214 protein-coding genes, 8 tRNA genes and 6 pseudogenes (1 of these 228 running past the window's edge) are annotated in these 229004 nt (G+C 65.9%); 82 read left to right on the top strand and 146 right to left on the bottom strand.

Annotated features, from left to right (window positions below):
• The 4 genes in view from lnt to O5O53_RS06045 are tightly spaced (at most 26 nt apart) and all read right to left on the bottom strand, a layout consistent with a single transcriptional unit that may run on beyond the window.
• Positions 1-199 carry the start of an apolipoprotein N-acyltransferase gene (gene lnt, locus O5O53_RS06060; RefSeq protein WP_269509924.1) on the bottom strand. It extends 1379 nt beyond the left edge of the window, so 199 of the gene's 1578 nt are visible here — the first part of the coding sequence; it begins with the start codon at positions 197-199; its stop codon lies off the left edge, out of view.
• A complete protein-coding gene (locus O5O53_RS06055; protein ID WP_269509921.1) occupies positions 200-733 on the bottom strand; it encodes an FxsA family protein in 534 nt (177 codons plus the stop codon). It abuts the gene before it with no gap.
• A 26-nt stretch (positions 734-759) separates the two neighbouring features.
• The gene (locus O5O53_RS06050) at positions 760-1509 is read right to left on the bottom strand and encodes an SDR family oxidoreductase (protein ID WP_269509918.1); all 750 of its coding nucleotides are present in this window, start codon (positions 1507-1509) and stop codon (positions 760-762) included.
• Positions 1502-2617 carry a M24 family metallopeptidase gene (locus O5O53_RS06045; protein WP_437177844.1) on the bottom strand — a complete coding sequence of 372 codons (1116 nt, stop codon included), beginning with the start codon at positions 2615-2617 and terminating at the stop codon, positions 1502-1504. The genes O5O53_RS06050 and O5O53_RS06045 overlap by 8 nt, the downstream gene beginning before the upstream one ends.
• Positions 2618-2640: 23 nt before the next feature.
• Between O5O53_RS06045 and O5O53_RS06040 the strand changes: the two genes are divergently transcribed.
• Positions 2641-3210 (top strand): S1 family peptidase, encoded by a 570-nt coding sequence (locus O5O53_RS06040; RefSeq protein ID WP_269509912.1) that lies wholly within the window; start codon positions 2641-2643, stop codon positions 3208-3210.
• On the opposite strand, the gene O5O53_RS06035 is transcribed toward O5O53_RS06040, so the two are convergent.
• The 8 genes from O5O53_RS06035 to dop all read right to left on the bottom strand — a co-directional run bounded on the left by O5O53_RS06035 (position 3207) and on the right by dop (position 12304).
• The gene (locus O5O53_RS06035) at positions 3207-5969 is read right to left on the bottom strand and encodes a DEAD/DEAH box helicase (RefSeq protein ID WP_269509909.1); all 2763 of its coding nucleotides are present in this window, start codon (positions 5967-5969) and stop codon (positions 3207-3209) included. The genes O5O53_RS06040 and O5O53_RS06035 overlap by 4 nt on opposite strands.
• A gap of 5 nt (positions 5970-5974) precedes the next feature.
• Positions 5975-6928, bottom strand: coding sequence for a twin-arginine translocase subunit TatC (gene tatC, locus O5O53_RS06030; protein WP_269510050.1), 954 nt, complete (start codon positions 6926-6928; stop codon positions 5975-5977).
• Between the two features lie 66 nt (positions 6929-6994).
• The gene (gene tatA / locus O5O53_RS06025; RefSeq protein ID WP_181888418.1) at positions 6995-7258 is read right to left on the bottom strand and encodes a Sec-independent protein translocase subunit TatA; all 264 of its coding nucleotides are present in this window, start codon (positions 7256-7258) and stop codon (positions 6995-6997) included.
• A gap of 35 nt (positions 7259-7293) precedes the next feature.
• The gene (locus O5O53_RS06020; protein ID WP_269509906.1) at positions 7294-8250 is read right to left on the bottom strand and encodes a helix-turn-helix transcriptional regulator; all 957 of its coding nucleotides are present in this window, start codon (positions 8248-8250) and stop codon (positions 7294-7296) included.
• Positions 8250-9200, bottom strand: coding sequence for a helix-turn-helix transcriptional regulator (locus O5O53_RS06015; protein ID WP_269509904.1), 951 nt, complete (start codon positions 9198-9200; stop codon positions 8250-8252). Before O5O53_RS06015 ends, O5O53_RS06020 begins: the two co-directional genes overlap by 1 nt.
• Positions 9201-9206: 6 nt before the next feature.
• Entirely contained in the window at positions 9207-10574 is a 1368-nt protein-coding gene (gene pafA / locus O5O53_RS06010; RefSeq protein WP_269510047.1) for a Pup--protein ligase, read from the bottom strand.
• A gap of 28 nt (positions 10575-10602) precedes the next feature.
• Complete coding sequence (locus tag O5O53_RS06005) at positions 10603-10794, bottom strand: ubiquitin-like protein Pup (protein ID WP_070845309.1); 192 nt, start codon at positions 10792-10794, stop codon at positions 10603-10605.
• 10 nt (positions 10795-10804) lie between these two features.
• Positions 10805-12304 (bottom strand): depupylase/deamidase Dop, encoded by a 1500-nt coding sequence (gene dop / locus O5O53_RS06000; protein WP_269509901.1) that lies wholly within the window; start codon positions 12302-12304, stop codon positions 10805-10807.
• Between the two features lie 66 nt (positions 12305-12370).
• Between dop and O5O53_RS05995 the strand changes: the two genes are divergently transcribed.
• A complete protein-coding gene (locus O5O53_RS05995) occupies positions 12371-13855 on the top strand; it encodes a peptide MFS transporter (protein WP_269509898.1) in 1485 nt (494 codons plus the stop codon).
• A gap of 91 nt (positions 13856-13946) precedes the next feature.
• Here the strand turns inward: O5O53_RS05995 and pdxS are convergent, their stop codons facing one another.
• Complete coding sequence (pdxS, locus tag O5O53_RS05990; RefSeq protein WP_269509895.1) at positions 13947-14822, bottom strand: pyridoxal 5'-phosphate synthase lyase subunit PdxS; 876 nt, start codon at positions 14820-14822, stop codon at positions 13947-13949.
• Positions 14823-14892: 70 nt separating this feature from the next.
• Here pdxS and pdxR point away from each other — a divergent pair, with 70 nt between their 5' ends.
• A complete protein-coding gene (gene pdxR / locus O5O53_RS05985; RefSeq protein WP_269509892.1) occupies positions 14893-16263 on the top strand; it encodes a MocR-like pyridoxine biosynthesis transcription factor PdxR in 1371 nt (456 codons plus the stop codon).
• A 19-nt stretch (positions 16264-16282) separates the two neighbouring features.
• A complete protein-coding gene (locus O5O53_RS05980) occupies positions 16283-17203 on the top strand; it encodes an NAD(P)/FAD-dependent oxidoreductase (protein ID WP_269509889.1) in 921 nt (306 codons plus the stop codon).
• Between the two features lie 19 nt (positions 17204-17222).
• Here O5O53_RS05980 and arc read toward each other — a convergent pair whose 3' ends face one another.
• The 3 genes from arc to O5O53_RS05965 are packed head-to-tail and all read right to left on the bottom strand — an operon-like array spanning position 17223 to position 20821.
• A complete protein-coding gene (arc, locus tag O5O53_RS05975) occupies positions 17223-18743 on the bottom strand; it encodes a proteasome ATPase (RefSeq protein WP_269509886.1) in 1521 nt (506 codons plus the stop codon).
• Positions 18744-18772: 29 nt separating this feature from the next.
• Positions 18773-19606: a tRNA (adenine-N1)-methyltransferase gene (locus O5O53_RS05970; RefSeq protein ID WP_063936707.1), complete on the bottom strand. Its 834-nt coding sequence runs from the start codon at positions 19604-19606 to the stop codon at positions 18773-18775.
• A gap of 15 nt (positions 19607-19621) precedes the next feature.
• The gene (locus tag O5O53_RS05965) at positions 19622-20821 is read right to left on the bottom strand and encodes a M18 family aminopeptidase (protein WP_269509883.1); all 1200 of its coding nucleotides are present in this window, start codon (positions 20819-20821) and stop codon (positions 19622-19624) included.
• A 26-nt stretch (positions 20822-20847) separates the two neighbouring features.
• On the opposite strand from O5O53_RS05965, the gene O5O53_RS05960 reads away from it, so the two are divergent.
• On the top strand, positions 20848-21669 hold the full coding sequence (locus O5O53_RS05960) for a RecB family exonuclease (protein WP_269509880.1): 822 nt from the start codon (positions 20848-20850) through the stop codon (positions 21667-21669).
• Here O5O53_RS05960 and O5O53_RS05955 read toward each other — a convergent pair.
• The 7 genes from O5O53_RS05955 to O5O53_RS05925 form a co-directional block, all read right to left on the bottom strand.
• Positions 21666-23333, bottom strand: a complete 1668-nt coding sequence (locus O5O53_RS05955; RefSeq protein ID WP_269509877.1) for a formate--tetrahydrofolate ligase — start codon at positions 23331-23333, stop codon at positions 21666-21668. The two genes, O5O53_RS05960 and O5O53_RS05955, sit on opposite strands and share 4 nt — an antisense overlap.
• Positions 23334-23338: 5 nt before the next feature.
• Positions 23339-24649: an anaerobic C4-dicarboxylate transporter gene (locus tag O5O53_RS05950; protein WP_269509874.1), complete on the bottom strand. Its 1311-nt coding sequence runs from the start codon at positions 24647-24649 to the stop codon at positions 23339-23341.
• Positions 24650-24747: 98 nt separating this feature from the next.
• Complete coding sequence (gene aspA / locus O5O53_RS05945; protein WP_269509871.1) at positions 24748-26187, bottom strand: aspartate ammonia-lyase; 1440 nt, start codon at positions 26185-26187, stop codon at positions 24748-24750.
• 54 nt (positions 26188-26241) lie between these two features.
• On the bottom strand, positions 26242-26910 hold the full coding sequence (locus O5O53_RS05940) for an HAD family hydrolase (RefSeq protein ID WP_269509868.1): 669 nt from the start codon (positions 26908-26910) through the stop codon (positions 26242-26244).
• Positions 26903-27301, bottom strand: a complete 399-nt coding sequence (locus O5O53_RS05935) for a hypothetical protein (RefSeq protein ID WP_269509865.1) — start codon at positions 27299-27301, stop codon at positions 26903-26905. The genes O5O53_RS05940 and O5O53_RS05935 overlap by 8 nt, the downstream gene beginning before the upstream one ends.
• A 23-nt stretch (positions 27302-27324) precedes the next feature.
• Positions 27325-28539 carry a cysteine--1-D-myo-inosityl 2-amino-2-deoxy-alpha-D-glucopyranoside ligase gene (gene mshC, locus O5O53_RS05930; RefSeq protein WP_269509862.1) on the bottom strand — a complete coding sequence of 405 codons (1215 nt, stop codon included), beginning with the start codon at positions 28537-28539 and terminating at the stop codon, positions 27325-27327.
• A 16-nt stretch (positions 28540-28555) separates the two neighbouring features.
• Positions 28556-29401 (bottom strand): undecaprenyl-diphosphate phosphatase, encoded by an 846-nt coding sequence (locus tag O5O53_RS05925; protein WP_269509860.1) that lies wholly within the window; start codon positions 29399-29401, stop codon positions 28556-28558.
• Between the two features lie 70 nt (positions 29402-29471).
• Here O5O53_RS05925 and O5O53_RS05920 point away from each other — a divergent pair, with 70 nt between their 5' ends.
• Together O5O53_RS05920 and O5O53_RS05915 are read left to right on the top strand one after the other, a co-directional pair.
• Complete coding sequence (locus O5O53_RS05920) at positions 29472-30524, top strand: YncE family protein (RefSeq protein ID WP_131771928.1); 1053 nt, start codon at positions 29472-29474, stop codon at positions 30522-30524.
• An 11-nt stretch (positions 30525-30535) separates the two neighbouring features.
• Complete coding sequence (locus O5O53_RS05915; RefSeq protein WP_269509858.1) at positions 30536-31615, top strand: quinone-dependent dihydroorotate dehydrogenase; 1080 nt, start codon at positions 30536-30538, stop codon at positions 31613-31615.
• Here O5O53_RS05915 and O5O53_RS05910 read toward each other — a convergent pair.
• The 3 genes from O5O53_RS05910 to O5O53_RS05900 form a co-directional block, all read right to left on the bottom strand.
• A complete protein-coding gene (locus O5O53_RS05910) occupies positions 31612-31968 on the bottom strand; it encodes a hypothetical protein (RefSeq protein WP_181191669.1) in 357 nt (118 codons plus the stop codon). The two genes, O5O53_RS05915 and O5O53_RS05910, sit on opposite strands and share 4 nt — an antisense overlap.
• 10 nt (positions 31969-31978) lie before the next feature.
• Positions 31979-32512, bottom strand: a complete 534-nt coding sequence (locus tag O5O53_RS05905) for a YbhB/YbcL family Raf kinase inhibitor-like protein (RefSeq protein ID WP_269509856.1) — start codon at positions 32510-32512, stop codon at positions 31979-31981.
• Between the two features lie 125 nt (positions 32513-32637).
• Entirely contained in the window at positions 32638-32814 is a 177-nt protein-coding gene (locus tag O5O53_RS05900) for a hypothetical protein (RefSeq protein WP_269510060.1), read from the bottom strand.
• Positions 32815-32903: 89 nt separating this feature from the next.
• Here O5O53_RS05900 and O5O53_RS05895 point away from each other — a divergent pair.
• A tRNA-Leu gene (locus O5O53_RS05895) sits at positions 32904-32992 on the top strand.
• A 97-nt stretch (positions 32993-33089) separates the two neighbouring features.
• Here the strand turns inward: O5O53_RS05895 and O5O53_RS05890 are convergent.
• Positions 33090-33296: pseudogene (locus O5O53_RS05890) on the bottom strand (IS1249 family transposase); the annotation flags it as partial.
• 99 nt (positions 33297-33395) lie between these two features.
• On the opposite strand from O5O53_RS05890, the pseudogene O5O53_RS05885 reads away from it, so the two are divergent.
• A pseudogene (locus O5O53_RS05885) lies at positions 33396-34744 on the top strand (IS256 family transposase).
• On the opposite strand, the gene istA reads toward O5O53_RS05885, so the two are convergent.
• On the bottom strand, positions 34703-35590 hold the full coding sequence (gene istA, locus O5O53_RS05880; RefSeq protein WP_269509855.1) for an IS21 family transposase: 888 nt from the start codon (positions 35588-35590) through the stop codon (positions 34703-34705). The pseudogene O5O53_RS05885 and the gene istA overlap by 42 nt on opposite strands.
• 141 nt (positions 35591-35731) lie before the next feature.
• On the opposite strand from istA, the pseudogene O5O53_RS05875 reads away from it, so the two are divergent.
• Positions 35732-36956 (top strand): annotated as a pseudogene (locus O5O53_RS05875) (IS256 family transposase); the annotation flags it as partial.
• Between the two features lie 34 nt (positions 36957-36990).
• Positions 36991-37236, top strand: a pseudogene (locus O5O53_RS11810) (IS1634 family transposase); the annotation flags it as partial.
• Between the two features lie 43 nt (positions 37237-37279).
• Here O5O53_RS11810 and O5O53_RS05870 read toward each other — a convergent pair.
• Together O5O53_RS05870 and istB are read right to left on the bottom strand one after the other, a co-directional pair.
• The gene (locus O5O53_RS05870; protein ID WP_095279068.1) at positions 37280-38335 is read right to left on the bottom strand and encodes an alpha/beta fold hydrolase; all 1056 of its coding nucleotides are present in this window, start codon (positions 38333-38335) and stop codon (positions 37280-37282) included.
• A 142-nt stretch (positions 38336-38477) separates the two neighbouring features.
• A pseudogene (gene istB, locus O5O53_RS11805) lies at positions 38478-39198 on the bottom strand (IS21-like element helper ATPase IstB); the annotation flags it as partial.
• Between istB and O5O53_RS05860 the strand changes: the two are divergent.
• The 4 genes and pseudogenes from O5O53_RS05860 to O5O53_RS05850 form a co-directional block, all read left to right on the top strand.
• Positions 39189-39618: pseudogene (locus tag O5O53_RS05860) on the top strand (transposase); the annotation flags it as partial. The pseudogenes istB and O5O53_RS05860 overlap by 10 nt on opposite strands.
• 126 nt (positions 39619-39744) lie before the next feature.
• On the top strand, positions 39745-39861 hold the full coding sequence (locus tag O5O53_RS11820) for a YegP family protein (protein WP_496197146.1): 117 nt from the start codon (positions 39745-39747) through the stop codon (positions 39859-39861).
• Positions 39862-40787: 926 nt separating this feature from the next.
• Positions 40788-41480: a TVP38/TMEM64 family protein gene (locus O5O53_RS05855; protein ID WP_269510044.1), complete on the top strand. Its 693-nt coding sequence runs from the start codon at positions 40788-40790 to the stop codon at positions 41478-41480.
• A 20-nt stretch (positions 41481-41500) separates the two neighbouring features.
• Entirely contained in the window at positions 41501-42070 is a 570-nt protein-coding gene (locus O5O53_RS05850; RefSeq protein ID WP_181888440.1) for a MarR family transcriptional regulator, read from the top strand.
• Here O5O53_RS05850 and O5O53_RS05845 read toward each other — a convergent pair.
• From O5O53_RS05845 to O5O53_RS05835, 3 genes are read right to left on the bottom strand one after another with little or no spacing between them, the layout of a single operon-like run.
• Positions 42042-43331 carry an SPFH domain-containing protein gene (locus O5O53_RS05845; RefSeq protein ID WP_269509849.1) on the bottom strand — a complete coding sequence of 430 codons (1290 nt, stop codon included), beginning with the start codon at positions 43329-43331 and terminating at the stop codon, positions 42042-42044. The genes O5O53_RS05850 and O5O53_RS05845 overlap by 29 nt on opposite strands.
• Positions 43332-43760, bottom strand: a complete 429-nt coding sequence (locus O5O53_RS05840) for an NfeD family protein (RefSeq protein WP_269509847.1) — start codon at positions 43758-43760, stop codon at positions 43332-43334. It lies immediately after the preceding gene.
• A 20-nt stretch (positions 43761-43780) separates the two neighbouring features.
• Entirely contained in the window at positions 43781-44623 is an 843-nt protein-coding gene (locus O5O53_RS05835) for a DUF3097 domain-containing protein (protein ID WP_269509844.1), read from the bottom strand.
• Positions 44624-44663: 40 nt separating this feature from the next.
• Between O5O53_RS05835 and O5O53_RS05830 the strand changes: the two genes are divergently transcribed.
• Positions 44664-45416, top strand: a complete 753-nt coding sequence (locus O5O53_RS05830; RefSeq protein ID WP_181195010.1) for an Rv1486c family protein — start codon at positions 44664-44666, stop codon at positions 45414-45416.
• Here O5O53_RS05830 and O5O53_RS05825 read toward each other — a convergent pair.
• The 3 genes from O5O53_RS05825 to O5O53_RS05815 all read right to left on the bottom strand — a co-directional run bounded on the left by O5O53_RS05825 (position 45413) and on the right by O5O53_RS05815 (position 49218).
• The gene (locus O5O53_RS05825) at positions 45413-46450 is read right to left on the bottom strand and encodes a ferrochelatase (RefSeq protein WP_269509842.1); all 1038 of its coding nucleotides are present in this window, start codon (positions 46448-46450) and stop codon (positions 45413-45415) included. The two genes, O5O53_RS05830 and O5O53_RS05825, sit on opposite strands and share 4 nt — an antisense overlap.
• A gap of 18 nt (positions 46451-46468) precedes the next feature.
• Positions 46469-48205, bottom strand: a complete 1737-nt coding sequence (locus tag O5O53_RS05820; RefSeq protein ID WP_269509839.1) for a DIP1281 family NlpC/P60 protein — start codon at positions 48203-48205, stop codon at positions 46469-46471.
• A 548-nt stretch (positions 48206-48753) separates the two neighbouring features.
• Positions 48754-49218 (bottom strand): Rv1476 family membrane protein, encoded by a 465-nt coding sequence (locus O5O53_RS05815; protein ID WP_269509836.1) that lies wholly within the window; start codon positions 49216-49218, stop codon positions 48754-48756.
• A gap of 209 nt (positions 49219-49427) precedes the next feature.
• Between O5O53_RS05815 and acnA the strand changes: the two genes are divergently transcribed.
• The 3 genes from acnA (at position 49428) to O5O53_RS05800 (ending at position 53610) form a co-directional block, all read left to right on the top strand.
• Positions 49428-52205, top strand: coding sequence for an aconitate hydratase AcnA (gene acnA, locus O5O53_RS05810; protein WP_269509833.1), 2778 nt, complete (start codon positions 49428-49430; stop codon positions 52203-52205).
• A 93-nt stretch (positions 52206-52298) separates the two neighbouring features.
• Positions 52299-52850: a TetR/AcrR family transcriptional regulator gene (locus O5O53_RS05805; RefSeq protein WP_239355782.1), complete on the top strand. Its 552-nt coding sequence runs from the start codon at positions 52299-52301 to the stop codon at positions 52848-52850.
• Between the two features lie 37 nt (positions 52851-52887).
• Positions 52888-53610, top strand: coding sequence for a glutamine amidotransferase-related protein (locus tag O5O53_RS05800; RefSeq protein ID WP_269509830.1), 723 nt, complete (start codon positions 52888-52890; stop codon positions 53608-53610).
• On the opposite strand, the gene O5O53_RS05795 is transcribed toward O5O53_RS05800, so the two are convergent.
• Positions 53607-54275: an NAD(P)H-binding protein gene (locus O5O53_RS05795; protein ID WP_269509827.1), complete on the bottom strand. Its 669-nt coding sequence runs from the start codon at positions 54273-54275 to the stop codon at positions 53607-53609. The two genes, O5O53_RS05800 and O5O53_RS05795, sit on opposite strands and share 4 nt — an antisense overlap.
• Positions 54276-54316: 41 nt before the next feature.
• Here O5O53_RS05795 and O5O53_RS05790 point away from each other — a divergent pair, with 41 nt between their 5' ends.
• The gene (locus O5O53_RS05790) at positions 54317-54586 is read left to right on the top strand and encodes an ACT domain-containing protein (RefSeq protein ID WP_070473941.1); all 270 of its coding nucleotides are present in this window, start codon (positions 54317-54319) and stop codon (positions 54584-54586) included.
• Between the two features lie 9 nt (positions 54587-54595).
• Positions 54596-55960 carry a PFL family protein gene (locus O5O53_RS05785; RefSeq protein WP_269509824.1) on the top strand — a complete coding sequence of 455 codons (1365 nt, stop codon included), beginning with the start codon at positions 54596-54598 and terminating at the stop codon, positions 55958-55960.
• Here O5O53_RS05785 and O5O53_RS05780 read toward each other — a convergent pair.
• Complete coding sequence (locus O5O53_RS05780; RefSeq protein ID WP_085958532.1) at positions 55957-56202, bottom strand: PLDc N-terminal domain-containing protein; 246 nt, start codon at positions 56200-56202, stop codon at positions 55957-55959. The two genes, O5O53_RS05785 and O5O53_RS05780, sit on opposite strands and share 4 nt — an antisense overlap.
• Before the next feature lie 147 nt (positions 56203-56349).
• Between O5O53_RS05780 and O5O53_RS05775 the strand changes: the two genes are divergently transcribed.
• Both O5O53_RS05775 and O5O53_RS05770 read left to right on the top strand, forming a co-directional pair.
• Complete coding sequence (locus O5O53_RS05775; RefSeq protein ID WP_269509821.1) at positions 56350-57213, top strand: hypothetical protein; 864 nt, start codon at positions 56350-56352, stop codon at positions 57211-57213.
• A 127-nt stretch (positions 57214-57340) separates the two neighbouring features.
• Complete coding sequence (locus tag O5O53_RS05770; protein WP_269509819.1) at positions 57341-58930, top strand: HNH endonuclease signature motif containing protein; 1590 nt, start codon at positions 57341-57343, stop codon at positions 58928-58930.
• Between the two features lie 27 nt (positions 58931-58957).
• On the opposite strand, the gene O5O53_RS05765 is transcribed toward O5O53_RS05770, so the two are convergent.
• The 8 genes from O5O53_RS05765 to O5O53_RS05730 form a co-directional block, all read right to left on the bottom strand.
• Positions 58958-60586: an ABC-F family ATP-binding cassette domain-containing protein gene (locus O5O53_RS05765; RefSeq protein WP_181888458.1), complete on the bottom strand. Its 1629-nt coding sequence runs from the start codon at positions 60584-60586 to the stop codon at positions 58958-58960.
• Positions 60587-60797: 211 nt separating this feature from the next.
• Positions 60798-61172 (bottom strand): metal-sulfur cluster assembly factor, encoded by a 375-nt coding sequence (locus tag O5O53_RS05760; protein ID WP_269509817.1) that lies wholly within the window; start codon positions 61170-61172, stop codon positions 60798-60800.
• 2 nt (positions 61173-61174) lie between these two features.
• Complete coding sequence (gene sufU / locus O5O53_RS05755; RefSeq protein WP_269509814.1) at positions 61175-61642, bottom strand: Fe-S cluster assembly sulfur transfer protein SufU; 468 nt, start codon at positions 61640-61642, stop codon at positions 61175-61177.
• Entirely contained in the window at positions 61639-62871 is a 1233-nt protein-coding gene (locus tag O5O53_RS05750) for a cysteine desulfurase (RefSeq protein ID WP_269509812.1), read from the bottom strand. Before O5O53_RS05750 ends, sufU begins: the two co-directional genes overlap by 4 nt.
• A complete protein-coding gene (gene sufC / locus O5O53_RS05745) occupies positions 62871-63626 on the bottom strand; it encodes a Fe-S cluster assembly ATPase SufC (RefSeq protein WP_269509809.1) in 756 nt (251 codons plus the stop codon). The genes O5O53_RS05750 and sufC overlap by 1 nt, the downstream gene beginning before the upstream one ends.
• Positions 63627-63638: 12 nt before the next feature.
• Complete coding sequence (gene sufD, locus O5O53_RS05740) at positions 63639-64802, bottom strand: Fe-S cluster assembly protein SufD (protein ID WP_269509806.1); 1164 nt, start codon at positions 64800-64802, stop codon at positions 63639-63641.
• Positions 64803-66209, bottom strand: coding sequence for a Fe-S cluster assembly protein SufB (sufB, locus tag O5O53_RS05735; protein WP_437177846.1), 1407 nt, complete (start codon positions 66207-66209; stop codon positions 64803-64805).
• Between the two features lie 31 nt (positions 66210-66240).
• Positions 66241-66990 (bottom strand): helix-turn-helix transcriptional regulator, encoded by a 750-nt coding sequence (locus tag O5O53_RS05730; RefSeq protein ID WP_367616724.1) that lies wholly within the window; start codon positions 66988-66990, stop codon positions 66241-66243.
• A 122-nt stretch (positions 66991-67112) separates the two neighbouring features.
• On the opposite strand from O5O53_RS05730, the gene mptB reads away from it, so the two are divergent.
• From mptB to O5O53_RS05705, 5 genes are all read left to right on the top strand, one after another.
• Positions 67113-68825, top strand: coding sequence for a polyprenol phosphomannose-dependent alpha 1,6 mannosyltransferase MptB (gene mptB, locus O5O53_RS05725; protein WP_370642059.1), 1713 nt, complete (start codon positions 67113-67115; stop codon positions 68823-68825).
• Positions 68818-69744, top strand: coding sequence for an ABC transporter ATP-binding protein (locus O5O53_RS05720; RefSeq protein WP_269509800.1), 927 nt, complete (start codon positions 68818-68820; stop codon positions 69742-69744). Before mptB ends, O5O53_RS05720 begins: the two co-directional genes overlap by 8 nt.
• Positions 69744-70508, top strand: a complete 765-nt coding sequence (locus O5O53_RS05715; RefSeq protein WP_269509797.1) for an ABC transporter permease — start codon at positions 69744-69746, stop codon at positions 70506-70508. The genes O5O53_RS05720 and O5O53_RS05715 overlap by 1 nt, the downstream gene beginning before the upstream one ends.
• A 135-nt stretch (positions 70509-70643) precedes the next feature.
• The gene (locus O5O53_RS05710; RefSeq protein WP_269510038.1) at positions 70644-71507 is read left to right on the top strand and encodes a COX15/CtaA family protein; all 864 of its coding nucleotides are present in this window, start codon (positions 70644-70646) and stop codon (positions 71505-71507) included.
• A 1-nt stretch (position 71508) separates the two neighbouring features.
• Positions 71509-72465 carry a quinone oxidoreductase family protein gene (locus O5O53_RS05705; RefSeq protein ID WP_269509794.1) on the top strand — a complete coding sequence of 319 codons (957 nt, stop codon included), beginning with the start codon at positions 71509-71511 and terminating at the stop codon, positions 72463-72465.
• Here O5O53_RS05705 and O5O53_RS05700 read toward each other — a convergent pair.
• On the bottom strand, positions 72462-73379 hold the full coding sequence (locus O5O53_RS05700) for a heme o synthase (RefSeq protein WP_269509791.1): 918 nt from the start codon (positions 73377-73379) through the stop codon (positions 72462-72464). The two genes, O5O53_RS05705 and O5O53_RS05700, sit on opposite strands and share 4 nt — an antisense overlap.
• 156 nt (positions 73380-73535) lie before the next feature.
• On the opposite strand from O5O53_RS05700, the gene tkt reads away from it, so the two are divergent.
• From tkt to pgl, 5 genes are read left to right on the top strand one after another with little or no spacing between them, the layout of a single operon-like run.
• Positions 73536-75707, top strand: a complete 2172-nt coding sequence (gene tkt / locus O5O53_RS05695) for a transketolase (protein ID WP_269509788.1) — start codon at positions 73536-73538, stop codon at positions 75705-75707.
• Between the two features lie 38 nt (positions 75708-75745).
• Positions 75746-76837: a transaldolase gene (gene tal, locus O5O53_RS05690; protein WP_269509784.1), complete on the top strand. Its 1092-nt coding sequence runs from the start codon at positions 75746-75748 to the stop codon at positions 76835-76837.
• Between the two features lies 1 nt (position 76838).
• Positions 76839-78377 (top strand): glucose-6-phosphate dehydrogenase, encoded by a 1539-nt coding sequence (gene zwf / locus O5O53_RS05685; protein WP_269509781.1) that lies wholly within the window; start codon positions 76839-76841, stop codon positions 78375-78377.
• 17 nt (positions 78378-78394) lie between these two features.
• Complete coding sequence (locus tag O5O53_RS05680; RefSeq protein WP_269509778.1) at positions 78395-79324, top strand: glucose-6-phosphate dehydrogenase assembly protein OpcA; 930 nt, start codon at positions 78395-78397, stop codon at positions 79322-79324.
• Positions 79314-79997 carry a 6-phosphogluconolactonase gene (gene pgl, locus O5O53_RS05675; protein WP_269509775.1) on the top strand — a complete coding sequence of 228 codons (684 nt, stop codon included), beginning with the start codon at positions 79314-79316 and terminating at the stop codon, positions 79995-79997. The genes O5O53_RS05680 and pgl overlap by 11 nt, the downstream gene beginning before the upstream one ends.
• 12 nt (positions 79998-80009) lie before the next feature.
• Here the strand turns inward: pgl and secG are convergent, their stop codons facing one another.
• From secG to O5O53_RS05585, 18 genes are all read right to left on the bottom strand, one after another.
• Positions 80010-80246, bottom strand: a complete 237-nt coding sequence (gene secG, locus O5O53_RS05670; RefSeq protein WP_070473991.1) for a preprotein translocase subunit SecG — start codon at positions 80244-80246, stop codon at positions 80010-80012.
• Between the two features lie 81 nt (positions 80247-80327).
• Positions 80328-81101: a triose-phosphate isomerase gene (tpiA, locus tag O5O53_RS05665; RefSeq protein WP_269509770.1), complete on the bottom strand. Its 774-nt coding sequence runs from the start codon at positions 81099-81101 to the stop codon at positions 80328-80330.
• 14 nt (positions 81102-81115) lie between these two features.
• The gene (locus tag O5O53_RS05660; protein WP_269509767.1) at positions 81116-82327 is read right to left on the bottom strand and encodes a phosphoglycerate kinase; all 1212 of its coding nucleotides are present in this window, start codon (positions 82325-82327) and stop codon (positions 81116-81118) included.
• Between the two features lie 90 nt (positions 82328-82417).
• The gene (gene gap, locus O5O53_RS05655; protein WP_269509764.1) at positions 82418-83428 is read right to left on the bottom strand and encodes a type I glyceraldehyde-3-phosphate dehydrogenase; all 1011 of its coding nucleotides are present in this window, start codon (positions 83426-83428) and stop codon (positions 82418-82420) included.
• A gap of 238 nt (positions 83429-83666) precedes the next feature.
• Positions 83667-84635 carry a DNA-binding protein WhiA gene (whiA, locus tag O5O53_RS05650; RefSeq protein ID WP_269509761.1) on the bottom strand — a complete coding sequence of 323 codons (969 nt, stop codon included), beginning with the start codon at positions 84633-84635 and terminating at the stop codon, positions 83667-83669.
• A gap of 50 nt (positions 84636-84685) precedes the next feature.
• Positions 84686-85651 (bottom strand): gluconeogenesis factor YvcK family protein, encoded by a 966-nt coding sequence (locus O5O53_RS05645; RefSeq protein WP_181888479.1) that lies wholly within the window; start codon positions 85649-85651, stop codon positions 84686-84688.
• A 34-nt stretch (positions 85652-85685) separates the two neighbouring features.
• Positions 85686-86597 carry an RNase adapter RapZ gene (gene rapZ, locus O5O53_RS05640; protein ID WP_269509758.1) on the bottom strand — a complete coding sequence of 304 codons (912 nt, stop codon included), beginning with the start codon at positions 86595-86597 and terminating at the stop codon, positions 85686-85688.
• Positions 86598-86651: 54 nt separating this feature from the next.
• Positions 86652-88712 (bottom strand): excinuclease ABC subunit UvrC, encoded by a 2061-nt coding sequence (uvrC, locus tag O5O53_RS05635; RefSeq protein WP_269509755.1) that lies wholly within the window; start codon positions 88710-88712, stop codon positions 86652-86654.
• A 3-nt stretch (positions 88713-88715) separates the two neighbouring features.
• Positions 88716-89258 (bottom strand): PH domain-containing protein, encoded by a 543-nt coding sequence (locus O5O53_RS05630; RefSeq protein ID WP_269509752.1) that lies wholly within the window; start codon positions 89256-89258, stop codon positions 88716-88718.
• Between the two features lie 77 nt (positions 89259-89335).
• Positions 89336-89821 (bottom strand): 6,7-dimethyl-8-ribityllumazine synthase, encoded by a 486-nt coding sequence (ribH, locus tag O5O53_RS05625; RefSeq protein WP_181888482.1) that lies wholly within the window; start codon positions 89819-89821, stop codon positions 89336-89338.
• A 22-nt stretch (positions 89822-89843) separates the two neighbouring features.
• Positions 89844-91109 (bottom strand): bifunctional 3,4-dihydroxy-2-butanone-4-phosphate synthase/GTP cyclohydrolase II, encoded by a 1266-nt coding sequence (locus tag O5O53_RS05620; RefSeq protein ID WP_269509748.1) that lies wholly within the window; start codon positions 91107-91109, stop codon positions 89844-89846.
• 11 nt (positions 91110-91120) lie between these two features.
• Entirely contained in the window at positions 91121-91708 is a 588-nt protein-coding gene (locus tag O5O53_RS05615) for a riboflavin synthase (RefSeq protein WP_269509745.1), read from the bottom strand.
• Positions 91689-92687 (bottom strand): bifunctional diaminohydroxyphosphoribosylaminopyrimidine deaminase/5-amino-6-(5-phosphoribosylamino)uracil reductase RibD, encoded by a 999-nt coding sequence (gene ribD, locus O5O53_RS05610; RefSeq protein ID WP_269509742.1) that lies wholly within the window; start codon positions 92685-92687, stop codon positions 91689-91691. Before ribD ends, O5O53_RS05615 begins: the two co-directional genes overlap by 20 nt.
• Positions 92684-93346, bottom strand: coding sequence for a ribulose-phosphate 3-epimerase (gene rpe / locus O5O53_RS05605; RefSeq protein WP_269509739.1), 663 nt, complete (start codon positions 93344-93346; stop codon positions 92684-92686). The genes ribD and rpe overlap by 4 nt, the downstream gene beginning before the upstream one ends.
• Before the next feature lie 5 nt (positions 93347-93351).
• Complete coding sequence (locus tag O5O53_RS05600; RefSeq protein WP_269509736.1) at positions 93352-94830, bottom strand: RsmB/NOP family class I SAM-dependent RNA methyltransferase; 1479 nt, start codon at positions 94828-94830, stop codon at positions 93352-93354.
• Entirely contained in the window at positions 94827-95756 is a 930-nt protein-coding gene (gene fmt, locus O5O53_RS05595; RefSeq protein WP_269509733.1) for a methionyl-tRNA formyltransferase, read from the bottom strand. The genes O5O53_RS05600 and fmt overlap by 4 nt, the downstream gene beginning before the upstream one ends.
• Before the next feature lie 13 nt (positions 95757-95769).
• Positions 95770-96261 carry a peptide deformylase gene (gene def, locus O5O53_RS05590; RefSeq protein WP_181888488.1) on the bottom strand — a complete coding sequence of 164 codons (492 nt, stop codon included), beginning with the start codon at positions 96259-96261 and terminating at the stop codon, positions 95770-95772.
• 28 nt (positions 96262-96289) lie between these two features.
• A complete protein-coding gene (locus O5O53_RS05585; protein WP_269509730.1) occupies positions 96290-98299 on the bottom strand; it encodes a primosomal protein N' in 2010 nt (669 codons plus the stop codon).
• A gap of 134 nt (positions 98300-98433) precedes the next feature.
• Between O5O53_RS05585 and O5O53_RS05580 the strand changes: the two genes are divergently transcribed.
• From O5O53_RS05580 to O5O53_RS05570, 3 genes are read left to right on the top strand one after another with little or no spacing between them, the layout of a single operon-like run.
• Positions 98434-99417 (top strand): polysaccharide deacetylase family protein, encoded by a 984-nt coding sequence (locus tag O5O53_RS05580; RefSeq protein ID WP_269509726.1) that lies wholly within the window; start codon positions 98434-98436, stop codon positions 99415-99417.
• A gap of 17 nt (positions 99418-99434) precedes the next feature.
• Positions 99435-99794 (top strand): hypothetical protein, encoded by a 360-nt coding sequence (locus tag O5O53_RS05575; RefSeq protein WP_269509723.1) that lies wholly within the window; start codon positions 99435-99437, stop codon positions 99792-99794.
• Between the two features lie 3 nt (positions 99795-99797).
• Positions 99798-100649, top strand: coding sequence for a hypothetical protein (locus tag O5O53_RS05570; protein WP_269509720.1), 852 nt, complete (start codon positions 99798-99800; stop codon positions 100647-100649).
• Here O5O53_RS05570 and metK read toward each other — a convergent pair.
• From metK to pyrR, 11 genes are all read right to left on the bottom strand, one after another.
• Positions 100646-101863, bottom strand: coding sequence for a methionine adenosyltransferase (gene metK, locus O5O53_RS05565; protein WP_269509717.1), 1218 nt, complete (start codon positions 101861-101863; stop codon positions 100646-100648). The genes O5O53_RS05570 and metK overlap by 4 nt on opposite strands.
• 122 nt (positions 101864-101985) lie before the next feature.
• On the bottom strand, positions 101986-103221 hold the full coding sequence (coaBC, locus tag O5O53_RS05560; RefSeq protein WP_269509714.1) for a bifunctional phosphopantothenoylcysteine decarboxylase/phosphopantothenate--cysteine ligase CoaBC: 1236 nt from the start codon (positions 103219-103221) through the stop codon (positions 101986-101988).
• 100 nt (positions 103222-103321) lie between these two features.
• Positions 103322-103618, bottom strand: coding sequence for a DNA-directed RNA polymerase subunit omega (rpoZ, locus tag O5O53_RS05555; RefSeq protein WP_239306450.1), 297 nt, complete (start codon positions 103616-103618; stop codon positions 103322-103324).
• Between the two features lie 35 nt (positions 103619-103653).
• A complete protein-coding gene (gmk, locus tag O5O53_RS05550; RefSeq protein WP_269509711.1) occupies positions 103654-104241 on the bottom strand; it encodes a guanylate kinase in 588 nt (195 codons plus the stop codon).
• Between the two features lie 2 nt (positions 104242-104243).
• Complete coding sequence (gene mihF, locus O5O53_RS05545) at positions 104244-104567, bottom strand: integration host factor, actinobacterial type (RefSeq protein WP_181888497.1); 324 nt, start codon at positions 104565-104567, stop codon at positions 104244-104246.
• A 223-nt stretch (positions 104568-104790) separates the two neighbouring features.
• On the bottom strand, positions 104791-105618 hold the full coding sequence (pyrF, locus tag O5O53_RS05540; RefSeq protein WP_269509707.1) for an orotidine-5'-phosphate decarboxylase: 828 nt from the start codon (positions 105616-105618) through the stop codon (positions 104791-104793).
• Positions 105618-108974, bottom strand: a complete 3357-nt coding sequence (gene carB, locus O5O53_RS05535) for a carbamoyl-phosphate synthase large subunit (protein WP_269509703.1) — start codon at positions 108972-108974, stop codon at positions 105618-105620. The genes pyrF and carB overlap by 1 nt, the downstream gene beginning before the upstream one ends.
• A 23-nt stretch (positions 108975-108997) precedes the next feature.
• The gene (locus O5O53_RS05530; RefSeq protein WP_269509700.1) at positions 108998-109477 is read right to left on the bottom strand and encodes a carbamoyl-phosphate synthase domain-containing protein; all 480 of its coding nucleotides are present in this window, start codon (positions 109475-109477) and stop codon (positions 108998-109000) included.
• A 3-nt stretch (positions 109478-109480) separates the two neighbouring features.
• Positions 109481-110764 carry a dihydroorotase gene (locus O5O53_RS05525; RefSeq protein WP_269509698.1) on the bottom strand — a complete coding sequence of 428 codons (1284 nt, stop codon included), beginning with the start codon at positions 110762-110764 and terminating at the stop codon, positions 109481-109483.
• On the bottom strand, positions 110761-111711 hold the full coding sequence (locus O5O53_RS05520; protein ID WP_269509695.1) for an aspartate carbamoyltransferase catalytic subunit: 951 nt from the start codon (positions 111709-111711) through the stop codon (positions 110761-110763). Before O5O53_RS05520 ends, O5O53_RS05525 begins: the two co-directional genes overlap by 4 nt.
• A complete protein-coding gene (pyrR, locus tag O5O53_RS05515) occupies positions 111712-112272 on the bottom strand; it encodes a bifunctional pyr operon transcriptional regulator/uracil phosphoribosyltransferase PyrR (RefSeq protein ID WP_181888503.1) in 561 nt (186 codons plus the stop codon).
• Positions 112273-112402: 130 nt separating this feature from the next.
• On the opposite strand from pyrR, the gene O5O53_RS05510 reads away from it, so the two are divergent.
• Genes O5O53_RS05510 through O5O53_RS05500 form a run of 3 tightly spaced genes read left to right on the top strand, consistent with a single transcriptional unit; the run spans position 112403 to position 114695 of the window.
• Complete coding sequence (locus O5O53_RS05510; protein ID WP_269509692.1) at positions 112403-113734, top strand: TIGR01777 family oxidoreductase; 1332 nt, start codon at positions 112403-112405, stop codon at positions 113732-113734.
• Positions 113731-114213: a YbjN domain-containing protein gene (locus O5O53_RS05505; protein WP_269509689.1), complete on the top strand. Its 483-nt coding sequence runs from the start codon at positions 113731-113733 to the stop codon at positions 114211-114213. Before O5O53_RS05510 ends, O5O53_RS05505 begins: the two co-directional genes overlap by 4 nt.
• A complete protein-coding gene (locus tag O5O53_RS05500) occupies positions 114213-114695 on the top strand; it encodes a YbjN domain-containing protein (protein ID WP_269509686.1) in 483 nt (160 codons plus the stop codon). The genes O5O53_RS05505 and O5O53_RS05500 overlap by 1 nt, the downstream gene beginning before the upstream one ends.
• Here O5O53_RS05500 and O5O53_RS05495 read toward each other — a convergent pair.
• The 16 genes from O5O53_RS05495 to aspS all read right to left on the bottom strand — a co-directional run bounded on the left by O5O53_RS05495 (position 114692) and on the right by aspS (position 131675).
• Positions 114692-115534, bottom strand: a complete 843-nt coding sequence (locus O5O53_RS05495; RefSeq protein WP_269509683.1) for a PPK2 family polyphosphate kinase — start codon at positions 115532-115534, stop codon at positions 114692-114694. The genes O5O53_RS05500 and O5O53_RS05495 overlap by 4 nt on opposite strands.
• Positions 115535-115646: 112 nt before the next feature.
• On the bottom strand, positions 115647-116279 hold the full coding sequence (gene nusB, locus O5O53_RS05490; protein ID WP_269509680.1) for a transcription antitermination factor NusB: 633 nt from the start codon (positions 116277-116279) through the stop codon (positions 115647-115649).
• On the bottom strand, positions 116279-116842 hold the full coding sequence (gene efp, locus O5O53_RS05485; RefSeq protein ID WP_181888509.1) for an elongation factor P: 564 nt from the start codon (positions 116840-116842) through the stop codon (positions 116279-116281). The genes nusB and efp overlap by 1 nt, the downstream gene beginning before the upstream one ends.
• A 51-nt stretch (positions 116843-116893) precedes the next feature.
• Entirely contained in the window at positions 116894-117985 is a 1092-nt protein-coding gene (locus O5O53_RS05480; RefSeq protein ID WP_269509677.1) for a M24 family metallopeptidase, read from the bottom strand.
• Positions 117985-118419, bottom strand: coding sequence for a type II 3-dehydroquinate dehydratase (gene aroQ, locus O5O53_RS05475; protein ID WP_239306408.1), 435 nt, complete (start codon positions 118417-118419; stop codon positions 117985-117987). Before aroQ ends, O5O53_RS05480 begins: the two co-directional genes overlap by 1 nt.
• A gap of 2 nt (positions 118420-118421) precedes the next feature.
• On the bottom strand, positions 118422-119474 hold the full coding sequence (gene aroB / locus O5O53_RS05470) for a 3-dehydroquinate synthase (protein WP_269509674.1): 1053 nt from the start codon (positions 119472-119474) through the stop codon (positions 118422-118424).
• A gap of 24 nt (positions 119475-119498) precedes the next feature.
• A complete protein-coding gene (locus O5O53_RS05465; protein ID WP_239306449.1) occupies positions 119499-119978 on the bottom strand; it encodes a shikimate kinase in 480 nt (159 codons plus the stop codon).
• A gap of 191 nt (positions 119979-120169) precedes the next feature.
• Entirely contained in the window at positions 120170-121393 is a 1224-nt protein-coding gene (aroC, locus tag O5O53_RS05460; RefSeq protein WP_269509671.1) for a chorismate synthase, read from the bottom strand.
• 37 nt (positions 121394-121430) lie between these two features.
• Positions 121431-121856, bottom strand: coding sequence for a prepilin peptidase (locus O5O53_RS05455; RefSeq protein ID WP_269509668.1), 426 nt, complete (start codon positions 121854-121856; stop codon positions 121431-121433).
• Positions 121857-121866: 10 nt separating this feature from the next.
• Entirely contained in the window at positions 121867-122685 is an 819-nt protein-coding gene (locus O5O53_RS05450; RefSeq protein WP_269509665.1) for a shikimate dehydrogenase, read from the bottom strand.
• A gap of 3 nt (positions 122686-122688) precedes the next feature.
• Entirely contained in the window at positions 122689-123816 is a 1128-nt protein-coding gene (locus O5O53_RS05445) for an endolytic transglycosylase MltG (RefSeq protein WP_269510035.1), read from the bottom strand.
• 23 nt (positions 123817-123839) lie between these two features.
• Positions 123840-124328, bottom strand: coding sequence for a Holliday junction resolvase RuvX (gene ruvX, locus O5O53_RS05440; protein WP_269509662.1), 489 nt, complete (start codon positions 124326-124328; stop codon positions 123840-123842).
• Positions 124329-124474: 146 nt separating this feature from the next.
• A complete protein-coding gene (alaS, locus tag O5O53_RS05435; RefSeq protein WP_269509659.1) occupies positions 124475-127138 on the bottom strand; it encodes an alanine--tRNA ligase in 2664 nt (887 codons plus the stop codon).
• Positions 127139-127211: 73 nt separating this feature from the next.
• A complete protein-coding gene (locus O5O53_RS05430; protein WP_269509656.1) occupies positions 127212-128573 on the bottom strand; it encodes a replication-associated recombination protein A in 1362 nt (453 codons plus the stop codon).
• An 11-nt stretch (positions 128574-128584) separates the two neighbouring features.
• A complete protein-coding gene (locus O5O53_RS05425) occupies positions 128585-129847 on the bottom strand; it encodes a protein kinase family protein (RefSeq protein WP_269509653.1) in 1263 nt (420 codons plus the stop codon).
• 7 nt (positions 129848-129854) lie between these two features.
• Complete coding sequence (gene aspS / locus O5O53_RS05420; RefSeq protein WP_269509650.1) at positions 129855-131675, bottom strand: aspartate--tRNA ligase; 1821 nt, start codon at positions 131673-131675, stop codon at positions 129855-129857.
• 157 nt (positions 131676-131832) lie between these two features.
• On the opposite strand from aspS, the gene ypfJ reads away from it, so the two are divergent.
• Genes ypfJ through O5O53_RS05405 form a run of 3 tightly spaced genes read left to right on the top strand, consistent with a single transcriptional unit; the run spans position 131833 to position 134982 of the window.
• A complete protein-coding gene (gene ypfJ / locus O5O53_RS05415) occupies positions 131833-132756 on the top strand; it encodes a KPN_02809 family neutral zinc metallopeptidase (protein ID WP_181888522.1) in 924 nt (307 codons plus the stop codon).
• 53 nt (positions 132757-132809) lie between these two features.
• Entirely contained in the window at positions 132810-133532 is a 723-nt protein-coding gene (locus O5O53_RS05410; protein ID WP_269509647.1) for a CBS domain-containing protein, read from the top strand.
• 55 nt (positions 133533-133587) lie between these two features.
• The gene (locus O5O53_RS05405) at positions 133588-134982 is read left to right on the top strand and encodes an L-serine ammonia-lyase (protein ID WP_269509644.1); all 1395 of its coding nucleotides are present in this window, start codon (positions 133588-133590) and stop codon (positions 134980-134982) included.
• 3 nt (positions 134983-134985) lie between these two features.
• Here the strand turns inward: O5O53_RS05405 and hisS are convergent, their stop codons facing one another.
• Both hisS and O5O53_RS05395 read right to left on the bottom strand, forming a co-directional pair.
• Positions 134986-136272 (bottom strand): histidine--tRNA ligase, encoded by a 1287-nt coding sequence (gene hisS / locus O5O53_RS05400; protein WP_269509641.1) that lies wholly within the window; start codon positions 136270-136272, stop codon positions 134986-134988.
• Positions 136273-136319: 47 nt separating this feature from the next.
• Positions 136320-136955, bottom strand: a complete 636-nt coding sequence (locus tag O5O53_RS05395) for an MBL fold metallo-hydrolase (RefSeq protein ID WP_181888526.1) — start codon at positions 136953-136955, stop codon at positions 136320-136322.
• 105 nt (positions 136956-137060) lie between these two features.
• Here O5O53_RS05395 and O5O53_RS05390 point away from each other — a divergent pair, with 105 nt between their 5' ends.
• Both O5O53_RS05390 and O5O53_RS05385 read left to right on the top strand, forming a co-directional pair.
• Positions 137061-138020 carry a peptidylprolyl isomerase gene (locus O5O53_RS05390; RefSeq protein ID WP_269509639.1) on the top strand — a complete coding sequence of 320 codons (960 nt, stop codon included), beginning with the start codon at positions 137061-137063 and terminating at the stop codon, positions 138018-138020.
• Positions 138021-138162: 142 nt separating this feature from the next.
• Complete coding sequence (locus tag O5O53_RS05385) at positions 138163-138462, top strand: hypothetical protein (RefSeq protein WP_070843972.1); 300 nt, start codon at positions 138163-138165, stop codon at positions 138460-138462.
• A 225-nt stretch (positions 138463-138687) separates the two neighbouring features.
• Here the strand turns inward: O5O53_RS05385 and O5O53_RS05380 are convergent, their stop codons facing one another.
• The 20 genes from O5O53_RS05380 to O5O53_RS05285 form a co-directional block, all read right to left on the bottom strand.
• Positions 138688-140940, bottom strand: a complete 2253-nt coding sequence (locus tag O5O53_RS05380) for a 5'-nucleotidase C-terminal domain-containing protein (protein ID WP_181888528.1) — start codon at positions 140938-140940, stop codon at positions 138688-138690.
• Positions 140941-141125: 185 nt separating this feature from the next.
• On the bottom strand, positions 141126-143402 hold the full coding sequence (locus O5O53_RS05375) for a RelA/SpoT family protein (RefSeq protein WP_181888529.1): 2277 nt from the start codon (positions 143400-143402) through the stop codon (positions 141126-141128).
• A 47-nt stretch (positions 143403-143449) separates the two neighbouring features.
• The gene (locus O5O53_RS05370) at positions 143450-144025 is read right to left on the bottom strand and encodes an adenine phosphoribosyltransferase (RefSeq protein ID WP_239355841.1); all 576 of its coding nucleotides are present in this window, start codon (positions 144023-144025) and stop codon (positions 143450-143452) included.
• A 17-nt stretch (positions 144026-144042) separates the two neighbouring features.
• A complete protein-coding gene (locus O5O53_RS05365) occupies positions 144043-145665 on the bottom strand; it encodes an ABC transporter substrate-binding protein (protein ID WP_269509637.1) in 1623 nt (540 codons plus the stop codon).
• Between the two features lie 14 nt (positions 145666-145679).
• Complete coding sequence (gene secF, locus O5O53_RS05360; protein WP_269509635.1) at positions 145680-146870, bottom strand: protein translocase subunit SecF; 1191 nt, start codon at positions 146868-146870, stop codon at positions 145680-145682.
• Positions 146871-146872: 2 nt separating this feature from the next.
• Complete coding sequence (gene secD / locus O5O53_RS05355; RefSeq protein ID WP_239306389.1) at positions 146873-148798, bottom strand: protein translocase subunit SecD; 1926 nt, start codon at positions 148796-148798, stop codon at positions 146873-146875.
• A gap of 156 nt (positions 148799-148954) precedes the next feature.
• Entirely contained in the window at positions 148955-150031 is a 1077-nt protein-coding gene (gene ruvB / locus O5O53_RS05350) for a Holliday junction branch migration DNA helicase RuvB (protein WP_181888534.1), read from the bottom strand.
• Between the two features lie 10 nt (positions 150032-150041).
• Complete coding sequence (gene ruvA, locus O5O53_RS05345) at positions 150042-150656, bottom strand: Holliday junction branch migration protein RuvA (protein WP_181888535.1); 615 nt, start codon at positions 150654-150656, stop codon at positions 150042-150044.
• Positions 150653-151186 (bottom strand): crossover junction endodeoxyribonuclease RuvC, encoded by a 534-nt coding sequence (gene ruvC / locus O5O53_RS05340; protein ID WP_181888536.1) that lies wholly within the window; start codon positions 151184-151186, stop codon positions 150653-150655. The genes ruvA and ruvC overlap by 4 nt, the downstream gene beginning before the upstream one ends.
• Positions 151187-151287: 101 nt before the next feature.
• A complete protein-coding gene (locus O5O53_RS05335; RefSeq protein WP_181888537.1) occupies positions 151288-152040 on the bottom strand; it encodes a YebC/PmpR family DNA-binding transcriptional regulator in 753 nt (250 codons plus the stop codon).
• Between the two features lie 66 nt (positions 152041-152106).
• Complete coding sequence (locus O5O53_RS05330; RefSeq protein WP_181888538.1) at positions 152107-152562, bottom strand: hypothetical protein; 456 nt, start codon at positions 152560-152562, stop codon at positions 152107-152109.
• Complete coding sequence (locus O5O53_RS05325) at positions 152559-153647, bottom strand: glycosyltransferase family 4 protein (protein WP_269510032.1); 1089 nt, start codon at positions 153645-153647, stop codon at positions 152559-152561. The genes O5O53_RS05330 and O5O53_RS05325 overlap by 4 nt, the downstream gene beginning before the upstream one ends.
• Before the next feature lie 5 nt (positions 153648-153652).
• On the bottom strand, positions 153653-154597 hold the full coding sequence (locus tag O5O53_RS05320; RefSeq protein WP_269509633.1) for a phosphatidylinositol mannoside acyltransferase: 945 nt from the start codon (positions 154595-154597) through the stop codon (positions 153653-153655).
• A complete protein-coding gene (gene pgsA / locus O5O53_RS05315) occupies positions 154598-155233 on the bottom strand; it encodes a phosphatidylinositol phosphate synthase (RefSeq protein WP_269509631.1) in 636 nt (211 codons plus the stop codon).
• Positions 155226-155834, bottom strand: coding sequence for an ATP adenylyltransferase (locus O5O53_RS05310; protein WP_269509629.1), 609 nt, complete (start codon positions 155832-155834; stop codon positions 155226-155228). Before O5O53_RS05310 ends, pgsA begins: the two co-directional genes overlap by 8 nt.
• Positions 155818-157872: a threonine--tRNA ligase gene (thrS, locus tag O5O53_RS05305; protein WP_239306383.1), complete on the bottom strand. Its 2055-nt coding sequence runs from the start codon at positions 157870-157872 to the stop codon at positions 155818-155820. The genes O5O53_RS05310 and thrS overlap by 17 nt, the downstream gene beginning before the upstream one ends.
• A 109-nt stretch (positions 157873-157981) precedes the next feature.
• Complete coding sequence (locus O5O53_RS05300; protein ID WP_269509627.1) at positions 157982-159199, bottom strand: Dyp-type peroxidase; 1218 nt, start codon at positions 159197-159199, stop codon at positions 157982-157984.
• Positions 159200-159212: 13 nt separating this feature from the next.
• A complete protein-coding gene (locus tag O5O53_RS05295; RefSeq protein ID WP_269509625.1) occupies positions 159213-159797 on the bottom strand; it encodes a copper chaperone PCu(A)C in 585 nt (194 codons plus the stop codon).
• A 9-nt stretch (positions 159798-159806) separates the two neighbouring features.
• Entirely contained in the window at positions 159807-160379 is a 573-nt protein-coding gene (locus tag O5O53_RS05290; protein WP_181888544.1) for a copper resistance CopC family protein, read from the bottom strand.
• A 258-nt stretch (positions 160380-160637) separates the two neighbouring features.
• Positions 160638-160709 (bottom strand) — tRNA-Val (locus O5O53_RS05285).
• A gap of 236 nt (positions 160710-160945) precedes the next feature.
• On the opposite strand from O5O53_RS05285, the gene O5O53_RS05280 reads away from it, so the two are divergent.
• From O5O53_RS05280 to O5O53_RS05255, 6 genes are all read left to right on the top strand, one after another.
• Positions 160946-161021, top strand: a tRNA-Gly gene (locus O5O53_RS05280).
• Positions 161022-161040: 19 nt separating this feature from the next.
• Positions 161041-161112 (top strand) — tRNA-Val (locus O5O53_RS05275).
• Between the two features lie 35 nt (positions 161113-161147).
• Positions 161148-161223: transfer RNA gene (locus tag O5O53_RS05270), tRNA-Gly, on the top strand.
• A gap of 44 nt (positions 161224-161267) precedes the next feature.
• Positions 161268-161341: transfer RNA gene (locus tag O5O53_RS05265), tRNA-Cys, on the top strand.
• A gap of 15 nt (positions 161342-161356) precedes the next feature.
• Positions 161357-161428 (top strand) — tRNA-Val (locus O5O53_RS05260).
• 35 nt (positions 161429-161463) lie between these two features.
• Positions 161464-161539: transfer RNA gene (locus O5O53_RS05255), tRNA-Gly, on the top strand.
• A 43-nt stretch (positions 161540-161582) separates the two neighbouring features.
• Here the strand turns inward: O5O53_RS05255 and O5O53_RS05250 are convergent.
• Positions 161583-162557, bottom strand: a complete 975-nt coding sequence (locus O5O53_RS05250) for an asparagine synthase C-terminal domain-containing protein (protein ID WP_239306930.1) — start codon at positions 162555-162557, stop codon at positions 161583-161585.
• Between the two features lie 2 nt (positions 162558-162559).
• Complete coding sequence (locus tag O5O53_RS05245) at positions 162560-164020, bottom strand: hypothetical protein (protein ID WP_239306931.1); 1461 nt, start codon at positions 164018-164020, stop codon at positions 162560-162562.
• On the opposite strand from O5O53_RS05245, the gene O5O53_RS05240 reads away from it, so the two are divergent.
• The 3 genes from O5O53_RS05240 to msrB are packed head-to-tail and all read left to right on the top strand — an operon-like array spanning position 164000 to position 166471.
• The gene (locus tag O5O53_RS05240) at positions 164000-164797 is read left to right on the top strand and encodes a pyrimidine reductase family protein (protein WP_367616720.1); all 798 of its coding nucleotides are present in this window, start codon (positions 164000-164002) and stop codon (positions 164795-164797) included. The genes O5O53_RS05245 and O5O53_RS05240 overlap by 21 nt on opposite strands.
• A 28-nt stretch (positions 164798-164825) precedes the next feature.
• On the top strand, positions 164826-166073 hold the full coding sequence (locus tag O5O53_RS05235; RefSeq protein WP_269509623.1) for a glycosyltransferase family 87 protein: 1248 nt from the start codon (positions 164826-164828) through the stop codon (positions 166071-166073).
• Positions 166070-166471, top strand: a complete 402-nt coding sequence (gene msrB, locus O5O53_RS05230; protein WP_269509621.1) for a peptide-methionine (R)-S-oxide reductase MsrB — start codon at positions 166070-166072, stop codon at positions 166469-166471. The genes O5O53_RS05235 and msrB overlap by 4 nt, the downstream gene beginning before the upstream one ends.
• Before the next feature lie 54 nt (positions 166472-166525).
• Here msrB and hemQ read toward each other — a convergent pair whose 3' ends face one another.
• Entirely contained in the window at positions 166526-167227 is a 702-nt protein-coding gene (gene hemQ / locus O5O53_RS05225; RefSeq protein ID WP_181888549.1) for a hydrogen peroxide-dependent heme synthase, read from the bottom strand.
• A gap of 150 nt (positions 167228-167377) precedes the next feature.
• Between hemQ and O5O53_RS05220 the strand changes: the two genes are divergently transcribed.
• On the top strand, positions 167378-167992 hold the full coding sequence (locus tag O5O53_RS05220; protein WP_236883496.1) for a DUF3000 domain-containing protein: 615 nt from the start codon (positions 167378-167380) through the stop codon (positions 167990-167992).
• A 12-nt stretch (positions 167993-168004) separates the two neighbouring features.
• A complete protein-coding gene (locus O5O53_RS05215) occupies positions 168005-169210 on the top strand; it encodes an HRDC domain-containing protein (RefSeq protein ID WP_239306936.1) in 1206 nt (401 codons plus the stop codon).
• Positions 169211-169217: 7 nt separating this feature from the next.
• Here the strand turns inward: O5O53_RS05215 and dxs are convergent, their stop codons facing one another.
• The 4 genes from dxs to dut form a co-directional block, all read right to left on the bottom strand.
• Positions 169218-171143, bottom strand: a complete 1926-nt coding sequence (gene dxs, locus O5O53_RS05210) for a 1-deoxy-D-xylulose-5-phosphate synthase (RefSeq protein WP_181888551.1) — start codon at positions 171141-171143, stop codon at positions 169218-169220.
• A gap of 106 nt (positions 171144-171249) precedes the next feature.
• Positions 171250-172512, bottom strand: coding sequence for a class I SAM-dependent RNA methyltransferase (locus tag O5O53_RS05205; RefSeq protein ID WP_269509619.1), 1263 nt, complete (start codon positions 172510-172512; stop codon positions 171250-171252).
• On the bottom strand, positions 172513-173511 hold the full coding sequence (locus tag O5O53_RS05200) for a DUF3710 domain-containing protein (RefSeq protein ID WP_269509617.1): 999 nt from the start codon (positions 173509-173511) through the stop codon (positions 172513-172515).
• A gap of 75 nt (positions 173512-173586) precedes the next feature.
• Entirely contained in the window at positions 173587-174069 is a 483-nt protein-coding gene (gene dut, locus O5O53_RS05195; protein ID WP_269509615.1) for a dUTP diphosphatase, read from the bottom strand.
• Between the two features lie 120 nt (positions 174070-174189).
• Here dut and O5O53_RS05190 point away from each other — a divergent pair, with 120 nt between their 5' ends.
• Entirely contained in the window at positions 174190-174732 is a 543-nt protein-coding gene (locus O5O53_RS05190) for a DUF3093 domain-containing protein (RefSeq protein ID WP_269509613.1), read from the top strand.
• An 81-nt stretch (positions 174733-174813) separates the two neighbouring features.
• Here the strand turns inward: O5O53_RS05190 and O5O53_RS05185 are convergent, their stop codons facing one another.
• Entirely contained in the window at positions 174814-175107 is a 294-nt protein-coding gene (locus O5O53_RS05185; RefSeq protein ID WP_269509611.1) for a DUF4193 domain-containing protein, read from the bottom strand.
• Between the two features lie 177 nt (positions 175108-175284).
• On the opposite strand from O5O53_RS05185, the gene ppgK reads away from it, so the two are divergent.
• On the top strand, positions 175285-176043 hold the full coding sequence (gene ppgK / locus O5O53_RS05180) for a polyphosphate--glucose phosphotransferase (protein WP_269509609.1): 759 nt from the start codon (positions 175285-175287) through the stop codon (positions 176041-176043).
• A 165-nt stretch (positions 176044-176208) separates the two neighbouring features.
• On the top strand, positions 176209-177720 hold the full coding sequence (locus O5O53_RS05175) for an RNA polymerase sigma factor (RefSeq protein ID WP_269509607.1): 1512 nt from the start codon (positions 176209-176211) through the stop codon (positions 177718-177720).
• 78 nt (positions 177721-177798) lie between these two features.
• On the opposite strand, the gene O5O53_RS05170 is transcribed toward O5O53_RS05175, so the two are convergent.
• From O5O53_RS05170 to O5O53_RS05160, 3 genes are read right to left on the bottom strand one after another with little or no spacing between them, the layout of a single operon-like run.
• A complete protein-coding gene (locus O5O53_RS05170) occupies positions 177799-178428 on the bottom strand; it encodes a DUF4190 domain-containing protein (RefSeq protein ID WP_269509605.1) in 630 nt (209 codons plus the stop codon).
• A 48-nt stretch (positions 178429-178476) separates the two neighbouring features.
• Positions 178477-180243: a DEAD/DEAH box helicase gene (locus tag O5O53_RS05165; protein WP_239357463.1), complete on the bottom strand. Its 1767-nt coding sequence runs from the start codon at positions 180241-180243 to the stop codon at positions 178477-178479.
• Positions 180240-180494, bottom strand: a complete 255-nt coding sequence (locus tag O5O53_RS05160; protein ID WP_063936916.1) for a DUF3039 domain-containing protein — start codon at positions 180492-180494, stop codon at positions 180240-180242. The genes O5O53_RS05165 and O5O53_RS05160 overlap by 4 nt, the downstream gene beginning before the upstream one ends.
• Before the next feature lie 51 nt (positions 180495-180545).
• Here O5O53_RS05160 and O5O53_RS05155 point away from each other — a divergent pair, with 51 nt between their 5' ends.
• The 6 genes from O5O53_RS05155 to galE all read left to right on the top strand — a co-directional run bounded on the left by O5O53_RS05155 (position 180546) and on the right by galE (position 185948).
• On the top strand, positions 180546-180971 hold the full coding sequence (locus O5O53_RS05155) for a DUF3099 domain-containing protein (protein ID WP_181888560.1): 426 nt from the start codon (positions 180546-180548) through the stop codon (positions 180969-180971).
• A gap of 26 nt (positions 180972-180997) precedes the next feature.
• Positions 180998-182557, top strand: coding sequence for a DUF7782 domain-containing protein (locus O5O53_RS05150; RefSeq protein ID WP_269509603.1), 1560 nt, complete (start codon positions 180998-181000; stop codon positions 182555-182557).
• A gap of 16 nt (positions 182558-182573) precedes the next feature.
• On the top strand, positions 182574-183008 hold the full coding sequence (dtd, locus tag O5O53_RS05145; RefSeq protein ID WP_269509601.1) for a D-aminoacyl-tRNA deacylase: 435 nt from the start codon (positions 182574-182576) through the stop codon (positions 183006-183008).
• A gap of 113 nt (positions 183009-183121) precedes the next feature.
• Positions 183122-184123 carry a sigma-70 family RNA polymerase sigma factor gene (locus tag O5O53_RS05140; protein WP_181888563.1) on the top strand — a complete coding sequence of 334 codons (1002 nt, stop codon included), beginning with the start codon at positions 183122-183124 and terminating at the stop codon, positions 184121-184123.
• A 137-nt stretch (positions 184124-184260) separates the two neighbouring features.
• Positions 184261-184938, top strand: coding sequence for an iron dependent repressor, metal binding and dimerization domain protein (locus O5O53_RS05135; RefSeq protein WP_181888564.1), 678 nt, complete (start codon positions 184261-184263; stop codon positions 184936-184938).
• A gap of 20 nt (positions 184939-184958) precedes the next feature.
• Positions 184959-185948, top strand: a complete 990-nt coding sequence (gene galE / locus O5O53_RS05130; protein WP_181888565.1) for a UDP-glucose 4-epimerase GalE — start codon at positions 184959-184961, stop codon at positions 185946-185948.
• 7 nt (positions 185949-185955) lie between these two features.
• Here the strand turns inward: galE and O5O53_RS05125 are convergent, their stop codons facing one another.
• A complete protein-coding gene (locus tag O5O53_RS05125) occupies positions 185956-187143 on the bottom strand; it encodes a DUF4192 domain-containing protein (RefSeq protein WP_269509599.1) in 1188 nt (395 codons plus the stop codon).
• Positions 187144-187326: 183 nt separating this feature from the next.
• Here O5O53_RS05125 and O5O53_RS05120 point away from each other — a divergent pair, with 183 nt between their 5' ends.
• The 4 genes from O5O53_RS05120 (at position 187327) to O5O53_RS05105 (ending at position 195881) form a co-directional block, all read left to right on the top strand.
• On the top strand, positions 187327-188382 hold the full coding sequence (locus O5O53_RS05120) for a PAC2 family protein (RefSeq protein ID WP_269509597.1): 1056 nt from the start codon (positions 187327-187329) through the stop codon (positions 188380-188382).
• 33 nt (positions 188383-188415) lie between these two features.
• Positions 188416-190956 carry a DEAD/DEAH box helicase gene (locus O5O53_RS05115; protein WP_181889597.1) on the top strand — a complete coding sequence of 847 codons (2541 nt, stop codon included), beginning with the start codon at positions 188416-188418 and terminating at the stop codon, positions 190954-190956.
• A gap of 98 nt (positions 190957-191054) precedes the next feature.
• Entirely contained in the window at positions 191055-192302 is a 1248-nt protein-coding gene (locus O5O53_RS05110; protein WP_181888568.1) for an NAD(P)/FAD-dependent oxidoreductase, read from the top strand.
• A 147-nt stretch (positions 192303-192449) separates the two neighbouring features.
• Positions 192450-195881, top strand: coding sequence for a proline dehydrogenase family protein (locus O5O53_RS05105; protein WP_269509595.1), 3432 nt, complete (start codon positions 192450-192452; stop codon positions 195879-195881).
• 210 nt (positions 195882-196091) lie between these two features.
• Here the strand turns inward: O5O53_RS05105 and O5O53_RS05100 are convergent, their stop codons facing one another.
• The 4 genes from O5O53_RS05100 to O5O53_RS05085 all read right to left on the bottom strand — a co-directional run bounded on the left by O5O53_RS05100 (position 196092) and on the right by O5O53_RS05085 (position 199899).
• Positions 196092-197834, bottom strand: coding sequence for a hypothetical protein (locus O5O53_RS05100; RefSeq protein WP_269509593.1), 1743 nt, complete (start codon positions 197832-197834; stop codon positions 196092-196094).
• 3 nt (positions 197835-197837) lie between these two features.
• Positions 197838-198491 (bottom strand): ATP-binding cassette domain-containing protein, encoded by a 654-nt coding sequence (locus O5O53_RS05095; protein WP_269509591.1) that lies wholly within the window; start codon positions 198489-198491, stop codon positions 197838-197840.
• Positions 198492-198737: 246 nt separating this feature from the next.
• Positions 198738-199262: an alkylhydroperoxidase, AhpD family gene (gene ahpD, locus O5O53_RS05090; protein WP_269509589.1), complete on the bottom strand. Its 525-nt coding sequence runs from the start codon at positions 199260-199262 to the stop codon at positions 198738-198740.
• Between the two features lie 40 nt (positions 199263-199302).
• Positions 199303-199899, bottom strand: a complete 597-nt coding sequence (locus O5O53_RS05085) for a peroxiredoxin (RefSeq protein ID WP_239306952.1) — start codon at positions 199897-199899, stop codon at positions 199303-199305.
• A 117-nt stretch (positions 199900-200016) separates the two neighbouring features.
• Here O5O53_RS05085 and O5O53_RS05080 point away from each other — a divergent pair, with 117 nt between their 5' ends.
• Together O5O53_RS05080 and hrpA are read left to right on the top strand one after the other, a co-directional pair.
• Positions 200017-200973: a hydrogen peroxide-inducible genes activator gene (locus tag O5O53_RS05080; protein ID WP_239306953.1), complete on the top strand. Its 957-nt coding sequence runs from the start codon at positions 200017-200019 to the stop codon at positions 200971-200973.
• A 15-nt stretch (positions 200974-200988) separates the two neighbouring features.
• A complete protein-coding gene (gene hrpA / locus O5O53_RS05075; RefSeq protein ID WP_269509587.1) occupies positions 200989-204954 on the top strand; it encodes an ATP-dependent RNA helicase HrpA in 3966 nt (1321 codons plus the stop codon).
• A 15-nt stretch (positions 204955-204969) separates the two neighbouring features.
• Here the strand turns inward: hrpA and nrdR are convergent, their stop codons facing one another.
• Both nrdR and O5O53_RS05065 read right to left on the bottom strand, forming a co-directional pair.
• Complete coding sequence (gene nrdR / locus O5O53_RS05070; protein ID WP_269509585.1) at positions 204970-205428, bottom strand: transcriptional regulator NrdR; 459 nt, start codon at positions 205426-205428, stop codon at positions 204970-204972.
• 56 nt (positions 205429-205484) lie between these two features.
• The gene (locus O5O53_RS05065) at positions 205485-205865 is read right to left on the bottom strand and encodes a hypothetical protein (protein ID WP_239306955.1); all 381 of its coding nucleotides are present in this window, start codon (positions 205863-205865) and stop codon (positions 205485-205487) included.
• A 210-nt stretch (positions 205866-206075) separates the two neighbouring features.
• On the opposite strand from O5O53_RS05065, the gene lexA reads away from it, so the two are divergent.
• The 3 genes from lexA (at position 206076) to O5O53_RS05050 (ending at position 208019) form a co-directional block, all read left to right on the top strand.
• Entirely contained in the window at positions 206076-206756 is a 681-nt protein-coding gene (gene lexA, locus O5O53_RS05060) for a transcriptional repressor LexA (RefSeq protein ID WP_181888577.1), read from the top strand.
• Between the two features lie 71 nt (positions 206757-206827).
• Positions 206828-207616, top strand: a complete 789-nt coding sequence (locus O5O53_RS05055) for a DeoR/GlpR family DNA-binding transcription regulator (RefSeq protein WP_239306956.1) — start codon at positions 206828-206830, stop codon at positions 207614-207616.
• A 133-nt stretch (positions 207617-207749) separates the two neighbouring features.
• A complete protein-coding gene (locus tag O5O53_RS05050; protein WP_070474252.1) occupies positions 207750-208019 on the top strand; it encodes an HPr family phosphocarrier protein in 270 nt (89 codons plus the stop codon).
• Between the two features lie 75 nt (positions 208020-208094).
• Here the strand turns inward: O5O53_RS05050 and O5O53_RS05045 are convergent, their stop codons facing one another.
• Positions 208095-209405, bottom strand: coding sequence for a uracil-xanthine permease family protein (locus O5O53_RS05045; protein WP_269509583.1), 1311 nt, complete (start codon positions 209403-209405; stop codon positions 208095-208097).
• A gap of 100 nt (positions 209406-209505) precedes the next feature.
• On the opposite strand from O5O53_RS05045, the gene nagB reads away from it, so the two are divergent.
• Positions 209506-210231 (top strand): glucosamine-6-phosphate deaminase, encoded by a 726-nt coding sequence (nagB, locus tag O5O53_RS05040; RefSeq protein WP_269509581.1) that lies wholly within the window; start codon positions 209506-209508, stop codon positions 210229-210231.
• On the opposite strand, the gene hflX is transcribed toward nagB, so the two are convergent.
• A complete protein-coding gene (gene hflX, locus O5O53_RS05035) occupies positions 210232-211767 on the bottom strand; it encodes a GTPase HflX (protein ID WP_269509579.1) in 1536 nt (511 codons plus the stop codon).
• A 70-nt stretch (positions 211768-211837) separates the two neighbouring features.
• Between hflX and O5O53_RS05030 the strand changes: the two genes are divergently transcribed.
• Both O5O53_RS05030 and O5O53_RS05025 read left to right on the top strand, forming a co-directional pair.
• Positions 211838-212590, top strand: a complete 753-nt coding sequence (locus tag O5O53_RS05030; RefSeq protein WP_269509577.1) for a hypothetical protein — start codon at positions 211838-211840, stop codon at positions 212588-212590.
• Between the two features lie 21 nt (positions 212591-212611).
• Positions 212612-213127 carry a hypothetical protein gene (locus O5O53_RS05025; protein WP_269509575.1) on the top strand — a complete coding sequence of 172 codons (516 nt, stop codon included), beginning with the start codon at positions 212612-212614 and terminating at the stop codon, positions 213125-213127.
• Between the two features lie 6 nt (positions 213128-213133).
• On the opposite strand, the gene O5O53_RS05020 is transcribed toward O5O53_RS05025, so the two are convergent.
• From O5O53_RS05020 to O5O53_RS05005, 4 genes are all read right to left on the bottom strand, one after another.
• Positions 213134-214036, bottom strand: coding sequence for a hypothetical protein (locus tag O5O53_RS05020; RefSeq protein WP_269509573.1), 903 nt, complete (start codon positions 214034-214036; stop codon positions 213134-213136).
• A 130-nt stretch (positions 214037-214166) separates the two neighbouring features.
• Positions 214167-214976, bottom strand: a complete 810-nt coding sequence (gene dapF / locus O5O53_RS05015; RefSeq protein ID WP_269509571.1) for a diaminopimelate epimerase — start codon at positions 214974-214976, stop codon at positions 214167-214169.
• Entirely contained in the window at positions 214973-215872 is a 900-nt protein-coding gene (gene miaA / locus O5O53_RS05010) for a tRNA (adenosine(37)-N6)-dimethylallyltransferase MiaA (protein WP_269509569.1), read from the bottom strand. Before miaA ends, dapF begins: the two co-directional genes overlap by 4 nt.
• Positions 215869-216435, bottom strand: a complete 567-nt coding sequence (locus O5O53_RS05005) for a hypothetical protein (RefSeq protein ID WP_269509567.1) — start codon at positions 216433-216435, stop codon at positions 215869-215871. The genes miaA and O5O53_RS05005 overlap by 4 nt, the downstream gene beginning before the upstream one ends.
• A gap of 127 nt (positions 216436-216562) precedes the next feature.
• Between O5O53_RS05005 and O5O53_RS05000 the strand changes: the two genes are divergently transcribed.
• Positions 216563-217924, top strand: a complete 1362-nt coding sequence (locus tag O5O53_RS05000) for a DUF349 domain-containing protein (RefSeq protein ID WP_269509565.1) — start codon at positions 216563-216565, stop codon at positions 217922-217924.
• Positions 217925-217937: 13 nt separating this feature from the next.
• Positions 217938-219026, top strand: coding sequence for a GNAT family N-acetyltransferase (locus O5O53_RS11710; RefSeq protein WP_269509563.1), 1089 nt, complete (start codon positions 217938-217940; stop codon positions 219024-219026).
• A gap of 142 nt (positions 219027-219168) precedes the next feature.
• On the opposite strand, the gene O5O53_RS04990 is transcribed toward O5O53_RS11710, so the two are convergent.
• The 7 genes from O5O53_RS04990 to O5O53_RS04960 form a co-directional block, all read right to left on the bottom strand.
• Entirely contained in the window at positions 219169-219783 is a 615-nt protein-coding gene (locus O5O53_RS04990) for an Rv2732c family membrane protein (protein ID WP_269509561.1), read from the bottom strand.
• Between the two features lie 17 nt (positions 219784-219800).
• Positions 219801-221327: a tRNA (N6-isopentenyl adenosine(37)-C2)-methylthiotransferase MiaB gene (miaB, locus tag O5O53_RS04985; RefSeq protein WP_181888591.1), complete on the bottom strand. Its 1527-nt coding sequence runs from the start codon at positions 221325-221327 to the stop codon at positions 219801-219803.
• 24 nt (positions 221328-221351) lie between these two features.
• A complete protein-coding gene (locus O5O53_RS04980) occupies positions 221352-222500 on the bottom strand; it encodes an aminotransferase class I/II-fold pyridoxal phosphate-dependent enzyme (RefSeq protein WP_269509559.1) in 1149 nt (382 codons plus the stop codon).
• A complete protein-coding gene (locus O5O53_RS04975) occupies positions 222497-223213 on the bottom strand; it encodes a 6-carboxyhexanoate--CoA ligase (RefSeq protein ID WP_269509557.1) in 717 nt (238 codons plus the stop codon). Before O5O53_RS04975 ends, O5O53_RS04980 begins: the two co-directional genes overlap by 4 nt.
• Before the next feature lie 47 nt (positions 223214-223260).
• Positions 223261-223842, bottom strand: coding sequence for a recombination regulator RecX (gene recX, locus O5O53_RS04970; protein ID WP_269509555.1), 582 nt, complete (start codon positions 223840-223842; stop codon positions 223261-223263).
• Positions 223843-223844: 2 nt separating this feature from the next.
• Positions 223845-224972 carry a recombinase RecA gene (recA, locus tag O5O53_RS04965; RefSeq protein WP_239306971.1) on the bottom strand — a complete coding sequence of 376 codons (1128 nt, stop codon included), beginning with the start codon at positions 224970-224972 and terminating at the stop codon, positions 223845-223847.
• 233 nt (positions 224973-225205) lie between these two features.
• A complete protein-coding gene (locus tag O5O53_RS04960) occupies positions 225206-225421 on the bottom strand; it encodes a DUF3046 domain-containing protein (protein ID WP_269509553.1) in 216 nt (71 codons plus the stop codon).
• A 43-nt stretch (positions 225422-225464) separates the two neighbouring features.
• Here O5O53_RS04960 and O5O53_RS04955 point away from each other — a divergent pair, with 43 nt between their 5' ends.
• From O5O53_RS04955 to O5O53_RS04945, 3 genes are read left to right on the top strand one after another with little or no spacing between them, the layout of a single operon-like run.
• Positions 225465-226031, top strand: coding sequence for a biotin transporter BioY (locus O5O53_RS04955; RefSeq protein WP_269509551.1), 567 nt, complete (start codon positions 225465-225467; stop codon positions 226029-226031).
• A 5-nt stretch (positions 226032-226036) separates the two neighbouring features.
• The gene (locus tag O5O53_RS04950) at positions 226037-226726 is read left to right on the top strand and encodes an energy-coupling factor ABC transporter ATP-binding protein (protein WP_269509549.1); all 690 of its coding nucleotides are present in this window, start codon (positions 226037-226039) and stop codon (positions 226724-226726) included.
• Entirely contained in the window at positions 226723-227328 is a 606-nt protein-coding gene (locus tag O5O53_RS04945) for an energy-coupling factor transporter transmembrane component T family protein (protein WP_181888598.1), read from the top strand. Before O5O53_RS04950 ends, O5O53_RS04945 begins: the two co-directional genes overlap by 4 nt.
• A gap of 76 nt (positions 227329-227404) precedes the next feature.
• Here O5O53_RS04945 and O5O53_RS04940 read toward each other — a convergent pair whose 3' ends face one another.
• Positions 227405-228214 (bottom strand): hypothetical protein, encoded by an 810-nt coding sequence (locus O5O53_RS04940; protein WP_269509547.1) that lies wholly within the window; start codon positions 228212-228214, stop codon positions 227405-227407.
• Between O5O53_RS04940 and O5O53_RS04935 the strand changes: the two genes are divergently transcribed.
• Positions 228192-229004, top strand: an 813-nt coding sequence (locus O5O53_RS04935) for a hypothetical protein (RefSeq protein ID WP_269509545.1), incomplete at its 3' end; no start/stop codon positions are given. The genes O5O53_RS04940 and O5O53_RS04935 overlap by 23 nt on opposite strands.

Here is a 229004-nt window from a genome sequence, read left to right as displayed (position 1 = left end):
CGAAGCGGGCGGACGGGCGCTCCTGCGCCTCCCCCGCCATGCCCAGCGCCGCGGTGGCGCGCCTAGGCCACGGCATGAGTGTGAGCCACAGCAGCGCGATGCCGGGGACTGCGGCCCACCAGTGGCCGATCGGCTCGTACGAGAGGTAGACCAGCCAGCCGGAGAAGGCCGCGAGGCCGAAACGGAGAAACGCCGGCACTTAACGTGCCCCGCCGGTGCTGTCACCTGGATCCTGCGGGTCCTCGGGGCTGTCCATGCGGTACCACTGCTCGAGCTCGTCGGCCTCGATGACCGGCTCCTGCGGCTGCGCGTCGCCCGGCTGGTTGAAGGAGCCGTAGCTGGTTTGGAACTGGCCCATCGGGGTGGCGTCGTAGACGCGCACGCCGAGGTTCTCAACGGCGGCGCGCGCCCGCTTGGTCATGGTCTTGCGGATCACAGCCCGCGTCGGCCCGAACACCAGCGGCAGGCCGATGAGCGAGGTGACGAAGCCCGGGATGACGGAGAGCGTCCAGCCGCCGATGAGCAGCGCGGAATCTCCCGCGAGTTTGCCCACGCTGGATTGGCCGTGCGCGGCCTGCAGCAGCGAGTTGCGCAGCGCCAAGCTGGCTGCGGCGCCGCCGGCGATCATGAGCACGAAGATGACCAAAAGCGCCCAGCCGACACCGATGGCCTTGGCCACCAGGAAGAATGCGAGCGCTTCGACGAGGAAGTATGCGAGAAGAGGAATCGGCATGGCCACGAGCGTACCTGGCCATACCGCTACCTCGGCATGTGCCTCCACACCGGCCGCGGCACCATGCGCATGATCGCGGCGAGGACAGCCAGGCGCCGCGGAATCCACACCGTGGCGCTCTTGCCGTGCGCGACGGCGTCCACCACCGCGTCCGCGACCACGTCCGGGGTCACCGACATCACTGCCGGTGTCATCCCTTCCGTCATGGAGCCGACGACGAAGCCCGGTCGCGCGAGGATGAGGTTGAGCCCGGTGCCGTGCAACCGGTCCATCAGTCCCTGGCAGAACGCGTCCAAGCCTGCCTTGGTGGAGCCGTAGACGTAGTTGGCGCGGCGCGCCCGCCACCCCGCGATGGAGGAAAACGCGTAGATTTCGCCGCGCGTCATCTCGTCGGCAAGCACCGTGAGCATGCTCACCTGGGCGAGGTAGTCCACCGTGGCGATGCGGGCGGCCTCGCGCTCGTCGCGCTCCGCGAGCTCCTGGTCGCCGAGGATGCCGAACGCGACGATCGCGGTGGTCACCTCGCCTGCCTCGCGGACGGTGCGCCGGTGCGACTCCAACTCGGTGGCGTCGAGGTCGAGCGCGCGCACTGCCGTGGCACCCGCGGCGAGCAATCGCTTCTCGACGTCCTCCAGTCCCCCGCTCCCCCTGGCCGCCAGCACGACCTGGCGGCCCCGGCAGACGCGTGCGGCGATCTCGCTGCCGATGTCGCTGCGTGCCCCGAGTAGGAGCACCGCACCCTGCCCGGACGAGCGAGCCCCGGTGGCGCTAGGCATCGTCGCCGCCCAGCGTGCGGCGGGTGTGGTTGAGCGTCTCGATGCCGCTGGCAGTCATGCGCACGATGTCTTCGATGCGCATGCCCCACTTGCCCGGCACGTAGATGCCGGGCTCGATGGAAAACGCCATGCCCTCGCGCAGCACCACGTCGGAGTCGGCGATGATGAATGGCTGCTCGTGGCCGGAAAGGCCGATGCCGTGGCCGAGGCGGTGCGTGAAGTACTCGCCGTAGCCGGCGTCTGCGATCACGTCGCGGGCGGCAGCGTCGAGCTCGCCGGCGGTGATGCCAGGCTTGGCGGCCTGGCACGCGGCGTCGAAGGCGCGCTCCAGCACCGTGTAGGCCTCGAGGAAGTCCTTCGGCGCCATGTTCGCATCGCCCACGACGTGGGTGCGCGTGCAGTCGGACTGGTAACCGGACGGCAGCGCGCCGCCAAGGTCCACCACCACCGGGTCGCCCTCCTCGAGGACGCGGTCGGAGAAATCGTGGTGCGGGTTGGAGCCGTTGGGCCCGGAGCCGACGATGACGAACTGCACGTTCGCGTGCTCTTCAAGGATCAACGCGTGCAGCTCGTCTGCGATCTCGCGCTCAGTGCGGCCCGGCTGGAGCAGTTCGGCGGCGCGCTCGTGCACGCGGTCGATGGCGGCGCCGGCCTTCTCCAGCTCGGCGACCTCCTCGGCGTCTTTGACCATGAACAGCTCCGCCACCGCGTCTGACGCGAGCTCGGTCTCGGGCACCAGCGCCTGCAGCGCGAAGACGTGGTCCGCGGTCAGCGACGAGCCCAGGCCTACCGCGCCGCTTCCGAGTTTGTCTGCAACTAGCTGGTACGGGTTGTCCCCGTCGCGCCAGCCGACCACCTCGACGTCCGCGGCGCCGTCCAGCCCCAGCGACTGGATGTCCGTCACCGGAGCCACCACGGTGGTGCCGCCTGGCGCGATCACCAGCGCGGTGAGTCGCTCGTGCGAGGAAGTCCAGGAACCGGTGAGGTAGGCGAATTCCGCGCCGGTGCCGATGACCAGCCCGCCCAAACCGCGCTGTTTGACCAGCTCTGCGGCTTGGCTGCGGCGTTCGGTGTACACATCAGAGTCGAATGCAGTCATGTGCGCCATGGTAGATCGCTAGCATCGTTGCCGTGTTGCCTGCCCTGAACCGCACCGTCGCCCGCCTGAGCACACTCGGCGGCGGCTACTGCTCGGGCGCGCTCATCGCCCCCGACATCGTTCTCTCGTGCGCGCACTTCTTCCGCGAACGCCCGCACACGGGGGCGCAGGTGCGTATCGACGGCTCCGTGTTCCCCGTCGACAGCCTCCACCTCGTGCCCGGCACAGACGTTGCACTGGTGCGTCTGCCTGAGAGGATCGATGTCGCCCCGTTCGTGCTCGGGCCGTCGCCGCGCCCGCTTTCGCGCACGCTCACGCTCGGGTTCGGCGGCCAGGCGCGCAGCGTCCAAGCCCGGCCGGGTGTCTACCTGGGAACGCTGCCGGTGTCCTGGTCCAGGAAGCGCGTGACCCAAGTGCGCCCGGCTGGCCTGGTGTACGCCAACCCGCCGGCGGTGAAGGGCGATTCCGGCGGGCCCGTGCTGGCCGGCGGCAAGGTCATCGGGGTCCAGTCGCTCATTCTGGATCCGAGGGGCACCAACCTGCGCATCGCCACCGTGTCGCTGTGGCCGCGGGGGCTCATGCAGCCCCTGCGCCGGCTTTAGTTGCCGATGGCCACCACGCCGCGGCGGATCGCGTCCACTGCCCGGTTGGCGTTGTCCCGGATCTGGTCCGAGTAGCCGGTCTTTTTGATCTGCTCGAGCAAGTCGATCACCTGTCGGCACCAGCGCACGAAGTCGCCGGGGGTGAGCTCTGCGCCCGATTCCGCAGCGGCGGCCAGCGCATAGCCGAGAGGTGCTCCGGCGGTCCACTGGTGGATGGACAGGCAGAACCCGGGATCCGGCAGACGGGTTGCGGGCAGGTTGTGGCGCTGCTCGTCGGAGACCAGCTCGCCGTAGATGCGCATCGTCTCGTTCATTGCGTCGGCCATGGCGTCGGTGGCGGCCTCGGGGCTGCCGCCGGTGGCGCGGCGGTTCTCAAACACGACCATGGAGGCCAAGCCGGCCAACTCGGCTGGGTCCAGCTCGTCCCAAATCCCGCGCTTGAGGCACTGCGCCACCAAGAGGTCGGAGACGTTGTGGATTCGGGATAGGCGCTCGCCTTCGTCGGTGACCTGCGGTTCGCCGTCGTGAAGCTCGACGTAGTCCATTTCCGTGAGCAGGCCGATGATGCGCTCGAAGGTGCGTCCCAGCGAGTCGGTGGAGGTGTCCACGCGCCGTTCCAGCTTGGCCAGAGCGCGCTCCTCGCGCACGATCTCCTCGGCGGTGCGGGCCAGCAGCTCGCGGTCCGCCGCCGGCCAGTCGTGCACCGGGTGGTTGCGGATGGCCTCGCGCAGCGCGGTGATCTTCTTGTTCGGCCGCACCCGGGACTGCTCGCGCAGGCGCTTCGGGGCGTCGAAGTGGCCGCGGTGCAGAAGGCTCGCCACCTTGCGGGCGTGACGACGCGGCTGGTCCTGCATGTGGCGCGGCACCTTGATGCGGCCCACCACCAGCGGCGGGTTCTTAAACGCCGCGGCGTCGATGCGCCCGGACCAGCCACGCTCCGTGGTCACCCAGGGGCGCGGGTCGTGCGGCTTGCCCGCGGGCTGCACCACGGCGGCGAGCTCCGGCTTACGCTTGCTCGGCAGCGCGATGACCTGGCCCACCTGCAGTGAGCCGAGGATCTTGATCGTCTCGGTGCGGCGGCTGTCCAGGTGGTCGCGCCGTGCCTGCTTCTCCTCCTCAGACAGGTCCCGGCGCAGTTGCGAGTACTCAACCAGCTCGGAGGCTGCGTCGTCGCTAGGCGGAGCGAACGCGGAGATGTCGCGCTCGAGCTTGGTGCGCAGCGAGCGCACCTTCTGCTGCAGCCGTTCGATGTCGCGCACCTCGCCGACCACCGAGCGGTCCGTCTGGAACTGGGCGAAGGACTGCTCGATAAGGCGGATGGAGTCGTCGAAGCCGTTCATGGCCAGCATGTTGATGGCCATGTTGTAGCCGGGCTGGAACTGGGAGATCAGCGGGTAGGTGCGCGTGGACGCCAGCCCCGCCACCTGGTGCGGGTCCATCGCGGGCGCCCACTGCACCACGGCGTTGCCGATGTGGTCGATCCCGCGGCGTCCTGCGCGGCCGGTGAGCTGGGTGTACTGGCCCGGGGTGAGGTCCACGTGGGCCTCGCCGTTGAACTTGACCATCTTCTCCAGCACCACCGTGCGAGCCGGCATGTTAATGCCCAGCGCCAGCGTCTCGGTGGCGAAGACGACCTTGACCAGCCCGCGGACGAACAACTGCTCCACGATGTGCTTGAACGCGGGCAAAAGCCCCGCGTGGTGCGCGGCGAACCCGCGTATCCAGGCGGTGCGCACCTGGCGGAAGTTCAGCACCTCCAGGTCCTCTTTGGGGATACCGTCCACGCCTTCGTCGATAATCTGCTCGATCTCCGCGCGCTCCTCGGGCGTGGTCAGTTCCTTGCGCGAGCGCAGGCATTGGAACAGCGCGCCGTCGCAGCCCGCGCGGGAGAAGATGAACACGATCGCCGGAAGCATGTCCTGGCCCTGGAGGGCGGAGACAACCTCGGGCCGGCCGACGGGGCGCACCTTGTCCTGGCCGCGCGAACGTCCGCTGCGCGAGCGGGAGCGAAAGCCCCTCCCCTCCTCGAAGTCGCGGCGGCCCTCGTCGGAAGAGCCCGCCTCGATGCGCTCGATGGCGTGCTCGAGGCTGCGGTTGACCCGCCCGTCTGTGCCCGGCTCGAACAGCGGAAACATCTTGCGGCCAACCATCATGTACTGGCTCAGCGGCACGGGGCGGTGCTCGGAGACGATGACTTCGGTGTCGCCTCGGACCGCGTCGAGCCATTCGCCGAACTCCTCGGAGTTGGACACGGTGGCGGACAGGCCGATCAGGCTGACGGAATCGTCGAGGTTGAGGATGATCTCCTCCCACACCGCACCCCGGTCGCGGTCCGCCAGGTAGTGGATCTCGTCCATCACCACATGCGTGAGCCGATCCAGCTGGGGCGACTCCGCGTACAGCATGTTGCGTAAGACCTCGGTGGTCATCACAACGATCTCGGCAGAGCCGTTGATGCTGGTGTCGCCGGTAAGCAGACCCACCGCATCTTCGCCGTGCTCGGCGACTAAGTCGTGGTACTTCTGGTTGCTCAGCGCCTTAATCGGCGTGGTGTAGAAGCACTTCGTGCCGCGGTGCAGAGCGAGCGCGACAGCGAACTCGCCGACGATAGTTTTGCCCGAACCGGTGGGCGCGCACACCAGCACGCCGCGGTCCTGCTCCACCGCCTGGCAGGCCTGGAGCTGGAAGTCGTCGAGGGCAAACGGCTTCGCCTCGGCGAACTCCCGCAGAAACGAAGTACCAGGATCGGGGGAAAGCATGCCCCCTACAGTACGTCCCGGAAATCTGCTCCGCCCGCGTAGCCCCGCGGCGAGGAATTCTGCTGAGCTTCCGGCGCGCGCTGCACCGGAGCCGGGCGCTCAATCGGCTCCGCACCGATGCTGCTGGCGCGGCCCACTGGCGTCGGCGCCTCAATCGGGCCGGAGGCTTCCTCGTCGTCCAGATTCATCCACTCAGGGCGCACGCGCTTTTGCTTGCGGTCGTTCCAACGGCAGAACTGGAAGGCCATCTCCACCAGCAGGCAGATGGAGATAGCCAGCGCCACCATGGAGAACGGGTCCTGGCCCGGCGTCATCACCGCAGCAAAAATGAAAATACCGACAATGATAATCCGGCGCTTGTCTTTGACGTGCTCGTAGCGCAGGATGCCCAGCAGGTTGAGCATGATAATGATCAGCGGCACCTCGAAGCTCACGCCGAAGATGACGATGAGCGCGAGGAGGAAGTTGTAGTACTCCCCTCCTGAAAGCGCCGCAATCTGGACCTCGGAGCCCATGGACATGAGCACATACAGGCCCTTGTCCAGGACGAAGTACGCGAGCAGCGCACCGGAGACGAACAGCACAACCGCGATGGTGACGAAGCTGAACGTGTAGCGGCGCTCGTTCTTATGCAGGCCCGGGGTGATGAAGTTCCAGATCTGCGCCAGCCACACCGGGGACGACAGCACAAGGCCTGCCAGAGCGCCTACTTTCAGGCGCAGCATGAACATCTCAAACGGGTTAGTGGCCAGCAGGCGGCATTCGCCGTCGCCGGTGAAATCCGCCCTAAGCTCGGGCGGCAGGTTGCAGTAGGGGCCGCGGATAATCTCGCCCAGCGGCATCATGCGCGGCGGGGCGGTCTGGTACCAGATGAACCCGATGATGGTGCCGACCACAATGGCGGCCAGCGAGATGATGACGCGGCGGCGCAGCTCCTGCAGGTGCTCCACCAGCGACATCTCGCCGGTAGGGTTCTTCTGTTTCTTCGGCCTCTTGGGGGTTTTCGTGCGTGCCATCAGGCAGACTTAGCGCGGATTGTTCTCCGGGCGCTCCCAGAAGTCCGCCTCCTGGGCAGCGCTGCGGGTCTCCTGCGTCGGCGCGGCGTCGATTTGACGCTGCTGCGCCGGGGTTTCCGCCCCGTCTTCGTTGCGCATCTCCTTGACCTCGGACTTGAAGATGCGTGCGGAGCGACCCATGGAACGCGCTAGGTCCGGCAACTTGTTTGCGCCGAACAGCAGCAGCACGACGAAGATGACGATAATGAGCTCGGTCCATCCAATGTTTGGCATGGGTTGTCCTTTCCGAAAACGGTCTAACGCGCAGATTAGTCTAACGCCTCGAGCCCGCGATGCACGCGGGACATGGCCTCGTCGGCGAGTGCTGCTGGTTCGACGATGCGCACCCGGTCCGCCTGGCTCAGGCAGAAGCGCACTAGCCAGTCGTCGCTGCCGTAGCGCATGGTCGCGGGGATCCACTCCCCTGCCGGTTCAGCGCCTTCTTGGTCTTCCTCCGTAGGTTCCTCCAGCTCGATCTCCCAGTAGTCCGCCAGCCACGTGGCCTCCGGGTGGATCAGCAACTTCGCTTGTGCTCGATCGGCCATGCCGAACGGGTCCGCTGGGTCAAAGTCAGTGTCGAAGTCGGTGGCGTCCGAAGGGGCGTCGAGAAGCTCGGCGCGTTGAATCCTGTCCAGGCGGAACGTTCGCATCTCCCCGTTGTGCGCGGCGTGGAGGTAGGTGGCGCCGGACTGGTGGAACAAGCCCGCGGGGTCGACCTCGCGCTCGGTGACGGTGTCCGAGGACGCCGAGTAGTACGTGATGCGCAGCTTGCGCTTGGCGGCGAGCGCTTCGGCGACAGTCCCGGCAACGCCGGCCTCACCGGTATGCTCCGCGTCGCCGACCGCCTGCGATGTGGTCACCGCGCGGATCTTCTCGGCGGCGGTGCGCACGGCGCGGCCGTCCACGAGCCCCGGCATGGTCTCCAGGGAATCCAGCAGGATCAACAGCGCGCTGGCCTCTGCGGGCGACAGGCGCAGCGGCGTGGTCATCCCCTGGTCGTCTTTGATGTTGACGCCCTTCCAGGAGTATTCGAGGTCGATCATCTCGCCCGGCCCGGTGCCCACGCCGGAAAGGAACAGCAGCTCGAAGTCGTCGCGCACCTGCATCGGGTCCGCGCCCAGGTCGCGGGCGATTTCCATCGGGGTCAGCCCCGGGTGGTTCGAGGAGTAGGCCAACAGGTTGAGCAGGCGCACCACGCGCTCTTGGCGCTTGAAGTCCACAGCCATCAGTTCCCCCCTTCCAGTGCGGTGCGCAAAAGCTTGACGACGTCCTCACGGACCTCCGCCGGCTCCACCGCGAGCACGTTTCCGGCGAGGCTAGCGATGGTGCGCACGGCCCAGTCGCGGTCCACGCCACGCAGCGTGATGGTGTCCATCTCCCCTCCCGCGCCGACTTTGGAGGCGCGGGAGCCGCGCTGGGCGAGTTCCTCGCCGGTGCCGGGGGTGACTGTGACGGTGGCGTCGATAAGCTCGCCGCGCAGTGTTTCCTCCACCAGCGCCTGCAGGTCGCCCGCGCGTTCGTGGAACGCGTCCGAGTGGCGCACTTTCTTCAGCTTGGAGATCTTTTTGAGGCGGAACACGCGCACGTCGTCGCGGTCGATGTCGTAGCCGACGAAGTAGGCGCGGTTGTTCAAGGACACCACGCCCCACGGGTCGGCGACGCGGCGCTCCGGGTCCTTGCCGGGGGCGCGGACGAAGTCGAAGGAGATGCGCTGCTTGGCCTGCACGCACTTCACGATGGCGCGCAGTGTGTCGGGGCGCAGCTGGAAGATGTCGTTGGACACGTTCATCAGCGCTGGCGCGTCCATGGAGCGCGTCGCTCCGGACGCGGCGAGCTTGGTCCAGCCGGAGCGGGCGAATTCGCCGAGCGAACCCGGCTTGCTCAGGTCCGCGGCGAGGCCCACCACGGAGGCCTCCTCGGCGGTGAGGTCCACGGCCGGCAACTCGTAGAGGTCCTTGACCACCCACACTTCGCCGTCCTGGTAGCGCGCGGGCACGCCGAGGTCGCGCAACTCGCGCACGTCGCGCTCGATGAGGTGGGTGGCGGCGTCGCGGGAGCGGCCGCCGTAGCCGTCCACGTGCTTTTGCACCCAGGCCACGTCGCGTTTGGCGGGTGAGGCCAGCAAGGCGAACGTGAGCCCGACTTGGCGCACGACCATGTCGTTGTCGTTGGCCACCGCGACCTACCCTTCTTCGGTTTCCTGCGCCCGCACCCAGCTGATGAGGTCGGCTGCGGCGTCGTCCGCGGTGGCGAACGGGTCCTGCAGCTCCACCGTGCGGGGTTCCGGGCGGTTGACCTTCAAGTGCACCCAGTCGACATTATGCGCAAGGCCCCGCTCGCGCACGGCGGAAAGGAACTCGCCGCGGATGGCGGCTCGCGTAGTCGCTGGCGGGTTGTCCACCGCCACCTTGATGGCGGCGTTGTCGATCCACCGCGCCGCGAGCCCCTTGCGCTCCAGCACGTAGAACAGGCCGCGCTCGGGGTTGATGTCGTGGTAGGTCAGGTCGATCTGGGCGAGCTTCGGGTGGTCCCAGCCGCAGCCGAGCCGGTCTTTGAACTGGGTAAGCAGTTTGCGCTTGATCACCCAATCGATCTCCGTGTCCACGCCGGAGAAGTCCTGCGTGGCAATGGCGTCGAGCACGCGGGACCACAGGTCCACCACGCGCGCCATCTCCTCGTTCGGCGTGCCCTCGTCCGGGCGTTGTTCAAGCCAGCGCTTCGCGGCCTCGAGGGTGCGCTGCTGCACCTCGAGCGCGGTGACGGTGCCGCCCGCTGCAAGGTTGAGTTCGGTGGCACCCGTGGGGTCGGCGGCGATGTCGCGGATATGCGCGATCGGGTCTGCGAGCTCCATGTCCGGCAAGTCGAAGCCGGCCTCCAGCATTTCGATGACCAGCAGCATCGAGCCGACTTTCAGCGCGAACGTGGGCTCGGACATGTTGGAGTCGCCCACGATCACGTGCATGCGGCGGAAGCGGTGGGAATCCCCGTGCGGCTCGTCGCGGGTGTTGATGATCGGCCGGGTGCGCGTGGTGGCCGACGAGACACCCTCCCACACCTGGTCCGCGCGTTGGGAGATGACGAACTTGTCCCCCGCGATCTTGCCCGCGCCGCAGATCAGCTGACGCGTGATCAGAAACGGCAGCAGTTGTTGCCCGAAGGACTTCAACGCGAGCTCGCGGCTGATCAGGTAGTTCTCGTGCGCGCCGTAGGAGTTCCCGCGCGAGTCCACGTTGTTTTTGAACAGGTAGGTCGAACCCGTAAACCCGACGTTACGCAGCGCCTCGTCGCACTGCTGTGACAACTGGTGGAAGATCCGCTCCCCCGCCTTGTCGTAGGCCAGAAGCTGGCTCAGCGAGTCGCACTCCGCGGTCGCGTACTCCGGGTGCGAGCCCACGTCCAGGTACAAACGCGAAGCGTTGGCGGTGAATACGTTGGAACTGCGGTGCTGCGCGACCACCGGGCGAAACAGGTAGCGCGCCACCTCTTCGGGCGTGAGCACCTGGCGCGAGCCGTCGTAGGCGGCCACGCCGAACTCTGTTTCCACGCCCATCACGCGGCGCGGGTAGCTGGTTGCCAGCTTACTGCCCGCCCTTCTGCACAAACGACTTCACAAACTCCTCCGAGTTGGAGTCCAACAGCGCGTCAATCTCGTCGAGCAGGTCGTCGGTGCCGGAGGTATTGATCTGGGCCTGGCCGGCAGATTCCGCGGCGACGTCCTCGCCGTGGTTGTCCCCGCCGCCACCGGAAGCGTGTGTCTGTTGCGTAGCCATAGATGCAACCTTAGCGCTCTGGAGCCAGCCCCAGGCCGGAAAGCAGCTCGCGTGTTGCCGCGGATGTTTCGATCAACTCCCCCACGTCCGCCTTGGTGTGGCTGCCCACAAGATCCAGCGGCACCCGGTAGAGCTGCCCGTCCACGGTGAACAGCATGGACTGCCAGTTCGAGGCCGTTAAGTCCTCGGCGAACTTCTCGCCGGCGCGTCCCCGGAAGTAGGCGCGGGTGTCCTCCGGCGGGTGCACCGCGGCACGCGCGATCTCCTCAGCGCTAACCATTGTGCGCATCGCTCCCTTGCGCACCAGCGCGTGGTACAGGGACGTCTTTGGATCGATGTCCGCGTACTGCAAGTCAATCGCCTGCAACTTCGCCTGGGTTGCGCCGCGCTGCTCAAACCTGCGCACCAGCGCCCACTTCGCCGTCCAATCCAGCCGGTCGGCGGTGGACAGCGGGTCGCGCTCGAGATCGTCGAGGACCTCGCCCCACATCTTGAGCGCTAGCTTATCGACGTCACTGCGCCCCTCGCACCCAGCCCTGTATTCACGGAGGATGGAGATCGCTGACAACCTTTGGCCGTCGAGAAGCTCAAGCTCGTATTGCAGCGTGGGGTCGTGGCTGACTGCCTTGATGTCCTCCACCGGGTTTTTCAGGCGCAGGTGCGAGAAATCCACGCCGGACTCAATCGCGTCGAGCACAAGCGAGGTCATGCCGAGTTTGAGGAAGTTGGAGAACTGGCTCATGTTCGCATCGCCCACGATGACGTGCAGGCGGCGGAAATCCTCCTCGGGCGCGTGCGGCTCGTCGCGCGTGTTGACGATGCCGCGGTTGAGCGTGGTCTCCAGCGAAACCTCCTGCTCGAAGTAGTCCGCGCGCTGGGAGATTTGGAAGCCCGGCTCCTGCGACTCCTGGCCGATGCCGACCCGGCCCGCGCCGATGATGACCTGGCGGGTGACGAAGAACGGGATCAGCGCCTGGGTGAGGTTCTCGAAGTTGGTGTGGCGCGAGTACAGGTAGTTCTCGTGGCTGCCGTAGGAGCGGCCCTTGCCGTCGACGTTATTTTTGTAGAACTTCAGTGGCGGGCACGGCTCGTGCTTGGCCAGCACGGAGACCTGCTGCTCCCACAGCTCGCCTATGCAGGCGGCGGCGTCGTTGAGGACGATGTCGCCGGCGGCATCGTAGACCATGGCGTCGAAGGCGTTCGAGCACTCCGGGCTGGAGTACTCCGGGTGCCCGTGGTCGACGTAGTAGCGCGCGCCGTTGGTGGTGACCACGTTGGCCACCCCGATCGCGTTTGCGTCCACAACCGGCACGCTGCGGTAGCGCTGCAGGTTGAAGCCGCGGGCGTCTTTCAGCGGGGCTTCTTCCGCATAGTCCCAGCGGGTGCGGGCCTGGGTGCGCAGCGCCGCGTAGGCAACCACCGCGTGCGTGGAGGTGACCAGGGGGCTGATCTGCGGGTTGTCCGGGCAGGTGATGCCGTACTCCGTCTCGGTTCCCAAGTAACGCGTCATAGATGTCGAGCCTACAGGCGCGCCCACGTTTGGAAGATAATGCGATCAGACGTATTTTATTTGAGTATGACTTCCGTAACATCGCCCGGTGCGGCCGCGCCGCAGACCGAGCGCAAATTCTTCGGCCAGCCCTGGGGGCTGGCCAACCTCTTCGGCATTGAGCTGTGGGAGCGCTTCAGTTTCTACGGCATGAACGCGCTGCTGGGGTACTACATGTACTACTCCACGACTGAAGGCGGTCTCGGCATCGACGAGCCCACGGCGTTAAGCCTGGTTGGCGCATACGGTGGCTTCGTCTACATGATGGCACTCGTCGCCTCTTTCGTGGGCGACCGGATCCTCGGCGCGGAGCGCACCCTTTTCTACTCGGCGATCTTGGTCATGATCGGCCACGCCGTGCTCGCCCTCGTTCCGGGCGCCACAGGACTCGCCATCGGCCTGGTGTGCATCGGCATCGGATCCGGCGGCGTGAAGACGGCGACTCAGGTGGTGCTCGGCGACCTGTACACACGCGAGGACCCGCGCCGCGACGCAGGCTTTTCCATCTTCTACATGTCCGTCAACATCGGCGGTCTGCTCGGCCCCTGGCTTACGGGCTTAGTGTGGGGGCAGGCAGGCTTCCACTGGGGCTTCGGCCTGGCCGCCATCGGCATGGCAATCGGCCTGGTGCAGTACATACTCATGCGTAAATCCACCATCGGCGCCGCCGGTGCCGAGGTTCCCAACCCGCTGCCGCGGTCGAAGTGGGCACCCGTCGGTTTCAGCGCGCTGGCAGTTGCCGCGATCATGGTCGGTCTGCTCACCACGGGCATCCTGCCGTTGGGCTTGCTGAGCTGGGTCGTCTTCGCCATCGCCCTTGCCGCGACGGTCATCCTGCTGTGGGAGATGTTCACCTCCGACAAGGTCACCGCCCACGAGAAGTCGCGCCTGACCGGCTACATCCCACTGCTCGCCGGCTCCGTGGCGTTCTTCGCCATCTTCCAGTCCCAGTTCACCGTGGTGGCGCTGTACACCGACCAGCGCGCGAACCTGGACTTCTTCTGGACTGAGCTCGAGCCCTCGCAGGTGCAGTCCTTCAACCCGCTGTTCATCATCATCTTCGCCCCGATCTTCGCCACCATGTGGACGAAGCTGGGCGAGCGCCAGTGGGCGTCTGCCACGAAGTTCGGCGTGGCCAACATCATCATCGGCCTGTCGCTGTTCATCTTCCTGCCGTACGTGGGCAAGGGCGAGAACTCCACCCCGCTCGCAGTGCTGGTGCTGATTCTGTTCCTGTTCACCATGGGTGAGCTCCTGTTGTCGCCGGTCGGCAACTCGCTGGCCACCAAGGTCGCACCGGTGGCGTTTAAGTCGCGCCTGTTCGCGGTGTGGCTGATGTCCGTATCCATGGGTACCGCGCTATCCGGCGTCCTCGGCTCGCTGTACAACCCGAACGACGCGACCGCGGAGCGCACCTTCTTCCTCACGCTGTCCGCGATCACTATCGTGCTCGGGTTGGTGCTTATCGCGATCAGCCGTTGGGTCGTGCGCAAGTTTGGGGACGTGCGCTAGGCGGAGCTTGCGTCGCAAAGCTAAAGCTCGTTACTCGCACCTCGTCTATCAAAAACGAGGTGCAGGTAACGAGCTTTACGCGTTGAATGCCCTACCAGCCGCGCTCGGCCAGGCGGTGCGGCGCGGGAAGGTCGGCGACGTTGATGCCCACCATCGCCTCGCCCAGGCCGCGGGAGGCCTCGGTGACCACCGCGATGTCGTTCCAATTCTTCGTTGCCCTGACCACGGCCTTCGCGCGGGCCTCAGGGTTACCGGACTTGAAGATGCCGGAGCCGACGAACACACCGTCCGCGCCGAGCTCCATCATGAACGCGGCGTCCGCCGGGGTGGACACGCCGCCGGCGACCAAAAGCGGCACCGGCAGCTTGCCGTTCTCCGCCACCTGCGCGACCAGCTCGTACGGCGCCTGCAGCTCCTTGGCTGCGACGTAGAGCTCGTCGCGGTTGTTGGCCCAAATGGCCTGCAGCGCGGCGATCTCGCTGGTGATCTTGCGGATGTGCTTGGTGGCCTCGGAGACGTCGCCGGTGCCGGCCTCGCCCTTGGAACGGATCATGGACGCGCCCTCGTTGATGCGGCGCAGCGCCTCGCCCAGGTTGGTCGCGCCGCAGACGAACGGCACGGAAAAGCCGCGCTTGTCAATGTGATTGACGTAGTCAGCGGGGCTGAGCACCTCGGATTCGTCGATGTAGTCCACGCCCAGGTGCTCGAGGATCTTCGCCTCCACCACGTGGCCGATGCGGGCCTTGGCCATGACCGGGATGTCGACGGTCTCGATGATGCCCTCGATGAGGTCCGGGTCGGACATGCGGGCGACACCACCCTGGGCGCGGATATCGGCAGGCACGCGCTCCAGCGCCATGACGGCGGACGCGCCGGCGTCCTCGGCGATCTTGGCCTGCTCGGGCGTGACCACGTCCATGATCACGCCGCCGATGAATTTCTGGTTCAACTCTTCTGTTTGATGCATACCGCTTAGTCTGCCTCGAGAACTGGTAGATTCCAAGTGCCAGTTCCATTTAGTTTCTTTGGACCAGTTGATGCTGCTGCATGTCTCCCGCGACCACCCAACGCCCATCCCCGCGCAGATCGCCGCGGGCATTCGCGACGCCGTTGCCACAGGCGCACTTTCGCCTAACGACGCCATCCCGTCCACCCGCGCCCTCGCCGAACAACTCGGCGTCTCCCGCGGCAGCGTGGTGACCGCCTACGACCAGCTCGAGGGCGAGGGCTACCTTCTGACCAGCCAAGGCGCACCGACGCGGATCCACCCGGACCTCACCGTCGCCACGCTCCTGCCCGAGCCCATCGCCGACACGCCTGCCCGCACAACCCCGAAGGCCCGAATCTCCCTGAAGCCCTCGCCCGGCAGCGCGGGCACCATCCGCCCCGCAACCTGGCGTAAGGCGTGGCGTGAGGCAGCCGCGGAGCCCGGCAATTCCGTGGACAAGTCCGGCGAGCCCGAGCTGCGCCACGCCGTGGCCGAGCACCTCCGGCTCGCACGAAGCATGCGCGTGTCCCCGGACCAGATTGTGGTCACCGGCGGCTCCCGCGAGGGACTCATGTGCATCCTCTTTGCGCTTGGTCCAAACCTGCGCGTGGGCGTGGAAGACCCCGGGCACCCGGGACTGCGGCGCGTGATCCCGCTCGGCGGCCACGAGGTCGTGGAATGCGCCACGGACACCGACGGCGTCGTGGTGAACGCCCTCCCCGACTCTCTCGACGCCCTGCTGGTCACCCCGTCGCACCTTTACCCCTTCGGCGGCGCCATGCCCGCCGCCCGCCGCGTGGAGCTGCTTGAGTGGGCCGCGCGCACCAACACCGTGGTGATCGAGGACGACTTCAACACCGAGCTGCGCTACCGCATCTCCCCGCAGCCGGCGCTGTCCTCGCTGGCCACCCGCGCGGACGTGCTCACCCTCGGCACGTTTTCCACGCTGCTGTCCCGCGAACTCGCCGCGGGCTACGTTGTGGCCTCGCCGGCAACGGCCGAGGCGTTGCGCGAGGTCCGCAGCGTCCTAGGCATGCCGGTTTCGTCTGTCACCCAGCGAGCCATTGCGCATTTGCTTAACGACGGCGTCGCCCGCCACGCATCCCGCGCCGTCCACCGCGGGCTGGCGCAACGACGCGAGGTGCTGAACGAGCAGCTTGTCCCGCTGTTCGATGGGGCCCGACTCGCTCCCGGCGACGGCGCGGACCTCACGGTGCGTTTCGGCACCCGAGAAGATCGGGACGAGTTTGAAACGCGTCTGCTTGAGGCCGGTATCGAATCCGGGCACGAATCCACTTTGTGGACCAACAGCGGCGACGGCTTAGTGCTGAGCTTCGCGCACCTCAACGCCAGCGATTTCGATGTCGCTGTCGACACTGTTGCCCAGACGCTCACTACCCTGGGCCGAGCCCAGACGTGAAGCGAAAGAGAGAACGGATATGGACGAGACAACAAGCTTTGCGAGTCAACACTTTGACGTCGTTGTCGTCGGTGGCGGATTCGCAGGGACCGCGGCAGCGATCAATCTCGCGCGAGCGAACCGGAAGGTATGCCTCGTGGACGCGGGTACGCCTAGGAACCGCAACAGTGAGCACATGCACGGCGTGATCGGTCTCGACGCAGCGAATCCCTCCGCACTGCTTGCCCGCGGCCACGCCGAGTTCGTGTCGTACGGGGGTCTACTTATCGACGGACGCGTAGAAAGCCTAGAGCACATGGCCACGGGCGATTGGTCCGTGAAGCTCGCGATAGGCGAAGCCTCCACGGCTTCGCAAGTGCTGGTTGCAACCGGAATCACGGATGTGCTTCCCGAAGTGCCTGGGTTGAGCGAGATGTGGGGAACCCGAGTCTTTCACTGCCCCTACTGCCACGGGCACGAAGTCAACAGCAAGAACCTCGGTGTCGTCGGAGGCAAGAACCCAGGGTTCACCACCAGGATCGCAACGTTGCTGACCAAGTGGGCATCCAGTGTCACTCTTTACTCCAACGGGACGGACCTGAGCCCAGAGCAGCGCGAACGCCTTGAACAGCGTGGAGTAGCTCTCGTCGTCGATGAGGTATCGCGAGTTTCACCAGCCACTGACGACGACCACGCCGTCGAGATCACCACTGGCTCCGGGCCGATTCGCTATGAAGCCTGCTTCACCGGTCCGGAGTTCAAACCGAACGACAAACTCCTCCGGGATGCTGGCTGCACTGTTGCAGATGGCTGGGTCCAGGTTGAGGGAGGCAAGACCTCGCAGCCTGGACTGTGGGCGGTCGGCAACGTCGTTAGCTCGCCGGATCAGGTCTCTCAAGCGCTCGGATCGGGTGCCGCCGTGGCTATCGCCATCGACCAGCATCTCTTCGACCAGAACTAGACGACGGAAAGCGAGCCGTTTACCCGATGACCTCCGCGGCAACGACGCGCTTGCCGTGGCGGCCGGTGATGCGTGCCCACTCGTCGGGATTGGCGGTGTTCGGCATGTCCTCACTCTCGTCCTGCTCGGCGCGGACAGCCTGGCGCAGGTGCTCTTCGGTCAGGCCCGCGGTAGATACGCCCGAGAGGTGGTCCTTGATCGCCAACTTCTTGGCGCGGTCCACCACGTTGGCGATCATCGCGCCGGAGACGAAGTGGTGGTAGTGCAGGGTTTCGGCGGAGCCGTCGACAAGCTCTAAGCGTACAAAGGGGCGCGGGGCGAACATGGCGTCGGCGGTGGCGTCGATAAGCACCTCGCGCGGGGATGCAAGCGGGACCTCGTCGGTGATGTAGCGCGCGAGGATGTCTTTGGCCTCGTCCTTGTTGGGGCGGGAGACGCGGATTTTGATGTCCAGGCGGCCCGGGCGCAGGATGGCCGGGTCGATGAGTTCCTCGCGGTTGGTCGCGCCGATGACGATGACGTTGGCGATGTCCTCCACGCCGTCGATCTCGGTGAGCAGCTGTGGCACCACCGTGGTCTCCATGTCGGAAGAGACGCCGGAGCCGCGGGTGCGGAAGATGGATTCCATCTCGTCGAAGAAGACGATCACCGGGTTGCCTCCGGCGGCGAGTTCGCGGGCGCGCTCGAAGATCAGGCGGATGCGGCGCTCGGTTTCGCCGACGAACTTGTTTAAAAGCTCGGGGCCCTTGACGTTGATGAAGTGCGCCTGTCCCCCGTCGCCGATGCGCTGCGACAGCGAATTCGCCACCGCCTTAGCGATGAGCGTCTTGCCGCAGCCGGGCGGGCCGTACAGCAGCAGGCCCTTTGGAGGGCGCAGGTCGTAGGCCTGGTAGAGCTCCGGGTGGGAAAACGGCAGCTCCACCGAATCCTGGATGGTCTCGATCTGGGAGGCCAAACCGCCGATGTCGGCGTAGGTGACATCCGGGACATCGTCGAGGGAAAGCTGATTGACCTCCGTTTTTGCGATGCGCTCAAACGCGTAGCCGGCAGACGCGTTGACTAGCACCGTGTCGCCGGCGCGGGCGGCTTCGCGCAGCGGCTCGGCGAGCATAACGATCGATTCCGCGCCCTGCTGGTCCGCCACAATCGCGCGGTCCACGCCGACGCGCTCGACCATGGTGGCGAGCTGCCCGGTGGGGTCGAACCCGCAGGTCTCCACCACGATCGTGCCTTCGCCAAGACGCACCAGCGTGCCGGGAACCAGCTTGGAGGGATCCACCAGCGGCGACACCTTCAGCCGCATCCGCCGGCCGGTGGTGTGTACCTCGGCCTCGCCGTCGCGTGGGGCGGGTGCGAGGTAAATCCCGTACGTGGATGCCGGCTCGTTGAGTTCCTCGACTTTCGCGTACAAGTCGTTGAGCTTATCGCGGCTGACTTTCAGCAGCTCAGCGAGCTTCTCGTTGCGCGACCCGAGATCGCGGTTCTTGCGCTTGAGCTCGCGCAGCTCCGGTCCGAAGGCATCGTCGTGGATTTCAGGCATACGTTCGAGCCTACATAGGAGCGGGAGGCTTATCGACGAGCTTTGCGCTGCGGCCGCGGCGGCGTCACCCCGTCGGCAAGCCGGCGCGTCCACACGAGGAATGCCGTGTGGGCGTTCATGCGGTGCTCCGGGCGCGTGGCAAGGCCGTCGACCTTCCACTCGCGCAGCAGGGTTTCCCACGCGCGCGGCTCGGTGAAGCACTTCGCCTCGCGGATGGCCTCCATGATGTTCATCAGCTGCGGCACCGTGGCCACGTACGTCATGAACACGCCGCCCGGGATGAGCACGTTTTTCACGGTGTCGATGAAGTGCCACGGCTCCACCATGTCCAAGATGACGCGGTCGACCTGGCCGTCCAAGTCTTCCGGGGTGACTTCGCCGAAGTCGCCGAGGCGCGGGGTCCACCACTCCGGCTCGCCGCCGAAATAGTCGGCGACGTTGTCTTTGGCGAACGCAAGGTGGTCGTCGCGGATCTCGTAGGAGTAGACGTGGCCCTCCGGGCCCACCGCGCGCAGCAGCGACATGGTCAACGCGCCGGAGCCGGCGCCCGCCTCAAGCACGCGCGCGCCCATGAAGATGTCGCCCTCGACCAGAATCTGGGCGGCGTCCTTCGGGTAGATCACCGCGGCGCCGCGCGGCATGGACAGCACGTGGTCCACCAGCAGGTGGCGGAAGCACAGGTAGTCGGAGCCGAGCGTCGACTTCACCACGGTGCCCTCGTCGGCGCCGATGATGTCGTCGTGGCTGACTATGCCCTTGTGCGAGTGGAACTGCCCGCCCTCTTTGAGCTCGATGGTGAAGTGGCGGCGCTTCGCGTCTGTGAGCTGCACCTTGTCGCCTGGCTGGAACGGTCCCGAATACATGGCGGTAAGTATGCCCTACTGCGCGGCCGCATAAAAAGCCGTCAGCGCGCGCACGAAGTAGTCCATGTCGTCCACGCCGCACAGCTCGCGCGCGGAGTGCATGGACAACAGCGGCACGCCGACATCCACCGTGGGAAGGCCCAGGCGTGTCGACGAAATCGGCCCGATGGTGGACCCGCACGGCACCGCGTTGTTGCCCACGAACGTCTGGTGCGGCACGCCCGCCGCGCGGCAGGCCAGGATCCACTCCGTCTCCGTGGCAGCGTTGGAGGCGTAGCGCTGGTTCGCGTTGATCTTCAGCACCGGACCCTTGTTCACCAGCGGGTGGTGGGTGGGGTCGTGCTTGCCCGGGTAGTTCGGGTGCACCGCGTGGGCCGCATCGGCGGAGACCTGGATGGAGCCCGCGATGATCTCGGCCGGGTCGCCGAAGCCTTGCGCCACCTTGGTCAGCACGCGCTCTAGCAGCGGCCCGCCGGCGCCGGCGGTGGACGCGGAACCTACCTCCTCATGGTTGAAGGCCGCCAGCACCAGGATGTCTTGCGCCTCGTCCTTCGCCGCGAGCATCGCCTCCAGGGAGGCCCACACACTGGTGAGGTTGTCCAGGCGTCCCGCCGCGAGCAGGTCGCCGATGACCTCGCCGCGCTGAGCGTCGGCGGTGATCAGTTCGTGCGCCACGATGTCCTCGGCGCTGATGCCCGCGGACTCCGAGGCCAACTCCAGCAGCGGACGGTCCACGCCCAGGATGGGTTGGGTGTGCACCTGGCGGTCAATCTCCGGAACGTCGCCGCGGTAGAGGTGGATGGCCAAATTCGGCACGCGCGCGATCGGGCCGGTATTCACCAGGTGCTCGGTGCGGTCCGCGGTGACCACGCGGCCGACGAACGTGAGGTCGCGGTCGAACCAGCTGGCCAGAATCGGCCCGCCGTAGACCTCCACGGCCACCTGGCGGAAGCCTTCGCGCACCACGTCAGGGTCCGGCTTGGCCATCAGCCCCGGCGAATCGGTGTGGGAGCCGACCACCCTGAAACGCGGGCGGGCCTTCTCCGGCACCCACCAGGCGACCACGGCGCCGTCGCGCACGATGAGGTGGCCGCCGGGGGCGTGTGCGTCGTCGTCAAGCGAAAAGCCCTCCGCCTGCAACCTTGAGGCGACGTTGCTCGCGGCGTGGAATGCGGAGGGACTCTCGGCGATGAAATCGATGAACGGCTGTGTCATGGCTCCACTCTATGATGTTGGGCACCATGTCTGATGCCAGCACTCCCCCACGCCCACTAGCCATCTCGCCGTCGCGCGCCTCCGACTACAAGCGCTGCCCGCTGCAGTACCGGCTGCGCGCTATCGACAAGATCCCGGAGCCGTCCACGGAGGCGCAGGTCAAAGGCACGCTGGTGCATGCCGTGCTGGAGGAGATGTTCGCCTGGCCGCGCGAGGAGCGCACATACCCGGCCGCGGTGAAGCGGCTGAAGCCGAACTGGGAGAAAATGCGCGAAGAGGATCCCACTTGTGCGGAGCCGGTCGAGGACGAGTACCAGTTGCTTGTAGACGCCCGCACGTTGCTGCGCGGCTACTTCACCATGGAAAACCCGCTGGGCTTCGACGCCCACGCCCAGGAGATGCCGGTGGATTTCACGCTGCCGAACGGGGTGCCGGTGCGCGGTTTCATTGACCGCGTGGACATCGCGCCCACTGGTGAGGTGCGCGTGGTCGACTACAAAACCGGCAAGAAGCCGCTGCCGCGCTACTCCGAGGACGCGCAGTTCCAGATGCGCTTCTATGCGCTGGTGTACTGGCGCATGTTCGGGGTTGTGCCCACGCAGCTGAAGCTGATGTATCTGAAGGTGATGGACTCGATGATCCTCGCCCCCTCGCGCGAGGAACTGGAGTACTTCGAGCGCGATCTGGCGGAATTGTGGTGGAAGATCGAGGCCGACGGTAAATCAGGCAACTTCCGCCCGCAGCAGTCCAAGCTGTGCGGGTGGTGCGCCTTCCAGCACCTGTGCCCGGTCTTCGGCGGCACTCCCCCGGCGTACCCCGGGTGGCCGGGGTCGCGGGCGGAGGCCTAGAACAGGCCGGAGACCACGCCGTCGGCGTCGACGTCGATGTTGTTGGCTGCCGGCTGCTTGGGCAGGCCCGGCATGGTCATCACGTCGCCGGTGAGCACGAGCACGAAACCGGCGCCGGTGCGCGGGACGATGTTGCGCACGTGCAGCGTGTGGCCTTCCGGCGCGCCGAGCTGGGTCGGGTCGTCCGAGAAGGAGTACTGCGTCTTGGAGATGCACACCGGCAGGTTGTCGAAGCCGTTGTCCTTGAGCGTCTGCAGGTCCTTCAGCGCTGCGGCGGAGTACTGCACGTCGGCGGCGCGGTAGATCTCCTTGGCGATGGTCTCGATGGACGCCTCCACGCCCTCGGCCGGGTCGTAGAGCGAGTGTGAGGTGCCCTCGGTGAGGTTGTCCAGCAGCGTCTCGGCCAGCTCGAGCGCGCCGTCGCCGCCCTTGCCCCACACGTCCGCCTCGGCCAGCGCGATGTCCTTGGCCTGTGCCCAGTTCTTCAGGAAGTCCAGCTCGGCCTCGGAGTCGGTGGCGAAGCGGTTAAGTGCGACCACCGGGGTCACGCCGAACTTGCGCACGTTTTCCACGTGGCGCTCGAGGTTGACGATTCCCTCCTCAAGCGCGGCGACGTTCTCGTCGGAAAGCTCCGCCTTGGCCACACCAGCGTTGTGCTTGATGGAGCGCACCGTGGCCACGATGACGGCGCCGGCGACGTCCAGCTCACCGTAACGGGCCTTAATATCGAAGAACTTCTCCGCGCCCAGGTCGGAGCCGAAGCCGGCCTCGGTGAGCACGATGTCCGCGTACTGCTGGGCGGTGCGGGTGGCGATCAGGGTGTTGCAACCGTGGGCGATGTTGGCGAACGGGCCGCCGTGGATGAACGCCGGGGTGCCGCCGAGGGTCTGCACCAGGTTCGGGTTGACCGCGTCCTTGAGCAGCGCGGCCATCGCGCCCTGGGCGTCGAGGTCGCCGGCGGTGACCGGCTTCTTGTCGTAGGTCAGGCCGATGGTGATGTTGGCCAGGCGCTGTTTCAGGTCCTCCAGGTCCGTGGCCAGACCCAGAATCGCCATGATCTCGGAGGCAGCGGTGATGGTGAAGCCGGTCTCCACCGGGACACCGTGGGCCGGCCCGCCCAGGCCGGTGACGACGTTGCGCAGCGCGCGGTCGTTGACGTCCACACAGCGCTGCCAGGTCACGCGGCGCGGATCAATATTGAGTTCGTTGCCCTGGTGGATGTGGTTGTCAATGAGCGCGGCCAGCGTGTTGTTGGCGCTGGTGATCGCGTGGAAATCACCGGTGAAGTGCAGGTTGATCTGCTCCATCGGCACCACCTGGGAGTAACCGCCGCCGGCGGCGCCGCCCTTGATGCCCATCACGGGGCCGAGCGACGGCTCGCGCAGCGCCACCATTGCGTTTTTGCCCAGCTTCGCCAGCGCGTCCGTCAGGCCAATCAGCGTGGTGGACTTGCCCTCGCCCGCGGGAGTCGGCGAGACACCGGTGACCACGACGAGCTTGCCGGGGGCGTTGTCCGGGCTCTGGGTGATGTCCACCTTGGCCATGTGCTTGCCGTACGGGATCAGCGCATCGCCGGACACCCCGGCCTTCTCAGCGATCTCCCCAACCGGGGCGAGTGTGTGGGCCTGAGCAATTTCGACGTCAGTCAACGGTTGTGCAGTCATGCACCTCACACTACAACGGCGCCGATGGCATAACCCAGAACTACGCTGACAAAGATGCAAGCCACACCCGGAACGAGGAACGGGTGGTTAAACACGTATTTGCCAATCCGGGTGGAACCGGTGTCGTCCATCTCCACCGCAGCGAGCAATGTCGGGTACGTCGGCAGCACGAACAGTGCGGAGACAGCCGGGAAGGCGGCGAGCGCAGTCAGCGGGCTCACCCCAATCGCAAGAGCCGCCGGGATGAGCGCCTTCGCCGTCGCCGCTTGGGAGTACAACAGCGATGCGGCGATGAAAAGCACGACCGCGAGCAGCCACGGCTTCGCGGTGAGCACGTCACCGGCGATGTTCTGGATGTCCTCGATGTAGTAGTTGATAAAGGTCGTGCCCAGCCACGCCACGCCGAGCACGCACACGCAGGCGGACATGCCGGAACGGAACACCTGCGTGTTCAGGATCTCCGCTGCCGTCGTGCGGGTGACCAGCACGATTGCTGCCGCGGCACCGAGCATGATGGCCATGATCGCCTCGTTGCGCGGGATGGTCGGGTTGGCAATGAGCCCCACCTGATCAGAGATCAAAGTGGCGTAGACCATCACGATCACAATCGCGGCGAGGAAGATCCCCACCGATGCCTTTGCTCCTTTGGGCGGGGCGTAGCGCTCGCGCGAAGCTGGCTCAGCTACGAGACCTTCGGACACCCGCTTGCGGTAGACCGGATCATCCTCGAGCTCCGCGCCCGTTTTGTTGGCGATCCAGGCCATGGGGAAAATTGCCAGGAACGTCGCGGGGATCATCACCGCCAGCAGCTGAAGGTAGCCCACACCGAGCGGCTCGAGAGCCGAGGCCATGAACACCACCGCGGCGGAAATTGGCGAGGCGACAATAGCCATCTGCGAGGCGATCACGGCCGCCGACAGTGGGCGCGAGGGCCGCACCTTGCCTTCCTTGGCCACCTCCACGATGACGGGCATGGTGGAAAATGCGGTGTGGCCGGTGCCGGCGAGCACCGTCATCAGCCAAGTGACAATTGGGGCGTAGACCGTGATGCGCTTCGGGTTGCGGCGCAGGAAGCGTTCTGCCAGATCCACCAGGTAGTCCATGCCGCCGGCGAGCTGCATCGCGGAGATAGCCGCGATGACGCACATGATGATGCCGATGACATCGAACGGGATAGCCTCGGCGCTCACCGGCATCCCGGTGGCGCCCAGCAGTAGCACGCCGAGCCCGCCGGCGAAGCCGATGGCGATAGAGCCCATTCGCGCTCCCACCACAATCGCTCCGAGGAGGATGATGATGTGGACGGCGAGTAACACGACGGGCTCCTTCAGACAGTTATTAGGTCATCCCATTATCTGTCCGGAGGAGCCCGAAACGGAAATGCAGCCGATGTGATGTTGGCTACGCGGCTCGGCTACGCATCAAGGCTCGGCTCGTCGTCGACGTAGAGCTTGCCCCGGTACTCGGGGTGCATGAGGTTTTCCTTGCTCAGCAGCTTCTTCAGATCTTCTTCCTCGATGAGGCCCTTCTCCAGCACGAGGTCGTAGACACTCTTGCCGGTTTCCGCCGCCTCGCGGCCGATGAGGTCGCCGTTGTGGTGGCCGATCACCGGGTTCAGGTAGGTGATAATCCCGATGGAGTTGGTCACGTACGCCTCGCACACATCCTGGTTGGCAGCAATGCCGGTGACGCACTTCTCGCGCAGGGTCTTCGCAGCGTTGGCGAGCAGGCGGATGGACTCGAACAGTGCTTGACCGATCACCGGCTCCATCACGTTGAGCTGAAGCTGTCCCGCCTCGGAGGCCATGGAGATGGTCACGTCGTTGCCGAAGACCTTGAAGCACACCTGGTTAACCACCTCGGGGATGACCGGGTTGACCTTCGCCGGCATGATCGAGGAGCCCGCCTGGCGCTCCGGCAGGTTGATCTCGTTGAGGCCGGCGCGCGGGCCGGAGGAGAGCAGGCGCAGGTCGTTGCAGATCTTGGACAGCTTCATCGCAGCGCGCTTGATAGCGCTGTGCATCATCACGTAACCGCCGGTGTCGGAAGTCGCCTCGATCAGGTCCGGGGACGCCTGGATGTCCAGACCGGTCACCTCGCGCAGGGCGGACACCACCTGGTCGCGGTAGCCGCTCGGGGTGTTGATGCCGGTGCCGATGGCGGTGGCACCGAGGTTGACCTCCAGCAGCGAGTCGGCCGCGCCGCTGATGGTGCGCTGTTCCTCGGCGAGGTTGGCGCCGAAGGCGGTGAACTCCTGCCCCAGGGTCATCGGGACGGCATCCTGAAGCTGGGTGCGGCCCATCTTGATGATGTCGGCGAACTCGTCGCCCTTCGCACGCAGCGCCTTCTGCAGCTCGTCGAGCTCCTCCAGCAGTCCCTGCACGGCGTAGTACACGCCGAGGCGGAAACCGGTCGGGTACGCGTCGTTAGTGGACTGCGACATGTTGACGTCGTCGTTCGGGTTGATCACCGAGTAGTCGCCCTTGTCGCGGCCGATCAGTTCAAGCGCGAGGTTGGCCACCACTTCGTTGGTGTTCATGTTCAGCGAGGTGCCCGCGCCGCCCTGGAAGACGTCGATCGGGAACTGGTCCATGCACACGCCCTCGTCCAGGATCTTGTCGCAGGCCGCGATGATGGCCTCGGACTTGTCCTTGGGGAGGGCGTGCAGACGGCGGTTCGCCATCGCGGTGGCTTTCTTCACCTGCACCATGCCGCGGATGAACTCCGGCACGTCGTTGATGGTGCTTGCGGAGATCTGGAAGTTGTCCACGGCGCGCTGCGCATGGATGCCGTAGTAGACGTCGGCGGGGACCTCGGCGGTGCCGAGGAGGTCTTCTTCAGTACGAGTGCTCATGCGCGCCACTATACGTAGCGCGACGCTTGCAGACGGGCGTTGTATACCCCCGATTTATGCCTGTCGAGCTGCAGAAAACCAACCGTCCACGTCATCGGCGCCCGCGCCGACGAAGTTGTTCGGGTCGAACTTCGTCGCACCCGCGGGAACCTCATCCGCCAGCCCCAGCACCGCGCAGCCTGCTGCGGCCCCGGCGGACATGCTGTGCCAGGAATCCTCCACCACGAGGCATTCCCCCGGTTCTGCGCCCGCGCGCCGGGCCGCCTCGAGGTACATGTCGGGCGCCGGCTTCGCGTGTGCCACTTCGTCGCCGGTGATGGTGCCTGCAAACAAGTCGCGATCGATCGCGTCGATGCACGGATCAGCCAGCACCCGCTCCGTGTTGGTGCACACGAACATCGGCGTGCCCCGCCGCGCGAGCGACTCGAGCACGCCGCCGATGCCGGGGTTGAGCTCGATGCCGGTGGCGAACAGCTCGCGCATGCGGTCGAACATCCAGGTGCGGTAGCGCTCCAGGTCGCCGTCTCGAAGCTCGTAGCCCGCCCACTCGGCCACCACGCTCAAGGTGTTGGGGAAGCTGCCGCCGATAGTTTTAGCGCGCACCTCCGGGGTGAGCGGGCGGCCCAGCAGCTCGCCGAGCTCGAAGGTGGCCTTGCCCCACAGCGGTTCGGTGTCGATGAGGGTGCCGTCCATGTCCCAGAGGACGGCCTTGGGCCTACTCAAGTTCCGGAAGCTCGTTGAGAGCCTCGTCCGTGGCGCCGGTGGCGGCCGCCGCGCGGAACACCAGGGTCTCGATGTCGGCCTTCTCCTCCGGTTCAAGCACCGCGCTGGCGTGCTTCTCGTTGAACTCTTCGAGGTTCTCGTAGAACGGAGCCACGACCTTCACCAGCGCGTCGCCCTCAGGATCGTCGCCGAGCAGGTCGAGGGCGTCCAGGAACATCTCCAGGAGCTTCTTCAAATCCGGCAGCACCGCCGGGTCGAAGGGCTCTTCCCACAGGTCCTTGTCCTCGTCCTGCAGGTAGGAACCGGTGGCGAAGGTGGTCAGGTCGTCGATGAATTCGTCTACCTCGGGCTGAAACTGGGCCCGAATCGAGTTGTCCGCAGCTGCGCTCATGCGCCCATTGTGCGTGAGGCGCGCTAAATGCGCACCCCGAGCAGCCCGTCGAGGGCGGTGGCGATGATCTGGTTGCAGTCGCCGGCCGCGCCGTCGAGAAGCGAAAGTGCCTCCGGGGTGTTCAGATCGTCCGCAAGAATCGCGCGAAGCTTATCGACGACATCCGTCGCCTCCGCCTCACTCACCTCGCCGCAGAGCTGCTCGCGCCAACGTGCGAGGCGCTCCTCGGCCTCGGCCAGGATCGCGTCGGAGAAGTCCCGGTCCTCGCGGTAGTGGCCCGAAAAGACGGCCAGGCGGATCGCCGACGGGTCGTGGCCCGCCTCCGAGAGCTTGTGCACGAACACGAGGTTGCCCAGGGACTTGGACATCTTCACCCCGTCGAGGGCGATCATGCCGGCGTGGACGTAGTGGCCGGCCATACGCTCGACCTTCAGCGCGGCCTCAGCGTGCGCCGCGGAGAACTCGTGGTGCGGAAACGCCAGGTCAGACCCGCCGCCCTGGATGGCGAAGTGGCTGCCGAGGCGGTTGGTGGCAATTGCGGAGCACTCCACGTGCCAGCCCGGCCGGCCCGGGCCGAACGGCGAGTCCCAGGCGGGCTCGCCCTCACGGTGGCCGCGCCAGATCAGCGCGTCCAGCGGGTCGCGCTTGCCCTCTCGATCCGGGTCGCCGCCGCGCTCTGCGAAGTACTCCTCCATGGTGGCGCGGTCCAGGTTGGACTCGTAGCCGAACTGCTCGGTGGCGTCGATGGAAGCGTAGATGTCGCCCTGGTCGAGCTCGTAGGCGGCGCCAGCGTCGAGAAGCTGCTGCACCATTGCGATCACCTCGTCGACTGACTCCATCGCGCCGATGTAGTCGCGCGGCGGGATCACGGACAGGATCTCCATGTCGCTGCGGAACAAGTTGATCTGGCTGGTGCCGAGTTCGCGCCAGTCCACGCCGTCGCGCTCTGCGCGCTCGAACAGCGGGTCGTCCACGTCGGTGATGTTCTGCACGTAGTGGACCTTGTGGCCGTTGGCGAGCAGCTGGCGCTGCGCCAGGTCGAAGGTGAGGTAGGTCGCGGCGTGGCCGAGGTGGGTGGAGTCGTACGGGGTGATGCCGCAGACGTACATCCCCACCTCCCCGTTCGCATCCGGGGTGGTGTCTACTTCCTTGACGCGCTGATCGGCGGTGTCGAAGAGCTTCAGCGGCACCGGGGTGCCAGCGACTGCGGGTACGGACGGGTCGGGCCATGCATGCATGCGGACAACCCTACAACTAGGCGGCCATCACGCCAGTGCCGAGCAGCGCCATCACGAGAAGGCCCAGCGGAATGCGGTAGGCGGCGAACCACGCGAACGAGTGGTTGGACACGAACTTCAGCAGCCAGGCAATGGAGATGTAGCCGACCACAAACCCGATGCCGGAGCCGACGAGCAGCTGCAGCCCGCTTGCCGCCTGGCCCGCCTGGGGGTCGAAGGCGTCCGGCAGCGAGAACAGCCCGGAGGCCAGTACTGCCGGGATGGCCAGCAGGAAGGAAAAACGGGTGGCAACCTCGCGGTCGAGGTTGAGGAACAAACCGCCGGAGATGGTGCCGCCGGAGCGCGACACACCCGGGATGAGCGCCAGGCACTGCCACAGGCCCATCAGAACCGCGTCTTTCATGGTCAGTTCTTCGAAGCCGCGGGTCTTTGTGCCGCGGCGCTCGGCCAGGATGAACACCAGTGAGAACAGGATCAGCACTGTGGCGGTGATCCAGAGGTTGCGGAAGTTCTCGCGGATTAAGTCCTTGAGCAGCACGCCCGCAAGACCGACGGGGATGGTGCCGGCGATGACCATCCAGCCCATGCGGTAGTCGAAACCGCGCTTGGACTTGTCCGCGAGGCCGGCGAACCAGGCGGTGAGGATGCGCCAGATGTCTTTGGCGAAGTACACCAGCACGGCCAGCTCCGTGCCCAGCTGGATCACAGCGGTGAAGCTGGCGCCGGCGTCTTCGCCCCAAAACAGTTGGGAGACGATGCGCAGGTGGCCCGAGGAAGACACGGGCAGAAACTCGGTGAGGCCCTGGACAATGGACAGGACGATCACCTGAACCCAGGACATTGTGGTGGCGGGATCAGTCATGGCGAAAGACACTACCCCGCCTACTTAGCCATCGCGGTGCGCGACGGGCGCGTTGCTAGGCTTTGACCTTGTGAATGCTCGTTTGTTTGCCCCCAGTTCCCGCCTCCGCTTTGCCGCAGTTTCCGGTGCCGTCTCGGCTGCCCTGGCGCTGAGCGCCTGCGGCGCGTCTCCTTCCGCCAAGATCGAGGAAGCCGGCGGTGAGGCGGCTGCGAACATGGGCAGCGCAGAGCCTGTGCAGTCCCCGCAGTCGTCGGACCCGGCGGGCGCGGTGGTGGACTTCGAGCCAGTGAGCGATGTGGACGTCACGAACGGCCGCATCGGCGTCCGCACGGAAAACGCGCTGACGATCGGCACGCTCGAGGAGATCCAGCAAGGCAAGGCCGCCCGCCACGAGCTGGACCAATCCTGCGGCGAGGCATCCGCCAACGCCGGCACCTTCGCGCTTGCCTGCGCGGGCGAGATCAAGCTCTTCGGCGACCGGGAGGAGACTATCGCCACGGATAAGCCGGTCACGGTGGCCACGGTGGCGTCGACAGGCGAGGTGCTCGCAGGCAGCGACACTGAGCGCAAGGTGTGGGTCTTCGACGGCGGAGAGCTGAAAGACACCATCGACGTCGCGCGCGAGACCGACCAGCTGCAAGCTGTGCAGGTGGACGGCCAGCGCGATTCGGTGGTGCGCACCAACCGCTTCGACACCACCATTCAGGACATCGACTGGAACGGCTCGCGCCAGGGCGGCACCCTGCGCGTCGGCCTGGGCGTGGGCAAGGTGCGCGGCGGCGAGCACGGCCTGGTGCTGGCCGCGGATTCCACCGGCAACCAGCTCCACGTCTACACCACCGACGACATCATCCGCCTCCAGCAGTCCGCGCCCGTGCCGGAAGGACCCTGGGATGCCGCGTGGGACCCCGCGCAGCGCCTCGCCTGGGTCAGCTCGCTGGCCAGCAACACCGCCACCGGCTACGACATCTCCCAGGGCATTCCGGTGAAGCGCAAGCACTTCGCCACCGTCGCAGATGCCCAGAGCATCATTACGCTTGACGACGGCACCGTGGTCGCCGCCTCCGCATCCGGCGACGGCATCCAGATCGTCTCCCCCGCCGACCAGACCGAGAGCAACTAGGAGATTCACCCGTGACGCTCTACGACCGCGCACTCAAGCTCATGTTCCTGCTGCCGCCGGAGCGCATCCACGGCATCATCAGCGGCGCCCTGCAGACGCTGCACCTGGCCACCCCTGTCAACCGTGTTATGGAAAAGACCGTGCGCGTGCACGACCCGGTGCTGCGCCAGACCGTTTTCGGCGTGGATTTTCCCGCCCCGCTGGGGCTGGCGGCCGGCTTTGACAAGAACGCCGAGGCGATCGACGCGTGGGGCGCGATCGGTTTCGGTTACGCCGAGATGGGCACCGTGACCCCGAAGTCCCAGCCGGGCAACCCCACTCCCCGCCTGTTCCGCCTGCCGGAGGACAAGGCGATTTTGAACCGGATGGGCTTCAACAACAAGGGCGCGCTCGTGGTCGCCGACAACCTGCGTGCGCGGCGCTCCCGCGACGTGGTGGGCATCAACATCGGCAAGAACAAGACCTCCGAGGATGCCGTGGCGGACTACCGCGCCACCGCGACGCTTCTGGGCCAGCTTGCGGACTACCTGGTGGTCAACGTCTCTTCCCCCAACACGCCGGGTCTGCGCGACCTGCAGGCGGTGGAGGAACTCCGCCCGATCCTGGAAGTGGTGAAGAAATCCACCACCACCCCGGTGTTAGTGAAGATCGCGCCGGATCTTTCCGACGAAGACATCGACGCCGTGGCCGACCTTGCCGTGGAGCTGGACTTGGCCGGCATTGTGGCTACCAACACGACCATTTCCCGCGACGGGCTGAAAACGCCCGCCTCCAGGGTGGAGAAGATGGGCGCGGGCGGCATCAGCGGAGCCCCGTTGGAGAACCGCTCGCTTGAGGTGCTCAAGCGCCTCCACGAGCGAGTCGGCGACAAGCTGGTGCTCGTCAGCGTCGGCGGTATCTCCACGCCCGAGCAGGCGTGGGAGCGCATCGCCGCGGGCGCGAGCCTGCTGCAGGGCTACACGCCGTTCATCTACGGCGGGTTGGGCTGGATCCGCGGCATCCACCGCGGGATCGCCACGCAGATCAAAGCCCACGGCCTGGACTCGATTGAGCAGGCCGTGGGCAGCGGGCTGGAGTGGAAAACGCTCTAGGCGCGCCCTGCTGCGCTGCGGCGCAGCACCACCGCGCACAGCCCGGCGGCGAGCGCCCACCCGATGAGCCAGAACGGTGTGGTGACCGTCAGCGCCGTGCCGGGTGCGATGAAGCCGAGCCCGATGAGCACCACCGCTGCCAGCAGCGCGCCCACCTGGGTGCGCGAGCCCGCCTGGTTGGTGTTGTAGGTGGCGAAGGCACCGACGATGGCCACTGCGGCGATCACGGAGAGCACCCGCGGGGTAATCGGAAACGTGGCATCACCTCGAAGCAGCGCCAGCACAGCGTAGAGCACGAGCACGAGCGCGATGCCCAAAAATGCGCCGCCGACGCGAAGTTGCACTGGAACCATTCGGCGAATCCTACTGGTTCTCGTACCAGCCCCAGATGATGGCGCGGCCGAGCGAGTGGAAGTTCAGGTTGAACCCGAGCTGGGTCGGGTTGGCGATCTCGTCCGCGGGCAGCTCCGTGTCTACCGCGTGGACGGCGTAGAGGTAGCGGTGCGGGCCGTGGCCTGCCGGCGGGTTGGCGCCGTAGTAGCCCTTGACACCGCTGTCGCCAGTGAGCACCACTGCACCGACGCCGAGATCCTCCGTCGCACCTGCGCCGGTGGGCAGCTCGGTGACCTCCGCGGGGATGTTGAAGGCCGACCAGTGCCAGAACCCGGAGGCAGTCGGTGCGTCCGGGTCGAAACAGGTCACCGCGAAAGTCTTCGTGCCCTCCGGGGCGCCGGACCAGGACAGCTGCGGGCTGGTGGCATTGTCGCCGGCCAGCGAATCGGCAAGGCGCTCGCCGTCGACGATGTCCTTGGAGGTGATATCGAATTCGGGGACTTCCGCCAACGGGGCGTACGGGTCGGGACCGGGGAATCGGTCGGAAACGTAATTCACAGTCATGTCCCCATTCCTACCGGAGGGCTAGTGACCCTCGCCACTCCATGCAGCGAAAAGCTGCGCGTACCTCCTACCGGCTGCGATGAGCTGGGTGTGGGTGCCGTCCTCGATAATGCGTCCGCTGTCCATCACGAGGATCCGGTCGGACGACGGCGCAAGTCGATGGACGCGCGGGCGACTTTGAGGCCCACCCCATAGTTGCCCAGGGCCCGCGGAAACAGCACATCGGCACGCTTCGCCCACGCGGCGGCTGTGGCATAGGAGCGCTGCGCTGGCTCGAGGATCCACAGGCCCGGCCGAGACACGGGTGCGCCTGTACTGGCGATTTGGCGGTTTCACCGCCCCGCCCTATAGTTATGCGGGTGCCCAGCCGAGAGGCTGAAAAACACCCTAAGCCCGGGTGGCGGAATGGCAGACGCGCTAGCTTGAGGTGCTAGTGTCCTATTAACGGACGTGGGGGTTCAAGTCCCCCTCCGGGCACCATGTGTTGTCTCGAGACATCGCTCCTACGGTGTCTCGAGATTTTTTGTTTTTGATGTGCCCCCGGGGTTAGATCTAGCGTTTTGGATGCCGATTGTGTGTTGGTGTCGATAGCATTGTCGTAGACGGCTGGTCGTCTGGTTTCGTGGGCGGGTTGGTTCTCGTTGCGGATCAGGGTGGATACTCTGGCGAGTAGGTCCTGGCCCCAGTTGGACTGCCTGGCGATTTCTACGGGGTCGTCTGGAAGTTCTGTTTTTAGATAGAGCCACCAATCCAGCATCCGGCGCTGATGCTCGCCGCACGCACCCATCTACCCCGCAGCGACCACATCCGCATGGCCCTGTGGGCCTGAGGGTGTCAGGAAGTTTGTGTGTGAGGCTCTGATCTTGAAGGAGTTTCACCGATAATGACTACGGTGTCACCGAAGAAAGGCCACGACCCGGCGAGGGTCAACGAGATCAGCGAGAAGCTGATGGAAAATCCTGAGCTGGCCAGCCTGATAAGCGAGCTGTCGACCTCCGCTGATGATGCAAGCGACCTGGTCAAAGGCCTGCTACAGGCATCGATCAACGCTGGTCTGCAGGCGGAGATGGATGCGCACTTGGGCTATAGCCATTCCGACCGCAAGACGAAAGCCCAGGTGGAAACCACACAGAGCAGCAATCACCGCAACGGGTCGTACACCAAAACCGTCAACTCCGGGTACGGCGCGGTGGAAGTGACCGTGCCCAGGGACCGTGCCGGCACCTTTACTCCCCGGATGGTGCCCAAGGGCGCACGCCGGCTCACCGAACTCGACGACATGATCGTCTCGCTATACGCAGGCGGGATGACCGTGCGCGATATCCAGCATCACCTCGCGACCACGCTCGGGGTGGATATGAGCCCGGATACGATCAGCACCATTACCGATGCGGTGTTAGACGAGGTCATGATCTGGCAAAACCGCCAGCTCGACGAGTTCTACCCAGTGATCTTCCTCGACGCGCTACGCGTGAAAATCCGCGACGGCCACCGCGTGGTCAACAAAGCCTGCTACATGGCGGTTGGTGTCGACATCGACGGCATCAAGCACATCCTGGGATTGTGGATCGCCGACAACGAAGGCGCCGCATTCTGGGCATCAGTTTGCGCAGATCTGGCCAACCGCGGTGTCCAGGACGTGTTCATCGTTTGCTGCGACGGGCTCAAAGGCCTGCCGGAAGCCGTGGAAGCCACCTGGCCGAATTCCATGGTGCAGACCTGCATTGTGCACCTGATTCGGGCGGCCAACAGGTGGGTGTCCTACCAGGACCGCAAAGGTGTCTCCCGGGCGCTGCGTGAGGTCTACACGGCCACAAACGAGGACACCGCCCGTGCCGCCTTGGACGCTTTCGAGGCCAGTGAACTGGGCCGGAAATACCCCCAGTCGGTCAAAGTCTGGCGCGACGCGTGGGAGCGGTTCGTGCCGTTTCTGCAGTTCCCGCCGGCGGCACGCCGGGTGCTCTACACCACCAATTCAATCGAGTCGCTCAACGCTGAACTGCGGAAAGCTACCCGCAACCGGGGCCAGTTCCCGAACGATACCGCGGCGCTGAAGACGCTGTGGCTGATGATCTGCAACATCGAAGACAAGCGCGCTGCGCAGCGTGCGAAGAAAGCAAAGCGCGACGTTGAGTGCAACGGCTATATTGAAGGGCGAAAGCCACCGGGTGGAAACAAGCCATTAACCAACTAGCCGTGGCTTACCCAGACCGATTCGCGGACTACTTGTAAACCAAACCCCCGCACACAAAGAATCGGACACTCTCCGTGGATGACCTTGTGGGTGACGATCTTGACTGCGGCTTCGACATTGGCTTTGTTTTTCGGCCGTCTCGACCTCGTGGGCAGCGCTGCGGTGTTGTAATGCTCCAAAAACTGCTCGTAGGTGTCGTTGACTTTGCGGTTTCGATCCGCCGTGCTGATCGCGTTCGACGCAGTCGAGGCATTATCCGGCACCACAACCTCAGGCACGCCCCCGAAGTAGGCGAACGCGTGGTGGTGGGCATCAAGCCAGGAATGCTGGCGCTCATCCGGACACGCGAGGGCAAAAATCATCCCGGAATACGGCATTGAGGCGACAAACACGCTGACCGTAATCCCCGGTGCGCCATAAGGGTCGAACAGGCGCATCTTGGTGCCTGCCCAATCCACCTGCATGGTGTGCCCCGGAGTGTGGGTGATGCGTGCGGTCAAACCGGCCGCATCGACATGGGACGCCACCAACTGGCGGAACCGGTCGTAGCTGTAATGAAGCTGGCCGGGTAAAGCAGGTGTGGTGGTGTAGCGCGCCCACAGCACTTGCAGTGTCTGCTTGTCACGCCCCGTGCGGGCTTTGACCACCGCATCGAAATCGATGGGGACGAATTCGCCCTGGCCGGTGCTGCGCCCATCGACGAATAACTCGTCGAGCTCATCATCCGTCAGCGCTAACACCTGGTCGATAGTGCGAATCCCGAGGGATCGAAGCACCTGGTTCGACCGGGAAATCGCGCGGTGCGAGCACCCGAGCTGTTGTTCAATCTGGCGGTACGAACGCTGCTGCACAAGCAGCTTCATCACCGCCCGGTAATCCGTCATCAGCGGACTCCTTCCGGTAACCGGCTACACCCCTGTGGTGCAACCACCCGAAAGCATCACCCGCCACCGCAAACCCCGCTACCGGATACCCACTAAACCGCTACCCGAAAGTCACCACACCGCTACCAACTAGCCGGTCGCAACAATTTGGTCAAAGGCCTGTTGCAGGCATCGATCAACACTGGTCTGCAGGCAGAGATGGATGCTCATTTGGGCTACGGCCATGCCGACCGGAAAGCGAAGGCTCGGGTGGAAACCGCACAGGAGAGCAATCACCGCAACGGGTCGTACACCAAGACCGTTAATTCTGGGTACGGCGCGTTGGAAGTGACCATGCCGCGGGATCGTGCCGGCACGTTTGCTCCAAAGATGGTGCCCAAAGGCTCCCGTCGGCTCACAGAGCTCGACGACATGATCATCTCGCTGTACGCCGGTGGGATGACGGTGCGTGATATCCAGCATCACCTCGCGACCACACTCGGGGTGGATATGAGCCCGGATACGATCAGCACGATCACCGACGCGGTGTTGGATGAGGTACTGATCTGGCAAAACCGCCAGCTCGACGAGTTCTACCCAGTGATCTTCCTCGACGCGCTACGCGTGAAAATCCGCGACGGCCACCGGGTGGTGAATAAGGCCTGCTACATGGCCGTCGGTGTGGATATGGACGGCATCAAACACATCCTGGGATTGTGGATCGCTGACAATGAAGGCGCCAGTTTCTGGGCATCAGTCTGCGCTGACCTTGCCAACCGTGGGGTCCAAGACGTGTTCATCGTCTGCTGCGACGGGCTCAAAGGCCTGCCGGAAGCCGTGGAAGCCACCTGGCCGAATTCCATGGTGCAGACCTGCATCGTGCACCTGATTCGAGCGACGAACCGGTGGGTGTCCTACCAAGACCGCAAACCCGTATCGAGTGCGCTTCGGGAGGTCTACACCGCACCGAACGAGGACACCGCCCGCGCCGCCCTGGACGCGTTCGAAGCCGGTGAACTGGGCCGTAAATACCCGCAATCGGTCAAAGTCTGGCGCGACGCCTGGGACCGGTTCGTGCCGTTTTTGCAGTTCCCGCCAGCGGCCCGTCGGGTGCTCTACACCACGAATTCGATCGAATCGCTCAACGCTTAAATTGCGTAAAGCTACCCGTAACCGCGGGCAATTCCCGAACGATACTGCGGCGTTGAAAACGCTGTGGCTGATGATTTGCAACATCGAAGACAAACGCGCTGCCCAGCGGACGAAGAAAGCAAAACGCGACATCGAATGCAACGGCTATATTGAAGGAGCGAAAGCCACCGGGTGGAAACAAGCCATTAACCAACTAGCCGTGGCTTACCCAGACCGATTCGCGGACTACTTGTAAACCAAGCCCCCGCACACAAAGAATCGGACACTCTCTCAAGGCGCGACCAATTTATGCCCGAACCGAGGGCTCGATTAATGCGCACCTCAATATCGTCATGGCAACACTCGCAGTAAGTCGAATGATGGAATCAGCAACCGGACGAAGCATTAAACGACTCGTGCGAACTTTCAAAAAGTATCGCAGTTTTGAACTCAGAGTCGAAGACACAACAATCCACGCGGCCACGCCACTACCAGCCGAAGTGCAAAACCTCGTCCACGCCATCACCGACCCCTGACTTCCGCACTAAAATGATCCAACTCAGGAGAAGCGCACGCGGATTAACCTACGCCGGCCAGCAGAATTTCTACGAACTCCTTGCGCTTTTCTACATGGAAGTTGTGGCCCGAGTCAGCCTCGACTTTAACGGCACCGGCGGGAAGAGAATCCATGGCCCTGGCGGCGTCCTCATCACTGGCCGCAGCTTGAAGGACTTCCCCGTCGTATCGCGCTTGACAATGAATATAGGTAACTGGCGCTTGAATCGCCGCAAGTGTTGCTTCTTGATCAAACCCTTCGTTCCAGAGACCCGTAAAGAAGGCATCACCAAACGCTGGGTCATAATCCATGATGTACACCTGTGCCTCATTCATCTCGGGAGGCATGGTCCACAGAGCTATCGGGGCGCCCGGATGCCGAGAGTGATATGCGAGTCCATCACCGATGAACCCCTGAGCAGAGTCCCCAAAGTATTGCCACATTTTTTGGCTGCGCCACTGATAAGCCTGCCAGTCGGTCTCTCCTGAAGACAAGAACTCATGAGTGCTGACAGCTAGGTCCTGATAATTCCACGTATTGCGCGCCTCAGGCAGCTCTGTGGCAAATAGCGGCGGATCTTCTAACACCAGGAAGCTAACCAGTTCTGGATGACGCGCAGCAATCAACGCGGCCAATTGACCCCCAGACGAATGCCCACTTAATACGACGGGTTGGCCAATTGTCTCTATATAACGAGATAGGACGTCTGCGACCTCCACCGCTCGATAAGATTCAAGGCGATCAGACTTGCCATGCCCTGGAACGTCGATGGCATACACTTGGCGGTCCTTGCTGAGGTCACGTAAAGCGTAACCGTACTGGCGCCATCCGCTCGCTTGACCATGGATAAGGACAATAGGGGAACCGTCCCTTGGCTCGCTTACCCCTACATTGAGCTTCACATGATCCACGCTCACCCGGTGCTCTTGATAGCCAGCCTTTTCCAGGGATCTCACAAGACGCGAGTGATACGTGGTTGTGTACCATGCCCAACCGCCAGCACCGGCTGCCGCAAGTGCAACGATTGCCGTCACGATAAGTCCCGCCACCTTCAGGACCCTTTTCCCGACCAGGGCCATGAGCTATCACCTTACCAATAAATTTGTATTTGTGCGCGCTCTTCGAAATGTAGCCCACTGGCGCTCTTTGAAAAGTAGCCCAGCGTGGTCGTTGGTTATTGTGCCTGATGTGGTTGCAGGGCGGGGGTTGTTGCGGGTTTTCTCTTCCTTTGATGCGGTGGCTGGTGGCGCGGTGTTGGAAGATTTTGGCGTGGTGGACAATACGGTCCACCATGGTGGTGGCGACGGTAACGTCGCCGAAGCATTGCGCCCATTGGGAAAACGCCAGGTTGGACGTCACGATGATCGACCCGTGTTCGTATCGGCGTGAGACGAGTTGGAAGAACAGGTTCGCGGCGTCGGCTTCGACTGGGATGTAGCCGAGTTCGTCGATGATGAGCAGGTGGTAGCCGCTTAAGCGTTTCAGGGTTGGTTCTAGTTTGCCCATTGTGTGCGCTTCGGTGAGGGTGTTGACCCACCCGATGGCGGTGTCGAAGAGTACTCGGTAGCCTTGCTGCGCTGCGGTGATGCCGAGTGCTGTGGCGAGGTGTGTTTTGCCGGTGCCGGGTGGGCCGAGCAAGACGACGTTTTCGGCGGTGGCGACCCAGGCGCCGGTTTTCAAGACGAGCGATGTCTGCGCGGTCGATGCCGGGTTGGGCGGTGAAGTCGAAGTCGGCGAGGGTTTTCATCGACGGGAAGCCGGCGCGTTTGACGCGTTGGGCGGCGCCTGATTCTGCTCTGGCAGTGGCTTCGACAGACAGCACTGCGGCGAGGTATTCCTCGTGCGTCCAGGATTCGGCGCGGGCTTGTTCGGCGATGGTGGCGTGGATGCTTGCGATGCGCGGCGCTTTGAGCTCTCTGGCGAAGCGGTGGATACACCGCACCGAACGAGGACACCGCCCGCGCCGCCCTGGACGCGTTCGAAGCCGGTGAACTGGGCCGTAAATACCCGCAATCGGTCAAAGTCTGGCGCGACGCCTGGGACCGGTTCGTGCCGTTTTTGCAGTTCCCGCCAGCGGCCCGTCGGGTGCTCTACACCACGAATTCGATCGAATCGCTCAACGCTTAAATTGCGTAAAGCTACCCGTAACCGCGGGCAATTCCCGAACGATACTGCGGCGTTGAAAACGCTGTGGCTGATGATTTGCAACATCGAAGACAAACGCGCTGCCCAGCGGACGAAGAAAGCAAAACGCGACATCGAATGCAACGGCTATATTGAAGGAGCGAAAGCCACCGGGTGGAAACAAGCCATTAACCAACTAGCCGTGGCTTACCCAGACCGATTCGCGGACTACTTGTAAACCAAGCCCCCGCACACAAAGAATCGGACACTCTCAAAGGTTCCCCCCCCCAGGCTACGCAAACGCCCCTTACGGGAGGTGACATCCGCATTACCCCGCCTGATCCACGCGCAGAGGAAGACCATCATGGCTGGGAAGTTCGAGATCTACACTGAAATAGCCGGAAAGTTCCACTTCCACATCAAAGCCGGCAACTGTGAAGCTGTCGCCACCAGCGAGGGGCCTCCACTTTCGGGACAGTAAAGCTGACGGTAGCCTAGTTTCACGGAGCCTCGGCGAGTTTTCCTCCGGCCAGAATATAGCCATCCAAGTTCCTTGTGGCCCTCTAAAGAACTAGTAGTCACCGGTTCCGAAGGAAGGGGCTACTATCTTCCCGCGGATTTAGGCATAAAACCTGCTTTGGGAAACGAGATCCTTGAGTGGACGAGAGAATTTGGATCGAATTTCATCAAGGAACCCGACAGCTTTCGCGAGCGACCTAAGTGGAAAGAAGAATTCGATCGGTTTCGGTGGTACGACAAGGGTTGGGACATCACGTACAAGTTGAGGGAGGATTTCCCAGCGGTGCAGATCGTCCCTCAATTTTCTCATTTAGTTTTTTCCATCAATGAAAGACGGGAAAATATCGGGAAAAGCCCCATCTGCTTTCCGGGAGAAAACCTTACAGGTCACGTATCCATAAGGGATATTGGGAGAAACGGGTAAAGAGATCTGTCAAAAAATAGCTAACCCCCGCCCCCATACGTCGCACGGGTTGCGTCCCTTAGTATGGTGTAACGCTTGCTGATGGTCGGCCCTGCCAGATAGTGGGGTGGCCAGGAAAAGCCAAGAAGGAGACGGCGGGCCCGTAAATTCCGATGACGATAGCGTAGCCAGCGGGCTCCCCTATCAGAGTTGGAAGTATCCACGGTGTCGCGACAGCCGCAACGACGAGCCCGCACGACGCCGCTTTTCGCGCCGCGCCGTCTGTTGTGGACCGCGCAGCAGCTATGCACCCGATGACGACCGCGCTGCCATAAAACATCAATGACAGCACCATCGGCCCATAGGTCACCGAGATTCCTAGAACTGTCAACGTCAGGGAAAGTAGAAACAGGCCGACCGACGATTTGTTGCGTTAATTTGCACTCATGGACCCCCTCCTCAAGTTGGTTCCAGACTACTGGACGATGGAAGATGGCGGGGTGAATCGTTTGCGGAAAGCGCCACGGAACCGGGTGGCACTCGTCGTTGCGGCGGGAGCGTTGTTCGTCGCAGCATGGATGCTTCTCGACGTCCCTCCGCTGTCCACACTCCGCACCTGGTCCGATGAGACCGGAGCCTGGTTCCCTGTCCTGTTCTGGCTGCTGTACGTGCTGATCACCCAGTTCCCCATTCCTAGGACCCTGATGACTGTCTCCGCCGGCATCCTTTTCGGCACCGGCCGCGGGATCCTTATCGCGCTGACAGCTACGACGGTCAGCGCAGTGGTTTCTCTCCTCATCGTCCGTACGCTGCTGCGGGATTGGGTGGAACCGCGCCTCACGCACCCGGCCGTGGAGAACATCAACCGGCGGCTCGAGGAGCGCGGCTGGTTGGCCATCTTGAGCTTGCGCATGATCGCGGCGGTGCCGTTTTCCATCATGAACTACGCCGCGGCGCTCACTCGTGTGCCCGTGGCCCCGTTCGCGCTTGCGACCTTGGTGGGGTCTGCGCCTGGCACGATCCTCGTCACCCTGTTCGGCGACACGCTCACCGGTGAAGCGGACCCGGTCTTCGTGGCGATCATGGCAGTGCTCGCTGTCGTCGGCGTGGCCGGGCTGCTGCTGGACGCGCGCTTGCCGACCCGCTCGGGACGTGTCGGAGTCAAGCCCCAAGGGTAGACCGGAGTACGCTACGGCCTATGATTGCCGTGCATGCGAGGTACCGGGGCCGCGAGAAGGCCCGCGCCGCCGTGGTTGAGCGCTCCGCTGAGGCGCTCAGTGGCCTGCCCGGTGTTGCAGGCTTCGAGGTGCTCGGGGTGGAAGACATCCGCTCGAAGGTCGAGGACGCCGAAGCTGCACTGAACCTGATCATGGCGCTGCTTTCGGACGGCAACTGGGCCATCGGGCTCGGCATCAGCGACGGCGAGGGCTCCACGCGCGACGCTTCTGCCACCGCGACGAAAGCTGTCGGAACGAGGGCGGGCCAGGTGCGGGTGATCGTCGATAGGCAACAAGCGACGACTGAGGCCGCGGACATCGCGGCGACCTTCGCGCTGATGGCGCACGTGCTGCACAAGCGCACCTACGAGGGGCGCGAGGCGACATCGCTGGTGCGGCGCGGCATGAACCAAAATGAGGCCGCCGCAACCCTGGGCATCTCCAAACAGGCGATGAGCCAGCGGTTGCAGGCGGCCGGGTGGCCCGCGGAGCAGGCCGGGTGGCAGCTAGCGCTGAATTTGATTACTCGGGCTGCTGGTCAGGGCGAGTAACGGGGCGCGAGACCGGCTCGGACACGTCAGTGTCGCGGCCGAAATCCTGCTCGAAGCCGGTGCGCTCCGGCTCGCCCGCGGTGATCTCGCGGCGGGTGGCGCCGCTGGGTTCCGGCTTGATCGAATCCTGCGCTGACCCCTGTGCCGCATCCTGGGTCGGATCCGGGTCGTCGACGTGCTTGTTGGCCACCGCACGCGCCTCGGCGAGAGCCTTTGCCAGCTCCGGGTCGGTGGAAGTGTCGAACCAGCGGTCGGTGTTGTCCGCCTGGGCCATCTCCCGGTCGCGGTCGTTCGGGGACTCGGACTCGTAGCGGAACACGCCGTCGTCGTCCTTGTTGGCGAAGGCGCGGGCGAACTGCTGCAGGGAGTCGCCGAACTGGGACGGGATCATCCACATCGTCGCCGCGTCGTTGTTCGCGATCTTCGGCAGCTGCTCCAGGTACTGGTACGCCAGCAACTCCGGGGTCACGCCGGAAGACTTGATGGCGGCGTTGACCTTCTGGATCGCGCGGGCCTCACCCTGCGCGGCCAGGTACTTGGCGGCGCGCTCACCCTCGGCGCGCAGCATCATCGCCTGACGCTCCGCCTCAGCCGCGAGGATGGCCGCGTGCTTCTCGCCCTCCGCGGAGAGGATGCGCGCCTGCTTCTCACCCTCTGCGGTCTTGATGTCGGACTCGCGCTTACCTTCAGCAGTGAGAATCATGGCGCGCTTTTCGCGGTCCGCCTTCATCTGCATCTCCATGGACTGCTGGATGGACGGCGGCGGATCAATCGCCTTCAGCTCCACTCGGCTGATGCGAAGGCCCCACTTGGCGGTGGCCGCGTCCAGCTCGCCGCGCAGGCGGCGGTTGATGGTCTCGCGCGAGGTCAGCGTCTCCTCGAGCGTCATGCCGCCGACGACGTCGCGCAGCGTTGCCACGGAAATCTGCTCCACGCCCACGAGGTAGTTGTCCACGCCGTAGATGGCCTTGGCCGGGTCGTTGATCTGGAACGTGACCACCGTGTCGATCGCCACGGTCAGGTTGTCCTGGGTGATCACGGCCTGCGGCGGGAAGGACACCACGCGCTCACGGGTGTCCACTCGCTCGCGCACGCGGTCGATGTAGGGCACGAGGAACGTCAGCCCGCCGGATGCGGTGCGGGTGTAGCGGCCGAGGCGCTCAATAACCGCCGCTTCCCCCTGCGGGATCAGCTTGATTGACGCGGTGAGTATTGCCACCACCAGCGCGATGATGACGAAGAATGTGATAAACCCTCCCATTTAGGGCTCCTTCCACACGACAGCGACGGGGCCGTCAATATCGTAAACGGTCACGCGGGATCCCGCCGGGATGGTTTCCGCCGGGTCGAGGCCGCGGGCGGACCACAGGGAGCCGTCGAGACGCACCTGGCCGTTACCGCCCGCGATGTCCTCGACGACCTCGGCCGTGCTGCCCACGAGCGCCCGCGGCGAGTCATCCAACACCAGCGGCTTTTCCATGCGGCGGCGCAGCGGAGGGCGCAAGAAGAACCAGAACAGCGCGGACGAGGCGGCGAACACGGCGACTTCCGCCCACGCAGGCACGCCGCCGAGCGCCACTAGCGCGGTGGTCAGCGCGCCCGCGCCGAGCATGAGCAGCGTCAGCTCACCCACGGTCAGTTCCAGCAGCGCCAACAGCGCCGCGGCTAAAAACCAAAGCAAAGGTCCCACGTAATTTACCTTACATCTGTCTAGAGGTCGTGTTTCGACAATTCGGGGTTGGTGACGAAGTCCACCAGCCGCTCAACCGCGCCGATGAGCGTGGAATCCAGGTCGCGGAACGTCCTCACCGAGGAGGACACGCGGCGCCACCCCTCCTTCGGGTCCGACCAGCCGAGGCGGCGGCACACCCCTGTTTTCCAGTCCTCGCCGTAGGGCACCTCCGGCCACGCGGGAATGCCCACGCTCGCGGGCTTCACCGCCGCCCAGATGTCGATGTAGGGGTGGCCGGTGACCAGCACGTGCGGGCCGACGTTTTCCACCAACCGGGATTCCTTCGTGCCTTCAATCAGGTGGTCCGCCAGCACGCCGATGCGACGGCCGGGACCGGGCTGGAACTCGTCGAGACGCTCCTGCAAATTGTCCAGGCCCTCGAGGTACTCCACCACCACGCCCTCGACGCGCAGGTCGTGGCCCCACACCTGCTCCACAATCGCAGCGTCATGGATACCCTCGACCCAGATACGCGACGGCATGGCCACTTTCGCCTGCGCGTTCTCCACCTTGCGCGAGCCCGAGTTGGACCGCTTCGGCCCCTCGTCGCGCGGCGCGACGTAGCGGGTCAGCGTCACCCGCTGGCCTTCCACCATGAACGCGCCGGGGAGCATCTTGAACAGGCGCTGCGTGCCGTAGCGGTCCTCCAGACGCACGAAGTCCCCGTCGTAAGTGCGCTCGAAGCCGACGACAGCGCCGACGAAGTCGTTGCCCACAATCTCCACGATGATGCCTGGCTCCGCCGGCACCTCCGGGTAAATCGGGCGCTTCGTGCGCGCGTGGCCACTGAAAATATCTCCGCTGTACCGGCTATCTCCCATAGTGCGTCCGTATTCTATCCGCCCCGTTACACTGGCCCGGATGCACACGCGCGCCGAAGTCTATTCACCCCTGCAGAATACCGCCGTTTGGCTGGCGGCCTGGCTCTACAACGTCGAATCCGCCGACGACACCGTCGACGCACTCACGGACCTTGGCGGCGCACATTCGTACGGCAGCCTGCCCATGGCGCATTTGCTTCACGACGTCCGCTCCGCCGCCGACCTTTCCACCCCCGGCCCCGCAATCAGACTCGTCCTCTGGGGCCCGGGCCAGGCGCCGCGTCTTCGGGCTGGTTCGCCCGCGATGGAGGCGCTGACCCAGGCCGGCGCCCTGGTCGTGCGCGGGACCGGCATGCACCACATCCTGGTGCCGGAGTATGCGGGTAGTGGCGTGAACTGGCGCTGGTTCGAGGACCCGGAGCCGCTGCCGGAGCCGGAGTGGCTCTCACCCGGCGAGGCCGACCAGCTGCTGTCCCGCGCGACCGACCAGGCGGCAGTCCTGATCGAGGCCGCAGGCGGGACCCGCAAGGAGCTGCCGAACCCGCGGCTGGCGGTGGGCACACTCGCGGACTTCTACGACACCCCGGGGCTTCCCGCCGGTGTCACCCCGCGCGCGGCGAAACTCTTCGCCCGCGCGGACCGGGTGGCTGCCACGATAGAGACGGTGACCGACCGCCTGGACGACCACTCCTTCGACCCGCAGCTGTTCGCGCTCTGGCGCCACGTGCGTTCCGCCCGCATGGCTGGTGTGGCCGATGCGGCGGTGGACTACCAGCGCGAGTGGGCGCGCTAGCGGCCCGGTCGTTTCACCGGGGCGCAGCAGCCTTCTTTGCACGGCGCGCCGTTGCCGGTGCAGCCCTGCACCGAGACCGAAGACAAGGTTTTAGGCTTGACTTCCGCGCCGACGGCCTCGGCGATATCGACCACCATGCCGGCGAACGCGGGCTCGAGGCCGACGGTCGGGGTGCGTGTCAGGGAAACCCCCATCTCCTCGCAAGCCTGCTTCAGTTCGGTGTCGAGGTCCCAGACCACCTCCATGTGGTCGGTGATAAATCCGATAGGCACGCAGATGAGTTGCTCCATGCCGTCGGCCTTGAGCTCCTGGGCGCGGTCCACCACGTCCGGCTCCAGCCACGGCGTTGCGGGGTTTCCGGAGCGCGATTGCCACACCACCTCGTAGCGATCTACCCCGGCCTGCTTTGCGACGAGCTCCGCCGCCTCCGCAACCTGCCTCGAGTACAGGTGCTGGTCTGCCGGCCCGCCGGAGTTCTCGTCCGCTGAGGTGGGCACGCTGTGCGCGGTGAATAGCACGCGGGTGTCGCCGGTCGCCTTCGCTACAGCCGCCTGCAGGCCCTGAGCCACGAGCTCGACGAACGTCGGGTGCCCGTAGAACTGCCACAGCTTGGTGTAGGTGATCTCCGGGGTGACCTCGCGGATGCGCTGGATGTCCTCGTCGTACTGCCGGCATGCGGAGTATCCGCCCCAGGCGCTGGTGGCGAAGACGAGGACGTTCCTGTGGCCGTCGTCAAGCACCTGCTTTGCTGCTTCATCCGCGAACGGGTGCCAGTTGCGGTTGCCAAAGTAGACGGGCAGGTCGATGCCGCGCGCCAAAAGCTCGGCCTCGATGTTGGCGATGAGCTCGCGGTTCTGCGCGTTGATGGGGCTCACGCCGCCGAAGTGGAAGTAGTGCTCGCCGACCGCCGCAAGGCGCTCGCGGGGGATGCCGCGGCCGCGCGTGACGTTCTCGAGAAAAGGAATAACCTCGTCCTCTCCCTCGGGGCCGCCGAAGGAAAGGACGAGGAGTGCGTCGTAGTCGTTGAGAGCCATGCCCTCGAGCTTATCCCGCTAGAGCAGGCGCACCGCGTTCGGAGCCATGCCGGACCAACGCACCGGAGCAATGGTGACGTTCTGGCCGGACTGCGGTGCCTCGATCATGGTGCCGTCGCCGAGGTAAATGGCCACGTGCTGGTTACCGCCCGGGCCCCAGAACAGCAGGTCGCCGCGCTGGGCCTCGCTCGCCGGGATCTGGGTGCCGCGCTGGTACTGGTAACCCGTGTAGTGCGGCAACGCCACGCCGGCGGCCGCGAACGCGTAGAGCACCAGGCCGGAGCAGTCGAAGCCGGACACCGAGCCGCCGTCGACGCCGGTAGTCGGCCCGTTGGCGTCGCCGCCGCCCCACACGTACGGGGTGCCGATAGCGGACTGTGCACGCGCGATCACGGTCTCCACCTGGGAGGAGTTCGACACCGCGGCGACAGACTTCTGTGTCTTGGCGGAGACATCAGCAGCCGTCTCAACCTCGGGCAGCACCGCGGAAAGGGTGCTTGTCGAGTCTGCAGCTTCCGTGGTGTCGGACGTTTGCTCGACCGTGCCCAGCGCGCCGTTCAGCCCGTCTGCGAAAGCGGTGATCAGCTGCGCCGTGTCCGTGGTGGAGCTGTCGAAGGAGCCGTGGTTCGCGGCAACGCCACCGACCATCGCGATGCCGGCCGCGACAGCGCCAACCTTGGCGATCGTGTCACTGTCCAGCGCCGGCAGGCCGCTCTGGGACGACAGCGCGGCGATGTCGCTGTCGGAGGACGTCTGCGCCACCGTGCGCACCGCGTCGATCACGGTCTCGCGGCTGGGCTCGGGCGCCTCCGGTGCGTCGTTGGATACGCGCTGGCGCACCAGATCCACGACCTCTTCCGGCACCTCGTAAGTGGTGTCGCCCTTGGACACGGTCAGCGTGGCCGCGTACGGGTCGGCGGCGATGGCATTGTCCGGTGCAGCCTCGGCAGACGCGCTGTCTGCGGTTTCCGGCTGCACCTGGGGCGCGTTGGTCTGAGTGTCAGGCTGGGCCTGGTCGGGCTGGGCTTGCTCGGACTTGGCCGGGCGCTGCTGCTCCAGGTCCTTCTGCGCGCTATCGAGCTGGGACTGGGCGGCGTCGCGCTCAGCGACGGAGGCTTCGAGCGCGGCGCGGTTTGCGTCGAGAAGCTCGCGCGCGTTTGCCTCGGCCTGCTTCGCCTCGGCCTCGGAAGCGTCGGCGAGCTCGCTCGCCTCGCGCAGCGTGGCCTCCTCATTCGCCGCCTCGGCACGCGCCTGCTCCGCCTCGGCGAGCTTGGCGCGCTTCTCCTCCGAGCGCTGGCGCAGGAAGAACGAGCGGTCGAGCACGTCGCGCTGCGTGTCCTTGCCGCTGACGGCGACGAGCGCATCGCTCGGGCTCGCGCCGCGGTACTGCGAACGGCTCAGCTCGTCGAGTTCGGCGCGCAGGACGTCGACACGCTCTTGAGCCTCGTTGAGACGGCGCTTCGCCTCGTCCTTGCCGCGGCGGGCCTGCTCGGCCTTAACCTGCGCATCGTGCAGATCCACCAGTGACTGGTTGACGGACTCCTGCAGGCCGCCGAGATCGAGGTTGAGCGCGTCGACGTTGGCCTGCGCGCGGGACACTGCGGTCACGAGCTCGCCCATTGCGGAGGTGGAACTCTGGCCGTTGGCGGCCGGGCTGACTAGGCCCGCCGCCATCGAGATGGTTGCGGCACACGCGGCGGCGCCGAGCACATTTCGCGCACGGCCAAACCGGGTGCCCCTTTGTGGATTAGCCACGAAGGTGCTCCTCACACCGCCCGTCGCGCACACTTCAGCCGCACTCGGGCGATCAAGAAAACCCGAGGCTTCAAAGCGCAGGCGAAAACCGTGACTAGCGGTTCCACGAGCGGTCTAGATGTTGACTACTGACGCGGCAGCGCGAATCGCAGCTGGCACAGCTCTGCCCTGGAACCTGGTACTCGGCGTGCTTCCCCACATGCCCGAACCTTCGCGGGCGCTTGACTAGAGCGCCCTATCGGTGCCATTGCGTTGCGTGTGACAACCATCGACCCGCGAGCCGATACGGGAACCATACGTCAAGGCAACAAACTTGTATCCCTTTTGTTACAAACAATCTCGCGAGTCAAGGCTATTCACATGATTCACACCCGTCTCACCAGCACAAACCTGGGCGCGAGAGCGTTACGTGACGTTCGTCACATTGCCGGGCTCACGCTCGTAAGAGTTGACAAAACTGATGAAAACGTGGAATCTGACCTGCGGGTTTCCGGGGTGTGCGTCAACTTTTGCGAGCGAGCGCGTCAAGGCAGCAAGCTTGTCGACGACTACCCGCGGCGGGCGGAGAACGCAGCCGCCGCAGCTACCGCGGCAAGGACGACGAGCACGGCCGCGACCACCAGCAGCCAGTTCACTGAGAACAAATTGGCAGCGTCGGCAAAGGCGTGGACGCCGGCGACGTAGTCCGGTTCGGCGGCCATCGCCCGCTCCCCGCGCTCCACCTGTGCGCGGTTCAAGGAGTCGCTCACCCCGACAGCGACCTGCGGGGTGCGCACCAGCACTGTGTCGAGACCGGTTTCGGCGGCGGCGTCCTGCGCCAGGTCGCGAAGGTCCGCGAGCACCGGCGGGGTCTGCTCGAGCACGATCATGCCCGCCGGGTCGAGGTTGGCCTCGGCGAGAGCGTCTTCCAGTGCCGGACCTAGCTCCGCGTTGACCGGGTTATCGGTGCCGAACGCTACTGAGGATGAGGCGAGCTGAGAGACAAGTTCCTCCAGTGTGGCTTCTGACTGCATCGGCCTTGCTCCTCGGGTTCCCGGGCGATCTATACGGTCGGTTTTGCAGTGTAACGGTGGGGGCCGGAGGTGCGTCGGTAAGCGCAATGCGAAAACATAACGGGCGTACTGTTAATATGGGCGCGGAACTATGGAAGGTCGCATAAACTGGTGGCTTGACCATAGGGTCGCTAACCCCTGATTTGATACGACGAGAATTGGAGCTCACCGTGGCAGAAAGCAAGAACTCGTTCGGTGCCAAGAAGACGCTCGAGGTCGGCGGAAAGTCCTACGACTACTTCGCACTCGACGCCGTCGAAGGCATGGAGAAACTCCCCTACTCCCTAAAGGTGCTGGGCGAGAACCTCCTGCGCACCGAGGACGGCAAGAACGTCACCGAGGACCACATCAAGGCCATCGCGAACTGGGACCCCTCGGCAGAGCCGAGCGTGGAAATCCAGTTCACCCCGGCCCGCGTCCTCATGCAGGACTTCACCGGCGTGCCGTGCGTGGTCGACCTTGCAACCATGCGTGAGGCCGTGAGCACCCTCGGCGGCAACCCGGACCAGGTCAACCCGCTGAACCCGGCCGAGATGGTCATCGACCACTCCGTGATCATTGAGGCATTCGGCTCCGAGAACGCCATCGACAAGAACGTCGAGATCGAGTACCAGCGCAACGAGGAGCGCTACCAGTTCCTGCGCTGGGGCGCAGAGAACTTCTCCAACTTCCGCGTCGTCCCGCCGGGAACCGGCATTGTCCACCAGGTCAACATCGAGTACCTCTCCCGCGTCGTCTTCGACAACGAGGGCCTGGCATACCCGGATACCTGCATCGGCACCGACTCCCACACCACCATGGAAAACGGCCTGGGCATCCTGGGCTGGGGCGTCGGCGGCATCGAGGCTGAGGCCGCGATGCTCGGCCAGCCGGTCTCCATGCTCATCCCGCGCGTTGTGGGCTTCAAGCTCACCGGCGAGATCCCGACCGGCGTGACCGCAACCGACGTTGTGCTCACCATCACCGAGATGCTGCGCGAGCACGGTGTGGTGCAGAAGTTCGTCGAGTTCTACGGCAACGGCGTCAAGGAAATCCCGCTGGCGAACCGCGCCACCATCGGCAACATGTCCCCGGAGTTCGGCTCCACCTGCGCGATCTTCCCGATCGACGAGGAGACCATCAACTACCTGCACCTGACCGGTCGCTCCCAGGAGGACATCGACCGCGTCGAGGCGTACGCCAAGGCGCAGGGCATGTGGCTGGAGCAGGACGCGGAGGAGGCCGAGTACTCCGAGTACCTCGAGCTGGACCTGTCCACCGTCGTCCCGTCCATCGCCGGCCCGAAGCGTCCGCAGGACCGCATCCTGCTGTCCGAGTCCAAGGACACCTTCCGCAAGCAGCTGCCGGACTACAACACCGCAGGCGAAGGCGTTGAAGAGCCGGTTCGCGCCGAGAAGGTCGACGCTGTCTCCTACAACGAGTCCTGGGCCGCCAACGGCGAGTCCGCCGCTGAGGGTGCAGAGGGCCGCGCGTCCAAGCCGGTCATCGTCGAGTCCCCGAAGGGCGGCGAGTACACCCTGGACCACGGCTTCGTGGCCATCGCCGCTGTGACCTCCTGCACCAACACCTCCAACCCGTCCGTCATGGTCGGCGCTGCCCTGCTGGCACGCAAGGCCGCTGAGAAGGGCCTGAAGGCCAAGCCGTGGGTCAAGACCATCATGGCTCCGGGCTCCCAGGTCGTGGACGGCTACTACGAGCGCGCTGACCTGTGGAAGGACCTGGAGGCCGTCGGCTTCTACCTTTCCGGCTTCGGCTGCGCATCCTGCATCGGCAACTCCGGCCCGCTGCCGGCCGAGGTTTCCGACGCCGTCAACGAGTTCGACCTCACCGCAACCGCCGTGCTGTCCGGCAACCGCAACTTCGAGGGCCGCATCTCCCCGGACGTGAAGATGAACTACCTCGCGTCCCCGCTGCTGGTCATCGCCTACGCCATCGCCGGCACCATGGACTTCGACTTCGAGACCCAGCCGCTGGGCCAGGACACCGACGGCAACGACGTTTTCCTCAAGGACGTCTGGCCGTCCACCGAAGAGATCGAAGAGACCATCGCAGGCACCATCTCCCGCGAGATGTACGAGGCCGACTACGCCGACGTGTTCAAGGGCGACGAGCAGTGGCAGGGTCTGGACATCCCGACCGGCAAGACCTTCGACTGGAACGAGGACTCCACCTACATCCGCAAGGCGCCGTACTTCGACGGCATGCCGGAGGAGCCGGAGGCAGTCCAGGACATCGAGGGCGCACGCGTGCTGGCCAAGCTGGGCGACTCGGTGACCACCGACCACATCTCGCCGGCTTCCTCCATCAAGCCGGGCACCCCGGCCGCGAACTACCTGGACGCCAACGGTGTCGAGCGCAAGGACTACAACTCCTTCGGCTCCCGCCGCGGCAACCACGAGGTCATGGTCCGCGGCACCTTCGCCAACATCCGCCTGCGCAACCAGCTGGTGGACGAGCAGGGCGGCTACACGCGCGACTTCACCCAGGAGGGCGCACCGCAGGCCTACATCTACGACGCCGCGATGAACTACGCCGAGAAGAACATCCCGCTGGTGGTCATCGCCGGCAAGGAGTACGGCACCGGTTCCTCCCGCGACTGGGCTGCGAAGGGCACCAACCTGCTGGGTGTCAAGGCCGTCATCGCCGAGTCCTTCGAGCGCATCCACCGCTCGAACCTCATCGGCATGGGCGTGCTGCCGCTGCAGTTCCCGGAGGGCCAGTCCCACGAGTCCCTGGGCCTGGACGGCACCGAGACCTTCACCCTGACCGGCATCACCGAGTTCAACAACGGTGAGATCCCGGCGACGGTCCACGTCAAGGCTGAGAAGGACGGCGCCGACGCTGTCGAGTTCGACGCAGTGGTGCGCGTGGATACGCCGGGTGAGGCGGAGTACTTCCGCCACGGCGGCATCCTGCAGTACGTGCTGCGCCAGATGGTCAAGAGCTAACACTCTTTCGGCCGTCGCTTAAGGGGCCCCGCACGCCGCGGGGCCCCTTCCCCATTTTTCTGACCCCTACCTGGAGCCCGAAGGAGCCCCCTCATGCCGATTGTCAGCGACGAAGAGCTGCAGCGCCGCCGCGGCGAGATCATCGACGCCGCACGCGTCTGCTTCGCACACTACGGCTACGAGGGGGCCACCGTGGCCCGCCTGGAAGAGGCCACTGGCAAGACCCGGGGCGCGATCTTCCACCACTTCGGCGACAAGGAAACACTGTTTCTCGCCATCGCCGAGGCGGACGCAGAAAGACAGGCCCAGGTGGTCAGCGAACGTGGTTTGGTGGAGGTCATGCGCGGCATGCTCGTGGACCGCAGCTCCAACGACTGGTTCACCACCCGCGCCGAGATCCTGCGCAAGCTGCGCACCGACCCCGAATTCGAGGCGCGTTGGCGCGAGCACCAGGAGGTGCTTGACCGTGCGGTCCGCGAGCGCTTGGAGTCCAACAAGCAGATGCGTGACGACGTCCCCGTCGCCGTGGTCCAGACCTACCTGGAGACAGTGCTCGAGGGCTTCATCACCAAGCTCGCCTCCGGCGAGCCAGTGGAGCGGCTCGAGGAAATGCTCGACGTGGTAGAGCAGTCAGTCCGCGGGTAGTTCCAAAAAATAGACTAAGCGGTATAGAATTGCCGCTATGCCAAAGCTGCTTTTCCTCTCCCTTCGCAACGGCGAAATTGGGCCGGACGTCGCCCACGCCGAGTACCACGACGCCCTGCGCGCCACGGGCTTGAGCGAAGTGGACATGGAACTGCGCGTCATCGACTCCCCCGACTCCGAGCTCGGCCCCCTCGACCCGGTCAGCGGCATCATCGTCGGCGGCTGCTCGCTGAACGTGACCAACCCCGAGCGCGACGCGTGGCACAAGCGTATCGACGCCATCCTGTCCGCCGCCGTCGACTCCGACAAGCCTGTCTTCTTCGTCTGCTTCGGCATCTCCTGGCTGGTGGACCACCTCGGCGGCGAGGTCGGACGCACCCACCCTGAGCCGTCCGGCCCGACCACCGTGAACGTGGTGGCGGAAGACGAGCTCGCCGGGCCCAACGGCACGTTTACCGCGCTGACGGGGCACACCGAGAACCCGGTGCGCGTGCCCGATTCCCTCACCGTCGTGGCCACCGGGCCCGACGGGATGGTGCAGATAGTGCGCTACACCGACCGGGTCTGGGCCACCCAGTTCCACGCCGAGATGGACGCCGACGCCATGCGCACCCGCATGGACTTCTTCCACGACTACGGCTACTTCCCCGCCGAGGAGTACGCCCGCATCGTCGCCGACCTGCCCAACCACGACGTAAGCCGGGCGAACGGGCTGCTGCGCACCTTCGCCCGGCTCTGCACCGAGGGCCGGTTCGACTAAATCTCGGCGACCTTCGCCTCGCCGCCCTCAAAGTCGAGCGGGTTGCGGTCGAACTGCTTGCCGCGGCCGACCGACTCGACGATCACATCTGCCACAAGCTCGCGTGGGGTTTCTGACGAGGGGTCCCTTTGGTCGTCGAGAAGCGCGATGCCCTCCGACGGATCATCCGTGAGGCGGGTGGGGCCGAGGATCTGATACGGCAGGTCAGAGGCGAGCAGCCGCTTGTCGACGGCCTTCTTCGCCTCGACGTAGGCGTACCACGCCCCGCCGTCGTCCTCCGTGGTGGCCTCGGCGGCGCCGGCATAGGAGACCATGACGGTAAACGGTGCGAACTCGCCGAGCTCCTCGAGCGCGTCGATCATCGCCATCGCCGCGTCGCGGTCCACGGCAAAGGTGCGCTCGGCGGAGCCGCCGCCGGCACCCGCGGACCACACGACCACGTCGAACGGGGTGAGCAGGCGCGCCCAGTCCTCCTCATCGAGGGTGGTGAGGTCGCGGACGATGGCGGTCGCACCATCGTCGACAAGCTGCTGCACATGGTCCGGGTTGCGCACGAGGGCGCTGACGCTGTGGCCAGCTTTGACGAGCTTAGGGACGGAGTGGCGCGAGACGTTGCCGCCCGCGCCGAGAACAAGAACGTGTTGAGTTTGCTTAGGTGTTTCCATAACCCCCACCGTAACGCTATTTCTGCGCCTATACTTTGCGCATGCACGCAATTATTACGACCACTGGTAAAGACCGCCCCGGCGTCATCGCCGCAGTTGCCAAAACCGCCGCTGACGAGGGACTGAACATCCTCGACGTCTCCCAGACCATCATGGACGACTTTTTCACCATGATCATGCGCGTCGCACTTCCCGAGGGCGAGGTGGACATGGGGGCGCTGCAGGAGGCGTTCGACGCCGCCGGTAAGCCGCTCGGCATGGTCGTGCGCATCCAGTCCGAGGCCCTGTTCAGCGCCATCAACGACATCTAAGGGGCGGCTATGAATTTCGAGTTTTCAGACGCGCGGTTCCTCGACGTCATCCGCATGATCGAGGACTACCGCCTGGACATCCGCACCGTGACGATGGGCATTTCGCTCATCGGCTGCACCCGCCCCACGATGGAAGCCACCGCGCAGGCGGTGTACGACCGCGTGATGGAACGCGCGCGTGACCTGGTGCCGGTGTGCGAGGGCATCGAGCGCGAGCTGGGCATCCCGATCGTGAACAAGCGCATCTCCGTCACCCCCGTCGCGCTGGTGGCGGCGGGCGCGGACGGCAACCCGGTGGAGATTGCCCGCGCCCTGGACCGCGCGGCCGGCGAGCTCGGCGTCAACTTCGTCGGCGGCTACTCCGCGCTGGTGGAAAAAGGCGGCACGACCGCGGACAAGAAGCTGATTTACTCCATTCCGGAGGCGCTGAGCGTCACCGATAACGTGTGCGGGTCGGTCAACGTGGCGTCGTCACGCGCCGGCATCAACATGAACGCCGTGGCCAAGATGGGTGAGATTGTGAAGGAGGCCGCGGAGGCGACCGCGGACCGCTCCTCCATCGCCTGCGCAAAGCTGGTCGTCTTCGCCAACGCCGTGGGCGACAACCCGTTCATGGCCGGCGCGTTCCACGGCATTGAGGAGCCGGACACGGTGATTTCGGTCGGTGTGTCGGGCCCCGGCGTCGTCGACAATGCGATCGCTCCGCTCAAGGGGGCGAGCCTGAACGAGGTCGCCGAGGAGATTAAGAAGGCTGCGTTTAAGATCACCCGCGCGGGCCAGCTCGTGGGCACGCTGGCGGCGGAACGTCTCGGCGTGCCGTTCGGTATCGTCGACCTCTCCCTCGCGCCGACTGCGGAGATGGGCGACTCGGTGGCGCACGTGCTCGAGCGCATGGGCCTAGACCAGGTGGGCACGCACGGCACGACCGCCGCGTTGGCGCTGCTCAACGACGCCGTGAAGAAGGGCGGCATGATGGCTTGCTCCCGCGTGGGTGGCTTGTCCGGCTCCTTCATCCCGGTCTCCGAGGACAAGGGCATGATCGACGCTGTTCACAGCGGCGCCATCTCCATGGACAAGCTCGAGGCGATGACTTCGATCTGTTCCGTCGGCTTCGACATGATCGCCATCCCCGGCGACACTTCAGCCGAGCCCATCGCGGGCATGATCGCCGACGAAGCCGCGATCGGCGTGATGAACCACAAGACCACCGCCTCGCGCCTCATCCCGGTACCCGGCACCAAGCCTGGCGACGAGGTGAACTTCGGCGGCCTGCTCGGCTACGCGCCCGTCATCCCGGTAAACACCGTGGGCAACGACGAGTTCATCCACCGTGGCGGGTTCATCCCCGCGCCGGTGCACGGGTTCAGGAACTAGCGCTTCTTCCCTACCGCGAACCAGGCGACCCAGCCCAGGGTGTTGACAGCGCCAATCACCGGGGTCCACAGCCACTTCGGTCCCCGGACACGCTTGGAGTTGGTGCGTGCGAGGTCGCGCAGCGCAAAGGCTTTGCCGGCGGTGTCGATGGTGGCGAGCACGCCGGCGATTGTTTTCTGATCGGAGGACAGGCCGTTCCACGCGTCGCGGATGGTGTCGATGATCTCGTTGTTTCTTGCCATATTTCGAGTGTAGCGGGCTGCTTTCGGGGCCCACGTTTCGTCCGTCGATAAGCAAGATGCTCACTATAGTGGACAAATCCTTGTGTGGTTTGGGTTTCGGTTTGTACGTTTGATGCAACGAAATTTCCGAACCAAAGGGGTTAGAAAATGGGGCGCCACAAGCTTCTGCACGTCATCACCGAACGCGTCAATTGCGAACCAAGAGGAATAACAGTCGAATCAAACATCATGCAGTTCGAGTGGATTCTCGGCGAGATCTTTACGCACAAAATCGACACAAACGATCCGTCCCGGGGCTTGGGACAGGCGCTGACTTGGGTGTTCCACTGGAACTCGACGCCACCCAATACGGATGTCACCGGCGAACTCCTTGAGGTTGAAAGCGGGGAATACCTGACACTCGACTACGCCCGGGGTGAGGTGGCGTTGCAGCTGGATGGGGCGCCGAAGATGCGCTGCGCGCTGACGCCGGAAGCCGTTCACCCCCTGTTTCAGACAGTCTGGGCCCACACTGAGCCCGACCCGTACGGCGAGACTCCGAAGTTTCCGAAGCGGTCGCTGGTGCGGCTGGTTTGCGAACGAAGCGGAGAGGTCAGCTCCGGCATCGACGTCTTTTACCCCATTTGCGGCGAGGAACGGATTAGGAGTTTTCTTCCCCGGATTCTTTGGGGTCAGACAGTCGATTCCCTCCTCTCCGATCTCTGGCTTGTTGGAGAGCTAGACGCCCTGGTGCAGCCGTTTCAGGACCAGGTAATTGGCGACGAGTATTCCGCGACGACCCCACCGCCGCGCGAGGTAGATTGCCCGATGCTGACCGTCGATGTGCCCAACGAGTCCGTTCGGTTGAGCACATCCGACGGTGGGTTGGTCATGGTGACGGACTTCACGGACGAGGCTATAGAGCGCGTGCAGGCAGAGTTCGAACGGTTAGTGGATCCCTCGGCGCGGCCTCGTGTGCTTGCAGGTTCACATCCCGACTATGAGCTCTGGGCCGGCGATTCACCGTTCTAGAAATGTGATCCTGATTACAGTTTCTTAACCTATGTTTGCCGAACTGGACATAGAGGGGGTTTATGTCGACGCGGTTTGTATGTTGATCGTAAACGTATTCGATTAAAGGGTTGCGAAGGAGGGCGAAATGGCGACTGACCTGCGGAAGCACGTCGACACGATCACCCATGCCCTCCTTGCTATGAAAGACCTTTGTGCGGACCCTGAAGCAGTTTCGTTCGAGGAGGTCCACGAGGACTTCGAGCGCCTCGAGGCTGCGTTTAATGTCAAGGCGACACTCGATGCACTGTTCGCCTACGTGTGCGAGCGTGACGACGCCGGGCGCGTCGTCGGCTCGAAGCACGCCAATCAGTACTTGCAGAAGAAGCTGGGGCTTGAACCTAAAGACGCATACGACCGTCTCGCCCGGGGCCGGGATTACTACGGCGAGCCCGAGGTCGAGGATGAACCCGAATCCGACCTCTTCGATGCTGGCTTTGACGATAGTCCCGCGGATCCGGCGGCGGAGGAAGCGGCTCGCGAGGCCTCCCGGGCTGCTGCCCGCGAGGAGGCGCGGCGCAAGCAAGAGGAGGCCCGCCGTGCCGCCGAGCGTGTGAACGCCGAGAAGCAGCGCGTGATCCGCCAGGAGCTGGACAAACTTGTTCCGGCTGCGAAGGGGGCGCGTGCCCGTCTACAAGCAGATGCGCTCGCGGAGGCGCCTAAACGGACAGTGAAGGATCTGCGCGCCACAGTACGACGCTGGGTGGAGCGGGAGAACCGCAAGCACGTCGACCCCACAAACCCGAACGCCGGCATGGAAAACCGTGGACTGCACATCGGTGCCCAGCGCGGGGACGGGACGTGCCCGATAACCATCGATGCCGTGGCCTCCGATTCGGCCCTGTTTAAGGCGCTGACCGACAAGGGGTTGGCACCCAACTCGAACCTGCCCGAGGGTGTGGAGGATTACCGCACGCCCTCGCAACGCTTGTACGACCAGTTCTCGGAGATACTCAAGCATTACGACGGCTGCGAGAAACCGACCGGCGGCGGCTGCGCGTCCGTGGTTGTATCGGTGACATTAGACGAGCTGGCGGAGGCCGATCCGACCACGAAGTTCGCCACCAACACCGGCATCGAGCTCGACGCCTTCGACCTCGTGCGTTTGGGCATGGATGGAACGTCCGACTTCGTGCTGACTGTCGACGACGCAACGTCGTTGCCGTTGAACCTCTACCGGACGCGGCGATTGGCGTCACTGGCGCAGCGGATCACGTTGCTGGCGGTGCAGGGCGTGTGCGCCTGGACCGGCTGCACCGCGCCACTGACCGAAACCGAGATCCACCGCATCACGTCGTGGCTGCAGGGAGGCGACACCAATATCGACAACCTCACAGCGCTGTGCCGGACCCACCACCGCTGCAACAACGACTTCAAAGACCACAGAAACAACACCAGTCACATGGATGTGGACCCAGCGACGGGTCGGGCCGGGGTGAAGGAACCCGAGTGTGCAACGCTGCAGTTCAACCACGCGGACTCGGCCGAGCATTCAGCGGTGAACAGGTTACGGAAGAGACACCGGCAGCGCGATCGGGCAACCGTGCCCGATCCGGGTGGCGCTTCGGCCCCACCGGAACCTCGAGTACCACCAGAACCGCCGGATCCACCTCCCCCACGGGAGCCGGTGGAGCCCCCGCCCTGGGCGAAGGGGCAAGACCCGTACCCGCCGTTCTAGATTTGCCTCTCGAGCAGGTCGGGAAGTTTAGGCGAGCTCGACGATCTCCATGTACTCGTCGCTCCACATGTCCTCGTCACCCTCGGGCATGATGATGACCCGCTCGGGCTCGAGCGCGCGCACCGCGCCCGGGTCGTGGGTGACCAGGACCACGGCGCCGGTGTAGGTCTTGAGCGCGTCGAGGACCTGCTCGCGGGATTGCGGGTCGAGGTTGTTTGTGGGCTCGTCGAGCAGCAGGACGTTTGCGCGCGAGGAGACGAGGGTCGCCAGCGCGAGGCGGGTCTTCTCGCCGCCCGAAAGCGTGCCGGCGGGCTGCTCCAGCTTGTCGCCCGAGAACATGAAGGCACCGAGCAGGCCTCGCAGGTCCTGCTGGCCGGCGTCGGGGCAAGCCTCGATGGTGTTCTCCCAGACACTCTTGTCGCCGTCGATGGTGTCGTGCTCCTGGGCGAAGTAGCCGATCTTCAGCCCGTGGCCCGAGACCACGCCGCCCTCGCCGTCGGTGCGCTCCACCCCGGCGAGCAGCTTGAGCAGGGTGGTCTTGCCGGCGCCGTTGGTGCCCAGCACGACCACGCGCGAGCCCTTGTCCACCGCCAAGTCCACGCCCGCGAAGACCTCGAGGGAGCCGTACATCTTTGTCAGGCCCTTGCCAAACAGCGGGGTCTTGCCGCACGGCGCCGGCTCCGGGAAGGAGATGGAGGCGACCTTGTCGGCCACCCGGACCTCGTCGAGCTCCCCCATCATGCGCTCAGCGCGCGCCATCATCTGCTTCGCGGCCGAGGCCTTCGTGGCCTTCGCACCCAACTTCGCGGCCTGCTTCTGCAGGGCTGAGGCTTTCTTCTCGGCGTTGGCGCGCTCGCGGCGGCGCCGGGCCTCGTCGAGGGCGCGGGCGTCCTTGTACTTGGAAAAACCCATGTTGTAGACGTCGGCCTCGGCGCGCACCGCGTCCAAGAACCAAACCTTGTTGCACACCGCGTCGAGCAGCTCGACGTCGTGGGAGATCATGATCAGCCCGCCCTCGTGCTTGGACAGGAAGTTGCGCAGCCAGGAGATGGAGTCGGCGTCGAGGTGGTTGGTCGGCTCGTCGAGAAGCAGGGTGGTCTGGGACTTGCCCGAACCTTGGCGCGAGGCGAACAGGATCTGGGCGAGCTCCACGCGGCGGCGCTGGCCGCCCGACAGGGTCTTCAGCTGCTGGTCCAGGATGCGCTCCGGCAGCCCCAGGTTGTCGCAGATCTGCGCCGCCTCCGCGTTGGCCTCGTAGCCGCCGAGCGCCTGGTAACGCTCCTCAAGGCGGGAAAACTTCGCGATCGCCTTGTCGCGCTCCTCCCCGTCGGTCTCCTCCATCAGCTTCTGCTGCTTGGCCATCGAGCGCTGGATCTGGTCCAGGCCGCGGGCCGAGAGCACACGGTCGCGGGCGGTCTGCTCGATGTCGCCTTCCTTGGAGTCCTGCGGGAGGTAGCCGATCTCGCCCGAGCGGGTCACCGAGCCGCCGTAGGGTTCGGTCTCCCCCGCCAGGATGCGCATCGTGGTGGTCTTGCCTGCACCGTTGCGGCCGACTAGGCCGATGCGGTCGCCGGGTTGGACGCGGAGGTGCTGGCCGGGGGCGTCGAGAAGCGTGCGCGCGCCGACGCGGACCTCGAGATCATTGGTGACAATCACGGGGAAACTGTATCAACAGCCCCCAAATCGGGATCTACTTCTTCGAGATGAAGCGCACGATCCAAACGATCAGCGCGACAATCAGCGCAACCAGGCCGACGGTACCGAGCATGACCAGAATTTCAGTAAGCCCAACGTTCACAACAATCCTCCTTCACAACGCGGAAAATCCCCCACAGGTTAACAACTTGGGGGGATGTCAAGAGGTGTTTTAGACCGCGAAACCGAGGGCGCGGAGCTGCTCGCGGCCCTCCTCGGTGATGAACTGCGGGCCCCACGGCGGCATCCAGACCCAGTTCACGTCCAGCTCGTCGACCGCCGTGTTGTTCACGACCGACAGGGTGGCCTGCTCCTCGATCACGTCAGTGAGCGGGCACGCCGGCGAGGTCAGCGTCATGTTGATCACCGCGACGGTTCTGCCCTCGCGCTCCTCAATCCACAGGTCGTAGACCAAGCCGAGGTCAACGACGTTGATGCCCAGCTCCGGATCGATCACGTCGTGGAGGTACTCCTCCACCTCGCCGATGAGCTTGAGCTGCTCCTCGGTCTGCTGCGGGCGCTCCGCCTGCTTATCCGGTTCAGTCATGGCTACTCCTTATCTTCCGGGGCGTCCGATTCTCCCAGTGCGTCCGACGTCGCCGCCTGGAACGCCTTCCACCCCAGCAGCGCGCACTTCACGCGCGCCGGGAACTTGGCCACGCCGGCGAAGGCCACGCCGTCGCCGATCTTCTCTGCATCCCCCTCGACGGTGCCCCGCGAGGTGATCATCTCGTCGAACGCGGCGAGCTTCGACATCGCCTCGTCGACAGGCAGCCCAATGACCTCCTCGGCCATCACCGAGGTGGAGGCCTGCGAGATCGAGCAGCCCTCAGCGTCGTAGGAAACGTCCTCGACCGTGGCGCCGTCCTCGGACAGGTGCACGCGCAGCGTCAGCTCGTCGCCGCACGACGGGTTGACGTGGTGCACCTCCGCCTCGTACGGCTCGCGCAGCCCCGCGTGCTGCGGGTTCTTGTAGTGGTCCAGGATGACTTCCTGGTACATGGATTCGAGGTTCATCGCGCGAAAAACTCCTTCGCTTTGCTAATCGACGACACCAAGGTATCAACCTCGTCCAGCGTGTTGTACAGGTAGAAGCTCGCCCGGGACGTGGACTGCATGTCCAGCCCCCGGTGCAGCGGCCACGCGCAGTGGTGGCCCGTGCGGATGGCAACACCCTCGGAATCGAGCACCTGGCCCAGGTCGTGCGGGTGCACGCCCTCGACCGTAAAGGCGATCGCGCCGCCGCGGTTGTCGGCGGTGAGCGGTCCGGCGATCCGGAGGCCGTCGATACGCTGCATCTGCTCCAGGGCGTAGGCGGTGAGCTCGCGCTCGTGGGCCTGGATGTCTTCCATGCCGATCTCGGTGAGGAAGCGCACCGCCTCGCCGAGCCCCACGACCTGGGAGGTCATCTGGGTGCCCGCCTCGAAACGCTGCGGCGCCGGCGCGTAGGTGGAGCCATCCATGCGCACAACCTCGATCATGGAGCCGCCCGTGAGGAACGGCGGCAGCTCGTTAAGGTGCTTCGAGTACAGCGCGCCCACACCGTTTGGCCCGCACATCTTGTGGCCGGAGAACGCGGCGAAGTCCACATCGAGCGCGTGGAAGTCGACCGGCATGTGCGGCACCGACTGGCAGGCGTCGAGCACCGTGAGCGCGCCGACGGCCTTTGCGCGGCGCACCATCTCTGCGACGTCGGCGTGCGCGCCGGTGACGTTGGACTGGTGGGTAAACGCCACCACTTTGACCGTGTCGTCGAGCTCGAGTGAGTCGAGGTCGATGCGGCCGTCCTCGGTCATCGCGTACCACTTCAGCTCAGCTCCGGTGCGGCGCGCCAGCTCCTGCCACGGCACGAGGTTGGCGTGGTGCTCGAGCTCCGTGATCACGATGGTGTCGCCCTCGCCCACCGCGAACTCGCCGGCACGCGTATCGCCCAGCACGTAGGCGACCAGGTTCAGCGCCTCGGTGGCGTTTTTGGTGAACGCGATCTCGTCGTTGTCCGCGCCCACGAAGGCGGCGATGGCCTCGCGGGCGGACTCGTAGGCGTCGGTGGCCTCCTCCGCCAGCTCGTAGGAGCCACGGTGCACGGGCGCGTTGCAGCCGAGCACGAAGTCGCGCTCAGCGTCCCACACCCGCTGCGGGCGCTGCGACGTCGCCCCCGAATCCAGGTACACCAGCGGCTTGCCGCCGCGCACGGTGCGAGACAGGATCGGGAACTCCTTGCGGATGGCTGTTACGTCGAGCGCCATTAGATGAACTTCTCGTAGCCCTCGGCCTCGAGCTGGTCGGCGAGGGATGCGTCGCCGGTCTGCACGATCTTGCCGTCGGCGAAGACGTGGATGTAGTCGGGCTTGACGTAGTTCAGGATGCGCTTGTAGTGCGTGATCATGAGCACGCCGCCGCCGGTCTCGTCCTGGTAGCGGTTGATGCCCTCGGAGACGATGCGCAGCGCGTCGACGTCCAGGCCGGAGTCGGTCTCGTCCATGACCGCGAACTTCGGCTTCATCAGCGCGAGCTGCATGACCTCGTGGCGCTTCTTCTCGCCGCCGGAGAAGCCCTCGTTGACGGAGCGCTCGGAGAAGGAGGCATCCATCTGCAGCGCCTCGCGGGCGGCGTTGAGCTCGCCGACCCACTCGCGCAGCTTCGGGGCCTCGCCGCGTACGGCGGAGACCGCGGAGCGCATGAAGTTCGAGGAGGACACGCCCGGCACCTCAACCGGGTACTGCATGGCCAGGAAGAGGCCGGCGCGTGCGCGCTCGTCGATCTCCATGTCGAGCACGTTCTCGCCGTCGAGAAGCACCTCGCCCTCGGTCACCTCGTACTTCGGGTGGCCCGCCAGGGTGTAGGCGAGGGTGGACTTGCCGGAGCCGTTCGGGCCCATGATCGCGTGGGTCTCGCCGCCCTTGATGGTCAGGTTGACGCCCTTGAGGATCGGCTTCGGCTCCTGGCCTTCCTCGGTGGGCAGGACGTTGGCGTGCAGGTTCTTAATTTCCAGGGTGGACATGTATTGCTCCTTTTAGTTTTCGTTGCGCTCGAGCTCGCCGGCGACGCGGGCGATGAGTTCTTCGCGGATGGACTCGACGGGGATTTGGTTGAGGACCTCGTTGAAGAAGCCGCGGATGATCAGGCGGGTGGCGTCTTCCTCGCGGATGCCGCGGGAGCGCAGGTAGAACAGCTGGTCGTCGTCGAAGCGGCCGACGGTTGCGGCGTGGCCCGCGCCGGCGATCTCGCCGGTTTCGATCTCCAGGTTCGGGATGGCGTCCGCGCGTGCGCCGTCGGTGAGCACCAGGTTGCGGTTGGTCTCGTAGGTGTCGGTGCCCTTCGCCTCGGCACGGATGAGCACGTCGCCCACCCAGCAGGTGCGTGCCTCCGGCAGCTTGGAGGCCTTATCGCCCTGTAGCGCGCCCTTGTACAGCACGTTGGAGCGGCAGTTCGGCACCGCGTGATCCACCAGGAGGCGGTTCTCGATGTACTGGCCCGCGTCGGCGAAGTACACGCCAGTCAGCTCGGCGTCGCCGCCCGGCGCCTCGAAGGCGAGGCGCGGGGTGATGCGGACGATCTCGCCGCCGAAGGTGGCCACGTGGTGGCGCAGGGTTGCATCGCGCTTCACGACGATCGACTGCTGGCCCACATGCACCGCATCCAGTTCCCAGTCGGCGTCCACCACGGCGTTGACGCGGGAGCCCTCGCCGATGACCCAGTTGACGTTGTCGGCGTGGGTGCCGGAGCCCGCGTAGCGCACCACAACGGTGGCGGAAGAGTTCGCGCCGGTCTCGACCACGACGGTGCCAAAGGTGGTCTTGTCGGCGCCCGCGCCGGTGATGGTCACGGTGATCGGCTCGGTCAGCTCCGCGTTCGCCGGCACCGAGATCAGGGTGGCGTTCTCGGAGGAGGTCCACGCCTGGGCGGCGACACGGTCGACGGGGGCGCCGGCGGCGGTCACGCGCTCGTCGTCAAGCGAAACCTGCTCGACTGCGACCTCGCTGGGAGCATCCACCGCAATCTGCGCGTCGGCCTGCGGGGCAAACTCGCCGTTGTGCAGGCCGCGCAGGCGGCGCAGGGAGATGAAGCGCCAGACCTCGTCGCGGCCGCCCGGGACCTCGAAGTCTTCCACGTTGAAGGAGGAAAACAGGTCGCCCTTGTTGTTGTGCGTGGTGGCGTTTTTGACGGTTTCGGCCATTTAGCCCACCGATCCTTCCATTTGCAGCTCGATGAGGCGGTTCAGCTCGAGGGCGTACTCCATGGGCAGCTCCTTGGCGATCGGCTCGACAAAGCCGCGCACGATCATGGCCATGGCCTCTTCCTCGGCGATGCCGCGGGACATGAGGTAGAACAGCTGGTCCTCGGAAACCTTGGACACCTTCGCCTCATGGCCCAGGGTCACGCGGTCGTTGCGGATGTCGTTGTACGGGTAGGTGTCCGAGCGCGAGATGTCGTCCACCAGCAGCGCGTCGCACTCCACGTTGGACGCGGAGTCGTGCGCGTTGGCGTTGATCTGCACCAGTCCGCGGTAGGCCGCGCGGCCGCCGCCGCGGGCGACGGACTTGGACACGATGGACGAGGATGTGTGCGGCGCCATATGCGTCATCTTCGCGCCGGTGTCCTGGAACTGGCCCTCTCCCGCAAACGCGACGGAGAGCACCTCGCCGCGGGCGTGCTCGCCGGTCATCCACACGGCCGGGTACTTCATGGTCACCTTGGAGCCGATGTTGCCGTCGACCCACTCCATGGTCGCGCCCTCTTCAGCCTTCGCACGCTTGGTGACCAGGTTGTAGACGTTGCTGGACCAGTTCTGGATGGTGGTGTAGCGGCAGCGGCCGCCCTTCTTCACGATGATCTCCACCACCGCGGAGTGCAGCGAGTCCGACTTGTAGATCGGGGCGGTGCAGCCCTCGACGTAGTGCACGTAGGCGTCCTCGTCGACGATGATGAGGGTGCGCTCGAACTGGCCCATGTTCTCCGTGTTGATGCGGAAGTAGGCCTGCAGCGGGATGTCCACGTGGACCCCCGGCGGGACGTAGATGAAGGAGCCGCCGGACCACACAGCGGTGTTCAGCGCGGAGAACTTGTTGTCGCCGGCCGGGATGACGGAGCCGAAGTACTCCTTGAACAGGTCCTCGTGCTCGCGCAGGGCGGTGTCGGTGTCGACGAAGATGACGCCCTTTTCCTCCAGGTCCTCGCGGATCTGGTGGTAGACCACCTCGGACTCGTACTGCGCGGCCACACCTGCGACGAGCCGCTGCTTCTCTGCCTCCGGGATGCCCAGCTTGTCGTAGGTGTTCTTGATGTCTTCCGGCAGGTCGTCCCAGCTGGCGGCCTGCTCCTCGGTGGAGCGGACGTAGTACTTGATGTTGTCGAAGTCGATGTCGGACAAGTCCGCGCCCCAGGTGGGCATGGGCTTCTTGTCAAAGATCTCCAACGCCTTCACGCGCTGGTTGAGCATCCATTCCGGCTCGCTTTTGATGCCGGAGATGTCGCGCACGACCTCTTCGTTCAGGCCCCGGCGCGCGGAGGCGCCGGCGACGTCAGAGTCGTGCCAGCCGTAGTTGTAGGCACCGATCGACTCGATGATCTCGTCGTCGTTCATCGGCTTCTCAAGGCCTGGTGTGGGCTTCACTTCAGTCATTGTCAGCCGCTCCTTTCGTTGCTGTTCCCGCCGGGCGCGTCCGGGTGCGCGCCGCAGCAAGGGGGATGTTAATTGTGCAGATTCCGTCGCCGTCGGAGATGAGGGCGAGCGGCTGCACATGCGTATCGACGATCCGCGCCACCGCCTCCCTTTCCGCCTCGCAGAATTCCGGGTGCGCCGCGGCGACGGCGGACACCGGGCAGTGGTGCTGGCAGATCTGGATGCCGGCGTCGGTGCGGTGGACGCTCGGGGCGTAGCCGTGCCTTTCCAGCGCGGCGGCGACGCGGCGCGCCGTCGACTCGGCATCTTCCGCCGGTTCCACGTCGCCGAGGATCTTCTCCACGCGAGCGCGGGCGAAGTCGCGCACCGCGTCTTCGCCCCCGATCTGCTGGATCAGTTCCACGGCGTCGAGCGCGAGACCGTCGTAATGCGAACCGAAGCGCTCCCGGCCCGCGGCGGTGAGCTGGAAGTGCTTGGCCGGACGGCCGCGCCCCTGCTCCTCGCCCGCGACGGCGCGCGGTGCGCAAGGCTCGGCCAGCTGCTCCTCGACGAGCTTGTCCACGTGCCTGCGCACGCCGGCCGCCGAGAGGTCGAGCTCTTCCGCGATGTCGCTGGCCGCTACCGGCCCCCGCTTGAGCAGGACCGACATCACCTGCGAGCGCGTGTCGCCGCCAGCGCGGGACGCGTCCGCAGGAGCGGGGTTGCGGCTTACTGCTGAATTCGCTGTATCCGCTGTATCCACGATGGCACCACCTTTCGCTCGATGTGGTCTGAGTCGCTGCCTTTTCACAACACTAGTGTGTTGTAAATATTCCTGCCGCACCGGGTGGGCCCGTGTCGGAGCGCGCCTTAGACTGTTCAACCGTGACTGCACCCGACCGCCCGCACGGCTCCCGACGCGCCCGCCGCGCCCCGCGCGTGAACGTGGCCAGCGAGCTGCCGCGCTTCGGGCGACCCGGGTCCCGCTCGACGCTGCTGCACGACCCGGCCTCGCCTGCGCACAGCGCACCCACAAGCGCGGCTGTGCGGGCCCGCGAGCGCGGCCGTTTCGCCGCGCTGCGCTGGGCGGGGGCCGCCGGCGCGTTCCTGATCGGTTTCGCGGGTATCGGCGGCGGCGCCCTGCCGGTGGTGGAAAACCCGTGGCAGAATTTCCCCTTCGGCGCGGAGATGGGGCGCATGATGCTCGCCTCCAACGCGCTCGTGCTCATCGGCGTCGGCGTGCTGGTGGCGGCGTGGCTGGCCATGGCCCCGTTCGTCGGGGCGTCGCCAGGCGCGGCGCGCGGGGCGCGGGTGAGCAACCCGGAGATGCTGCGCACTTTCATCGCCTGGGTGGTCCCGCTCATCGCCACCGCGCCGCTTTTCACCCAGGACATCTACTCCTACCTGGCCAACGGCAGCATCGTGCGCCAGGGGCTCGACCCGTACTCCTCCGGCCCCGTCGAGCTGCTGGGGGTGGAGCACCACCTCGCCCGCTCCGTGCCGTTCATTTGGGCGCACTCGCCTAGCCCGTACGGACCGGTGGCGCTGGGGACCGCGGCGGTGATCTCGCACATCACCGGCGATTCAATCTTCTGGGGCGTGCTCGCCCACCGCGCCGTGTCTGTCGCTGGCATCCTCGCCGCGGCTTGGGCCGTGCTCGCGCTGGCGAAGCGCTGCGGCGTGACCGGCCCGGCCGCTTTGTGGCTGGGCATCCTCAACCCGTTGACGGTGCTGCACATGGTCGGCGGCATCCACAACGAGGCCATCATGATGGGCCTGCTGCTCGTCGGCCTGGAGGTGGGGCTGCGCGGCATCGACCGGCTCGAGAGCAACCGCCGCTCCGGCTGGGCGCTGCTCGCTGCCTCTGCCGCCCTGATCAGCTGCGCCGGCATGGTGAAGGTGATCGGCTTTTTGGCCCTCGGGTTCACCGGCATGGCGCTGGCCCGCCACCTGCGCACCCGCCCGCAGCGCCAGCGCAGCGGCCCCCGCGCCATCGCGACCTCCGCCGCCCTGCACGCGACCATGCTGGCGGCCACCGCCATCGCGGTCTCGCTGGCCTCCGGCATCGGCCTGGGCTGGGTCACCGGCCAGGGCGGCGCCGCCCAGATCCGCAGCTGGCTGTCTCTGACCACCGACATCGGCGTCGCCGGAGGCTTCCTCGGCATGAACCTGGGGCTCGGCGACCACACGGACGCGATGCTCAGCGTGACCCGCTGGGCGGGGCTAACGGTCGCGGCGGCGTTTGCGCTGCGCATGCTGTGGGCCACCTACCGCGGCACCATCCACCCGGTAGGCGGGCTCGGCGTGTCCACCTTCGTGCTGGTGGTGCTGTTTCCCGTCGTGCACCCCTGGTACCCGCTGTGGGCCGTGCTGCCGCTCGCGGCGTGGGCGAACCGCTTTACCTTCCGCGCCTCTGTGGCCGGGTACTCGGCGCTGGTGAGCTTCCTCGTCCTCCCTCGCGGGCTCCGTCTCCAGGCGGGCGCCGTCGCCACGATTTACGGCTCCGCCGTCGTCGGCTTCATCCTCCTGGCGGCGTGCGTAGCGCTCGCGCTTCGGGTGTGGCGGCGCAGGAGGTCTACACTCATCACCCATGAGTGATCACGCGCTGGTCGTCGAAAGCGTTATCAAGCGATTCGGCGAGAAAACGGCGGTTGACGGGCTCTCTTTCACAGCGCGGCGCGGCGAGCTGCTCGCGCTTCTGGGCCCCAACGGCGCCGGCAAAACCACCACCATCGAGATGTGCGAGGGCTTCACCAAACCCACCTCCGGGTCGATCCGGGTGCTCGGCATGGACCCGGTCGCGCATCCGCAGAAGGTGCGCGACCGCATCGGCATCATGCTCCAGGGCGGCGGCTCCTACGCCGGCGTCTCCGTCGAGGAGATGCTCAACCTCGCCGCCAGCTACAACAAGCACCCCCACGACCCGCGCTGGCTCATGGAGCTAGTCGGCCTCCAGGGGGCGACGAAGACTACCTACCGGCGCCTCTCGGGCGGCCAGCAGCAGCGCCTGTCGCTGGCGCTGGCCCTGATCGGCCGCCCCGAGCTGATCTTCTTGGACGAGCCCACCGCGGGCCTGGACGCCCAGTCACGCATGGCGGTGTGGGACATCATCTCGGCGCTGAAGCGCGACGGGGTGAGCGTCCTGCTCACCACCCACCTCATGGACGAGGCCGAAAGCCTCGCGGACGACGTGGTCATCATCGACCACGGCACCGTCGTCGCCCAGGGCTCCCCGGAGGAGCTCACCAGCCACGAGGAGTTTCCGGTGCTTTCTTTCGACACTGCAGAGGCCTTCGAGGTGCACAAGCTTAACGACGAGCTCACGCCCGCCGGCCTCACCGTCGAGGAAGTCCGGCCCCGCAGTTACCGGATCAAGGGCACGGGCTCGCCGGAGGTCGTCGAGAAGCTGGCGCGCGAGGCGGCACGCCAAGGTGTGCTGATCCGCGAGCTGAGCGTGTCCCACCGCAACTTGGAGGACGTGTTTTTGGACATCACTGGAAGGGAGCTGAGGAGCTAATGGAAAAGCTCACCCCCGGAATCTTCGCCCCGGCGCCGCAGCGGGCGTCCTTCGGCCGGATGGCCGCAGCCCAGGGGCGCATCGAGGCGAAGCTGATGCTGCGCCACGGCGAGCAGCTCCTGGTCAACGTGCTGATCCCGGCGGCGATCCTGCTGGCGGCCCACTTCGCCCCGATTTTGGGCGACAACACCGACTCGGGTGTGCTGGTGCCCATGGTTTTCGCCGTGGCCGCCACCGGTGCGGGCTTTACCGGCCAGGCCATCGCCGTCGCCTTCGACCGCCGCTACGGGGCCTTGAAGCGCACCGGCGCGTCCGGGGTGCCGCCCTGGACCATCATCGTGGGCAAGATCCTCGGCGTGCTGGCTACGGTGGTGGTGCAGCTGGTGGTGCTCGGCGCAATCGCCCTGGCGTTGGGGTGGCGCGTGACCCCCGCCGGCGCCGCGTTCGGGCTGGCCACCCTCCTGTGTGGCGTGGCCGCGTTCACCGCGCTGGGGCTGCTGATGGGCGGCACCCTGCGCGCCGAGCTGGTGCTGGCGCTTGCGAACCTGATCTGGCTAGTGCTCATGGGCATCCTCGGCTGGGTGGGCTACTCCGGCGACATCGCGCACGCCGGGTGGTGGAACGCGGTGCCCACCGTGGCGCTGGCAGGCGCGCTGGTGCAAGCGCTGTCTTTGCAGGTCAACTGGGTGGCGTGGGCCTCACTCGCCGCCTGGGGGGTCGCCGCGGTGACCGCGGCCGTGCGCTTGTTCCGCTTTGACGGCTAGGCGCGATACACTCACCACGATCAACATCGTCCGAAAGTTGGAGAAACAGTGACCGCAACCACAGCCGAGACCCGCCCGAACTCCTGGAGGGAGGCCTGGCGCGACCCGTCACTGAAGCTGCAGCGCACCCTCGCGATGGTGCTGCTGCTGTGCCAGGGCGGCATCACCGTCACCGGCTCGCTCGTGCGCGTGACCGGCTCCGGCCTCGGCTGCGACACCTGGCCGCTGTGCCACGAGGGCTCGCTCGTGCCGGTCGCCGGCGCGGCGCCCTGGATCCACCAAGCCATCGAGTTCGGCAACCGCACCCTGACCTTCGTGGTCGCCGCGGCCGCCGGCCTCGTGCTGTACGCCGTGATCCGCGCCGGGCGCCGCAAGGACATCAAGACCCTGGCCTGGATCTCCCTGCTCGGCGTGGTCGTGCAGGCCGTCATCGGCGGCATCTCCGTGCGACTGGACCTGCGCTGGTGGTCCGTGGCGGTGCACTTCCTGCCGTCGATGGTGCTCGTGTTCGTCGCCGCGATGCTGTACATGCGCATCGCCGAGCCCGACAACGCCGCGCCCACCCGCCGCTACCCCGGCTCCGCGCAGACGTGGACGCTCATCGCTGCCGCCGCGCTGTGCCTCGTGCTTGTCACCGGCACCATGGTCACCGGCTCCGGCCCGCACGCCGGCGACGCCGCAGCGGGCCTGGAAGGCCGCCTCGAGATGGACACGCGCGTGCTCGCCTACATGCACGCCGTGTGCATGTACCTCTACCTCATCGCCACCATCATCACCACGGTGCTGCTGCGCAACTCCGGCGCGCCGGAGGATGCCAAGCGCACCGCCTACGTGCTCATCGCCATGATCCTCGTGCAGTGGGCCATCGGCGTGATCCAGTTCCGCATGGGGGTTCCGCGCTGGACAATCCCGGCGCATATCGCCATGTCGTCGACCGTCGTTGCATTCAGCGGCTTCCTTTTTGCACATGGGAAGCGCAGGTTGCCTACGCTCGTGTGACATGAAAGCAATCGTTGTCACATCCCACGGCGGCCCGGAAGTCCTCGAGTACAAGGATGCCGAGCCGCCACAGCCGTCTGAGGGGCAGTTGCTTGTCGACGTCGCGTACGCCGGCATCAACTACATCGACACCTACTTCCGCTCCGGAACCTACCCCTCAAACCCGCCGTACATCCCCGGCACGGAGGGCTGCGGCCGCGTGGTGGAAGATCCCAAGGGCGAGATCGCGCCCGGCACCCTCGTAGCCTGGCACGCCGCCCCCGGCTCGTACGCCGAACAGGTGGCGGTGGACCGCAACCGCCTGGTCGCCGTGCCGGAGGGCGTCGATCCTGCGGTGGCGGCCTCGATGCTGCTGCAGGGCATGACCTCGCACTACCTCCTCCACGGCGTGCGCGAGACGAAGCCGGGCGACACCATGGTGGTCACCGCCGGCGCCGGCGGCGTGGGGCTGATCCTGACCCAGATGGCGGCCGCCGAGGAGGCGACCGTGTACTCAGTGGTCTCCAGCGACGAGAAAGAACAGCTCGCCTACGAGGCGGGCGCGACCAAGGTGTTCCGCTACGGCGAGGACCTGGCCGAGCAGATCAAGGCCGAAAACGGCGGCGGCGTGGACGTGGTCTACGACGGCGTCGGCCAAGACACCTTCGAGATGTGCCTCAACGTCACCCGCCCACGCGGGCTGGTCTGCTCGTTCGGCTCCGCCTCCGGCGACGTCGAGCCGTTCAAGATCCAGGAGCTCAACGCCCACGGCGCGCTGTTTCTCACCCGCCCGTCGCTGAAGCACTACGTGGCCACGGACGACGAGTTCCTCATGCGCGCCCAGGCCGTGGCCCGGGCGGTGGAAGAGGGCACGGTGAAAATCCGCATCCACCCGCCCTACGAGCTGAAAAACGCCCGCCAGGCCCACGAGGACCTGCAGGCGCGAAAGACCACCGGCTCGGTTGTGCTGAAGGTCTAGAACAGCAGCTGGCCGACGGTCTCCCAGCCGAGCACCGCGTCGAAGGACAGGCCCAAAAACAGCGCGGCGAGGTAGTTGTTGGAGAGAATGAACAGCTTCAGCGGCTTGACGTTCTCGCCGCGCACGATGCCCTGGTGCAGCTTGGTCGCCATGACCAAGAACGCCGCACCCGAGGCGATCGCGATTACCAGGTAGATCCAGGACGCGGCCGGCACCAGCAGCAGCGAGACGGCCACGGTGAGCCAGGAGTAGATCACGATCTGGCGGGAGGTTTCTTCCGCAGTCGCCACCACCGGCAGCATGGGCACGTTGGCGCGGGCGTAGTCGTCCTTGTACTTCATGGCCAGCGCCCAGGTGTGCGGCGGGGTCCAGAAGAAGATGATCAAAAACAGCACGATGGCCTGCCACCAGTTGTCGGCGGAGCCGTCGTTGACGTTGTCGCGGATCACGGCCCAGCCCACCATCACGGGCATGCAGCCGGCGGCGCCGCCCCAGATGACGTTTTGCCAGGTGCGGCGCTTCAGCCACTTCGTGTAGACGAAGATGTAGAAGAAGTTGGTCAGCAGGATGAAAAACGCCGCCAGCCAGGAGTTGCACAGCACCCCGAGCCACAGCACGGACAACACGAGCATGACCCAGGCGAACACCGCCGCCTTCTGCTTGGTCACCGTGTGGCGCACCAGCGGACGGGCGCGGGTGCGGCCCATCTTCTGGTCGATGTCGTAGTCCGCGACCATGTTGAAGGTGTTCGCGGCGGCCGCCCCCATCCAGCCGCCGAGCAGCGTGCCCAGCACGAGCCAGAGGTGCACCTCGCCGCGGTGCGCCTGCAGCATCGCAGGGATCGCGGCGACCAAGAGAAGTTCAATGACCCTCGGCTTCGTCAACGCGAAATATGCCTTGATGGTCTCCAACAACTCTCTCCTTTTTGTACCGCCGTCGGGCGCGGGCAATCATACCTTCGGACGATGGTAGCCCCAACCAACGCGAGTCAACGAATCGAGGATGGGGTGGGACCGGAGGCGTCGATAAGCGATATGCTTTTGTGCGACCTTAAAGAAAGCGAGGACCCCATGACGCTGCCCCCGAAACTGCAGGCAATGACCGAGCGCAACTACCCGCAGGACTGGACCGAGACCGACACCCGCGCCGTTGACACGGCCAGGGTGCTCGCCGCGGACGCGGTGGAAAATTGCGGCTCCGGCCACCCCGGCACTGCCATGAGCCTCGCGCCGCTGGCCTACACCCTGTTCCAGCGCGTGATGGACGTGGACCCGGCCGACAAGGACTGGGTGGGCCGCGACCGCTTCGTGCTGTCCAACGGCCACTCCTCGCTCACGCAGTACGTGCAGCTCTACCTCGGCGGCTTCGGGCTGGAGCTGCAGGACCTGAAGGACCTGCGCACCTGGGGTTCGAAGACCCCGGGCCACCCGGAGTACAACCACACCGACCACATCGAGATCACCACCGGCCCGCTCGGCCAGGGCCTCGCCTCCGCCGTGGGCATGGCGATGGCTTCTCGACGTGAACGCGGCCTGTTCGACCCCGACGCCCCCGCCGGCGAGTCCCCCTTCGACCACTACATCTACGTCGTGGCCGGCGACGGCTGCCTGCAGGAGGGCGTGACCTCCGAGGCGTCCTCGCTCGCCGGCACGCAGCAGCTGGGCAACCTCGTCCTGTTCTGGGACGACAACCGCATCTCCATCGAGGACGACACCCAGATCGCGTTCACCGAGGACGTGCTCAAGCGTTACGACGCCTACGGCTGGCAGACGCTGACCGTCGAATCCGGCGAGGACGTCGCCGCCATCGAGGCCGCCGTGGCCGAGGCGAAGGCGGAGCCGACCAAGCCGACGATCATCCGCGTGAAAACCGTGATCGGCTACCCGGCCCCGAACCTGATGAACACCGGCGCCATCCACGGCGCGGCACTCGGTGCCGACGAGGTCGCCGCGGTCAAGGAGGCGCTCGGCTTCGACCCGGCCGTGAACTTCCCGGAAGAGGACGAGGTGATCGCCCACACCCGCAAGCTGCGCGAGCGCGCCGCTTCCAAGCGGGCCGCCTGGGACGAGAAGTTCAACGCCTGGGCCGAGGCGAACCCGGAGCGCAAGGCGCTGCTGGACCGCCTCACCGCCCGCGAGCTGCCGGCGGGTTGGAAGAAGGACTTCCCCACCTGGGAGCCGGACGCGAAGGGTGTGGCCACCCGCAAGGCCTCCGCCGCCGCGATCCAGGCCGCCGCGGCCGCGCTGCCTGAGCTGTGGGGCGGCTCCGCCGACCTGGCCGGCTCCAACAACACCTTGATCGAGGGCGCGCCGTCGTTTGGTCCGCGCTCCATTTCCACCGAGATGTTCTCTGCCGACCCGTACGGGCGCAACTTGCACTTCGGCATCCGCGAGCACGCCATGGGCGCGGTGATGAACGGCATCGCCCTGCACGGCGGCACCCGCGTCTACGGCGGCACCTTCCTCATCTTCTCCGAGTACCTCTACCCCGCCATCCGCGTGGCCGCCCTGTCCGGCATCGATAGCTACTACGTGTTCACCCACGACTCCATCGGCCTCGGCGAGGACGGCCCGACCCACCAGCCGGTGGAGACCCTGGCCGCCCTGCGCGCCATCCCGGACGTGGCCGTGATCCGCCCGGCCGACGCGAACGAGACCTCCGCCGCCTGGATCGCCGCGCTCGAGGCGAAGGAGCAGCCGAAGGCGCTGGCCCTGTCGCGCCAGAACCTGCCGGTGCTCGAGGGCACCAAGGAGAAGGCCTTCGACGGCGTGGCCCGCGGCGCCTACGTGCTGGTCGAGGAATCCGCTGATACCCCGGACGTGATCCTCATGGCGTCCGGCTCCGAGGTGCAGTACGCCGTCGAGGCCGCCAAGGTCCTCGAGGCCGAGGGCACCGCGGCCCGCGTGGTGTCGGTGCCGTCCATGGACTGGTTCATGGAGCAGGACGACGCCTACATCGACGCCGTGCTGCCGCGCGACGTCAAGGCCCGCGTCTCCGTGGAGGCCGCGACCTCCATGCCGTGGTTCCGCTTCCTCGGCGAATACGGCCGCGCCGTGTCCCTGGAGCACTTCGGCGCCTCCGCCCCCGGCGCCGAGCTGTTCGAGCGCTTCGGCTTCACCACCGACAACGTCGTTCGCACCGGCCGCGAGACCCTCGAGTGCGTGCGCGAGGAGCGCAGCGTGGCGACGAGCGCGCGCGTCGGCGACACCGAGTCCGAGCCCACCCGCGGCGACGGGCGTTAGGTCGCAAGCTCGCAAACGGAGAAGGAAGGAATTTAGACATGACCGCAATCGACGACCTCTACCAGGCCGGCACCTCCACCTGGCTCGACGACCTGTCGCGCGAGCGCATCGCCACCGGCAACCTCGCCGAGGTCAAGCAGGCGAAGTCCATCGTCGGCGTGACCACCAACCCCGCGATCTTCGCCGCCGCCATGGGCTCCGGCACCCACTACGACGAGCAGCTCGCCGAGCTGAAGCAGGCCGGCACCACCGCCGACGCCGCCGTCTACGCCATGAGCGTGAAAGACGTCCAGGACGCCTGCGACCTCTTCCGCGGCACCTATGAGGCCACCGGCGGCAAGGACGGCCGCGTCTCCATCGAGGTGGACCCGCGCTTCGCAGCCGACGAGGCGAAGACCATCGAACAGGCCCGCGAGCTGTGGCAGCTGGTGGACCGCGACAACCTCATGATCAAGATCCCGGCGACCGATGAGTCGCTGCCCGCCGTCACCGCGGCGCTGGCCGAGGGCATCTCCGTCAACGTCACCCTGATCTTCTCGGTGGAGCGCTACAAGCAGGTCATCGACGCCTACAAGGACGGCATCCGCAAGGCCGCCGCCGCAGGCCACGATGTCAGCCGCATCCACTCGGTGGCGTCTTTCTTCGTCTCCCGCATGGACACCGAGGTGGACAAGCGCCTCGAGGCCATCGGCACCGACGAGGCGCTGGCGCTGCGCGGCAAGGCGGGCATCGCCAACGCACGGTTGGCGTATGCGCTGTTTGAGCGCGAGTTTGGCAAAGCTGACGTCGATAAGCTTCCTGCGAACGCGAACGCCCAGCGCCCCCTGTGGGCATCGACCGGTGTGAAGAACCCGGACTACCCGGCGACGATGTACGTCACCGAGCTCGCCGGCCCGCAGACCGTGAACACGATGCCGGAGAAGACGCTCGACGCTGTGCTTCGCGACGGCGGCGTGCACGGCGACACCCTCACCGGCACCGAAGCCGTCTCCCGCGAGACCTTCGCGGCGCTGCGGAGCGTGGGCATCGACCTCGACGACGTGGTCGCCGTGCTGGAGCGCGAAGGCGTGGAGAAGTTCGTGGACGCGTGGCAGGAGCTGCTCGATTCCATGACTGCTAGGCTCGCCTAACGTGACTTCACCGCACCAGGAGTGGACCAACCCGCTGCGCTCGCCGGCTGACAAGCGCCTCCCCCAGATCGCCGGGCCCTCGGGCATGGTGATCTTCGGGGTCACCGGCGACCTCGCCCGCAAGAAGCTGCTACCGGCCGTCTACGACCTGGCCAACCGCGGCCTTTTGCCCGGCGGGTTCACGCTGGTCGGCTACGGGCGGCGCGACTGGACCAAGGCCGACTTCGAGGCGTACGTGCGCAAAGCTGTCGATGAAGGCGCGCGCACCGAGTTCCACGAGAACGTGTGGCAGCGCCTCGCCGAGGGTCTCGAGTTCGTCCAGGGCAACTTCGACGACGACGCCGCCTTCGACCGCCTCGCCGCCACCTGCAAGCGCAGCGACGACGAGCGCGGCACCGCCGGCAACTGGGCCTACTACCTGTCCGTGCCGCCGGAGTTTTTCGCCGAGGTGGTCCACCAGCTGGACCGCTCCGGCATGGCGCACGAGGGCGAGAACCAGTGGCGCCGCGTGATCATTGAAAAGCCGTTCGGCCACGACCTCAAATCCGCGGAGAAGCTCAACGAGGTCGTCGGCGCGGTGTTCGACGAGCGCTCCGTCTTCCGCATCGACCACTACCTGGGCAAGGAGACGGTGCAGAACATTCTGGCGCTGCGCTTTTCCAACCAGATGTTTGAGCCGGTGTGGAACTCCCACTACATCGACCACGTGCAGATCACCATGGCCGAGGACATCGGCCTGGGCGGGCGCGCCAGCTACTACGACGGCATCGGCGCCGCCCGCGACGTGATCCAGAACCACCTGATCCAGCTGCTCGCCCTGGTGGCCATGGAGGAGCCGACCTCGTTCTCCCCCGGCCAGCTGCGCGCCGAGAAACTCAAGGTGCTGCGCGCCACCTCGGCGGTGGGCCCGTTCGGCAAAACCACCGCCCGCGGGCAGTACACCGCCGGGTGGCAGGGTTCGAAGAAGGTCGTTGGCCTGCGCGAGGAGGAAGGCTTCGACCCGAACTCCACCACCGAGACGTTTGCGGCCTGCACCCTGCAGATCGATTCCCGCCGCTGGGCCGGGGTGCCGTTCTACCTGCGCACCGGCAAGCGGCTGGGCCGCCGCGTCACCGAGATCGCGCTGGTGTTCAAGCGCCCGCCGTACCAGCCGTTCTCCCAGGGGCAGACGGACCTTTTGACCAACAACGCGGTAGTCATCCGCGTCCAGCCCGACGAGGGCGTGCTCATGCGCTTCGGCTCCAAAGTCCCCGGTCCCGGCATGGAGCTGCGCGACGTGAACATGGATTTCGCCTACTCCGAGGCATTCACCGAGCAGTCCCCCGAGGCCTACGAACGCCTCATCCTGGACGCGCTGCTCGACGAGTCCAGCCTGTTTCCCACCAACTCCGAGGTGGAGCGTAGCTGGGAGATCCTGGATCCGGTACTGGATTACTGGGCCGAGCAAGGCAGCCCCGACGATTACGCCGCCGGCACCTGGGGGCCGGCCTCCGCCGAGCGCATGCTGTCGAAGGACGGGCGCGCCTGGCGGCGTCCATAAGCAAGAAAGGCTCGAGCATGATCACCGAACTGCCGGACACCACCACCAAAGCCATCGCCGCCGAGCTCTCCCACGCACGGGAGCGCCACTCACTGGCCACCGGGCGCGTGCTCACCCTGCTGGTGGCCATCGACGACGCGCGCGACGACAGCATCGACGAGACACTCGCCACCCTGCGCGACGCCTCCTTCGAGCACCCAGCCCGCGTGCTGGTGCTCATCTCCGGCGACCCGGAAGCCGAAACCCGCCTCGACGCGCAGGTGCTGGTGGCCACCGACGCCGGCGCCTCCGAGGTCGTGGTCATGCGCCTCTACGGCGAGCTGACCGGCCACATGGGCGCCGTGGTCACCCCGCTGCTGCTGCCGGACACCCCCGTGGTGGCGTGCTGGCCGCTGAAGGCCCCGAAGCACCCGGCGGGCACGCAGCTGGGCCGGATTGCGCAGCGCCGCATCACGAACCTGCGCCGCGGCACAAACGGGGTGACCCTCGGTGATCTCACTGAAGGCTACAAGCACGGCGATTCGGACATGATGTGGTCGCGGATCACCCCGTGGCGCGGCATCGTCGCCTCCGCCCTGGACCGCCACCCCGGCACACGGGTCCACAGCGCCGAGATCGCGGGCGCCGCCGGGGACCCGAGCGTGGACCTGGCTGCGGGCTGGCTCGCCTCCAGCCTGGGCGTGCAGGTCACCCGCTGCGAGGGCGATGCGGCCGGAGACTTTCCCATCGCCCGCCTCGTGCTGCACTGCGACGGCGGCGACGTGGAGGTCGCGGTCCAGGACAGCCACACCGTGCGCATCTCCGCGCCCGGCAACGCCGATTCGTTCGTGGCCATGGGCGAGCGCACCGAGGCCGAAAGCCTCGCCGAGGACCTGCGCCACCTCGGCCCGGACACCACCTACGAGCGCGCGCTGCGCGGACTTCAAGGAGTACACAATGAGCTTTAACGACCTTGCATCGCTTCTCGACGCCGCGACCTCCCGGTTCACCGCCCTCATGTCCGATGTCCACGCGGAGGGCCGCACCGCACGCGTGGTGCTCACCGGCGGCACCGCCGGCATCGCCCTGCTGGAGCGCCTCGCCGACGAGGACATCGACTGGTCGCGCGTGGAGGTCTTCTTCGGCGACGAGCGCAACGTGCCGGCTGACCACCCCGACTCCAACGAGGGGCAGGCCCGCGCGGCGCTGCTGTCCAAGGTGGACATCCCGGAGGAGAACATCCACGGCTACGGCCTCGACGGCGGCCCGATGGACGCCGCGGTGGAACGCTACCGTGGCCTCGTCGGTGACGGCGGCTTCGACCTGCACCTGTTGGGCATGGGTGGCGAGGGCCACATCAACTCCCTGTTCCCCCACACCGACGCTGTGCGCGAGCGCGACGCGATGGTGGTGGCGGTGACGGACTCGCCGAAGCCGCCCGCCGAGCGCGCCACCCTGACCCTGCCGGCGGTGCAGTCCGCCGACCGTGTGTGGCTGCTCGTCTCCGGCGCGGAGAAGGCGGAGGCGGCGAGCCACGCCTCCGACGGGGCCGAAGCCGCCGACGACTGGCCGGTCGCCGGCGCTATCGGGCGTAAAGAAACGGTCCTGTTCGCCACGAAGGACGCAACAGGACCGTTCTAGTTTCGCGCGTGCTTAGACCGCGTAGGTCTGAATCAGGTTCAGGCCGATGATGCAGAGGATCCAGATCAGGGCCAACAGCACGGTGACGCGGTCGAGGTTCTTCTCCACCGTGGTCGAGCCGGACAGGTTTGCCTGGACGCCGCCGCCGAACAGGCTGGACAGGCCGCCACCCTTACCCTTGTGGAGCAGGACGAAGACGGTCATGAGGATCGCGGCGATCACCAGCACAATCTCAAGGGCTAAAGCCATGTGTGCGACACCTTTCAAAATGGGCGATGGTGCAAACTCCCGATGAGCTTACACCACCGCAAAGACGAACCCAGCAGCGACTTACATCACCGCGTTCGCGGCCGCCGCGGCGAGCTTGGCAAAGTCCTGCCCGTCCAGGGACGCGCCGCCGACTAGGCCGCCGTCCACGTCCGGCTGCGAGATGATCTCGGCCACCGTGTCGGCCTTGACGGAGCCGCCGTAGAGGATGCGGATGGCGTCGGCGACGGAGTCGTCGCTAAGCTCGCGCACGAGCTCGCGGATGCCGTGGCAGACCTCCTGCGCATCCTCGGCCGAGGCGACCTTGCCGGTGCCGATCGCCCAGACCGGCTCGTAGGCGATGACGGCCTTGGACAGGTCCACCCCAGCAAGCGACTCGCGCGCCTGCTTCACGACGAATTCCACGTGCTCGCCCGCCTCGCGCACCTCGAGCGGCTCGCCCACGCAGACAATCGGTGCGATGCCGTGCTCGATGGCCTTAGCGGCCTTCGCGGCGACCTGCTCGTTGGTCTCTCCGTGGTACTCGCGGCGCTCCGAGTGGCCCACGACCACCCAGGAGCACCCCAGCTTCTCCAGCATGGACGCGGAAATGTCGCCGGTGTAGGCGCCGTTGTCGTGCTCGGAGACGTCCTGGGCACCGTAGGTGATCTTGAGCTTGTCGCCCTCCACTAGGGTCTGGATGGAGCGCAGGTCCGTGAACGGGACCGTCAGCGCGATATCGACGTACTCGTAGCCGTCCTTCGGAAACGCGAAGGCGAGCTTTTGGGCACTCTGGATGGCCTCGAGGTGGTCGTGGTTCATCTTCCAGTTGCCCGCGATAAGTGGCGTGCGTGCCATGGGTTGCAAACCTCCTAATTCAGAACAGATACGCCCGGCAGTTCCTTGCCCTCGATCAGCTCGAGGGAGGCGCCGCCGCCGGTGGAGATATGGGAAAAGCCGCCCTCGTCAAGGCCGAGGGTGCGCACCGACGCCGCGGAGTCGCCGCCGCCGACCACGGTGAAGGAGCCGTTCTCCTTTGTCGCCGCGATCATGGCCTCGGCGACGGCCTTGGTGCCGTCTGCGAAGTTCGGGAACTCGAACACGCCCATCGGACCGTTCCAGAACACGGTCTTGGAGTCCTTGATGGCCTCGGCGTAGTTCTTGGCGGTTTCGGGTCCGATGTCCAGGCCCATCCAGCCCTCCGGGATCTCGTCCAGGCCGACGACCTTCTTCTCGGTGTCCTTGTCAAACTCGGCGCCGGCGGCGACATCGACCGGCAGCAGCAGCTTGTCGCCAAAGCGCTCAATGAGCTCCTTGCAGGTGTCCACCATGTCCTCCTGCAGCAGCGACTTCTGCACGTTGTGGCCCTGGGCGGCGAGGAAGGTGTAGCACATGCCGCCGCCGATGATGATCTTGTCGGCCTTCTCCGCCAGCGCCTCGATCACGCCGAGCTTGTCGGAGACCTTGGAGCCGCCCAGCACCACCACGTACGGGTGCTGCGGGTTGTCCTTGACAGAAGACAGGGTCTCCACCTCCTTGTCCACGAGGTAGCCGGCGTAGGCCGGGAGCTTCTTCGCCACGTCGAAGACGGAGGCCTGCGCACGGTGCACAACGCCGAAGCCGTCGGAGACGAACGCGCCGTTGTCGGCCGCAAGCGCGGCGAGTTCCTCGGCGAAAGCGGTGCGCTCCGCCTCGTCCTTGGAGGTCTCGCGCGCGTCGAAGCGGACGTTTTCAAGCAGCAGGATCTCGCCCTCGGTCAGGCCGTTGGCGCGCTCGTGGGCGTCCTCGCCGGAGACGTCGCCGGCGAGCGGGACGAACTGGCCCAGGCGCTCAGACAGCGCCTCCGCCACCGGCGCGAGGGAGAACTTCGGGTTGACCTCGCCCTTCGGGCGGCCCAGGTGCGCCATGACGATCACCTTCGCGCCGCCGTCCAGCAGCGCCTTCAGGGTGGGCAGGGAGGCGTCGATGCGGCCGGCGTCGGTGATGTTGCCGTTGTCGTCCAGGGGGACGTTGAAGTCGGACCGGACCAGGACGTGGCGGCCGTCCACGCCTTCGTCGAGAAGCTGCTGCAAGTTCTTGGTCATAGGTATCTCCTTTTTTCTGTGAACACTCACCATCGTATGAAAAACGGGTCCGCCGTGCCGGAAGCACCGCAGACCCGCAAATCAAGCTCCTTAGAGCTTGTCCGCCACGAACTTGGTCAGGCGGATGTACTGGGAGGTGTAGGACCACTCGTTGTCGTACCACGAAATGATCTTGACCATGTTGCCGTCAATCACGCGGGTCATGCCGGCGTCGAAGATCGCGCCGTGGGAGTTGCCGATGATGTCGGAGGAGACGATCGGGTCCTCGGTGTAGAGCAGCGCACGGCCGAACTCGGCGTCCTCGGCGGCCTTCTTCACCGCTGCGTTGACCTCCTCGACCGTGGCCTCCTTGCCCAGGGTGACGGTGAGGTCGGTGGCGGAGCCGGTGATGGTGGGCACGCGCATGGCGAAGCCGTCGAGCTTGCCCTCCAGGTTCGGCAGCACCAGCGCAACGGCCTTTGCTGCGCCGGTGGTGGTGGGCACGATGTTCTGGGCGGCGGCGCGGGCGCGGCGCAGGTCCTTGTGCGGCGCGTCCTGGAGGCGCTGGTCGCCGGTGTAGGCGTGCACGGTGGTCATCAGGCCGCGCTCGATGCCGAACGCCTCGTCGAGCACCTTCGCCACCGGCGCGAGAGAGTTGGTGGTGCAGGATGCGGCGGAGATGACGTCCTGGGAGCCGGTGTAGTCGGCGTGGTTGACGCCCCAGACGTAGGTGCCGTCGACTTCCTTGCCTGGAGCGGAGATGATGACCTTCTTCGCGCCAGCGTCAATGTGCGCCTTGGCGTCCGGGCCCTTGCGGAAGACGCCGGTGCACTCGAGCACGATGTCCACGTCGGAGTCGCCCCAGGCGAGGTTGGCCGGGTCCTTCTCCGCGGAGACCTCGATGCGGCGGCCGTCGATGGTGATGGAGTCGTCGTCGTGCTCAATGTCGTGGTTGAACTGGCCGTACGCTGTGTCGTATTTCATCAGGTGCGCCAGGGTCTCGTTGTCGGTGAGATCGTTGATCTTCACCACTTCGAGCTCGCCCTTGTACTCGTCCTCGATGATGCGCAGCGCTGCGCGGCCGATGCGGCCGAAACCGTTGATGCCAATGCGGGTAGTCACAGTCAACACTCCTCGTGCTCGTGGTCTGTCGGTCACCCCCGAGTGTAATGAGCAGGTCCCCTACCTGCAGATAACGTTTTGCCTATCGACGAAACCAGGGGTAGCAACAGCAATTGCCACCCGCCCCGGATGTTGGTTTATGCCCGTTTCCACGCCTCAGGGGGAGCCATTTCCGCCGCTTCCACCCCCGGCTCCGGCCGCGCAGCACCCACTGTGAAGTATGTCACCCGTGCAGGTTTTAGGTGGTCGGGCTCCCGTGCGTGTCCTCCACACCCAGTTCCGAGGCGCGCTTGTCTGCGAGTGAGAGCAGGCGCCGGATGCGTCCAGCCACCGCGTCCTTGGTCATCTGCGGGTCCGCTAAACGGCCCAGCTCCTCCAAGGACGCGTGGCGGTGTTCAACGCGCAGCAGGCCCGCTTCGGCCAGGTGCTCCGGGACGTCGTCGCCGAGGATCTCCATGGCGCGCTCCACGCGGGCCGCCGCCGCGGCCGCCGCCTGCGCCGAGCGGCGGGTGTTCGCGTCGTCGAACGTGGCGAGCCTGCTGTTCGCCTTCGCCTTGACTGCGCGGGATTCGCGCTTCGTGTCCCATTCGATGCGGGTTGCCGGCGCGCCCATGCGGCTGAGCAGGATGCCGATCGCCTCGCCGTCGCGCAAGGTCACCCGCTCGACGCCGCGGGTCTCGCGGGTCTTCGCCGCCAGGCCCAGGCGCCGGGCGAGCCCGACCAGTGCCAGCGCGGCTTCCTGGCCCGGGCAGGCGACCTCGAGGGTGGCGGTCCGGCCCGGTTCAGCCAGTCGCCCGCGCGCGAGAAAGGCCCCGCGCCACGCGGCCTCGACCCCGGCCATGTCGCCGGAAATGACCTGCCGCGGCATCCCCACGACCGGGTGGCCGGACGCGGTGACGAGCTTCAAGCGGCGGATGACGTCCGCCGCGCCGTCACCGACGCGCACCTCGTACCGCGACTCGCGGTTGCCTGAAGACGGCGCAAGTAGCTCCACACTCGCCTCCACCGCGCACAAATCGGCCACCGTGCTGGCTAAGCGCCGCGCGACCGCTTCTTCCTCAAAATCTGCGACGATGGCCACCCCGCCCTCCGCCGGCTGGATCTCCCCGCCGAACCGGATCAGCGCGGCCGCTTCCGCGGCGCGCGCCTCCAGCCCGCCGCCGGTGGCGCGCAGGAGTTCGTCCTTGACCTTGGCCGTGAGCGCCACCGGCGCCTCCCCTCGTTTACGTGTGTTGCAGCTTGGAACCGCCCAGCATTCTATCGTGCCGGGCGCAGCGCCTTGAGGGCAGATGCCAATTGCTTCGGGTCGTGGCGGTTCAGCGGTGCGCCCACGGCGTCCACCTCGCGCAGCGGGGCGAAGGCGACCTCTGCGTCCAAACGAGCGGCGGCGCGGGCGATGTTGTCGCGCTCGCCGTCGGAGGTGGCGGTGCGCTCATCGGCGAGGAAGTAGTCCACGTGCAGCTGCGGGGCGTGCTGGGAGAACACGTGGATGTGGCGTTCGGTGGTGAACCCGTGGGTCTCCCCCGCCTCCGGCGAAAGGTTCAGGATCACCGCGACGGTCGCCGACGTCTCGTTGAGCGCCTGGGCGATGTCGGGCACGAGGATGTGCGGGATCACCGAGGAGAACCAGGAGCCGGGCCCGATGGTCACCATGTCCGCGTCCATGATCGCCTGCACCGCCGCCTCGCTCGCGGCTGGCTGCGCCGGGGTCAGGCGCACACGCCGCACCGCCCCGGGGGTGGTGGCCACCGCCACCTGGCCGCGCACGGAGCGCAGCACGCGCGGGTCGTCGTCCAAGCCCGCCACGTCCGCTTCGATGTCCAACGGCTGCGGGCACACCGGGATGACGCGGCCGGCGGATCCGGTCCAGGCGGCCACCTGATCCAGGGCGGCCTGGGTGTCGCCCAGGCGCTCGGCCAGCCCGGTGATCAACAGGTTGCCCAGCGCGTGGCCGGCCATCGCGCCGTGCCCGCCGAAGCGGTGCTGCAGGGTCTCTCGCCACTGCGCGCCCTCCTCCCCTTCGGCTGTCAGGGCCGCCAGCGCCATGCGCAGATCCCCGGGCGGGACGATCTCCATCTCGCGGCGCAAGCGCCCGGACGATCCACCGTCGTCCGCCACGGTGACCACTGCGTTGATCGTGGACGCGCCGGCTTCGCGCGCGGCGGTAAGCGTCTGGTACAAGCCGTGCCCTCCCCCAAGGCAGGTGAACGACGTATGGCTCAATTGTCCCTTCTTTCTGATGGCCTAACCGACTCGCCTAGTGGCGCTCAAGATCGCGGTGGATCACGTTGACATCCACCTGCCCCTGCTGGCGCAGACGCTTTCCGACGGCCTCCGCCACCGCCACCGAGCGGTGGTGCCCGCCCGTGCAACCGATGCCGACCGTGATGAAGTCCTTGCCCTCGTGGCGGTAGCCGCCCAGGGTGCTGGAGAGCAGGTCGACGAAGTTGTCCACGTACTCGCGGGCACCGTCCTGGTTCAGCACATAGTCGGAAACCGCTTGGTCCACGCCGCGGAACTCCCGGAGCTCCTCCACCCAGTACGGGTTTGGCAGGAAACGAACGTCAAGCACGATATCAGCGTCGCGCGGCGAGCCGTGCTTGAACCCGAAGGATTCGATGGTGACGTGCTGGCGGCCCACCGGCAGCTCGCCGACGGAGGCCTCCACCGCGCGGCGCAGGTCGTGCACCGACAGGTTGGACGTGTCGATGATGACGTCCGCGGAGGCACGCAGGTCCTCCATCTCCTCGCGCTCGTGCGCGATGCCGGACTGCAGGGTGCCGTCGCCCTGCAGCGGGTGGGTGCGGCGCACCGAGTCGAAGCGCCGGATCAGCACGTCGTCGCGCGCCTCCAAAAACAGCACGAATGGCTGGTGGCCGCGGTCCCGGATCCCCGCGATGGTGTCCAACAGCGAGCCGTTGAACTTCGCCGCGCGGATATCGGTGACCACCGCGAGGCGCTCCACCGGGGAGTCGTCCGCGGCGGCCAGATCCACCAGCTCCAGAATCAGCTGCGGCGGCAGGTTCTGGGAGACGAAAAAGCCCTTGTCCTCAAAAACCTTCGCTGCCGTGGACAGGCCGCCGCCCGACAGGCCCGTGATGATCACAGGGCGCATCGGGGTCGCGGAATCTTCCTGGGGCAATGCGTGTGCAGAGGATGTTTGGGGCATAGGGATCATCCTAGACAAGGACGTGGCGAAGCGCCGTCGATTAGCAACGAGCTTTTACTGGTGCAGGTGCTGGTAGATAGTCTCTGCGAGCTTCGGGCCGACGCCCTTGACCTCCTGAATCTCCTCCACCGACGCCTCTTTGATCTTCTTCACGGAGCCGAAGTGCTTGACCAGGTCCGTGCGGCGGGCAGGCCCGAGCCCCGGCACCGCGTCCAGCGCGGAGGCGCGCATCCGCTTGGAGCGTTGCTGGCGGTGGTAGGTAATCGCGAAGCGGTGCGCCTCGTCGCGGATCTGCTGCAGCAGGTACATGCCCTCGGAGTTGCGGGGCAGGATGATCGGCTCGTCGTCATCCGGCACCCACACCTCCTCGAGGCGCTTCGCCAGGCCGATGAGCTGCACGTCCACGATGCCCAGCTCGTCGAACACCGCCTGCGCGGCGTTGACCTGGGGCTTGCCGCCGTCGACGATGAACAGCTGCGGCGGGTAGGCGAACCGCTTCGCCCCGGTGGACTCGTCCGCTTCGTCCTCGAAGGTCTGCTCCTCTGCGACCTCGTCCGGGTTAGCCAGCTTGTCCTCGTTGTAGCGCTTGAAGCGGCGCCGGGTCACCTCGGCGATGGAGCCGACGTCGTCGGAGCGGCCATCGCCGGCGGCCTCCTTGATGCGGTAGCGGCGGTAGTCGTTCTTCTTGGGCAAACCGTCCTCGAACACCACCAGCGACGCCACCACGTCGGTGCCCTGGATGTGGGAAATATCGGTGCACTCGATGCGCAGCGGCGCCTCGTCCATCCCGAGGGCGTCCTGGATGTCCTGCAGCGCCTGGGAACGGGCGGTCAGGTCGCCGACGCGCTTGAGCTTGTGCTGGTGCAGCGCCTCCGAGGCGTTCTTGTGCACCGTTTCCATCAGCGCGCGCTTGTCGCCGCGCTGCGGCACGCGGATCTCCACCGGGCCGCCGCGCAGCTCCGCGAGCAGCTCGGTGACCTCCGGCAGTTCCGTCGGCAGCGTCTCCACGAGGATTTCGCGCGGCACCGGCATCGGCGCCTCCGCCTTGGCGCGGGATTCCTGGTCCACGCCGCGGCGGCGCACCTTCTGCGCCTCGATCGTGCGGTCTTCCTCCTGCTCCTGGCGGACCCGCTCCACCGCGTCGGAGTAGTACTGCACAAGGAAGTTCTGCATCAGCGTCGGCAGGGTCGGGTCCTTCTGCCCCTCTTCCAGCCGCTCGGCGGCGCCGGGCTCATCGCCGGTCTTTTCCACCACCCAGCCGCGCTGGGCCCGGATGCGCCCGTCGCGCACGTTGAAGATCTGCACCGCCGCTTCGAGCTCGTCGGTGTCGAAAGCGATGACGTCGGCGTCGGTGTCTTGCCCCAAGACCACCGTCTGGCGTTCCATGACCTTGTTCACGGCGCCGAGGTCGTCGCGAAGCCTGGCGGCCTTCTCAAACTCCAGGTTCTCGGAGGCTTCCTGCATCTGCGCGGTGATGCCGCGCACGAGCTGGTCGGTGCGCCCCGACATGAAGCCCAAGAAGCCCTGCACGATCTCGTCGTACTCGGCCTCGTCCACGCGCCCCACGCACGGGGCGGCGCACTTGTCGATGTAACCGAGCAGGCACGGCCGCCCCAGCGACTCGTGACGGTTGAACACACCGTTCGAGCAGGTCCGGATCGGAAACACGCGCGTGAGCAGGTCCAGTGTTTCGCGCACCGCCCACGCATGGGAGTACGGCCCGAAGTAGCGCACCCCCTTGCGCTTCGGGCCGCGGTAGAAGAACGCGCGCGGATAGCGCTCCTTCACGCTCACCGTGAGCATGGGGTAGGTCTTGTCGTCGCGGTACATGACGTTGAACCACGGGTCGAAGCGCTTGATCCACGTGTACTCCAGCTGCAGCGCCTCCACCTCGGAGGCCACCACAGTCCATTCCACGGACGCGCCGGTGTAGACCATCTGGCGGGTGCGCGGGTGCAGCGTGTGCGGCGGCTGGAAGTAGTTGTTCAGGCGCGCGCGCAGGCTTTTCGCCTTGCCCACGTAAATGACGCGGCCGTCGCGGTCGCGGAACTTGTACACCCCGGGGTCGGTCGGGATGGTGCCCGGCGCTGGGCGGTAGCTTTGCGGGTCCGCCAACGCTTAGTCCTGCGGCATGTACTTGGCTTCGAGCGCGCGGAAGTCATCCACGGCCTTCAGTGCGTGCTCGTTGTCGCCGGACTGAATAGCCCACAGGGGCACGTACTCGAATTCCGGCAACTCAAGGCGCGCCATGCGCGAGCCTTTGGGGAAGCTCAGACCGTAGATCACGGCCCACGGGTAATAGCGGGTGCCGATGATGTTGCGCACCTGCACGCCGTCCTCGTTCGCGCGCACCCGCGGTCGGGTCAGCGCGATCCAGGACAGCACGGAGATGATCAGGCCGACGCCGATGAAGGCGAACTTGTCCAGGCTGGTGATGGACACGCCGGTGAACTCGGCGTCCACGGCCCAGGACATGAACACGTGCACCGCCATGACCACAACGATCCAGCCGACGGCGACCTTGCGCAGAAACTTCGAAGACAGCTCCAGCTCCCACGGTTTCGTGGTGGTGGTGGCGTGCGGGTCGAGCGCGTTGAGGTAGGCAATCTCGTCCCGGTCCGAAAGTCCCGTGGGGTTGTGCTGTTCAGCCTGTTCAGCCACTGCCGTTACTCCTTACAAGCGCTCGAGCATGTTGCGTGGCAGCGTCCCAAAGGCCGCCCCACGCCCTCCGGGCTACCTTAGCCCTTCAACGGCAGAGCGCGAACTTTGCGCAGCTCCGCGGCTGTACCGGCGGCGGCGCGCATGGCTTCGGCGCCCTTGTCTTCCTTGGCGTCCTCGCCACCGGCGCGCTCGTAGGCCTGGTCTTCGTCGTCGACGGTGAGCACGCCATTGCCCACCGGGGTCTGCTCGTCCAGCGCCACGCGGGTCAGCCCTGCGGTCACGGAGTCGCACACGTACTGGAAGTGGGCGGTTTCGCCGCGGATGACGCAGCCGAGGGCCACCACGGCGTCGTAACGCTTGGCGCACGCCTGGACCACCACCGGCAGCTCGAGGGCGCCGGCGACGGCGTACTCCTCCACCTTCACGCCGAGCTCCCGGGCCTCGTCCCGCGCGCCGGCGCGCAGCAGGTCAACGATCTTGTCGTTCCACCGGGTGTAAACCACGGCGATGGTCATGCCCTCCGCCTGTATGGAATAGTCCTCGGGTGCTCCGCTCGATGCCACTTGCAGCTCCTTTTGGGTCCTTCTAGGTTGCGTACCCCGGATGGGCGTGGAGCCATTCGGCCACACCAGGCAGGTCGTGGCCCATCCGGTCGCGCTTGGTGCGCAGGTACTTGATGTTGTCGTGTGTGGGAACGATCTCGATCCTACTGCGGCGCGCCACCGCAGGGCCGTAACCCGCCAGCGCGTCGGACTTGTCCGGGTTGTTGGTGAGCAGCTCGAAGGTGCCCACCCCCAGATCCGCCAGGATCTGCCCGGCCGCGGAGTACTCCCGCGCGTCCGCCGGCAGGCCCTGCTCCAGGTTCGCGTCCACGGTGTCCAGGCCCGCGTCCTGCAGCCGGTAGGCCTGCAGCTTGGCCATCAGCCCGATGCCGCGGCCCTCGTGCCCGCGCAGGTAGACCACCACGCCGCGCCCGGCTTCTTGGATGCGCCGCATCGATTCGCGCAGCTGCGGGCCGCAGTCGCAGCGCGTGGAGCCGAACACGTCGCCGGTGAGGCATTCGGAGTGCACCCGCACCAGCACATCTGTTGCTTCCCGCAGCTTCTCGACGCCTCCGGCAACCAACGCCACGTGCTCCACCCCGGAAACAGTGTCGCGGTAGCCCACGGCGGTGAACTCGCCGAACTCGGTGGGAAGCTTCGCCGTGGTGACGCGCTCGACGGTGCGTTCGTGATGGCGGCGATACTGCGCCAGCTGCTCGATGGAGATCATGGGCAGCCCGTGCGTGTTGGCGAAGCGGAGCAGCTCGTCGAAACGCGCCATGTCGGCGGGGTCGTCCTCGGAGACGATCTCGCACAGCGCGCCCACCGGGGTCTTGCCCGCCAGCCGCGCCAGGTCCACGGCCGCCTCCGTGTGGCCGGGGCGTTCCAGCACGCCGCCGGCCTTGGCGCGCAGGGGCACCACGTGGCCGGGGCGGGTAAACGATGCGGCGGTGGCGGAGCCATCGGCAAGCAAGGCAATCGTCGTCGCGCGCGAGCGGGCGGAGATGCCGGTGGTGCCGGTGGCCGCATCCACGGTGACGGCGTAGGCGGTGCCGTGCAGGTCCTGGTTGTTGGCCACCATCGGCGGCAGCTCGAGTGCGGTGGCGCGCTCGTCCGTCATGGACACGCAGATGTAGCCGGAGGTGTGGCGCACCATGAACGCGACGAGCTCCGGGGTGGCGTCCTCGGCGGCGAAGATGAGGTCGCCCTCGTTCTCGCGGTCCTCACTGTCCACCACAACAACGGCCTTGCCAGCGCGAATGGCGGCGATAGCCTCCTCGACCGTATTCAAGGAGTTAGGGGAAGTCATACCGTCCAAGCCTATCCCTGCACCATCTTCTCAACGTATTTGGCCACGATGTCCACCTCGAGGTTCACCGGGTCGCCGGGTGCGAGCGCGCCGGCGGTGGTCTCGCGCAGCGTGGTGGGGATCAGCGAGACCTCGAAGTAGCCCTCGCCCACAGCTGAAACGGTCAACGACGTGCCGTTGACCGCAATCGAGCCTTTCTCCACCACGTAGCGGTCCAGATGCCGCGGCAGCGTGAAGCGCACGACCTCCCAGTGCTCGGACGGAGCGCGTGAGACCACCTCGGCCACACCGTCGACGTGACCCTGGACGATGTGGCCGCCCATGCGCTGGCCCGCGGCGAGCGCCCGCTCGAGGTTCACCTCGGAGCCGGCTTCGTAGGTGCCGAGGCGCGAGCGGTCCAGCGTTTCGCGCATCACGTCCGCGGTGAAGGTGCCGTTCGCGTTGTCCACCACCGTCAGGCACACCCCGTCCACGGCGATCGAGTCGCCGGGGGCGGCATCCTCGGTGACCTTGGGGGCGCGCACGGCGATCCGGACGGCGTCGTCAAGCAGCCTCAGCTCCTCCACCACACCGATTTCTTCAACGAGTCCCGTAAACATCTCTCTCCATTTCTATGAACACGTCGCCTCCCACCGGCTGCACGAGGGTGGTGCGGAAACGGCGGGCGTCGGCGATGGTGCCGGCGATCGCGCGGTCGAGCACCCCGCGGCCGGCGCCGAGAAGCGCGGGCGCGATGTAGGCCTGCACCGCGTCGACCAGGTCCTGCTCGAGAAAGCTCGCGGCGAGCGTCGCGCCGCCTTCGACCAGCACGTCGCGCGCGCCCGTGTTCCACAGTGCGGTGAGTGCCTCCTGCGGCGTGGCGTACTGCTCGAAGCCCAAGCGCGTGAGGTTGCCCTCGGGCACCTCGCGCGTGCCGACGACCACGCGGCGCGGCTGGTGCCCGCGCAGCGTGCCGTCCGGGAAGCGCGCGGTCAGCAACGGGTCGTCCGCGATCGCGGTGCCGGTGCCGACGATGATCGCGTCGAGCTTCGCGCGGTCCTCGTGCGTCAGCTCGCGGGCTTCATCGCCGGTGATCCACTTGCTCGTGCCGTCCGCCGCGGCAGTGAAGCCGTCGAGCGTGGAGGCGAACTTCAGCGTCACGCTCGGGCGGTTGTGGCGCACCGAGCGCAGCCACGGCTGCAACGCCGCGATCCGGACCGGCTGGAAGTCCACCTCGACGCCGTGGGAGCGCAGGTACTCGGCCCCGCCGGCGGCCGCGTCGTTCGGGTCGGCGGTGAAGTACACCACGCGTGCGATCCCTGCCTCCACCAATGCCTGCGAGCAGGGGCCGGTGCGTCCGGTGTGGTTGCAAGGCTCCAGGGTCACCACGGCGGTCGCGCCCCGGGCGCGCTCGCCCGCGTCTCGCAGAGCGTTGATTTCCGCGTGTGGCCCGCCTGCGGGCGAGGTCGCGCCGGTGGCGATGAGCGCACCGGAGGCGTCGAGAAGCGCGCAGCCCACCGGGGGATTCGGCGAGGTCGTCCCGCGCACGGATTCGCCCGCCTCGATCGCCGCGGATACGCCGCCGAGTGCGTCCGTCACCCTCGCGCTGCCTCGCGGGCGAGCTCGCGCAGGCGCTCCACCGCCTCGCCCGGGTTGTCGGCGCCGAAGACCGCGGAGCCGGCCACGAACGCGTCCACGCCGGCCTCCGCAGCCTGCGCGATGGTGGCATTTGCGATGCCGCCGTCGATGCCGATGATGGTGTCCAGGCCGGCCTCCGCGATGCGGTCGCGCAGCACCATGACCTTGCTTAAGACCTCCGGCATGAACTTCTGGCCGCCAAAACCCGGCTCCACGCTCATGACCATGACCTGGTCAAAGTGCTCCAGATCGTCCAGGTACGGCTCAATCGCGGTGCCGGGCTTGATGGCAAAACCGGACTGCACGCCCAGCTCGCGGCACTGCTTCGCGGCCGCGACGTGGTCGCCGGTGGCCTCAACGTGGAACACCAGCCGGTCGCCGCCAGCTTGGACGTAGGTTTCGAACCAGCGCTCCGGCTCCTCGATCATCAGGTGCATGTCCAGGAACTGGTCGGTCACCCCGTTGACCGCCTTGGTCACGTCCGGCCCGAAAGAGAGGTTGGGCACGAAGTGGCCGTCCATGATGTCCACGTGAATCAGGTCCGCGTTGGGAACCTTGCGCACGTCCTCGCCGAGGGCGGCGTAGTTCGCGGCCAGAATTGATGGGGCGATCTGAATCATGGGCCCTACCCTAGCTTTTTGCGCAGCACCGCGAAGAACATTGCGTCGGTGCCGTGGCGGTGCGGCCACATCTGCACGCTCGGCCCCTCGCCCACGTCCTCCATGCCGGCGGCCCACTCGCGAGCGTCGAGCTCATCCACATCGCCTTTCGCCAATTGCTTCTCGACGATCCTCCGGGTCTCCCGCACATCCGGCGAGCACGTGGAGTAGACCACCACCCCGCCCGGCTTGGCCAGGTTCACGGCGGATTGGAGCAGCTCCTCCTGGAGCTGGTTCAGCTCCGCGATGTCGCCCTCGGACTTCGTCCAGCGCGCCTCCGGGCGCCGCCGGAGCGCGCCGAGACCGGAGCAGGGCGCGTCGACGAGGATGCGGTCGTAGCCGGGCTCGAGCTTCGGGTCGCGCCCGTCCGCGGTGTGGACGGTCACCGGCAGGCCGCGCACTGTCTTGGTGATCAGCTCCGCGCGGTGCGGGCTGACTTCGACGGCGTCGACCGCGGCGGCGTCGATAGCCGCGATCGCCCCGATGAGCGCGGCCTTGCCACCCGGGCCCGCACAAAGGTCAAGCCAACGGCCTTGATCCTGCTCGACGGGGACCTCGGTGACGGCGCGGGCGATGATCTGCGAGCCCTCGTCCTGCACCGCAGCAAGCCCCTCGCGCACCGGCTCGAGCTGGCCCGGATCCCCCTCCGGCAGGTACACCGCGTATGGCGAGTACTTGCCCTGCTCGCCGCCGGTGGACAGCGCAAGCTCCTCCGCGGAGATCTCTCCGGGCCGTGCCACCAGGTGCACGACCGGACGGGCAGAATCAGCCTCCAGCGCGGCTTCGAGCTCGCCGCGCTTGCTACCGAGCGCCTCCGCGAAAGACCGCGCGATCCACTCCGGGTGGGCGTGGGTGAACGCCAGCGCGCCCAGCTCGCTGTCCGGGGCGAGGGTGCGCAGCCACTCGTCGGTGGGGGTGCGGCCGATCGAGCGCAGCACGCCGTTGGCGAAACCCTTCGCCTTCTCGTGGCCCGCGGCCTCGACCAGCCGCACCGAGGTGTCCACCGCGGCGTGGTCGCCCACCCGGGTGTAGAGCAGCTGGTAGGCACCCAGGCGAAGCGCTGCGAGCACCTCGGGCGCGATGCGGTCGAGCTCGCGCGATGAGTTTTTCGCGATCACCGCGTCGAGCACCCCGAGGCTGCGCAGCGTGCCGTAGGCCACCTCGGTGGCAAAGGCGGCGTCGCGTCCGGTGATCTTCCGCTCGCGCAGGATGCCGGGCAGGGTGAGGTTGGCAAACGCGCCGTCGCGGGCGACGCGCAGCACCACCTCGAAGGCCGCCTCGCGCGCCGGGTCACCGATGCTGGCCGGACGGCCCTTCACCGTGTAGCGCTGGCGCCCGCCGCCCTGCTTGCGGGGCTGCTGCTTTGCATTGCCGGCTTGCTGCCGGTTGCGTGCGGGTGTGTCCTCTCGACGCCCCGCGGAGCGCGACCTGAACCCTCCGCTCACTCGAACACCACTCCTTCTCTCGCCTCAGGGTTGAGTCCGCGGGCCCAGTCCGCCGCGTTCATCATCTTCTTGCCCGGCGGCTGGATCGTGCCCAGGCGCACGTCCCCGTCGGCGGTGCCCACGAGCACCTCGTTCTTGCCAAACGCCGCCTCACCCGGGGCGAGCGCGCCCTCCCCGGTCGGGGTGACTGGGCCGAGCTTGAAGCGGTCCTCCCCGCGCATCGTCCACGCGCCAGGCGCCGGGGTGTGGGCGCGGATGCCGCGGTCGATCACGGCGGCCGGCTGCGTCCAGTCCACCCGGGCGTCCGCCGGGGCGATCTTGTGGGCGTAGGTGCCCTCTTCCGGCTGCGGCGTCGGTGCAGCGGTACCGGCCTCGAGCGCACCCATGGTCTCAACCAGCAGGTCCGCACCCGCGTAGGCGAGGCGCTCCAGCAGCTCGCCGCTGGTTTCTGCCTCGCCGATGACGGTTTCCAGCGTGTCCAAGATGTCACCGGTGTCCAGGCCCTCGTCGATGCGGAAGGTGGTGGCTCCGGTGACCGCGTCACCGGCCGCGATCGCCGCCTGCACCGGCGCCGCCCCGCGCCACTTAGGCAGCAGCGAGAAGTGCAGGTTCACCCAGCCGTGTGCGGGGATGTCCAGCATGTCCGCCGGGATGAGGTTGCCGTAGGCCACCACCGGGATCGCGTCGGGGGCCAGCTCCTTCAGTTGGTCCCGGATGGCGTCGTCGCGCGTGAGACTCTCCGGGGTGAGCACCTCAATGCCGTGCTCGAGAGCGAGCGCCTTGACTGGCGACGGGTGCAGCGTGCGCCCACGGCCGCGGCGCGCGTCGGGGCGGGTGAGCACCGCGACGACCTCGTGGTCGGACGCGATGAGCCGCTCGAGCGCCGCAGCGGCGGGTTCGGGTGTGCCGGCGAATACGAGTCGCATACAAACGTTCTCCTTAGCTCCAGTCGGCGGCCCGGATCGCCGCCATCGCTTCCTTGCGCTGCTCCGGTGCCATCCTGCGCATGAACATCACGCCGTCCAGGTGGTCCGCCTCGTGCTGGATGCAGCGCGCCAAAAGCCCGGTGCCGCGCAGCGCGATCGGGCGGCCGAAGCAGTCCTGGCCGCGGACAATGACCGTCTTGTGGCGGGTGACCTCGCCTCGCACGTCCGGCACCGAGAGGCAGCCTTCGACGCCGGTCTGCATCTCATCGCCCAAGGGTTCCCACACGGGGTTGACGATGTGCCCGCGCATGCCCTGGCAGTCGAAGACGAAAATCCGGCGCGTAAGCCCGATCTGGTTCGCGGCCAGGCCGACTCCGCCGGCGTGGTCCATGGTTTCCAGCATGTCGGCGACCAGCCGCTCCAAGGCGGCGTCGAAAACAGTGACCTCTGCCGCAGCGGTGTTGAGCACTGGGTCGCCGAACAGGCGGATGTCGCGGATAGCCATGGGGCCAAAGTGTAGTAGCGCGACCCCGCTAGCCGATGTCCACCGGGTTGACCTGGATGCGCAGCGGCAGGTCCTGCTTCGCCGTCGTCCACGCCACCGCGCCGGCACGCAGGGCCTTGCCCAGTGCGGTGCGCCCGGCAAGCGGGGTGCGCACCAAGATCCGCTGCGCGGGCCCGAGCGCCTCCCGGTTCCACTCGCCCGGCAGCCGCACCCCCGGCGGCAGATCCACCGGTCCGAGCAGCTCGGCGTGCTCGGGCAGCTCGGTGCGGGCGAAGAATTCCTCCAACCCGTCGCGTGGGGCGTCCACAACCGCCACGTGCACCGCCGGCGGGAAGCGGGCCTCGCGCCGCAAGGAAAGCTCCAAAGCTGCAAACCCGGGCGCGTCCCACCGGATCAGGTGCTGCACCACGGGCAGCGAGGGCTCGGCCACCACGACCACTTCCCCGCCGGCGCTGTGTGGCTGCACCAGCGTGGCCGCCCCCATCCACTTGGCAAAGGTGTCTTCCACCGCGCGCAGGTCGGGCCGCTGCAGCAGCGCCCAGGCGTCCAGAAGCACCGCCGCGCCGTAGCCGCCTTCGACGTGCGGCTCCGCACCCGGCGTGGCCACCACCAGCGCCGGGCCCGCCGGCACCTGCGCGCGCACGTTGTCGCCGCCCGAGGTGATCACCTTGTACTTGGCAAAGGCGCGGCCGAGCTCCTCGGCCGTGCGCTCGGTGCCCAGCACCACCGCGCGCAGCCTGCGCGAGCCGCACGCCGGGCACACGTGCGCCGGATCCATTCGCCCGCACCACCGGCACGTCGGCGCCGCGGCCTCGCCGCCCGAGGGCAGCCCGAGCGGCCCGTTGCACCACCGGCAGCGCGCCGGTGTGCGGCACTGCCCGCACGCCAGCGACTGGATGTAGCCGGTGCGCGGCACCTGGAACAGCACCGGGGTGCCGCGCTCGAGCGCCTGCGCCGCCGCCTGGAACGCCGAAGACGGCAGGCGCGCCTGCTTCGCGCGCGGGTCGCGCTCCATCTCAAAGTCCGAATCCCCCGCCGCGTGAATGTACGGCGAGCGGGTGCGCAGGCTCTGGCGCGGGGCGACCAGCTCGTGCATCCACCCGGATTCCACCAGCAGCTGCGCCTCCGCGGTGCGCGCGTGCCCGCCGATGACCAGCGAGCACCCCTCCTTCGCCGCGCGGGTGGTCAGCACCTCGCGGGCGTGCACGTACGGCGCGCGCGGATCCACCAGGTTGTCGTCGCCGTCGAACATCAGCGCCGCAAAGCGCAGGTTTTTCACCGGGGCGAACGCCGCCGAGCGCGTGCCCACCACGATCCGGCCCTGTCCGTGCAGCACCGATAGGTAGCGCGAGTACCGCGCCTGCGGGCCCTGCGAGGCCGTCAGCGTGGTCACCTGGCGCGCCCCCACGATCTCCTTCAGCGCCGCCTCGCACGCGTCCACGTCCTTCTGGTCCGGCACCACGATCAGCGCACCCGCACCGTCCAGGGCCACCTTCGCCGCCAACGACGCAAGTGCCGCGGCCCAGCTGTCCCCCGGTGCGACCTGCCAGGCCGCCCGCGCGATCTTGCCAGCGACCACCGCGTCCACGAACGACTCGCCAAAGGTGTAGGCGGTCCACGCCGACAAGTCCGGTTCCCCGGCCTCCCCCAGCTCCTCCCAGGGCGTGGAAGTGTCCGTCTCCTCCGCCTTCGCGTGGCGCGCCGGGATCGCGGAGCGGTAAATATCGGACCGCACGCCTGCGTAACGGTCCGCCAGCACGTCGATAAGCTCCCGCGTCCTCGCCGGGGCCACAACCTCCGGCGAGATGACGCGCTCGATGAAGCGCAGCGACCCCTCGTGCCGCGATGTCGAGGCACGCTCGAGCACCACGGCGTCCACGAGCCGGCCCGCAAACCGCACCCGCACCCGCACCCCGGGCTGCACCGCGTCCGCGTCCTGCGAGGGCACAAGGTAGTCGAACGGCCTGTCCAGGTGCGCCAGCCCGAGCATGGGCAACACGCGCGCGATTGGGGCTTCGGCGGCGGGCGTGTCAGACATGACCCCGGATTCTAAACCACCGTCCGACACCGCCTTGCCCGCGAGCGTTCCAATCCCCCGGCCCGGTCTTTTATGGAGTACTAATAAGACTGAAAGTTTTCCCCTTACGCGCGTTTGAAAGACCCCGCCGCCCCATGAAACGCCTGCTCACAGCAGTCACCTCTGCCACACTCCTCGCCGCTGCAACACTGGCCCCGTCCCCCGCCTCCGCGGATGTGTCCAAGGTCACGCAGCTCGCCCTGCCGCAGGACGCAAAGATCATCTCCGGCGACAGCTTCGGCCCCATCCTCGTGCAGGGAGCTGGGTTGCCTATCGACGGCAGCTCCGCCTTCATCGCCGGCTCCTCCGACCGCGCCCGCAGCGCCGTCGAGGACGGCTGGCGCCGCGCCTACAACGGTCTTCCCGGGCAGGTGAAGCAGGCCGTGCCGCCGCACCTGCGCCCGCCCGAGCCAGCGAAACCGGCCGACGTCACCGTCGCGCCCGCGCAGGAGCCAGCGCCGTCGCCGGTGCCGCCCAATTGCTACAACTGCGTCGCCATCACCTACGACGACGGCCCGGTCCCCGGCAGCACCGAGCGCCTGCTGGACATCCTCAAGCGCAAGGGCGTGCACGCGACCTTCTTCGTGGTGGGCCGAAACGCCAACGCGAACCCGCAGATCCTGCGGCGGATCCGCGACGAGGGCCACACCATCGGAAACCACTCCTTTTCCCACCCGGACCTGGCCAGGCAGTCCGATGGCGCCATTGCCGCCCAGTTGGACGACACGGACGCCGCGCTGCAGAAGCAGGCCGGCCTCGACCCGCACTGGTTGCGCCCGCCCTACGGCTCCCACAACCCGCGCGTGGCCTCCGCCGCGGGTGCCCGCGGCATGGCGCTGGCCGTGTGGGACGTGGACACCGCCGACTGGCAGCACCGCAACCCCGCCACCACCTGCAAGCGGGCGGTGGACGGCGCACGCGAGGGCTCCATCATCCTCATGCACGACATCCACCAGCCAACCGTCGACGCGGCGGAGTGCGTCATCGACGGCCTGCGCGCCAAGGGGCTCAATCCCGTTGGCCTGGACGAGATGATCAAACGACCCGAGGCGGGCCACGTCTACACGCGCGCGGATTAGTTCCTATACTCTTGCCCGTGACTGAACAGCAGGACAACGGCGGCCGCCACGGATGGGTCAAAGCCATCCCCTACGCCATGCTCGCCGCCTACGCGCTCGGGCCCCTGCTGCTCATCCCGTTGGTGGGTAACCCGTGGGTGATGGTCGGGTTCATCTTCGCAGTGGCGATCATCGCCGGGCTTATCGACGGCATCGCCTTCCGCCCCACTTTGTCCCTGCCCCTTTTGACCGGGGTGGGCTTCTGGATTGCCAAGTCCCTGTACTTCAACGACGGCACGTTCATCTACTCCATCGCGGTGACGCTCGTCTGCGCGGCGGCGATGTGGGTGGGGTCGTTGGTGGGCGGCAGCTCGTCGAGAAGCAAGGCGGAGGCGTAGCCGATGGAAACCTGGAGCCTCAACCACCCCGAATACGGCCTGATCGAGGTCCGCGTCGGTTTCGACCGCGACTTCGCCGCCGAGGATCCCAGCTGGCCCGGCGACGAGGCGGACAAACCCGGCGCCCTGGCGACGGCGGAGAGCTCCCTCAAAGAGCGGATCAAACTGTGGACGAAAAACCCCACCGAGCGCATGGAGGTGCGCGTCAACGGCGAGGTGCAGCACCGCTACAACGACGTCGCAAACGCTCGGCTGCCGCTGTTCGGAGACGGCCCGGCAGGCGGGCTGGAAACGCCGACGGGGCTGGGCACGGACCGCAAGAAGCCGCACCTGAAGCTGCAGGTCAGCAGCTTGGATGAGCTGCTCAGCGTGGAGTTTCGCGAAGGCGACACGGTGGTGGAGTTCGACCCGCCCGCCGGCTCTCGCGGCGCGCACAGGCGCGAAACCATGCAGTCCAGCGAGCTCAAGCGCACCCTCATCCCCATGGCGGAAGGGCTGGGCAAGGGCGGCTGGGCGCTCGCGGTGCTCGTGCTCGGCCCGATCATCTCGAGGTTCATCGGCTGGCTAGTTGGGTTTTTGCCCGACTGGGACCTGCCCGATTGGCAGCTGCCGCACATGGACCTGCCGGTGCCGTCGCTGCCACATTTCAACCTGCCGATGCCAGACATCGACCTGCCGGAGTTCCCCGAGGTTCCCGAGTGGGCGCTGTGGCTGCTCGAGTACTCGAAGATCTGGGTGCCGGTGGTCATCGGCATCGTCGTCGGCGTGGTCGCGCTGCGCAACCACCGGCGTTCCGAGCAAGAAAAAGCCGCCTGGCAGGAACACCAGGCGGACAAGACACCGGAGACGGACTAGACGCCGGCGGCGCCCTTCAAGTCGTCGACCTTGTCGGTGCGCTCCCACGGCACGTCGATGTCCGTGCGGCCGAAGTGGCCGTACGCGGCGGTTTGCGCGTAGATCGGGCGCTTGAGGTCCAGCTCGCGGATGATCGCCTCGGGGCGCAGGTCGAAGACCTTCTCCACCGCCTGCTGGATGCTCTCGTCCGTCTGGCCCTCCGCGGCGGTGCCGAACGTCTCCACGTACAGCCCCACCGGGTTCGCGCGTCCGATGGCGTAGGCCACCTGCACCTCGACGCGCTCCGCTAGGCCCGCGGCGACAATATTCTTGGCCACCCAGCGCATCGCGTACGCGCCGGAACGGTCCACCTTTGAGGGGTCCTTGCCGGAAAACGCGCCGCCGCCGTGGCGAGCCATGCCGCCGTAGGTGTCCACGATGATCTTGCGGCCGGTCAGGCCGGCGTCGCTCATGGGGCCACCCTGGATGAAGGAGCCGGACGGGTTGACCAGAACCTTGGTGTCCTCGCGGTAGTACTGCTCCAGGTTTGCGTCCTTGAGCACCCAGTTGATCACGTGCTCGCGAAGCGCCGCCTCCAGCGCCTCGCCGGTGAAGTCCGGGTCGTGCTGGGTGGAGATGACGATCGTGTCGATGAACGCCGGGGTCTGGCCGTCGTAGGCGAAGGTCACCTGGGTCTTGCCGTCCGGGCGCAGCCCCTCGACGATGCCCTCGTGGCGCACCTCGGACAGGCGGCGGGCCAGGCGGTGCGCCGTGGAGATCGGCAGCGGCATGTACTCGGGCGTCTCGTTGGTGGCGTAGCCGAACATCAGGCCCTGGTCGCCCGCGCCGGTCTGGTCGTCCTCGCCGGTGGAAGTGTTCTCGCGGACCTCCTGGGACGTCACCACGGAATCGTGGATCTCCGAAGACTGGTCGCCGATGGCGATGTTCACGCCGCAGCTGCGGCCGTCGAAGCCGACCTCAGAAGAGTCGAACCCGATCTCCACCAGCTTCTCGCGCACGATCCGCGCGATGTTGGAGTAGGCGGAAGTGCGCACCTCCCCCGCCACATGCACCTGGCCGGTCGTGGCGAGGGTCTCCACGGCCACCTTCGCGTCCGGGTCCTGAGCGAGCATGTCGTCCAGGATCGAGTCCGAAATCGCGTCGCAGATCTTGTCGGGGTGGCCCTCGGTGACCGATTCGCTTGTGAACAAGCGGAAGTACGTATCAGTGGACAAAGCAGTCTTTCCTTAGCGTCTATGCGAACGTGTAGCGTTCCGGCGGCGTCCAACGGCTGAAACGGGAACGGCACGTCGTGAAGTGATGCCCACGATAGACCAAGCTGTCTAAATGTGCAATGTCACTGCGAAAGGCGCTCGACGGCGTCCCAGATCCGGGCCGCGACCTCGTGCTTGGTGCCGTCGGGAATCTCCTCTTCGCGGCCGTCTGCGCTAAGCAGCCAGCCCCGGTTGCGGGCCTGGCCGAACACGCCGCCGCCGGCCACGGAGTTGAGCATGAGCATGTCCGCGCCCTTGCGCTTGAGCTTGGCGCGGCCATTTTCGAGCTCGTTGTCCGTCTCCGCGGCGAAGCCGATGATGGTCGCGGCGGTCTCCCCCGCCTCCCGCATCTGGACCAAGCCCTTGAGGATGTCCGGGTTTTCGGTGAGGCGGATCGTGGACAGCGCGTCATCGGCTTTGCCCTTCTTCAGCTTCGTGCTCGCTTCTGCTTTTGGACGGAAATCCGCCACGGCAGCAGCCATAATCACCACGTCGGCCTCCGGCGCTCGTTCCGCCATCGCCTGTTGCATTTCGCGGGTGGAGCCGACCTTGATCACCTCCGCGCCCGACGGCGGATCCAGCGCATCGGTCGCCCCCGCCACGATGGTCACCTTCGCGCCTCGTTGCGCGGCGACGTCGCCGAGCGCGTAGCCCTGCTTGCCGGAGGACCGGTTGCCGATGTAGCGCACCGGGTCAATGTTCTCCTGGGTGCCGCCCGCGCTGATCAGCACGCGCTTGCCCGCAAGGGTCGGGGCGAATGTGCTAGTGCGCAGCACCGTGCGAGCGAGTTCGGCGATCACGTCCGGTTCCAGCAAACGCCCGGGCCCGGTGTCTTTGCCAGTGAGACGCCCGTGCGCGGGTTCAAGCACCGTGATACCCCGCTCGCGCAGCGTGGCGACGTTCGCCTGCGTGGCCGGGTTGAGCCACATCTCGGTGTGCATCGCGGGGGCAAGCACCACCGGGCACGTGGCGACGAGGATGGTCGAGGTGAGCAGGTCGTCCGCACGCCCCGCGGCGGCCCGAGCCATGAAGTCCGCGGTCGCTGGCGCCACGACGATCAGGTCGGCCTCCTGCCCCACCCGCACGTGCTGCACCTCGTCGACGCGGGTGAACACTCCGGTGTCCACCGGGTTGCCGCTCAACGCCTCGAACGTCGCCGCACCCACGAAATTGAGCGCGTTCTGCGTGGGGATCACCCGGACCGCATCACCCGCCTCTTTGAAGTTCCGGACAAGATGGCAGGCCTTGTACGCGGCGATACCGCCGGAGACTCCTACGACAACACGCAGCGGATGGGACGAGTGTGGGGCTTCGCTCATGAGCCCCAAGCATACAAAACCGCCGCCGCCCAGCATGATTGCTGGGCGGCGGCGGACACCTGCAGAGCGCTAGCGCAGTGCTCTGGCAATGGGGTGAGGCTTACTGGCCTTCCTCGTGCTCGAGCAGTCCTGCCTCGATCTCGCGCAGCGCGATCGACAACGGCTTCTCGCCCGGCTCTGGAGAGACCAGCGGACCCACGAACTCGAAGACGCCGTCCTCGGAGTTCTGGTAGAAGCTGTTGATCTGGCGGGCACGCTTCGCTGCGAAGATGACGAGCGCGTACTTCGACGACACCTTGGTCAAAAGCTCGTCGATCGGGGGCGCCGTAATGCCCTCCGGAGTGTCGTAAACGTTCTCCTGCTGGGTGGTTTCCTCAGCAGCGGACGTCTCGGACAAATCCTTGGTTGTGTTGCTCACGTGTAACCCACTCGCTAACTGTTGTTGGAAGATGTGCCTTGAAGAATGCCGGCGATGGTGGCCACTGCCGTGTCCACGTTGTCGTTGACCACCACGACATCGAACTCGCCCTGGGCGTCGAGCTCCTCGCGGGCGGTGGTGAGCCTGCGCTCGATCACCTCCGGGGTCTCGGTGCCGCGCCCGGTGAGCCGCTGGACAAGAATGTCCCACGACGGCGGCGCCAAAAACACGGTCTGCGCTTCTGGCAGCAGGCGCTTGATGTTCCGTGCGCCTGCGAGGTCAACTTCGACGAGGACGGGACGGCCCGCATCCATGGCTTCCTGCACCGGCCCGGCGGGTGTGCCGGAGCGCTGCAGCCCTCCGTGGATGTCGGCCCACTCCAGCATCTCTCCGCGGTCGATGCGGCCCTGGAAGTGCTCTGGGGTGACAAAGAAGTAGTCTTTCCCGTCCACCTCACCCGGGCGCGGAGCGCGGGTGGTCATGGACACCGAGAAGTACAAATCCGGTACGGCGCTGCGAAGGCCGCTCACCACCGTCGACTTACCCACCGCGGACGGGCCGGCCAAGACGACCAGCTGTCCGCGGGGAGCCACCTCAGACACGACTAATTCTCTTCGTAGCCGAAGCGCTCGAGCAGCGCGCGACGCTGACGGTCACCGAGGCCGCGCAGACGACGGGTCTGAGCGATCTCCAGCTCCTCCATGATCTCGCGGGCCTTGACCTTGCCCACCTTCGGCATTGCCTCGAGGAGTGCGGAGACCTTGGTCTTGCCGATGATTTCGTCGGTGTCAGCCTTGTTCAAAACGTCCTTGAGCGTGGTCTCGCCGCGCTTGAGGGATGCCTTCAGCTCAGCACGCGCCTTACGGGCCTCTGCTGCCTTCTCAAGTGCTGCCTTGCGCTGCTCATCGGTCAACTGTGGAAGTGCCACGGGTTCCTCCATGTAATAGTTACGAACAATTGTCCAGTCCGACATGTGCCGGATCCGGGGCGCACTCCTCCGAATGTCATCGGTGCAATTCGCCACGTTCGGCACAGTCTAACACTGCTTTATTCTGCAACAGTTCCGCGGAGCGCGTTGTACACCGCATTTCTCCACGTCACCGTGCGACGGGACTAAACTACCAGGGATTTTGCTGGGCAGTTAATAGACCCTAGCCTTTCGCCTGTTTCCCCAGGTCAGATACGCGTTTGCGCAGCTCAGCCACATCCGGACCAGCAGTGAGCACCGAACGCGAAACACTCGGGAAAACCAGGTGTCCAATTTCACCCGCGATGGCTTCCGCATCGGCCATCGTCGCTCCCTGCGCGCCCACTCCGGGCATCAGCACCGGGGCGTTCAGGCCGTCGAGCACCGGCGGGGTTTGCACGGTCGCGCCGACGACCACGCCGACGTGCCCGATGTATTCAGGATCGTCGGCACGGTTGTACTGCGCGCACTCGTCGACCATCCGCTGCGAGAGCATCTTGCCGTCGATCGTGCCGGTTTGCAGCGCCACCGCCTCCGGATTGGAGTTGGCGGCCATGACAAACACGCCCTTGCCGTGCTGCGCAGCCAATTCGATTGCCGGGTCGAGCGATCCGACGCCGAGGTACGGGGTCACAGTCAGCGCGTCCGCCTCCAGCGGAGCACCGGGCGCAAGCCAGGCTGACGCGTATCCCGCCATCGTGGAGCCGATATCGCCGCGCTTCGCGTCGGCGATCACCAAGGTGCCGCTCTCGCGCAGCCGGGCGAGCGTGTTCTCGAGCACCGCGAATCCGGCTGCGCCGAAGCGCTCGAAAAACGCCACCTGCGGCTTGACTACCGCGGCGTGGCCCGCGAAGGCCTCCACGCACGTCTCCGAGAACGCGCGCAGCCCCTCGACAGTGTTGTCCAGCCCCCACTGCTCGAGCAGCGCGGCGTGCGGGTCAATGCCCACGCATAGACGGCCGTGCTCCTGCCCGGCCGCCACAAGGCGCTGGCTGAAGGTCTGCGCAGCCACTACTTCGCCTCTGCCTTGCCGTGCTCGAGCTCCTGCAGGCTAGTCACCGAGATTTCGTTGGCGCGGATAGCCTCGATGCCCTGCACCGCCGCGGTGACGCCCTGCACGGTGGTCATGATGGCCACGTCGGCGACGACGGCAGCCGCGCGGATGTCGTAGCCGTCGTGGCGCGCGCCAGCGGAACCTGCCGGGGTGTTGAGCACCAGGTCGATCTCGCCGTCGAGGATGCGGTCCACGATGGATTTGCCCTCGGCACCCTCACGGACCTGGGACCCCTTGAGCACAACCTCGCACTCGATGCCGTTGCGGCGCAGCATCTGGGCGGTACCCTCCGTGGCCAGCACCTTAAAGCCCATGGTGGACAGCCGCTGGATCGGGAAGATGAGGGTGCGCTTGTCGCGGTTGGCCAGCGAGACAAACACGGTGCCTTCGGTGGGCAGCTCGCCGAACGCGGCGGCCTCCGCCTTCGCGTACGCCACGCCAAACGACGGCGCCAGGCCCATGACCTCGCCGGTGGACTTCATCTCCGGGCCGAGGATGGTGTCCAGCAGCGCGCCGTCCGGGCGGCGGAAGCGGGTAAACGGCAGCACGGCTTCCTTCACCGCGATCGGGTGCTCCATCGGCAGCGAGCCGCCGTCGTAGTCGGACGGGATCAACCCCTCCGAACGCAGCTGGGCAATCGTAGTGCCCATCATGACGCGCGCGGCCGCCTTGGCCAGGTGCACGCCGGTGGCCTTGGACACAAACGGCACGGTGCGCGATGCGCGCGGGTTGGCCTCGATGACGTAGAGGATGTCGTCCTTGAGCGCGAACTGCACGTTCATCAGGCCCTTCACGCCGATACCGTGCGCGAGCGCCGCCGCGGAACGGCGGACGTTGGCGATGTCATCCGGGCCCAGCGTCATCGGCGGCAGCGCACACGCGGAGTCGCCGGAGTGGATGCCGGCTTCCTCGATGTGCTCCATCACGCCGCCGAGGTAGACGTCCGTGCCGTCGCAGAGCACGTCGACGTCGATCTCGATGGCGTTGTCCAGGAAGCGGTCCACCAGCACCGGGTGGTCCGGGGACAGTTCGGTGGCGCGCTCGATGTAATCGCGGAGGTTGTCCTCGTCGTAGACGATCTCCATGCCGCGCCCGCCCAGCACGTAGGAGGGGCGCACCAGCACCGGGTAGCCAATGCGGTCCGCCACCTCGCGCGCACCCTCGAAGGTGGTTGCGGTGCCGTAAGCCGGGGCCGGCAGGTTCGCCGCGTCGAGCACCTTGCCGAACTCGCCGCGGTCCTCCGCCATGTCGATGGCCTTGGGGGAGGTGCCAACCACGGGCACGCCGGCGTCCTCAAGCTGCTGCGCCAGCCCCAGCGGAGTCTGGCCGCCCAGCTGGACGATCACGCCGGCGACGGTGCCGGTGGCGGCCTCGGCGCGGTAGATCTCCATGACGTCCTCGAACGTCAGCGGCTCAAAGTAGAGGCGGTCCGCCGTATCGTAGTCGGTGGAGACAGTCTCCGGGTTGCAGTTGACCATCACCGTCTCGTATCCCACACGCGACAGCTCAAGCGCCGCGTGCACGCACGAGTAGTCGAACTCGATGCCCTGGCCGATGCGGTTCGGGCCCGAGCCGAGGATGATCACCTTCTCCTTCCCGCTGTCGCTCGAGGAAGAAACAACCTCATTTTCCGCCTCCGGGTCGAGCTCGTAGGCGGAGTACAGGTACGGCACCTTCGCGTCGAATTGGCCCGCGCAGGTATCCACAGTCTTAAAAGTCGGGGCAATCCCCAGCGACCAGCGCAGCTGGCGCACCCCGGACTCCCCCGCCAGCTCCGGACGAAGCGCGGCGATCTGGGCGTCGGACAGGCCGAACGCCTTCGCCTCACGCAAAAGCTCGGCATCGAGCACCGGGGCGTCGACAAGCTGCTGCCTGAAGTCAATGAGCGCGACGAGCTCCTCCAGGAACCACGGGTCGATGCCGGAGGCCTCGTAGACCTCCTCGACGCTCGCGCCCAGGCGCAGCGCAAGCTCTACGTCGTAGAGACGCTTGTCGGTGGGCACCTTCAGGTCCTCGAGCACCGCGGCGGCGTCGGTTGCGCGCTCGCCGGCGAAGTACTCGTCCGGCTTGGTCCAGAAACCGTTCGGCTTGTCCTCCATCGAACGCATAACCTTGTTCAGGCCCTGGATGTAGTTGCGGCCGATGCCCATCGCCTCGCCCACAGCCTTCATGGACGTGCCCAGGGTCTCGTCGGAGCCAGGGAACTTCTCAAAGGCGAAACGCGGCATCTTCACGATGACGTAGTCGAGCGTCGGCTCCGCAAGCGCGGTGGTTTCGCCGCCGGTCATGTCGTTCGGGATTTCGTCGAGCGTGTAGCCGATGGCCAGCAGGGTGGCCACCTTGGCAATCGGGTAGCCGGTGGCCTTGGACGCCAGCGCCGAGGACCGCGACACGCGCGGGTTCATCTCGATGGTGATCATGCGGCCGTCTTTGGGGTTGATGGCGAACTGGATGTTGCAGCCGCCCGTTTTCACGCCGACCTCGCGGATGATGGCCTTGCCCTGCTCGATCATGGCGGTGACCTCGGGCTCGGTCATCGTCAGCACCGGCGCCACGGTGACCGAGTCGCCGGTGTGCACACCCATTGCGTCCACGTTCTCAATGGTGGCGATGGCGATGCAGTTATCCGCGGAGTCGCGGATGAGCTCCAGCTCGATTTCCTTCCAGCCCAGGATGGATTCCTCGATCAGCACGTTCGCCTCCGGCGAAGCCACCAGGCCGTCGCCGGCGATGCGGTGCAAATCATCCATGTCGTACGCCAGGCCGGAGCCGAGCCCGCCCATGGTGAACGAGGGGCGCACCACACACGGGAACCCCAGCTCCGCGACGGTCTCCTCCACCTCTTCCATGGTGAAGCAGACGCGGGAGCGGGCGGATTCGCCGCCAATCTTGTCCACGATGTCCTTGAATTTCTGGCGGTCCTCGCCGCGCTCGATGGCGTCGATGTCCGCGCCGATGAGCTCCACGCCGTGCTTTTCCAGAATGCCGAGGCGGTCCAGCTTGATCGCCGTGTTCAGCGCAGTCTGGCCGCCGAGGGTGGGCAAAATAGCGTCGACCGGGTGGCCCTGCTCGGCTTCGCGGGCGAGGATGCGGTCGATGTAGCCGGGCTCAATCGGTTCCACGTAGGTGTGGTCGGCAAACTCGGGGTCGGTCATGATCGTCGCCGGGTTCGAGTTGACCAGCGTCACCCGCAGGCCTTCGTCCTTGAGCACGCGGCACGCCTGGGTGCCGGAATAGTCGAACTCGCAGGCTTGGCCGATCACGATCGGGCCGGAGCCGATGACCAGGACGTGGTTCAAATCGTTACGCTTCATGTCTGTATCTCCTGGTCTTTCTCTTAGGCTGTGTGCTTTTCGACGGTGACCTGCCCCCGCACCGACTTCCCCTCGCGGGCAGCAGCGGCCAGATGGCGGACGAGCTTGCGGGTGTCCACGCCCCACAGGCCGGTAATCCCCTGCGCCTCGAGCTCTTCGGCGAGGGTGCGCTGGGCGTTGTGGTTGGAGGCGATGCGCGCGAGGTCGCGCACGATGACTGCTGCGGCGGTGATGTCGGTGCTGCCGGATGCGCCCTCGCCGGTCCAGCCGACGTTGCCCACCTGCGGGGTGGCGAAGACGAGGATCTGGCCGAAGCGTTCCGCCTCGCACAGCTCGCGCTCGTAGCCGAACATGTCGGTGGTGAAAGCGACCTCGCCGGCGATCTCACTGGCGCCATCCGCAGCCGGCGTCGCGCCGAAGATGAAGCCGGGGAAGGCGGAGCCGTCGTCAAGCACGAGCGTTGCGCGCGTGCGCTGGGGTTGTGTGGTGGTGTTCTCAGACATGGTTTACGCCTTCTTCGCGTCGTAGGTTTGGGTGCCGCGCAGCCAGGTGCCAACCACGCGGGCGGAAAATTCGATGCCTTCGTACGGGGTGTTCGATGCCTTGGACGCCATCTCGTCGCCGTGGGCGGTCCACGGCGATTGCGGGTCCACCAGCACCAGGTTGGCCGGCTCGCCGACGTTGATCGGGCGGCCCTGGTCTTTCAGGCGCAGGATCTCGGCCGGCCGCTCGCTCATGACCTTGGCCACGAAGCGCCAATCGGCCAGCCCCGGCTCGACGAAGATGCGGTGTACCACGGCAAGGGAGGTCTCCAGGCCGAGCATGCCGGGCTTGGCGTTTTCGAACTCCACGCACTTGTCTTCGGAACCGTGCGGGGCGTGGTCGGTGGCGACCACGTCGACGGTGCCGTCGAGAAGCGCCTGCTTGAGCGCCTCAGCGTCGCGCGCCTCGCGCAGCGGCGGGTTCACGCGGAACAGGCCGTCGTAGGTGTCCAGCTTCTCGTCGGTGAGCATCAGGTGGTGCGGCGTGACCTCAGCGGTGACGTCGATGCCCTGGTTCTTGGCAAAGCGCAGAAGCTCCACGGTGCCCTCGGTAGAAGCGTGGCACAGGTGGTAGCGGCCGCCGTAGTCGCGGGTCATGATCGCGTCGCGGGCCACAATGGACTCCTCCGCCACGCGCGGCCAGCCACGCAGGCCCAGGCGCGCGGCCTGATCGCCCTCGTGGGCGGACGCGCCTTCCGTCATGCGGTGGTCCTCGGCGTGCTGCGCGAGCACCACGTCGTGCGCCTTGGCGTACTCGATGGCGCGGCGCATCAGCTGCGGGTCGTTGACGCACTTGCCGTCGTCGGAGAACATACGCACGCCGCTGCGGGACATCAGCCCGATCTCGGTGAGCTGCTCGCCCTTCAGCCCCTGGGAGATGGAGCCGACCGGGTAGACGTCGCACTTGCCGTACTCCTGGCCCTTCGCCCACACCGCCTCGGCGAGGAAAGGCTGGTCGATCACCGGGTTGGTGTTCGCCATGGTGAACACGGCGGTGAACCCGCCCTTGGCCGCGGCGTCGGAGCCGGTGGCGATGGTCTCGGTGTCCTCGCGGCCCGGCTCGCGCAGGTGCACGTGCATGTCCACCAGGCCCGGCAGCAGCACGTTGCCTTCGCAGTCCATAACCTCGTCCGCGTCGTCGAAGGGGTTCTCCCCGATTGAGTCGATCACGCCGTCGGCGACGTCGATGAGAATGTTGGTCACGTCCTCGCCGTACGGGCGGACGTTGTTCAAAGCGAGCGTGGTCACTTGCTGGCTCCTTCCTCGTTGCCGCCCTGCTCTCCTGAGCTGGCGAGCAGCGTAAACAGCACGGCCATGCGGGTGTAGACACCGTTGGACACCTGGCCCAGCACCACGGCGTTGTCGCGGTCCGCGACGTCGAAGTTGATTTCCATGCCGCGCAGCATCGGGCCCGGGTGCATGATCAGCGCCGAATCCTTCATGCGGTTCGCGCGGTCCTTGCTCAGCCCGTACAGGGTGGCGTACTCGCGGTGCGACGGGAAGAACCCGCCGTGCATGCGCTCAGCCTGCACACGCAGCATCATCACCACGTCCGCCTGCTCGACCTCCGCGTCGAAGTCGTGCGACACACGTGCCGGCCAGTACTGCACGCCGGTGGGCAGAAGCGTCGGCGGGGCCACCAGCACAACCTCGGCGCCGAGGGTGTGCAGCAGGTCCACGTTGGACCGCGCCACGCGCGAGTGCAAGATGTCGCCGACGATGAGCACGGTCTTGCCGGCCACGTCGCCGATGTGCTGGCGCATAGTCACCGCGTCCAAAAGCGCCTGGGTGGGGTGCTGGTGTTGGCCGTCGCCGGCGTTGATGATGCTGGTTTCCGGCAGCCACTTGCGCAGAAGCTGCGACGCGCCCGAGGCCGGGTGGCGCATGATGATCGCGTCCGCGCCGATAGCCTCGAGGGTGGCCGCGGTGTCTTTGAGCGACTCGCCCTTCTTCACCGAGGACGAGGACGCGGACAGGTTGATCACGTCCGCGCTCATCCACTTGCCCGCGGTCTCAAACGAGGACCGGGTACGGGTGGAGTTTTCGTAGAACAGCGTCATCACGGTGCGACCGCGCAGGGTGGGCAGCTTTTTTATCTCGCGGCCGTCCAGGGCTTCGCGGAAGCGGTCCGCCTCGTCCATCAGGCCGACAATTTCCTCGCGGGAAAGGTCCGCGATGTCGATCAGGTGCTTCATTTACGCCTCCCTAGCCAGCGTGACCCGGTCCTCGGCATCGAGCGGCGTCAGCGACACGGTGACGTCCTCGTCCTTCGAGGTGGGGATGTTTTTGCCCACGTAGTCCGCGCGGATGGGCAGTTCTCTGTGGCCGCGGTCCACCAGCACCGCCAGCTGGATGGCTGCGGGGCGGCCGATGTCGCGCAAGGAATCCAGCGCCGCGCGGATCGTGCGGCCGGAGTACAGCACGTCGTCGACAAGGATGACCACTGCCCCGTCAATGTCCACCGGGATGTTGGTGGGCCGCAGGGCGCGGTGGGGGCGGTTGCGCAAGTCGTCGCGGTACAGCGTCACGTCCAAGCTGCCCACGGGGATCGCCACCCCGGAAAATTCTTCAACGGCCTCAGCGATGCGCTGCGCCAGCGGCACTCCCCCGGACGGAATTCCCAGCAGCACAACCTGCGGGCTGGTCTCATCGTCCAACGCCGTTTTCTCGATGATCTGGTGCGCGATGCGTGCAACAGTGCGGCCGACGTCTTGAGCGTTCAGCAACTCAACGGTCGACCGTTCGTTCTCACTCATCGAACCTCCTTCCCCGCCTCACAGTGCGGAATTTAAAGGATTTCGAACCGGCCCCGCCTGCCGGGGCCGTGTGTAGTCTTGGGACCGGGTTTCACCTTAGCATCTGCGCGTATAAACCGGGAAGGATTCCATGGGCATCCACGCTGAGTACACCCTCCCCTTCGACCGCGACACCGTCTGGCGCTGGCACACCCGCCCAGGCGCGGTCACCCGCCTTACCCCCGGGTTCCTGCCGATGCGGGTGGCAAGCGAAGCGGCGTCGATACGCAGCGGCACCACAGTGTTCCGCCTCCCCGTGGGCCAAAAGTGGGTCGCGCGCCACCTCTCCGACGGCTACGTCGGGGGCCACCAGTTCACCGACGTCGCCGCGAACCAGCCGGTGCGCGCGGCCACCGGTTGGCGCCATGTGCACCGCTTCGAGGACGTAAGCGAGGGCACATTGCTTATCGACGACGTCAGCGCCCGCATCCCAGAAGCCGCGCTCCGCCCCGCCTGGGCTTACCGCCAGCGCCAGTTGGTGGAGGACCTGCGGTTCATTGCTTCCCTGCCTCACGCCGCCCCGAAGACGGTGGCCATGACCGGCTCCAGCGGCCTCGTCGGCACCCACCTACGCGCGCAGCTGACCACCGCCGGGCACACCGTGATCCCGCTGGTGCGCGGAAAGGCAGGTCCCGGTGAGAGGCACTGGGACATGAACAACCCGGCGCCCGACCTGCTAGCCGGCGTCGACGGGGTGATCCACCTCGCGGGCGAGACCATCATGGGCCGGTTCACCGAGGAAAAGAAGCGCAAAATCCGTGACTCTCGCGTGGAGCCCACCCGCAAACTCGCCCACCTCGCCGCGGACTCGGGAGTGGAAGTCTTCGTCGGCGCCTCGGCGGTGGGGTACTACGGGACAGATGCTGGCAGCGTTCCACGCACCGAGGCTGACGGGCCCGGCGAGGGGTTCTTGGCCGAGGTCTGCGACGCCTGGGAGCACGCCGCCAATGTCGACGGGGTACGCAGCGTGCACATCCGCACCGGGCTGGCGCTGTCCAGCGCTGGCGGGCTGTTGCCGGTGCTCAAGGCCAGCGTCAACGCGGGGCTCACCGCGCAGTTCGGCCGCGGCGATTTCTGGATGAGCTGGGTGGCGCTGGACGACCTGACCGACTTCTACGTCCGCGCTCTGCTGGACGGCACGGTGTCCGGGCCCGTCAACGCCACGGCGCCAGAGCCGGTGACCAACGCCGAGATGTCTGCCACCCTCGCCCGCCTGCTGCGCCGGCCGGACCTGTTTTCCATCCCGACGTTCGGCCCGAAACTGCTGCTGGGCAAAGAGGGCGCGCACGAGCTCGCGCTGGCGGACCAACGTGTCTTGCCCACCGTGGCGGCCGAGCACGGCTGGCGGCTGCGCTACCCCAGCCTCGACGCAGCCCTGCGCCACGAGTTGGGCCGCGAGCAGCTGCTAGTCTCGCAGGCGTGACTACAGATCAAACCGAAGAGCCCGTCCAGCCGAGCGAGCACCCCGAACGCAACGTGACCGAGAAGGTCACGCCCGAGGCCGTCGCAGCGATCTTCGAGGAGGAAGACCTCGAGTACCGCATCGAAGACCAGCTGGTGCGTTCCGGCTTCATTAACGCCGCCATTGCGGTCGTCATCGACGGCGACCACCTCGTGTTCGAGGCGCTGTGGCGCGGCGAGTTCCCCCGCGAGATGGCGCCGAAGGTGCTCTACGCGTGCAACGAGCACAACCAAACGCACTTCGCGCCCACCCTGCGCTTCTTCGAGCGCGGTGAGGACCAGCTGGCCATCAGCGCGATCCGCTCGATGCGCATCACTGAGGGCGCGTCGTTCAACCAGCTCGGCGCGTTCATCGCCAGCTCCATCGACACCACCTTGCAGGCCTTCGACTTTTTGAAGAACACTTTCCCCACCGTTGTCACCTGGGAGGAGCCGCAGTAATGAGCAACGCAACACTCGTGACCATCGACCGCGTTATCAAGGCCATGGCCGGCCACGACGTGGAGGTTGCCGACGACCCCTCGGGCCGCGCGGGCCACGCCAACGTCAACGGCTACAACCTGCTGTTCGTGCTGCTGGATTCCGTGCTCATCGTCCGCGCGGACTCCGTCACAGACACCCCGGCCGACACGCCTGACGCCACGTTGTACCTGGCGGCGAACCAGGTCAACAGCTCCTACCTGGACGCGCGCGCACTGGTGGTCAACCGGACCGAGAACCTCGTCGTGCGCACCGAGTCCGAGATCCAGGTTGGCGCGGGGCTCGCGGACGACCAGCTCTCAAACTCGCTCAAGGCCGCCGTCGACGGCGTGCTGGCCACCCAGGACGCGATGCGCGCACTGGTCGGCGAGATTCAGAAGCAGGCCGAGGCCGCCGGCGTCGCGCCGGCTGACGGCGAGGACAGCGCGAACTCCGCCGACTAGGAGTTCGCCAGACGCTCCAGCTCGACCTCGGGGTCGAAGTCGGCGGCAGGCCACTCGAGGTTGAGCGACTTCAGCGCGTCGAAAAGCAACGCCTTGACCACCGTGCGGCAGTACGTCTTGTTGTCGGAAGGAATGCAGTACCACGGCGCGACCTCTGTGGACGTGCGCGTCATTGCGATCTGGTAAGCGGCCATGAACTGGCTCCACAGCTTACGGTCGTCGATGTCGGAAGGGTTGTACTTCCAGTGCTTGTCGGCGCGCTCGATGCGCTTTTTCAGGTTTTCCGCCTGGAACTCGCGCGAGATGTGCGGCATCACCTTGATGATCTTCGTGCCGCGCGCCGCGAGCTCGTTCTCGAACTCCACGATCGCGCCGTAGCGGCGCTCGATCTCCTCCGGCGGCGCCATCTGCTTCACGCGCTGCACCAGCACGTCCTCGTAGTGCGAGCGGTCGAACACCGCGATCTGCCCCGGCTTGGGCAGGTGCGGGGTGAAGCGCCACAAGAAATCGTGGGCGGCTTCCTCCTCCGTCGGGCGCCCGAATCCCTGGACACGCACGCCCTGCAGGTCCATGGTCGCCCCGATGACGTTGCGGACGATGCCGCCCTTGCCGGCGGTGTCCATGCCCTGCAGCACCAGCAGGATCGAACCGGCGTCCTCGTTGCCGGCGCGTCCGTTGGCGAAGAGCATCTCCTGCAGCTCATCAAGGTCGTCGTCGTAGTCGTGGAACGCGTCGTCCACGTCCGACACCCCCGGTGTCGCAGCTGGGTCCACGTCCGCGAGCTGGTACTCGGGACCGACGAAAAACTGCTTGGCTTCCTCAACGGTGAGCTTCGACATGTCGCTTCCTTTCGGTGGTGTTCGGTCTGGAAGTCGAGTAAAGGAGGTCGAGTATGCCGCTCAATGGGCGTGTACTCGACCTCCTCTACTCGACTTTCTGCCGGGCCCGGTACTAGCCGCGGGTCCCGTCCGTCGCCCGTTCCCCGGCCTCCAAGTCTTCGGTGGACTCGGCGATCTCGCGGGCCGTGGCTGCGTCGGTGTCCTCCGCCTGCTCCAGCCCGGAGTCCTCCGAGTGCTCATCGGTGGGGGCACTCTCGTCCTCTACCGGGTAGGCGTCTTCCGCGCCCTCGCCGGCAAACGGTGAGTTGGAAGCCGCCCGCTGCGCGATACCGTCGAGCACAACGTTGATGTAGGGCGCGGCCTGTGCGCCGGAGTACTCCGCGGCCATCTCCACGCCCTCGGCGATTGAGACCGGCGCATCCACCTCGTCGTTGAACAGAATCTCCCACGCCGCGACGCGGAGAATCTGACGGTCTACGGCTGGCAGACGGAACAGCTCCCAGTCCTCGGAAAGGTGGCGCTCAATGGCATCGTCGAGGTCGTCCAGCTTCTCCGCCGCACCCGCCACGATGGTGCGGGTGTAATCCGCCACCGGCGCGACTGCGTTGAGCGGGTCCTGGGACAGCTGGGCGCGGTCCTCCACGATGGAGACCGGGTCGATGTCGCGGGTCTCCGCCTCGAAAAGGATGTCTACTGCCCGGCGACGCGCACGGTAGCGCGCGCCGTGTCGTTTGTAATCGGGCATTAGTTGTTCACGCGAGACAGGTACTCGCCGGTGCGGGTGTCCACCTTGACCACGTTGCCAGTCTCCAGGAACAGCGGCACCTGGATCTCAGCACCGGTCTCCAGGGTTGCCGGCTTGGTGCCGCCGGTGGAGCGGTCGCCCTGCAGGCCCGGCTCGGTCTGCTCGATCTTCAGGTCCACAGAGATCGGCAGCTCGGCGAACAGCGCCTCGCCCTCGTGGAAGGAAACCTGCACGCGCATGTTCTCCAGCAGGAAGCGAGCGGCATCGCCGAACTTGTCTGCCGGCAGCTCGTACTGCTCGAACGTCTTGTCGTCCATGACAACGTAGTTGGTGCCGTCGTTGTACAGGTAGGTCATGTCGCGTCGGTCAACGGTTGCGGTCTCCACCTTCACACCAGCGTTCCAGGTCTTGTCCACGGTCTTGCCGGTGACAACGTCCTTGAGCTTGGTGCGCACGAACGCCGGGCCCTTGCCGGGCTTGACGTGCTGGAACTCGATGATCTGCTGCAGCTTGCCTTCGTTCTTCAGCACCAGGCCGTTCTTGAAATCGGCGGTAGTTGCCATGGTAAGTACCTTCCTCCTGGGAGTATCGGGGCGTGTGCAAACACAGCAATGTTACAGCACTGTCAGTTCCTTGGTGTACTCCGTGATCACCTTCGGCGCCGCCGAGGTGATGATGAGCGTGTCCTCAATACGCACGCCGGCCTTGCCCGGGATGTAGATGCCGGGCTCGATGGTCAAGGTCATGCCCTCCTCGAGCACGCCCGAACCGGTCTTTGCCGCGCTGGGAGCCTCGTGCACGTCCAGGCCCACTCCGTGGCCGGTGGAGTGCACGAAGTACTCGCCGTATCCGGCCTCCTCGATCACGTCGCGGCAGGCCTTGTCCACGTCCACAAGCTTCGTCCCCGGCACCGCCGCCTTCACTCCCGCGAGCTGGGAAGCGAGGGTGACCTCGTAGATCTCTCGCTCGAGGGAGCCGATCTCCCCGATCGCGAACGTGCGGGTCATGTCCGAGTTGAAGCCGAGGCGGTGCATGCCGAAATCGATGGTGACCAGATCGCCCTCCGCGATCACCCGGTCGCCGGCGCTATGGTGCGGCTTCGCCGAGTTCGGCCCGGAAGCAACGATGGTGTCGAAGCTGACGCGCTCCGCGCCGAGCACGCGCATGCGGTGTTCCAGGTCCGCCGCGACTTCCCGCTCGGTGCGGCCGGCGCGCAGCTCGCCGGCGTCCAACACTGCGTCGATCGCCTGCACCGTCAGCTCCGCAGCCTCCGTCAAGCGCGTGAGTTCCAGGTTGTCCTTGATCAGACGGATCTCCTCGATCACCCCGCTGACAGGCACGAGAGTGACCCCCTCGGGGCACGCCTCGCGCAGCTTCTCCAGCTGGGCAACCGAAACGTAGTCGGCTTCAAAGCCCACGCGGTGCCCCTCGGCGGCCTTGGACAGCATGGCCACGCCGACGTTGCGCTCGATGGTGGCCGCAATGTCCGGCACTTCCTCGCCGATCTGGGTGGTGTAGCGCCCGTCGGTGGCAATTGCGGCGGTGCGGTCCTTCGACACCAGCATCGCTCCGTTCGACCCGGAGAAGCCAGACAGGTAGCGCACGTGGGTCAGGTGGGTGACCAGCATGTCGTCGATGCGGCGCTCCGCCAGCTTCGTGGACAGTTTGCGGCGACGGTCCTCAAAACGGGTGTCTGCCAATGCCATTAGAGCCTCCTTGCGTAGTACTCGAGCGCGAGCCGGTAGCCGTCCACCCCCAGCCCCGCAATGACGCCTTCGGCGATCGGCGAAAGGTAGGAGTGCGCCCGAAACGGCTCGCGCGCGTGCACGTTGGAAATGTGCACCTCGATAAAGCCGTGGTGATCTTTCAGTTCTACCAGCGCGTCGCGCAGCGCGACTGAGGTATGGGTAAATCCGCCGGGATTGATCACCACGGCCCACCCGTTATCCGCCGCCTCGTGCACCCAGTCGATCAGCTCGCCCTCGTGGTTGGACTGGCGGCACTCCACCTCCACGCCGAGCTCGCCGCCGCGCTCACACAATTGCTTCTCGACGTCTGCCAGTGTCACCGACCCGTAGATCTCCGGCTGCCGCTTGCCCAGCCTGTTCAAGTTTGGCCCGTTTACCACCAGAATCTTCATCGCTACTCCGAAATCGCCTCGTACGCCGCGCGCATCTCCTCCACCGTCGCGTCCTCCAGCCTGGTGGCCGAGCCCAACCCGTCGAGGACGACGAAGCGGATACGCCCGTCGCGGTTCTTTTTGTCCAGCAGCATCGCGTCGTGCAGCTCGTCGAACGCGCCCGCCTCGTAACGGGTGGGAAGGCCCGCCTTTGTCAGGATTTCTTCGTGGAGGGCGACCAAGGATGCGTCGATAAGCTTCCTGCCCAATGCCAGGTGGGCGACGAACATCATGCCCACCGCGACCGCGTTGCCGTGGCGCCAGGTGTAGTTCTCGCGGCGTTCAATGGCGTGGCCGAGGGTGTGGCCGTAGTTGAGAATCTCGCGCAGGCCGGACTCCTTGAGGTCCTGCCCGACAACACTCGCCTTCACCGCCACGGAACGGCGCACCAGCTCCGGCCAGTGGTGCTCGGCGCCGTCCTGGTAGAGCTCCAAAATGCGCGGGTCCGCAATAAAGCCGGTCTTGATCAGCTCGGCGGAGCCTGAGACCACCTCCGTTTCAGGAAGGGTGTCGATGCGGGCGAGGTCGATGAACACACTGTCCGGCTCGTGGAACGCCCCGACGAGGTTCTTGCCAGCCGCCGTGTTTATGCCGGTCTTGCCGCCGACGGCCGCATCCACCATGGCCAGAAGCGTGGTGGGCACCTGCACGACCTTGATGCCGCGCATCCACGTCGCCGCGGCGAAGCCGGCAAGATCCGTCACTGCGCCGCCGCCGAGGCCGACAACGACATCCTGGCGGGAAAAGCTGTGCGCGCCGAGGGTGTCCCACAGACTGGAAAGCACAGCCAGGTCCTTGCCCGCTTCCGCATCCGGCACGCACACCGCCACCGGCTCCACACCGGCGGACTCAAGCTGCTGCGCAAGCTCGCGCGCGGCATCAACCAGCGGCGCCTGGTGCACGACGAGTGCGCGGCGCGCGCCGACCTGTGCGACGCGCTGAGCCGCCTGGCCCAGGTTGCCGCGCCCGATATTGACCGCGTACGGGCTTTGCCCCGTCACCTCAACTACAGCCATGCGCCTCGCCTTTCTCCCGCAGGGCTAATCCACGTCAATGAACCCGAGGACTTCCGCCACCACACGCTGCGGTGGGCGCTCGTCCGTGCGCACGCGGAAGCTGGAGACCTCCCGGTAGAAGGACTCTCGCTGCTCCAAAAGGTCCCGGTAGCGCTGTTCGCGGTCCTCGCCGTCGAGCACCGGACGCGACGCATCCTCCGCCGTGCGGCGAATTCCTTCCTCGGCGGTGACGTCGATCCACACCACGGTGTGGCGCTGCAGGAGCGTGCGCACCTCTTCGGTGACAATCGCGCCGCCGCCGAGGCTGACCACCCCGCCGGTGGCGAGCGCGCGGGCCACGTAGCCCACCTCGAGCTCGCGGAAGGTGTCCTCGCCGAGCTCCGAGTACAACTCGCCGCAGGCCTTGCCCTCGCCCTGCTCCATGAGGAGATCGGAGTCCACGATGGGCAGGTTCAGTGCGCTGGCGATCCGCCGGCCAATCGTCGACTTGCCCGCACCCGGCATGCCCACTAGCACAACACGCGGCGCGGAGTGCACCAACGCAGGCGCCGCAGTGACGAGTTCGGTCGCACTCGGCGCATCGTTCTCGTCGAACGGTGTTGCGCTGTCCGCGCCATCAGCGCGCGCGTCTTCCGGAGCGAGACCGTGCACCAAATCGTTGACAATATCTGCCGGGGATGCCCCGGCCGGAGTGGTCATGCCAAATCCTCCTCTTGGGCGAACGCGAGCCGCACCGCCGCGTACGCGCGGTACGCCTCCACGTTGCGTCGAACCTCATCCACAGTATCGCCGCCGAACTTCTCCGACACGGCTTGCGCGAGCACCAGCGCCACCATCGCCTCAGCGACGACTCCACCAGCGGGCACCGCGCACACGTCCGAACGCTGGTGAATGCCGGTGGCGGCTTCCCCGGTGGACATGTCCACGGTCTTCAGCGCGCGCGGGACAGTCGAAATCGGCTTCATGGCCGCACGCACGCGCAACTGCTCGCCGTTGGTCATGCCGCCCTCGAGGCCGCCGGCACGGTTCGTTGAACGTGTCACGCCGCCCTGCCCGCGCACCATCTCGTCGTGCGCCTGCGAACCCCGGCGGCGGGCCTCCTCGAAACCGTCGCCGACCTCGACACCCTTCACAGACTGGATGCCCATCAGCGCGCCAGCCAGGCGCGCGTCAAGGCGGCGTTCGCCGGAGACGTGCGAGCCCAGGCCGACCGGCAAACCGTCCACGATGACCTCGACAACGCCGCCGAGGGTGTCCCCGTCCTTCTTCGCAGCCTCGATGCGGGCGACCATGTCCGCCTCCGCTTCTTTGTCGTAGGCGCGGACCGGGGAGGCGTCGATAGCCTCAATGTCCTCGAAGCTCGGGTGCGGCCCTGCGTACGGGGCGGACTCGCCGATGGAGATCACGTGCGAGAACACCTCCACACCGAGGGTTTCGCGCAGGAAGCTACGGGCCACAGTCGCAGCCGCCACGCGCGCCGCGGTCTCGCGCGCGGACGAGCGCTCGAGCACCGGACGGGCGGAGTCGAAGCCGTACTTGATCATGCCCGCGAAGTCTGCGTGGCCCGGGCGCGGGCGGGTCAGCGACGCTCCGCGCCCGGACGACATGGCCTTCGCCACCACCGGGTCCTCCATGTCCACGGGTTCCGCGGACATGATCGTGGTCCACTTCGGCCACTCGGTGTTGCCGATCTGAATGGTGATGGGGCTGCCGATGGAGGTCCCGTGGACCACGCCGGTGAGAAGCGTAAGCTCATCGGCCTCGAACTTCATGCGTGCTCCACGCCCGTATCCGAGCCGGCGGCGCGCCAGCTGGTGGGCGATGTCTTCCTTGCGCACCGGCAATCCAGCCGGCGCGTTTTCCACTAACGCAATGAGGGCTTGGCCGTGCGACTCCCCGGCCGTTGTCCAACGAAGCATGGCGACATTCTTGCACAAGCCTCGCCAAATTCGGCCCTCAAACCCCCGAATACATACACAAAAAAGGAAACAGCACCCACACAGCGCACAACATGGATGGCCCATGCGGCACCGAGCGCCTTCCGCACACTCCTGCCGCACCCACGGTGAGTAGGCCGGATAGCCCGAACCCGGCGACTACTCCGAAGGGCCCGCCGACGGCCGCGCAAGCTACGCCGAGCGGTGCCGCAAGCTTGATGTCTCCCCCACCAATGCCCCGCCCGACCATCAGGTACCACGCCGGCCACATGAACCCCCACACCAGAGGCGGATAGAACAAGCACGCGCCAGTAGCCGCGACGGCTGGCGGCACTGTCAGCGCGTCCGGCAGCCTGCGCTCGCGGATGTCAAAGGCGCACAGAAGCGCCGTCCACGCAAGAAAGACTCCCCCTGCCGCATAAGCGGCGAATCCCCCGATCCCCATGCAGGCGAGACTAGTGGGACTGCTCCCAGTGGCGCAACAGCGCCTCACGCATCGCCTCGCGCGGAGCGTCAACGCCGGTGAACTGCTCGAACTGGGCGTAGGACTGCCCCGCCAGCATGGACAGCCCGCCCACCACCGGGTAGCCGTTCGAGGCCGCGCGAACGGCCAGCGGCGTCGGCCACGGGTTGTAAATCACGTCGAGCACCGGGGCATGACCAAGCGACTTAGCGTGCTGCTCCAACGCATCCGCGGGGACGGTGGAGGCGACAACGTCAGCCTCCAAGGCGATCGCCTCAAGGTCCGCATCGAAGCTGCAGAAGGACACGTCCATGCCCTGCGCCAGCTCCACGTATTCCGCTGCGCGATCCGAGCGGTTGACCACGGTCACCTGCTCGCAGCCGAGCTCGCGCAGCGCCCACATCACGGCACGGGCGGTACCGCCGGCACCGACCAGGACTGCTCGTTTTACCGGGGCTTCTCCCAGCAGCTCCTGCAGAGCGACCAGGGCTCCTTCGCAGTCGGTGTTGTCGGCGCGCCAGCCGCCGTCGATACGCGTCAGTGTGTTGGCGGAACCGATCTGCTGCGCACGGTCGGTCACCTCATCCGCAAAATCCAGCGCGGCGAACTTGCACGGCATGGTCACCGAGAAGCCGCGGAAAGACTGATCCGCCTCCCCCACGATCCGGGGCAGCTCGCCGGCCTCGCAGAGGATCCGGGTGTACTCCCAGCCGTCCAGGCCCGCCGCCTCATACCCGGCACCATGCAGCACCGGGGATAGCGAGTGCTCGATCGGCGAGCCGAGGACGGCCGCGCGGTGGGTGATCTCCATGAGCTAGCGCTGCGAGTCCAGCACGCCGGAGTCCACCGCACGCTGGGTGTCGTTGAGGTGCTGCTCGAACGTGTCGTTGAAGATCGTCGTGCCGTCCTTGTCCACGGTGACAAAGAACAGCCAGTTGCCTTCGGCCGGGTGCTCCATCGCCTCAATTGCCTCGATCGACGGCGACGCAATCGGGGTCTGCGGCAGACCGTCCATGGCGTAGGTGTTCCACGGGGTGACGCGGCCGCGGTCCTCGTCGGTGGTGGCGACCTCGACGGACGGCAGCCCGTAGTTGACCGTGGAGTCGAACTCCAGGCGCATCGGCTCGTCCAGGCGGTTGAGGATGACGCGCGCAACCTTGTCGAACTCGCCCGCCGGGGCCTCGCGCTCAACCAGCGACGCTGCGGTGAGCAACTCGTACGGGGTCAAGCCGACAGCCTTGGCGCGGCCGACAATGTCGGTGGATTCGTACTGCTTGGCGGAACGGGTGATCAGGTCCGTGAGGATCTCTTCGGCACTCGCGTGCGGGTCGATGATGTACTCGCCCGGAGCGATCAGGCCCTCGAGCCGTTTCGCGTCGCCAGCACGGCCAGCCACCGTCTCGCGCGCCCACTCAGGCACGCCGAGAGCTTCTGGATCCGCCTCTGCGGCGACCTTGTTCAGGTCCTCCAACTTCACGCAGTCCGGCGCCGGCTTCTCGCCGCAGGCGGACTGCTGGATCATGGTGAGGATGCCCAGGCGCTTCTGTCCGCCGAGGATGTTGATGTCCATCAGGGTCGCGCCGCCGTAGACCTGCAGCGGCGTGACACGCTGCTGCGGGTCAAGCAGCGCCTCCACAGCAGAGTCGGCGCTCATCTCGCCCTGCAGGCGGTAGAAACCGGGCTGGATGTTGTCCGCGTTCGGGTTGTTCGCCGCGGCGGTCTGGAACGCGTTGTCGGAGGCGACGATGCCGCGCTCTTCCAGCTCGGGGCCGAGGGCGGAAAGGCTCGCGCCTTCCTTGATCTGCACTACCTGCTCTTCACCGTTGCCCGCGCCCTCGTAGTCGGACACGTTGTTGCCGCGGGCGATGGCAATCCAGGCGATCAAGCCGATGATCAGCAGGAGCGAAGCAACCAGCACCGCGGTGCTCCGTGTGCGCCGCATGGCGGCTTGTCGTGGGGTCACGGTTAATTCTCCTTGAGGTAGTTCTTGCGGCCGTCCAGCCATGATTGCAGAATCTCCACCGCCGCCGCCTGGTCGATCACGGCGCGCGCGTCCTTTTCACGCACGCCTGAAACTCGCAGCGCGTGCGTGGCGGCGACCGTGGTCAGTCGCTCGTCCGCCATTTTCACCGGCACGTCGCTGCGCCGCTTGATGCGGAACGCGATTTCTTTGGCGTGCTTGACGCTCTTGGAGCCGTCGCCGTTGAGGTTCGACGGCAGTCCGACAACGACCTCCACGGCGTCGAGCTCGTCGATAAGCTCAAGCAAACGCTCGATGTCTTCGCCGTCGCGGTCCTTGAACCCGGTGACCCGGCGAACCGTTTCCACCGGGGTGGCCAGCGTCGCGTCCTTGTCGGAGGAGGCCACGCCGATGCGGACGGTGCCCACATCGATGCCGATGCGGCGGCCCTGCCCCGGGTCTTCAACCCCCGGGGTGTCTGGCTGCACCTTCATCCGTGTGTCCTTTCCACCTTCGACGGCTACGTAAACAACAGACCGGTTACCGGCGGGGCGGTTAACTGGCCTTAGTTAAACCTAACCGTTTCCTGTGGAACCGGCGGGGCGCTTCTTCGGCGTGTCACGCATTACAGCGCTGGTTGTCAGGCGAGCGACTCACGCACTGCGCGCAGCGCGTCCTCGATTCCGGCCGGGTTTGCGCCGGTGCCCTGCGCCAAGTCCGGCTTTCCGCCGCCCTTGCCGTCGACGTACTGGCCGATCAGCTTGACCAGGTCGCCGGCCTTCACGCCGGACTGAACGGCCTGCGGCGTCGCGGCTGCGGCCAGCGACACCTTGCCGTCCACCTGGGACAGCAGCACGATCACTGCGTCTTCTGCCTGCAGCTTGCCCCGCAGGTCGTTGGCGATCGTGCGCAGGTCGCCGGTGGTGATGCCTTCGGGCAGCTGCTTTGCGACGACTCGGTGCACGCCGACCGTCTGCGCCTCATCCGCCAGGTTGGCAGTCGAGGCCAGAAGCTGCTGACGGTGCAGGTTCTCAATCTCCTTCTCGGCCGCGCGCAGGCGCTCGGTCAACTGGGCGATCCGGTCCGGCAGCTCCTCGGTCGGTGCCTTCAGCTCCGCAGCCAGGCCGGACGCGAGCGCGGCCTCCTTGGACAGGAACTTGAAGGAGTCCATGCCGGAGTACGCCTCGATGCGGCGGGCGCCGGAGCCGACGGAGGATTCGCCGAGGACGGCCACCGGGCCGATCTGCGAGGCATGCTCGACGTGAGTGCCGCCGCACAGCTCGATGGAGAACGGCCCGCCGATCTCCACCACGCGCACGGTGTCGCCGTAGCTCTCGCCGAACAGCGCCATCGCGCCCATCTCCTTCGCATGGTCCAGAGAGGTCTCAATGGTGTTGACCGCGAAGTCCGCGTCCACCGCCTGGTTGGTGATGGTGGCGATTTCCTCGAGCTGCGCGTCCGTGAGCTGGTCGGTGTAGTTGAAGTCGAAGCGCAGGTAACCCGGCTTGTTCAAGGAACCAGCCTGGACTGCGGTGGGGCCGAGCACCTGGCGGATCGCGGCGTGGATCAGGTGGGTCGCGGAGTGCGCCTGGCGCGCGCCGTGGCGCCACGCCTCGTCCACCTCGGCGGTGACGGTGGAGCCCAGATCGAGCCCGCCGTTTTGCACCGTGGCCTTGTGCAGCCACAGCTTCTTGCCCACTCGCTGCACGTCGTTGACGTTGAGGATGGTGTCGCCCATGAGCAGGCGGCCGCGGTCGGCCATCTGGCCGCCGGACTCCGCGTACATCGGGGTCACATCCAGGATGACCTCGACCTCGTCGCCTTGGGCGACCTCGCCGACCTTCTCGCCGCCGCGCACCAGGCCGATCACCTTCGCGTCGTGGGTGAGCTGGTCGTAGCCCACGAACTCGGTCGGGTTCGCGTCCACCCACTCGCGGTAGAGCGACTCGTCCACGTTGCGGTGCTTCTTCGCCTTGTTGTCGGCCTTGGCGCGCTCGCGCTGCTCCTGCATAGCGGCGTTGAAGGCGTCCATGTCCACGTCCAGGCCAGCCTCGCGGGCCATCTCCACGGTCAGGTCGATCGGGAAACCGTAGGTGTCGTGCAGCTCGAAGGCTTGCGCGCCCGGCAGGACCTTGGCGCCGGATGCGGAGACGGCGGAGGCGGCTTCGTCGAAACGCGAGGTGCCCGCCTCAAGTGTCTTGGAGAACGCCTTCTCCTCGGCTACCGCCACGCGCAGGATGCGCTCGCGGTTGTCGGCGATCTCCGGGAACGACGGGGTCATCGTGTCCATGATGGTGTTCATCAGCGTCTCCATGACCGGGCCGGTCGCGCCCAGCAGGCGCGCGGAGCGGATGATGCGGCGCAGCAGACGGCGCAGGATGTAGCCGCGGCCCTCGTTGGACGGGGTCACGCCGTCGAGGATGATCATCATGCCGGTACGTGCGTGGTCGGCGACGACGCGGAAGCGCACGTCGTCGTCCTTGTTTCCGGCGTCGTACTTCGCGCCGGTCAGCTCCACAGCAGCATCGATGACGGGGCGCAAAAGGTCGGTCTCGTAGACGTTGTCCACGCCCTGCAGGATGCAAGCGACGCGCTCGATGCCCATGCCGGTATCGATGTTCTTCTGCGGCAGCTCACCGATGATATCGAAGTTGCCCTTCTTGTCGCCCTCGCCGCGGATGGACTCCATGAACACGAGGTTCCAGATCTCCATGTAGCGGTTGTCGTCGGCGACCGGGCCGCCCTCGACGCCGTATTCCGGGCCGCGGTCGTAGTAGATCTCCGAGCACGGGCCGCAGGGGCCGGGGATACCCATGGACCAGAAGTTGTCTTCCATGCCCATGCGCTGGATCCGCTCTTCCGGAATGCCGATCTTGTCGCGCCAGATCGAGGCGGCCTCGTCGTCGTCCAAGTAGACGGTCACCCACAGGCGCTCCGGGTCCAGGCCCAGCCCGCCGTCCTCGACAGCGCCGGTGAGCAGGGTCCAGGCGTGCGTGATCGCGCCTTCCTTGAAGTACTGGCCGAAGGAGAAGTTGCCGGCCATCTGGAAAAACGTGTTGTGGCGGGTGGTGATGCCCACTTCCTCGATGTCCAGGGTGCGCACGCACTTCTGGATGGATGTGGCGGTGCCGTTTGCGAAATCCGGAGTCTGGTCGCCCAAAAAGTACGGCTTGAACGGCACCATGCCGGCGTTGACGAACAGCAGCGTCGGATCGTCCAGAATCAGCGGAGCGCTGGGCACCGGGGTGTGTCCCGCCTCGACGAAGTGGTTGGTGAACCGCTCTCGGATCTCATGGGTCTGCACGCGTGATTGTCCTTTCAGCAGCGCCGGTTTTTATCCGCGCTTACTCTACCCCGCGCCTCGACGCCGCCAGGTGTCACCGCCCGCGGACGAGGTCCCTCAGCCGCCCGATGTAGTCCTTGATGCGCCGCTCCGCCCCGTGGTCGGTGGGTTCGTAGTACACGGCGTCTTCGAGGCCGTCGGGCATGTACTGCTGCTTCACGACGCCCAAAGGATCATCATGCGGATAGACATAGCCCACCGCATTGCCCATGGCCTTCGCCCCTTCGTAGTGCCCGTCACGCAGGTGCGCCGGCACCGGCGGGGCGTGTCCCGCGCGCACGTCCGCCAAGGCCCGGTCGATCGACTGGATCACCGAGGGCGACTTCGGCGCCGTGGCCAAATGAATCGTCGCCTGCGCGAGCGCCAGCCTGCCTTCCGGCATGCCGATGAACTGCACTGCGTTCGCCGCCGCGTTGGCGGTCTGCAGCGCGGTCGGGTCCGCCATGCCGATATCTTCGGATGCGTGGATGACAAGGCGCCGGGCGATAAACCGCGGGTCCTCCCCCGCCTCGATCATCCGCGCGAGATAGTGCAGTGCGGCATCCACGTCGGAGCCGCGGATGGATTTGATGAACGCGCTGACGATGTCGTAGTGTTGGTCGCCGTCGCGGTCGTAGCGCACTACCGCACGGTTGACGTTTTCCTTGACAGTGTCGACGGTGATTGTCTCCCCCGGCTGCACCGCTTCGGCCGCGGCCTCCAAGTAGGTCAGCGCGCGGCGTGCATCGCCGCCGGCGAGGAGGACAAGTTGGTCCCGTGCGGCGTCGTCAAGCTTGAATGCGCCGTTGAATCCGCGCTCGTCCGCCATCGCCCGGTCGAGCACCCTGCCCAAGTCCTCCGCATCGAGGGACTCCAGCTTCAGCAGCAGCGAGCGCGACAAAAGCGGCGCAACCACGCTGAAGCTCGGGTTTTCCGTGGTCGCCGCGACAAGCAGCACGGTGCGGTTTTCCACGGCGGCGAGCAGCGCATCCTGCTGCGTCTTGGAAAAACGGTGCACCTCGTCGATGAACAGCACCGTCTTCTCCCCGCGGATCAGATCCCTGCGCGCCTCGTCGATGACGGCACGCACCTCTTTCACGCCAGAAGACAGCGCCGAGAGCGCGACGAAGTTCTGCCCCATCGCAGACGCGATCAGCGAGGCGATCGTGGTCTTGCCGGTCCCCGGCGGGCCGTAGAGGATCACGGAGGCGGCCCCGGAGCCGTCGATAAGCCTGCGCAACGGTTTACCCTCGCTGAGCAGGTGGCGTTGGCCCGCGATCTCGTCGAGGGTCCGCGGCCGCATGCGCGCGGCCAACGGCGCGGACGCCCCCGCCTCAAAAAAGGCGGTGCCGCGGTTGCCGGAATCGCCGCGGCTGTTGTTGCCGCCTGCTGCAGCGAATAGTCCCTCTTGTTCCACGCGCACCTCTCTTAGCGCAAGCGCTCAGCCAGCGTTTGCGCGAACTCGCTTATCGTGCGGTACGCGGGGTCCTTGCCGGTGCCCGCGAACGCGGCGAGGGACTCGAACGTCTCGCGCAAGTCCCGGCGCACCAGCGCCTCATCGGCGGTAAACGGCCCCTGCGAGTGCGGCCGCAGCACATCTCCGGCGTAGTCCGCAGAGTGTTCTTCGGTTTCGGCGCTCGCTTCCAACGGACCCAGGTCGGACACGTCAAGGCCAGCAGCCTCGAAGTCCTCCTTGAGCTTGGCGTCGTGTTCCACCAACTCGGCTGGGCTCACCGGATCCAGCATGGCCACGCTGCTCATCGCCCAGCCGATGAGCCCCGCAGTAATCCGCGCCTGCAACGTATCCGGGTGCTCCACGCTCGGCCAGATGCCGCGCACCTCGCTCACCCACGCGTCGATGAACGCCTCGGTGGCGGCGGCGTTGAACGGCTGCGCCGCAAGAAACACCGGGAAGCGGGCAACCACAAACGCCACATCAAACGTGACGTCCCTATAACCCGCCCACTCGTAATCCAGGAAATGGAACGAGTTGCCGGTCTGGATGATGTTGTCCGGCGTCAAGTCGAACGGCGTGAACGCACGCATCCCGCCGCGCAGTAGCCGGGTACGCACGTTCGTGGCGGCGAACCGGACCTCGCCAGGAATGTCGATTCCAGCCCGCTCCAGGAACTCCACGCCGATACGGATGCGGTGCGGCAACAACCGGTCTCTGAGCAGCTGCAGATTCGCCGCGTTCTTTCTGGAACGCGTCATGCGTTGAAAGAGCACATTGAACGCGTCTTCGTCGTCCGCGGTGCCCGCGTGCATCTTGCCCAGCGCCCGGCCGAGCCGGCGGAGAAGATCAACGTGCGTGTCCGCGTCGACGTCCTGCAACAGGTCTGCAAACGTTCGACCGTCGCCCAAATCCGAGATGATCAGGATGCGCTGCGCAGTGTCGTAGCCCAGCAACACCGGGCCCGGGCGCGCATCTTCACTCAGAGAGGTGGCGAACTGGTAGGCCACAGTCTCGCGCAGAAACGCCGCATCCGCCAGCTCGTCGCCAGTAGCCGGCGAGTGCTTCACCACCACCGAACGGTGCTGGAAAAACGGGTTGTTCACAACACGTGCCCGGAACACGTCCGCAAGCCCTGAGCCGTCGAGCCTTTCGACGTCGACAAGCTGCTGCTCGCCGCCGTAGCGCTTGGTCAGTATGTCGGCGGCTGCGCGGATGATCTCCTGCGTATCGCCCATCGCTGGCCTACTTTTCGTCGCCGGCCCCGGCCTCGCCGCCCTGTGCTTCGGCGTCCTTCTTCGGCTTGAAGTCCACGCCGGTCTCCTTGCGCTGCTCCGCCGGGATCGGCGCCGGAGCATCCGTCAGCGGATCGACGCCGCCGCCCGACTTCGGGAAGGCGATGACGTCGCGGATGGACTCGAAGCCGCCGAGTAGGGACACGATGCGGTCCCAGCCGAAGGCGATGCCGCCGTGCGGCGGGGCGCCGTACTGGAACGCGTCCAGCAGGAAGCCGAACTTCTCGTCCGCTTCCTCGTCGGTGATGCCCATGACCTCGAACACGCGCTTCTGCACGTCGTGCTCGTGGATACGGATTGAACCGCCGCCGATTTCGTTGCCGTTACAGACAATGTCGTAAGCGTATGCGAGCGCCTCGCCCGGGTTCTCCTCGAAGTTGTCCAGGTACTCCGGCTTCGGGGAGGTGAAAGCGTGGTGGACGGCGGTCCACTTGGAGTGGCCGAGAGCGACATCGCCGGAGGCCGTCGCATCCGCGGCCGGCTCGAACAGCGGCGCGTCGACGACCCAGGTGAACGCCCAGTCGCCGTCCTTGATCAGGTCCAGCTTCCGGGCGATCTCGCCGCGGGCTGCACCCAGCAGCGCGCGGGACGCCTTCGTCTCACCTGCCGCGAAGAAGATGCAGTCGCCCGGTTTTGCGCCCACGTGCGCGGCAATGCCGGCCTTCTCCTCTTCGGTGATGTTCTTGGCCACCGGGCCGGTCAGCTCGCCGTCCTCCTGCACAAGGATGTACGCCAGGCCCTTCGCGCCGCGCTGCTTCGCCCACTCCTGCCACGCGTCGAGCTGGCGACGCGGCTGGGAAGCGCCGCCGTCCATGACCACAGCGCCGACGTACTCGGCCTTGAACACGCGGAAGGTGGTGTCCTTGAAAAACTCGGTGCACTCCACCAGCGGGATGTCGAAGCGCAGGTCCGGCTTGTCGGAGCCGTACTTCTCCATCGCTTCCTTGTAGGTCATGCGCGGGATCGGCGTCTGGATGTCGTAGCCGATCAGCTTCCACAGCTCGACCAAGATCTCCTCGGCGAGCTTGATGATGTCGTCCTGGTCCACGAAGCTGGCCTCAACGTCCAGCTGGGTGAACTCCGGCTGGCGGTCCGCACGGAAATCCTCGTCGCGGTAGCAGCGCGCCAGCTGGTAGTAGCGCTCCATGCCCGCCACCATGAGCAGCTGCTTGAACAACTGTGGCGACTGCGGCAGGGCGTACCAGGAGCCCGGCTTCAAACGAGCCGGCACCAAAAAGTCGCGTGCGCCCTCCGGGGTGGAACGGGTCAGCGTCGGCGTTTCAATCTCAGTGAAGTCGTGGCTGTCCAGCACGCGGCGGGCAGCCTGGTTCGCCTTCGCGCGAAGACGAATCGCCCTCGCCTGGCGCTCGCGGCGCAAGTCCAGGTAGCGGTAGCGCAGGCGGGCTTCCTCGCCGACCTCGCTGGAGGAAGCGTCCTCGATCTGGAACGGCAGGGCCGCGGCCTTGTTGAGCACCTTCAAGTCGGTGACGTTGACCTCAATCTCGCCGGAGGCCAAATTCGGGTTGGCGGACCCCTCCGGGCGCGGCTCGACGGTGCCGGTGACCTGGATGACGTACTCGCTGCGCAGGTCGTGCGCAGCCTCGGCCACCTCGGACTCGCGGAAGACCACCTGGGCCAAGCCAGAGCGATCGCGCAGGTCGATAAAGATCACGCCGCCATGGTCGCGACGACGGGCCACCCAGCCGGTGAGCGTCACAGTTTGGCCGTCCAGTTCTTTATTCAGGTTCCCCGCAAGGTGAGTGCGCAGCAAGGTATCCACGTCCTTCCACGTGATGGCAAATCTAACCTGTAAAAGTTTACCCGCCGTCTCGTCGCAGTGCGCCCGGCCCCTCTCGCTGCTGGGGTGACACAGGCGCCAACCGACCCAGATCCCACACGTGCCCTAGTTATTTGGCACAATTCTGACCATGACTTTCAGAGGCGATTACGCACAGGGCCAAGGCGGCAACGTCAATACCAGCTCCGGCGGCGGCCGCGGAGGCGGCGGCTTAGGCAACGGCGCGATGATGTTGCTGCCGCTCCTGCTGCGCGGAGGCGGCGGCGGAACCATCATTTTGGTCCTGCTGGCGCTGCTGTACTTCAGCGGCGCGTTTGACGGCATTCTCGGCGGAGGGGGCGACTCCCAGTCGCAGTCCCAGGGCGAATACTCCCTGGAGCACTGCCAGGAAGCAGGTTCCTCCAACGAGTACGACGACTGCCGGGCAGCCGCAACGATGGGATCGCTAAACGCCATCTGGGCCGACGTGCTGCCCGCCCAGTCCGACACCCAGTTCACCAAACCGGAAATGACCATCTTCAAGGGCAGCGTGAACTCCGGTTGCGGTTACGCCAGCTCGGACACCGGACCGTTCTACTGCCCGCAGGACAAAACCGCCTATCTGGACGTGAGCTTCTTCGACCAGCTGTCGCAGCTCGGCGGCTCTAACGGGCCGCTGGCGCAGGAGTACGCCACCGCGCACGAGTACGGCCACCACATCCAGAACCTTGAGGGCACCCTGGGCCTAAGCGACTACAAGAATCCGGGCCAGGATTCCGCCGCGGTGGCAATCGAGCTGCAGGCCGACTGCTACGCGGGCCTGTGGGCGCACCACGCCTCCAAGGGTGACAACGCCGCTCTGGAGCCGATCACCGACGAGCAGCTGCAGCAGGCTCTGCAGTCCGCGCAGTCCATCGGCGACGACAACATTCAGAAGCGCTCCGGCGGCGAAGTCGATCCGGACGCGTGGACGCATGGCTCGTCGGAGCAGCGCATGCAGGCGTTCAAGTCCGGCTACGAATCCGGCCAGATGTCGTCCTGCGACACGCTCAACCGCGGCGTGTACAAGAGCTAAACCGCCTCTGTTCCGCACCGCTTTCGAAACGGCACGGCGCTACAGTGGCCGGCATGAGCAATGCTGAGCCCAACCGCGCCGTGCCGTTTCTTGCTGCGTTCAACTCCATTGAGGAGTTCTTGCGCAGTGAACTCGATGCCAAACGGTCCGATTCGTTTTCCTGGATGGCCAGGCTGGCGGCGAAGAAGGGAGTCATCACGCTCGAGCAGTCTGAGACGCTGCAGGAGTTCGCGGATCTGCGCAACGCGATCAGCCACGGCGAGTACGACAACCTGCGCCCGATCGCCGAGCCGCTGCCGGAAACTGTCGCTGAGATCGAGCGGATCCGGGATTCCCTGCTCGCCCCGACGCTGGCCTTAGACGTCATTGAGCACCAGCAGGTGGTCACCTTCTCCCCCGACACCGACATCCACGAGCCGTTGGACATCATCGCCTCGCAAGGCCTCGCCCAGTTCCCGGTCTACGACGGTGGCGAGTGCGTCGGTTTGCTCACCACCAACGCGATTGCGCGGTGGCTGGCGGCGGAGCTGCGTGACGACGACACGATTGCGGCAGGCACCGTGGCCGAGGTGCTCGACCACAGCGGCAAATTGGACCAGCCGATTTTTCTGCCGCGCACCGTCACCGCCGCAGCCGCGGTCGAGGCGCTGAGCACACCGCTTGCCTCCGGCGCGGTCCCCCGCCTCGCCATCATCACAGAGCACGGAAAGCCCACTCAGAAGCCGCTGTCGGTGCTGGGCGCGACCGATATTCCGGCCCTCGCCCAGGAAGCGTAAAGCACCGCTTTTCCTGTGGCGCCGCGCACCTTTTTCGTGCTGTAGTATCCCCGGCATGTCTGCAAACTTTGTGAGCGTTGTCGACCTGTTCAGTATTGGTATCGGCCCCTCGTCGTCCCACACTGTGGGCCCGATGCGCGCGGCCCAAGCATTCATTGACAAACTCGACACCTACCCAGCCAAGGTGCTTGTTGAATTGCGCGGCTCCCTGGCAGCCACCGGCGTCGGCCACGGCACCGACCGCGCTGCCCTCTTGGGCCTAGTCGGCTACACCCCCACCACCACGTCTGCCGATATTGCGCCGAAGCCGGGTGAGCCGATTCCCTCCACCGGCACCGTTTCCGGGCCCATCGGCACCGTTGAATACGAGCTCAGGTTTGACCCTGCTCCTGTCGCCGCACATCCGAACTGCCTCATTTTCGACGCGTGGGATGCAGACGGCAACGTGCTCGCAGAGCGCGAGGACTACTACTCCGTCGGCGGCGGGTTTATTCAGGACCGCTGGGAGATGGAAGCGCACCGCGACGAATCCGGCGTCGCCGCGGCGCGCGACATCCCGTCTGTGCCTTACCCCTTCGACACCGCGGCCGAGCTCATGCAGCGTTGCGAGGAGACCGGCCTGACCATCGCAGAGATCATGCGCGCCAACGAGGAGTCCATCCACGGCAGCGAGAAGCTCGACGCTCACCTGGACGCGGTGTGGAACGTGATGCAGGAATGCGTCGCACACGGCTTGAAGACGGATGGCACGCTGCCCGGCGGGTTGAACGTCAAGCGGCGCGCGAACCGCCTCCACCGCCTGCTCACCGCCGAATACGAAGCTTCCACTGCGCGCGGGCTGGACGCAATGGAGTGGGTCAACCTCTACGCGTTGGCTGTCAACGAGGAAAACGCCGCGCACGGCCAGGTTGTCACCGCGCCAACGAACGGCGCGGCCGGCATCATCCCCGCGGTGATGCACTACTGCCGCGACTTCACCGACGATTTCACCGTCGAGCGCGCCCGCGAATTTTTGCTCACTGCCGGCGCGGTCGGCTCGATCATCAAAACCAACGCGTCGATTTCCGGCGCCGAGGTCGGTTGCCAGGGCGAGGTCGGCTCCGCGTCTTCCATGGCTGCCGCAGGCATGTGCGCCGCCCTCGGAGGCACGCCTGCCCAGGTGGAAAACGCCGCCGAGATTGCCCTCGAGCACAACCTGGGGCTGACCTGCGACCCCGTCGGCGGCCTCGTGCAGGTGCCCTGCATCGAGCGCAACGCCATCGGCGGCGTGAAGGCCATCAACGCGGCGCGCCTGGCCAAGCTGGGCGACGGCACCAACATCGTCACCCTCGACGACGTGGTGGAGACCATGGCCGCCACCGGCCGCGACATGATGACGCAGTACAAGGAGACGTCCATGGGCGGCCTGGCGGTGCAGCTAGGCCTGCCGGTGAACATCACCGAATGCTAGTAACTAGGCTCCCGTGACCGCCTGAGTCACCGCCTGAACAGAGAGCTCCACGGACTCCTGCGAGTGTTCCGCGAGGTTCTTCACCGCCACCTCGCCGGCTTCCAGCTCGCGCTCGCCGAGCACGAGCGCGTACCTCGCACCGGCGCGGTCGGCGCCCTTCATCGAGCCCTTGAGTCCGCGCTGCCCGTAGGACATGTCGGCGGACACGCCGGCGGCGCGGAGCTCGTCGATAAGTTTGCTCATCTTCACGCGAGCCTCGTCGCCGATGGCGATGCCGAAGACGTCCACGCGGTGTGCCGCCTCGTCCAACTCCACGCCTTCTGCCTCAAGCGCGAGCACGGCGCGGTCCACGCCGAGGCCGTAGCCGATGCCCGACAGGTCCGGGCCGCCGATCTGGGCCATCAGGCCGTCGTAGCGGCCGCCGCCGCCGATGCCGGACTGCGCGCCCAGGCCGTCGTGGACGAACTCGAAGGTGGTCTTGGTGTAGTAGTCCAGGCCGCGCACCATGCGGGGGTTGATCACGTACGGCACGCCGAAGCTGTCCAACGCAGCGGTGACGGCCTCGAAGTGGGCGCGGCACTCGTCGCAGAGGTGGTCCAGCATCAGCGGCGCGTTTGCGGTCATCTCGCGGACCTCTTCGCGCTTGTCGTCCAGCACGCGCAGCGGGTTGAGCTCTGCGCGTTTGCGGGTCTCCTCATCCAACGGCAGGTCGAAGAGGAACTCCTGCAGCTTCTCCCGGTACGCCGGGCGGCAGTTCCTGTCGCCGAGGCTGGTCAGCTCCAGACGGAACCCGCTTAAGCCGATGGCGCGGTAGCTGCGGTCCGCCAGCGCGATGACCTCAGCGTCCAGCAACGGATCGTCCATGCCGATGGCCTCAACGCCCACCTGCTGCAGCTGGCGGTACCGGCCGGCCTGGGGGCGCTCGTAGCGGAAGAACGGGCCGTAGTAGTTCAGCTTCACCGGCAGGTAGCCGCGGTCCATGTTGTGCTCGATGAAGGAGCGCATCACGCCTGCGGTGCCCTCCGGGCGCAGCGTGACGGAACGGCCGCCGCGGTCCTCGAAGGTGTACATCTCCTTGCTCACCACGTCCGTGGACTCGCCCACGCCGCGGGCAAACAGCGTCGTGTCCTCGAACACCGGCAACTCAATGTGCTGGTAGCCGGCGATGCGCGCCTGGCGGGCGAACTCGTCGCGCACATGGATAAACGCCGCCGATTGCGGCGGCACGTAGTCCGGCACGCCTTTCGGGGCGGAAAGCTTCTGAAACTGGTCGTTCTTGTTCTCGCTCACACCGCGCAAGTCTAGTGCAGGCAACCTCGCCCGGGACGAGTGCCCGATTAGCGGTCGGCGTTGGCCTGGCGCAGGTACGGGTTGGTTGCGCGCTCCTGTGCAACGGTCGTGGCGGGACCGTGGCCGGGCAGCACCTGCAGCTCGTCGTCCAAGTCCCACACCGGCCCGCGGAGGCTCTCCTGCATCTGCGCCGGGTCCGAGTCCGGCAGGTCCGTGCGGCCAATCGATCCGCGGAACAGCACGTCGCCGGAAAAAACCACCTCGTCCGCAACCAGCATCACGCAGCCCGGCGAGTGCCCCGGTGCGTGCACGATCCGCAGGTCCACTCCTGCCACGGTCAGCGTCTGCCCGTCCTCAAGTGGCGTCGGATTGTCGATCGGGGGCATGGCGGAGGCGTCGTAAAGCTGGCGCGCCTGCTCGCTCACCCCCTCGCCGCGCAGCAGCATGAACGCGTCCGCTGGGTGGACAAACGTCTCCACCCCGAACGCGGCGGCGTCGCGGATGTGGTCGATGTGGCCGTGCGTGAGCACCACCGCCTCCACGTTCAGCCCCTGCTCCTGCGCCATCTGGCTCACCGCTTCATGAGCGCCCAACCCCGGATCGATCACAAACGCGCGATCCCCGTTGGCAACGACATAGCAGTTGGTTTGAAAAGGTCCTGCTGCGAAACCGGCGATTCTCATGCTGGCCACTATAACGGTGCTGATAGGCTTTCTAGCCGTTCAAGGGCGGATGCTTATCGACGTCTACTCCGCCCATCCCGACAAATTGGCGAGGTGTAAACCCCAGTGGCATCGAACGAAAAGCGCGGCAAGGAAGCCCTGTCCCACCTGAAGAGCGAGCTGGATTCGCGCGACCGCAAGGAGAAGTCCCGCCCGTGGTCGGTGGCGGCGATCTCCGCGGCCGTCATCGCGCTGATCGGCGGCGGCATCTACTTCGCGGCCAACAACGACAGCGGCGAGGACCTCGCCGCCTCCGAATCCACCGCCGCGTCCGAGGCCACCACCGAGGAGCAGGAGCCGTTCGACTCGTCGAAGTTCGAGCCGATCGCCACCAAGCGCGAGCAGGCGCTGCCGGCGACTGTGAACTGCACTTACAACGAGGCTGACGAGCAGGGCGGCGACGGCGTTGGCACCCCGAAGACCGACGGCGTGTCCACCGAGGGCACCCTCACCGTCGAGCTGGACACCAACCAGGGCCCGATCGGCATGGAGCTGGACCGTGCGGCTTCCCCCTGCACCGTCAACGCCATCGAATACCTCGCTGAGGAGGGCTTCTACAACGACACCGTCTGCCACCGCCTGACCACCGGCGACGGCCTGAAGGTCCTGCAGTGCGGCGACCGCGCCGGCACCGGCGCCGGCGGCCCGGGCTTCCAGTTCGCCAACGAGCTGCCCACCGACCAGGCGCTCGAGGGCATCGACCTGTCTGAGGCGGGCATCCCAGAAGGCGCGTCCGAGGAAGAGATGATGCAGGCCAAGACGATGATGCTGCAGCAGAACAGCCAGCCGCAGCGTTACGACCGCGGCACCATCGCCATGGCGAACGCCGGTGTGGACACCAACGGCTCCCAGTTCTTCCTCAACTACGGCGACTCCGTGCTGCCGCCGCTGTACACCTACTTCGGCCACATCGACGACGAAGGCCTTTCCACCTTGGACAAGATTGCCGAGGCCGGCGTCGAGGGCGGCGAACAGGACGGCGCCCCGGCAGACGAGGTCCGTATCAAGAAGGCGACCGTGAAGTAGCAGCGGGCAGTAACGCTTCAGCCCGTTGAAGCGACGTAGCTCTGGGAATCGCCTCAGAGCTTACTGTCCTAGGTAGCGCTCTACCAGCGCACCCGATAGCATTCCGAGAAGCACACACATTTTTACGAGTGAGGAAAATTCGATGAAGCTTCGCACCAGCCTTGCAGCGGCAGCAACCGCCACCGCGGTCATGGTTTCTGGCGCCGCAGTCGCCGACGCAGCTCCGACGGTCAACGACACCGCAGAGAGCAAGTCCAAGGACTCCGGCGGCAAGGACTCCGACAAGAGGACCATCAAGGACAGCCTGTCCTCCTCGAGTGAAGAGGGCTCCTCTATCGAGGACATGAGCCCGGAGGAGCTGAAGAGCTGGATCGCCGTGGTCACCGCGATCATCGGCATGCTCACCCAGGTGCTGTCCATCGCGTCTAAGTTCGCGCGTTAGAGCCACCGCGTTCTCGCACGGGGCACACTCGCGCCGCTGCGCAAAACACAACCGGCTACCTACTACCGGCTACCAGCGAAAATTTCCGTTGGTAACCGGCTCTAGGTAGCCGGTTCTTTTCGTTCCAGCCCCACGACCGCGCCAACGGCGACGCCGCCGCTCCCCCTCGCGGGAAACGGCGGCGTTGTCGCGTGCAGCCTCTATCAGGTCAGGATCGTGCTCGTCCTACTTGTTGTTGTTCAGCAGCGCGATCGGGCCAAGCACGGAGTCAATCGGGAACGCCAGCGCCAGCGGCAGCACGAGAGCCAGGACAGCGGCGATGATGCCGAGAATGACGCCAATCGGAGCGTCGGAGGAGGAAGAAGCGGAGCTTTGCTCCTCGGTCGGCTTCTGCTCCTCGGTCGGCTTCTCTTCCGGAGCCGGCTTCTGCTCCTCGGTCGGCTTCTGCTCCTCGGTCGGCTTCTCTTCCGGAGCCGGCTTCTGCTCCTCGGTCGGCTTCTCTTCCGGAGCCGGCTTTTCAGCCTCGGCAACAGTTACCGGCAAGGACACCTTGGTGCCTTTGTCGGTGGTGATCTCCAGGGTCTGCTCGCCGGACACGCCCGCCGGGATCTCCAGCTCAATCTTTGCGCGGCCCTGCTCGCCTAAGCCCTTGTCGGCGTCGGTGACCGCGTTGTCGACGTCGGCGGTAGCCGTTGCCTCGCCCACCTTCGCGGTGACGGTCTCAGCCTGCGCCTCGCCCTCGGAGGAGTAGCTCAGGGAGGTCAGCTCGATGGTGTTCTTCTGGCCAGCCTTCAGACCGCCCTCCGGGAGCACCACGCCGACGTCCTTTTGGCCCTCACGGACCTGGGCGTCGCCGGTCTGCAGGTAGTCCACAAATGCCTGCAGATCGTTGTAGCCCACATCGTTGCGGTCGCGGACTTCGTCAGCGTTGATCAGGGCGTCGCCACCGTCGAGCAGGAAGGTCGACGCTGCAACGGTGTAGTCCTTCTCCGGATCCACGGACTCGCCGTTGATCTGGATGTCCAGGATGCGGTTGCCACGCTCAGCGTTCGGGTTGTACGTGTAGGACACGTTGTCGGACAGGCCCATGTCCAGACGCGGGCGACCCGACTTTGCTGCAACCTCCGGGGTCTGCCACTGATTCTCCAACGCTTCCTTGATGGCGGCGCCGGACAGCTTGGCAACAGCGATGTTGTTGCCGAACGGCTGGACGGTGGCGGCCTGTTCGTAGGTCACATCGCCCTTGGTCAGGTCCGCACGAACACCGCCGGCGTTCATCACACCGAAGTCGATCTCGGTGTCGAGGAATGCGGAAAGCGCAGCGACGGCGGACTGCGCCAGCATGTTGTTCGCGGTGGACTCGGTGCCGCGGTTGGAGCCTGGCTTATCCTCCGGATTGGAGCCACGCTTGAAGTCGGCGGCGATGTTGGCGACGACCTTCTGGCCGAGCTCGCTGGCAATCTTGTCTGCCTCTGCAACGATCTTCTCAACCTCGGCATCAGGGGTGATGCCGAGCTCCTCGAGCTGCGACGCCTCGATCTGGCGACCGTCGACCTCGACGAGCTTCTTCTCGGCCTTATCGTAGGTGAAAGCAATATCGGTGACGACCTTGCCGTACTCGTGGGACTGCGCGTACGGAACCTTGCCGTCGCGGTCGAGCTCCAGGCGCTTGATGTGGTCATCGCCACCGAATACGAAATCGACGTACTTCGCGTCGAGCTTCGGTGCGCTGGTGTGGGCCGGATCGTGAATCAGAGCGATGACGAGGTCAGCCTTGCCGGACTCCTTGAGCTTCTTGGCCTCGACGTTGACCTGCTCGGCGGAATCCGTGAACTTCACACCCGCAACGTTGGCCGGGCTGGACTTTTCCGGGGTGAGGTTGGAGGTCGTGCCCACCAGGGCAACCTTCACGCCCTCCTTCTCCACGATGGTGTACGGCTTCACCGGTTGCTCGCCATCAACGAAGATGTTCGCGCCGAGCTGCTTGTCATTGGTGCCCGGAACGATGCGGTCGATCAGGTCCTGGTAGCCCTTATCGAACTCGTGGTTGCCCACAGCGGAGCCGTCGGTGCCGATGGCTTTGATGAAGTCCATCGTGTACTTGTCGTCGGAGATGAAGGAAACGAACGCCGAGCCACCCTGGTTGTCACCGGAGGTGGTGACGATGGTGTTCGGGTTCTGCTCACGCAGGTAGTTCATGATGCCCGCGACATTGGCGGCACCCATCTCGTCGCCGGCCTTCGGGGTGATTTCCTTGACTTCCTTGCCATTCTCGTCGAGGACCGGGTTGCCTGCGGCGTCCTTCACCGTGGTCGTGGACGGGTTGTACTTCAGGCGACCGTGGAAGTCGGTGATGTTGGCAACGTTGATGGTGACCTGGTCAGCCTCAGCTGCTGCAGCGAACGGTGCTGCGGTGAGCACCACAGCGGTCGTGGTGGTTGCGGCGATCAGGGCGCCAGCGCGACGGAAATCAAACACGGGAGACTCCTCGGTGTCGGGGGATGGTATCCTTCCCTTTTATCCCTGATTCCTCCACTCCGCAGCGCAACTTCCCGCCACTCGCCGGTCTGCGCTGGGAAAATAACCTCGCGTCCACCAACATTTCATCTATTGGACACCTTAAGGTCGGCTCAGAGGAGGGCGTGGGCAACCGTTGGACGTCGTTAGGCAGTCACGCGATAGACGTCGAAGACTCCCTCAATGTTGCGGATCTGGTTCATGATGGAACCGAGCTGCTTGATGTCGGAGACCTCGATGGTCAAACGGATCGTGGCGATGCGGTCGTCGCCCGCCTGGGACGACATTGCCAAAATTGGCAGTTTCGCCTCCGAGAGCACCCCGGTGGTCTCGGTGAGCAGGCCGTTGCGGTCCAGCGCCTCCAGCTGGATGGTGGCTCGCGACGCGCTCTTGTGCGAGCGTTGGTTCGCCCACTCGACGTCCACCAGGCGCTCCGGCTCGTCCTTGAGCTTGTTTGCGTTCGTGCAATCCGTCCGGTGCACCGACACTCCCCCGCCGCGGGTGACAAAACCGAAGATGGCGTCGCCGGGCACCGGCTGGCAGCACTTGGCCAGCTTCGCCATCACATCCGGGCTGCCCTCCACCAGAATCGCGGGGCCGTCGCCGCTGGCCTGCGGGCGCACCAGCGCCGACATCGGGGTGCGCGCGGTGAGCGCATCGACGGCATCGTCATCGCCGCCGAACATGTCCATGAGCAGGTGCGCGACGTGCTGGGAGGAAACATTGCCAGCACCGATAGCGGTGTACAGCGCGTCCACGTCCTGGTAGTGCAGCCGCGTGGCCACCTGCCGCATCGACTCGTTGGTGAACAGGCGGTGCATGGGCAGCCCGCCGCGCTGCACTTCTGCGGCGAGCGCGTCGCGGCCTGCCTCAAGCTGTTCTTCGCGGCGCTCCTTGGCAAACCACTGGCGGATCTTCGCTTTTGCGCGCGGGGAGACAACGAAGTCCTGCCAGTCGCGCGACGGGCCCGCGTTCTGGTCCTTGGAGGTGAAAATCTCCACCCGGTCGCCGGACTTGAGCTCGGTTTCCAGCGTGACCAGCTTGCCGTTGACTTTGGCGCCGATGCAGCGGTGGCCGACCTCGGTGTGCACCGCATACGCGAAGTCCACCGGCGTGGACCCCGCAGGCAGGTCCACCACGTCGCCCTTCGGGGTGAAGGCGAAGATCTGCTGGCTGGTCAGGTCGTAGCGCAGAGAATCCAGAAACTCGTTCGGGTCCGCGGCTTCCTTCTGCCAGTCCAGCAGCTGGCGCATCCACGCCATCTGGTCCACCTCGGACTGGTCGCCCTTGTGCGAGCCCTTCGTCTCCTTGTAGCGCCAGTGCGCCGCAACACCGAACTCAGCGTTGTAGTGCATCTCGTGGGTGCGCACCTGCACCTCGAGCGGGCGGCCCGTCTGCGTCATCACAGTCGTGTGCAGCGACTGGTACACACCGAAACGCGGGTTGGAGATGTAGTCCTTGAACCGGCCCGGCATCACGGAGTACAGGGAGTGGACCACGCCGATGGCCGCGTAGCAATCGTTGACGGTGTCCACCAGCACGCGCATGCCCACGAGATCGAAGATCTCGTTGAAGTCGTGGCCCCGCACGGACATCTTCTGGTAGATGGACCAGTAGTGCTTCGGGCGGCCCATCACCTCGGCTGTGATGCCGTTGGATGCGAGCTCGCGCTGCAGCACCTCGGTGATCTCCCGCAGCGCCCTGTCGCGCGACGGCGCATGGTCCGCAACCATGCGAACGATCTCCTCGTACTTCTTCGGCTGCAGGATGGCAAAGGCCAAGTCTTCCAGTTCCCACTTCACGCTGGCCATGCCCAAGCGGTGCGCCAGCGGGGCGATGACGTCAAGTGTTTCCTGCGCCTTTTTCGCCTGTTTCTCCGGCGGCAAAAAGCGCATCGTGCGCATGTTGTGCAGGCGGTCCGCCACCTTGATCACCAGCACGCGCGGATCTTCCGCCATGGCGACGATCATCTTGCGGATCGTCTCCGCCTCGGCCGCCGCACCGAGGGCGACCTTGTCCAGCTTGGTTACGCCGTTGACCAGCTTGGCTACCTCGGGCCCGAAGTCGCGGGTGAGGTCGTCCAACGAGTAATCGGTGTCCTCCACCGTGTCGTGTAAAAGCGCCGCCACCAGCGTGGTGGTGTCCATGCCAATTTCGGCACAGATGGTCGCAACCGCCAGCGGGTGCGTGATGTACGGATCGCCCGACTTGCGGAACACGCCCTCGTGCAGGCGCTCCGCGGTGGAGTAGGCGCGGTCGAGCAGCTCCGCGTCCGCCTTCGGGTGGAACTTGCGGTGAAGCGACAGCAGCGGGTCTAGCACTGGGTTTGTCTTGGAGCGGCTGTTGCCCGTCAACGAGCGCGCTAGCCGGGCAGACATGCTGCGCACGGAGGGGCCTGTCCTCTTCACCGGCTTGTCAGTCATTCCCAGCCTCCGATTCCAGAACTACTCCAGCGACTAAAAAGGTAATCCTACGCCTTCTCGGGGTGCTCTTCGCCGAGGACCACCAGCGGAGCGTCGCCAAGCTTGCTGCGCCCGCCGAGGCCCGCCACCTCAAGAACGACCACATAGCCTGCGACGGTGCCGCCGGCGCGCTCTATCAGGTCGCGGGCGGCGACGAGGGTGCCGCCGGTGGCCAGCACGTCGTCCACAAGCACGATGCTCTTGCCGCTGATGTCCACGCCGTCCGCCGGAATCTCCAGTGCGGCCGAGCTGTATTCGGTGGTGTACTCCTGCGTGATCACCGGCGGCGGCAGCTTGCCCTTCTTGCGGATCGCTAGAATGCCGGTGCCGAGCTCGTACGCCACAGCCGAGCCGAGCAGGAAACCGCGCGCGTCTAAGCCGCCGACGAGATCCGCGCCAAGCTTGCGGCTGGCGGTGGCCATTTCCGCGATGACGATGTTCAGCGCCGCCGGGTCCGCGAGCACCGGTGTGAGGTCTTCGAACAGGACTCCCTCTTCCGGAAAGTCCTGCACCTGGCGGATCTTGTCCTTCAGGGCGTCAGCGGCGGTGGCGTAGCGGTTGCCGTCGATGGGTGTGGGGGCCATTGGTTTGGATTCTCCTGTTACTTCTCGGCCGGGGTTGTCTCTGTGTTCAGCTGCCACCGGTCCATGTTCCAGCCGATGCCGGCAAGACCTGTGTACGGCACCACGTTACGCACTGCACCGTCCACAGCGAAGGTCCGGGGCTGCGCGGCCAACGGAATGGACGGCAGCTGCTTCCACAGATGCCCTTCCTGTGCGCGCAGGGCGCCGAGTTCCTGGGCGCGGTTGTTGGCGGACGGGAACTCCCGCATGGGGTCGGTGGCATGCAAGATCACGTCGGCCGCGCCTTCGGTCCAGGTCTCGTTGCCCCATTCGTCGTACTCCGCCCGAGGCAAGTCCGCAAGCGTTCTACCGCCCTCGGTCACGTCAGTGACCGTGATACCGGCGGGCTCGCAGGTGCGGCGGATGGACTCCACCATGGCGGCGAACCGCGCATCCGGGTAGGGGTAGCCGATGCGAATCTCTGTGCCCGAAAGCGCAGACGCGGCTTCGATGTCCACGTCGAGATTGGGGGCTGCGACGTCGTTGAGGCGCGCCGCCAGTGGGTCAGCGTGCTGCAGCACGTGCAGCGGTGCGACGGGCACGTCAAGGCCGGCGACACCGCTGGATGCCTTAGCGACGGCACGCGGGTCCACGCACTTGGCAAACGCCTGGCGGTTCTCGGGGATCGCCCACATGCCGATCTCCGGGAACGTCAACGCCTCAGTCAGCTCGCCGATCTGGGTGTCAACGCTGAGCCGGTTGCCTTCGGCGTTGACGTTGTGCCATTCCGGGGAGGTCTCGCGCAGATCGCCGATGCGCAGCGCCTCGTCCGCCGCCAGCTCTCCGGAGTCAGCGGACCCGGGCCAGACAACCATTTCTGAAGTCTGCGGCGCGTCGCCGTAGTAGTGCTCGTTGGCGACTAGCGTTACCTCACCGCGCTCTCCTACCTCAGCGATCTTGAAGGGGCCGAAGGACACCTGCAGATCGGGGTCGAACTCGGACAGGCTGAAGCCGTGGCGCCACACATTGGCAATTGGTTTGAGCAGGGAGAAATCGCCAGACTGCAAGTCGTGGTCGAGCTCCTCAACGCTCTTGTCCAGCTTCGCGGCCACGGCGTGGGCTGGCAGCACCGTGCCGGCGTCGAACAATCCGCGCCAGCGTGAGCCCCGCTTCTCCTTGAACGTCAAAGTGAATTCTTTAGTGCCTGGGGTGCACGACAGTGCTTCCGTGTCGTCGAAAAGCGGCATGTGCGATCCGAACATGCCCGGGTAATGCCCGGCTGTAAATGTGAGCAAGTAGTCGGAACAAGTCACCGGCGTGCCGTCGGAAAAGACCGCGGCGTCGGACAAGGTGTAGATCACCTTGCGCTGATCACTCGGCAGCACCTGGGTGGTGACCAAATCCGTGTTCGGGATCATCTGCCCGCTCGGGCCCGGCACGTACACACCCGGGTACAAACGACCAGATAGCACCTCAGCCATGTCGGTGGCGCCCTCGAGCGTGCCGGCGTTGGTGGTGCGCAGTTCACCGAGCACCTGGTAGCCGAACAGCTTTTTCGACTGGTTGTCGTCGTTGTCTGCCGAGCCGCACGCTGCGAGCGAGGCACAACCGATCGCCGCGGCGGCAACCGCGGCTAGTCCCCGTATGAAACGTCCTGCCATGTGCGTGCCGCCGTCTACCGCCCGGGACGCCAGGTTGCGGATCCGGCGGCACCGTCAGTTGCGGCCTCGGTGCGCCGCACTGGCGTGGCCACCTGGCGCTTCTCGTGGGCGAACTCCTCGGTCGTCGCTTCCTCCAACTCGCTGGTTCCGCGGGCGCGGTAGCGCTCCACTGCGGCGTTGTGCTCCTTGTACTTCTTCTTCCGGTTCACCAGGCTCACCAGCAGCGGCGTAGCCAGGAACAGCGAGGAGAAGATGCCCTCGATCACGCCGATGAGCTGGATCAGCGCCAGGTCCTTCAGCGTGCCCACGCCAAGCATCCACACCGCCACGACCATCAGCGCCACGATCGGCAGCGCCGAGATCACGGAGGTGGAGATGGAACGCATCACCGTCTGGTTCACGGCCAGGTTTGCCTCTTCGGCGTAGGTGGAGCGCCGCGAATCAAGCACACCCGAGGTGTTCTCGCGCACCTTGTCAAACACGATGACGGTGTCGTAAAGCGAGAAGGTCAGCACCGTGAGCAGGCCGATGATCATCGCCGGCGTGACTTCAAGGCCGAACAGGGCGTAGAAGCCGGCGATCAGGACACCGTCCACGACGAGCGCGGCCATGGCGGCAGCCGCCATTTCACGCTGCAGGCGGACAGCCACGTACACGGCAGCAGCGACCATGAACACCGCCATCGCCAGCAGCATGCGGTTCGTGATGGTCGAACCCCAAGACTCCGACACCGTGGAGTCGCCGATGGCGTCGGCGCTGGGCTCGCCGGTGTGGTCTTCAACCTGGTACTCGTCGAAGATTGCCTGGCGTGCGGCGTCGATCTGTTCCTGGCTGAGGTGCTCGGAGTTGATCTCCAGGGTGCGTGTGTCGCCGGCGCCCACGATCTGGGTCAGTTCCGGAGTTACGCCAGTGGCGTCGACGAAGGTCTCCTCCACTTGCTCGGCGACGAGGTCGCCGGCCGGCATGGTCATCTTGGTGCCGCCTTCGAAGTCGATGCCCATGTTGAATCCGCGCAGCAGCATTGCCAGCAGCGAAATCACCAAAAGCACGAACGTGATGCCGTACCAGAGCTTGCGGCGTCCCACGAAGTCGATGGCGCCGGAGCCGTCGTAGAGCGTCTCCGCGGAGCGCTTCGCCTTCACGGGGGCGGCGGTGCCCGCCGCGTCATTGGAGGTGTGTGTCGATGTTGCCTTGGTGCTCGACATGTCTAGATCTCCTCATTCGTTGCGGCTGGTTCGAGCTCATGCTTTTCGACGCCATCCTGCTCCCCGACGCCACGGGTTTCCGCACGCCGTGCTTCTGCAGTCTTGAACGCCTTGCCCATGCCGTTGACGGACGGCTTGGACCAGAACTTGCTGCGCGACGCGATGATTAGCAGCGGCGCGGTGACAAGGAAGGTCACAACCAGGTCGAAGACGGTGGTCAGACCCATGGTGAAGGCGAAGCCCTTCACGTCGCCGACAGCCAGGAAGTAGATGATGACCGCGGCGATCAATGTGACCATGTTGCCGGTGACGACCGTGTCCTTCGCGCGCTGCCAACCGGATGCGGAGGCGGAGCGGAACGTCTTGCCCTTGCGCACCTCATCCTTAATGCGCTCGTAGATGACGATGAACGAGTCGGCGGTTGCGCCGATGCCGATGACAAGGCCGGCGATGCCGGACAGGTCCAGCGAGTAGCCGATCCAGCGGCCCAGCAGCACCAGCGTGCCGTAGACGAGCGCGCCTGAGGCAACCAGCGAGGCCAGCGAAATCAGGCCGTAGAGGCGGTAGTAGGCGAAGACAAACAGTGCGACCAGGATCAGGCCCACCAGGCCGGCGTAGAGGCCGGCCTTCAGGGACGCCTGGCCCAGTGACGGCGGCACGGAAAGCGCGGTGCCGCCGGGCTCTCCGTTCTCGCCAGCAAACGACAGCGGCAGCGCGCCGTAGCGCAGGTTGTTTGCCAAGCCCTCAGCTTCCTCCTGAGTGAAGTTGCCCGTGATAGAGGTAGCGGAGCCCACCGGGGTGGGGCCCTGGATCACCGGAGCGGAGATCACCTGGGAGTCCAGGGTGATGGCGATCTGCTTCTGCAGCATCTCGCTGGTCAGGTGCGCCCACGTCTCGGAGCCGTTGGGCTCGCCCGCCTGGCTGAAGGCGAAGCTGATTTCCATTTGGCTGGACTGCGGGTTGAAGCCGCCGGTGATCGCGCGGTTGGTGTCGATCTGCTCGCCGGTCAGGCGCGGTCCGTCTGGATCGGTGACACCGTCGAGCAAGGGAACCTCGTCGAGAAGCAGCGCCTGGCCCGAAGTCGGGTCACAGGAAACGAGCGGAAGGTCCGCCTTGTCGGAACCGGCGAGCGGGTCGGTGATCTGGCCCATGCAGCGCGCGGACATGAGCGTCAGGGCCGCGAACTGCTCCGTCGGATCAGTGGACTGGCGGGTGCGGCGCAGCATGTCCGTCGTTTCCTGGCGGCGCTCCGCCGCCTCCACCGGGCCGTCCGGCTCCGGCAGCGGCTCGGCGCTCAGCTGCGGGACGTCCTTCGGCGCGGCAGGCTCTTCCTCTTCCTTCGGCGCGGCGTCCTTGCCCTCGCCGTTTGGATCCTGCGGATTTTCGGCAGCCTTTTCGTTCTCCTTCTCCGCCGCCTCCTTGCGGGCCGCGATCTGGGTGAGCACTGCCTGGCCCTCTTGCGGGGTGAAAATGCCGTACTCGACCCACTCGTTGGTCATGTCCAGGATGACATCGTCGACCTTTGTGCTGTCCGCCGCCGGCGGGTCGAGCACCGGACGGAAGAACAGCTGGGAAGTCTGGCCGATGTTGCGGATCTCAGCGGTGTCGTCGCCGGCTGCCTCGATGACAATCGTGTTGCCGTCCACGACCACGGACGCGCCGGAGACACCCATGCCGTTGACACGGTTTTCAAGGATCTTGCGGGCGTCCTGCAACTGCTCGTTGGTCGGTTCCTCGCCCTGCGGGACAAGGGTCACGCGCGTGCCGCCCTGCAGGTCGATGCCGAGCTTCGGCTCAGCGGATTTGCTTCCGGTGAAAAAGACTAGGGCGTAGACGCCGATGACAATGAGGGCGAAAAGCGCGAGTAGCCGGGCAGGCCAGCGCTTCTTCCCCTTCACTTCGCGGGACCGCCGAGTGCTGTTGGACACTGAGCTGACTCCTCTGCTTTCCGAGCTCCAATTTTTCTCCTCCACCTGCCCCAAAACACCCATGAAGCGGTATGAGTGAACAGCGTGCCGGTGAAGACACAACGGAACATGCTACGGCATAGCCCCGCAAAACCAGCAGTCCGGTCCGTGTCAGCCTTAATAGAGCGACATTTGGCCCGGTGCGTCCGGCGGCGCCTGCAGCCCCAGGTGCTCCCACGCCGCCGCCGTGGCCACCCGCCCACGACCGGTGCGCGACATCAGGCCGGCGCGCACGAGGTAGGGCTCGCACACCTCTTCAATAGTGCCCGGCTCCTCACCGACCGCGATGGCGAGCGTGCCCACTCCCACCGGTCCCCCGCCGTGACCGCGGATCAGCGCGTCCAGCACCGCCCTATCCAGCCGGTCAAGGCCGAGCTCGTCCACGTCGAACACGCTCAGCGCCGAGCGCGCGGCACCAAGGTCGACATGGCCGTCGCCGTGCACATCCGCGAAATCGCGCACGCGCCGCAGCAGACGGTTAGCGATGCGCGGGGTGCCGCGGGAGCGCGAGGCAATCTCCACCGCGGCATCGGTGTCTATGCCGACCCCCAAGATTTGCGCGGCGCGGCTGACCACCTTGGTCAGGTCCTCCACGTCGTAGAACTCCATTTGCGCGGTAAAGCCGAAGCGGTCACGCAACGGACCGGTGAGCATGCCGGCGCGAGTGGTGGCGCCGACGAGGGTAAACGGCGGGATCTCCAGCGGGATCGACGTCGCACCGGGGCCTTTGCCGACGATGACGTCGATGCGGAAATCCTCCATCGCCATGTAGAGCATTTCCTCAGCCGGGCGGGCGATGCGGTGGATTTCGTCGATGAAAAGCACGTCGCCTTCCATCAGATTGGACAGCATTGCCGCGAGGTCACCCGCGCGCTCGAGGGCCGGGCCAGATGTCATCCGCAGGGAGGTGCCCAGCTCTTGCGCGACGATCATGGCCATGGTCGTCTTGCCCAGGCCGGGCGGGCCGGACAGCAGAATGTGGTCCGGGGTCACACCGCGGCTTCGCGCGCCCGCGAGCACGAGGTTGAGCTGCTCGCGCACCTTCGGCTGGCCGATAAATTCGTTGATCGACTTTGGGCGCAGCGAACGCTCAATGTCGTGCTCGTCTGCTTGCGCATGCGCGTCTACTGGCGACGGCGGCTTCGCCGCGAACCCGTCCGGCAGTTCAAACTCTGTCTTCTCCACGTCGGACACGGCTGCCTCCCTACTTCTTGCCCAGCTGGCTCAGCGCCTGGCGCAGCAACGCGGACGCGTCTTCGTCCGGGTTCTCCTGCACCAGCGCATCCACCACCGGCCTTGCCGATCGCTCCTGGAAGCCCAGCCCGACGAGAGCCTCGACCACCTGCTCGGAGACCAGCGAAGTGCCCTTTGCGGCAGTGGCGGGTCCGCCGGCAGCTGCAGCGTCGCCCGCCGGCACGAAAGCCTCCACCTTGTCCTTGAGCTCTAGGGCAATGCGCTCCGCCATCTTCTTGCCCACACCGGGGATGGATTGAATCGCCTTCACGTCCCCGGACGCGATATGGGAGGACAACTCCCCCGGTTCGAAGACAGAAAGGGCGGCAAGTGCGAGCTTGGGGCCCAGCCCGGAGACGGTCTGCAGCTTGTGGAACATCTCGCGGGTGTCCGTGTCACCGAAGCCGTAGAGGGTCACGCCGTCGTCCTTGACCACCATGGACGTCATCACCCGGCATGTCTCGCCCCGGGTGAGACGTCCGAGCGTCTGGGGTGCGGCCAAGAAGCGGTAGCCCACGCCGGAGCACTCGATCACTGCGTGGTCGAGCCCGATGGTGAGCACTTCGCCGTTGAGAGAATCAATCATTGGTTCGCCGCTTTCATGGTCAACTGGTTGGTTCGTGCGATCAAGGGGGCGCGCCAGCAATGACACACCGCGATGGCCAGCGCGTCTGCCGCATCCGCGGGTTTCGGCGCCTCGGACAGTCCGAGAATGCGGGTGATCATCGCAGTCATCTGCTTCTTGTCCGCCCTGCCGTTGCCGGAGATGGCTTTCTTTACCTCGGACGGGGTGTACATGTGCACCGGGATCCCGCGCTCCGCGGCGGCGAGCACCATCACGCCCACAGCGTGGGCGGTGTGCATGACCGTGGAGACGTTCCCCCGCTCGAAAATGCGCTCCATGGCGATGACGTCTGGCTGGTAGTCGTCGATCCACTCGCCTACGGCGCGGGAGAGGCGCAAAAGACGCTCCGCGAGTTCCGCGGTAGACGGGGTGCGCACGACGCCGACGGCGACGGGGATGATTTGGCGGCCACGTCCCGCTTGCACCACGGAAAGACCGCACCGCGTCAAGCCAGGGTCGATGCCCATGACCCGCAGACCCTCCAGCGACATTGCCTCTCCTTTCCGCACATGTGACACATATGTTCTACCACAGTAGACACAGCAAACGCCCGCGCCACAGTCAGCGGCACGGGCGTTTACGCGAATCGGATCTAGTCCTCGAGCTGCGCGGCCACTTCGTCGGAGATGCTCATGTTGGTGTAGACATTTTGCACATCGTCGGAGTCTTCGAGGGCGTCGATGATGCGCATCATCTTCTTCGCGCTCTCAGCGTCAACCTCGACCTCAACGTCGGCACGGAACTCCTGCCCGGCGTCTTCGATCTCAATGCCCTCGCCGCCGAGCGCCTCGCGCACCGCCGGCAGGTCGGTCGGCTTGCAGGTGATCTCGAATTCATCGCCGAGGTCGTTGACTTCCTCAGCTCCGGCGTCGAGCACCGCCATGAGCACGTCGTCCTCGCTGAGCTCACCCTTCTGGATGGTCACCACACCAGTGCGCTCGAACATGTAGCCGACAGAACCGGACTCGCCCAGGTTGCCGCCGTTCTTGGTCATAGCGGTGCGCACCTCGGTGGCCGCGCGGTTGCGGTTGTCCGTCAGGCACTCGATGAGCACGGCGACGCCGTTGACGCCGTACCCCTCGTACATCACGGTCTCCCAGTTCGCGCCGCCGGCTTCCTCACCGGAGCCGCGCTTGCGGGCGCGCTCGATGTTGTCGCCCGGCACCGAGGCCTTCTTGGCCTTGCGGATCATGTCGTCCAAGGTGGGGTTCGCGGCCGGGTCGCCGCCGCCGGTTCGTGCTGCGACCTCGATGTCCTTAATCATCTTCGCCCACAACTTCGACCGCTTCGCGTCGTTTGCGGCCTTCTTGTGCTTCGTGGTTGCCCACTTTGAGTGGCCCGACATAACGCACCCCTTTTCCTCGGTTGACGTGTAACAGACGGTATTATACGCACCGCCTCAATCAAGCTCTTACCGGTCACCTCGCGCAAACTGTGGCAATGCCGCCGTGCCTCCGAGGCGGAAGATGCTTACCGACGGCCGAAGGCGCAGCGCACGCGTATCCGCCACAGCGTCGTCGTAGAACCGCGTCGCCAGCTCAACCCGGATGTCCGCGTCACTGAGCGCGCCCGGCGCCTCCTTGCCTGCGATCCGCTCGGCCACCTGGGCCGAGAGTTGCTCCTCCTGCGTAAGACGTGTGTGTATGTCCTGCGGTGTCATCCTGACGTGCTCCGCATCTTCCGCGGCGGAACGAAGCTCGGGGTAAATGGCAGCGATGACAGCGCAGCGCCGGTCCAGCGCCGCCTGCAAGGCGTCGCGCGAACGGTCGAGCCGGATGTGCAGCCGGTTGAGCCGCTGCGCCGTGTTGTAGGCCCACGCAGCCAGCAGCGTCACCACCACCGCCACGGCGATCCACACCAAAGTCATAGCCATCCTTCCACCCCGACCTTCTCCCCGATCGACACAGCCTCGTACACCGCCAGCACCTGACGTGCCACAACGGACCAGTCGAAGTCTTCGGCCCGCCTCACGCCGCGGGTGGCGAGGTCGGCGCGGAGCGGGGCGTCGTCGATAAGCAACTGCAACTGCTGCGCGAGCGCCGACGCATCGCCGGGAGGAAACAACACCCCCGAACCCTCGCCGCAGACCGCGGCGAACGCCGGAATGTCGCTGGCCACGACGGCGCAGCCGGCGGCCATCGCCTCCACGAGCACGATCCCGAAGGATTCACCGCCGAGGTTCGGCGCGACGAATATGTCCGTGCGACCGAGGATCTCCGCCTTCTCCGCCTCGGAGACCAGGCCCGTAAATTCGACGCCCTCGACCTCGCGGGGCGCGCCAGCTCCAATAACCGTGACCCGGGGCTTTTGCGGAAGCTGGTCCACAGCCTGCAAAAACACCTCCAGGCCCTTGCGGGGCTCGTCCAATCGCCCCAGGAAGACCACTTCTGGCCTTGCCTGGTTTCCCGAAACGCGCCGCGCCGCCGCAAACCGGGCGGTGTCCACGCCGTTGGGGATGATCACGGGGTCGGTGCCCACCTGCTGCGACTGCCAGCGCCACGCCTCCTCGCTGACCGCAATACCGGCTCGGATCTTTTCCAGACTGCCGCGCAGCGCGGGCAACGCAAGTTTGAGTGCGTACGAGGAATCCGCCGAGGCGTGGTACGTGGCCACGATCGGGCCGGTGGCCATGCGCAGCGCGGCCATGGAGTAGCTCGGCGAGTTCGGCTCATGCACGTGCAGGATGTCGAAGTTTCCGCGCTCGACGAACTGGCGCGTGGTGCGGCGCACCTGAGGGCCGAAGGACAGCCGCGCGACCGAGCCGTTGTAGCGCACCGGCACGGCGATACCGCCGCGGGTCACCCACTCCGGAAGGTCGACGCTGTCGGAGGCCGGTCCGAGTACCTCGGTGTGGTGGCCCATTGTGCGCAGCTGGGCGGCAAGGTCAAGCACGTGGGCTTGAACGCCGCCCGGCACGTTGAAGGAATACGGGCACACCAGACCAATCCGCACCTCGGCTACCTCCTCCGTTTGGGATGCTCGCGCGACCGCCGCTCCAGCTCCCTGCGACGGCTCGGCTGCGGCCTGTCTGAGGGCCATAACGGCTGCAGCATATGCCAGTCCGTCGGATGGGCGGCGATGTTTTCTGCAAACTGGTCGGCCACCCGCTGCGCCGTGTCCTCGAGCGTTGCCGCCTCCACCGGGGCGGAGATACTGAAGCCCCAGCCGGGATTGCGCCACGTGCCCGTGAACCAGGAGTGGGCCACAAGCAGCGTCGCGCCGGTGTCCTGCGCCAGCTTGGCCGGGCCCGCCGGAAAAGTCGTTTCCTCGCCGAAGAACGTCACCGGCACCCCGTGGCGCGAGAAGTCCCGCTCCCCCAGCAGGCACACGATCCCGCCGTCTAACAGCACTTCCTTCAGCCGCTCGAACGGGGGCTGCTCGCCCCCTGTCAGCGGCACCACCTCGAAGCCGAGCGACTCCCGGAACTTAACGAAGGCGTCAAACAGCGCTTCGGGCTCGAGCCGTTCGGCGACGGTGGTGAACCCTCCATAGTTTTCAGCCAGCCACGTTCCCGCCATGTCCCAGTTGCCGGTGTGCGGCAGCGTGAGCACAACGCCTTTGCCTCGCGCCACGGCGGCGTCGAGGTGCTCGCGGCCGGACACCCCGGCAGAAAGCGCAGCGTTCAACCCCGGGTCGCCCACCATTCGCGGCAGGCGGAAGGCCTCCAGCCAGTAGCGCGCGTAGGAGCGCATGGCGTCGCGCACCAACTCCCGGGTGACATCCTCCGGCCCCACCACGCGGGTGAGGTTGCGCCGCAGCATCTCCATGCCCGCGCCGTCGCCAGAGGCCCGGTCAGCGGCCCACTGCGCGGCCCGCGCGGTCAGTCGCTGCGGAAGCGCGCCGACGATTATCCAGCCGGCGATGTAGCCCGCGGCGACAATTCGCTCCCGCACGGAAGCCATTTACGCTCCCGCCGGCGGCGCAATCTTCGCGTCCGCCCCCTTGTCGCGCCCGGCGAGCATCAGCCGCTGAACGACGGTGATCACAGAGCCGACCAACAAAATCCACAGCGACACCACCACGGCGTTCGGCAAACCGAAGCCCTCCAGCGCAAGGCCGCCGAGTCCCAGGATCAGCCGTTCCGGGCGTTCAATCAGCCCGCCGACGATCTTGAGCCCGCCGGCCTCTCCGCGGGCCTTGATGTAGCTGATGGTCTGCGAAAGCACGATGACCGCTAGGCACACCGCCACGTTCACCGGCGCCGCGTCCGCGACGTAGATCAGCCACATCGCGATCGCGCCGAACAGCGCGCCGTCGGTAAGCCTGTCGCAACTCGCGTCCAGCGTCGCACCAAACGCGGTGCCCCCGCCGCACAGCCTGGCCATCGTGCCGTCGACCATGTCGAAGGCGGCGAAGAACAGGCTGAGCACCGCCGCCCACACCAGGTGTCCGGTGGGGATGAGCACCATCGCGGTGAGCATCGTCAGCGCGGTGCCCGCTACGGTTGTCGAGTTCGGCGTCAGGCCGATCTTCAGCAGCCCTTTGGCCACCGGTTCGACCACGACTGCTGCGGGTTTGCGTCCGTGCACGCTAAGCATCGCATTCACCTGATTCCGTCTCGTGGACTTCGCGCCAGCCGTCCGCTAGCAGCGCCCGCGTTTCCTGCAGCAGCTGCGGCAGCACCTTCGTGCCGCCGATGACGGTCATAAAATTCGCGTCGCCCGCCCAGCGCGGCACCACGTGCAGGTGCAGGTGGTCGCCCACCGACCCGCCCGAGGCCTTGCCCAGGTTGAGCCCGACGTTGATCGCCTCCGGCTTAGACACTCGCTTGAGTGTTTTCACCGCATGCTTCGCAAACGCCATCAGCTCGGCTGTCTCCGCGTCGGTGAGCGCTTCAAGCTCGGCGACCTTGCGGTACGGCACCACCATCAGGTGGCCGGCGTTGTACGGGTACAGGTTGCACACCGCGTACACCGTCTCCCCGCGCGCGACGATCAATCCGTCCTCGTCGCTCATCTCCGGGATGTCGAGGAAGGGATCGCCTGTGCTTCTCGACGATCCTTCGGCCTCCCCCGTCTCCTCCCCCGCCGGCATCTGGGTGATGTAGCTGGAGCGGTACGGCGCCCACAGACGGGCAAGACGGTCCGGGTCGCCCACGCCGGTATCGACGTAGGTCTCCCCGTTAGTTGCCGGCTGCAACGGTGTCCTCGCTCGGTTGGTCGTTGCGCTTGGCGGTGATCCAGTCCGTGATCAGCTCGACCGCGCGATCGACCGGCACGCCGTTGATCTGGCTGCCGTCGAGGAAGCGGAAGCTCACCGCGTTCGCCTCCACGTCGCGCTCGCCGGCGAGGAGCATGAACGGCACCTTGGAGGTGGTGTGGGTGCGGATCTTCTTCTGCATGCGGTCGTCCGAGTGGTCCACCTCGGCGCGGATGCCGCGCTCGCGCAGAGCACCGATGACACCGTCGAGGTGGTCCGCAAACGCGTCGGCCACCGGAATGCCCACCACCTGGTGCGGCGCCAGCCAGGCCGGGAAAGCGCCGGCGTAGTGCTCGAGCAGCACGCCGAAGAATCGCTCGATGGAGCCGAAGAGTGCGCGGTGGATCATCACCGGGCGCTTCTTCGAGCCGTCCGAGGCGGTGTACGTCAGGTCGAAGCGCTCGGGCAGGTTGAAGTCCAGCTGCACCGTGGACATCTGCCAGGTGCGGCCGATGGCGTCGCGCGCCTGCACGGAAATCTTCGGGCCGTAGAACGCGGCGCCCGCCGGGTCCGGAACGAGCTCCAGGCCGGACTTCTTCGCCACGGATTCCAGGATGCTGGTGGAGCGCTCCCAGATCTCGTCGTCGCCGATGTACTTGTTCGGGTCCTTGGTGGAAAGCTCCAGGTAGAAGTCGTCCAGTCCGTAGTCCTGCAGCAGGGAGATGATGAACTCCAGCACGCTGGTCAGCTCTTCTTCGAGCTGCTCCTCGGTGCAGTAAATGTGGGCGTCGTCCTGCGTGAAGCCGCGGGCGCGGGTCAGGCCGTGGACCACACCGGACTTCTCGTAGCGGTAGACGGTGCCGAACTCGAACAGGCGCAGCGGCAGCTCGCGGTAAGAACGCCCGCGCGAGTCGAAGATGAGGTTGTGCATCGGGCAGTTCATCGGCTTGGTGTAGTAGTCCACCGGCTGCTTGGTCACGTTGCCGTCTTCGTCGACCTCGCCATCGAGCTTCATCGGCGGGAACATGCCGTCGGCGTACCAGTCCAGGTGGCCCGACTTCTTAAACAGGTCGCCCTTGGTCACGTGGGGGGTGTTGACAAAGGAGTAGCCGGCGGCGACGTGGCGCTCGCGCGAGTGCTGCTCCATGGTCATGCGCACGATGCCGCCGTCCGGGTGGAACACCGGCAGGCCGGAACCGACCTCGTCCGGGAAGGAGAACAGGTCCAGCTCGTTGCCCAGGCGGCGGTGGTCGCGCTTTTCCGCCTCCTCGAGCATGGTCATGTACTCTTCGAGCTTTTCCTTGGACTCCCAAGCGGTGCCGTAGACGCGCTGCAGGCCGGCGTTGTTCTGGTCGCCGCGCCAATAGGCGGCGGACGAGCGGGTCAGCGCGAACGCCGGGATGTACTTCGTGGTGGGCACGTGCGGGCCGCGGCACAGGTCGTGCCACTCCACCTCGTTCGTACGCGGGTTGACGTTGTCGTAGTGCGTCAGCTCTCCGGCGCCGACCTCGGTGGCCTCGTCGGAGTCAGGGTCGACGTTGCCCTTGTCGTTAATCAGCTCGAGCTTGTACGGCTCGTCCTTGAGGTCCTCCGCGGCCTCCTCCGCGGAGGCGTAGACGCCGCGGACGAACTTCTGGCCCTGCTTGATGATCTTCTTCATCCGCTTTTCCAGCGTCTTCAGATCCTCGGGCGTGAACGGCTCCGCAACATCGAAGTCGTAGTAGAAGCCGTCGTTGATGGCCGGACCGATGCCCAGCTTGGTGCCGGGAAACTCGGCCTGCACGGCCTGGGCGAGCACGTGGGCGCAGGAGTGGCGGATCACGGAGCGGCCGAGCTCAGTGTTTGCCGGCACCGGTGTGAACGTCGCGGTGGCCTCGGGGACGTGCGAGAGGTCTTTCAGCTCGCCCGCTTCGTCCTGGACGCACACGACGGCGTCCTCCCCTTTGTTCGGCAGGTTCAGCTCCCGCATGGCGGCGCCGACGGCGGTGCCGGCGGGAACCTCGAACGGTGCGAACTCGACTGCTGCTTCGGTAGACATATCTGTCGTGCGCTCCTTTGCGCGTCACTGGGCTGCGTCATACCTGGACGCCGCCCATCTTCTACGTTCTCTCCCGACGGCGCAGATGGCGCGCCGGACGCCAGGGATTCTACCCCCGGGCGCCAGAAAGTACTGTTTCGCCCCAGTACGCGTCGCCACTTGCCTCACCACCGGGCTTACGTGTGCCCGGCGGGATCCAGTACACCGCTGACCCGATGTGCGTGGTCCATTCGTTGAGGCGGTCCACCTCCAAAAGCCGTTGCAGCACAGGAGTGAACTGGACATCCGGGTCCTTTTGGTAGGCCAAGAAGACCAGGCCCGCGTCAGACAGCTCGCCGGGCGCCGGCGGCAGCGAGTAGTTGTACGGCCTGCGCAAAAACTTCTGCTCCGGGTGGTCCGCGGGCGGCATGGCGCGCGCTATGTGGGAGTTCTTGTCGATCACGGGCAGCCCGTACTCGTCCAGCGCCTCCATGTCCGGCGCATCAAACTCGTCCTCGCCGGTCAGCGGGGCGCCGTCGGAAAGCTTTCGCCCCACCGCCACCTCGCGTGAGGTGCGGTCCAGCCGCTCCCAATCGTCGAGGTCCATTGCGATGCGGCGCACCACCAGCGACGACGAGCCGTCGTCCGCGAAGACCTGCTCGGCGTAGTCCTCGTCCGAGCGCGGGTTGACGGTGCCGTCCACCTGGCCGAAGAGGTTGCGCGGCGTCTGGCCTTTGGGGATGGAGCCGAACGCGTTCACAAACCCCTGCTGCAGCCAGGCGGTCTCCACGTAATCCATGCCGGCGCGCGTCATGTGGCGCAGCGCCCAGGCGCTCATCACAGGGTCGTCGGAGCAGATCTGCAGCACAAGGTCGGTCTGGCCCCACTCCGGCCGCAGCTCTTCGCGCGGCATCGCGGGGATGTCGTGCAGCCACACCGGCTTTTGATCCGGCGCCGCAATATCGAAAACGCGCTCACCGAACCCGCAGGTGATGGTGAGGTTGGCGGGCCACTTCACCATCTCCGGCTCCAGGCTGGACAGCGGGTTGCGGCCGGCGGTCAGCTCGCGGGCGTCTTCGGTCCACAGGCGCATCAGCCTGACGACGCCAGCAGCGTCCACCCCGTCCTTGAGGTTGAACCCGGCCAGGTTGAGCGACGCCTGCGTCGGCGTCTGGATGCCAGCCTGGTGGGCACCGTCGAAGGCGACGGACGCCTCCGTCAACGGTTCAGTGTTCGGCTCGGAGTTGCTCGGCTCGTTATCGCACGCCGCCAGCAGCATGCCTGTCGACGCCACCCCGGCCACACCAGCCGTCCCCGCCAAAAACCCCCGCCGGCTCACACCCGGCATGACGCATCCTCCTCTAGTGCTTGTGTTCAGCGTGGTCGGCATGCTCGGCGTGGTCGGCGTGCTCGCCGAGGTCGCCGTAGCTTTCGTCGCCAGACAGCATGGTGCGCACGGCAACATCGGACACGGTCGCGGTCGCGCCGCCTTCCAGCAGCAGGGTCACATCGATGGTGTCGCCTGCCTCGATGGCCGGCGCGTAGCCCATCACCATGAAGTGGTCGCCGCCCGGTGCCAGCTCGTGGGTGCCGCCCGCGGGGATGTCGAAACCGCCGTCCTTTTGACGCATCATCCCGTCGACAACCTCGTGGATCTGGTAGTCCGCCTCGCCGAGCGAGGTGGTGAATCCCACCACAGTGATGTCTTTGTCAGTGTTGTTGTGCAGGGTGCCGAAGATAGAGGTCATGTCGCTGCCATCTGCGGCATCCTTCGCGGCTTTAGCCCGGACAGCTCCGCTTTCCAACGTGACCGCGTTACCCGTCAGGTCCGCGGCCGGGGCAGTGCTCGCGGAATTGCCGGTGGGATCCTCCGAGGCAGCTTCGTCGCTGCAGCCGGCAAGCACCAGAGCGGCCGCCGCGGTGAGGGCGGCAATTCGCTTGTTCACGGGCATCGCCTACTTCTGCGTATCCGGGTCGGCTTCGGAGATTCGGCGGCTCTTGGCCAGCGCACCGAAGCCGGCACCGGCGACGACCAGCACGCCCGCCAGCGCGAGCAGCACCTTCATGGTGGTGCTCATGCCGTCTGCCGCGTCAACGACCGGATCCTTGCTCGCGTCCGCGGTCGCCTCGCCAGACGGGTTGAAGCTGAACGAGGTCATCCCCTTCGTCGAGTGACCGTCGGAGGACACGATCTGGTAGCCGACCTTGTAGTCGCCCGCCTGCGCATCCAGGTCTGCCGGAAGGTCGAGGGTGACAAACCGGCCGTCGATCTCTGGCTCGCCCGAGTAGACAACCTCGGACTGCCCGTTGACCTCGCGGGAAAGCGCCACAGTGTTGAAGCCGTCCTGGATCTCCCCGGAAAACTCGAGCGTCACAGCATCGGGGAACTCGCTGACCACACTTTTGTCCTCAGGGTCCGAGCCAATCACGGAATCGTGTGCGAAAGCCGGAGCTGCCGCAACCAACGTCGCAGTGGCCGCTGCGGCAGCGACCGCGCCACCTCGTGTGAATGCTGCCGGGATGAGCATGGTGCCTCCTCAAATAGAACCAACGCGCCGACTGGCGCTAAGAGCACTAGTCGTATCCAGATCCACGTTAGTTCCCGTCACACCCGCCCCAAAACTATGAACCGGGCAACCCAACCCAAACGACGATATCGGCGATTACCGTCGAGGCCGAGACGCGACCTGGGCTTTTCCACGGGCCGGACCCGCAAATGCCGATATCGTCGTTTAGTGGGCAAACGCAAAGCGCCCCAGGCTGTTTCCAACCTGGGGCTTTCTCTGTGGTCCTAGCTGGGATCGAACCAGCGACCTTTCCGGTGTGAACGGAACGCTCTTCCACTGAGCCATAGGACCGAACGAGGAATGAGATTACACGCCGCACCCGAAAGTACCGAATCGGCTGGTCATTGGCGGTAACAGGGATTGCCGACAGCGGGGGCGTCGACAAGCGAATGCACCGCGGGCCAAATTGCACCAACGTAATTCACGCTTATCCCCCTCAAAATGGCCGTGACATGGCGATTTGTAACAGCGGGCGGTATGCGGATAAGGTTTGTTCTCGCGTTCAACGCGGACAGCGCGGAACGCATGCGGATGTAGCGCAGTTGGTAGCGCATCACCTTGCCAAGGTGAGGGTCGCGAGTTCGAGTCTCGTCATCCGCTCCAGTTCCCCAGAGGAACATGGGCGCGATTAGCTCAGCGGTAGAGCACTACCTCGACACGGTAGGGGTCACTGGTTCGATCCCAGTATCGCGCACAGAGGGTTTACGCCCTCGTCAACTGAATAGCAATGCGGATGTAGCGCAGTTGGTAGCGCATCACCTTGCCAAGGTGAGGGTCGCGAGTTCGAGTCTCGTCATCCGCTCCAAGTACTTCGGGGTTTAAAGCCGAATACTTCGGAGGTAACTCCACGGTGGATTGGTCGAGTGGTTAGGCAACGGTCTGCAAAACCGTGTACACGGGTTCGATTCCCGTATCCACCTCCAAGCTGCAATAGCCTTGCGCGATTAGCTCAGCGGTAGAGCACTACCTCGACACGGTAGGGGTCACTGGTTCGATCCCAGTATCGCGCACAGAGGGTTTACGCCCTCGTCAACTGAATAGCAATGCGGATGTAGCGCAGTTGGTAGCGCATCACCTTGCCAAGGTGAGGGTCGCGAGTTCGAGTCTCGTCATCCGCTCCATTTCAACAAAAAGGGGTCCACCCTCTCGGTGGGCCCCTTTTTGCTATTCGCGCTCCCCTGCCTCCAAGCGTTGCAGATACAGCCGGGCAACGGTGAAACCCAGCGGCTCGTCCAGCGGCGACGAGTACGTGCGCTGCCCGAAGTCGCGCGCAAGCTGGCGGCGGGCGGCATCCACAATGGCGCCAACGAGCCCGGAGGACACCTGCATCGGGTTCTTCGGCGCGAACGCCACTTCTTCCGGCACTCCCCGATCCACCGCGAGCTTGCGGAAGATGTACTTGTCGTGGCCACTATCATCGGGCTGCACCAGCGACGGGTGGATGCGCTGTGCGAGCTCAACCGCCGCGTGGGTCTGCCAGATCTGGACGTGCCGCTCGGGATCCTCCAAGAGCCGCTCGTAGAAGTCCGGCACAAAACGTTCGCGCTTGAAGTTCTTAGCGACGTTTGCCCGCAGCGCCGCATCCCACGCGTCAACGAGGCTCTCCCCCGCCGCGGGAGCCACCGTGTGCCCGCCCATGAACAGCGCGTCGGCCCCGGCTCCGGAAAGCAGTACGCCTTCGGCGCCGTGGTCGTGCGAAGCGCCGTCGATAGCCTTCAACACGGCACCCGCCGAGATCTCCCACGGCTCCGGGAACTCGAGAGCCCGCACGACCCGCGCGAGAAGCCGCTCGAAGTCTTCGTCGGTGGGGCGAACAATCACGTGCTCGAGGCCGCATTGCTTTGCGACGGCTGCCGCCCTCCCCACTTCCTGGTCCTCCGTGTGCTGGCTGTAGGTCACGGCCAACGTGCCCGGCGCGACCTCGGCCACGTAGGTGGCCAGCAGGATGGAATCGATGCCGCCGGAGAGTTGGAGCACGGGCCGCCCCGCGTTGCGGGCGACGGCGGCGGTGACGCGTGCGCGGAGGTAGTGGTCGATGGCGGCGGCCGCTTCGCCGGCGTCGGCGATGTCGTAGGGGCCTTTCGTCAGTTCCCGTTCGTCTGCAACGTATTCGAGCGCTGCCCCGGTGATGTCGTGCATAGCTACGTTGTCCTTTCGCGGTAGCCGTCGGAAAGCTGCGTACCGGTGCGTCGTTGCTCGCCGGAGGCGCTGTCTAGGAACGGTGCCAGCTGATAGTTGGTGTTCCTCATCCGCTCGATTTCACGCTCCAGCTCCGTGATTCGCCCTTGGAGCTCGGCCGTCTTGCGGGGACGCCGTAGCCAGAATTTCTGGGCCTTCGTGCGGACCTCCTCCGGCGCTTCGCGGCCTTCGCGCACCCGGAATACGGTGTTGCGCACTAGGAGGAAGAAACCCACCATGATGAACGCCATCATGCCGATCAATCCGATGCGTTCGAAAGTGGAGATGCTGTCGATGCCCAGCACGCTGATGTTGGTGATCAACAAGCCCATCAGTGCAGCGAACAGCGACAGCACTTCCACGGATTTCCACACCAGCTGGTTCGACTCTGACTCGAGCTGGCGAGACAGTGCCTGTACTTTCTCGTCCACGGAAGCTACCTGCCGCTCGACGGCACTGCGGATGGCTGTCTGCACCTGCCACTCGGTGGAGACAAGCAGACGGTAGTTCTTGTACTCCTCGTGGCGGGCAAGCTGCTGCGGGTCCAGCACACGAATTGCCATATCCAGAGATTCCACGGCGCGCCGGTAACAGTAATTCTGGTCTTCCAGCAGCGTCGGGTCGGCGCTGAGGGTTTGTTCCAGTTCAAGCGTGTGGGTCGCGGTCGGCCCCTTCTCAAAATCCCACTGCGTTGCCGCGGCGATCCTGCGGTAGGCCTCCCCCATCCGGTAGTACGCATTGCCGTCCTTGGGGTCCGACTTGACCAGGGATTCAGCCAGAATCAGCATCTCCACCCCGTAGAAGCGGAACGGAAACAGCCACAGGCCGTGCAGCAGGAGGTGGCGAAGCTTGACCGGCACACGGTCCAGGTGCCGCGAGAGGTTTGTCGGACTTTCCGGGTCTAGGCCGATGGAGGAAAAGAGCTCGGACGGGACAATCCGCTTGCCGGCGCTGAGTTGCGCGAACGTGAGGTAGATGCCGTTGAGGTCGTACGGACCGACCTGCAGTGGAGCGTCGTCTGCGCGGCTGAGCACTTCAAAAATGCCGTCGTAGTTGAAGTCGAACCGGTACAGCTGCAGCTCAATCAGCGCAGTTGCCAAATACAGCAGGCGCGGTTGCTCCACACTGCCGTGTCGACGTACGCGCTGCGGCTCGTGCGCCCCAAGTCCCCGCTCCCGGGCTTGCCAACAAACGTCGGTGACCATGTTCAAAAACGGCTCGAACCAGACCATCTCAGTTGCTCTGTCCGCAGTCGACGCGAACGCGGCCTGCGCGGATGCCGCGAGGTTGTCTTTCCAGTGGCTTGTATCCGAGCGGTCGAACAGGAGCGAATAGAACTCGGATGCCTCCGAGTCCGCAATCCAGCCATTCCGTGCAGCGACGGCTGCCGCGTCGAGGTCAAAATGGTTTCCGGTAGGTTGCACAACATCCCCTTCAACAGACTGGAAGCAAGTGTAATGAACGAGCGACCTCAATCCCTTGATCCGGAACTTCTCATCGGTCCGGTTAAGCCGCCCGGAACGCGAGAGACTCGCCTTATGGGCATTGCGGCGCTGACCGGAGCTGCCACAAGCAAGGGAACTTCTTCCGGCTTGGGCAACGACACCGATTTCGCGCTGCTGAACGCACTGCGCATCTGGTCAGATGCGGTGCTCGTCGGTGCCGAGACCGCGCGCAAAGAGAACTACTTCGGCGTGCGTACCACCGCACAGCAGCGCGAGGCTCGGCGCGGACGGGGACAAGCGGAAGTTCCCCCGATTGTCGTGGTGACCAAGAGCCTGAAGTTCGACACTGCAACGCAGCTGTTTACGGACACACGTACGCCGCCGTTGTTCGCGGTGCCCGAAGACGTCCTGGGCGATACGGAGGTGTCTGAACACGCGCGGGAGATCGAGCAGGCGGGTGGCGTGATTGTGCCCGTGGAGGGCGAAGACGTCTCCGCAGTCGTTGCCGCACTGCACGCACGGGGGTTGGCCCGCATCGTCTGCGAGGGCGGCCCCAGCTTAAACACCCAACTCATCGGTGCCAGCGAAGTAGATGTATTCCACTACACCGTCAGCCCGCGCGCGGTGCAGCCGTCTGAACTACGCCTATTCGGTGAAGCAGACACACCTTCAGACCACGCTTTCATCCTCGAGGCGGCGCACACCACAAGCGACTCGATGCTCTTCCTGCGCTACCGGAGCGTGCGCGAAGGGTAGCCGCACCGTGGCAGGTACGGTTAGGCGCGTGATTGCTACCCCACCGCCTCGAAGCGCCCCCGAAGAGCCTGCACCGGGTTCGACTGCAGTGCAGGCCCAGCCCGCCGACGAGCGCGCGGGCCTCGCGCCCGCGATCGCCGCTGCCGCCTGGCCTGTCGCGGTGCTTCTGGTGCTCCACCGGCTGTTCCTCCTCGCGCGCGCGGGCTCGGTGACGGACGACTTCACCACCGTGTGGTCCGCAGCGCGCCGGTTTGTGGAACGCGTCCCCGTGTACAACGAGGTCTACAGCCACGTCAATCCGCACTACCTGTACAACCCGGGCGCGACCCTGCTGCTGTCGCCGCTGGGGCTGATTTCCGACATAGACCTGGCCCGTCCGCTGTTCATCGCCGTCAACGCCGCGTGCATCATCGCCGCTTTAGCGTGGCTGACCAAGCTTGCAGGCCGCCCGCTTTCCGGGCCGACGTTTCCCGTCGCCGTTGCGCTGGCGTTTTGCACCGAAGCCGTGACCAACACGCTGGTGTTTTCCAACATCAACGGCATACTCCTGCTCGCGCTGGTGGCCTTTATCACGCTCTTGCTTGCCCGCCGCGACATCGCCGCCGGTGTGGTACTGGGGTTGGCTATCTTGGTCAAGCCGATGTTCGCTCCGCTGCTGGTGCTGCCGCTGCTGCAGATGCGCTGGCGCCCCGCGCTCGGCGCTATCGGCGTCCCGGTGGTGATGAACCTCATCGCGTGGCCGTTCACGCCCGGCGCCCGCGACTACCTCGACGTGGTGGTGCCGTATCTGAAGGTCACGCGCGACTACGCCAACTCTTCCCTGTCCGGTTTCGCCGTCTATTTCGGCATGCCCCGCTGGGCCCATGCGCTGCTGTTCCTCCTCCTCGCCGCTGCGGTCGCCGGAGCGGTGCTCGGTCTTGTGCGCGTGCGCCACAGCCAGGAGCTGCTGTATCTCGCCGTGGGCTCCGGTGTGCTGCTCGCGGGAGTGTGCCTGTTGTCCTCCCTGGGCCAGGCGTACTACTCAATGATGTTGTTTCCCGCCCTGTTCACGGTGTTCCACCCGGACAGCCCCCTGCGCAGCTGGCCCGCTTGGCTCGGCGCGGCGCTGTGCCTGTCGCCCTTGAGCTGGTCCAGCTCGTTGCACCCTTTGACCGGCAGCTGGCTCAACACGTTTTTGCCCACCGCTGGGTGGGCCGTGTTTATTGTGGCGTGCGCTGCGTGGGTATTGTTTAGCCCAACCTTGTGGCGCACTCCGAAGGAAAGGATTGGGCGATGACGAATTTCAAGGACTTCACCGACGCGCAGTGGCGCGAGAAGCTCAGCCCGGAGGAGTTCCACGTCCTGCGGGAAGCAGGCACGGAGCCCCCAGGCGTCGGCGAGTACACCAACACCACCACCGAGGGTGTGTACCGCTGCCGCGCGTGCGGCGCTGAGCTGTTCCGCTCAACCGAGAAGTTTGATGCCCACTGCGGTTGGCCCTCGTTCTTCTCCCCACTGGCGGGCGACGCCATCATCGAGCGCGAGGACACCTCCCTCGGCATGGTGCGCACCGAGGTGTTGTGCGCGAACTGCCACTCCCACCTGGGCCACGTGTTCGCCGGCGAGGGTTTCGACACCCCCACCGACCTGCGCTACTGCATCAACTCGATTTCGCTGACGCTCGACGAAGCATAGAAAAGGCGCCGTCAAAGCAATTGCTTTACGACGCCACCTTCGGTCTACCCACGCCTAGGGCAGCACCGAAATAATTTCGCCGATGTCGCCGACACGGCGGCCCGTCTGGAACGGGATCTCCTCGCGGACGTGCAGGCGGGCCTCGGTGTAGCGCATGGTCTTCATCAACGCCTCGATGCGCTCGAGCGTCGGCGCCTCGAAGGCGAGCATCCACTCGTAATCGCCGAGCGTGAAGGCCTCGACGGTGTTGGCGCGCACATCCGCGAAATCGCGGGCCGCCATGCCGTGCTCCGCGAGGATGCGGCGGCGCTCCTGCGGGTCCATCACGTACCAGTCGTATGAGCGCACGAACGGGTAGACCGTGATCCAGTCCCCCGGCTCCTCGCCCATGATGAAGCTCGGGAGGTGGGACTTGTTGAACTCCGCAGGGCGGTGCAGACCGTTGCCGATCCAGCTCAGCTCCACCTTCTGCCCGAACGCGGTTTCGCGGCGGAAGTCCGCGAGCGCCTTCTGCAGGTGCTCAAACTCCTCGGCGTGCCACCAGATCATGAAGTCGGCGTCGGCGCGGATCCCGGTGTTGTCGTAGATGCCGCGGACAGTGACCACGCCTTCCTGCTCAAGGTTGGTGAAAAAGGCGCGAGCTTCGTCGATAAGCTCGCTGCGCTCGGCGCCAAGAGCACCAGGAACTGCGCGGAACACCGCAAACTGCAAAAACCGCTGCGTGGCGTTGAGTTTGTCAAAGTCGAGCTTGGCCATGTCTTGCCCCTTTCCTGCCGCAAGGCAGATCAAACAAAAGTCGGAGAACATTCTACGCCGTAGGTTCTGCCGCTCACGGCGCGCCTCCCCCAACGGCGCCGGTTGCTGGATACGTTTGACCCTGTGATGAAACCGGACACCACCTCCCCCATGTCCGCCGGCGGCGCGGGCAGCAACAGGGACGACCACGGCAACAGCGATTCCTGGCCCGCAGAGTTCAGCGCGGCCGTCGAATCCATGCACGCGGCGCGCCTGCGCCCAGAGATCACCCTGGGCACCATCCGCCCGCCACAGCGCCCCGCGCCGTTCAGCCACGCCGTTGGCCTCGAAGTCGCGCACGCTGACGAGGAAAACGTCCCGGTGGACTCTGAAGGCGACGCGTTCGGACGCCTAATCCTGCTGCACTCCCCCGCCGCTGAAGAGGCGTGGGAAGGCACCATGCGTCTGGTGGCCTACATTCAGGCCGACATGGACGACGCCGTGGCCTCCGACCCGCTTCTGCCTGACGTGGCCTGGCAGTGGCTCAACGAGTCGCTCGCAGAAACCGGTGCACGCCACACCAACCTCGGCGGCACGGTGACCTCGACCGCTTCGGTGCGGTTCGGCGAGATCGGCGGGCCGCCGCGCGCCTACCAGCTGGAGATGCGCGCCTCCTGGACCGCGGAGGGCACCGACCTCCAGCACCACGTGGAAGCTTTTTCCAAGGTGCTCGCCCACGTGGCAGGTTTACCGCCGGAAGGTGTGGCCCAGCTCAGCTCGCGCTAATATCTTTTCTTGATGAGTGCCCGGCTGGACTACCGCCTTGTAGACACGCCCGCCGCCTTCCATGAGGCGGCGGGCGCACTCGCGCACGGTCGCGGCCCGTTCGCCGTGGATACCGAACGCGCCTCCTCATTCCGCTACGGCGACCGCGCATTTCTCGTGCAAGTAGCGCGCCGAGGCGCGGGAACGTTCCTCATCGCCCCCGAAGGCCACCGAGACGAGGTCCGCGAGATCTTCGCCCCTGTGCTCGGCGGCCAGGAGTGGATCATCCACGCCGCGAGCGAAGACCTGCGCAGCCTGGCGCTGCTCGGGCTCCACCCCGGCGTGCTTTTCGATACTGAGCTCGCGTCGCGCCTCGTCGGCTACGACCGGCCGAACCTCGCCGCGATGGTCGAACGTTTCGTCGGCGTTGAACTGGAGAAAGGCCACGGGCACGAGGATTGGTCCCGCACGCCGCTTCCCAAATCGTGGCAGGACTACGCCGCGCTGGATGTGGAGTACCTCAACGAGCTCGCTGAGGCCCTCACCGAGGTGCTGGACGCCGAAGGCAAACTCCGCTGGGCCTTCGAGGAATTCGCGCACCTCATCTCCGTCTACTCGCTTACCCCGCGCCCTGTGAAGTCATGGCGCGACATGAAGGGCATCTCCTCCCTGCGCGACCAGTCCGGCCTCCAAGTGGCGCGCGAACTATGGCACGCACGCGAGGAAATCAGCGAACAGCGGGACATCGCTCCAGGGCGCCTGCTGCCCAACCGGGCGCTGCTCGATATCGCCCTCGCTGAGCCGGATTCACCCCGCGGCCTGACACGGGCCGTCGGAGGGAAGGGAATGCCCTCCCGGGAGGTTCGGCGCTGGCTAGGCGTGGTGGAACGCGCACTGGCGGCTGACCCCACCACGTGGCCGCGTCGCAAAGACCCGCGCGCAAACGGCACGCCATCGAAGTCCGGATGGGAGCGCCACTACCCAGAATCGTGGCAAATGCTGCAGCTGTGCCGCGAAGACATCGCCGCCAGCGCAGAAGACTTGGACATTCGCCCCGACATTTTGCTCACACCGGCAATTTTGCGCGAGACGGTGTGGAACGCACCTGACAACGGGCCGGCTTGGGACACCCACCAAGCAGCCTCGGCCCTAAAGAAGGCGGGGGCACGGCCGTGGCAGGTGGAACTTACGGCGCCAATTTTGGCCGCAGCCCACGCAGAGATGCTCGAACTGGTCTAGCGCTGACCTAATTTTCGGGATCCGCCAGGCTGGCCGCCCACTCGCGCACCTGCGCTGCAGCGGAGGCGGGATCAAGGCCGTACTCCTGCAGGATCTCGCCACGCGAAGCGTGCAACGGGAAGATGTCCGGGAATGCGAGCTGCCGCACCGGGGTATCCACTTCCGCAGCCGCGAGCGCCTCGGCAACAGCGGATCCCACGCCGCCGCGGACCACGCCGTCTTCGTACACCACCACCAGGTCAGCTTCCGCAGCCAATTCCAGCACGTCCGAGGAGACGGGGATGACCCAGCGCGGGTCAACCACGGTTGCCCGGATGCCGTCGGCAAGCACCGCTTCTGCGACCTCGAGGCCGTACTTCGCAAACGCACCGACAGCGACGATGAGCACGTCGATGTCGTCCTCGGTGCCCTCTCCGTCGAGGCGCGACAGCACGTCCGTGCCGCCGGAAAGTCGCTCCAACGCGTCAATATCTGCGCCGACAGCGCCCTTTGGGAAGCGGACGACCGTCGGGCCGTCATCGACAGCGATTGCCTCGGAGAACTCCTCCCGCAATCGGGCGGCGTCGCGCGGCGCCGCGATGCGGATGCCCGGCACAATGGAGGCGATTGCCATATCCCAGACACCGTTGTGGCTGGCGCCGTCAGACCCGGTCACACCCGCGCGGTCGAGCACCAGCGTCACAGGCTGGTTAATCAGCCCCACATCCATCAGCAGCTGGTCGAACGCCCGGTTCAAAAACGTCGAGTACACCGCAACGACTGGGTGCAGGCCGCCGAGGGCCATGCCGGAGGCGGATGCGACGGCGTGCTGCTCCGCGATACCGACGTCGAAGAAGCGGTCCGGGAACTGCTCCGCAAAAGGCTGCAGGCCGGTCGGGCCCGCCATCGCCGCGGTAATGGCCACAATGTCGTCTCGCTCATGGCCGGCGCGCAGCAACTCCTTGGTGAACACGGAGGTCCAGCCCGGCTCAGAGGAGGCGAGAGACCGTCCAGTCACCGGGTCAATCACACCCGTGGAGTGCATCTGGTCCGCCACGTTGTTCACGGCCGGCGCGAACCCGTGGCCCTTCTCAGTGACCACGTGCACGATCAGCGGGCCCTCGTAGCGCTTGGCGTACTTGAACGCGTTGAGCAGGCTCTTAATGTCGTGCCCTTCCACCGGGCCGACGTACTTCATGCCCAGCTCCGGGAACATTTCGGTGGGCAGCACCTGGTACTTCACGCCCTCTTTGAGCGCGTGCAGCGCGTCAAAGGTGCGCTCGCCCACCCAGCCCATGGACTTCAGCGTCTTCTTGCCGGACTCCATCACTTCGTCGTACGCCGGCTGCATGCGAAGCGCCGCAAGCTGGTCGCGCAGCTTGGTCAGGTTGTTGGCGAACCCGCCGATGGTCGGCGAGTAGGACCGGCCGTTGTCGTTGACCACGATGACGACATTGCGGTTGGCCGCCGCGATGTTGTTCAGCGCCTCCCAGCACATGCCGCCGGTCAGCGCGCCGTCACCCACAACGGCGACAACGTTGTCGCCGTCCCGTCCCATCAACGCCTTCGCCTTTGCAAGGCCGTCCGCGTAGGACAGCGACGCGCTGGCGTGCGAAGACTCGGTCCAATCGTGCTCCGACTCCGCGCGCGCGGTGTAGCCGGAAAGCCCGCCCTTCTTGCGCAGCGTGTCGAACTGCCCGCCGCGCCCAGTGAGGATCTTGTGCACGTACGACTGGTGGGACGTGTCCCAAATAATCGGGTCGTTCGGTGAATCGAAGATGTAGTGCAGCGCAATGGTCATCTCCACAACACCCAGGTTTGGGCCGAGGTGCCCGCCGGTGGCGGAGACCTTCTGGATCAGCATCTGACGGATCTCATCCGCAAGATCATCGAGCTGCGCAGGAGAAAGCTTGCGGACATCCGCTGGCGTCGCAATATGCTCGAGCAGTGCCACAGTCCTGTCGTACTCCTTCGCCGTATCGGGCGCGCCCCGAATGGGCGCAGCTGCCGTTTCGTTCACGCTAGTTTACACGCTGGCTTTTAGACGAATTCTCGTCCCGCTACACCGCTTCAAGCACCGCGATCACTTCGAAGTGGTGGGTGTTCGGGAACGCGTCGATAAGCTTCATCTGCTTGACCGCGTAGCCGTGCTCGCCAAAACCCGCCAGGTCGCGAGCGAACGTTGCCGGGTCGCAGCCGACGTGGATGATGCGCTCGGGTGCCGCCTGGGCAATCGCACGGACCACCTCGGCGCCAGCGCCTGCACGCGGCGGGTCCAGCACAACCAAACCCGGCGGTCGCTCCAGCTCGCCGACGACCACCGCCACGTCGCCGTGGTGGACGCGCACATCGCATGCGTCCGCGACCTGCTGGCGGCGGGAGGTTGCTGCGCTGGAATAGTCCACCGACTCGATTCGGCCGCCGCCGAGCGCCTCGCTCATCGACGGCACGAACGCGCCGACGCCGCCGTAGAGGTCCCAGCCCACACGGTTGGTGTACTCCCCCGCACCCCACTGCGCGATCACGTCGGAGTACGCCTCAGGGGCGCGCAGGTGCGCCTGCCAAAACGCAGTTGGTGGAAAGACGAAGTCGAACCCGCGTACGCGCTCCACCAGTTCACCTGGACCTTCAATCACGCGCTCGACGCGCTCAACGCGGCGGCCGCGTTGCGCAGCCTGGGTCTCCACTACGTGGCGGGTGCGGTCGGCATCAACCGCAACGACGAGCTCGGCGCCGGGAGTGAACTTCTCGGCCTGTTCTCCCACGATGCCGTCGAGCAAGCCCGGCACCGGCTGGGTGCACGCCACCCCTGCGACAACGTCGGTGGAACGCGCCCGCCGCATGCCGGCGTTGCCCTGGCTGTCCACGCCAAGCCGGACGCGGGTGCGCCACCCGGTGACCGGCTGGAGCTGGACCGCCTCCACTGCACCAAGGTCGAGCGCGTCAAGCACCCCGGAGCGGGAAGAAAGCGCTCCAAGTTGTCCAAGCAGCACCTCGCGCTTGAACTCCAGCTGCGCATCTGCCTCGATATGGGAAAAGTCGCAGCACCCCGCGCCTGCGGCCGCCGCGGGGCAGGTGGGATCGACTCGGTGCGGCGACGGCTCAAGCACAGCGGTGGTCTCCGCGCGGGCCCAACGCTTCTTCGCCTTCGTCAGCGTCGCCTCCACCGTGTCGTCGGGGATTGCGCCGCGGACGAACACCACGCGGCCGTCGGGCGCGTCGGCAATGCCTTCACCGCCGTGAGCCATGGCCCGGACATGCAAGCGCACCGGCTCCCCGACCGCGAGAGCGGGCGAGCCGGTGCCGTGCTGAAGCTCCGCCACTTACTCGGCAGCAGACGGGGTGTCGCCGCCTGCCTTCGTGCTGCCGCCGGCTGCGCGGCGCTCGCGCAGCTCCTGCAGCTGCTTCTGATTCTCCGCGTTTTGGGCGATGATTTGCTTCAGCGCGTCGCTCAGGGCGTTCGGGTTACCCTCCGCCGGAGCCTGCGCGGAAGCCTGGCCCTGACGCGCCTTGGCCTCAGCTGCGGCCTGCACCTGCTGCGCCAGCTGCGCAGGCAGGACAACCTGCAGGGAGTTGCCGGCCAGGATCGGGTCCTCGCCGCGGTAGACGAAGGAGCGCGCGATGGTCTCGCGGCCGATTTCTGCGAGCTGGTCTTCAGACCCAGTCGGCGCCGCCAGAGTCACGCGGTAGAGCCAGCGCGGGCCCTCCACACCGATGATGCGGATGACGCCGTTTGTGCCGGTGCCCACGATCTCCTGGCCCCACGGGCCCTGCTGGATCTCCACCGGCATGCCTTCGGCGCGCATGCCCTCAATGATCTCCTGCGAGGATTCCTCCCACAGGCCGCCGGTGCGCGGCGCGGCGAATGCCACCGGGGTAATGCGACCGTAGCGGGTGACTACGTGGACCATCTTGGGGCCCTGTTCACCCATCTCCACCTGCACCTGGGATTCCTTCGGCAGCGGGACGCGGATGGAACCGAGGTTCAGGGTGACGTTGGAAAAATCCGAGAAGTCGAAGTCCTCGATGTCCACGTTGTCGCCGTCGAACGGGCCGGTGGAGCCGCCGACCGGGTCGTAGTCCGTCAGCGCCTCCACACCAGCTGCGGCGGAAGCGACAGGTGCGGACGCGGGGGCAGCTTCCTGCTTTTCAACGGGCGAAGCTTCCTCAGCAGCCTCGATCTTCGGCGCTGCCTCAGGCTCGGCCGCGGGCTGGTCCTGCTCGGCCGCGGGCTGGTCCTGCTTCGGCTCGAGCGGCGAGGACTCTACAGGATTCTCCTGCTTCTGCTTCTTCTTTTTCTTGCCAAACGGCCAAAATGCCATCGGTGGTCACTCCCTAAATTGGTGGTCGCAGATGAGTGTAATTCTTGTGTTTGCGGTTACTGACTGTAGCCCGTGCTAGTGCGTGCCGGTCGAGCCGTACCCGCCCGCGCCGCGCTGTGTTTCGTCCAGCGCCTCAACCTCGGTGAAATCCACCAATTCCACGCGCTGAATCACCAGCTGCGCGATCCGCATGCCGCGGGTGATCTCGATCGGCAGGGATCGGTCGGTGTTGAGCAGGCAGACCTTCAACTCTCCGCGGTAGCCCGCGTCGATCGTGCCGGGCGTGTTGACGATGCTCAACCCGTGCTTGGCGGCCATGCCGGAGCGCGGGTGGATCAGGCCGACCGTGCCTACCGGCAGCGCGATTGCCACACCGGTGGCCACCAGCGCCCGCTCCCCCGGCTGCAACACCAGATCTTCTGTGGAATACAGGTCCGCGCCGGCGTCCTCCGGATGTGCCCGCATCGGCATTGGCAGCTCCGGATCAAGGCGCTTGACTGGAATCGGCGGGAGCGGATCGCCACCGTAGGTGCTGTACGTGCTGTTTTGGTTCTCCACCCGCCCCACACTACGTCAGTGCCGCTCCGGCAGCGCTACTTCGTCGGGGCACTGCGCCGGGCTCCCCCGTTGCTGCCGCGCAAGTATGTCCCTGCGTTTGCCCCGCCTATTGTGGAATGCGTGAGTGAGACCGCTTCGACCCCTTCAAACCCCGGCTCCGAGAATGCAGCACCGGCTGCGACGGCACCTCAGGCAAAGGTGTTGTACACGGAGCGCCAGTGGGTGCCTTGGTATTGGTGGGCTGCCCTCGCCGGGCTCGCTCTGCTGCTCGCCGGGCAGTTGGGCCTCAACCGCAACGTGTGGTGGTTCGCAGTTCCGCTAGTGCTGTTCACTGCCCTATTCGCGTGGTTTTTGTTCTGGTTGTCGCGCACCACAGTCTCCGTTGAGCAGGATCCGGACGGCACGCGCTGGCTGCTCGTAGACGACGCGAACCTGCCCAGCACAGTAGTTTCACGCTCGATGGTGGTGCCGGGTTCCGCCCGCCAGAATGCGTTGGGGCGCCAGCTGGATCCGGCGGCGTATTTGGTCTCGCGCCCCTGGGTCAGCGAACACGTGCTGATCGTCTTGGACGACCCGGAGGACCCCACCCCGTACTGGCTGGTCTCCTCGAAGAACCCCGAAGCGGTGCTGGCGGCCTTCGCGCCAGGCACTACCGCCGGGTAGCCCGGAGCGTCACAGCAGACAACAAAGGGCGGCGCCATCTGTCGGGATGGGACCGCCCTTTAGCCGTCGATAAGCAGATGCTTACTCGCAGTCGAGGCAGATCTTGGAACCGTCTCCCTCGGTGTAGGCGAGGCGCTTGTTCTTCTGCACGAGGAAGCAGGACGCGCAGGTGAACTCGTCGTCCTGGCGCGGCTTGACCTCGACGTTGAGTTCTTCGCCGGAGAGGTCCTGGGTCGGAGGCTCCACCGGTTCCACGATCTCGCCATCGTCGTCCATGCTGCTGCCAGCTACTTCAGCAGCCTTGAGACCTTCCAAGGAGTCGGTCTCAATCTCGTCGTCCATGCGGCGGCGAGGCGCGTCGTAATCGGTGGCCATGGTGTGTGTCCTCCAGCTCAGCGTGGTCGCCCCGGGAGGGGCCTGAATGTCGTTATTTGAGCGGAATACTAGGTCAAACACATAGCCCTGTCATCTTTCCTGCTCAGAAGCAGAAAACTTCAGTCGCGATGCGCAGTAGCAAGGCGGAACTGCCGTGACGTTTGTACACTTCACTGCATGACAGAACAGGCTCGAGGTTTCGGCGTTGATGTGGGCGGCTCCGGCGTGAAGGGGGCCGTAGTGGATCTGCGCACCGGCGAATTCGTGAGCGAACGCGTGAAGATTGCTACGCCGCAGCCGGCAACGCCGGAAGCGGTGGCCGAAGTGGTCGCGCAAATTGTCCGGCAGTGCGATTGGGACGGCCCCGTCGGGGTCACCCTCCCCTCCGTGGTGACCCAGCAGGTCGCGCGCACCGCTGCCAACATCGATGAATCGTGGGTGGGCACCAATGTGCACGACCTGTTCACCCAAGCGCTGGGCCGCGATGCCGTCTCTGTGCTCAACGACGCGGACGCGGCCGGCATCGCCGAGGTGGCCTTCGGCGATGAGGCCGCCCGCAAGGGGGCAGTCATCTTCCTCACCTTCGGCACCGGCATCGGGTCGGCGTTTCTCATGGACGGCACGGTGTTCCCCAACACCGAACTCGGGCACATGCTTATCGACGGCACCGAGGCAGAGCACCTCGCCTCCTCCGCGGCAAAAGACCGGGAGGAGTTGAGCTACAAGAAGTGGGCCAAACGTGTGGATAAGGTGCTCCACGAGTACGACCGGTTGTTCAACCCGGCCGCGTTCATCGTCGGCGGCGGGATTTCCCGCCATTCCGAAAAGTGGGTCCCATTGCTCACGGTGGACACCCCGGTTGTTCCAGCAGCGTTGCGCAACCGTGCAGGAATCGTGGGGGCAGCGATGGCCGCCCAGAACCATGTCGCACCGTAGACCAGCCTGAAGGTTGTTGTACGGTGGTTGCCGTTAAACGGTCAGTCCGCGGGGGAAGGAATACTCCGCTCGGACGACTGTTAATATTGGCGTTCTGAAAATTTCGGGACGCATACGTACCCTGGATTGCCAGTGGTAAGGTCCGATTGACTCGAAAGGGCGTACGTGGTAGCCAGCCAAGCTTCAAGCAACAGTGCCGACGACGTGACTGCGGTTTCGTCCGACGGCGGCGCAGGCAGCGTTGCCAAGTCCAGCGCGAAAAAGACAGCCAAGAAAGCTGCGAAGAAAACCGCGAAGAAGACCGCCAAAAAGACGGTGAAGAAGGCAGCTAAGAAGACTGCGAAGAAGACCGCAAAAAAGTCTGCCAAGAAAACTGCCAAGAAGACGACGGCGAAGAAAGCCACAGCAAAGAAGGCGACCAAGGCCGCGAAAAGCGCCGCGGGCGATGCCGACGAGCTGGACGACGAGCTTCAGTCCGTCACCGGCGGCGCGGACGAATTGGACGATCAGGATTCCGACCGCGATGACGCGGATTACGATGCGGAGATCGGCGACGATGACGATGCCTTCGACGAGGATATCGACGGTGCTCTCGGCGACGACAGCGAGGATGACGACGACCTCGCCGAAGACGGCGACGATGATGAGGACGAAGAAGACGAGGACGAGGGCTCCTCTGTCTGGGACATCGAGGAATCTGCCGCGCTGCGCCAGGCGCGCAAGGATGCGCAGCTGACCGCCTCGGCAGACTCGGTGCGCGCCTACCTCAAGCAGATCGGCAAGGTTGCCCTGCTCGATGCTGAGCAGGAGGTGTCCCTGGCCAAGCGCATCGAGGCTGGGCTGTACGCGCAGTACCGCCTCGACGAGATGGCGCGCGCCGCCGCGGAGGGCGACAAGGACGCCAAGCTCACCCCGGCGGTGAAGCGCGATCTGCGCGCAGTGGCGCGCGACGGCCGGAAGGCGAAGAACCACCTGCTGGAGGCGAACCTTCGTCTGGTGGTCTCCCTTGCGAAGCGCTACACCGGCCGCGGCATGGCTTTCTTGGACCTGATCCAGGAGGGCAACCTGGGTCTGATCCGTGCCGTGGAGAAGTTCGACTACTCCAAGGGCTACAAGTTCTCCACCTACGCCACCTGGTGGATCCGCCAGGCCATCACCCGTGCGATGGCGGACCAGGCGCGCACCATCCGTATCCCGGTGCACATGGTCGAGGTCATCAACAAGCTCGGCCGTATCCAGCGCGAGCTGCTGCAGGACCTCGGCCGCGAGCCGACGCCGCTCGAGCTGGCGAAGGAAATGGATATCACCGAGGAGAAGGTCCTCGAGATCCAGCAGTACGCCCGCGAGCCGATCTCCCTCGACCAGACCATCGGCGATGAGGGCGACAGCCAGCTCGGCGACTTCATCGAGGACTCCGAGGCTGTCGTGGCTGTGGACGCGGTGTCCTTCACCCTGCTGCAGGACCAGCTGCAGGACGTCCTGCACACCCTGTCCGAGCGCGAGGCCGGCGTTGTGCGCCTGCGCTTCGGGCTTACCGACGGCATGCCGCGCACCCTCGACGAGATCGGCCAGGTCTACGGTGTGACGCGCGAGCGCATCCGCCAGATCGAGTCCAAGACGATGTCGAAGCTGCGCCACCCGTCCCGTTCGCAGGTGCTGCGCGACTACCTGGACTAACAGCCTGGTTTAGGCCCGAAACGCGTAAACGCCCCGGCCGCTCGTGGCCGGGGCGTTAGCCGTCGAAAAGCAAAGTGCCTAGTTGTTCAAGCTCTTTTCAACCTCGTCCTCGATGCAGGACTGGTACTGCTCGTTATCGCCCTGGAACTGCTCGCACGCCTCCATGACTCCGTCGTCCAAGAGCTGCTTCGCCACAGAGATGCCGAAGATGAGCATCAGTGCCGACAGGATGGTGGCGATGGCGCCCATGACGATGCCGGAGATCGCCATGCCCTTGCGGGAGCCCGGGCCGACGATGGAGTTGGCCTTCTTCACGCCGACGATGCCCAGGATCAGCGCGATCACGCCGAGCACGAGGCCCGGCAAGAGGAACAGCAGGCCCAGCAAGGACAGGATGCCCAGGATCATCGCTGCGAGGGCGACACCGTTGTTCTGCTGGGGCGGTGCTGCCTCGTAGCCGTACGACGTCGGCGGCTGGTTGTAGTTGCTGCCGGCCATGCCGTAACCGGCGTGGCCAGGCTCGCCGCGGGTGTAGTCCGGCTGCAGCTGCTCGGGGGCGGTGTAGTCGCCATAGTTGGAAACGCCCTCCGGGTGGCCGCCAGCAGGGTTGGTGCCGTACTGGCCGCCACCGTAGGGGTTTTCACCGTACGGGTTCTGGCCGTTCGGATTTTGACCGTTCGGGTTCTGGCCGTTGTAAGGGGTGCTCATCACAATTCCTTTCGTTTCATTGCGGTGCACGCCACCCTACCGGTGGGGCTACCAGTCTCGCAGGAAGGCGATGCGCTCGCGCAGCTGCTCGGCGTTGCACAGCGCGGTGGGCGGCCCGCCGCAGGCTTTGCGCACCTCCGTGTGGATCGCGCCGTGGGGCCGGCCGGTCTTCCCGGCGGCGATGGCCACACGGGCGTTGAGCTCCTTGCGCAGCGCGGGGATTTCGTCCGCGGCGGTTGTGGCGTTAGAGGCAGCTGCCGCTTCCTCTGCCGGGACGGGCTTCTTCACCGGCTCGCCAAGCACCTCCGCACGCTCGCGGGCCTTGCGCTCCTCTGCCCTGCGCGCCCGCTCCTCGGCGTCGCGGGCATCCAGTTGGTCGCTTTGCCGCTTGGCCAACAACGTTCGCACCTGGTCGGCGTCGAGCAGGCCGGGCAGGCCGAGGAAGTCCTGCTCTTCGGCGGAGCCTGCTTGGGTGGGCGTGCCGTAAGTCGAGCCGTCGAAAATCAGCGAGTCCAGCTCGGCGGACGCGCCGATGGATTCGTAGGACGGCATGTCGTCCGGCTCGGTCTGCGTGCGGTTTGCTTGATCCAGCAGCTCGTCGGACCAGCCGGATTCTCGGTGAGGTTTACCCAGCACGTGGTCGCGCGAGACCTCCATCTCCTCCGCCAGTCGCAGCAGCACCGGCACGGAGGGCAGAAACACGGAGGCGGACTCGCCCGGCATGCGGGAGCGCACGAAACGGCCGATCGCCTGCGCGAAAAACAGCGGGGTGGACGCTGAGGTGGCGTAGACGCCAACTGACAGGCGCGGCACGTCCACGCCCTCGGAGACCATGCGCACCGCAACCATCCACTCGTCGCGGGAGGCGGAGAACTCGTCAATGCGGTCGGAAGCGCCCGGCTCGTCGGACAGCACCACGGTGACCGGGGTGTTGGACAGTGACTCCAGGATTTTCGCGTAGGCGCGGGCGGTGGTCTTGTTCGTGGCAATGACCAACCCGCCGGCGTCCGGCATGTTCGCGCGGATCTTCATCAACCTGGTGTGCGCGGCGGAAAGCACCGCGGCGATCCAATCGCCCTTCGGGTCCAACGCGGTGCGCCAGGCGCGGGTGGTTTGCTCGGCGTTGAGCGGCTCGCCAAGGCGGGCGGAATACTCCTCGCCCGCCGAGTCCTTCCATTGCGCCTCACCCGAGTACGCGAGGAAGACCACGGGGCGCACCACGCCGTCGGCAAGCGCATGCGAGTAGCCGTAGGTGTAATCGGCCTCCGAGACCAAGTGCCCTTCGCCGTCTTCGACGTAGCGCACGAACGGGATCTGCGAGTCGTCGGAACGAAACGGTGTGCCGGTCAGCGCAAGTCGGTGCTCCACATCGTTGTACGCCTCGTAGACGCCGTCGCCCCAACTCTTGGAATCGCCGGCGTGGTGGATCTCGTCCAAGATCACCAGCGTGCGGCGGGCAGAAGCCACAGCGTGGTGCTTGAAGGGGTGCATGCCCACCTGCGCGTAGGTGACCACGATGCCGTCGTAGGAGGCGTTGACCGCGGACGAGTTGGTGAAGTTCGGGTCCAACGACAGCCCGAAGCGCTTCGCCGCGTCGGACCACTGGTGCTTCAGGTGCTCCGTGGGCACCACCACGATGATACGCTGGACAGTCTTGTCCTCTTTCAGGCGAGAGGCCAGAGTGAGCGCGAAGGTGGTTTTGCCCGCGCCAGGGGTTGCCACGGCCATGAAGTCGCGCGGCTTGTCGCGGAGAAACGAATCAAGGGCCTCCTGCTGCCATTTGCGCAGCTGGGGCCCAGAAGTCGCGGCGGTCACTTGCGGCGCAGCCCCTTGTAGATCCGCTCGCAGTCAGGGCAAACCGGGGACCCGGGCTTGGCCTGCTTTTTCACCGGGAAGGTCTCGCCGCACAGCGCCACCACCATTTTTCCGGAGATGGCGGAATCGACGATCTGGTCCTTCTTCACGTAGTGGAAGAACTTGGGGGTGCCGTCGTCCGTGGTCGACGAGGTGTCTTCCCTGAGGTCCGGGCGCTCGAGCGTCTTCGTCGTCGTATTCACGGCAACCATCATGCCCCAATTTGGGCGAGAGGTTAAGCCGGAGGGCTAACCTCAGAGTTCATGAGCGCCAACGACCACACATCCACCGGGCGCGCCTCCCGCCACTCACGCCGGGGCAGGAGATCCCGCGCGCTGATCACGGACGCTTCCTACACCCCGGAGCAAAACAGGCAGTCGCGCGAGAAGCAGTACGCCGTCTTGCAGGGGTTGCGCCTGCCGTTCATCGTCGCGGCGGTGGCCGCGGCGTGGGCGAACTGGTGGGTGCTCGCCGGCATTTTGTTCGTGGTGTCTGTCCCGCTGCCGTGGATCGCCGTCGTGCGCGGCAACGCGCAGGGCGAGGTCCGGGATACCCGTCAGAAGAATGTGTACAAGCCGGCGGTGGCGCGCCAGGAGCAGCAGATGCTGGCGCAGCAGCAACGCACGGCGCTGGATTCGGCGGAGAAGGACCGGTCTAGCTCCCCCGCTATCATCGACCACGACGAATAGCCCCCTCGCACCGCAGGAGTTTTTGCGTGACTGCCCCAGATGATCTCTCCCCTCACCTTCCCGCAGTTGCCCAGGCGCTTGCCGCAGAACTCGACGCGGCGGGTTTCAGCGCCGACGGCGTCGCGGCCCACCTCGGCCCGGAGGCGACCGAGGCGCTCTACCGCCGTGAGCCGGGTGTCGTTCTGGCGGCGTGTTCCGACGACGCGCGCTCGTCGCGCCTGATCCGGTTCTTCCTGCTGCGCCGCCCCGCCACAGCGGAGGCGTTGAGCGACATGCTCACCCCGAAACTTGCGCTTTCGCTTATCGACGACCACCTGGTCCTGCCCGTCGCCGACTCGTCCACGTACCGCATCGCCGTTGACGTGCGCCCCCACGTGGTGGCCGGCAAGCCGAGGCTGGTGCTCTCCGACCTCGACGCGTCCATGACGGACCACGTCCCGGGCCGCGACCACGTCCTCGGCGTCGGCTCGGCGTCGCTGTCGCTGCTGTCCGCGACACCGTGCACTCCGGTGGATTCGGTGCTGGATTTGGGCACCGGCTCCGGCATCCAGGCGCTCGCGCAGGCGGACGCCGCCACGCGCGTGGTGGCCACGGACGTCCACGCCCGCGCGCTGCAGTTCGCCGAGGCGACCATGCGGGCGAACGGGGTGGACAACGTGGAGTTGCGCGAGGGCGCATGGTTCGAGCCGGTGCAAGGCGAGAGATTCGACCGCATCGTGGCCAACCCGCCGTTTGTGGTGGGGCTACCGGAGGTGGGGCATGTCTACCGCGATTCTGGTTTGGACCTCGACGGCGCAACTGAGCTGGTGCTCGGCCAGGCGCCGGAGCACCTCGCCGAGGGCGGCCGCGCGTTCATCCTTGGTTCGTGGGTGCATGTGCTCGACCAGTCCTGGCAGGCCAGGGTCGCGTCCTGGCTGCCGTCCCACGGCGTGAGCGCCTGGGTGCTGCAGCGCGATGTGGTCGATCCCGGCATGTACGTCTCCACGTGGCTGCGCGACGAATCCATCGATCCGCGCTCTGACGAGGGCGTCGCGCGCACCGTGCAGTGGCTGGACCACTTTGCCGACAACGACGTCCACGCAGTGGGCTTCGGCTGGATCCTCCTGGAAGACATCGGCGACGCTCCCAGCGAGATCACCTGCGAGGAACTGTCCCAGCCGTTCACAGACCCGCTCGGCCCGGAAGCGGAAGAGTACTTCACCCGCACCGCCTGGCTGCGCGGCAAGGACCGCGACGACGTCCTCGACGCGAACTATGTGGTCCGGCCGACGGTAGCGCTGGAAGACATCAAGCTCGCCGACACCGAGCTCGGGATGGGGTTCGCCGATGAAACACTGCGCATCACCCGCACCGACGGGCCGCGGTTTTCCCACACCATCGACGCTGGCATCCTCTCGCTGATCTCGGGACTGCACCCGAACGGACTGCCGTTACGGGACGTTGTCAGCCTGTACGCGGCATCGCGCGGGCTGGGGCAACCGGAGGACGTCGACAAACTTGAAGCGGATGCGGCGGGCGCTGTGGTTGACCTTGTGCGCCACGGGCTGATCCTTCCCGCTGAAAATGCGCAATTGACTCACCTTTAAACAGAACGGAGCAGCAATGAAAGCAGTACTCACGCGTGTGACAAGCGCGTCCGTGACCGTGGACGGCGAGACCGTCGGCGCGATCGACTGTCCCGACACCGGCGGGATCCTCGCTCTCGTCGGCGCGGGCCGCGAGGACGCGGACGATGCGTGGGAGACGGTTGCGCGCAAGATCGCGGAACTGCGCATTCTCGACGGCGAACGGTCGGTGGAGGATGCTGACGCTCCGGTGCTGCTGGTCAGCCAGTTCACGTTGATGGGCCGCACGGCGAAAGGACGGCGCCCGTCCTGGAGCGACGCTGCACCTGGCGACGTCGCGGAACCGGTGATCGGCAATATTGCCGAGGCACTGCGCACGCGCGGCATCCACGTCGAGGAAGGCCGATTTGGTGCGCATATGCAGGTCGAAAGCGTCAACGACGGTCCCTTCACCGTGATCGTCGAAGCGTGACCTGAATATATTTCCCGCGGGCGGGAACACTGGGCGACAGCTGAACGTTGCCCATCTAGACTGCCCAGCTGTCCCACCCAGCTTTTCCACCTAGTCCGAGGAGGCGTTGCCACATGACCCAACCGGATCACGCTGCACAGGGAACCAAGGAATCCGAAGAGACCGTCGACCGCGGTAGCCGGAGGAACCAGACAAACGACAACCCTTCTGCGGACCTTGTTCGCGTCTACCTCAACGGCATCGGCAAGACTGCCCTCCTCAACGCTGAGGAGGAGGTCGAACTCGCCCAGCAGATCGAGGTCGGCTTGTACGCGCAGCGCCTTTTGGACGATCCGGAGGTGAAGCTCACCCGCGCGAAGAAGCGCGACCTGAAGATTCTGGCGAAGGAAGGCCGCAAGGCGCGCGCCCACCTGCTGGAAGCCAACCTGCGCCTCGTGGTGTCGCTGGCGAAGCGCTACACCGGCCGCGGCATGCCGCTTCTGGACCTGATCCAGGAAGGCAACCTGGGCCTGATCCGCGCGATGGAGAAGTTCGACTACTCCAAGGGCTTCAAATTCTCCACCTACGCCACGTGGTGGATCCGCCAGGCGATCACGCGAGGCATGGCGGACCAGTCCCGCACGATCCGCCTCCCAGTCCATCTGGTGGAGCAGGTGAACAAGCTGTCCCGCATCCGCCGTGAGATGTACCAGTCCCTGGGCCGCGAGCCCACGAACGAGGAGCTGGCGGAGGAATCCGGCATCGAGGAATCCAAGATTGAGATGCTGCTGCGCCAGTCGCGTGACCCGGTGAGCTTGGACATGCCGGTCGGTGCCGACGAGGAGGCGCCGCTGGGCGACTTCATCGAAGACGCCGAGGCCACCGATGCCGAGGACGCGGTGGTGACCACCCTGCGCCACGACGATATCGAGGACATCATTAACGGCCTCGAGCAGCGCGAGCAGGACGTCATCCGCATGCGCTACGGCTTGACCGACGGCGTGCCGCGCACCCTGGACCAGATCGGCCGCCAGTTCGGCCTGTCGCGCGAGCGCGTCCGCCAGATCGAACGCGAAGTGATGGCGAAGCTGCGCGCCGGCGAGCGTGCCGACCGCCTGCGCGATTACGCGCTCTAAGCTGCCGCAGTCAGCACACGTTTACAGCCCAGCGCCCCGCATGAGGTTCACCGGTACCGCCGCGGGTGCTGGGCTACAGTGTTGCCACATGGTTTTTGGACCCCGAGCCAGCACCGCGATTGGAAGGGAGCATCACAGTGCGTGACCTCGTTGACACCACAGAGATGTATCTGCGCACCGTCTACGAACTGGAAGAGGAAGGCATTACGCCGCTGCGCGCGCGAATCGCGGAACGCCTCGAGCAATCCGGCCCCACCGTCTCGCAGACGGTGGCTCGCATGGAGCGCGACGGACTGATCGTGGTCGAGCACGACCGCTCCCTGTCGCTGACCGATGAGGGGCGCCGGCGCGCCACCGCCGTGATGCGCAAGCACCGTCTTGCAGAGCGCCTGCTTACGGACGTGCTGAAGCTGGACCTCGCCCAGGTCCACGAGGAGGCGTGCCGGTGGGAGCACGTCATGAGCGAAGATGTGGAGCGCCGCGTCGTCGCGGTGCTGGACAACGCGGACCGCTCCCCCTTCGGCAACCCAATCCCCGCACTCGACGAGCTCGGCGCAGCCGCCAGCACCGCCGACCAAGCGGGCACCCGCGCCAGCGACCTCCGGCTCAAGGAACCTGTGCGCGCAAAGGTGGTGCAGATCAGCGAGATCCTGCAGGACGGCGCACTGCCAAGGGCCGCCGGCCAATTGGTGGGCCAGACGGTGGAACTGCAGCCGCTGGAAGACGGCGCACTGGAGGTGTCCACAGATAAGGGTGAGACTTTCGTTCTCACCGCGGATGTCTCGCACGCCCTGCGCGTGGAGCGCGAAGACTAGCCAGCACGGAAAGGACTGCCATGAAGCTTGTTGTCACCGGCGGCGCCGGCTACGTGGGCAGCGTATGCGCTGCCACCCTGCTCGAAGCGGGACACGAAGTGATCGTCGTGGACGATCTGTCCACCGGCAACCGTTACGCCGTTCCGGAAGGCGCCACGTTTGTCGAAGGTGAGATCCGCGACGTCATCGACGATGTGCTCGCCGCAGACGGCGCCGCACCGGTGGACGGCGTGCTGCATTTTGCGGCGAGGTCCCTTGTCGGCGAGTCCATGGAGGACCCCGCCAAGTACTGGCACGGCAACCTCGACGTTTCGCTGGCTCTGCTCGATGCGATGCGCCGCCACGGTGCGAATTCGCTGGTCTTTTCCTCCACTGCCGCCACCTACGGAGAACCTGACGTGGTGCCGATTACGGAGGACGCTCCCACCCGGCCGACCAACCCGTACGGCGCGACGAAGTTGGCCATCGATGACGCCATCACCTCTTACTGCAACGCCTACGGCCTTGGCGCAACCAGCCTGCGCTACTTCAACGTCGCCGGCGCGTACAACGGCATCGGCGAAAACCACATCACGGAGACGCACCTGATCCCCATCGTGCTGCAGGTGGCAATGGGCTACCGCGACAAGATCATGATGTACGGCGACGACTGGCCCACGAAGGATGGCACGTGCGTGCGCGATTACATCCATATCCGGGACCTCGCAGACGCGCACGTGCTCGCGCTTGAAGCCAACTCCCCCGGCACGCACCAGATCTACAACTTGGGCTCCGGCGACGGGTACTCCGTTCGCGAGGTGGTCGAGGTTTGCCGCGAGGTCACCGGCCACCCAATCCCGGCGGAGGTGGCGCCGCGCCGTGCAGGCGACCCGGCGACGCTGATCGCGTCCTCGGAGAAGATCCGCGACGCCCTCGGATGGAACCCGACGCGGACGCAGCTGCGCACCATCGTCGAAGACGCCTGGGAGTTCACCCGCCAGCTCGGGGACCGGTCGCATTCCGCACGCTAGACGCGCATTACCCCTCGAGCTCGCTCCAGGTGTCCAGGCACCCCTGGCGACACAGCTCGAGTAGTGAATGGCCCTGCCCGATGTCCAACACGCCGCCCAACAACGCGGTCAAGTTGTGCCCCAGCAGCTCCCCCTCTGCACACTCCAGCGCCGCGCTGGCCCAACCGATGAGTCCCTGCGACAAGGCGATCATGGCCCACAGGCACAGCGCGTTCGCCCTGATTTCCCCGCGGAAATTGCGCGCGATGGTCAACAGCACCGCTCCGGCCGCCCGCGGGCGTTCCAACGCGTCGAGAATGAGGAAGTCGCGCAATCTACTTCCAGACAGCATGGCGGCGAACAGCTCGACGTCGTCCAGGCTGGTAAACACGTCGTCGATAATGAGGCTGCCGTCGATGTCGATCAGCCCCGCGTTCGGCGCGGCGGCGTAGACGCTACATGCTCTTTTGATCTGGACCCGCGCGGCTTTCGGAGCCATCTTCACCAGTTGGAACAATTCAACGCCGCGCGTGTACGCGGCGGGCGCGAGAGCCTCCCCTGTCTCCACATCAGGCTCGAAGACCGGGGCAAAGTGGGAGAACACTTCGCCCTTGTGCAGCTCCGGCAGCACTCCGTGGTCGATCAACGGGCGCATCGGTTCTGCCGCTGCCACCGAGGTCACCGTGCCTTGCTCGTAGCCCGCGCTCCATTCCCAGACTGCACTGGCGGTGTCCGGGTCGGGTCCGAACACCAACTGGTAGTGCGTGCCGTCGGCGATTTCGGAGACGATCCAGCAGGCCTCGACGATCTCGCCGAATGCGTCCGCCGCCATTCGCAACCCTTCCGCAGCCACCGCAACCATTTGGGACCCCGGCACCCGCGTGACAATTACGGCAAAGGTGGCCACATGTCGGGCGAGAGGGATGCGTTGCAGCGCGCGTTGAATACTCTCGGTGCTTCCCACATCGGCGTCGAGGTAGGCCCCGATTTCCAAGGTCGGAGAAGCTCCCGGTGGGCTGTACGCGTTGATGAGCACCACTGCCTCGTTTGGGAAGTAGCCGAGCGCGGCCGGGATGGAGGCGATGAGTTGTGCCGGCGAGCGGAGCAACTGCGCGCTCGGGTACGGCGAGATCGGGCTGGTCGGATGGTTTGTTTCGTGCGGTTGTGGCTGAATATCCATAACTGTTAGACGCTCGAAGGGGCGCACCGGTTCCATGCGGGAGCGAAGTTTTCTTCACACCTCTTCGTACGCAACCCTTAAGGCCGTGGGTGCCAACTTCCGGTTGCGGGTCGGGCACAATGGAATACTCCGCGACGCCAACCGTTGTGTGGGTGGAGCACGAAAGCCGGGAAGGCGAGCAATTTCAGGAGGCCGAAGACCATGACGCAGGAACGTCGTATGTACGAACTTGAGTACCCCGCGCCGCAGGTGAGCGGGGAGGCAAACAACGGCCCTGCCCTTATTGTCGCGATGCACGGCTACGCCGATGCGGGCCACGCCATCGAGTCCGCGGCCGACCACTTGAAGGCCGCGCTGGAGTCGCGCACAGTGGCGACGTTTAGCAACGACGAGCTGATCGATTACCGCTCCCGCCGGCCGACGGTGACGTTGTCGCACGCCGAAATCACCGATGTTGCGGACCTGCAACTAGATATGCGCGTCGTTCGCGACGAGAAGGGCCAGTCCTTCCTGTTGCTCTCCGGCCCGGAGCCGGACCTGCGCTGGGAGGCTTTTAGTAGTGCGGTGGCGGATCTCGCGGACCGGTTTGGCGTAAGCAAGACCATCTGCCTTTATGCGGCTCCGATGGGTGCTCCGCACACCCGCCCGCTGGTGGTTTCCGCCCACGGCAACGACCGCGAGTTGGTCGGCTCCATGTTCACATTCGACGGCATGGTCAGCGTGCCTGGTTCCGCTTCGGTCTTTATCGAGCGGGAACTGCACAAGCGCGGCCGCCCGGTCGCCGGCTACACCGCGCACGTGCCGCACTACGTGGCCGCTTCGCCGTACCCTCACGCAACGTTCCAGCTGCTGCAGTCCGTCGAGGATTCCACGAACCTGCAGTTCCCCCTGCGTTCCCTGGAGGCGGATATGCGCCGGGTGTCGCAGCAGCTGGCGGAGCAGACGCATAACTCGGACGAGATCACGAACGTGGTGCAGGCCCTGGAGGAGCACTACGACCGCGAGATGCAGGAGTACCGCGACCGCCACCCGCAGGCGATGATGCCGGGCGAGGCACAGATGCCTAGCGGCGAGGAGATCAGCGAGGCATTCGAGAACTACCTCACCGCCATCGAGGACCGGGACCGCAACGAGCAGCGCAGCCTCCCCCACAGCGAGGAGACGGATCAGCGCCTGCGCGACCATTTCTTCATCGATCCTTCGGCTCCCGAGCGTTCGCTTGACGACGACCAAGGGGATTCCGACGGGGACGGCTACGGCGACGACCCCCGTTAGCGTGTCGGCCGGTCGGCTACGGTGAATGCTGTGATGCTGACCGATTTGCTTGAAGACATTGCGCAGGCCCCCGAATCGCTGTTCGAGGACGCCGTGTGGGACTCGTTCAATTCGTGGACGACATCCCGCGGCATCTCGCTGTATCCGGCGCAGGAGGAGGCGTCGCTCGCGCTGCTTGCGGGCGACAACGTCATCTTGGCCACCCCGACCGGCTCGGGGAAGTCGATGGTAGCCAACGCCGCGCACTTCATCGCGATGGCGCGCGGCCAGCGCACGTTTTACACCGCGCCGATTAAAGCGCTGGTGAGCGAGAAGTTTTTCGCGCTGTGCGAGATTTTCGGCGCGGAGAACGTCGGCATGATGACGGGCGACGCGTCCGTGAATTCGAACGCTCCGATCATCGCTGCCACCGCCGAGATCGTGGCCAACATCGCGCTGCGCGAAGGCAAGGACGCCCGGATCGACCAGGTGGTGATGGACGAGTTCCACTACTACTCGGAGCCGGAGCGCGGCTGGGCGTGGCAAGTACCGCTGCTGGAGCTGCCGAAGGCGCAGTTCCTTCTCATGTCCGCCACGTTGGGCGACACCGCCTGGCTGGAGAAGGACCTCACTGAGCGCACGGGCCGCAAGACCACGTACGTCGGCGGCGCGGAGCGCCCGGTGCCTTTGGACTTCCACTACGTGTTCTCCCCGGTGCACGAGACCATCGAGGGGCTGCTCGAAGACAACAAGGCGCCAATTTACGTGGTGCACTTTTCCCAGCGCGAGGCCACGGAGCGGGCGCAGGCGCTGACGAGCATGAACATCATCACGCCTGAGGAGAAGCAGCGCATCGCGGACGAGATCGGGGACTTCCGCTTTACGACGACCTTCGGCAAAACCCTGTCCAAACTGGTGCGCCGCGGCATCGGTGTGCACCACGCGGGCATGCTGCCGAAGTACCGCCGTCTGGTGGAGCGGCTCTCCCAGACCGGACTGCTAAAAGTCATCTGCGGCACCGACACCCTGGGCGTAGGCATTAACGTGCCGATCCGCACGGTGCTGATCACCGGCCTGGCCAAGTTCGACGGCACCCGCCAGCGCATCTTGAAGTCCCGCGAGTTCCACCAGATCGCCGGGCGTGCCGGACGTGCGGGCTACGACACCGAGGGCACAGTCGTGGTCGAGGCCCCGGAGCACGAGATCGAGAACGTGAAGCTGCGTCGCAAGGCAGGCGACGACCCGAAGAAGCTGAAGAAGATCCGCAAAAAGGCGGCACGCGACGGCGAGGTCAGCTGGTCCGAGAACACCTTCGAGCGTCTTAAGGTGGCCGAGCCGGAGGAGCTGACCAGCCAGTTCAAGGTGTCTAACTCGATGCTGCTCAATGTCGTCGCCCGCCCAGGCGACGGTTACGAGCACATGCGCCATCTGCTGCGCACGAACCACGACCCGCGGGCGAAACAGAACCGCGACATCATCCAGGCGGTCAACCTGTTCCGCGGGCTGATCAACGCCGGGGTCGTCGAGCGCACGCCGGATTCTCCCGCGTACCGGCCGTACACCCTGACCCAGGAGCTGGACCGCGATTTCGCGCTGAACCAGCCGCTGTCCCCTTTCGCGCTGGCGTTTCTCACGTTGCTGGACCCGGAGTCGGAGACCTACACGCTGGACGTGATTTCCGCGTTCGAGGCCATTTTGGACGACCCGCGCCAGCTGCTGCAGGCCCAGCAAACCGCCGCCCGCGGCGAGGAGATCGCTGCGCTGAAGGCGGAGGGGGTGGACTACACCGAGCGCATGGCGATCATCGAGGACGTGACCTACCCCAAACCGCTCGCCGACGAGCTGGACGAGGCTTTCGACACGTTTACCCAGGGCAACCCCTGGGCGAAGGAGTTCGAACTGTCGCCGAAGTCCGTGGTGCGCGACATGATCGAACACGCGATGACGTTCTCGGACCTCATTGCCACCTATGGGCTGGCCCGCTCCGAGGGTGTGGTGCTGCGCTACCTCACCGACGCGTGGCGCACCCTGTCCTACTCCATCCCGGACGCGTACATGAACGAGGAGCTGGAGGACATCGTCGTCTGGCTCGGCGAGTTGATCCGGCAGGTGGATTCTTCGCTCATCGACGAGTGGGCACACATGACTGGGGACGACCAGCCGGTGAGCCAGGACACCATCGACCGCGAGCTCGCCTTCGGCGTGGAGGACCCCACGGCGCTTACTGCGAACCGCCGTGCCTTCACCATCATGGTGCGCAACTACTTCTTCCGCCTAGTGGAGCTGTTCGCCTACGAGAAGGAGGACCAGCTAGCGGAGATGCTGGACTACCTGGAACCGGATGCGCGTGTGGACTGGCCGGCGGCGATGGACGACTACTTCGACGAGTACGCCGATGTGGACTTGGGCCCCGACGCGCGCGGGCCGGAGTTTTTCCGCCTTGCGGACACCACGGGCCGGTTCTGGGAGGTCTCGCAGATCATCAAGGACCCGGAGGGCGACAACGCCTTCCAGTTACACGGCACTGTCGATCTGGATGCCTCCGATGAGGCCGGTGAAGTGCGGCTTTCCGCCTTGGTGGTCAAAGGGGGGTAACCGAAGGGACGTCGATAGGCGAAATGCGGGGCGGCGACGGATGCGCTGCGGTACATTGCCCTCAACACAATCGATTTTATTTGTGAGGAGGACCATAAATGACCCGCACGATCGTCGTGGGCGCCGGCATGACCGGCCTTTCCACCGCGTGGCATCTTCAGGAGTACGGCCATGAGGTGGAGGTGCTCGAGCGCATCGACGTCGCCGCCGGTTCGTCTTGGGGCAACGCCGGCTGGCTGGCGCCGGGCAAGACCATTCCCCTGTCGAACTCGAGCCTGTGGGCGTACGGTCCGACCGCACTGTTTGATAAGCACGCCGCGCTCGATGTGCCGGTGCGCATCGACCCGAAGCTGTGGCGTTTCTGCGCCAACTTCATGGCGCACGCCACCGGCCGCGCCTGGGACAAGACGATGGCGGGCCTGACCAAGGCCGATCTCGGCGCGCTCGCGGCCTTCGACGAGCTCGAGGCCGGCGGCGTGAAGGCGACCACCCACGAAGGCCCGTTCATCATCGGTTTCGAAAACGAGAAGAAGGCCAGCGGCTTCCTCAAGGAGGTCGAGGGCGCCCAGCGCCACGGCCAGGAGATCCCGTTCGAGCAGATCACGCTTGACGACGCCCGCACGGACGCCCCGATGCTCACCGACAAGGTGGGTGCGACGTACCGCATGGGCGGCCAGCGCTTCATCGAGCCGGGCCCGTACTGCCAGGCAATCGCGAACTCCATCGTGGAGCGCGGCGGCAAGGTCACCACCGGCGTGGAGGTCGTGGAGGTCAGCTCCACCCGCAAGCCGGCCGTGAAGCTGGCCACCGGCGAGTGGCTGCACGCTGACAACGTCGTGTTGGCCACCGGCGCGTGGCTGCCGAAACTGGCCAAGGACCTCGGCGTGACCACGCTGATTCAGGCGGGCCGCGGCTACTCCTTCTCCGTGGAGACCGCAGAGCCGGCAACTTGCCCGGTGTACCTTCCGGACCCGAAGATCGCCTGCACCCCGTACCAGGGCCGCTTCCGCATCGCCGGCACGATGGAGTTCCGTGGCCCGGACGAGCCGTTCCAGCCTGGCCGAATCGCGTCCATGATCCACACCACCAAGCCGTTCTTCCGTGGCATCGATTGGGAGGACCGCCAAGACGAGTGGGTCGGCTCCCGCCCGGTGACCCCGGACGGCCTGCCGCTGGTGGGCGCGACCAAGGTACCGAACGTGTACACCAACGGCGGCCACGGCATGTGGGGCATCATCCTCGGCCCGCTGTCCGGCAAGATGCTGGCCAAGCAGATCGAGACCGGCGAGGTGGACGAGACCATCGCGCCGTTCGATCCGCTGCGCGGCCCCTTCGGCGGCCTTTAACCCCGCCTCCCCTAGCCCCGGAAACCGGTGTTTTCCGGGGCTTTTTCATGCCCGCAGAGAATCTTTGACAAATCAGTGGCCTGCGTCGTACATATGCATTAGTTTGAGGGTTGTCACATAGGACTGTTTTAGTGGTAAGGAACACATATGCCGAACTTGCTCACCAACCAGCTTCCGCCCGAGAACACCGCTGACCTCGACAACGTCGTGGAAGCAGCCGTCGCCCGCGCGTACCACTGGATGGGAGCCACCGCCGACGCGGATGCGAATGACGCCCAGACGCAGCAGCTCGCGGAGATGCTTCGCGACGACAAAGGTGTCCGTTTCACCATGGATTTCGTCGACCGCGTGATGCGCCCCGAGGACAACCGTGTGGCTGCAAACGCGCTGCGCGCAATCACCAGGGGCGTCGATGCGTCCTTCCTTGGCCGCATCAATGCCCTGCTCGTCGACGCCGGCGCCTTCGTCGGACCGTTCCTGCCGTTTGTGGTTGTCCCGGCTGCGCGCATGCGCCTGCGCCAGCTGGTCGGCCACCTCGTGCTCGACGCCGAGTCGGACGCGCTGAACAACCTGCTCGACAATGCGGAAAAGCGCGGCGAGCAGCTCAACCTCAACTTGCTGGGCGAGGCCGTGCTCGGCGAGAAGGAGGCGACGGACCGCGCCGAGCGCACCCTCAACCTGATCAAGAACCCGCGGGTGACCTACGTGTCCGTCAAGGCGTCTTCGATGGTCTCCCAGCTCAACCACTGGGACTACGACGAGTGCGTGCGCCTGGTCAAAGACCGCATCCGCCCGCTGTACCGCGCCGCGCGCGACCGCAGCCCCCAGGTGTTCATCAACATGGACATGGAGGAGTACCACGACCTCCATCTCACGCTCGACGTGTTCACCCAGCTGCTCAGCGAGGACGAGTTCAAGGACTACCAGGGCGGCATCGTGCTGCAGGCGTACCTGCCCGACACACTCGGCGCGCTGGAGTACCTCGCAGACTTTGCAAACAGGCGCGTGGCCAACGGCGGCTCCAAGATCAAGATCCGCCTGGTCAAGGGTGCGAACCTCTCCATGGAGCGCCTCCACGCGGAGGTCAAGGGTTGGGCGCAGGCGCCATACCTGACCAAAGACGAAGTGGATGCGAACTACTACCGTCTGCTCGACTTCATCGTCCGCCCCGAGTACGCCGACAGCGTCGCCATCGGCATCGCCTCACACAACCTGTTCACGTCTGCCCTCGCTTACGAGCTCGCGCAGCGCCGCGGAGTCGCCCACATGCTCGATTCCGAGATGCTGCAAGGCATGTCTCCGGCGCAGCAAGAAATCGTGCGCGAAGCCTACGGCCACCAAATCCTCTACACCCCGGTCGTGCGTAAAGAAGACTTCGACGTGGCGGTGAGTTACCTCGTGCGCCGCCTCGAAGAAAACGCCGCACCGCAGAACTTCCTGCATGCCCTATTCGCCCCGAAGACCGCCAAGCGCGACCCGATTAAAGAGCAAGAGAACGTCTTCCGCTGGGCGGTGGACAACCGCTGGGACGTGCACAACGGACCGAACCGGGACCAGGACCGCACCAACGAGGCTGGACGCCAGGTCGCCGCGGATGCCGGCACCACCGGCCGCTTCTTCAACGAGCCGGACACGGACCCGGCGCTCGAAGCCAACCGTGCGTGGGCAATCGAGCACCTGGAAAACCCGCCGGCTGTAGACACCGGAGATGAGATCACGGATCCCTCCGTGATCTCCGACCATATCGCCCGCGCCCAGGAAGCCCAGAAGGCATGGGGCGCACTTTCCGCGCACGAGCGCGCAGACATCCTGGACGCCATCGGCGACGAGATCGCGCGCCGACGCGGCGACTTCGTCGCCGTGGCCGCGCACGAGGCCGGCAAGACGGTGGACCAGTCGGACCCGGAGATCTCCGAGGCGATCGACTTCTGCACCTACTACGCCGACAGCGCCCGCCACCTGGACGAGATCGCCGCGGACTTCGAGCCGAACAGGCTCACCGTGGTCGTCCCACCGTGGAACTTCCCGGTAGCCATCCCCACCGGTGGCGTGGTGGCTGCGCTGGCCGCCGGATCCGCCGTCATTCTCAAGCCGGCTCCGCAGGTGACGCAGTGCGCCAAGCTCATCGCGGATTGCATCCAGACGGTGTTCGCGGATAAGGGCATTAACGCCGACACTGTGCAGTACGTGCGCGCGGACGAGGGTGAGGCGGGCAAGGCGCTGCTTACCGACGATGCCGTGGACGCCATCATCCTCACCGGCGCATCCGAAACAGCGCAGCTGTTCAAGTCCTGGAACCCGAAGCTCAACGTCATGGCGGAGACCTCCGGCAAAAACGCCATTATCATCACCCCGTCCGCCGACCCGGACCTTGCGGTCAACGACCTGTACCTGTCCGCGTTCGGCCACTCAGGCCAGAAGTGCTCCGCGGCCTCGCTGGCCATCCTCGTCGGCTCCGCCGGCGAGTCCGACCGGTTGAAAAACCAGCTGCTCGACGCAGCCTCCACCCTCGTGGTGGGCCCGGGCACCGACCTGTCCACCACCATGAACGGCCTGATCGAAGCCCCAGGCGAAAAGCTGGAGCGCGGCCTGACCACCCTGGAGCCTGGCGAGAAATGGCTGCTGAAACCCCGCAAACTCGACGAGGAGGGCAAGTTCTGGTCCCCCGGCATCCGCGACGGCGTGCAGCCCGGCTCTTGGTACCACCAGAACGAGTGCTTCGGCCCGGTGCTGGGCATCATGCACGCCAAGGACTTGGACGAGGCGATCGAGTGGCAAAACTCCACCGGCTTCGGCCTCACCGCAGGCATCCACACCCTCGACGGCGAGGAAATCACCACGTGGCTCGACCGCGTCGAGGCCGGCAACGTCTACGTCAACCGCGGCATCACCGGCGCGATCGTGCAGCGCCAGCCGTTCGGCGGCTGGAAGAAGTCCTCCGTGGGGCCCGGCGCGAAGGCGGGCGGGCCGAACTACGTTGCGCAGATGGGCACTTGGCGGGAGCGGGCGGAGCTGGCGCCGTCGATAGGTGTAAGTATCTCGGCGAAGGTGCAGGAGCTTCTCGACGCTTTCCGTGCCAACGTCAGCGACGAGGACTTCGGGTGGCTTTCCCGCGCCGCCGAGTACGACCAGCGCGCGTGGGATAGCGAGTTCGGCCGCGGCCACGACCACTCCGGCCTGCGCTCCGAGGCCAACATCTTCCGCTACCGCAGCACCCTCGAGCCGGTCGTGGTCTACGTCGGCGAGGGCTACCAGCTGCGCGAGGTGTACCGCCAGCTACTCGCCGCCGCGATCACCGGAACCGAGGTGTGCGTGGTCGCCCCGGATGCGATTGCGCGTGAGCTCGAGGCAGCCGATGTGGCCGTCGACGCGCACGCCGTCACCGGCACGCCTGACCGCATCCGCGTGGTGGGACGCGCGCCTGAAGAGCTCTACGGCGACGTCGCCACGGCGGTGTTCGACGGGCCCGTGCTCATCGACGGGCGCCGCGAGCTCCTTCCCTACCTGCTAGAGCAGTCCGTCTCCGCGACGCTGCACCGCTTCGGCGTGATCCACGATCCGGCTGGCATCCGGAACTGAGACCCGCGATTCTGTGGCGGGCTCTGAGTTCGAGGAGTTCATCGACCTGGCCGCTGATCCTAAGGATCCGAAGGATCTGTTCTCGCTGACCACCAACGTGCTCAGCCCGCTCTAAACCGGCCCTTCCGGTTTTAGAGTGCGTTGATGTTGTCCAGTAGTTGCCCGGAGTGGAAACCGGAAGAGCCTCTTTAGGCGCCGGCACGCCAGTGTCTAGGGCACATCTGCGCCACGCTCGTCCTTGTCTGGAGTTGGCAAGAAGGCAGTCGCACTCGTGCCTAAGAAAACAAGGACAAAGAGCACCCATAGCCCTGGGGGAAGGTAAGGCAGCAGCGCCCCCGGGTACCCCGAGACTGCGACATGGACGGCGACCGTGTACCAGATGCCCACTAGGAGCGCTGTCAGCATGGCAACACAGTACGGAAAGAGGATTGCCCAGAACTCTGCTCGTTGGATCGCGCCTTGGGTACGGCCCAGAAGACGCAGTGGTGAGAAGAACGCATGCAAATTGGCCCGCTTGCCCATCACAGAGACCGCGAGGACCAGGCAGATCGCCAGCAAAGTGTAGGCCGCGGTGGGGACGAAGCCGGCGGTTCCGTCGCCGTGAGGCCCGTACATGATCTGGCTATCCATATCCACATGCCGTACCCAATCCTGCGCGGACTCCACCCGGAGATGATCCGGTGCGCTAGCCGATTCTGCGACCACGGGAAGCCCCCATTCCGGTTTGACCGGAGACTCGCTAGAAATACCGAAGAACGGGACCATGAAGTCTGGGTAGAAGGGGCTGTGAGCTTTCACCGGCGCCACGGGCGAGAGTAGCTGCCCTATCACGTGGTCATTCGATCCGGCCAGAGAATAGTCAGACGCTTTCTCCATCGGTACGGAGGTCTCCCCCGCGGATTCGAAGTCCGAAGGCTGCCAGTAGACCACCCCACGGCAGTCGTCGCCGATCTCCTCACATACACCGTCTGCTTCCTGCGCTTCCAGTAGGCGAAAATCTTGGCCAACGACGACTGGGACCGGTTGGAAATTCTGGGAGCCTACGTAATTTGCCGCCCATAACGAGGTCTGTGCACCTGTGAAGCCTGCCAGCGGAATGGCTACGAGCGCGGTAGCAAGCCCCACCCTCGAGGTCGTCCCGACGGTTTCGGAGGAGCGGATGCCTAGCGCGGGTGCCGACCATCCGCTCACCTTTTTGATCGCCGCGGCTGCCCAGCGAGCTAGCACCCGGGCGAAGGTGCCGGCAAGTGTGACAGCGAGGAACGGCAAGGTGAAGACGAAAATCAACACGACAGGCCCTGGCGGAGTCGTCACCATGCACCAGATACCCGCGGCAACATTGACCGCTGCGAGCACTAAGCCAACCAGCCCCATCAAGGATTTGGACTTACCTACTGTCGCCGCTCCCTGATCCCCGGTTTTGGCTAGCACCTTGTCGACGTTGAGAATCCCCACGCCGAGGAGGTACAGGGGGACTAAGACCAGCAGTGACGACCAGGCAACGTCAATGGGCGAGCCCCAGTGATCTGGCAGCTGCTTGTTGAGCCCTAGCAGAATCACCTTGAAAAGCGGCGTCGCTAACAACCGTCCCAACACGACCGCCGAAGCGCTTGCCAGAAGCGCCAGGCACGCCCCTTGCAGGAGCAGGTGCCTGGTGAAAAACGCCCTGCCTTTGCCGAGAATCCGCAGCGCTTGCACGGTATTTCGGTGGTCCGCGATAAAATTCTCATGCGCCAACCGGACCCCGGCGTATGCCGGGATGATCGCAATTAGGCTCATATTCGTCACGCCGGCCTTGAAGTCGCTGCTTCCGCCAGTCGAGAATGCGACGTAAAGGATGGTGCCGACGAGCGTGCCTATTACTACCGCAGCCAGTACGATTCCCCCGATGAAGGGGCGCGCCGTCACCGACAGCTCTCTCCGGTAGGCGGCGGTGGGAGTCATGGTCTTCATGAGCTATGCCCCCATCTGCAGCAGCGTTTTTGCCTGCCCGTCGAAAAGCTCACGGTGGGAGCAATAGACCACTATCGCTCCCCGCTTCGCCGACTGGCGCAACAAGTCCTCGACCACGGCGACATTCGCTCCATCAAGCGCGCTGACGGGCTCATCCATGAGCACCAAGTCCGGTTGGGAAGCTAGTGCCTGGGCCACCGCAACGCGCTGGCGTTGACCCCCGGATAGCTCCTCCGGCAGGGCTTCTGCGAAAGGCTGCATGCCCAACGTGCCAAGCAGCTCTTCCCTGCCCTGGGCGTCGAGGCCCCGTCCGGCGACGTGAACTGCCAGCTCGAGGTTCTCCCGGCAGCTGAGGCTAGGCAGGAGGGTCGGTGCCTGTGGTGCGTACCCGACGTGCTTGGCCCGCCACGAGGTTAGCTTCTTGGCCGCGCCCTTTCCGAACCGTTTACCGTCGATGGTTACCCTGCCTTCACTGGGTGAGCGCAGACCGGCTAACAGATCCAGAACCGTGGATTTACCGCTTCCCGATGGGCCCCGGACTTCGTAGATGCCAGGCCGTGACAACGACAGCGCGGCATCCCGCAGAATATATGGCCCATATTTCGAGTATCGAAAAGAGATTTTATTCCAAACTATTGCGACCATCACAGTTCCCATCTTGTTAGAGGGCATACGTTATCCGAGCACCAAGACACTATCGGCAATTGCACGAACACGTTTATCGTGAGTGACAATTACCCAAGTACTGGTGCTGCGATCCACTCCGGACAACTACAGGACAACATCAACGCACTCTAAAACCGGAAGGGTCTCTAAACCGCCCCGCTAAACGACGAAACCTCCGGCAGCCCCCGCTTCGTGCGGGTTCTTGCCGGAGGTCGTGCCGTCGTCAAGCGTAAATGCTTAGCGAGCGTCCTCGATGGTGATTGCCTGGGCCACAGCCTGGACAACGCCAGCGATCTTGACGGCCTCCCAGACCTGCTCCTTGGTCACGCCTTCCTCGCGGACGGTGTTGGCGTGCGCCACGGCGCAGTGCTCGCAGCCGTTGATGGTGGAAACAGCGAGCGACCACAGCTCGAAATCGGCCTTTTCCACGCCCGGCTTCGAGATGATGTTCATGCGCAGGCCGAACTTCACGTTGGCGTAATCGTCGCCGAGCCAGCCCTTGGCGCGGTAGGCGACGTTGTTCATCGCCATGACGGTGGCGACGCCGTACGCGGCATCCGCAGCCTCCTCGGAGAGGTGCTCCTTGGCTTCCTCAGCGATCTCGGCGATGACCTTCGCGTTGCGGGTCGCTGCCGCGGAGGCGAGAAGGGTGCCCCAGAGCTGCTGCTCGCTGAGCTCGGTGGAGCGGGTCAGCGAACCGAGGTTGAGCTTCTGGTCCTTCGCGTACTCGGGCAGTGCGCCGCGCAGGTTCTCAATCGACATCATGTTCTCCTTTGCCGGACGGGTTTAACTGAAAAAGGGTTTACTTCAGGGACTCCTGGACCACGGCCATCTTGTCGATGTTCTTCGTCGGGTCGTTCTTCTGCCAATCGCAGGCGCAGACCTCTTCGGACTGCAGCGCGTCGAGCACACGCAGAACCTCGTCGACGTTGCGACCGACAGCGTCCGGGGTGACGGAGACGAACTGGATGATGCCGTCCGGGTCGATGATGAAGGTTGCGCGGTCGCACACGCCGTCAGCGTTCTCGACGCCGAGCGCGCGGATCAGGTCGTGGCGGACGTCAGCGAACATCGGGAACGGGATGTCCAGCAGGTCCTCGTGGGTCGCACGCCAGTTGAAGTGGGAGTACTCGTTGTCGGTGGAGCCGCCGAGCACCTGGGTGTCGCGGTCCTCGAACTCCTCGTTGAGCTTGCCGAATGCGGCGATCTCGGTCGGGCAGACGAAGGTGAAGTCCTTCGGGTAGAAGAAGACGATCTTCCACTTGCCCTCGTACTTGTCCAGCGACACGTTCTCGAAGTAGTCGTCCGGAGTAGCCGCGTTAGCTTCCTTCAGGTTGCCACCCTTCAGCGCGACAAGGTCGAACTCCGGGAAACGCTCTCCAACGGTCATGATCGGCATAGAAATTCCTCCAAAGAAACTGGTCAAAGGTGATTTTCAACGGACAGCAACCAGTATGACACAGAACGCGCCCGCTTTCAACGTAAAAACCTATGAACTTCGTGTAGGTTCATAGGCATGACTAATCGAGAGTATAAACCGACGCTCGCTCAGATCCGGACGTTTGTCACCGTCGCCGAGCAAAAGCACTTCGTCTCCGCGGCGAACAAGCTCGGCATCTCACAGCCGTCCCTCTCACAGGCACTCGCCGCCTTGGAGGCCGGCTTGGGCATCCAACTCATCGAGCGCTCCACCCGGCGCGTCATCGTCACCCCCACCGGCGAGGAGCTCCTCCCCTATGCGAAGGCGACGCTGGAAGCTGCCGACGCGTTCGTAGCGCAATCCCGCGGCGCCCTCGGAGTGCTGGCCGGGCCGCTGAACATCGGCATGATCCCCACCATCGCCCCGTACATCCTGCCGACGCTGCTGAAGCTCATCGAGGAGGAGTATCCGGACTTGGAGCCGCGCATTGTGGAGAACCAGACCGAGGAGCTGCTGCAGCGGCTTCGCGACGGGCAGATCGACGTCGCAGTGCTCGCCACCCCAACCGGCGCCACCGGGGTGTCGGAAATCCCGCTCTACGACGAAACCTTCGCGGTGATCACCTCCCCCGACCATCCCGTGGCCGGCAGAGGAGACCTCGATCTGAACGCGCTGCACGACCTCGATCTGCTGTTGCTGGACGACGGGCACTGCCTGCGCGATCAAATCGTGGAGTTGTGCAAGATCGCGGAGGTCAACCGCTCCCCCGGCGCGCAGTCAGTCACCCGCGCGGCGTCGCTGACCACGGTGGTGCAGCTGGTGGTGGCCGGACTCGGCTCCACGCTGGTGCCCGTCTCCGCCTTGTCCACCGAGTGCGCGCGCCCCGGCATCGCCGTTTCCGCCTTCGGCCCGGGCGTGGACGCGAAACGCACCGTCGGGCTCGCAATGCGGGCATCGTCTCGTCGCCGTCCGGAGTTCGAGCAGCTCGGCGAGTTAGTCTCCCGCGCCTTCAAGGAAGCGACGGAATCGAGCCGTAAGCTGCTGCCGCGCTAGACTCACGCTCTGGTTATGAATGAGCACGCATCCCCTACCTCACCTCCCACGAAGCCGCAGCTGTATGAGGCGCTCGACGGCGTCCCGATCGCTGACGTGCGCAGGTTCCGCCGGCGTCTGAAGAAGGCCAATTCCACTGAAGCGTTGACGGCGATTGGGGCGGACGTGGACAAGGCGGCAGCTGCCGTCGCTAAGCGCGATGCCCTCGTCCCCGAGATCACCTACCCGGAGAACCTGCCGGTTTCTGCGCGGCGCGAGGACATCATGGAGCTGGTGCGCGACAACCAGGTCGTGGTGATCGCGGGCGAGACCGGCTCCGGCAAAACCACCCAGATTCCGAAGATGCTGCTGGAGCTGGGCCGCGGGCGCCGAGGCCTGATCGGGCACACGCAGCCGCGCAGGCTCGCCGCGCGCACTGTGGCGGAGCGCATCGCCGACGAGCTGGGCCAGGACATCGGCGAGTCCGTCGGCTACGCCATCCGCTTCGACGACCGGGTCTCCGAATCCACGGCGGTGAAGCTGATGACGGACGGCATCCTGCTCGCGGAGATGCAGCGCGACCGGTTCCTCAACGCCTACGACACGATCATCATCGACGAGGCGCACGAACGCTCGCTGAACATCGACTTTTTGCTCGGGTACCTCAAGCGGCTGCTGCCGAAGCGTCCGGATCTGAAGGTGATCGTCACCTCCGCAACCATCGACCCGGAAGCCTTCGCCGAGCACTTTGCCGACGCCGAGGGCAACCCCGCCCCCATCATCGAGGTCTCTGGCCGCACCTACCCGGTGGAGATCCGCTACCGCCCCCTGGTGGAGCAGGTGCAGGCAAAAGACGGCTCCGTCAAGGAGATCGACACCGACATGATCGACGGTGTGGTCGAAGCCTGCAAGGAGCTCATGGGCGAAGGCAAAGGCGACATCTTGTGCTTCTTCGCCTCCGAGCGCGACATCCGCGACTGCATGGAGGCCATTGAAAAGCAGCACTGGCGCGGCGTCGAGGTCGTGCCTTTGTTCGGCCGCCTATCGAATGCGGAGCAGCACCGAGTCTTTGCCCCGCACTCCGGTCGGCGCATCGTGCTGTCCACCAACATCGCGGAGACCTCGCTGACCGTGCCGGGGATCCACTACGTGGTGGACACCGGCCTGGCGCGCATCTCGCGCTATTCCACGCGCACCAAGGTGCAGCGACTGCCCATCGAGGAGATCTCCCAGGCCTCCGCCAACCAACGCTCCGGCCGCTCCGGCCGTATCGCCGACGGTGTGGCCATCCGCCTGTACTCCGAGGACAACTTCGAGGCGCGCCCCGAGTTCACCGACCCGGAGATCCTGCGCACCAACCTGGCCTCCGTGGTGCTGCAGATGATCTCCCTGCGCCTCGGCGACATCAACGACTTCCCCTTCATCCAGCCGCCGGATAAGAAGGCCGTGCGCGACGGCCTGCTGCTCCTGCACGAGCTCGGCGCGATCTCGGACAAAGAACGCGACGGCGCACCCGTGCTCACCGACGTCGGGCGCGACATCGCGCGCATTCCGGTGGACCCGAAGATGGCGCGCATGCTGGTGGAGGCCAACCGGCTCGGTGTGCTCGACGACGTCACCGTGATCGTGGCCAGCATGACCATCCAGGACGTGCGTGAGCGCCCCCTGGAGTACCAGGCCCAGGCCGACCAGGCCCACGCCCGGTTCAAGGACGCGACGTCGGACTTCCTGTCCTCGCTGAAGCTGTGGGACTACATTGGCGACTCGCGCGACGAGCTATCCGGCAACGCCTTCCGCAAGCGCATGAAGCGCGAGTTTTTGCACTACATGCGCATCCGCGAATGGTTCGACCTGGTGCGCCAACTGCGCGACGTGGAGCGCCAGCTGGGCTGGTCCCGAGCCGAGAACGTCGCCGGCGAGCGCGACGCCGACGCGATCCACAAGTCGCTGCTCACGGGCCTTTTGTCCAACATCGGCGCCCGCGACGGCAACTCGAAGGAGTTCCAGGGTGCGCGCGGGACGCGGTTCTTGGTCTTCCCCGGGTCGTCGCTAAGCAAAAAGCCCCCGGAGTTCCTCATGGCCGCCGAGCTGGTGGAAACCTCGCGCCTGTGGGCGCGCGACGTGGCAAAGATCGAGCCCGCCTGGGTGGAGGCTGCCGCGGGCGAGCTGATGAAGCACAGCTACTCCGAGCCTGTGTGGTCGCGGAAGCGCTCGGCCGCGATGGTGCACCAGAAGTCGATGCTCTACGGCGTGACCATCGTGCGCGACCGGCTTGTGCCTTACCACCGCGTGGATGCCGAGGGCGCGCGCAACATGTTTATTCGCCACGCCCTGCTCGAGGGCGACTGGAACCGCCACCACCACTTCATCGACCACAACGAAGCCCTACTCGCCGAAGCCGCTGAGGTGGAGGAAAAGGTGCGCCGCCGCGGATTGGTGGTGGACGAGGACACCCTGTTCGAGTTCTACGACTCGCGCTTGCCGCAAAGTGTCACCACCGCCCGCCACTTCGACTCGTGGTGGAAGAAAAAGCGGGCCGAGGACAAGCACTACTTGGACTTTGACCCAGCCGCGCTTCTCGACGACGAAGGCGTGGACTCCTCCGCCGCCGCCTTCCCCGAGGTGTGGCGCCAAGGCTCCATCGACTACGCGCTGCGCTACAAGTTCGAGCCGGGCGATCCTTTCGACGGTGTCACCGTGGACGTGCCCGTGCCGCTTCTGGCCAACCTGCGGCCGGAAGGTTTTGACTGGCTGGTGCCGGGGCTGCGCTCGGAGCTTGCCGCGGAGTACATCCGCACGCTGCCAAAGGCGCTGCGCAAGACCGTGGTGCCGGCACCAGACTTCGCCGAGCGCGCCCTCGACGCGATCCGCGCGCAGCAGGACGCTGACGGCGTCAGCGAGCGGGAGCTGCGGGAAACACCGTTTGCCGAGGCACTCGCGGAGGCTCTCAGAAGCGTCGGCGGGCGCGGCATCAACGGTGCCGACTTCAACCCGGCCGCGCTCCCGGACCACCTGAAGGTCACGTTCGCGGCGATCGACCGCCGCGGCAAAGTGGTCGACCACGACACGGACCTCGGTGCGTTGAAGCGCCGCCAGGCCGGCAAGATCAAGTCCTCCGTGTCCAAGGCCGGCCGCACATCTGAATCGGATGCGGTGGCGAAGTGGACCACCGACTCCCTCGGCGCGGTGCCGGAGACGGTAACCACCACTATCGACGGCAACGAGGTCGACGCCTACCCGGCACTCGAGGCCACCAAGGACGGCGTGAAGGTCACCGTGCATCCGACGAAGGCCACCGCGGACGCCTCGATGGTCACGGCGACGCTGACGCTGCTGCTGCGGGAGATCACTGTCAACGCGGGGCAGATGACCAAGGGGCTGCCGCTGCGGCAGAAGGTGGCGGTGGACCGCTACCCGCACGGCGGCGCCGACGGGCTTGTGGAGGACGCCCGCGTCGCTGTGATCCGCGACCTGATGTTCTCCTCCGGCGGGCCGGTGCGCTCCCCCGAGGAGTTCGACGCGCTGGTGGGCGAAATCCGGCCCCAGGTCGCAGGAGGTGTGCGCCGTGTGGTGGTCACGTTGGCGCCGGCGCTCGCAGAGTACGCGAGCATTGCAGCGGAGCTGCGGCAGTGGGAAGGCCCAGCTATCGACGACATGACGTCGCAGCTGCAGTTCTTCCTGCCGAAGCACGCGGTAACCGTTCACGGCATCGGCCACTTGCAGCATTTGCCCCGCTACATCGACGCGATGCGGATCCGGTTGGAGGACATGCGCCTAGATCCGGACCGCGACGCCGACCGGCAGTCCGTGATTGATTCGGTGAAGGCTTACTTGGCGCAGCGTATGAAGTCCTTGCCTGCGGGCCGGACAAAGACCAAGGCCTACAAGGACATTTTGTGGCTGATTGAGGAGCTGCGGGTGAGCCTGTTTGCGCAGCGGCTGGGCACGCCGAGGCCGGTGAGCCAGCGTCGCATTGAGAAAAAGATTGACGCGCTGCGTTAGCGCCATGGCCGCGGGTTAGAAATCTTCGCGGTCGCGGCGGCGCATGAGCCGGATTTCGGATTCGAAGTCGTCCGCGCTCTCGAACGACTTGTACACGGAGGCGAAGCGCAGATACGCCACCTCGTCGAGGACACGCAGCGGTTCGAGGACGGCCAGGCCGATCTCGTGGGCGGGCACCTGCGAGCTGCCCTGCGCGCGCACAGTCTCTTCCACTTCTTGGGCCAGACGCTTCAATGCGTCATCGGTGACATCGCGGCCCTGGCATGCTCTGCGCACGCCGACGATAAGTTTGTCGCGGTCGAACGGTTCGCTCACGCCGTTGCGTTTCACAACAGTGAGGACGGCCTTTTCCACTGTGGTGAAACGCCCCCCGCACTCGGTGCACTCTCTGCGGCGGCGAATTGCTGAGCCGGCCTCGACCAGCCGCGAGTCAGTCACACGAGATTGCTCGTTGTGGCAAAAAGGACAAAACACGGTCTTCCACCCCCATAGTTTTCAAGGCTTGGCGTAGCCGTGAGTCTACGCCCTGCCTAGCGCGCAGTTGCCGCCACAGCCGAATGAGCCGCCTGGCCACTGGACATGGACGAAGGATCCTCTGCTTGCGCCGAGAAAACACCGCCGAATGCGGAACCGATAAGCAGCGCCGCAGTCATGCACACGCCGAGCAGGAGCGTATCGCGCGTCTCGTGCCGTGTTTCGAACGCGTTCACATTGGAAGGACCGTCCAGACTCCCCTTGACGGATGAGCGAGCACCCGTTCGATGGGATCCGGAAATCGCTCGAACACCGGCGCCGCCTGTTCGACGCTTCGGTGCGGATTCAACATCCCAGACTTCTGCCGGAGGGACCACAGATGCGGCTCCGGCGCGTCCAACTAACGTGTTGTGTACTGGATTGATTGCAACTGACATGGTGTGTCTCCCTTCTTTCTGCGGCACACTCTACGTTCGGCACCGACACGCTCGAACGTTCTAACGTTCATTTGTTCGAATACGCTTACGTGTTCGATTTATAGCATCACGTTCAATACGTGTCCATCCAAAGCTTGCACCCATCGAACATGAGTGCCCTATCTGGTAGGTTCGTAGGCGCACAACGCCACCGAGTCCAAGGAGAACGTCATGGCACGAAAGAAGTCCGATCCAGGCAACCCGGATTACAACGCGCTGTCAGACCGCCAGCGCCGGATCCTCCAGGTCATTCAGGACGCTGTGGTCCTGCGCGGTTACCCGCCGAGCATCCGCGAGATCGGTGACGCGGCCGGGCTGCAGTCCACCTCGTCTGTCGCATACCAGCTCAAAGAGCTGGAGAAGAAGGGATTCCTCCGCCGCGACCCGAACAAGCCCCGCGCCGTGGACTTGCGCCAAATGCCGGAAGCCGGCCGAAAGAAGCGCAAGCCGCAGGAGGCGAAGCCGGAAGATTCTGGCAATGCCCGCTACGTGCCGGTAGTCGGACAGATTGCCGCGGGTGCCCCGATCCTCGCCGAGGAGAACGTGGACACCTACTACCCCCTGCCCGAGGAGCTGCTCGGTGACGGCGATGTGTTCATGCTCAAGGTCGTCGGCGAATCCATGCGCGACGCCGGCATCCTCGACGGCGACTGGGTGGTTGTCCGCTCCCAGCCGAACGCCGAGGAGGGCGAGTTCGTCGCGGCGTTGCTCGACGGTGAGGCGACGGTCAAGGAGTTCCACCGCGACTCCACCGGTGTGTGGCTGTTGCCCCACAACGATGCCTTCGAGCCGATTAAGGGCGACGAAGCGGAGATCATGGGGCGTGTCATCTCGGTGTTCCGTACGCTGTAGTCGGTGCGTTTGCATCGAGCAGCCGCAGCCCCACAGACCGGAAATCACATAACGACAAGCGCAGGAGATCGATGTACGCCGAGGAGCGTAGACGCCAAATCGCGTCTTTGACCGCAGTTGAAGGCCGCGTCAACGTCACTGAGTTGGCGCAGCGCTTCGACGTCACCGCGGAGACCATCCGCCGTGACCTTTCGGCATTGCACGACGAAGGCGCTGTGCACCGCGTCCACGGCGGCGCAGTGGCGAGCCAGTCCTACCGCTCGACGGAAATTCCGCTGGATACCCGTCAGCGCGCCTCCCTTGCCGCTAAAGCCGCGATTGCGGAAACCGCGCTGCAGTTCGTGCCGGATGCGCAAAGTTGCACCATCTTTTTGGACTCGGGCACGACGATCAGCAGCTTGGGCAGGCGTCTGGCGGAGACCCGCGGGGACCGGGAGTACTCGGTGGTGACCAACTCCATCCCCACTGCATTGGAGCTGAGCGATTCCGGATTGCACGATGTGCAGCTTCTCGGCGGCTCAGTCCGGCCGATCAGTCAGGCAGTCGTCGGCAGTACCGCGCTTCGCACCCTCGCTCTGTTGCGCGCCGACGTGGCGTTCGTGGGCACCAACGCGTTGTCCATCGGCCACGGCCTGTCCACTGTGGACGCCAAGGAGGCGGCGGTGAAGGCCGCGATGGTCACCAACGCCCGCAGGGTTGTCGTGTTGTGCGACTCCACGAAGCTGGGCAACGACTATGTGGTCAGCTTCGCGCCGCTGACGGACATCGACGTGGTGATCACCGACGCCGAAGCGCCCTCCGCGTTCGTGGACGAACTGCGCTCGCACGGTATCGAGGTCGTGCTCGCGCAGCCCCAGTAACCCTCGGTGCGCCGCCCGACGTATTTCACTGGGGCGTTCTTTGACTTTCTGCGCGAAAATGGTGGCATCTTCGCATGAATGCGACCTACACTCGTTGCAGACTTGAATGAAAAACAACGGAAAGGACACCCGAATGGCTTCCAAGACTGTGAAGGTCGGTTCCACCGTCGGGCTGCACGCTCGCCCGGCCACGGTGATCGCAGATGCTGCCGGCGAGTACGACGACGAGATCCTGCTGACGCTTGTCGGCGGCGACGATGACGACGAGACCGACGCCGCATCCTCGCTGATGATCATGGCGATGGGCGCGGAGCACGGCGACGAGGTCACTGTCACTTCCGACAACGCCGATGCCGTGGAGAAGATTGCGGCGCTGATCGAGCAGAACCTCGACGAGGAGTAAACACTTTTCGCTTCTCGACGAGCTCACGCCCGGGCACTGTGCCCGGGCGTTTTCACGTGCAGCATGGGCCAGCCGCTAGAACGTCGACGGCTTCGACACGTCGAACTCCTTGCGGTACTGCCCCTCCCCCAACGTGTTGTACGCCCAGCGCATCAACGGATAGATCACGATGATGCCCACTGAGCCCAGCGCGATGCCTTCCAACGTCACAGCGCCGATGTCGAGCGTGAGGTTGCCGATGCCCACAATCAGCGCAACCGCGGCCGCGGTGAGGTTCGCGGGATCGGTGAAGTCCACCTTGTTGTCCTGCCAGATACGCACGCCCAGCATGCCGATGAGCCCGTAGAGCACCAGGCACGCGCCGCCGAGCACGCCGGCGGGGATGGTGAAGATCACGGCGCCGAATTTCGGGATGAACGCCAGGACGATCGCAAACGCGGCGGCCACCCAATACGCTGCGGTGGAGTACACCTTCGTCGCCGCCATCACGCCAATGTTTTCGGCGTAGGTGGTGGTGCCGGACCCGCCGAAACCGCCGGCGAGCGTGGTAGCGATGCCGTCGCCGATCAGCGCGCGGCCCTGCATATCGTCGAGGTTGCGCCCAGTCATCTCGGATACGGCCTTGACGTGGCCGACGTTCTCCGCGATCAGCACGACCAACACCGGCAGGGTCACCAGCACGGCGGAGACGTGGAACTCCGGGCGGTGGAACTGCGGCAGGCCGATCCACGGGGCGTCGGCGATCGTTTGCAGTGCGTCCTCGCCCAAGCCGCCCGTCAAGGCCGCGAACAGCCAGCCGACGAGCACGCCGATGAGGATGGAAAGGCGCGAGAACAGGCCGCGGGTGGCCACGGTGACCACCACAACCGTCAGCAGCGTTACCGCCGCGACCCAGGGCTGGGTTTCCACGTTCGACACCGCGGTCGGCGCCAGGTTGAAGCCGATGAGCGCGACGATGGCGCCGGTGACCACGGGTGGCATCACCGCGTCGATGACGCGTTTGCCCGCCCATTCAACGACGATGCCGACGAGGATGAGTGCCACACCGGTCAGCAGCACCCCGCCCAACTGCGCGCCGACGCCGTACTGCTGCGACGCCGTCAGCGGAGCGATAAAGGCGAAGGACGAACCCAGGTAGCTGGGCACTTTATTGCGGGTGATCAGCAAGAAGATGATGGTGCCCAGCCCGGAGAACAGCAGCGTGGTGTTCACCGGGAATCCGGTCAGGGTGGGCACTAGCAGTGTGGCTCCGAACATTGCAACCACGTGCTGCATGCCGATGCCGATGGTGCGCGGCCAGCTCAGCCGCTCGTCCGGGGCGACAACAGCCCCGGGGCGCACTGTGCGCCCGTCTCCGTGAATGGTCCAGCCGAAAGTGTTAGTCACGAAATGCCATTATCACCCCGCCACCTGATTTTTCCTGTGCCGGGGGTGCCTGGCGGGCAAAGTAGATAGCTCTCAGTGTGGCCTTGCTATTTTGAGCACCATGGAAATCATTGTGCGCCCCACCACCGAAGAAGTAGGCGTGTCCGCAGCCGACATCATCGAACCGTTTGTTCGTGACGGCGCGACCCTCGGCTTGGCCACGGGTTCAACCCCGACCCCCACGTACATGGAGTTGATCCGCCGCCACCGCGAGGAAGGCTTGAGTTTCGCACAGTGCGACGCGTTCCTCCTGGACGAGTACGTCGGCCTGGAACGCTCCGACGAGCAGTCCTACTACGCCACCATCCGCCGCGAGTTCACCAGCCATGTCGACATCGACGATGCAAAGGTGCAGTCTCTCGACGGCCTGTCGGCGGACACCGAAGCTGAAACCCGCAGCTACGAGCAGCGCATCGCAGCCGCCGGCGGCGTGGACGTGCAAATCCTGGGTGTGGGCGCCAACGGCCATATCGCGTTCAACGAGCCGCCCAGCGCCCTTGATTCGCGCACGCGCGAAATCGACCTGCACCCCACCACGGTGGCGGACAACGCCCGCTTCTTCGACAACGAGGACCAGGTGCCGCGCAAGGCCCTGACCCAGGGCGTGGGCACCATCATGGAGGCGCACACCATCGTGCTCATCGCCACCGGCCCGAACAAGGCCGACGCGGTCAAGGCGCTGGTGGAGGGACCGGTGTCCCCGGGCTGCCCGGCGTCGGTGCTGCAGAACCACACGCGCACCACGGTCATCCTCGACGAGGATGCCGCGGCGAAGCTCAACCGATAGCTAGCTGACTACGAACTCCGCGTACTGCTCGGCCAGGACGCGGGGCAGGCGGACGTCGATACGCGTGCCTGCCTCCTCGTATTCCTCCGAGCGCACCGTGCCCTCGTCGTGGACGCGGCTGACCACGTCGCCGCGGGTGTAGGGCACCACCATGGTCACGTGCGCGTCAATGGAGTTGAGGTGCTGCTCGATGCGCGCCTCAAGCTCCTCAATCCCCTCGCCGGTCAGCGCGGAGACGAACACTGCCGTGCGGCCGGTTTTTTCAAACGCGTGGCGCAGCTCGGCCAGCACCAGCGGGTCGGCCTCGTCGATCTTGTTGACCACCACGATCTCCGGGGGCATTTCCTCGCCGGAATCGCGGGTGACCTCGGCGAGCACCTCGTTGACGGCCTCGATCTGCTTCAGCGGGAACGCGTCCGAACCGTCCACGACGTGCAGCAAAAGGTCGGCGCCGGCGACCTCTTCAAGCGTGGACTTGAACGCCTCAACCAGCTGCGTAGGAAGGTGGCGCACAAACCCGACAGTGTCGGTGAGCACCACGTTGCGCCCGTCCGCGAGCTTCGCCTTGCGTGTGGACGGGTCCAGGGTGGCAAACAGCGCGTCCTCCACCAGCACGCCGGCACCCGTCATCGCGTTGATCAGCGAGGACTTGCCCGCGTTGGTGTAGCCGGCAATCGCGATCTTCGGGATGGTGGAGCGCTGGCGCTGCGCGCGCTTGACCTCGCGCGCCGTGGTCATGTCGCGAAGCTGGTGGCGCAGCTTCGCCATCTCGGTGCGCAGGCGGCGGCGGTCCGCCTCAATACGCGTCTCACCGGGGCCACGCAGGCCCACGCCGCCGTTGGAGCCGGCGCGGCCGCCGGCCTGGCGCGACAGGTTGCCGCCCCAACCGCGGGTGCGGCTGTACAGGTACTCCATCTGCGCGAGGCTCACCTGGGCTTTGCCCTCTTTGCTCTTCGCGTGCTGGGCGAAGATGTCGAGGATGAGCATAGTGCGGTCGATCACCTTGATCTTTAGCGCTTCCTCAAGCGCGATCATCTGCGACGGCGAGAGCTCGCCGTCGAAAATCACCGTGTCCGCGCCGGTGGCCTGCACGATCTCGCGCAGCTCCGCCACCTTGCCTGAGCCGATGTAGGTGCCCGGGTCCGGCTTGTCGCGCTTCTGGTACAGCATGTCCAGCACGTCGGCGCCAGCAGTTTTCGCCAGCGCCGCCAGCTCCCACATGCTCGCCTCCATCTCCGCAGTGGTTCCCTCAGTCCACGCGCCGACGAGGAGCACTTCCTCCAGGCGGAGCTTGCGGTACTCAACCTCGTACCCGTCGGTCTGTTCTTCAGAGCGGAGTTCGGTGGCTCCGGTAACGCTGCGGAACGCGTTGCGGTCGGCGAGGTCCAGCGCACCGACCGTGGGTTCCGCACCGGGCTGTGGCTCGTTGTGGCGAAACGCCTGTCGCAGCAGTTCATCGTGGGTGCGCTGCTCGGGCGTCAGTTCGTCTTCAAGCAAAAAGCGATCTTTCCTGTGTGTTGAATCTGTCACTGTCATATCTACCCGATTAAACGCGGCAAGGCCCAGGATTCTTCCCGGTCGGGGCGATTGACTAGAATCAACGGCCATGAGTACAGCAGTCAGCACCGATCTTTCCGCACTCGGCTTGAGCTTTAACAGGTGGCAGGACGCGGTCGAAGCCGCGATCGCCACTGACCGCCTCGCCGTCGTCGGCGAAGTCCGGGGAGGCCAGCTGATCCAGTACACCGACCCGTCTGGCGCGCAGCTGAACATCCTGGCTGTGGAGCCGTTCGCCACCTTCGCGGGCTTCGAGTCGGTCACCCGCACCTACGCGCACATCACGCCGCTTAACGACGTCGTCGCGCTTGCCGATGTGGTCGACCCCCGCGGCAACGCCATGGCGTCGCTGACCGTGAACCTCGCGCAGGAGCCACTGCTTGTGGACGATCCCGCGCTCGAGTGGCAGGAACTCTCCGTCACGGCCCTGGGCCTGGCGGTGGACCGCTACGAATCCACCGAGGCCTACCTGGCCCTGCACCCGGGCACTGTTGTCGGCACCGTGGCTTCCCCCGGCGCCGAGGCCGTGGCAAGCGGCAGCGCCACCACCCCGGATGCAAGCGCCGAGTTTTCGGCCCGCGTGCTGGAGGCGGAGTACCGCACCTCCGCGCTGACCGGTCAGCGCTTCATCCACGTCTCCGTCGATGCGGCGTTCCCGTTCGACGTTTGTCTGCCCGACGGCGAGCTGCCCGCACGCGATTCCGTGATCGCGGGCACCGCCGTGATGGCCGGCTCCATTCCGACGCCTTCCGGCAGCGGCTGCGGGGGCTGCGGCGGATCCTGCGGGTGCGGCGGCCACTAGCCGGGAGTTTCGGGGCCCACAATGAGCTCACCTGACAAAGACCTCTCCAGAGCGCTGCTCGGCGCGTTTGTCCTCGCCGCGTGCGTGGTGCTTGTGCTCTCGCTCAAGTTGCCGGGTCTGTTGCTGTCAGCGTTGCTCATCGTCGGCGCGGTACTGTTCGCCCGCCGCATGCAGGTGGACCCGGAGGTGCTGGCGATCCGATCGTCGTTGCAGTACGCGCGCGACGACATCGCCGAGGTGCTCGACGCCTACGAGCTGCTGCAGCACGGTGCGTCCGCTTCCGACATCGCGGACCGCACGTTGCACTACCCCGCCCTGGCTAACCCGGATAACTCGGTGCCGCAGGTCAACGAATTTCTCCTGCGTGCGTCTTCCGCCCGGCGCTTCCTGGAGCGCATCGACGGCTACCTGGAATCCACCTCCACCGACAAGGCGCAGCTGGAGCGCATCCTGACTGTCGCCGACGAGCGCGCCTTCGAGCTGCAGGAGGCCTGGGACGACGCACGCCGGGCCGCGAAAGAAATCGGCCCGGCGTAAGTACTCCTAGTACGGAAGCTGCGGCAGCTCGAACGGCAGCGCAATCCCCAGCTGCGGGGCAACTGCGACGAAGCCGGCAAAGAGCAAGCCGATCGCCGCTAGTACACCGGCAATGATGCCAATGATCTTCCCGGCGTTCTCCTCCGGAATGTTCTCCTCCGGAATGTTGAAGAAGTTGCTTGCGTAACCCTTCGTCGGGTACGCGACGGTAGCGTTTCCGCCCTGAGCACAGGCCGCCATCGCCTTTTCCACTGCCGGGTTGTATTCGTCCTGAACAGCGTTCAAGACCTTACCCAGCTTCGAGCCGTTGATGCCGCTAATGAAGCCATCCACCCGACCGGACGGAATGTGGAGCGTCTTCGCAATCTCGGCACCGAAGTTCACTTCAGCGAGCGACTGATTACTTGCGACCACGGCCGTTACAGCAACCTTTTCCATTGGCTGCACGGCAGCGCCGTAGGTCAACTCGTCGACTACCCGCGGGTACTTCTCAGCGAGACGTGCCCACGCGTAGACCCTGCCGATGTAATTGCCCATTTCGTCGTATTCGTAGATCTTGTCGATGGCGTCTTCAAGCGCATCCTCTTCCGCTATCGTGATGTCGCCTTCACGTCCGCTATCAAACTTCTTCAGTCCAGAAACGACCTGCGGGTTGGAAAGTGTCGAGTCAGCCCAGCTCTTGATCTGCGGAAACGCACCCTCGATACCCTTGGCGTACGCATCCATCAGGTTGGTGTTGTTGATCGGCTTGTTGGTCTCGGCTAGATAGTCCTTTTCCTCTTGGTTGAGCTTCACGGAGCACTGGTTACCCGCGCGCGGGCCAATCTCCGCTGCATCAACTACGGGTGCCGAGATAATTGATGCCATGACCCCAAGGGCGGCAGCCGAGGCGATTACTTTGCGTTGCATGGAAAACTCCTGTCGGAAAGCTGGGTGAAACAACGACAGCTGAATAGTAAGTCCCCGCGCATGCAACCGTGCTGGATTTGCAATAAATATTCAGGCTGGGTTGAACCGCCAGCGCCCCGACGGAACTGCCTTACAGCTCGTCCGCCAGCTCCCCGTGGAACACGATTGTCGACGGGCCGGTCATCGTGGCCTCGCCATCTTCGAGCACGACCTCGATGGCCCCTCCCGGAACGTTCACGATCACGGAGCCGTTCTCGATGCCCGCGTCCGCAAGCGCCGCCTGCGCGGCGGCGACGGTGCCGGTGCCGCAGGAGCGGGTCTCGCCCACGCCGCGCTCCCACACGCGCATGTGCACGCCCCCCTGATCCAGCTCCGTGAGCACCTCCACGTTCACCCCCTTGGGGAAGAACTCCGGGTCGAACTCGGGTGCCACGAACTCCATGTCAGCCAGGTCCGAGGAGGTCATCCCCGGGATCACGCACGCCAGGTGTGGGTTACCCACGTCCACACCAATGCCGGCGAACTGCGCATCCCCCATGGCCGCGGTGGACACGCCGGTGACCTCAACGCGGCCCATGCCCACGGACACAATCGCATCGGCGCAGTCGGCGGAGATCACGCGGATGTGCTTGACACCGGCGCGGGTATCCACGTCGAACTCGGTGGCGTCCTCCAGCCCCTCGGCCACCAGCACGTGGGCGAACGCGCGGATGCCGTTGCCGCACATCTCCGCGACGGTGCCGTCGGCGTTGCGGTAGTCCATGAACCACATGCCGTCTGTTCCCCCGCGGCGCACCACGCGCAGCAACCCGTCTCCGCCGACGCCGGCGCGACGGTCGCAGAGGAAGGCGACCTGCTCCGGGGTCACGTCGAGGGTGTCCTCAACGTCGATGAGGACGACGAAGTCGTTTTCGGTGGCGTGCGCTTTGATAAATTTCACGCCAGCGAGTCTAACGCGGCGCCCACAACGTCCGCGCCGGCCGCGTCCAGCCACACGGTTCGCGGGTCGCGGTTAAACCAGGAGCGCTGGCGGCGCACGTACCGGCGCGTGCCGGTGATCGTCTGCGCCACGGCCTCGTCTTCGGTGAGCTCGCCGTCGAGCATCGCCAGCACCTGCGCGTAGCCGATCGCGCGGCCGGCGGTGGATTCTCGCACGAGGCCGGCGTCCACCAGGCCACGTGTTTCGTCGATAAGCCCCTGCTCAAACATCATGCGCGTGCGCAGCTCGATGCGCGGGTTCAGCCACTCGGCGTTCGTGCGCAGCCCCAGGATGCGCGTGCCCCAGCGGGGTGCTGCGTTCTTCGGCGGCTGCGAGGCCTGGAAGGGTTTGCCGGTCAGCTCGATCACCTCGAGGGCGCGCACGGTACGGCGCGGGTCCTTGTCCTCGATGGTGCGGGCGGCGGCCGGGTCCACCTCTGCAAGCTCCGCGTGCAGCGCGTCCACGCCGATCTCGGCCAGGCGTTCCTCGTACTTCGCGCGCACCGCAGGGTCGGTGGGCGGGAACGTCCAGGCGTCGATAAGCGATTGCACGTACAGCATCGAGCCGCCCACCAGCACTGGCACCTTGCCGCGCGCCATGATCTCCTCCACCGTCGCCACCGCGAGCGACTGGTACTCGGCCACCGACGCGGTGCGCGTGACCTCCCAGATGTCCAGCAGGTGGTGCGGGATGCCCTCGCGCTCGGCCGCCGGCAGCTTCGCGGTGCCGATGTCCATGCCCTTGTACAGCTGCATGGAGTCCACGTTGACCACTTCGCCGCCGAACTTATGCGCCAGCGCGATGCCGAGGGCGGACTTGCCGCTGGCGGTCGGTCCCACTACTGCAATCGGTTTCATACGCTCCACTCCGCTACGTAGCGCCCCACGCCCAAGGTGTCGTCGTGGTCGATGAGCCGCGCCTCTCGCGGCCGCAGCGTCGCCAGTTCGTGCCAGAGTGCGGGTTCGAGCAATTGCTTATCGACGACCTCCGGTTGCCCACCGTCCAACCACCCGCACAGACGCCGGTGGTACTCCGGCGCGCCGTCGACCAGCGCGAGCGGGGCCCGCGGGGTCAGCCCGGCCGGACCGTCGAGCACCACCACGGTCACCGCGTCCGGGTCGGGGGCGCCGATCTCCCCGCGGACCTCGCGTACCTCCGGGTCCCCCAGTGCGAACCGTGCGACCAGCTCGCCTAAGTGGTTGCCCGCGCGCACGGTGATCCCCGGCCCGCCCCAGGCTTTGAGAGAGCCGGTGTGGGCGGTGCGCCAGCGCTCATCGAGCGAGCAGACGATGTCGATCGCCCTGCCACCGGCGGTGTCTGCGAGCGTGCGGACGTCCTGGAGGAGGCGTTGCGAAGCGGCGTCGCCAGGCGAAAGCGCGAGTGCCGGCGATCCCGGCACGATCCAGAGGTTGGGTCTCACGCGCACAACCCTACCCAGCGCCCCGTTTGCTCCCCGCAGGGCGTGAAGTGCCGGTAATATCGCACGCATTGCGCAAGGCAGCCGCGACGCGCGGCACAGTGCGGCCACATCAACGGCCGCGGAAAGGATGTCCACCATGACCGATTCGAACTCCACTCCGACCCCGGGCACCAAGGCACCGTCGCCGGCTGCGATGGCGAAGAAGCCGGGCCCGCGCCCAGGAGCAGCCGCGAAGACCGTCACCCCGGCTCCCCTGCCGGCGCGCGAGCCGTCGGACCCGTCCAAGTTCGGTCGCGTGGACGATGAGGGCAACGTCTTCCTCACCCGCGGCGGCGAGGAACGCCAGATCGGTTCCTGGCAAGCGGGCACGCCCGCAGAAGGCCTGGCCCACTACGGCCAGCGCTACGACGACCTGGTCACCGAGGTGGAGCTCATTGAAACCCGCCTGCGCGCCCACCCGGAGGACGCGGATGCGCTGCGCAAGTCCGCCGAGGCGCTCAAGGCATCGCTTGACGACGCGGCCGTGATCGGCGACATCGACGCCGTGGAAGCCCGCCTGGACAAGGCGATCGACGCTACCGATACCGCGCGCGAGAAGGCGAAAGAGCAAAAGGCGCAGCGCCGCGAGCAGGCGATCGCCCGCAAGGAAGCGCTCGCTGCAGAGGCCGAGGACCTGGCGGAGAACTCCACCGAGTGGAAGGCCGCGGGCGACCGCATCCGCGCGATCCTGGAGGAGTGGCGCGGCATCCGCGGCATCGACCGCGCAACGGACGACGAGCTGTGGAAGCGCTACTCCCGCGCCCGCGACAGCTTCAACCGCCGCCGCGGCTCCCACTTCGCCGAGCTGGACCGCAACCGCGCCCAGGCCAGGAAGACCAAGGAGGAGCTGGTGGAGCGCGCCGAGGCGCTGAAGGACTCCACCGACTGGGGCCACACCGCCCGCGCGTACCGCGACCTGATGACGGAGTGGAAGGCCGCCGGCCGCGCCCCGCGCGAGGTGGACGACAAGCTGTGGGAGCGCTTCCGCGCCGCCCAGGACCACTTCTTCGAGGCACGCAACGCCGTCAACGCCGAGCGCGACCGCGAGTTCGAGGCCAACGCCGAGGCGAAGGACGCACTGATTTCCGAGTACGACTCGCTCATCGACCCCGCTAAGGGGCTCGGCGCGGCAAAGGCGAAGCTGCGCGAGCTGCAGGACAAGTGGGACGAGATCGGCTTTGTCCCCCGCGGGCGTGTGCGCGAGTTCGAGGACAAGATCGGCCGCATCGAGCAGCGCGTCTCTGAGGCCGAGGATTCCCGCTGGCGCAAGACCGACCCGGCGCAGCAGGACAAGGTCAACCAGTTCCAGGTCAAGGCCGACGACTTTACCAAGCAGGCCGAGGCCGCCGAGGCCAAGGGAGACGCCACCAAGGCCGCCTCCCTGCGCGAGCAGGCGAAGCAGTGGCAGGAGTTCGCCGACGTCGCCGCCAAGGCCATCAACGAAGGCTAGTAAGTTAGCGCGAGTGCTCCACCCCCACCTTTTTCTCCCCCGACCAGACCACGGCGACAACGCCGAGGCCGTGGTCGGGGGCTACGCCTTTTCCGCCACGTTGGCCATCCAGGACATCACGGGTCTTGCCACCTCCGGCGTCTCCGCCGCGCACATTGTCAAGCGTTTAGAGCCCTCCGCCGAGTCTGAGGCCATGTTGTTCGGCTTAGTTTCAACGCAGCACCTGCGACCGGTCACCGACCTGGGCTACCCGGAGCTGTTCCCCGAAGACCTCGACTCCCTCGACGCCTGGCTGTTCGTCTCCCTGCCTCTGCTGGAGGACCGCGGGGTGATCGAGGCGAACTTCACCTTCGACTCCGAGCTCGCTCCCCTTCCGGGCGAGCCCATCCCCGACGCACCGTGGGAAAGCGCGCTGAAGCTTCTCGACGACCTGTCGGCCCGCCTCACCCGCCCCACCCGCCAACTGTGGGTCACCCACGCTGTTGCAGCAGATGAACCGCCGCACGCGCGGGGCTACGGCTACGCGCCGGTGTTCCGCGAGGACCAGGGCACGTTTTCCATCTCCGCGATCGAGGGGCTGCCTGGCCCCGAGGGCACGGCGGACGCCGAGTTTGCGGTCATCGAGGGACCGGGGTTCTTCTCGCGCCGCAAGGCGGGCGCGGACGAGGTGCAGCAGTTCTCCCGTTTGCTCACCTCAGCCTCGCGCGACTACCCCCGCGGCGAACTGGTCATGGACACCATCGAGTGGGACCTCACCCGCATTCAGGACGCCGGCGCCAGGTTGCAGGACCGTGGCGGCTCCCAGCTCACTGGCCTGGCATACGTCAACGACGAGTGCGTCGGTCTTTGCGAGGTTGTCCGGTACTTTTCGGACGACCCGAAAGTCTGCGAACTCGGTTTGATCTATCTGCTGCCCGAGCACCGCGGCCGCGGCATCGGCTCGGCACTGCTGCGAGCGTCGCTTACGCGCGCCAAAGAGATCTGGGAGGACCTAGAGACGGTCTACTGCTCCTACCCCGCCGACTCCCCCGCGGCGAACGCCATCATGCGGAGCCTTGGCGCGGAGGTGGTTTCCTCCACCACCGCGTGGCAGAAAAGGTAGGCAACGCGCCCACCTGGTAAACGCCGATATCGGCGTTTACCAGGTGAGCTGCCACAAAAGACCAGGTCGCGGATCGGCGGTCACGCTAAACGCCGATATCGGCCTTTGCGGGGCTGGGTGACCCGCCCCGGCTTTATATCCGTTAGTCCGACGTCTTGCGGTGACGTTCTGCTGCGCGGGCACGGCGGTCGTCGATAAGCAAAGGGTTTTCCTGCTCCCTGGTTGCGGCGCGCTGCGCGAGCGCCACCTCGTCCTTGCCCTGCGCCTCGGCGCGCTTCCTCGCGACGGCCGCCTGCTCCTCGTTGCGCGACAGGATCAGCGGGAACACTGTGCACACCACGATCACCACCGCGAGCAGGACCAGGTAGTAGCCGGGGCCACGGCTGATACCGGAGGCGTTGGAGTTGCGCAGCCAGATGCCCAGCACGGAGTAGACCAGCGAGACGGTGGTGACCATCCACGCGGGAACCGCGAGCGCGAAGCGCTGCGTGGCAACGGCAAGTGTGGTCAGCACACCGACGCCGATGAAGGAGATCCACGCGAAAACGTACTCCGTGATCGCGGTCTGGGCGTCCTTCGCCGCGTCAGTTGCAGCAAGCACCTGCCACAGCGACGCCCCTCCCACGAACGGCAGGAACAGCGCCACCAGGAAGATGGCTACTGCGGCGGCGAGCACCCAGCGCTTCGCCCCCATGTCCACGGTGGATGCGGCTTTCTTCTCCGCGCGGGCAAGGGATTCGGTGTTGGGCTGCGTCATGTCGCCCAACTGTAGCCCTAGCTACCGCAGCAGGCGGAATCTGCTGGAGCGGCGGCGGGCTGGCCAATCGTCGGCAGGCCAAGGCCCACACCGATGGGCGCGGTGGTGGGCACCTCTCCCCGCTCAGAGTTGTCGCCGGCCTTGGTGCGGCGGTGCTCGTGGATGCCGGAATCCGCGATCAGGTAGTGCGGCTTCGCGTCGGTGATGGTGACGGTGACGATATCGCCCGGGCGGACCTCACCGTCGATGTTGCCCTCGAGCGCGAAGTGCACCAGGCGGCCGTCGCGGGCGCGGCCGGACATGCGATGGGTGCGGTCGTTCTTGCGGCCGTCTTCTTGGACGAGGAGTTCCTGTTGCGTGCCGACGAGCTTCGCGTTCTCCTCCGCGCTGATGCGCTCCTGCAATGCGTGGAGGCGTTCGAAGCGCTCCTGGACCACAGCCTTGGGGATCTGCTGCTCCATCTCCGCCGCCGGGGTGCCGGGGCGCGGCGAGTACTGGAAGGTAAACGCGGAGGTGAAGCGGGCCTTCTCAACCACGTCGAGGGTGGCCTGGAAATCCTCTTCGGTCTCGCCAGGGAAACCGACGATGATGTCGGTGGTGATCGCGGCGTGCGGCAGCTTCTCGCGTACCTCGTCCAGGATGGCCAGGAACTTCTTGGAGCGGTAGGACCGGCGCATGTCCTTGAGCACCTTGTCGGAGCCGGACTGCAGCGGCATGTGCAGCTGCGGGCACACGTTCGGGGTCTCCGCCATCGCGTCGATGACGTCGGAGGTGAACTCCGCCGGGTGCGGGGAGGTAAAACGTACGCGCTCCAAGCCCTCGATGTCGCCGCAGGCGCGCAGCAGCTTGGAGAAGGCAGAACGGTCGCGCTCCATGTCCTCGTCGACGAAGTTCACGCCGTACGAGTTCACGTTCTGCCCCAGCAGGGTCACCTCGGAGACACCCTGATCCACCAGCGCCTTAACCTCGGCGAGGATCTCGCCCGGGCGGCGGTCCACCTCCTTGCCGCGCAGGCTGGGCACGATGCAGAACGTGCAGGTGTTGTTGCAGCCCACCGAGATGGACACCCAGCCGGCGTAGGCGGATTCGCGCTTGGCGGGCAGCACGGACGGGAAGACCTCGAGGGCCTCCACGATCTCCACCTGGGCCTCATCCTCCACACGCGCCCGGTCGAGCAACGCCGGCAGCGCAGAGATGTTGTGGGTGCCAAAGACAGCGTCTACCCACGGCGCCTTTTCAATGACGGTGTCCCGGTCCTTCTGCGCAAGGCACCCGCCGACGGCGATCTGCATGCCCGGGTGGTCGGCCTTGACGTTTTTCAACTGGCCCAGCGAACCGTAGAGGCGCTTGTCCGCGTTCTCGCGCACCGCGCAGGTGTTGAAGACCACCAGGTCGGGCTCCTCACCGGCGTCGGCCGCGACGTAGCCCGCGTCTTCGAGCATGCCGGAAAGACGCTCGGAGTCATGCACGTTCATCTGGCAGCCGAACGTGCGCACCTCGTAGGTGCGGGGATTGCTGTTTTGGGTGGTGCTCGCCGTAGTCACGGCGAGACAGTCTATCCAGGTGAGCTACAACCGCGAAATGGCGTGAGCCAACCCGTCGATCTGTGCGTCGGTGTGCGTGGCCATCACCGTCACCCGCAACATCGCAGCACCGTGCGGGACGGTCGGCCAGCGGATGGCGGGCACGAAGTACCCGGCCTCCCGGAGCCTGGCGGACGCGTTCACCGCGCGCGTTTCGTCGCCGATGGGCACCGGGATGATCGGGCTGGCCCACTCGCCCATTCCGAGCTGGCTTGCCAAGCGACGGATGTTGCGGTGCAGCGCAGGCACCGGACTACCGTCGCCCTCGAGCACGCCGATGGCCGCCGAAACCGCCGCGCACGTGGCCGGCGTGGACGAAGTGGAGTAGACGAAGGTGCGGGCCTTCTGCCGCAGCAGCGCAGCCACTGGTGCGGAGGTAGCCACTGCCCCGCCCTCGACTCCGAGTGCCTTGGATGAGGTGGCGACGAGGATGTCCGGATGGTCGTCGATAAGCGAAAAGTGCTCCGTTATGCCGCGGCCCGTGGCGCCGAGGGTGCCGGTGCCGTGCGCGTCGTCGACCATGAGTGCGGCGCCGTGGGCGCGGCAGACGGCGATCAGTTCGGGGACGGGCGCGAGGGTGCCGTCCATGGAAAACAGACCGTCGGTGACCACGATTGCGTCTCCGGAGTGCTGCCGAAGCAGCTCGTCGACGTGCGCGGGGTCGCGGTGGCGGTACACGCGCACCGTGGCACCTTGGGCCTTGGCCAGGCGGCAGCCGTCGATGATGCTGGCGTGGTTGCGCTCGTCCGACAAGATCAACGTGTCCGGTCCGGCGAGCGCCTGCAGCACACCGGTATTGGCCATGAACCCGGCGGAGAAAAACACGGCGTCGTCGTAGCCGAGGAAGCGCGCGAAGTCGCGCTCAACCTGGGTGTGCAGGGCTGTCGAGCCGGTGGTCAGGCGCGAGCCGCCAGAGCCCGCGCCGAACTGGTTGAGTGCGTCGGAGGCCGCTTCAGTCACGGCGGGGTGTTCGGCTAGCCCCAGGTAGTTCGAGGAACTGAACAGGACGTATTCGCGCCCATCGATGGTCGTTACCGGGGTCTGGCCAGTACTGAAGATTGCGGGGGTGCGCTCAAGTCCTTGGCTGTGCCAGTTGTCGCACTGTTGCTCGGCGACGTTGTCGAGCCAGCTCATTTGGTCTCCCCGACCAGGACTGGAGTGTGCTCGAGGTAGTCAATCAGGTCCGCAGGGTCGTCGGTGTCCACCACGAATAGGCGCCCGCCCAGTGGGGAGCCGCCCGGCTTTATGTTGGGCACGCGCAGGTACCCCATCTCTCTGGAGGCCACATAGCCGGTGGTGTAGTCCGGATCGTCCGAGATGCAGACCTCGGCGAGCACCGCCGGGTGGTGCGCCACCTTGGAGGCCAGCACAAGCGCATCGGTGACGCGGGTCTTGCCGGAGTGCGCCTCGGGACGCTCCCCTGTGGCGGTGGCGGCGTCCATCGAGGTCACCCGCACGCCGCGGGCGTGGTCCGGCTCGAGGCGTGCACCGGTTGCCGCGTGGAAGAGGATGGCCCCGCGCATGTCGCGCACACCGGTGAGCAGCTCCCACGCTTTGACCGCGTGCGGGGTCAGCGGAGCCAGGGTCTCGATGACGGTCTCGCGGGCCTCTGCCGGGTCCGCGCAGTGCGCCTCCGTGATTGGCAACGCCGGGATATGTGCGACTTCCCCGTCGATGGCGGTCACCGTGACGGTGATCGAATCCGGTTTTCCCTTGCCGTGGGCGAGTGCCCGCGTGCCCATCGCGGCACACACGTTGGGCACCCCGCGCTCCTCCACGATGCGCTCCGCGCCGGAGATGTGAGTACCGCCTGCGCTGGAGCGCATCTTCACGCTGAACAATGCCATGCGGGCAAGTCTAGGAGACTGCCTTGAACGCTGTTCAGGGTTTCGGTCTACTCTTCGCACTCGGCGATGCGTGCGTCCAGCTCCTCGCGTGCGATGCGCAGCGCCATGCCCTGGTTGAAGCCGCGCCGGGCCAACGCACCCACGACGCGGCGCAGGTGCTTGTCGTACTCGGCGCGGTCTGCGGGAGCCGCTTTTACTTTGCGTGCGGACTTTTCCGCAACCGCGCGGGCCGTGTGCTCCTCGTCCTCGTCCGAGATCTGCTCCAGGGCCGCGGCGCGGTCCGCTCCCCCAACGCCCTTGTCGCGCAGCTCCATATCCAGCGCACGGGCGGACTTGCCACGGCGGGCGGCGCGCTGGCGCACCCACTCGTGGGCGAATTGCGAGTCGTTGATCAGGCCGGAGCCAGCGAGGTCGTCGAGGACTTCGTCCACAACCTGCGGCTCGAACTCGGCCTTGACCAGCCGCTCGCGCAGCTCTGCGCGGGAACGCGCACGCTGGTCCAGCAGGCCAAGCGCCCGTTTGCGCACGGGCGCTAGGGCCTCCTCGTGTGTCCGGTCGAAAAGACCGGTGCCCGGCTCGTAGGCGTCAAGCGCCGCCTGGAGCCGGGCAATCTTGTCCGCGTCCGCCACAACTACTTCTCCGCGGTTGCAGGTGCCGCCACGTCGTCCTCGTCGTCGAAGTCGATGTTCGGAACCATATCCACCGGCTCGTCCGTCAGCTCGTCGGAAGCGTTGGCGTATTTGCCCACGCCGAGCGCGCGGAAGATCTTGTCCTCGATCTCGTCCGCCAGCTCCGGGTTTTCCTTGAGGAAGATGCGGGCCTTCTCCTTGCCCTGGCCTAGCTGGTCGCCCTCGTAGGTGAACCAGGAGCCGGACTTTTTCACGATGCCGTTTTCCACGCCCATGTCGATGATCGAGCTCTCGCGCGAGATGCCCTCGCCGTACATGATGTCGAACTCGGCGATCTTGAACGGCGGGGAAACCTTGTTCTTCACCACCTTCATCTTGGTGCGGTTGCCAATGGAGTCCTGGCCGTCCTTCAGCGTCTGAATGCGGCGGACATCGCAACGCACGGATGCGTAAAACTTCAGCGCCTTACCGCCGGTGGTGGTCTCCGGGGAGCCGAACATCACGCCGATTTTCTCGCGCAGCTGGTTAATGAAGATGGCGGTGGTGCCGGAGTTGTACAGCGCACCGGTCATCTTGCGCAGCGCCTGGGACATCAGGCGGGCCTGCAGGCCGACGTGGCTGTCGCCCATCTCGCCCTCGATCTCCGCCTTCGGGGTCAGCGCCGCCACCGAGTCGATCACAATGATGTCGATCGCGCCCGAGCGCACCAGCATGTCCGCAATCTCGAGCGCCTGCTCGCCGGTGTCCGGCTGGGAGACCAGCAAGTTGTCGGTGTCTACGCCGAGCTTGCGCGCGTAGTCCGGGTCGAGGGCGTGCTCGGCGTCAATAAACGCCGCAATGCCACCGGCGCGCTGCGCCTCCGCAATCGCGTGCAGCGCCACAGTGGTCTTACCGGAAGATTCCGGACCGTAGATCTCCACGATGCGCCCGCGCGGCCAACCGCCGATGCCGAGTGCGACGTCGATGGCGGTGTTGCCGGAAGAAATGGACTGGATCGGCGGGCGGTTGTCGTCGCCCAGGCGCATGACCGCACCCTTGCCAAAGTCTTTCTCAATCATTGCCAGCGCTGCATCGAGCGCATTCTTGCGGTCGTTGCCGGCCGAAGCCGCGGACTTCTTCTTCGTTGCCATGTGGTGTTTCTACCTCCAAGTATTCGGCGGCGCTGGGCGCGTCGCGTGCACAGTTTGTTAGTTAGACGTATCGCCATACCGCTTCGGTTCCCTCGAACGCGAAGAAATTTCTCCCAAGCGGAAAACACGGCACACTGTAGAACGCGACGGCGACACGCCAGAGAATACACGCAAACGTGTTCGAAATTCAACGACACGCCGGGGCAGCGGAGCCGTCGATAAGCAACTGACCCTTACGTGCCCGGGCGATCGACCCCGAGGCGGCGCTCCTCCGGGACGTCGAACGCGTCGCAGAGCCCGCGCCACGCGTCGCGCGGGTCCACACCGGCATCGATGAGCTGCGCAGACGTCTGCTCAAACCCGGGCAGCACCTGGGTCTGGATGATCCACTGCGCACGCTCCGAGCCGAATTCGTCCCGCACAAGCTGGTGAAACTCCGTCAAACGCATGCGCCCGACAGTACACGCCACCCGTCGCGGTACACTCCCGCGCATGAAGAAAAACTCTACGGCGCAGGATATCGCGCTAATCGCGGTCTTTGCCGCCATCGTCATTGTGCTGGGCTTCGTGTCCATCCCGGTCGGCGCGGCCGGCGTGCCCATCGTGCTGCAGAACGCCGCGGTCATCCTCGCTGGCCTCGTCCTGGGGTGGCGCCGCGGATTCTCCGCCGCCGCAATCTTCCTGCTGGTGGGCCTGGCGCTGCCGGTGCTCGCGGGCGGCCGGACCGTGATTTCCGCCCTCGGCGGGCCGACCGTCGGGTACCTGGCCGGCTACCTCGTCTCCGCCGCCGTCGCCGGTGCGATCGCCTACACCGCACCGTTCCGCTCGAACAAAGCGGCGAGCATCGGCATCCTCATCCTCGCCGGCTACCTTGGCCTGTTTTTCCAATACCTCTGCGGCGTGTTCGGCCTGATGTGGCGCTCTGACATGACCTTCGGCGCAGCCTGGGCGGCGCAGATGCCGTTTCTGCTGCCGGACGCCGGCAAGGTCGCGCTCATGATCGCCATCGCGTTCGCCGTGCACCAAGCGTTCCCGGATCTGCGCGGGGCCCGCAAGTAACCGCCATGCCCCTCATCGAGTTCCGCGGCGCTGCCGTCGCGTATGACGGCGAGCAGATCCTCGCGCCGCTCACCGTGAGCCTGTCGGAGCAGCGCATCGGCATCATCGGCTCCAACGGCTCCGGCAAATCCACCACCGTGCGCCTGATCAACGGCCTCATCGAGCCGACATCAGGGCAAGTGCTTTACGACGGGCTCACGCCCAACAAACGCGGCAAAGACATCCGCAAACGCGTCGGATTTGTCTTCTCCGACGCCGAATCCCAAATTGTCATGCCGCGCGTTTCCGACGACGTGGCATTCTCCCTGCGCCGCTTCAAGCTTCCGCGCGAGGAGGTCAAACGGCGCGTGGCAGAGGCGCTCGAACGCTTCGAGCTCACCGACCGCGCCGAGAACTCCCCGCACACCCTCTCCGGCGGCGAGAAGCAGATGCTGGCGCTCGCCTCGGTGCTCGTGATCGAGCCGGACACGATCATCGCCGACGAGCCCACCACTCTGCTAGACCTGCGCAACCGCCGCCGCATCGTGCGCGAGCTGATGTCGCTGGACCAGCAGCTGATCGTGGTCACCCACGACCTGGAAATGCTGCGCGGATTCGACCGCGTTCTGGTCATCGACGACGGAGCCTTGGCCTACGACGGCGGCCCCGACGCGGCAATCGCCTTCTACACCGACCTGATGGATGCGAAGCCGTGATCCGCGAACTGCCCCTCGGCGTATACGTGCCGGGGACGACTCTGCTGCACCGCACGGGTGCAGCGCTGAAATTCGTGTTGCTCGTGGCATTCATCATCGGCGTCACCGCGTTGCCGACGCAGCCATGGCACGCTGTGGCCGCCCTCGCGTTCGTGTTGGCGCTCTACGTATGGGCACGGATCCCCGCCCGCGTAGCGTGGCGCCAGCTAGTGCCGTTGGTGCCCGTGCTGGCTTTCTTCGGCGCGTTCATGGTGTGGCAAAACGGCGTTGCCTCTGCGCTCACACTGCTGGTCGGGCTGCTTGCCACCATTGCTGCGGCAAACCTGTTGACGCTGACCACCCCGGTCGAGGAACTCCTCACCGCGCTGGACCGCGCCCTGTCCCCCTTCGGTCGCGCGGGCGAACTGATCTCTTTGACCATCGCGCTCACGATCCGGCTTATCCCCCTCACCCTCGCCACGGCGAACGAGGTGCTCGACGCGCGCAAGGCCCGCGGTGTCGGGTTCTCCTTCACCGCATTCGGCATCCCGTTGGTGATTCGGTCTGTGCGCCGCGCGAAGATGATGGGAGAAGCGCTCATGGCCCGCGGAGCCGTTGATTAGCACCTGCTTAACGACGACGTTCCGCCCGGCCCCTGCTGTGAGGGACCGGGCGGAACGCGCTGAGACGGGCTAGCTATTAGTTACTGCTACCTGCGGAGCTACCTTCACCGCCACCACATGCATTGACAATGCTGACGATTGCAAGGACACCAAGTGCCGCCGCTGCCAAGCCGCCCGCGATCATGCCGATCTGCGGATCAACCTGCGGGAGCATCTGCTGCGCCTGATCCCTCAGTGCATGGAGTGAATCCTGAACGCCTGCCGGCAGCGGAAGGTCGACCTGCGATGCAATCCCCAGCGGGATCAGCGCCACAAGCGGAAGCGACCATCCGGTCAGCGCAGCGACGCACTTGCCGTCCAACGACGACCCCTGAGACTCCGCCGGTGCCGTTGCTGTCTGGGTCACCGTGGTGAGCGGGTGCTCGGTCGATGTTTCAGGAGTGGCCTCCACCTCGAAACGGACTTTTTCAACGATCGTAGAGTTTCCGGTCGTCGTCACCACTTCCGCGGTGTAGTTGCCGGGCTTTGCAACCCTGCCCGCAATGACGTTGTCCTCGGGGCGGAACTCGAGGCCCTCCGGCAGGTCGTTAACCTCGACGATTGCCCCATTAGCCGCAGCCACCCGGTAGTACACATTTGTTTCACCCGCAACAATCTTCGTCAGATTCGGAGCGGTACGCGTCGTCGTGACAGGTGCATCAACGTCGACTGCGTCCTGGTCCGATTGAACCGTGGATGTCGGCGTCACAGTCTCGGTCTCCGAGCGACCGGCGACAGTGGTTGTGACTGGGGCTGCGGTAACCGTGGTGGTTTGTGCCGTATTCGTTACTGTCTCCGTCACCGCATCAGCTGTTGCCACCGGCGTGACATCAACTTGCTCCGTCACCGTCGGCGTGACCGTCTCAGCCTTAGCCGAAGACGTCTGCGTCGCAGTCACCGCCGCAGCAGTGGTCACCGGCGTTTCGGTGACCTTCTTCGTCTCCGTGGGCACCACAGTCTTTGTCGCAGCCGTCTCCGTCTGCGTTTCAGTCACCGCCGCAGCCGTCGTCGTCGGAGTCTCGGTGGCTTTCTTCGTCTCCGTGGGCACCACAGTCTTTGTCGCAGCCGTCTCCGTCTGCGTTTCAGTCACCGCCGCAGCCGTCGTCGTCGGAGTCTCGGTGGCTTTCTTCGTCTCCGTGGGCACCACGGTCTTCGTCGCTGCCGTCTCCGTCTGCGTTGCAGTCACCGCCGCAGCCGTCGTCGTCGGAGTCGTGGTCACCTTCTTCGTCTCAGTCGGCGTCACGGTAACCTCCGGCGCGCTCACTGTCGTATACACGACGGTTGCCGCAGCCGTCGTCGTCGGAGTCGTGGTCACCTTCTTCGTCTCAGTCGGCGTCACGGTAACCTCCGGCGCGCTCACTGTCGTATACACGACGGTTGCCGCAGCCGTCGTCGTCGGCGTCTCGGTCACCTTCTTCGTCTCCGTCGGTGTCACGGTCTTCGTCGCAGCCGTCTCCGTCTGCGTCGCAGTCACCGCCGCAACCGTCGTCACCGGCGTCTCGGTCACCTTCTTCGTCTCCGTGGGCACCACGGTCTTCGTCGCAGCCGTCTCCGTCTGCGTCGCAGTCACCGCCGCAACCGTCGTCACCGGCGTCTCGGTGACCTTCGTCGTCTCCGTCGGCACCACGGTCTTCGGC

The sequence above is a fragment of the Corynebacterium faecium genome, from assembly GCF_027257105.1.
GTDB classification, from domain to species: Bacteria; Actinomycetota; Actinomycetes; order Mycobacteriales; family Mycobacteriaceae; genus Corynebacterium; species Corynebacterium lehmanniae.
Note: the sequence above shows the minus strand (reverse complement) of the source record. Positions and strands in the feature narration are given on the sequence as shown.

Coding starts and splice junctions, on each gene's coding strand:
- O5O53_RS06055 (WP_269509921.1), bottom strand. CDS start 733: ATGCCGATTCCTCTTCTCGCATACTTCCTCGTCGAAGCGCTCGCATTC.
- O5O53_RS06050 (WP_269509918.1), bottom strand. CDS start 1,509: ATGCCTAGCGCCACCGGGGCTCGCTCGTCCGGGCAGGGTGCGGTGCTC.
- O5O53_RS06045 (WP_437177844.1), bottom strand. CDS start 2,617: ATGGCGCACATGACTGCATTCGACTCTGATGTGTACACCGAACGCCGC.
- O5O53_RS06035 (WP_269509909.1), bottom strand. CDS start 5,969: ATGCTTTCCCCCGATCCTGGTACTTCGTTTCTGCGGGAGTTCGCCGAG.
- tatC (WP_269510050.1), bottom strand. CDS start 6,928: ATGTCGCTGGTGGAGCACCTGCAGGAGCTGCGCCGCCGCGTCATCATC.
- tatA (WP_181888418.1), bottom strand. CDS start 7,258: ATGCCAAACATTGGATGGACCGAGCTCATTATCGTCATCTTCGTCGTG.
- O5O53_RS06020 (WP_269509906.1), bottom strand. CDS start 8,250: ATGGCTGTGGACTTCAAGCGCCAAGAGCGCGTGGTGCGCCTGCTCAAC.
- pafA (WP_269510047.1), bottom strand. CDS start 10,574: ATGGGCGTGGAAACAGAGTTCGGCGTGGCCGCCTACGACGGCTCGCGC.
- O5O53_RS06005 (WP_070845309.1), bottom strand. CDS start 10,794: ATGGCTACGCAACAGACACACGCTTCCGGTGGCGGCGGGGACAACCAC.
- dop (WP_269509901.1), bottom strand. CDS start 12,304: ATGACGCGTTACTTGGGAACCGAGACGGAGTACGGCATCACCTGCCCG.
- O5O53_RS05995 (WP_269509898.1), top strand. CDS start 12,371: ATGACTTCCGTAACATCGCCCGGTGCGGCCGCGCCGCAGACCGAGCGC.
- pdxS (WP_269509895.1), bottom strand. CDS start 14,822: ATGCATCAAACAGAAGAGTTGAACCAGAAATTCATCGGCGGCGTGATC.
- pdxR (WP_269509892.1), top strand. CDS start 14,893: ATGCTGCTGCATGTCTCCCGCGACCACCCAACGCCCATCCCCGCGCAG.
- O5O53_RS05980 (WP_269509889.1), top strand. CDS start 16,283: ATGGACGAGACAACAAGCTTTGCGAGTCAACACTTTGACGTCGTTGTC.
- arc (WP_269509886.1), bottom strand. CDS start 18,743: ATGCCTGAAATCCACGACGATGCCTTCGGACCGGAGCTGCGCGAGCTC.
- O5O53_RS05970 (WP_063936707.1), bottom strand. CDS start 19,606: ATGTATTCGGGACCGTTCCAGCCAGGCGACAAGGTGCAGCTCACAGAC.
- O5O53_RS05965 (WP_269509883.1), bottom strand. CDS start 20,821: ATGACACAGCCGTTCATCGATTTCATCGCCGAGAGTCCCTCCGCATTC.
- O5O53_RS05960 (WP_269509880.1), top strand. CDS start 20,848: ATGTCTGATGCCAGCACTCCCCCACGCCCACTAGCCATCTCGCCGTCG.
- O5O53_RS05955 (WP_269509877.1), bottom strand. CDS start 23,333: ATGACTGCACAACCGTTGACTGACGTCGAAATTGCTCAGGCCCACACA.
- aspA (WP_269509871.1), bottom strand. CDS start 26,187: ATGAGCACTCGTACTGAAGAAGACCTCCTCGGCACCGCCGAGGTCCCC.
- O5O53_RS05935 (WP_269509865.1), bottom strand. CDS start 27,301: ATGAGCGCAGCTGCGGACAACTCGATTCGGGCCCAGTTTCAGCCCGAG.
- mshC (WP_269509862.1), bottom strand. CDS start 28,539: ATGCATGCATGGCCCGACCCGTCCGTACCCGCAGTCGCTGGCACCCCG.
- O5O53_RS05925 (WP_269509860.1), bottom strand. CDS start 29,401: ATGACTGATCCCGCCACCACAATGTCCTGGGTTCAGGTGATCGTCCTG.
- O5O53_RS05910 (WP_181191669.1), bottom strand. CDS start 31,968: ATGGTTCCAGTGCAACTTCGCGTCGGCGGCGCATTTTTGGGCATCGCG.
- O5O53_RS05905 (WP_269509856.1), bottom strand. CDS start 32,512: ATGACTGTGAATTACGTTTCCGACCGATTCCCCGGTCCCGACCCGTAC.
- istA (WP_269509855.1), bottom strand. CDS start 35,590: ATGACGGATTACCGGGCGGTGATGAAGCTGCTTGTGCAGCAGCGTTCG.
- O5O53_RS05870 (WP_095279068.1), bottom strand. CDS start 38,335: ATGGCCCTGGTCGGGAAAAGGGTCCTGAAGGTGGCGGGACTTATCGTG.
- O5O53_RS11820 (WP_496197146.1), top strand. CDS start 39,745: ATGGCTGGGAAGTTCGAGATCTACACTGAAATAGCCGGAAAGTTCCAC.
- O5O53_RS05855 (WP_269510044.1), top strand. CDS start 40,788: ATGGAAGATGGCGGGGTGAATCGTTTGCGGAAAGCGCCACGGAACCGG.
- O5O53_RS05850 (WP_181888440.1), top strand. CDS start 41,501: ATGATTGCCGTGCATGCGAGGTACCGGGGCCGCGAGAAGGCCCGCGCC.
- O5O53_RS05845 (WP_269509849.1), bottom strand. CDS start 43,331: ATGGGAGGGTTTATCACATTCTTCGTCATCATCGCGCTGGTGGTGGCA.
- O5O53_RS05835 (WP_269509844.1), bottom strand. CDS start 44,623: ATGGGAGATAGCCGGTACAGCGGAGATATTTTCAGTGGCCACGCGCGC.
- O5O53_RS05830 (WP_181195010.1), top strand. CDS start 44,664: ATGCACACGCGCGCCGAAGTCTATTCACCCCTGCAGAATACCGCCGTT.
- O5O53_RS05825 (WP_269509842.1), bottom strand. CDS start 46,450: ATGGCTCTCAACGACTACGACGCACTCCTCGTCCTTTCCTTCGGCGGC.
- O5O53_RS05815 (WP_269509836.1), bottom strand. CDS start 49,218: ATGCAGTCAGAAGCCACACTGGAGGAACTTGTCTCTCAGCTCGCCTCA.
- O5O53_RS05805 (WP_239355782.1), top strand. CDS start 52,299: ATGCCGATTGTCAGCGACGAAGAGCTGCAGCGCCGCCGCGGCGAGATC.
- O5O53_RS05800 (WP_269509830.1), top strand. CDS start 52,888: ATGCCAAAGCTGCTTTTCCTCTCCCTTCGCAACGGCGAAATTGGGCCG.
- O5O53_RS05795 (WP_269509827.1), bottom strand. CDS start 54,275: ATGGAAACACCTAAGCAAACTCAACACGTTCTTGTTCTCGGCGCGGGC.
- O5O53_RS05790 (WP_070473941.1), top strand. CDS start 54,317: ATGCACGCAATTATTACGACCACTGGTAAAGACCGCCCCGGCGTCATC.
- O5O53_RS05785 (WP_269509824.1), top strand. CDS start 54,596: ATGAATTTCGAGTTTTCAGACGCGCGGTTCCTCGACGTCATCCGCATG.
- O5O53_RS05780 (WP_085958532.1), bottom strand. CDS start 56,202: ATGGCAAGAAACAACGAGATCATCGACACCATCCGCGACGCGTGGAAC.
- O5O53_RS05775 (WP_269509821.1), top strand. CDS start 56,350: ATGGGGCGCCACAAGCTTCTGCACGTCATCACCGAACGCGTCAATTGC.
- O5O53_RS05770 (WP_269509819.1), top strand. CDS start 57,341: ATGGCGACTGACCTGCGGAAGCACGTCGACACGATCACCCATGCCCTC.
- O5O53_RS05760 (WP_269509817.1), bottom strand. CDS start 61,172: ATGACTGAACCGGATAAGCAGGCGGAGCGCCCGCAGCAGACCGAGGAG.
- sufU (WP_269509814.1), bottom strand. CDS start 61,642: ATGAACCTCGAATCCATGTACCAGGAAGTCATCCTGGACCACTACAAG.
- O5O53_RS05750 (WP_269509812.1), bottom strand. CDS start 62,871: ATGGCGCTCGACGTAACAGCCATCCGCAAGGAGTTCCCGATCCTGTCT.
- sufC (WP_269509809.1), bottom strand. CDS start 63,626: ATGTCCACCCTGGAAATTAAGAACCTGCACGCCAACGTCCTGCCCACC.
- sufD (WP_269509806.1), bottom strand. CDS start 64,802: ATGGCCGAAACCGTCAAAAACGCCACCACGCACAACAACAAGGGCGAC.
- sufB (WP_437177846.1), bottom strand. CDS start 66,209: ATGAACGACGACGAGATCATCGAGTCGATCGGTGCCTACAACTACGGC.
- O5O53_RS05720 (WP_269509800.1), top strand. CDS start 68,818: ATGAGTGATCACGCGCTGGTCGTCGAAAGCGTTATCAAGCGATTCGGC.
- O5O53_RS05715 (WP_269509797.1), top strand. CDS start 69,744: ATGGAAAAGCTCACCCCCGGAATCTTCGCCCCGGCGCCGCAGCGGGCG.
- O5O53_RS05710 (WP_269510038.1), top strand. CDS start 70,644: ATGGTGCTGCTGCTGTGCCAGGGCGGCATCACCGTCACCGGCTCGCTC.
- O5O53_RS05705 (WP_269509794.1), top strand. CDS start 71,509: ATGAAAGCAATCGTTGTCACATCCCACGGCGGCCCGGAAGTCCTCGAG.
- tkt (WP_269509788.1), top strand. CDS start 73,536: ATGACGCTGCCCCCGAAACTGCAGGCAATGACCGAGCGCAACTACCCG.
- tal (WP_269509784.1), top strand. CDS start 75,746: ATGACCGCAATCGACGACCTCTACCAGGCCGGCACCTCCACCTGGCTC.
- O5O53_RS05680 (WP_269509778.1), top strand. CDS start 78,395: ATGATCACCGAACTGCCGGACACCACCACCAAAGCCATCGCCGCCGAG.
- pgl (WP_269509775.1), top strand. CDS start 79,314: ATGAGCTTTAACGACCTTGCATCGCTTCTCGACGCCGCGACCTCCCGG.
- secG (WP_070473991.1), bottom strand. CDS start 80,246: ATGGCTTTAGCCCTTGAGATTGTGCTGGTGATCGCCGCGATCCTCATG.
- tpiA (WP_269509770.1), bottom strand. CDS start 81,101: ATGGCACGCACGCCACTTATCGCGGGCAACTGGAAGATGAACCACGAC.
- O5O53_RS05660 (WP_269509767.1), bottom strand. CDS start 82,327: ATGACCAAGAACTTGCAGCAGCTTCTCGACGAAGGCGTGGACGGCCGC.
- rapZ (WP_269509758.1), bottom strand. CDS start 86,597: ATGCCCCAAACATCCTCTGCACACGCATTGCCCCAGGAAGATTCCGCG.
- O5O53_RS05620 (WP_269509748.1), bottom strand. CDS start 91,109: ATGACTTCCCCTAACTCCTTGAATACGGTCGAGGAGGCTATCGCCGCC.
- O5O53_RS05615 (WP_269509745.1), bottom strand. CDS start 91,708: ATGTTTACGGGACTCGTTGAAGAAATCGGTGTGGTGGAGGAGCTGAGG.
- rpe (WP_269509739.1), bottom strand. CDS start 93,346: ATGATTCAGATCGCCCCATCAATTCTGGCCGCGAACTACGCCGCCCTC.
- fmt (WP_269509733.1), bottom strand. CDS start 95,756: ATGCGACTCGTATTCGCCGGCACACCCGAACCCGCCGCTGCGGCGCTC.
- def (WP_181888488.1), bottom strand. CDS start 96,261: ATGGCTATCCGCGACATCCGCCTGTTCGGCGACCCAGTGCTCAACACC.
- O5O53_RS05585 (WP_269509730.1), bottom strand. CDS start 98,299: ATGTCTGACACGCCCGCCGCCGAAGCCCCAATCGCGCGCGTGTTGCCC.
- O5O53_RS05580 (WP_269509726.1), top strand. CDS start 98,434: ATGAAACGCCTGCTCACAGCAGTCACCTCTGCCACACTCCTCGCCGCT.
- O5O53_RS05570 (WP_269509720.1), top strand. CDS start 99,798: ATGGAAACCTGGAGCCTCAACCACCCCGAATACGGCCTGATCGAGGTC.
- coaBC (WP_269509714.1), bottom strand. CDS start 103,221: ATGAGCGAAGCCCCACACTCGTCCCATCCGCTGCGTGTTGTCGTAGGA.
- carB (WP_269509703.1), bottom strand. CDS start 108,974: ATGAAGCGTAACGATTTGAACCACGTCCTGGTCATCGGCTCCGGCCCG.
- O5O53_RS05530 (WP_269509700.1), bottom strand. CDS start 109,477: ATGTCTGAGAACACCACCACACAACCCCAGCGCACGCGCGCAACGCTC.
- O5O53_RS05520 (WP_269509695.1), bottom strand. CDS start 111,711: ATGAAGCACCTGATCGACATCGCGGACCTTTCCCGCGAGGAAATTGTC.
- pyrR (WP_181888503.1), bottom strand. CDS start 112,272: ATGAGTGAGAACGAACGGTCGACCGTTGAGTTGCTGAACGCTCAAGAC.
- O5O53_RS05510 (WP_269509692.1), top strand. CDS start 112,403: ATGGGCATCCACGCTGAGTACACCCTCCCCTTCGACCGCGACACCGTC.
- O5O53_RS05500 (WP_269509686.1), top strand. CDS start 114,213: ATGAGCAACGCAACACTCGTGACCATCGACCGCGTTATCAAGGCCATG.
- O5O53_RS05495 (WP_269509683.1), bottom strand. CDS start 115,534: ATGTCGAAGCTCACCGTTGAGGAAGCCAAGCAGTTTTTCGTCGGTCCC.
- nusB (WP_269509680.1), bottom strand. CDS start 116,279: ATGCCCGATTACAAACGACACGGCGCGCGCTACCGTGCGCGTCGCCGG.
- efp (WP_181888509.1), bottom strand. CDS start 116,842: ATGGCAACTACCGCCGATTTCAAGAACGGCCTGGTGCTGAAGAACGAA.
- O5O53_RS05480 (WP_269509677.1), bottom strand. CDS start 117,985: ATGGCATTGGCAGACACCCGTTTTGAGGACCGTCGCCGCAAACTGTCC.
- aroQ (WP_239306408.1), bottom strand. CDS start 118,419: ATGAAGATTCTGGTGGTAAACGGGCCAAACTTGAACAGGCTGGGCAAG.
- aroB (WP_269509674.1), bottom strand. CDS start 119,474: ATGGCTGTAGTTGAGGTGACGGGGCAAAGCCCGTACGCGGTCAATATC.
- O5O53_RS05465 (WP_239306449.1), bottom strand. CDS start 119,978: ATGCCGGGTGCGGGCAAGTCGACGATTGGCCGGCGGATCGCCAGCGCA.
- aroC (WP_269509671.1), bottom strand. CDS start 121,393: ATGCTTCGTTGGACAACGGCCGGGGAGTCGCACGGCCAAGCCCTCATT.
- O5O53_RS05455 (WP_269509668.1), bottom strand. CDS start 121,856: ATGGGGATCGGGGGATTCGCCGCTTATGCGGCAGGGGGAGTCTTTCTT.
- O5O53_RS05450 (WP_269509665.1), bottom strand. CDS start 122,685: ATGGAGATCACCCACCGCGCGGCCGTCCTCGGCTCGCCGATCGAGCAC.
- O5O53_RS05445 (WP_269510035.1), bottom strand. CDS start 123,816: ATGCGGCGCACACGGAGCACCGCGGTGCTGGTTGCTTCGCTCCTGCTG.
- ruvX (WP_269509662.1), bottom strand. CDS start 124,328: ATGAAGGTGCAGCCAGACACCCCGGGGGTTGAAGACCCGGGGCAGGGC.
- O5O53_RS05425 (WP_269509653.1), bottom strand. CDS start 129,847: ATGGGCGATACGCAGGAGATCATCCGCGCAGCCGCCGACATACTGACC.
- ypfJ (WP_181888522.1), top strand. CDS start 131,833: ATGACTTTCAGAGGCGATTACGCACAGGGCCAAGGCGGCAACGTCAAT.
- O5O53_RS05410 (WP_269509647.1), top strand. CDS start 132,810: ATGAGCAATGCTGAGCCCAACCGCGCCGTGCCGTTTCTTGCTGCGTTC.
- O5O53_RS05405 (WP_269509644.1), top strand. CDS start 133,588: ATGTCTGCAAACTTTGTGAGCGTTGTCGACCTGTTCAGTATTGGTATC.
- O5O53_RS05395 (WP_181888526.1), bottom strand. CDS start 136,955: ATGAGAATCGCCGGTTTCGCAGCAGGACCTTTTCAAACCAACTGCTAT.
- O5O53_RS05385 (WP_070843972.1), top strand. CDS start 138,163: ATGAAGCTTCGCACCAGCCTTGCAGCGGCAGCAACCGCCACCGCGGTC.
- O5O53_RS05375 (WP_181888529.1), bottom strand. CDS start 143,402: ATGACTGACAAGCCGGTGAAGAGGACAGGCCCCTCCGTGCGCAGCATG.
- O5O53_RS05370 (WP_239355841.1), bottom strand. CDS start 144,025: ATGGCCCCCACACCCATCGACGGCAACCGCTACGCCACCGCCGCTGAC.
- O5O53_RS05365 (WP_269509637.1), bottom strand. CDS start 145,665: ATGGCAGGACGTTTCATACGGGGACTAGCCGCGGTTGCCGCCGCGGCG.
- secF (WP_269509635.1), bottom strand. CDS start 146,870: ATGTCGAGCACCAAGGCAACATCGACACACACCTCCAATGACGCGGCG.
- ruvA (WP_181888535.1), bottom strand. CDS start 150,656: ATGATTGATTCTCTCAACGGCGAAGTGCTCACCATCGGGCTCGACCAC.
- ruvC (WP_181888536.1), bottom strand. CDS start 151,186: ATGTCGCTGGAGGGTCTGCGGGTCATGGGCATCGACCCTGGCTTGACG.
- O5O53_RS05335 (WP_181888537.1), bottom strand. CDS start 152,040: ATGTCGGGCCACTCAAAGTGGGCAACCACGAAGCACAAGAAGGCCGCA.
- O5O53_RS05330 (WP_181888538.1), bottom strand. CDS start 152,562: ATGACTTTGGTGTGGATCGCCGTGGCGGTGGTGGTGACGCTGCTGGCT.
- O5O53_RS05320 (WP_269509633.1), bottom strand. CDS start 154,597: ATGGCTTCCGTGCGGGAGCGAATTGTCGCCGCGGGCTACATCGCCGGC.
- pgsA (WP_269509631.1), bottom strand. CDS start 155,233: ATGCTTAGCGTGCACGGACGCAAACCCGCAGCAGTCGTGGTCGAACCG.
- thrS (WP_239306383.1), bottom strand. CDS start 157,872: ATGTCTACCGAAGCAGCAGTCGAGTTCGCACCGTTCGAGGTTCCCGCC.
- O5O53_RS05300 (WP_269509627.1), bottom strand. CDS start 159,199: ATGCCGGGTGTGAGCCGGCGGGGGTTTTTGGCGGGGACGGCTGGTGTG.
- O5O53_RS05290 (WP_181888544.1), bottom strand. CDS start 160,379: ATGCTCATCCCGGCAGCATTCACACGAGGTGGCGCGGTCGCTGCCGCA.
- O5O53_RS05250 (WP_239306930.1), bottom strand. CDS start 162,557: ATGCACGACATCACCGGGGCAGCGCTCGAATACGTTGCAGACGAACGG.
- O5O53_RS05240 (WP_367616720.1), top strand. CDS start 164,000: ATGGTTTCCGGTAGGTTGCACAACATCCCCTTCAACAGACTGGAAGCA.
- msrB (WP_269509621.1), top strand. CDS start 166,070: ATGACGAATTTCAAGGACTTCACCGACGCGCAGTGGCGCGAGAAGCTC.
- hemQ (WP_181888549.1), bottom strand. CDS start 167,227: ATGGCCAAGCTCGACTTTGACAAACTCAACGCCACGCAGCGGTTTTTG.
- O5O53_RS05220 (WP_236883496.1), top strand. CDS start 167,378: ATGTCCGCCGGCGGCGCGGGCAGCAACAGGGACGACCACGGCAACAGC.
- O5O53_RS05215 (WP_239306936.1), top strand. CDS start 168,005: ATGAGTGCCCGGCTGGACTACCGCCTTGTAGACACGCCCGCCGCCTTC.
- O5O53_RS05200 (WP_269509617.1), bottom strand. CDS start 173,511: ATGGCATTTTGGCCGTTTGGCAAGAAAAAGAAGAAGCAGAAGCAGGAG.
- O5O53_RS05185 (WP_269509611.1), bottom strand. CDS start 175,107: ATGGCCACCGATTACGACGCGCCTCGCCGCCGCATGGACGACGAGATT.
- ppgK (WP_269509609.1), top strand. CDS start 175,285: ATGACAGAACAGGCTCGAGGTTTCGGCGTTGATGTGGGCGGCTCCGGC.
- O5O53_RS05170 (WP_269509605.1), bottom strand. CDS start 178,428: ATGAGCACCCCTTACAACGGCCAGAACCCGAACGGTCAAAATCCGAAC.
- O5O53_RS05160 (WP_063936916.1), bottom strand. CDS start 180,494: ATGGTTGCCGTGAATACGACGACGAAGACGCTCGAGCGCCCGGACCTC.
- O5O53_RS05155 (WP_181888560.1), top strand. CDS start 180,546: ATGAGCGCCAACGACCACACATCCACCGGGCGCGCCTCCCGCCACTCA.
- dtd (WP_269509601.1), top strand. CDS start 182,574: ATGAAAGCAGTACTCACGCGTGTGACAAGCGCGTCCGTGACCGTGGAC.
- O5O53_RS05140 (WP_181888563.1), top strand. CDS start 183,122: ATGACCCAACCGGATCACGCTGCACAGGGAACCAAGGAATCCGAAGAG.
- galE (WP_181888565.1), top strand. CDS start 184,959: ATGAAGCTTGTTGTCACCGGCGGCGCCGGCTACGTGGGCAGCGTATGC.
- O5O53_RS05125 (WP_269509599.1), bottom strand. CDS start 187,143: ATGGAACCGGTGCGCCCCTTCGAGCGTCTAACAGTTATGGATATTCAG.
- O5O53_RS05120 (WP_269509597.1), top strand. CDS start 187,327: ATGTACGAACTTGAGTACCCCGCGCCGCAGGTGAGCGGGGAGGCAAAC.
- O5O53_RS05115 (WP_181889597.1), top strand. CDS start 188,416: ATGCTGACCGATTTGCTTGAAGACATTGCGCAGGCCCCCGAATCGCTG.
- O5O53_RS05110 (WP_181888568.1), top strand. CDS start 191,055: ATGACCCGCACGATCGTCGTGGGCGCCGGCATGACCGGCCTTTCCACC.
- O5O53_RS05105 (WP_269509595.1), top strand. CDS start 192,450: ATGCCGAACTTGCTCACCAACCAGCTTCCGCCCGAGAACACCGCTGAC.
- O5O53_RS05100 (WP_269509593.1), bottom strand. CDS start 197,834: ATGAAGACCATGACTCCCACCGCCGCCTACCGGAGAGAGCTGTCGGTG.
- O5O53_RS05095 (WP_269509591.1), bottom strand. CDS start 198,491: ATGGGAACTGTGATGGTCGCAATAGTTTGGAATAAAATCTCTTTTCGA.
- ahpD (WP_269509589.1), bottom strand. CDS start 199,262: ATGTCGATTGAGAACCTGCGCGGCGCACTGCCCGAGTACGCGAAGGAC.
- O5O53_RS05085 (WP_239306952.1), bottom strand. CDS start 199,899: ATGCCGATCATGACCGTTGGAGAGCGTTTCCCGGAGTTCGACCTTGTC.
- O5O53_RS05080 (WP_239306953.1), top strand. CDS start 200,017: ATGACTAATCGAGAGTATAAACCGACGCTCGCTCAGATCCGGACGTTT.
- hrpA (WP_269509587.1), top strand. CDS start 200,989: ATGAATGAGCACGCATCCCCTACCTCACCTCCCACGAAGCCGCAGCTG.
- O5O53_RS05065 (WP_239306955.1), bottom strand. CDS start 205,865: ATGTCAGTTGCAATCAATCCAGTACACAACACGTTAGTTGGACGCGCC.
- lexA (WP_181888577.1), top strand. CDS start 206,076: ATGGCACGAAAGAAGTCCGATCCAGGCAACCCGGATTACAACGCGCTG.
- O5O53_RS05055 (WP_239306956.1), top strand. CDS start 206,828: ATGTACGCCGAGGAGCGTAGACGCCAAATCGCGTCTTTGACCGCAGTT.
- O5O53_RS05050 (WP_070474252.1), top strand. CDS start 207,750: ATGGCTTCCAAGACTGTGAAGGTCGGTTCCACCGTCGGGCTGCACGCT.
- nagB (WP_269509581.1), top strand. CDS start 209,506: ATGGAAATCATTGTGCGCCCCACCACCGAAGAAGTAGGCGTGTCCGCA.
- hflX (WP_269509579.1), bottom strand. CDS start 211,767: ATGACAGTGACAGATTCAACACACAGGAAAGATCGCTTTTTGCTTGAA.
- O5O53_RS05030 (WP_269509577.1), top strand. CDS start 211,838: ATGAGTACAGCAGTCAGCACCGATCTTTCCGCACTCGGCTTGAGCTTT.
- O5O53_RS05025 (WP_269509575.1), top strand. CDS start 212,612: ATGAGCTCACCTGACAAAGACCTCTCCAGAGCGCTGCTCGGCGCGTTT.
- O5O53_RS05020 (WP_269509573.1), bottom strand. CDS start 214,036: ATGCAACGCAAAGTAATCGCCTCGGCTGCCGCCCTTGGGGTCATGGCA.
- miaA (WP_269509569.1), bottom strand. CDS start 215,872: ATGAAACCGATTGCAGTAGTGGGACCGACCGCCAGCGGCAAGTCCGCC.
- O5O53_RS05000 (WP_269509565.1), top strand. CDS start 216,563: ATGTCCACCATGACCGATTCGAACTCCACTCCGACCCCGGGCACCAAG.
- O5O53_RS04990 (WP_269509561.1), bottom strand. CDS start 219,783: ATGACGCAGCCCAACACCGAATCCCTTGCCCGCGCGGAGAAGAAAGCC.
- O5O53_RS04980 (WP_269509559.1), bottom strand. CDS start 222,500: ATGAGCTGGCTCGACAACGTCGCCGAGCAACAGTGCGACAACTGGCAC.
- O5O53_RS04975 (WP_269509557.1), bottom strand. CDS start 223,213: ATGGCATTGTTCAGCGTGAAGATGCGCTCCAGCGCAGGCGGTACTCAC.
- recA (WP_239306971.1), bottom strand. CDS start 224,972: ATGGCAACGAAGAAGAAGTCCGCGGCTTCGGCCGGCAACGACCGCAAG.
- O5O53_RS04960 (WP_269509553.1), bottom strand. CDS start 225,421: ATGCGTTTGACGGAGTTTCACCAGCTTGTGCGGGACGAATTCGGCTCG.
- O5O53_RS04955 (WP_269509551.1), top strand. CDS start 225,465: ATGAAGAAAAACTCTACGGCGCAGGATATCGCGCTAATCGCGGTCTTT.
- O5O53_RS04950 (WP_269509549.1), top strand. CDS start 226,037: ATGCCCCTCATCGAGTTCCGCGGCGCTGCCGTCGCGTATGACGGCGAG.